225 protein-coding genes, 1 other RNA gene, 3 pseudogenes and 1 riboswitch (2 of these 230 only partly in view) are annotated in these 230,686 nt (G+C 38.5%); of the genes and pseudogenes, 42 read left to right on the top strand and 187 right to left on the bottom strand.

Annotation, left to right across the window (positions count from 1 at the left end; all coding sequences use genetic code 11):
- The 4 genes from racE to JKP71_RS05460 form a co-directional block, all read right to left on the bottom strand.
- A protein-coding gene (gene racE, locus JKP71_RS05475) for a glutamate racemase (RefSeq protein ID WP_200407306.1) crosses the window boundary here: on the bottom strand, positions 1-117 show its start. It extends 699 nt beyond the left edge of the window; 117 of the gene's 816 nt are visible here — the first part of the coding sequence; the start codon lies at positions 115-117; the stop codon falls past the left edge of the window.
- 144 nt (positions 118-261) lie between these two features.
- A complete protein-coding gene (locus tag JKP71_RS05470) occupies positions 262-501 on the bottom strand; it encodes a YneF family protein (RefSeq protein ID WP_075525703.1) in 240 nt (79 codons plus the stop codon).
- 111 nt (positions 502-612) lie between these two features.
- Positions 613-1,872: a diaminopimelate decarboxylase gene (locus JKP71_RS05465; RefSeq protein ID WP_200407305.1), complete on the bottom strand. Its 1,260-nt coding sequence runs from the start codon at positions 1,870-1,872 to the stop codon at positions 613-615.
- Positions 1,873-2,021: 149 nt separating this feature from the next.
- On the bottom strand, positions 2,022-3,047 hold the full coding sequence (locus JKP71_RS05460) for a branched-chain amino acid aminotransferase (RefSeq protein WP_075525705.1): 1,026 nt from the start codon (positions 3,045-3,047) through the stop codon (positions 2,022-2,024).
- A gap of 173 nt (positions 3,048-3,220) precedes the next feature.
- Between JKP71_RS05460 and JKP71_RS05455 the strand changes: the two genes are divergently transcribed.
- Entirely contained in the window at positions 3,221-3,967 is a 747-nt protein-coding gene (locus JKP71_RS05455; RefSeq protein WP_075525706.1) for a mechanosensitive ion channel family protein, read from the top strand.
- 66 nt (positions 3,968-4,033) lie between these two features.
- On the opposite strand, the gene rnhB is transcribed toward JKP71_RS05455, so the two are convergent.
- The 9 genes from rnhB to JKP71_RS05410 all read right to left on the bottom strand — a co-directional run bounded on the left by rnhB (position 4,034) and on the right by JKP71_RS05410 (position 11,603).
- Positions 4,034-4,810, bottom strand: coding sequence for a ribonuclease HII (gene rnhB / locus JKP71_RS05450; protein WP_200407304.1), 777 nt, complete (start codon positions 4,808-4,810; stop codon positions 4,034-4,036).
- Between the two features lie 66 nt (positions 4,811-4,876).
- Entirely contained in the window at positions 4,877-5,728 is an 852-nt protein-coding gene (gene ylqF / locus JKP71_RS05445; protein ID WP_200407303.1) for a ribosome biogenesis GTPase YlqF, read from the bottom strand.
- Between the two features lie 195 nt (positions 5,729-5,923).
- Positions 5,924-6,622, bottom strand: coding sequence for a B3/B4 domain-containing protein (locus JKP71_RS05440; protein ID WP_200407302.1), 699 nt, complete (start codon positions 6,620-6,622; stop codon positions 5,924-5,926).
- A gap of 19 nt (positions 6,623-6,641) precedes the next feature.
- Positions 6,642-7,205 (bottom strand): GNAT family N-acetyltransferase, encoded by a 564-nt coding sequence (locus JKP71_RS05435; protein WP_234446109.1) that lies wholly within the window; start codon positions 7,203-7,205, stop codon positions 6,642-6,644.
- Positions 7,183-7,638, bottom strand: a complete 456-nt coding sequence (locus tag JKP71_RS05430) for a MarR family winged helix-turn-helix transcriptional regulator (protein WP_075525711.1) — start codon at positions 7,636-7,638, stop codon at positions 7,183-7,185. Before JKP71_RS05430 ends, JKP71_RS05435 begins: the two co-directional genes overlap by 23 nt.
- 114 nt (positions 7,639-7,752) lie before the next feature.
- Positions 7,753-8,388, bottom strand: a complete 636-nt coding sequence (locus JKP71_RS05425; RefSeq protein WP_075525712.1) for a hypothetical protein — start codon at positions 8,386-8,388, stop codon at positions 7,753-7,755.
- A gap of 86 nt (positions 8,389-8,474) precedes the next feature.
- A complete protein-coding gene (locus tag JKP71_RS05420) occupies positions 8,475-9,428 on the bottom strand; it encodes a magnesium transporter CorA family protein (RefSeq protein WP_200407301.1) in 954 nt (317 codons plus the stop codon).
- Between the two features lie 145 nt (positions 9,429-9,573).
- On the bottom strand, positions 9,574-10,749 hold the full coding sequence (locus JKP71_RS05415; RefSeq protein WP_200407300.1) for an MFS transporter: 1,176 nt from the start codon (positions 10,747-10,749) through the stop codon (positions 9,574-9,576).
- Between the two features lie 11 nt (positions 10,750-10,760).
- The gene (locus tag JKP71_RS05410; RefSeq protein WP_200407299.1) at positions 10,761-11,603 is read right to left on the bottom strand and encodes an aldo/keto reductase; all 843 of its coding nucleotides are present in this window, start codon (positions 11,601-11,603) and stop codon (positions 10,761-10,763) included.
- 147 nt (positions 11,604-11,750) lie between these two features.
- Here JKP71_RS05410 and JKP71_RS05405 point away from each other — a divergent pair, with 147 nt between their 5' ends.
- Positions 11,751-12,104 carry a winged helix-turn-helix transcriptional regulator gene (locus tag JKP71_RS05405; protein ID WP_075525715.1) on the top strand — a complete coding sequence of 118 codons (354 nt, stop codon included), beginning with the start codon at positions 11,751-11,753 and terminating at the stop codon, positions 12,102-12,104.
- A gap of 46 nt (positions 12,105-12,150) precedes the next feature.
- Here the strand turns inward: JKP71_RS05405 and JKP71_RS05400 are convergent, their stop codons facing one another.
- The 8 genes from JKP71_RS05400 to JKP71_RS05365 all read right to left on the bottom strand — a co-directional run bounded on the left by JKP71_RS05400 (position 12,151) and on the right by JKP71_RS05365 (position 22,375).
- On the bottom strand, positions 12,151-13,089 hold the full coding sequence (locus JKP71_RS05400) for a 2-dehydropantoate 2-reductase (protein WP_200407298.1): 939 nt from the start codon (positions 13,087-13,089) through the stop codon (positions 12,151-12,153).
- 172 nt (positions 13,090-13,261) lie between these two features.
- On the bottom strand, positions 13,262-13,699 hold the full coding sequence (locus tag JKP71_RS05395) for a Spx/MgsR family RNA polymerase-binding regulatory protein (protein WP_200407297.1): 438 nt from the start codon (positions 13,697-13,699) through the stop codon (positions 13,262-13,264).
- A 142-nt stretch (positions 13,700-13,841) separates the two neighbouring features.
- Entirely contained in the window at positions 13,842-14,219 is a 378-nt protein-coding gene (locus JKP71_RS05390; RefSeq protein ID WP_200407296.1) for a hypothetical protein, read from the bottom strand.
- Positions 14,220-14,290: 71 nt separating this feature from the next.
- Positions 14,291-15,832 carry a cardiolipin synthase gene (gene cls, locus JKP71_RS05385; protein ID WP_200407295.1) on the bottom strand — a complete coding sequence of 514 codons (1,542 nt, stop codon included), beginning with the start codon at positions 15,830-15,832 and terminating at the stop codon, positions 14,291-14,293.
- A 112-nt stretch (positions 15,833-15,944) separates the two neighbouring features.
- A complete protein-coding gene (locus JKP71_RS05380) occupies positions 15,945-16,490 on the bottom strand; it encodes a folate family ECF transporter S component (RefSeq protein ID WP_200407294.1) in 546 nt (181 codons plus the stop codon).
- A gap of 81 nt (positions 16,491-16,571) precedes the next feature.
- Positions 16,572-16,671: riboswitch (THF riboswitch) on the bottom strand.
- 105 nt (positions 16,672-16,776) lie between these two features.
- Positions 16,777-16,926, bottom strand: a complete 150-nt coding sequence (locus tag JKP71_RS05375) for a hypothetical protein (RefSeq protein WP_200407293.1) — start codon at positions 16,924-16,926, stop codon at positions 16,777-16,779.
- Between the two features lie 375 nt (positions 16,927-17,301).
- Positions 17,302-21,642, bottom strand: coding sequence for a phage tail tube protein (locus tag JKP71_RS05370; RefSeq protein WP_200407292.1), 4,341 nt, complete (start codon positions 21,640-21,642; stop codon positions 17,302-17,304).
- Positions 21,643-21,922: 280 nt separating this feature from the next.
- Positions 21,923-22,375, bottom strand: coding sequence for a DUF3592 domain-containing protein (locus tag JKP71_RS05365; RefSeq protein WP_200407291.1), 453 nt, complete (start codon positions 22,373-22,375; stop codon positions 21,923-21,925).
- 255 nt (positions 22,376-22,630) lie between these two features.
- On the opposite strand from JKP71_RS05365, the gene JKP71_RS05360 reads away from it, so the two are divergent.
- From JKP71_RS05360 to JKP71_RS05340, 5 genes are all read left to right on the top strand, one after another.
- The gene (locus JKP71_RS05360) at positions 22,631-24,256 is read left to right on the top strand and encodes an Rqc2 family fibronectin-binding protein (RefSeq protein ID WP_200407290.1); all 1,626 of its coding nucleotides are present in this window, start codon (positions 22,631-22,633) and stop codon (positions 24,254-24,256) included.
- A 60-nt stretch (positions 24,257-24,316) separates the two neighbouring features.
- Positions 24,317-25,132, top strand: a complete 816-nt coding sequence (locus JKP71_RS05355; RefSeq protein WP_200407289.1) for a putative RNA methyltransferase — start codon at positions 24,317-24,319, stop codon at positions 25,130-25,132.
- A 183-nt stretch (positions 25,133-25,315) separates the two neighbouring features.
- The gene (locus JKP71_RS05350) at positions 25,316-26,836 is read left to right on the top strand and encodes an ABC transporter ATP-binding protein (RefSeq protein WP_075525725.1); all 1,521 of its coding nucleotides are present in this window, start codon (positions 25,316-25,318) and stop codon (positions 26,834-26,836) included.
- Complete coding sequence (locus tag JKP71_RS05345; RefSeq protein ID WP_075525726.1) at positions 26,829-27,923, top strand: ABC transporter permease; 1,095 nt, start codon at positions 26,829-26,831, stop codon at positions 27,921-27,923. The genes JKP71_RS05350 and JKP71_RS05345 overlap by 8 nt, the downstream gene beginning before the upstream one ends.
- On the top strand, positions 27,920-28,873 hold the full coding sequence (locus tag JKP71_RS05340) for an ABC transporter permease (RefSeq protein ID WP_200407288.1): 954 nt from the start codon (positions 27,920-27,922) through the stop codon (positions 28,871-28,873). The genes JKP71_RS05345 and JKP71_RS05340 overlap by 4 nt, the downstream gene beginning before the upstream one ends.
- Positions 28,874-29,010: 137 nt before the next feature.
- Here the strand turns inward: JKP71_RS05340 and JKP71_RS05335 are convergent, their stop codons facing one another.
- From JKP71_RS05335 to JKP71_RS05310, 6 genes are all read right to left on the bottom strand, one after another.
- Positions 29,011-29,988, bottom strand: coding sequence for an L-lactate dehydrogenase (locus JKP71_RS05335; protein WP_075525728.1), 978 nt, complete (start codon positions 29,986-29,988; stop codon positions 29,011-29,013).
- 119 nt (positions 29,989-30,107) lie between these two features.
- A complete protein-coding gene (gene pyk, locus JKP71_RS05330; protein ID WP_075525729.1) occupies positions 30,108-31,616 on the bottom strand; it encodes a pyruvate kinase in 1,509 nt (502 codons plus the stop codon).
- Positions 31,617-31,707: 91 nt separating this feature from the next.
- On the bottom strand, positions 31,708-32,730 hold the full coding sequence (pfkA, locus tag JKP71_RS05325; RefSeq protein WP_075525730.1) for a 6-phosphofructokinase: 1,023 nt from the start codon (positions 32,728-32,730) through the stop codon (positions 31,708-31,710).
- A gap of 350 nt (positions 32,731-33,080) precedes the next feature.
- Positions 33,081-34,229 (bottom strand): N-acetylglucosamine-6-phosphate deacetylase, encoded by a 1,149-nt coding sequence (nagA, locus tag JKP71_RS05320; protein WP_075525731.1) that lies wholly within the window; start codon positions 34,227-34,229, stop codon positions 33,081-33,083.
- Positions 34,230-34,351: 122 nt separating this feature from the next.
- A complete protein-coding gene (locus tag JKP71_RS05315) occupies positions 34,352-35,521 on the bottom strand; it encodes a toxic anion resistance protein (RefSeq protein ID WP_075525732.1) in 1,170 nt (389 codons plus the stop codon).
- Positions 35,522-35,671: 150 nt separating this feature from the next.
- Entirely contained in the window at positions 35,672-36,295 is a 624-nt protein-coding gene (locus JKP71_RS05310; RefSeq protein ID WP_082272326.1) for a 5-bromo-4-chloroindolyl phosphate hydrolysis family protein, read from the bottom strand.
- Between the two features lie 190 nt (positions 36,296-36,485).
- Here JKP71_RS05310 and JKP71_RS05305 point away from each other — a divergent pair, with 190 nt between their 5' ends.
- The 6 genes from JKP71_RS05305 (at position 36,486) to rsmG (ending at position 41,146) form a co-directional block, all read left to right on the top strand.
- Complete coding sequence (locus JKP71_RS05305; RefSeq protein WP_075525733.1) at positions 36,486-37,508, top strand: NAD(P)H-dependent glycerol-3-phosphate dehydrogenase; 1,023 nt, start codon at positions 36,486-36,488, stop codon at positions 37,506-37,508.
- A gap of 33 nt (positions 37,509-37,541) precedes the next feature.
- On the top strand, positions 37,542-38,477 hold the full coding sequence (gene galU / locus JKP71_RS05300) for a UTP--glucose-1-phosphate uridylyltransferase GalU (protein ID WP_075525734.1): 936 nt from the start codon (positions 37,542-37,544) through the stop codon (positions 38,475-38,477).
- Positions 38,478-38,551: 74 nt separating this feature from the next.
- On the top strand, positions 38,552-38,959 hold the full coding sequence (locus JKP71_RS05295) for a NusG domain II-containing protein (protein WP_200407287.1): 408 nt from the start codon (positions 38,552-38,554) through the stop codon (positions 38,957-38,959).
- Positions 38,956-39,486 carry a Gx transporter family protein gene (locus tag JKP71_RS05290; protein ID WP_200407286.1) on the top strand — a complete coding sequence of 177 codons (531 nt, stop codon included), beginning with the start codon at positions 38,956-38,958 and terminating at the stop codon, positions 39,484-39,486. Before JKP71_RS05295 ends, JKP71_RS05290 begins: the two co-directional genes overlap by 4 nt.
- Complete coding sequence (locus JKP71_RS05285; protein WP_200407285.1) at positions 39,477-40,436, top strand: polyprenyl synthetase family protein; 960 nt, start codon at positions 39,477-39,479, stop codon at positions 40,434-40,436. Before JKP71_RS05290 ends, JKP71_RS05285 begins: the two co-directional genes overlap by 10 nt.
- Positions 40,433-41,146 carry a 16S rRNA (guanine(527)-N(7))-methyltransferase RsmG gene (gene rsmG / locus JKP71_RS05280; RefSeq protein ID WP_200407284.1) on the top strand — a complete coding sequence of 238 codons (714 nt, stop codon included), beginning with the start codon at positions 40,433-40,435 and terminating at the stop codon, positions 41,144-41,146. The genes JKP71_RS05285 and rsmG overlap by 4 nt, the downstream gene beginning before the upstream one ends.
- Positions 41,147-41,191: 45 nt before the next feature.
- Here rsmG and pyrF read toward each other — a convergent pair whose 3' ends face one another.
- The 3 genes from pyrF to JKP71_RS05265 form a co-directional block, all read right to left on the bottom strand.
- The gene (gene pyrF, locus JKP71_RS05275; protein ID WP_200407283.1) at positions 41,192-41,905 is read right to left on the bottom strand and encodes an orotidine-5'-phosphate decarboxylase; all 714 of its coding nucleotides are present in this window, start codon (positions 41,903-41,905) and stop codon (positions 41,192-41,194) included.
- Positions 41,906-41,977: 72 nt separating this feature from the next.
- A complete protein-coding gene (locus JKP71_RS05270) occupies positions 41,978-42,928 on the bottom strand; it encodes a dihydroorotate dehydrogenase (RefSeq protein ID WP_200407282.1) in 951 nt (316 codons plus the stop codon).
- A 78-nt stretch (positions 42,929-43,006) separates the two neighbouring features.
- A complete protein-coding gene (locus tag JKP71_RS05265) occupies positions 43,007-43,795 on the bottom strand; it encodes a dihydroorotate dehydrogenase electron transfer subunit (protein WP_200407281.1) in 789 nt (262 codons plus the stop codon).
- Positions 43,796-44,248: 453 nt separating this feature from the next.
- On the opposite strand from JKP71_RS05265, the gene JKP71_RS05260 reads away from it, so the two are divergent.
- The 3 genes from JKP71_RS05260 to JKP71_RS05250 all read left to right on the top strand — a co-directional run bounded on the left by JKP71_RS05260 (position 44,249) and on the right by JKP71_RS05250 (position 47,494).
- Complete coding sequence (locus JKP71_RS05260) at positions 44,249-45,472, top strand: SPFH domain-containing protein (protein ID WP_200407280.1); 1,224 nt, start codon at positions 44,249-44,251, stop codon at positions 45,470-45,472.
- A gap of 103 nt (positions 45,473-45,575) precedes the next feature.
- Positions 45,576-46,712 (top strand): TFIIB-type zinc ribbon-containing protein, encoded by a 1,137-nt coding sequence (locus tag JKP71_RS05255; protein WP_200407279.1) that lies wholly within the window; start codon positions 45,576-45,578, stop codon positions 46,710-46,712.
- Positions 46,709-47,494, top strand: a complete 786-nt coding sequence (locus JKP71_RS05250) for a TPM domain-containing protein (RefSeq protein WP_200407278.1) — start codon at positions 46,709-46,711, stop codon at positions 47,492-47,494. Before JKP71_RS05255 ends, JKP71_RS05250 begins: the two co-directional genes overlap by 4 nt.
- A 35-nt stretch (positions 47,495-47,529) precedes the next feature.
- Here the strand turns inward: JKP71_RS05250 and JKP71_RS05245 are convergent, their stop codons facing one another.
- The 9 genes from JKP71_RS05245 to JKP71_RS05205 form a co-directional block, all read right to left on the bottom strand.
- A complete protein-coding gene (locus JKP71_RS05245; protein WP_200407277.1) occupies positions 47,530-48,066 on the bottom strand; it encodes an rRNA large subunit pseudouridine synthase E in 537 nt (178 codons plus the stop codon).
- An 82-nt stretch (positions 48,067-48,148) separates the two neighbouring features.
- Positions 48,149-49,330, bottom strand: coding sequence for a WxLIP family cell surface protein (locus JKP71_RS05240; RefSeq protein WP_200407276.1), 1,182 nt, complete (start codon positions 49,328-49,330; stop codon positions 48,149-48,151).
- 74 nt (positions 49,331-49,404) lie between these two features.
- Positions 49,405-50,214, bottom strand: a complete 810-nt coding sequence (locus JKP71_RS05235; RefSeq protein ID WP_200407275.1) for a WxL domain-containing protein — start codon at positions 50,212-50,214, stop codon at positions 49,405-49,407.
- 9 nt (positions 50,215-50,223) lie between these two features.
- Complete coding sequence (locus JKP71_RS05230; RefSeq protein ID WP_200407274.1) at positions 50,224-50,523, bottom strand: hypothetical protein; 300 nt, start codon at positions 50,521-50,523, stop codon at positions 50,224-50,226.
- A gap of 118 nt (positions 50,524-50,641) precedes the next feature.
- Positions 50,642-51,559 (bottom strand): WxL protein peptidoglycan domain-containing protein, encoded by a 918-nt coding sequence (locus tag JKP71_RS05225; protein ID WP_200407273.1) that lies wholly within the window; start codon positions 51,557-51,559, stop codon positions 50,642-50,644.
- A gap of 14 nt (positions 51,560-51,573) precedes the next feature.
- The gene (locus tag JKP71_RS05220; protein WP_373298620.1) at positions 51,574-53,553 is read right to left on the bottom strand and encodes a beta strand repeat-containing protein; all 1,980 of its coding nucleotides are present in this window, start codon (positions 53,551-53,553) and stop codon (positions 51,574-51,576) included.
- A gap of 26 nt (positions 53,554-53,579) precedes the next feature.
- Entirely contained in the window at positions 53,580-54,161 is a 582-nt protein-coding gene (locus JKP71_RS05215) for a hypothetical protein (RefSeq protein ID WP_200407272.1), read from the bottom strand.
- A gap of 143 nt (positions 54,162-54,304) precedes the next feature.
- Complete coding sequence (gene carB, locus JKP71_RS05210) at positions 54,305-57,499, bottom strand: carbamoyl-phosphate synthase large subunit (RefSeq protein ID WP_200407271.1); 3,195 nt, start codon at positions 57,497-57,499, stop codon at positions 54,305-54,307.
- Between the two features lie 275 nt (positions 57,500-57,774).
- Positions 57,775-58,248: a glutathione peroxidase gene (locus tag JKP71_RS05205; protein WP_075525752.1), complete on the bottom strand. Its 474-nt coding sequence runs from the start codon at positions 58,246-58,248 to the stop codon at positions 57,775-57,777.
- A 154-nt stretch (positions 58,249-58,402) separates the two neighbouring features.
- On the opposite strand from JKP71_RS05205, the gene JKP71_RS05200 reads away from it, so the two are divergent.
- The gene (locus JKP71_RS05200; RefSeq protein WP_075525753.1) at positions 58,403-59,041 is read left to right on the top strand and encodes a glycoside hydrolase family 73 protein; all 639 of its coding nucleotides are present in this window, start codon (positions 58,403-58,405) and stop codon (positions 59,039-59,041) included.
- A 30-nt stretch (positions 59,042-59,071) separates the two neighbouring features.
- On the opposite strand, the gene JKP71_RS05195 is transcribed toward JKP71_RS05200, so the two are convergent.
- The 4 genes and pseudogenes from JKP71_RS05195 to JKP71_RS05180 all read right to left on the bottom strand — a co-directional run bounded on the left by JKP71_RS05195 (position 59,072) and on the right by JKP71_RS05180 (position 64,338).
- Entirely contained in the window at positions 59,072-60,337 is a 1,266-nt protein-coding gene (locus JKP71_RS05195) for a Mef(A)/Tet(V) family efflux MFS transporter (protein WP_200407270.1), read from the bottom strand.
- A gap of 84 nt (positions 60,338-60,421) precedes the next feature.
- A pseudogene (locus tag JKP71_RS05190) lies at positions 60,422-63,103 on the bottom strand (cation-translocating P-type ATPase); the annotation flags it as partial.
- Positions 63,104-63,367: 264 nt separating this feature from the next.
- Positions 63,368-64,093 (bottom strand): epoxyqueuosine reductase QueH, encoded by a 726-nt coding sequence (locus JKP71_RS05185; protein WP_200407268.1) that lies wholly within the window; start codon positions 64,091-64,093, stop codon positions 63,368-63,370.
- A 56-nt stretch (positions 64,094-64,149) separates the two neighbouring features.
- Positions 64,150-64,338 carry a hypothetical protein gene (locus JKP71_RS05180; protein ID WP_075525757.1) on the bottom strand — a complete coding sequence of 63 codons (189 nt, stop codon included), beginning with the start codon at positions 64,336-64,338 and terminating at the stop codon, positions 64,150-64,152.
- 240 nt (positions 64,339-64,578) lie between these two features.
- Here JKP71_RS05180 and JKP71_RS05175 point away from each other — a divergent pair, with 240 nt between their 5' ends.
- Positions 64,579-64,734, top strand: coding sequence for a hypothetical protein (locus tag JKP71_RS05175; protein WP_196756723.1), 156 nt, complete (start codon positions 64,579-64,581; stop codon positions 64,732-64,734).
- A 125-nt stretch (positions 64,735-64,859) separates the two neighbouring features.
- Here JKP71_RS05175 and JKP71_RS05170 read toward each other — a convergent pair whose 3' ends face one another.
- The 8 genes from JKP71_RS05170 to JKP71_RS05135 all read right to left on the bottom strand — a co-directional run bounded on the left by JKP71_RS05170 (position 64,860) and on the right by JKP71_RS05135 (position 70,163).
- Positions 64,860-65,051, bottom strand: a complete 192-nt coding sequence (locus tag JKP71_RS05170; protein WP_200407267.1) for a hypothetical protein — start codon at positions 65,049-65,051, stop codon at positions 64,860-64,862.
- Between the two features lie 79 nt (positions 65,052-65,130).
- Entirely contained in the window at positions 65,131-66,195 is a 1,065-nt protein-coding gene (locus tag JKP71_RS05165) for a DUF475 domain-containing protein (RefSeq protein WP_200407266.1), read from the bottom strand.
- Positions 66,196-66,723: 528 nt separating this feature from the next.
- Positions 66,724-67,082, bottom strand: a transfer-messenger RNA (tmRNA) gene (gene ssrA / locus JKP71_RS05160).
- Between the two features lie 159 nt (positions 67,083-67,241).
- Complete coding sequence (locus tag JKP71_RS05155) at positions 67,242-67,577, bottom strand: putative DNA-binding protein (RefSeq protein ID WP_075525560.1); 336 nt, start codon at positions 67,575-67,577, stop codon at positions 67,242-67,244.
- A 76-nt stretch (positions 67,578-67,653) separates the two neighbouring features.
- Positions 67,654-67,929, bottom strand: coding sequence for a metal-sensitive transcriptional regulator (locus JKP71_RS05150; protein ID WP_200407265.1), 276 nt, complete (start codon positions 67,927-67,929; stop codon positions 67,654-67,656).
- A complete protein-coding gene (locus JKP71_RS05145; RefSeq protein ID WP_200407264.1) occupies positions 67,895-69,559 on the bottom strand; it encodes an FAD-dependent oxidoreductase in 1,665 nt (554 codons plus the stop codon). The genes JKP71_RS05150 and JKP71_RS05145 overlap by 35 nt, the downstream gene beginning before the upstream one ends.
- Complete coding sequence (locus JKP71_RS05140; protein WP_200407263.1) at positions 69,559-69,834, bottom strand: rhodanese-like domain-containing protein; 276 nt, start codon at positions 69,832-69,834, stop codon at positions 69,559-69,561. The genes JKP71_RS05145 and JKP71_RS05140 overlap by 1 nt, the downstream gene beginning before the upstream one ends.
- A 35-nt stretch (positions 69,835-69,869) precedes the next feature.
- Complete coding sequence (locus JKP71_RS05135; protein ID WP_200407262.1) at positions 69,870-70,163, bottom strand: rhodanese-like domain-containing protein; 294 nt, start codon at positions 70,161-70,163, stop codon at positions 69,870-69,872.
- A gap of 126 nt (positions 70,164-70,289) precedes the next feature.
- Between JKP71_RS05135 and JKP71_RS05130 the strand changes: the two genes are divergently transcribed.
- On the top strand, positions 70,290-71,000 hold the full coding sequence (locus JKP71_RS05130) for a response regulator transcription factor (protein ID WP_075525555.1): 711 nt from the start codon (positions 70,290-70,292) through the stop codon (positions 70,998-71,000).
- Positions 70,990-72,543 (top strand): sensor histidine kinase, encoded by a 1,554-nt coding sequence (locus tag JKP71_RS05125; RefSeq protein ID WP_200407261.1) that lies wholly within the window; start codon positions 70,990-70,992, stop codon positions 72,541-72,543. Before JKP71_RS05130 ends, JKP71_RS05125 begins: the two co-directional genes overlap by 11 nt.
- 23 nt (positions 72,544-72,566) lie before the next feature.
- On the opposite strand, the gene JKP71_RS05120 is transcribed toward JKP71_RS05125, so the two are convergent.
- From JKP71_RS05120 to JKP71_RS05090, 7 genes are all read right to left on the bottom strand, one after another.
- Positions 72,567-73,274 carry a GntR family transcriptional regulator gene (locus JKP71_RS05120; protein ID WP_200407260.1) on the bottom strand — a complete coding sequence of 236 codons (708 nt, stop codon included), beginning with the start codon at positions 73,272-73,274 and terminating at the stop codon, positions 72,567-72,569.
- A 169-nt stretch (positions 73,275-73,443) separates the two neighbouring features.
- Positions 73,444-74,499, bottom strand: coding sequence for a BMP family lipoprotein (locus JKP71_RS05115; RefSeq protein WP_075525552.1), 1,056 nt, complete (start codon positions 74,497-74,499; stop codon positions 73,444-73,446).
- A 319-nt stretch (positions 74,500-74,818) separates the two neighbouring features.
- Complete coding sequence (locus tag JKP71_RS05110; RefSeq protein WP_075525551.1) at positions 74,819-75,211, bottom strand: cytidine deaminase; 393 nt, start codon at positions 75,209-75,211, stop codon at positions 74,819-74,821.
- Complete coding sequence (gene deoC / locus JKP71_RS05105) at positions 75,198-75,860, bottom strand: deoxyribose-phosphate aldolase (protein WP_075525550.1); 663 nt, start codon at positions 75,858-75,860, stop codon at positions 75,198-75,200. The genes JKP71_RS05110 and deoC overlap by 14 nt, the downstream gene beginning before the upstream one ends.
- 13 nt (positions 75,861-75,873) lie before the next feature.
- Positions 75,874-76,062: a hypothetical protein gene (locus JKP71_RS05100; RefSeq protein ID WP_200407259.1), complete on the bottom strand. Its 189-nt coding sequence runs from the start codon at positions 76,060-76,062 to the stop codon at positions 75,874-75,876.
- Positions 76,063-77,355, bottom strand: coding sequence for a pyrimidine-nucleoside phosphorylase (locus JKP71_RS05095; protein ID WP_200407258.1), 1,293 nt, complete (start codon positions 77,353-77,355; stop codon positions 76,063-76,065).
- Between the two features lie 18 nt (positions 77,356-77,373).
- Positions 77,374-77,982, bottom strand: coding sequence for a class I SAM-dependent methyltransferase (locus JKP71_RS05090; protein ID WP_075525547.1), 609 nt, complete (start codon positions 77,980-77,982; stop codon positions 77,374-77,376).
- A 188-nt stretch (positions 77,983-78,170) separates the two neighbouring features.
- On the opposite strand from JKP71_RS05090, the gene coaA reads away from it, so the two are divergent.
- A complete protein-coding gene (gene coaA / locus JKP71_RS05085) occupies positions 78,171-79,091 on the top strand; it encodes a type I pantothenate kinase (RefSeq protein WP_200407257.1) in 921 nt (306 codons plus the stop codon).
- A gap of 47 nt (positions 79,092-79,138) precedes the next feature.
- Here coaA and psiE read toward each other — a convergent pair whose 3' ends face one another.
- From psiE to JKP71_RS04980, 21 genes are all read right to left on the bottom strand, one after another.
- Positions 79,139-79,570, bottom strand: coding sequence for a phosphate-starvation-inducible protein PsiE (psiE, locus tag JKP71_RS05080; RefSeq protein WP_200407256.1), 432 nt, complete (start codon positions 79,568-79,570; stop codon positions 79,139-79,141).
- Between the two features lie 71 nt (positions 79,571-79,641).
- Positions 79,642-80,580 carry a cation diffusion facilitator family transporter gene (locus JKP71_RS05075; RefSeq protein WP_075525545.1) on the bottom strand — a complete coding sequence of 313 codons (939 nt, stop codon included), beginning with the start codon at positions 80,578-80,580 and terminating at the stop codon, positions 79,642-79,644.
- Between the two features lie 139 nt (positions 80,581-80,719).
- The gene (locus JKP71_RS05070; protein WP_075525544.1) at positions 80,720-82,441 is read right to left on the bottom strand and encodes an ABC transporter permease/substrate binding protein; all 1,722 of its coding nucleotides are present in this window, start codon (positions 82,439-82,441) and stop codon (positions 80,720-80,722) included.
- On the bottom strand, positions 82,434-83,645 hold the full coding sequence (locus JKP71_RS05065) for a quaternary amine ABC transporter ATP-binding protein (protein WP_200407255.1): 1,212 nt from the start codon (positions 83,643-83,645) through the stop codon (positions 82,434-82,436). The genes JKP71_RS05070 and JKP71_RS05065 overlap by 8 nt, the downstream gene beginning before the upstream one ends.
- Positions 83,646-83,858: 213 nt before the next feature.
- A complete protein-coding gene (locus JKP71_RS05060) occupies positions 83,859-84,479 on the bottom strand; it encodes a GntR family transcriptional regulator (RefSeq protein ID WP_075525542.1) in 621 nt (206 codons plus the stop codon).
- Positions 84,480-84,663: 184 nt separating this feature from the next.
- On the bottom strand, positions 84,664-86,100 hold the full coding sequence (locus JKP71_RS05055; protein ID WP_200407254.1) for a glycoside hydrolase family 1 protein: 1,437 nt from the start codon (positions 86,098-86,100) through the stop codon (positions 84,664-84,666).
- A gap of 26 nt (positions 86,101-86,126) precedes the next feature.
- Positions 86,127-88,046, bottom strand: coding sequence for a beta-glucoside-specific PTS transporter subunit IIABC (locus JKP71_RS05050; RefSeq protein WP_200407253.1), 1,920 nt, complete (start codon positions 88,044-88,046; stop codon positions 86,127-86,129).
- A gap of 100 nt (positions 88,047-88,146) precedes the next feature.
- On the bottom strand, positions 88,147-88,986 hold the full coding sequence (gene licT / locus JKP71_RS05045; RefSeq protein WP_075525539.1) for a BglG family transcription antiterminator LicT: 840 nt from the start codon (positions 88,984-88,986) through the stop codon (positions 88,147-88,149).
- Between the two features lie 174 nt (positions 88,987-89,160).
- Entirely contained in the window at positions 89,161-89,922 is a 762-nt protein-coding gene (gene trpA, locus JKP71_RS05040; RefSeq protein ID WP_200407252.1) for a tryptophan synthase subunit alpha, read from the bottom strand.
- Positions 89,919-91,127, bottom strand: a complete 1,209-nt coding sequence (gene trpB, locus JKP71_RS05035) for a tryptophan synthase subunit beta (protein ID WP_200407251.1) — start codon at positions 91,125-91,127, stop codon at positions 89,919-89,921. The genes trpA and trpB overlap by 4 nt, the downstream gene beginning before the upstream one ends.
- Before the next feature lie 37 nt (positions 91,128-91,164).
- Positions 91,165-92,226: a phosphoribosylanthranilate isomerase gene (locus tag JKP71_RS05030; protein WP_200407250.1), complete on the bottom strand. Its 1,062-nt coding sequence runs from the start codon at positions 92,224-92,226 to the stop codon at positions 91,165-91,167.
- Positions 92,216-93,010, bottom strand: coding sequence for an indole-3-glycerol phosphate synthase TrpC (gene trpC / locus JKP71_RS05025; RefSeq protein WP_200407249.1), 795 nt, complete (start codon positions 93,008-93,010; stop codon positions 92,216-92,218). Before trpC ends, JKP71_RS05030 begins: the two co-directional genes overlap by 11 nt.
- 45 nt (positions 93,011-93,055) lie before the next feature.
- Entirely contained in the window at positions 93,056-94,063 is a 1,008-nt protein-coding gene (gene trpD, locus JKP71_RS05020) for an anthranilate phosphoribosyltransferase (protein ID WP_200407248.1), read from the bottom strand.
- Positions 94,053-94,649: an aminodeoxychorismate/anthranilate synthase component II gene (locus tag JKP71_RS05015; RefSeq protein ID WP_200407247.1), complete on the bottom strand. Its 597-nt coding sequence runs from the start codon at positions 94,647-94,649 to the stop codon at positions 94,053-94,055. Before JKP71_RS05015 ends, trpD begins: the two co-directional genes overlap by 11 nt.
- Positions 94,650-94,693: 44 nt before the next feature.
- On the bottom strand, positions 94,694-96,064 hold the full coding sequence (gene trpE, locus JKP71_RS05010; RefSeq protein WP_200407246.1) for an anthranilate synthase component I: 1,371 nt from the start codon (positions 96,062-96,064) through the stop codon (positions 94,694-94,696).
- Positions 96,065-96,520: 456 nt separating this feature from the next.
- The gene (locus JKP71_RS05005; protein ID WP_075525530.1) at positions 96,521-96,880 is read right to left on the bottom strand and encodes a DUF1304 domain-containing protein; all 360 of its coding nucleotides are present in this window, start codon (positions 96,878-96,880) and stop codon (positions 96,521-96,523) included.
- A gap of 14 nt (positions 96,881-96,894) precedes the next feature.
- Positions 96,895-97,533, bottom strand: coding sequence for a nitroreductase family protein (locus JKP71_RS05000; RefSeq protein WP_075525529.1), 639 nt, complete (start codon positions 97,531-97,533; stop codon positions 96,895-96,897).
- Between the two features lie 12 nt (positions 97,534-97,545).
- A complete protein-coding gene (locus JKP71_RS04995) occupies positions 97,546-97,953 on the bottom strand; it encodes a MarR family winged helix-turn-helix transcriptional regulator (protein WP_075525528.1) in 408 nt (135 codons plus the stop codon).
- Between the two features lie 111 nt (positions 97,954-98,064).
- Entirely contained in the window at positions 98,065-98,808 is a 744-nt protein-coding gene (locus JKP71_RS04990; protein ID WP_200407245.1) for a methyltransferase domain-containing protein, read from the bottom strand.
- Positions 98,809-98,884: 76 nt separating this feature from the next.
- Entirely contained in the window at positions 98,885-99,565 is a 681-nt protein-coding gene (locus JKP71_RS04985) for a VIT1/CCC1 transporter family protein (protein ID WP_200407244.1), read from the bottom strand.
- The gene (locus tag JKP71_RS04980) at positions 99,565-100,257 is read right to left on the bottom strand and encodes a VIT1/CCC1 transporter family protein (RefSeq protein ID WP_267905515.1); all 693 of its coding nucleotides are present in this window, start codon (positions 100,255-100,257) and stop codon (positions 99,565-99,567) included. The genes JKP71_RS04985 and JKP71_RS04980 overlap by 1 nt, the downstream gene beginning before the upstream one ends.
- A gap of 128 nt (positions 100,258-100,385) precedes the next feature.
- On the opposite strand from JKP71_RS04980, the gene JKP71_RS04975 reads away from it, so the two are divergent.
- The 3 genes from JKP71_RS04975 to JKP71_RS04965 all read left to right on the top strand — a co-directional run bounded on the left by JKP71_RS04975 (position 100,386) and on the right by JKP71_RS04965 (position 103,051).
- On the top strand, positions 100,386-100,772 hold the full coding sequence (locus JKP71_RS04975; protein WP_075525524.1) for a Fur family transcriptional regulator: 387 nt from the start codon (positions 100,386-100,388) through the stop codon (positions 100,770-100,772).
- A 159-nt stretch (positions 100,773-100,931) separates the two neighbouring features.
- On the top strand, positions 100,932-101,819 hold the full coding sequence (locus tag JKP71_RS04970; protein WP_200407243.1) for a DMT family transporter: 888 nt from the start codon (positions 100,932-100,934) through the stop codon (positions 101,817-101,819).
- A 131-nt stretch (positions 101,820-101,950) separates the two neighbouring features.
- Positions 101,951-103,051, top strand: a complete 1,101-nt coding sequence (locus JKP71_RS04965) for an SLC13 family permease (RefSeq protein WP_200407242.1) — start codon at positions 101,951-101,953, stop codon at positions 103,049-103,051.
- A gap of 80 nt (positions 103,052-103,131) precedes the next feature.
- Here JKP71_RS04965 and JKP71_RS04960 read toward each other — a convergent pair whose 3' ends face one another.
- From JKP71_RS04960 to JKP71_RS04900, 13 genes are all read right to left on the bottom strand, one after another.
- Entirely contained in the window at positions 103,132-104,043 is a 912-nt protein-coding gene (locus JKP71_RS04960) for a metal ABC transporter substrate-binding protein (protein ID WP_200407241.1), read from the bottom strand.
- A 19-nt stretch (positions 104,044-104,062) separates the two neighbouring features.
- Positions 104,063-104,917 carry a metal ABC transporter permease gene (locus tag JKP71_RS04955; RefSeq protein WP_200407240.1) on the bottom strand — a complete coding sequence of 285 codons (855 nt, stop codon included), beginning with the start codon at positions 104,915-104,917 and terminating at the stop codon, positions 104,063-104,065.
- Position 104,918: 1 nt separating this feature from the next.
- Positions 104,919-105,638, bottom strand: coding sequence for a metal ABC transporter ATP-binding protein (locus JKP71_RS04950; RefSeq protein ID WP_200407338.1), 720 nt, complete (start codon positions 105,636-105,638; stop codon positions 104,919-104,921).
- A gap of 194 nt (positions 105,639-105,832) precedes the next feature.
- Positions 105,833-107,374 (bottom strand): glutamine-hydrolyzing GMP synthase, encoded by a 1,542-nt coding sequence (gene guaA / locus JKP71_RS04945; RefSeq protein WP_200407239.1) that lies wholly within the window; start codon positions 107,372-107,374, stop codon positions 105,833-105,835.
- 208 nt (positions 107,375-107,582) lie between these two features.
- Positions 107,583-108,458 carry a fructokinase ScrK gene (gene scrK, locus JKP71_RS04940; RefSeq protein WP_021723037.1) on the bottom strand — a complete coding sequence of 292 codons (876 nt, stop codon included), beginning with the start codon at positions 108,456-108,458 and terminating at the stop codon, positions 107,583-107,585.
- Between the two features lie 101 nt (positions 108,459-108,559).
- Positions 108,560-109,441, bottom strand: coding sequence for an ROK family protein (locus tag JKP71_RS04935; protein WP_200407238.1), 882 nt, complete (start codon positions 109,439-109,441; stop codon positions 108,560-108,562).
- A gap of 50 nt (positions 109,442-109,491) precedes the next feature.
- Positions 109,492-110,919 carry a glycoside hydrolase family 1 protein gene (locus JKP71_RS04930; RefSeq protein WP_200407237.1) on the bottom strand — a complete coding sequence of 476 codons (1,428 nt, stop codon included), beginning with the start codon at positions 110,917-110,919 and terminating at the stop codon, positions 109,492-109,494.
- Positions 110,920-110,948: 29 nt separating this feature from the next.
- The gene (locus JKP71_RS04925; RefSeq protein WP_200407236.1) at positions 110,949-111,557 is read right to left on the bottom strand and encodes a YesL family protein; all 609 of its coding nucleotides are present in this window, start codon (positions 111,555-111,557) and stop codon (positions 110,949-110,951) included.
- A 229-nt stretch (positions 111,558-111,786) separates the two neighbouring features.
- Positions 111,787-113,238: an ABC transporter substrate-binding protein gene (locus JKP71_RS04920; RefSeq protein WP_200407235.1), complete on the bottom strand. Its 1,452-nt coding sequence runs from the start codon at positions 113,236-113,238 to the stop codon at positions 111,787-111,789.
- A gap of 102 nt (positions 113,239-113,340) precedes the next feature.
- The gene (locus tag JKP71_RS04915) at positions 113,341-114,261 is read right to left on the bottom strand and encodes a carbohydrate ABC transporter permease (protein ID WP_200407234.1); all 921 of its coding nucleotides are present in this window, start codon (positions 114,259-114,261) and stop codon (positions 113,341-113,343) included.
- A gap of 55 nt (positions 114,262-114,316) precedes the next feature.
- Positions 114,317-115,249 carry an ABC transporter permease gene (locus JKP71_RS04910; RefSeq protein WP_003130089.1) on the bottom strand — a complete coding sequence of 311 codons (933 nt, stop codon included), beginning with the start codon at positions 115,247-115,249 and terminating at the stop codon, positions 114,317-114,319.
- Entirely contained in the window at positions 115,246-117,933 is a 2,688-nt protein-coding gene (locus JKP71_RS04905; RefSeq protein WP_200407233.1) for an alpha-mannosidase, read from the bottom strand. The genes JKP71_RS04910 and JKP71_RS04905 overlap by 4 nt, the downstream gene beginning before the upstream one ends.
- A 34-nt stretch (positions 117,934-117,967) precedes the next feature.
- Complete coding sequence (locus JKP71_RS04900; protein WP_200407232.1) at positions 117,968-119,284, bottom strand: glycoside hydrolase family 125 protein; 1,317 nt, start codon at positions 119,282-119,284, stop codon at positions 117,968-117,970.
- A gap of 215 nt (positions 119,285-119,499) precedes the next feature.
- Here JKP71_RS04900 and JKP71_RS04895 point away from each other — a divergent pair, with 215 nt between their 5' ends.
- A complete protein-coding gene (locus JKP71_RS04895; RefSeq protein ID WP_200407231.1) occupies positions 119,500-120,537 on the top strand; it encodes a GntR family transcriptional regulator in 1,038 nt (345 codons plus the stop codon).
- The gene (locus JKP71_RS04890; protein WP_200407230.1) at positions 120,534-122,687 is read left to right on the top strand and encodes a GH92 family glycosyl hydrolase; all 2,154 of its coding nucleotides are present in this window, start codon (positions 120,534-120,536) and stop codon (positions 122,685-122,687) included. Before JKP71_RS04895 ends, JKP71_RS04890 begins: the two co-directional genes overlap by 4 nt.
- Before the next feature lie 84 nt (positions 122,688-122,771).
- On the opposite strand, the gene JKP71_RS04885 is transcribed toward JKP71_RS04890, so the two are convergent.
- The 4 genes from JKP71_RS04885 to JKP71_RS04870 form a co-directional block, all read right to left on the bottom strand.
- Positions 122,772-125,240 carry a phosphoketolase family protein gene (locus tag JKP71_RS04885; protein WP_200407229.1) on the bottom strand — a complete coding sequence of 823 codons (2,469 nt, stop codon included), beginning with the start codon at positions 125,238-125,240 and terminating at the stop codon, positions 122,772-122,774.
- Positions 125,241-125,390: 150 nt separating this feature from the next.
- A complete protein-coding gene (gene araA, locus JKP71_RS04880; protein ID WP_200407228.1) occupies positions 125,391-126,815 on the bottom strand; it encodes an L-arabinose isomerase in 1,425 nt (474 codons plus the stop codon).
- 22 nt (positions 126,816-126,837) lie between these two features.
- Positions 126,838-127,539 carry an L-ribulose-5-phosphate 4-epimerase gene (locus tag JKP71_RS04875; RefSeq protein ID WP_200407227.1) on the bottom strand — a complete coding sequence of 234 codons (702 nt, stop codon included), beginning with the start codon at positions 127,537-127,539 and terminating at the stop codon, positions 126,838-126,840.
- 14 nt (positions 127,540-127,553) lie between these two features.
- Positions 127,554-129,155 (bottom strand): xylulokinase, encoded by a 1,602-nt coding sequence (locus JKP71_RS04870; protein WP_200407337.1) that lies wholly within the window; start codon positions 129,153-129,155, stop codon positions 127,554-127,556.
- A gap of 210 nt (positions 129,156-129,365) precedes the next feature.
- Between JKP71_RS04870 and JKP71_RS04865 the strand changes: the two genes are divergently transcribed.
- A complete protein-coding gene (locus JKP71_RS04865; RefSeq protein ID WP_200407226.1) occupies positions 129,366-130,736 on the top strand; it encodes a sugar porter family MFS transporter in 1,371 nt (456 codons plus the stop codon).
- 78 nt (positions 130,737-130,814) lie between these two features.
- Here JKP71_RS04865 and JKP71_RS04860 read toward each other — a convergent pair whose 3' ends face one another.
- The 4 genes from JKP71_RS04860 to JKP71_RS04845 form a co-directional block, all read right to left on the bottom strand.
- Positions 130,815-131,495 (bottom strand): EAL domain-containing protein, encoded by a 681-nt coding sequence (locus tag JKP71_RS04860; protein WP_234446108.1) that lies wholly within the window; start codon positions 131,493-131,495, stop codon positions 130,815-130,817.
- 117 nt (positions 131,496-131,612) lie between these two features.
- Positions 131,613-132,947: a glycosyltransferase family 2 protein gene (locus JKP71_RS04855; RefSeq protein WP_075525505.1), complete on the bottom strand. Its 1,335-nt coding sequence runs from the start codon at positions 132,945-132,947 to the stop codon at positions 131,613-131,615.
- The gene (locus JKP71_RS04850; RefSeq protein WP_200407224.1) at positions 132,937-133,470 is read right to left on the bottom strand and encodes a hypothetical protein; all 534 of its coding nucleotides are present in this window, start codon (positions 133,468-133,470) and stop codon (positions 132,937-132,939) included. The genes JKP71_RS04855 and JKP71_RS04850 overlap by 11 nt, the downstream gene beginning before the upstream one ends.
- Positions 133,471-133,847: 377 nt before the next feature.
- The gene (locus JKP71_RS04845; protein ID WP_075525503.1) at positions 133,848-134,699 is read right to left on the bottom strand and encodes an Rgg/GadR/MutR family transcriptional regulator; all 852 of its coding nucleotides are present in this window, start codon (positions 134,697-134,699) and stop codon (positions 133,848-133,850) included.
- Between the two features lie 311 nt (positions 134,700-135,010).
- On the opposite strand from JKP71_RS04845, the gene JKP71_RS04840 reads away from it, so the two are divergent.
- From JKP71_RS04840 to JKP71_RS04830, 3 genes are all read left to right on the top strand, one after another.
- Complete coding sequence (locus tag JKP71_RS04840) at positions 135,011-135,208, top strand: hypothetical protein (protein WP_075525502.1); 198 nt, start codon at positions 135,011-135,013, stop codon at positions 135,206-135,208.
- A 171-nt stretch (positions 135,209-135,379) separates the two neighbouring features.
- On the top strand, positions 135,380-135,796 hold the full coding sequence (locus JKP71_RS04835; RefSeq protein WP_200407223.1) for a Spx/MgsR family RNA polymerase-binding regulatory protein: 417 nt from the start codon (positions 135,380-135,382) through the stop codon (positions 135,794-135,796).
- Positions 135,797-135,940: 144 nt separating this feature from the next.
- Entirely contained in the window at positions 135,941-137,029 is a 1,089-nt protein-coding gene (locus tag JKP71_RS04830; protein WP_200407336.1) for a GntR family transcriptional regulator, read from the top strand.
- A 267-nt stretch (positions 137,030-137,296) separates the two neighbouring features.
- On the opposite strand, the gene purK is transcribed toward JKP71_RS04830, so the two are convergent.
- Genes purK through purD form a run of 3 tightly spaced genes read right to left on the bottom strand, consistent with a single transcriptional unit; the run spans position 137,297 to position 140,175 of the window.
- Complete coding sequence (gene purK / locus JKP71_RS04825; RefSeq protein ID WP_200407222.1) at positions 137,297-138,403, bottom strand: 5-(carboxyamino)imidazole ribonucleotide synthase; 1,107 nt, start codon at positions 138,401-138,403, stop codon at positions 137,297-137,299.
- Positions 138,404-138,431: 28 nt separating this feature from the next.
- Positions 138,432-138,917, bottom strand: coding sequence for a 5-(carboxyamino)imidazole ribonucleotide mutase (gene purE, locus JKP71_RS04820; protein WP_200407221.1), 486 nt, complete (start codon positions 138,915-138,917; stop codon positions 138,432-138,434).
- A 16-nt stretch (positions 138,918-138,933) separates the two neighbouring features.
- A complete protein-coding gene (purD, locus tag JKP71_RS04815; RefSeq protein WP_200407220.1) occupies positions 138,934-140,175 on the bottom strand; it encodes a phosphoribosylamine--glycine ligase in 1,242 nt (413 codons plus the stop codon).
- A 214-nt stretch (positions 140,176-140,389) separates the two neighbouring features.
- On the opposite strand from purD, the gene JKP71_RS04810 reads away from it, so the two are divergent.
- A complete protein-coding gene (locus tag JKP71_RS04810; RefSeq protein ID WP_075525497.1) occupies positions 140,390-140,884 on the top strand; it encodes a hypothetical protein in 495 nt (164 codons plus the stop codon).
- A 30-nt stretch (positions 140,885-140,914) separates the two neighbouring features.
- Here JKP71_RS04810 and JKP71_RS04805 read toward each other — a convergent pair whose 3' ends face one another.
- The 3 genes from JKP71_RS04805 to hpt form a co-directional block, all read right to left on the bottom strand.
- Positions 140,915-141,610, bottom strand: coding sequence for a YjjG family noncanonical pyrimidine nucleotidase (locus JKP71_RS04805; protein WP_075525496.1), 696 nt, complete (start codon positions 141,608-141,610; stop codon positions 140,915-140,917).
- A gap of 107 nt (positions 141,611-141,717) precedes the next feature.
- Positions 141,718-143,274, bottom strand: coding sequence for a bifunctional phosphoribosylaminoimidazolecarboxamide formyltransferase/IMP cyclohydrolase (gene purH, locus JKP71_RS04800; RefSeq protein ID WP_200407219.1), 1,557 nt, complete (start codon positions 143,272-143,274; stop codon positions 141,718-141,720).
- A gap of 195 nt (positions 143,275-143,469) precedes the next feature.
- On the bottom strand, positions 143,470-144,012 hold the full coding sequence (hpt, locus tag JKP71_RS04795; protein ID WP_075525494.1) for a hypoxanthine phosphoribosyltransferase: 543 nt from the start codon (positions 144,010-144,012) through the stop codon (positions 143,470-143,472).
- Between the two features lie 185 nt (positions 144,013-144,197).
- Between hpt and JKP71_RS04790 the strand changes: the two genes are divergently transcribed.
- Positions 144,198-144,902, top strand: coding sequence for an MBL fold metallo-hydrolase (locus JKP71_RS04790; RefSeq protein WP_200407218.1), 705 nt, complete (start codon positions 144,198-144,200; stop codon positions 144,900-144,902).
- A 35-nt stretch (positions 144,903-144,937) separates the two neighbouring features.
- On the opposite strand, the gene purN is transcribed toward JKP71_RS04790, so the two are convergent.
- The 32 genes and pseudogenes from purN to JKP71_RS04630 all read right to left on the bottom strand — a co-directional run bounded on the left by purN (position 144,938) and on the right by JKP71_RS04630 (position 175,364).
- Positions 144,938-145,486 carry a phosphoribosylglycinamide formyltransferase gene (gene purN / locus JKP71_RS04785; protein ID WP_200407217.1) on the bottom strand — a complete coding sequence of 183 codons (549 nt, stop codon included), beginning with the start codon at positions 145,484-145,486 and terminating at the stop codon, positions 144,938-144,940.
- Positions 145,483-146,502, bottom strand: a complete 1,020-nt coding sequence (gene purM / locus JKP71_RS04780) for a phosphoribosylformylglycinamidine cyclo-ligase (RefSeq protein WP_200407216.1) — start codon at positions 146,500-146,502, stop codon at positions 145,483-145,485. The genes purN and purM overlap by 4 nt, the downstream gene beginning before the upstream one ends.
- 339 nt (positions 146,503-146,841) lie before the next feature.
- Positions 146,842-147,111, bottom strand: a complete 270-nt coding sequence (locus JKP71_RS09650; RefSeq protein WP_373298612.1) for a hypothetical protein — start codon at positions 147,109-147,111, stop codon at positions 146,842-146,844.
- A complete protein-coding gene (locus JKP71_RS04770; protein WP_200407215.1) occupies positions 147,111-147,857 on the bottom strand; it encodes a hypothetical protein in 747 nt (248 codons plus the stop codon). Before JKP71_RS04770 ends, JKP71_RS09650 begins: the two co-directional genes overlap by 1 nt.
- A gap of 34 nt (positions 147,858-147,891) precedes the next feature.
- Positions 147,892-148,036, bottom strand: a pseudogene (locus JKP71_RS04765) (abortive infection family protein); the annotation flags it as partial.
- A gap of 112 nt (positions 148,037-148,148) precedes the next feature.
- Complete coding sequence (locus tag JKP71_RS04760) at positions 148,149-148,451, bottom strand: type II toxin-antitoxin system PemK/MazF family toxin (RefSeq protein ID WP_267905516.1); 303 nt, start codon at positions 148,449-148,451, stop codon at positions 148,149-148,151.
- Between the two features lie 88 nt (positions 148,452-148,539).
- Positions 148,540-149,277: a hypothetical protein gene (locus tag JKP71_RS04755; protein ID WP_200407213.1), complete on the bottom strand. Its 738-nt coding sequence runs from the start codon at positions 149,275-149,277 to the stop codon at positions 148,540-148,542.
- 110 nt (positions 149,278-149,387) lie between these two features.
- Complete coding sequence (locus tag JKP71_RS04750; RefSeq protein WP_200407212.1) at positions 149,388-150,569, bottom strand: restriction endonuclease subunit S; 1,182 nt, start codon at positions 150,567-150,569, stop codon at positions 149,388-149,390.
- A pseudogene (locus JKP71_RS04745) lies at positions 150,521-152,462 on the bottom strand (HsdM family class I SAM-dependent methyltransferase). The gene JKP71_RS04750 and the pseudogene JKP71_RS04745 overlap by 49 nt, the downstream one beginning before the upstream one ends.
- A gap of 58 nt (positions 152,463-152,520) precedes the next feature.
- Positions 152,521-153,717: an ATP-binding protein gene (locus JKP71_RS04740; RefSeq protein ID WP_200407211.1), complete on the bottom strand. Its 1,197-nt coding sequence runs from the start codon at positions 153,715-153,717 to the stop codon at positions 152,521-152,523.
- Positions 153,718-153,855: 138 nt separating this feature from the next.
- Positions 153,856-156,459, bottom strand: coding sequence for an ATP-dependent chaperone ClpB (clpB, locus tag JKP71_RS04735; protein ID WP_200407210.1), 2,604 nt, complete (start codon positions 156,457-156,459; stop codon positions 153,856-153,858).
- Positions 156,460-156,615: 156 nt separating this feature from the next.
- A complete protein-coding gene (locus JKP71_RS04730) occupies positions 156,616-157,239 on the bottom strand; it encodes an NAD-dependent epimerase/dehydratase family protein (RefSeq protein ID WP_200407209.1) in 624 nt (207 codons plus the stop codon).
- A gap of 96 nt (positions 157,240-157,335) precedes the next feature.
- Complete coding sequence (locus JKP71_RS04725; protein WP_075525489.1) at positions 157,336-157,674, bottom strand: nucleotide pyrophosphohydrolase; 339 nt, start codon at positions 157,672-157,674, stop codon at positions 157,336-157,338.
- The gene (locus tag JKP71_RS04720; RefSeq protein WP_200407335.1) at positions 157,667-159,415 is read right to left on the bottom strand and encodes a DUF2075 domain-containing protein; all 1,749 of its coding nucleotides are present in this window, start codon (positions 159,413-159,415) and stop codon (positions 157,667-157,669) included. The genes JKP71_RS04725 and JKP71_RS04720 overlap by 8 nt, the downstream gene beginning before the upstream one ends.
- A 162-nt stretch (positions 159,416-159,577) precedes the next feature.
- Positions 159,578-161,041, bottom strand: coding sequence for an amidophosphoribosyltransferase (gene purF, locus JKP71_RS04715; protein ID WP_200407208.1), 1,464 nt, complete (start codon positions 161,039-161,041; stop codon positions 159,578-159,580).
- Positions 161,026-163,245, bottom strand: coding sequence for a phosphoribosylformylglycinamidine synthase subunit PurL (gene purL / locus JKP71_RS04710; RefSeq protein WP_200407207.1), 2,220 nt, complete (start codon positions 163,243-163,245; stop codon positions 161,026-161,028). The genes purF and purL overlap by 16 nt, the downstream gene beginning before the upstream one ends.
- A 261-nt stretch (positions 163,246-163,506) precedes the next feature.
- Positions 163,507-165,111, bottom strand: coding sequence for a hypothetical protein (locus JKP71_RS04705; protein ID WP_200407334.1), 1,605 nt, complete (start codon positions 165,109-165,111; stop codon positions 163,507-163,509).
- A 36-nt stretch (positions 165,112-165,147) separates the two neighbouring features.
- Positions 165,148-166,374, bottom strand: coding sequence for a DNA cytosine methyltransferase (locus JKP71_RS04700; RefSeq protein ID WP_200407206.1), 1,227 nt, complete (start codon positions 166,372-166,374; stop codon positions 165,148-165,150).
- 241 nt (positions 166,375-166,615) lie between these two features.
- Complete coding sequence (locus tag JKP71_RS04695) at positions 166,616-166,963, bottom strand: Bsp6I family type II restriction endonuclease (protein ID WP_200407333.1); 348 nt, start codon at positions 166,961-166,963, stop codon at positions 166,616-166,618.
- Positions 166,964-167,122: 159 nt separating this feature from the next.
- Positions 167,123-167,794 carry a phosphoribosylformylglycinamidine synthase subunit PurQ gene (gene purQ, locus JKP71_RS04690; protein WP_200407205.1) on the bottom strand — a complete coding sequence of 224 codons (672 nt, stop codon included), beginning with the start codon at positions 167,792-167,794 and terminating at the stop codon, positions 167,123-167,125.
- Positions 167,794-168,057 carry a phosphoribosylformylglycinamidine synthase subunit PurS gene (gene purS, locus JKP71_RS04685; RefSeq protein WP_200407204.1) on the bottom strand — a complete coding sequence of 88 codons (264 nt, stop codon included), beginning with the start codon at positions 168,055-168,057 and terminating at the stop codon, positions 167,794-167,796. Before purS ends, purQ begins: the two co-directional genes overlap by 1 nt.
- Positions 168,058-168,078: 21 nt before the next feature.
- Entirely contained in the window at positions 168,079-168,789 is a 711-nt protein-coding gene (purC, locus tag JKP71_RS04680; RefSeq protein ID WP_200407203.1) for a phosphoribosylaminoimidazolesuccinocarboxamide synthase, read from the bottom strand.
- Positions 168,790-168,957: 168 nt separating this feature from the next.
- Positions 168,958-169,260 carry a hypothetical protein gene (locus tag JKP71_RS04675; protein WP_200407202.1) on the bottom strand — a complete coding sequence of 101 codons (303 nt, stop codon included), beginning with the start codon at positions 169,258-169,260 and terminating at the stop codon, positions 168,958-168,960.
- Between the two features lie 11 nt (positions 169,261-169,271).
- On the bottom strand, positions 169,272-169,673 hold the full coding sequence (locus tag JKP71_RS04670) for a cupin domain-containing protein (protein ID WP_200407201.1): 402 nt from the start codon (positions 169,671-169,673) through the stop codon (positions 169,272-169,274).
- 15 nt (positions 169,674-169,688) lie between these two features.
- Positions 169,689-169,982, bottom strand: coding sequence for an antibiotic biosynthesis monooxygenase family protein (locus tag JKP71_RS04665; RefSeq protein ID WP_200407200.1), 294 nt, complete (start codon positions 169,980-169,982; stop codon positions 169,689-169,691).
- 12 nt (positions 169,983-169,994) lie between these two features.
- Positions 169,995-170,309 (bottom strand): carboxymuconolactone decarboxylase family protein, encoded by a 315-nt coding sequence (locus JKP71_RS04660; RefSeq protein ID WP_200407199.1) that lies wholly within the window; start codon positions 170,307-170,309, stop codon positions 169,995-169,997.
- A 35-nt stretch (positions 170,310-170,344) separates the two neighbouring features.
- Positions 170,345-170,713: a DUF2255 family protein gene (locus JKP71_RS04655; RefSeq protein WP_200407198.1), complete on the bottom strand. Its 369-nt coding sequence runs from the start codon at positions 170,711-170,713 to the stop codon at positions 170,345-170,347.
- 14 nt (positions 170,714-170,727) lie between these two features.
- Positions 170,728-171,480, bottom strand: a complete 753-nt coding sequence (locus JKP71_RS04650) for an SDR family oxidoreductase (RefSeq protein WP_200407197.1) — start codon at positions 171,478-171,480, stop codon at positions 170,728-170,730.
- A 125-nt stretch (positions 171,481-171,605) separates the two neighbouring features.
- Positions 171,606-172,976 (bottom strand): DHA2 family efflux MFS transporter permease subunit, encoded by a 1,371-nt coding sequence (locus tag JKP71_RS04645; RefSeq protein WP_200407196.1) that lies wholly within the window; start codon positions 172,974-172,976, stop codon positions 171,606-171,608.
- A 2-nt stretch (positions 172,977-172,978) separates the two neighbouring features.
- Positions 172,979-173,437 (bottom strand): MarR family winged helix-turn-helix transcriptional regulator, encoded by a 459-nt coding sequence (locus tag JKP71_RS04640; protein WP_200407195.1) that lies wholly within the window; start codon positions 173,435-173,437, stop codon positions 172,979-172,981.
- Positions 173,438-173,575: 138 nt separating this feature from the next.
- Positions 173,576-174,391, bottom strand: a complete 816-nt coding sequence (locus tag JKP71_RS04635) for a DUF4854 domain-containing protein (protein WP_200407194.1) — start codon at positions 174,389-174,391, stop codon at positions 173,576-173,578.
- 133 nt (positions 174,392-174,524) lie between these two features.
- On the bottom strand, positions 174,525-175,364 hold the full coding sequence (locus tag JKP71_RS04630) for a thymidylate synthase (RefSeq protein ID WP_075525471.1): 840 nt from the start codon (positions 175,362-175,364) through the stop codon (positions 174,525-174,527).
- A 328-nt stretch (positions 175,365-175,692) separates the two neighbouring features.
- Between JKP71_RS04630 and JKP71_RS04625 the strand changes: the two genes are divergently transcribed.
- Entirely contained in the window at positions 175,693-176,337 is a 645-nt protein-coding gene (locus JKP71_RS04625; protein WP_200407193.1) for a lytic polysaccharide monooxygenase auxiliary activity family 9 protein, read from the top strand.
- 78 nt (positions 176,338-176,415) lie between these two features.
- On the opposite strand, the gene JKP71_RS04620 is transcribed toward JKP71_RS04625, so the two are convergent.
- The 3 genes from JKP71_RS04620 to JKP71_RS04610 all read right to left on the bottom strand — a co-directional run bounded on the left by JKP71_RS04620 (position 176,416) and on the right by JKP71_RS04610 (position 178,497).
- A complete protein-coding gene (locus JKP71_RS04620; RefSeq protein ID WP_200407192.1) occupies positions 176,416-176,685 on the bottom strand; it encodes a bacteriocin immunity family protein in 270 nt (89 codons plus the stop codon).
- Positions 176,686-176,740: 55 nt separating this feature from the next.
- Positions 176,741-177,457: a putative ABC transporter permease gene (locus tag JKP71_RS04615; RefSeq protein ID WP_200407191.1), complete on the bottom strand. Its 717-nt coding sequence runs from the start codon at positions 177,455-177,457 to the stop codon at positions 176,741-176,743.
- 101 nt (positions 177,458-177,558) lie between these two features.
- Complete coding sequence (locus tag JKP71_RS04610; RefSeq protein ID WP_200407190.1) at positions 177,559-178,497, bottom strand: dihydroorotate oxidase; 939 nt, start codon at positions 178,495-178,497, stop codon at positions 177,559-177,561.
- Between the two features lie 168 nt (positions 178,498-178,665).
- On the opposite strand from JKP71_RS04610, the gene msrA reads away from it, so the two are divergent.
- Positions 178,666-179,214, top strand: coding sequence for a peptide-methionine (S)-S-oxide reductase MsrA (msrA, locus tag JKP71_RS04605; RefSeq protein WP_200407189.1), 549 nt, complete (start codon positions 178,666-178,668; stop codon positions 179,212-179,214).
- A gap of 83 nt (positions 179,215-179,297) precedes the next feature.
- Here the strand turns inward: msrA and JKP71_RS04600 are convergent, their stop codons facing one another.
- The 18 genes from JKP71_RS04600 to JKP71_RS04515 form a co-directional block, all read right to left on the bottom strand.
- Entirely contained in the window at positions 179,298-179,615 is a 318-nt protein-coding gene (locus JKP71_RS04600; protein WP_200407188.1) for a bacteriocin immunity family protein, read from the bottom strand.
- A 165-nt stretch (positions 179,616-179,780) separates the two neighbouring features.
- Positions 179,781-179,963: a hypothetical protein gene (locus JKP71_RS04595; protein ID WP_075525465.1), complete on the bottom strand. Its 183-nt coding sequence runs from the start codon at positions 179,961-179,963 to the stop codon at positions 179,781-179,783.
- A complete protein-coding gene (locus JKP71_RS04590) occupies positions 179,960-181,837 on the bottom strand; it encodes an ABC-F family ATP-binding cassette domain-containing protein (protein WP_200407187.1) in 1,878 nt (625 codons plus the stop codon). Before JKP71_RS04590 ends, JKP71_RS04595 begins: the two co-directional genes overlap by 4 nt.
- 145 nt (positions 181,838-181,982) lie before the next feature.
- The gene (locus JKP71_RS04585; RefSeq protein ID WP_200407186.1) at positions 181,983-182,513 is read right to left on the bottom strand and encodes a hypothetical protein; all 531 of its coding nucleotides are present in this window, start codon (positions 182,511-182,513) and stop codon (positions 181,983-181,985) included.
- Between the two features lie 137 nt (positions 182,514-182,650).
- Positions 182,651-184,075, bottom strand: a complete 1,425-nt coding sequence (locus tag JKP71_RS04580; RefSeq protein WP_200407185.1) for a C69 family dipeptidase — start codon at positions 184,073-184,075, stop codon at positions 182,651-182,653.
- Positions 184,076-184,103: 28 nt separating this feature from the next.
- Positions 184,104-185,318: a CCA tRNA nucleotidyltransferase gene (locus tag JKP71_RS04575; protein WP_200407184.1), complete on the bottom strand. Its 1,215-nt coding sequence runs from the start codon at positions 185,316-185,318 to the stop codon at positions 184,104-184,106.
- 101 nt (positions 185,319-185,419) lie between these two features.
- Positions 185,420-185,950 carry a GNAT family N-acetyltransferase gene (locus JKP71_RS04570; protein ID WP_200407183.1) on the bottom strand — a complete coding sequence of 177 codons (531 nt, stop codon included), beginning with the start codon at positions 185,948-185,950 and terminating at the stop codon, positions 185,420-185,422.
- 58 nt (positions 185,951-186,008) lie between these two features.
- Entirely contained in the window at positions 186,009-186,785 is a 777-nt protein-coding gene (gene dapB, locus JKP71_RS04565) for a 4-hydroxy-tetrahydrodipicolinate reductase (RefSeq protein ID WP_200407182.1), read from the bottom strand.
- Positions 186,786-186,856: 71 nt separating this feature from the next.
- The gene (locus tag JKP71_RS04560) at positions 186,857-187,702 is read right to left on the bottom strand and encodes a DegV family protein (RefSeq protein WP_200407181.1); all 846 of its coding nucleotides are present in this window, start codon (positions 187,700-187,702) and stop codon (positions 186,857-186,859) included.
- 18 nt (positions 187,703-187,720) lie between these two features.
- Positions 187,721-188,113 (bottom strand): DUF1149 family protein, encoded by a 393-nt coding sequence (locus tag JKP71_RS04555; protein ID WP_075525457.1) that lies wholly within the window; start codon positions 188,111-188,113, stop codon positions 187,721-187,723.
- Positions 188,114-188,241: 128 nt separating this feature from the next.
- Positions 188,242-188,985: a tRNA (guanosine(37)-N1)-methyltransferase TrmD gene (gene trmD / locus JKP71_RS04550; protein ID WP_200407180.1), complete on the bottom strand. Its 744-nt coding sequence runs from the start codon at positions 188,983-188,985 to the stop codon at positions 188,242-188,244.
- 2 nt (positions 188,986-188,987) lie between these two features.
- Positions 188,988-189,503 (bottom strand): ribosome maturation factor RimM, encoded by a 516-nt coding sequence (gene rimM, locus JKP71_RS04545; RefSeq protein ID WP_075525455.1) that lies wholly within the window; start codon positions 189,501-189,503, stop codon positions 188,988-188,990.
- Positions 189,504-189,690: 187 nt separating this feature from the next.
- Positions 189,691-190,536 carry an alpha/beta fold hydrolase gene (locus JKP71_RS04540; protein ID WP_200407179.1) on the bottom strand — a complete coding sequence of 282 codons (846 nt, stop codon included), beginning with the start codon at positions 190,534-190,536 and terminating at the stop codon, positions 189,691-189,693.
- A gap of 84 nt (positions 190,537-190,620) precedes the next feature.
- Positions 190,621-191,565: a ferrochelatase gene (hemH, locus tag JKP71_RS04535; protein WP_200407178.1), complete on the bottom strand. Its 945-nt coding sequence runs from the start codon at positions 191,563-191,565 to the stop codon at positions 190,621-190,623.
- 133 nt (positions 191,566-191,698) lie between these two features.
- Positions 191,699-191,938 (bottom strand): KH domain-containing protein, encoded by a 240-nt coding sequence (locus tag JKP71_RS04530; protein ID WP_075525452.1) that lies wholly within the window; start codon positions 191,936-191,938, stop codon positions 191,699-191,701.
- A 98-nt stretch (positions 191,939-192,036) separates the two neighbouring features.
- Positions 192,037-192,309, bottom strand: a complete 273-nt coding sequence (rpsP, locus tag JKP71_RS04525) for a 30S ribosomal protein S16 (protein WP_075525451.1) — start codon at positions 192,307-192,309, stop codon at positions 192,037-192,039.
- Between the two features lie 124 nt (positions 192,310-192,433).
- Positions 192,434-193,669, bottom strand: a complete 1,236-nt coding sequence (locus JKP71_RS04520) for a hydroxymethylglutaryl-CoA reductase, degradative (RefSeq protein WP_200407177.1) — start codon at positions 193,667-193,669, stop codon at positions 192,434-192,436.
- Positions 193,670-193,742: 73 nt separating this feature from the next.
- A complete protein-coding gene (locus tag JKP71_RS04515; RefSeq protein ID WP_200407176.1) occupies positions 193,743-194,888 on the bottom strand; it encodes a thiolase family protein in 1,146 nt (381 codons plus the stop codon).
- A 202-nt stretch (positions 194,889-195,090) separates the two neighbouring features.
- Between JKP71_RS04515 and JKP71_RS04510 the strand changes: the two genes are divergently transcribed.
- Positions 195,091-196,239 carry a hydroxymethylglutaryl-CoA synthase gene (locus JKP71_RS04510; protein ID WP_200407175.1) on the top strand — a complete coding sequence of 383 codons (1,149 nt, stop codon included), beginning with the start codon at positions 195,091-195,093 and terminating at the stop codon, positions 196,237-196,239.
- 69 nt (positions 196,240-196,308) lie between these two features.
- On the opposite strand, the gene JKP71_RS04505 is transcribed toward JKP71_RS04510, so the two are convergent.
- The 3 genes from JKP71_RS04505 to JKP71_RS04495 all read right to left on the bottom strand — a co-directional run bounded on the left by JKP71_RS04505 (position 196,309) and on the right by JKP71_RS04495 (position 200,174).
- Positions 196,309-197,016, bottom strand: a complete 708-nt coding sequence (locus JKP71_RS04505; RefSeq protein ID WP_075525448.1) for a glucosamine-6-phosphate deaminase — start codon at positions 197,014-197,016, stop codon at positions 196,309-196,311.
- A gap of 238 nt (positions 197,017-197,254) precedes the next feature.
- A complete protein-coding gene (locus JKP71_RS04500; protein WP_075525447.1) occupies positions 197,255-198,535 on the bottom strand; it encodes a 2-hydroxycarboxylate transporter family protein in 1,281 nt (426 codons plus the stop codon).
- A gap of 16 nt (positions 198,536-198,551) precedes the next feature.
- Entirely contained in the window at positions 198,552-200,174 is a 1,623-nt protein-coding gene (locus tag JKP71_RS04495) for a malolactic enzyme (protein WP_200407174.1), read from the bottom strand.
- 162 nt (positions 200,175-200,336) lie between these two features.
- On the opposite strand from JKP71_RS04495, the gene JKP71_RS04490 reads away from it, so the two are divergent.
- On the top strand, positions 200,337-201,245 hold the full coding sequence (locus JKP71_RS04490) for a LysR family transcriptional regulator (RefSeq protein WP_075525445.1): 909 nt from the start codon (positions 200,337-200,339) through the stop codon (positions 201,243-201,245).
- Between the two features lie 56 nt (positions 201,246-201,301).
- Here JKP71_RS04490 and JKP71_RS04485 read toward each other — a convergent pair whose 3' ends face one another.
- Positions 201,302-203,740 (bottom strand): lectin-like domain-containing protein, encoded by a 2,439-nt coding sequence (locus tag JKP71_RS04485; RefSeq protein ID WP_200407173.1) that lies wholly within the window; start codon positions 203,738-203,740, stop codon positions 201,302-201,304.
- A 339-nt stretch (positions 203,741-204,079) separates the two neighbouring features.
- Between JKP71_RS04485 and queA the strand changes: the two genes are divergently transcribed.
- A complete protein-coding gene (gene queA, locus JKP71_RS04480; protein ID WP_075525442.1) occupies positions 204,080-205,117 on the top strand; it encodes a tRNA preQ1(34) S-adenosylmethionine ribosyltransferase-isomerase QueA in 1,038 nt (345 codons plus the stop codon).
- Between the two features lie 57 nt (positions 205,118-205,174).
- A complete protein-coding gene (locus JKP71_RS04475; RefSeq protein WP_075525441.1) occupies positions 205,175-205,771 on the top strand; it encodes a hypothetical protein in 597 nt (198 codons plus the stop codon).
- 36 nt (positions 205,772-205,807) lie between these two features.
- Here the strand turns inward: JKP71_RS04475 and JKP71_RS04470 are convergent, their stop codons facing one another.
- From JKP71_RS04470 to JKP71_RS04400, 15 genes are all read right to left on the bottom strand, one after another.
- Positions 205,808-205,978 (bottom strand): hypothetical protein, encoded by a 171-nt coding sequence (locus JKP71_RS04470; protein WP_075525440.1) that lies wholly within the window; start codon positions 205,976-205,978, stop codon positions 205,808-205,810.
- A 24-nt stretch (positions 205,979-206,002) separates the two neighbouring features.
- Complete coding sequence (obgE, locus tag JKP71_RS04465) at positions 206,003-207,316, bottom strand: GTPase ObgE (protein WP_200407172.1); 1,314 nt, start codon at positions 207,314-207,316, stop codon at positions 206,003-206,005.
- A 276-nt stretch (positions 207,317-207,592) separates the two neighbouring features.
- On the bottom strand, positions 207,593-208,723 hold the full coding sequence (locus JKP71_RS04460) for a cell division protein FtsQ/DivIB (RefSeq protein ID WP_200407171.1): 1,131 nt from the start codon (positions 208,721-208,723) through the stop codon (positions 207,593-207,595).
- Positions 208,720-209,793, bottom strand: coding sequence for an undecaprenyldiphospho-muramoylpentapeptide beta-N-acetylglucosaminyltransferase (gene murG, locus JKP71_RS04455; RefSeq protein ID WP_075525437.1), 1,074 nt, complete (start codon positions 209,791-209,793; stop codon positions 208,720-208,722). The genes JKP71_RS04460 and murG overlap by 4 nt, the downstream gene beginning before the upstream one ends.
- Positions 209,794-209,931: 138 nt before the next feature.
- Positions 209,932-211,293, bottom strand: a complete 1,362-nt coding sequence (gene murD / locus JKP71_RS04450; RefSeq protein ID WP_200407170.1) for a UDP-N-acetylmuramoyl-L-alanine--D-glutamate ligase — start codon at positions 211,291-211,293, stop codon at positions 209,932-209,934.
- 185 nt (positions 211,294-211,478) lie between these two features.
- On the bottom strand, positions 211,479-211,820 hold the full coding sequence (locus JKP71_RS04445; RefSeq protein WP_075525435.1) for a P-II family nitrogen regulator: 342 nt from the start codon (positions 211,818-211,820) through the stop codon (positions 211,479-211,481).
- Positions 211,821-211,879: 59 nt separating this feature from the next.
- On the bottom strand, positions 211,880-213,121 hold the full coding sequence (locus tag JKP71_RS04440) for an ammonium transporter (protein ID WP_200407169.1): 1,242 nt from the start codon (positions 213,119-213,121) through the stop codon (positions 211,880-211,882).
- Positions 213,122-213,345: 224 nt separating this feature from the next.
- Positions 213,346-214,818 (bottom strand): HAMP domain-containing sensor histidine kinase, encoded by a 1,473-nt coding sequence (locus tag JKP71_RS04435; protein WP_200407332.1) that lies wholly within the window; start codon positions 214,816-214,818, stop codon positions 213,346-213,348.
- An 11-nt stretch (positions 214,819-214,829) separates the two neighbouring features.
- The gene (locus JKP71_RS04430) at positions 214,830-215,522 is read right to left on the bottom strand and encodes a response regulator transcription factor (RefSeq protein ID WP_075525432.1); all 693 of its coding nucleotides are present in this window, start codon (positions 215,520-215,522) and stop codon (positions 214,830-214,832) included.
- 159 nt (positions 215,523-215,681) lie between these two features.
- Positions 215,682-216,212, bottom strand: a complete 531-nt coding sequence (locus JKP71_RS04425) for a DUF177 domain-containing protein (protein WP_075525431.1) — start codon at positions 216,210-216,212, stop codon at positions 215,682-215,684.
- A 131-nt stretch (positions 216,213-216,343) separates the two neighbouring features.
- Entirely contained in the window at positions 216,344-216,589 is a 246-nt protein-coding gene (locus tag JKP71_RS04420; protein ID WP_075525430.1) for a type B 50S ribosomal protein L31, read from the bottom strand.
- Positions 216,590-216,728: 139 nt separating this feature from the next.
- Complete coding sequence (locus JKP71_RS04415) at positions 216,729-217,199, bottom strand: hypothetical protein (RefSeq protein ID WP_200407168.1); 471 nt, start codon at positions 217,197-217,199, stop codon at positions 216,729-216,731.
- Between the two features lie 97 nt (positions 217,200-217,296).
- On the bottom strand, positions 217,297-217,572 hold the full coding sequence (locus JKP71_RS04410; protein WP_200407167.1) for a hypothetical protein: 276 nt from the start codon (positions 217,570-217,572) through the stop codon (positions 217,297-217,299).
- Between the two features lie 241 nt (positions 217,573-217,813).
- On the bottom strand, positions 217,814-219,022 hold the full coding sequence (locus tag JKP71_RS04405; RefSeq protein WP_200407166.1) for an amidohydrolase: 1,209 nt from the start codon (positions 219,020-219,022) through the stop codon (positions 217,814-217,816).
- A gap of 267 nt (positions 219,023-219,289) precedes the next feature.
- A complete protein-coding gene (locus JKP71_RS04400) occupies positions 219,290-219,490 on the bottom strand; it encodes a cold-shock protein (protein WP_075525426.1) in 201 nt (66 codons plus the stop codon).
- 362 nt (positions 219,491-219,852) lie between these two features.
- Here JKP71_RS04400 and JKP71_RS04395 point away from each other — a divergent pair, with 362 nt between their 5' ends.
- Positions 219,853-220,191: a DUF898 family protein gene (locus tag JKP71_RS04395; protein WP_075525425.1), complete on the top strand. Its 339-nt coding sequence runs from the start codon at positions 219,853-219,855 to the stop codon at positions 220,189-220,191.
- A 50-nt stretch (positions 220,192-220,241) separates the two neighbouring features.
- Positions 220,242-220,958, top strand: a complete 717-nt coding sequence (locus JKP71_RS04390; protein WP_231097857.1) for a glycoside hydrolase, family 25 — start codon at positions 220,242-220,244, stop codon at positions 220,956-220,958.
- 308 nt (positions 220,959-221,266) lie between these two features.
- Here the strand turns inward: JKP71_RS04390 and JKP71_RS04385 are convergent, their stop codons facing one another.
- From JKP71_RS04385 to JKP71_RS04345, 9 genes are all read right to left on the bottom strand, one after another.
- Positions 221,267-222,340, bottom strand: a complete 1,074-nt coding sequence (locus JKP71_RS04385) for a carbamoyl phosphate synthase small subunit (RefSeq protein ID WP_200407165.1) — start codon at positions 222,338-222,340, stop codon at positions 221,267-221,269.
- A 63-nt stretch (positions 222,341-222,403) separates the two neighbouring features.
- Complete coding sequence (locus tag JKP71_RS04380; RefSeq protein ID WP_075525423.1) at positions 222,404-223,333, bottom strand: aspartate carbamoyltransferase catalytic subunit; 930 nt, start codon at positions 223,331-223,333, stop codon at positions 222,404-222,406.
- A 183-nt stretch (positions 223,334-223,516) separates the two neighbouring features.
- Positions 223,517-224,809: a uracil-xanthine permease family protein gene (locus JKP71_RS04375; RefSeq protein WP_200407164.1), complete on the bottom strand. Its 1,293-nt coding sequence runs from the start codon at positions 224,807-224,809 to the stop codon at positions 223,517-223,519.
- A gap of 48 nt (positions 224,810-224,857) precedes the next feature.
- Positions 224,858-225,379, bottom strand: a complete 522-nt coding sequence (pyrR, locus tag JKP71_RS04370; RefSeq protein ID WP_075525421.1) for a bifunctional pyr operon transcriptional regulator/uracil phosphoribosyltransferase PyrR — start codon at positions 225,377-225,379, stop codon at positions 224,858-224,860.
- A 274-nt stretch (positions 225,380-225,653) separates the two neighbouring features.
- Positions 225,654-226,085 (bottom strand): prenylated flavin chaperone LpdD, encoded by a 432-nt coding sequence (lpdD, locus tag JKP71_RS04365; RefSeq protein WP_196756715.1) that lies wholly within the window; start codon positions 226,083-226,085, stop codon positions 225,654-225,656.
- Entirely contained in the window at positions 226,078-226,647 is a 570-nt protein-coding gene (locus tag JKP71_RS04360; protein WP_200407163.1) for a UbiX family flavin prenyltransferase, read from the bottom strand. Before JKP71_RS04360 ends, lpdD begins: the two co-directional genes overlap by 8 nt.
- A 44-nt stretch (positions 226,648-226,691) precedes the next feature.
- Positions 226,692-228,167: a UbiD family decarboxylase gene (locus JKP71_RS04355; RefSeq protein WP_075525419.1), complete on the bottom strand. Its 1,476-nt coding sequence runs from the start codon at positions 228,165-228,167 to the stop codon at positions 226,692-226,694.
- 102 nt (positions 228,168-228,269) lie between these two features.
- Positions 228,270-229,142, bottom strand: coding sequence for a LysR family transcriptional regulator (locus JKP71_RS04350; protein ID WP_200407162.1), 873 nt, complete (start codon positions 229,140-229,142; stop codon positions 228,270-228,272).
- Positions 229,143-229,194: 52 nt separating this feature from the next.
- Positions 229,195-229,926 carry a DUF554 domain-containing protein gene (locus JKP71_RS04345; protein ID WP_200407161.1) on the bottom strand — a complete coding sequence of 244 codons (732 nt, stop codon included), beginning with the start codon at positions 229,924-229,926 and terminating at the stop codon, positions 229,195-229,197.
- A 163-nt stretch (positions 229,927-230,089) separates the two neighbouring features.
- On the opposite strand from JKP71_RS04345, the gene JKP71_RS04340 reads away from it, so the two are divergent.
- Both JKP71_RS04340 and JKP71_RS04335 read left to right on the top strand, forming a co-directional pair.
- Positions 230,090-230,392 carry an ArsR/SmtB family transcription factor gene (locus JKP71_RS04340; RefSeq protein WP_075525416.1) on the top strand — a complete coding sequence of 101 codons (303 nt, stop codon included), beginning with the start codon at positions 230,090-230,092 and terminating at the stop codon, positions 230,390-230,392.
- Positions 230,376-230,686: the start of a cation diffusion facilitator family transporter gene (locus JKP71_RS04335; protein WP_200407160.1), read on the top strand. It continues 619 nt past the right edge of the window; only the first 311 of its 930 coding nucleotides appear in the window; its start codon is at positions 230,376-230,378; the stop codon falls past the right edge of the window. The genes JKP71_RS04340 and JKP71_RS04335 overlap by 17 nt, the downstream gene beginning before the upstream one ends.

Raw genomic sequence — 230,686 nt, 5'->3', positions numbered from 1 at the left:
GCGACGGGTATCTCCAATATATACAATTTCTTCATTTGGGAGTTGTCTAAGGAGCTCCCGAGCAACAGTCAGTCCACCGACCCCTGAATCTAATAGGCCTATTGGTCGATTGTCCATTTTTCTTCTCCTTTATTATAAAGTCTTGGATTTCATTCAATCATCCTGATAAAAATCCGAATAAGACATTGATGACTAAAAAAGCAAACGCCGAGAGAGCACAAAACTTCGTTCTGCTGCTTCGCTCAGCGTCTACACTTTAACTTATTTTTTCTTGGTATCTGCTTGTTTTGCAGCTGCACGAATTTGGCGAAGTACTTGTTGTACTTGAACTTCACTTGGTTTACGTCCCATTGAACCCATCATCAGACGAACAGCGTCCTCATTGAGTGGTGGGTTATCCATAAGTAACTTTTTAGTTTGACGTTGTGAGAACCATGTTCCTAAGAAAAAACCGGCCAAAAGGCACACAACCATAAGCACAATAGCTAAGACTAAATTCATTTTGAATCTCCTAATTTTGGCGAAACGCTTTCGCCATTGATGACATCTTATTATATCAAAAATTATGTCTTTTGTCAGTACTTTATTTTACTGACAAAGCTGTCAGCAGACTTACAGCTTAAAATCAAATCCATCCAGAGTTTGGAAATAGTCTTCTGGACGCTCAGCCCGTCTAATCAGTCGTGATGAACCATCCTCTTGCAACAAAATTTCAGCGCTTCTTAACTTTGCATTATACTGATAGCCCATCGAATAACCATGTGCGCCGGTATCATGGATGACAAGTAAATCGCCAACTACTATCTGGGGAAGTGCTCTTTGTTTAGCAAATTTATCATTATTTTCACACAGCGAACCTGTCACATCATAAACTTCTGTTGGTGCTTGATTTTCCTTACCCATCACTGTGATATGATGATAAGCGTCATAGAAAGCTGGACGCATCAGATTGACTGCTGAGGCATCTACCCCAACGTATTTTCTATAAGTTTCTTTTAAATGCAGTACTCGAGTAACTAAGTGTCCATGCGGAGCAAGCATAAAACGACCTAACTCCGTGTAGATTTTAAGGTCACTTATACCATTTTTAACCAGAACCTCATCATAAACTTTATGTACCCCCGCTCCAATCGCGGCAATATCGTTGGCTTTTTGATCTGGTCGATAGTTTACTCCAATCCCACCGGAAAGATTAATAAAATCGAGAGTTACACCCGTTAGTGTCCGTATTTCAAGGGTCAACTCAAAAAGTTGTTGAGCGAGTTCTGGATAGTAATCATTTGTTACGGTATTTGAAGCTAAGAAACTATGAAGTCCGAAATTTTCGACACCAAGGCTTTGAAGGTGCTTAATTCCCTGAATAAGCTGTGTTTTGGTCATGCCAAATTTTGACTCTTCTGGGTTATCCATAATTTGAGTTCCCATTGCAAAGACACCACCTGGGTTGTAACGCAAACTCATGGTTTTAGGAAACTCAAAGTTTTCTTGCTGTGTTAGAAAATCAATGTGTTCATAAGCGTCCAAATTGATGGTCGCCCCTAATTCATTGGCATAAGCATACTCATATGCGGGAGTATCATTCGAAGAGAACATCATTTCATCCCCAGAAAACCCACATTTCTTCGAGAGAAGCAACTCGACATAAGAGGCGCAGTCCACACCACATCCTTCTTCATGGAGAATTTTCAAAATAGCCGGAGTAGGTGTCGCTTTTACTGCAAAGTATTCCTTAAACCCCTTATTCCAAGAGAAGGCTGCATTTAAGGCACGGGCAGTTGCTCTTATTCCTTTCTCATCATAAAGATGAAAAGGTGTGGGAAAGTCATTAGTGATTGCTTCTAAGCGCTCCTGATTAATAAATGTTTGCTTCATTGAGACCCCTTTTCTTTGTGGTTTTACTGATTGGTCTGTCAGTAAAACCAAGCCTGTAAGTTTATTTTCATCCTAAGCATTGGTATGTATAAATAATTATTTATTTTCTGATTATTCGTCCTGTTAAAAAAGCGGACTACCGCTTTTTCCTACTCATCAATTTTTACGATCCACCCTTCTGGAGCCTCTACTTCGCCAAATTGGATGCCTACTAATTCTTCATAAAGTCGTTTAACAGTTGGACCTACCTCTGTTTCAGAATGGAAAATGTAAGTATGGTCCCCATCATCTATACGACCAATCGGCGAAATAACCGCGGCTGTACCGCAAGCTCCTGCTTCAACAAATCGCTCTAAGTCAGTAACCAAAACATCTGTTTCTTGTGCTTTTAAGCCTAGGCGATGTTCTGCAAGATAGAGTAATGAATACTTCGTAATAGAGGGAAGGATAGACGGACTTAGTGGAGTAATAAATTCCCCCTCCTTTGTGATACCAAAGAAATTTGCTGCCCCGACTTCTTCAATTTTTGTATGAGTAGTAGGGTCAAGATAAATGGCATCTGCATAACCAGCTTTTTTGGCACCCACTTCAGCTTGAAGCGAAGCCGCATAATTCCCACCAACTTTTGCTCCACCAGTCCCCAGAGGTGCTGCCCGGTCATAATCCCGTGAAATTACAAAACTAGACGGAGCTAATCCCCCTTTAAAATATGAACCCACAGGCATGGCAAAAACCGTAAATAAATATTCTTCTGCCGGACGGACACCAATAATATCACCAACTCCAATCAACAATGGACGCAGATAAAGTGTAGCACCTGTTCCGTAAGGAGGAACAAAATCCTCATTTGCCTTTACAACTTGTTTGACGGCATCAATAAACATCTCCGTTGGTACTTCAGGCATACAAAGGCGTCGAGCTGTTTTTTGTAAACGTAGAGCATTCTGGTCCGGACGGAAAAGTTGAATCGTACCCTCTTTTGTTCGATAAGCTTTCAGTCCCTCAAAACCTTGCTGACCATAATGCAAAGCAGGGGAGGACTCACTGATATGGAGCTGATGGTCACTCGTCAGTTCCCCAGCGTTCCACTTTCCTCCTTTATAATGCGCAATATAACGCAAAGGTAAGTTCATATAATTGAAACCCAAATTTTCCCAGTCTAATTCGATCGTCATAACATCCTCCAAGATTTTTTTGTTATAATAGATTATATTATTTTCTGAAAAGGAAAACAAGGAAATATTCATCCTATTTGATAAAATTCTAAATTTTTTTTTGAAAAGGCTTTGGAAGCGCCTTAAACACTGGGAATTTTATCTGTAAAAATTTTATATGCAATGGAGGAAAAATGCGTCTTTTAAAAATGAACTGGGAAGATTTTGGTCAACTTTTACTCGACAAAGCACTTACAATTGCCTTAGTCAGTGTGCTTTTTTTCATTCTCTATCAAGCTTGCTCAAGAATAGTCAAAAAATTGTTTAAGAACTACAGTGAACAAAAGTGGACTGATACGTCCCGAATCCTTACCTTGTCACGCCTGACAACAAGTGCGCTTCATTATCTCACCGTTTTTCTCTACATCTACACTGTTCTTGGTTTAATCGGAGTACCTGTCAGCAATATTTTAGCAGGTGCCGGGATTTTAGGAGTGGCGCTTGGTTTTGCAGGTCGTGATCTGGTAGCTGATATTATCAATGGCTTCTTCATTATCGTAGAACATCAAATTAATGTTGGAGATACCGTCTCTTTTGCGGGACTTGATATCGAAGGCGTTGTTAAAACGGTTGGAATACGTTCTATTACTGTTATTGGAGCAGACGGTGCTACAACTTTCATTCCCAACCGAAACATTGCAGCTTTAAAAAATTATTCTTACAAAGAACGAACGATTAATCTTGATGTACCTGTCACACCAGATACTTTATCAAAAACTAAAGCCCACATCCTCGAAGTGAATGCCGACTATCCGCAAACAAGTTTTGCGGGAATTGTGAATGTAGAAGACAAGTTATTCATTCGAAGCACTTTAACCGCTCCTTTAACGCAACTTTCTCTTTTAAAAATGGAAATCTTAGACAAATATTACGAACAATAATTACTGACCAGACTGTCAGTAAAATCAAAAAACGTGGATTAAAACAATCCACGTTTTTTCTACTTTTTATTTGTACCACCCAATCATTGTCTTAATTGGTTCATAAGATTTTCTGTGAAGAGGTGTCACACCATTCTTTTTGAGTGCTGCCAAATGTTTGGCTGTACCATAGCCAACATTGCGCTCAAAATCATACTCAGGATAATCCTGCGCAAGATCCGCCATCATTTCGTCACGCGTGACCTTTGCTACAATGGACGCTGCAGCAATAGATAAAGAGCGCGCGTCGCCATGAATAATTTTAGTCTGTGCCAAATCAATATCAAGTGTCATTGCATCAATTAAGAGGTGCTCAGGTTTTACTGACAGCTTGGTCAGTGCTTCTAACATCGCAAGCTTGGTCGCTTCATAGATATTAACCTCATCAATTCGCTGGGCATCAACAAGACCAATTCCAATCGCTACTGCTTTTCTTTGTATCTCCTCAAACAATAAACGGTGTTTAGACTTCGGAACTTTTTTACTATCATCTAAACCTCTTATCTTACAATTTTTTGGCAATATAACAGCAGCGGCGACTACTGGACCAGCCAGCGGACCCCGCCCCACTTCATCAATTCCTGCAATTAGCTGAATTCCTTTAGCATATAACTCCTCTTCAAATTCAAGCATTTTTACCAGACGTTCATCCTCAGTTTTTAGAGCGAGAAGCTGTTTTTTGCGTACCCGTACCGCCGTCTGGACTCCTGCGCGTGGATCATTTTCATAAGCAGTAAATTCCTCAGCTGCTAAATCCGTCAGCAACGCAAATCTATTTTTAATTTCTTTAATTGTTTCTGTCATTAAATAACTGAATCCTATCACCTCATTTAACATAATTATTTTTATGTTAAATGAGGAATTACGCTTTTATTTTTGTTGTTCTTTTATGAGATCTAGACAAAAAGATCCCAATTTCCCATCACGTACATCTTTGACAAACATCGCATAAAAACGGTCATAGTCATCACGGAAACCAAATCTTTGAGTTAAAGCCATAATTAATTCAGGGGTTGATAGCTCTAAATCTTCTTCGGTAATACGATATCGTTTGAGAGTAAGTGTGGGGTAATGAGTGATAAAATATTTTAAGCCAAATATTGTCACTTCATCCATCGGCAATAAATCATCTTTAATTGCACCAGTTAGAGCTAATTTCAAACCTACCAATTGATCTTCAAATTTAGGCCATAAAATACCTGGTGTATCTAGTAACTCTAATTCTTTGTTCGTACGAATCCATTGCTGCCCCTTTGTAACACCAGGGCGATTACCAGTTACTGCGACCTTTTTCCCAGCCAAACGGTTCATCAAGGTTGACTTACCAGCATTGGGAATACCGATAATCATTGTACGTAAAGTCGTATTTGCAATCCCTCGCTCTTTATCATGAGCCACTTTTTCAGCCATTAATCTTTTCGCTGCTACCGTCAACCGTTTTGCAGTGTACTCTTCCTTAGAATTAATCGCTAAAGTTACAAAACCTTGCTCCTCAAAATACTCAATCCATTGTGCGACAGAATTAGAATCTGCCAGATCTGCCTTATTGAGGGCAATGATCCGGGGCTTGTCCCCGATAATCTGGTCTAACATCGGATTACGTGAGCTGATAGGCAAGCGTGCATCTACCAGTTCAATCACAAAATCCACATATTTTAAATTCTCCTGAACTTGTCGTCTTGCCTTTGACATATGTCCTGGAAACCATTGGATCGTTGCCATCTCTTATACCTCTTCTTCTCTAGCTATACTTATTTACAAAGCTCATTCTAAATTATAGAGCCTTTTTTTTTAAACACGTCAAAATATACGATTTATGAAAATAAAAAATGATAAAATGAATTTCTATTCTCATTCATTTTATCATTTTTTTCATTTCCTGTCCGCTCCTACTGCATAGATCCCTTTTCAAAAAACTTACTTTTCTTCTTGCTTAATGACCTCTATATTTCCTGACACGCCGAAATATTCAAAAATTCTTTTATTTAAAGCTTCTATTGCAGAAAAAGCACGCGCTTGTTGAGCTTCATCTAGTGCTTCAATAACCAAAATTGCGCGTTTGGTTGTTTCGGTTAACATTGTACGTTGCGCATCTCGCCAATTTAAACAACGGCAAATCGCTCCTTGTTCATCATAATAAATTACCTCTCCACTTAATGCTGGCTCATCTTTTTCTTCACCGAGAGGTCGGAAAGCTTCTCCTCCTTTAGCAATCCCTAGATGCATGCTCCCCTCTATTTTATCTAAATCTTCCCCACCACAAGGGACACCAAACTCGAGAGAGATACTATTATACAAGTCAACCAAAGGATTAATAGGTTGAAAACTTCTACCTTGACTCACTCTTTTTAACAAAGCCTCAATAGAGGCACGTGCACCTTTCTTCTTTTTGAATTTTGTGAACGCCTCACGCCAAATTTTGACAATCTCATTTTTCGAAAATTCTTCTTCAGTGAGGTACTTTTGAGCTTTTTCACTCGCCGTCTTTAAAACATGCACCATTTCTTCATCTCTCTTTTGCGAAATATGATTATCTAACCCGTCTACCGTCAATACATTAACAGTCGCTTCTGGAAAAATTTCCCAGAAATTTGAATCAATTTTTAAATTTTCCATTATAGTATTATCCTTTTCTTTATAATAAAACTTTCTTCATTAGTAAATCTCTTTGTTTTTCTTGACCAACCTTGAAAGTATGTTCACTGAAACAAGCAAAGCCCATTTTCTCATAGAAGTTTAGAGCGTCTAAATTATGCTCCCAAACACCTAACCAAATAAATGTTTTATTTTTTTGCTGTGCACATTCAAGCGCATATTCTAATAATCTTTTCCCTATTCCTAGCCGTTTAAATTTTTTTCTCACATAAATCCGTTCAATTTCTAAACTGTCTGTCCCTAGTTCTTCAGATTGGGCAGAATCAATGTTTAACTTCATATAAGCGACTAGCTGGTTATCGTCATAAACAAAAGAGAAGAAACTTTCCTTATTATCCAACTCATGGATTAATTTTTCTAGACAATAATTTTGCTCCATGTAGCTTAAAAGATTAGCCGCGTCATTGTACTTCTCAAACGTATCAAAAAAGGTCTCTTGACTAATTTTTTGTAATTCCTCAACTTGTTCTCGACTTACGGGTAAAATCTCCAACGTCACACACTCTCTCCTTCCCCTATATTTAATAGTTACGCTGTTTACCACTTTTCACTGCTAGCCAATCTTTAGAGGTGTTTTCAGCCATTTTACTTAATAAAACGACGAGTTGTTGGCGTTCCTCTGTGGTAATGCCCTCTAGAGCAACCTGAGTGGAAAATTCATTTTCGCGAATAATTAGTGGATAAAGCGCTGCACCTTCAGGAGTGACATATAAGAGCTGTTCTTTCTTATTCTTTCTGGTTTCTTTTTTAAAAACTAACCCTTTTTTCTCCAATTTATTTATGGCACGATTCGCTGTAGTTTTATCAACGCAAAGAAGTTGCGCAAGCCGATGTTGAATAATTCCCGGATTTTCCATAATCCTCACCAAGTAAAGATACTGCCCTTTAGCCAAGTCAAATTGAGAAAATTCCACGTTACTGATAGAGTCAAGCGAGCGTGAAATTGTACCAATTTGTCGTAAAATAATGCTTTCCATCTCTCACTCCTTCTTAACACTATAATAAAATATTTTTGTTGCATTTGCAACTATTTTCTTTAAATATTTAAAATTAAAACCACCCAAGCATAGATTGGGTAGCTTATTAGACAATTATTCTCCGTAAATATCGGCATCACTTAATTTAAAAATAACTAAAGTTTCTGAAGGATATGCAGCAAGTTGGTTTGCAAAACTATCGTCATCATCTTTCTTGACTTTTGCTTTAAGTGTGATATTCACTTTATAATGCTCTTTACTCAGTATTTCGTAAAGCGAACGAAGGTCCGCAATGTCCTGACTGCTAGCTTTCGGAAGAACTGTATATTTTGCATAGTCTTCATCAAACCAAGATCCTTCTTTTTCAAAGTCAACTGGAGAATTCTCTCTGATTTGCAATTTCACAGAAATATCATAATCAAAACCTTGCTGCTCAATTATTTTTGCAACTTTAGCCATCGCCTCATAATTTCCGCTCGCTTTTAGTTTAAGGGTGGCTTTATAAGGGATACCTGCGAGCTCAAAACGCCCTGCAATTTTAAAAGGATCTAACTCCCCACCCTTTTCGTCAAGTTCTGGAGGTGCAAAGTTTACAGAAATAGAATAACCACGCGTCAACAGTTGTTCGTACTGCGTGATTACTTCTGGAGTTTCGAGTTCATCAATGAACTCATTAAAAGTACGCTCAGTCAGCTTATTATTTTCAGCTGCTTCTTCTTTAGGATATATAATCTTTACTTGATAAGGCATAGTCCCATTATAACAAAAACTATACTTTTTAGTGAATAGTTATAACAAACTTTTTAATTAACACGACCAAATCTTTTGTCAATAATTCACATAAGTCGTCTTTTCTTCAACCATCCCCAGACAAAAAAACTAATTACTAAGGAAATAAGGAACACAAGTATAAATCCGTAAGCTAGCTTCTCAAAGGGCAGCGGCACGTTAATCCCCCAAAATCCATAAACCATCGTCGGTATTGTAAGAATAATAGAGATGCTCGTCAATACCTTCATAATTTCATTGAGTTGATAAGAGCTAAGATTATTAATCATAGTATCTAAACTTGAAAGATATTGGTTGTATGAATCTACCATGTCTTTTAAAGTTGTCATTCGATCACTTAGCTTATCATTAGCGTTTTGTTTAAGTTTTGAATCACCAAAAAAATGCTCAGAATACTTTCCAAAATTTTCAATAAGTCGTTCATTATTACGATAAGTTGATGATAACATGATTAAATACTTCTTAAGTTGTAAAATTTCATTGAAAATTGGTTTTACTGCACCTGATTCTTGAATACTTCGTTCAATTTCAGAAATTCTTTTTTTTACCTCTTTTAAATCTTCAAACATATCATCTAATGTAAGATAGATAAAACTTACCACAAAAGTATTAAAAGTTTGAGAACTGTCGTACGTTTCTCGAAGTCGCTCTAATAACTCATGAAGCCTGTTTTGAGTCACCAGAATGAGGCGCTCCTCTGATTTAATAAAAACAATAGAATCAACCATTTTACTAAATTGAACCTGTTTTTGAGAATCAGACACTAACAGTTTAAAGACGACCCATTCCCGCTCCTGCTTATCTTCTCTAAAATCATAAAAGGACTCTTGAGTTTCTTCTAGAACCTCTTTTAACTCTACCTTAGAATATGGAATCCACTCACTGATTAGCTCAATTTGCGGTTCATAAATATATGGTAGAATCCCTTTATTTCCAATTAGTAAGTCCTCATAGTCTTTGCTACCTAAGGTTTTCCCATCGTATTCCTGAAAATCTAGCATCTCCCTCTCCTTTAGATAGTGATAAAAGTAGATTATCCCATCTCTTCAATTTGTATAAGCCCAGTTTCATACTATTTTATCAAAAGAAGTAAACGTTATCAAAGCCAGTGCTCGAAATAACATAAAAAACGTCATTATTGACGTTTTACTTCATTTTCTTGAGAGTTCCAGCAGTAAAAATCATTGCTAGAAGCGCAAGAACTATACCAGCTAAAGGAGTATAATTAATACCTATATACTGAGTGACTTGTGCCCCGATTAAAGAGCCTACTGTAATCCCAATATTAAAAGCGGAAATATTGAATGAAGAAGTCAGGGAGATATCATTCGGAACTTCCTCTTCTGCTAATTGTACAACATACAGTTGCAAACCGGGAACGTTCATAAAGGCGAAAAAGCCAAGCAACAAAACAGCAATTAGACCGAACCAAGCATTCCCGCTTATTATAGCTACTGCAAGTACTGCCAAAGCGACTGCTAGAGCTGCAAACATTTTTGTAAGGGCTGCAAGGACACGTTGATTGGCCCAACGTCCGCCCAATGTATTACCTATCGCAACCATTACTCCATACCCCAACAAAATAAAGACAATCATATTAGGAGAAAACCCAAATTCATGTTCTAAAATTGGTGAAATATATGTGTACGCTGTAAAAGTACTACCATAGCCTAGAGCCGTGATAAGAAAAGAAAGTACGATTGATTTATTAGAAAAAATTCTCTTTAACCCACGTAAGTCAACTTTCCCAGGGATTGCTAAATCTTTAGGAACAAGGATACTGCTGAAAATAAGCCCTACCATTCCTATTGCAGCGATAAATAAAAATGATCCATTCCATCGCGTTTGCTGTCCAATAAACGTTCCTAGTGGCACTCCTACCACCGTTGCTACTGTTAGCCCCATGAACATCATCGCAATAGCTGAAGCTCGCTTAGAAGGATGAACCACATTTGCAGCAATCACGGTTGATACCGCCATAAAAATTCCGTGAGCTAACGCTGCTAAGACTCGTCCAGTGAGTAATAGTCCGAATGTAGGCGCAAATGCAGTTAATAAATTCCCAATTATAAATAAAACCATAATTGACATCATTAATTTTCTTCGATTCCATTTTCCTGTAAAAATGGTAAGGAGAGGTGCACCCACAGTAACACCTAAAGCATAAAGTGAAACTGTTAAGCCCGCTTGAGCTAACGTGACATGAAATTGCTTAACGATCATGGGCATTAAACCCACACTTATGAATTCTGTAGAACCGATTGCAAACGCATTGATTGCTAAGGCAAGTAGCGTAAGTTTTGGTGATATTTTTTTTGTCATTATTTTCCTTTTTATTTAAAATCAAATGTGTTAGGATTTGGTCCTACACGTAAATCTTCGTTTAAAGCATCAATTAATTGCATCTGAGCTTCGCTCAGGTGAAAGTCAAAGACTTGACTGTTTGCAAGCATACGTTCTTTTTTTACCGATTTGACATTTAATAGTATTTCTTGTTGTATTGCCCAACGCAAAATAACCTGTGCAGCTGATTTATTAAGTGCGCGCGCAATACCTAAAATGACTTCATTAGTTAAGAGTTGTCCTTGCATCAAGGGTGACCATGCTTGGACTTTAATACCTTTTTGAGCACAATATTCTCTTAAGCCTTTTTGATTAAGCTTGGGATGCAGCTCTATTTGATTAACTACTGGCATAACTTTAGCATAGGTTAATAAATGTTCTAAATGTTCTATTTCAAAATTGCTAACCCCTATGGCTCGAACCTTACCTTCTTTATACAATTCTTCTAAAGCCCTCCAACTTTCGTCAAACGCGCCAAAACCAGGCCAATGAATCAGATATAAGTCTAGATATTCAAGACCTAAACGTTCTAAACTTTGGTTAAATGCGGCAATTGTTTCGGAATAAGACAAGTGATCATTCCAGACCTTTGAAGTGACAAAAATATCTTTGCGTTCTAAATTGGCTTCTTTGAGACCTTGTGCTATTCCTTTACCCGTTCCAATTTCATTTCCATAGATTTGTGCTGTATCTATTAAGAGATATCCCGTCAGAATTCCGTTTTTAACAACTTCCTCAGTCATCTCATCTGAAATTTGAAAGACCCCTAGACCTAAACCAGGGATTTCTACCTGATTATTTAATAATACTTTGTCAGTAAGTGAATGAATCATTTGTTCTCCTTTATTTTTTTAAACCTTTTTTTTCGACGAAAATTATTGTATAATAAATAAAACGGTTTGCATAGTACCTACTTTTTAGTTCTATACATACCAAAAAGTGTCTATTGTGGTAAAATAAAAGAAAATTAGGAATAAAAAATGTCAGAAAAAATTTATAATATTGCTGTCGAAGCAACTATGGAAGTGATAGGCGGAAAATGGAAACCTATTATTTTATGTAACCTAAGGCACGGTGCTGTCAGACCTGGCGAGTTAAGACGACTGATTCCCGGGATAAGTCAAAAAATGTTAACCCAGCAATTAAAAGAATTGGAAAGTTCCCAAATCGTTAAGCGTACTTCTTTCAATGAAGTGCCACCTCGCGTAGAGTACTCATTAAGTGAATATGGGGAAAGTTTAAGTGAAGTAATGGATAGCTTATGTGATTGGGGTAAACTCCATATTCAAACTTTAAAAAACAATGGAAAATCTGTTTGTCTTCTGCAAGATTAAAAGCCAGTCCTAGGACTGGCTTTTAATCTCTTCCGCAGACGTTTTTTTAATGCGCCTCTAAAATTTCTTCTTTGCTATGAATCAACTGAGCTAAAAAGTCGCAATATGGTGTTGGGATACTGTATTTTCTACCTTTTCTAGATACCGCTCCATTGATATAATCAATTTCTGTCATACGATGATTCTTTATTAAATCCTGATACATTGAGGGATAATGGAGACCGATAGTGTCAGGATTAAAGCAACTTTCAACATGTGCTACAACTTCTTCTAAATCGAGTTCAACACCTTCATATTGTGCTACTGACACGAATTCTTTGATAATTGCGGCAACCATTTCATGTGCAGGGCTAGTCTCTCCTAAACCTGCCATATTCGTATCAAGAATCGTGCACAACCCATTCATCGTCCCATTTACACAAGCTTTTCGATAAATAGAATAACGAATATTATCTGAGTATTGAGCATTCAAACCCGAATTTGTTAAAACTTGCGCTACTTCTTTTGCTGTTTCTTCTTCACCTTCTCCAAGATTTTGGAGTTCGACAGAACCATCTCCAAATAGTTTTACTCGACCAGGTCCTTCAAGTCCCGCAGTCCACATTGTATTACCAATGAAAATATTCTTCATTGGAACATATTTTTCAATGATATCCTCATGACCAATACCATTAAGTAAACATAATACTTTTGTATTTTCTGAAAGCATAGGTTGAATATCAGATAGCATCTTGTCTAACTGCATCGCCTTAGTAAAAAGTATAATTAGTTCCATTTCATTTTGTAAATTCACTTCAGACTGTAATTCTACCTTTAATTGTGCAGTTAACTCTTGTCCATTCAAGTTAGCAGATAAGCCGTGTTTTCTAATGGTTTCAATATGTTCCTTCCAACCATCAATCAATGTTACATCGTTACCACCTTGATGAAGCATCAGGCCAAAACGGCTCCCCATGGCACCTGCACCTGCTATTGCGATTTTCATACTTTAATCTCCGATATATTTCTAGAATTATTTTTGTAGTTTCGGTGTTTTAAATAGAATACATTTTATAAAAACTACTCTATCAAGATTGTAGCTTTTTCTGATTTAAAAATCAAAAATTATCTTTTGATATAAAAAACCTACTTTAACAAAGCTAGGTTTTTTTAAATGATCAAATGGCGAAATGATGTTTTTCTTCTTCATCCCATAAACGCACGTTCTCAATAGCTCTGCCTAATTCTATTTGTCTAACAGAACGCGGTAAAAATTTACGGATTTCATCTTCATTATATCCCACTTGTAAACGATGCTCATCCATAAGAAGTGGTCGTCGTAGTAGTTTATAATTTTGAGTAATTAAATCAATAAGTTCATTAGTAGTGAGAGACTCAAAATCAATTTTGAGGGATAATTTTTTATAAATTAAACTTCTTTTAGAGATAATTTCTTCTGCTCCCTTTTCAGTCAATGAGAGTATTCTTAATATATCTTTTTTTTGAAGACTATTTTCTAATATAACTATTTCTCTAAATTCTAATTTATTTGCTATTAACCATTGTTTCATTTTTCTACTTGAAACACAATTTGTGGCAGAGAACAATTTAATCATATCGCACCTTCTTTTATTTTATTATTTTTCTCTCATCTATATGATTATTATATTAAATAAAAAAGTTATTGTCAATATATTTTTTCACTTAAATCTCATTTTTTTGTTATTTTATATAAAAAAAACACCTCCTTTGAGGTATTTAATCAAAAATAAATGGGCTTAACCCATTTAGGGCACGCTGTTCTGGTATTCCTAAGCATTTAGCAAAAGCTGTAATATACGCAATATCCTCCTTTGAGACTTGTTTTATAACATTAAACTGAGCTTTCCCTTTTAAAATTTCTACTGTAATTTTATGAATATCATCAATAAAAAGATGTAGTTGCTCGTTTTTTCCTTGAAATAGGACAACGGATACTTTTCTTTCATTTGAAGTGACTTGTAATTTAGTTCCTTTTAAATAACTATCAATTACCAAATCCATCATTTGTCTTTCAATTTCAGCAAATTTTTCATTAGATATAGACATGATTGTTTCTAAATTATCCCGTGTGATTGTTGTTTTTCCTTTGAGCATATTTTTTCTCCTGTTATTAATAAGTTAATTATAGCAAAGAAATATATTAGAGCAAAATGAGAACATTAAGCTTATACTAAAGGCGCAAACAATCTTAAAATACTTTGAAAAATGATGACGATTGGTGAAAAATGCGATATAAACTGGGCGTCTATTTCTTTAGAATTAGTAAAAACTTCTTCATAATCTTCTTTTATCAAATCAATTACAGAAGTTTGATACATCCATATCCCACATTCAAAATGAAGATATAAACTGCGAAAGTCCAAATTTGCTGTACCCACTATTGCGACCTTGTCATCGCTCAGGAAAGATTTTGCATGCATAAAACCTGGAACATATTGATATATCTTGACACCTGCCTCTAATAAACTTTGATAATAAGATTGGCTCATCAAAAAAATAAGTTTTTTATCAGGGATATCTGGTAGGACAATCCTCACGTCAACCCCTCGTTTAGCAGCGTTTTGAAGTTGAACAATCATTTCATCATCTAGTATAAGATAAGGAGTAAATATATAGACATACTTTTCTGCATTACCGATAATATTCATATAAACAATCGAGCTCACATTCTCCTCATCGAGTGGAGTATCTCCAAAAGGTTGTATGAAACCATTTCCTTTAAATTGAGATTTTTTATAAGCTTGAGGTTTATAACACTCGAAGCTGTCGTTAGTACAGGTAATATAATTCCACATTTCTAAAAACATGCTGGTCAAACTTGAAACTGCTTCACCTTCAATGCGCAATCCTGTATCTTTCCAATAACCTAAGCGATAAAGTTCATTGGTATACTCATCACCAACATTCATTCCACCGGTATATCCTATATACCCATCAATTATTACTATTTTACGATGATCTCGGTTGTTCATCAGTAGAGAAAGAATTGGCCGCATGGGATTAAACTTAACACATTTAATACCTCTCTTTTGAGCTTCGAGATAGAAATCTTTTTGAACTGTCGTTATGCTACCTGCATCATCGTAGATGAATCTGACATCCACTCCTTCTGAAGCTTTCTGTTCTAAAAGGTTTAATAATCGCTGCAATAATTTTCCTTCAGCAATAATAAAGAATTCTAAAAAAATAAAATGTTCAGCTTCTTGCATCTCATTTAAAATAGATTCAAAGATCGCTTCACCACTCTTAAAATACTTGGTGTCAGTGTTCCTGTATAATGGATAGTCTGAATACTTAGAAATGTAAACAGACTGGTTAGCCCTCGCTAAATCTATAGCCTTTAGTTCTGTAAGCACTTCATTGTTTTGAGGAAGTTGCGCGATAAGACTGCCATGGGTTTCTGATAATCTTTTTCTAGCAGAAGAATTCCACCAATAATGCCCAAAAACCAGATAGAGTGTAAGACCAACTAGCGGAAATGCGAGAACTAATACAGCCCAAATTAGTTTATATGCTGAATTGATTTTCCGATTTATTATGATAAATAACACTATCAACGATAAGACCTCTATTAAAGGGAGAAAATAGGTTAAATTACTAAAGTGATACATCAGCCAAACAAGCCATATAAATTGTATTGCAATCGCAAAAAGAAAAATAAGCAAGCGCCCCATCAAAACTCTTTTCAATTTTCTTCTTTCTCGCATTTTCTCCCTCCTCTCTTTAAGCTCTATTATAACTTTAAACCTATAAAAAAGAAAAAAGTATCCTCTTATCCCAACGTTTATAAGATAAAAAAATCAAGGTTAACCTTGATTTTTACAGAAATATTTTTAAAGTTTTTATTGATTGTAATGTTGGGATAAGCAACATTAGGATAATCGTTTGAAAAGGAATTTGAACAAGCAATAATGCACGGGCCGCTAACAAGGAAAGGAAAGTCGCAAAGCTAGCATGAGGAATAATCATTGTTACCCAAATCGTATTAAAAAAAGTGGAATCAACGAGCATAATGACAGTCATTGCCCCAAAGAGGTATAGCCAATGTATACGATTCTTTATATCAAAAGATTTTCTATAAAAAAATAAGCCATATAATATACCCACAATAAAAGCAGAAATTGTAAAACCTGGAAAGTAAGCATACCCTGATAAAAGAGAGCTTATTAAATCTCCAAAAGCTAAAATTAAAGCTGTCCATAATGGTCCTGCTATCATACCGATTAGTGCATTGGGGATAAAAACTAGACTAATTTTAAAAAAAGAATTACCAATGGCTAAATTAGATAGGACGATCTGTAAAGCTAGTAGAAAAGATAGAAAAACTAAGCGTTGCAAGCTCATTTTCGAGGTTAATTTTAACATGTTATTCTCCTTAGGCGATAGCCTTTTTCTATAAATAATAAGGTAGAGCAACACTGATTAATGCAATAAAGGTACAAAAAAACCAGCGGATGCGAAGAAACACCGCGGACTCAATAAAGAATCCTTCGCCCACAAGCAACATCCCGTCTTGTGGTACTTAACGCATTTCTCCTACTCTGTTTACATTTTTCATTATAGCACAACTAAGCTGCAGAAAGACCGTTTAAAATATTAAATACTGAAGTAAAAAAGGTGAGCCCGCTTGCTCACCTTATAATAATTACATTTATTTTTTTGTGTTTGAAGTAAGAGACTTAAATTTGTGTTTCCACTCGTTTTGAAACCATCTATTATCAAAAGTATCTGCAAGAATAGCATTTCTTTCATCTTGCTGTTTACTATTTTTAACGACTGCTACTGAAATTTTCTTAGACAATTGACTTCCTCCTGTTAGCTGACCGCTTAGGCCCTATCAAACTGGTTTCTTCCTGTAAACACTTCTTTTTGTTTACCTAATCTAATCAGTACGAGATACTTACTTCGTAACTTTTATAATTATATCAAAAATGAGGCTAAAATGAAAACTAACCGTCTTGTTTTTTATGATAAAAAAGTCTCCTCTCATCATCGGATGAGGGAGACCAGTGCTTGTAATTTGAAAAGAATTTCAGAGATGTCAGAGTTGGATAGGCTCTGACTTAATCATTCTATCGTATTCTTAAGAATTATCCTAACAATAAGCTTGAAAATTCTTTCACATATTTTTTCTTATTTATAGTTCTTTTACTATTAATATACCTCCTTAGTTATTTTACTGTTTTTTTCTCCAGAATAATAAACTTCCAAGTGATGTTAGAAGGAACGCTCCAAGTGCACCAAGCCATCCCGTACTTGCTTCACCAGTACTAGGAAGGCTATTCGCGCCAAAGTTTTTACCGCTTGTTGAGTTAGTTAGCCCCGATGCGGATTGAAGAGAAGGCGTAGTATTACCATTCCCCCAAGAATTCGTACCAGAATTTGAAATAGGAGTTGCTTCTAGTCCACCATTCCCATTTCCTGTTTGCCCTGAAGTTGCTCCATTGCTACCATCACTAACTACTGGTTGACTTGTTCCTGTTCCTGTTCCTTCACCTCCCGTTCCTGTGTTATTACCATTGTTGTTTCCGTTTCCTGTATTACCTCCTGTGTCAGTTGGATCGGCTGGTGTGGTGAAGTTAGTCATTACACTTACCAGTCCATCATAAGTTGTATAAGCTTGCAAATCTTCCAAAGCGTAAGCTGCTCCTGGTTCAACTATCAATACATAGTTACCATTTGCATCAATTGTTGCCACACCCAATACTTGCCCTGGGAGAGCTAAGTTAGCTCGGAATAATTTTGATTGTGGGGCAGGGACCACTATCGTTACTGTTCCCCCAGCGTATTCTTTACCAGCATATCCAGAGATGGTATAACCTTTTGATGAAGAACCAGTGGCAACAGCAGAGGGTGGAGCAATCACTTGATCGGCTGGTGTCACACTGTAAGCTTTCCCACTTGTATTACCAGATTTATCAGTTGCTGTTAAAGTCAAAGGCTGATTAGCACCAACACTGCCCTTAGGTAAAACAATGGTAAAGGAGCCATTACTGTCTGCTCGTACACTACCTAAAAGATTATTATCGTTATCGTAAACGTTGACCAAAGCTCCCGCTTCTGCCTTCCCTTTTATCGTATATCCTTTTCCTGAATTTCCGGATACTGAAGTAACTTTTGGTGCTTGTGGGGCCGTGGTGTCTGGGTCGCTTGGTGTTGTGGTGCTTGTCGGTTGGCTAGTGTTACCTGAATTGTCTGTAGCTGTTACCGTTAATGGAGCATCTGGTCCGACACTACCGGGCACTTCAATACTATAGTTACCTTCTGAATCAACGGTACCGGTGCCTACTGTATTGCCGGCATCGTCTTTAATTGTAATGGTTGACCCTGCTTCACCTGTACCACTCACTACATAGCCATCTGTCGAATTACCTGTCACTCCTCCTACTGTTGGCGCTTCGGGGGCCGTGGTGTCTGGGTCACTTGGTGTTGTGGTACTTGTCGGTTGACTAGTATTGCCTGAATTGTCTGTAGCCGTTACTGTTAATGGGGCATCTGGTCCGACACTACCGGGCACTTCAATACTATAGTTACCTTCCGAATCAACGGTACCGGTGCCTACTGTATTGCCGGCATCGTCTTTAATTGTAATGGTTGACCCTGCTTCACCAGTACCGCTCACTACATAGCCATCTGTCGAATTACCTGTCACTCCTCCTACTGTTGGCGCTTCGGGGGCCGTGGTGTCTGGGTCACTTGGTGTTGTGGTACTTGTCGGTTGGCTAGTATTGCCTGAATTGTCTGTAGCCGTTACTGTTAATGGGGCATCTGGTCCGACACTACCGGGCACTTCAATACTATAGTTACCTTCCGAATCAACGGTACCCGTGCCTACTGTATTGCCGGCATCGTCTTTAATTGTAATGGTTGACCCTGCTTCACCAGTACCACTCACTACATAGCCATCTGTCGAATTACCTGTCACTCCTCCTACTGTTGGTGCTTGTGGGGCCGTGGTGTCTGGTGCATCTGTTACTTCCAAAATTTGGGTTACGTCTGCATACCCTGGTGCCGAGTAAGTAACAGTATAGCTCCCTGCAGCAAGTTGACCGTTAACCACAATTTCACCCTCACTATCACGGATTACGGCTGTCACAGAAACGGTGTTACCGTTGCTATCTGTAAGCTCTGTCAATATTGGAGCGTTAGCATCCGACGCTCCTGGAGCAGTAGTTGTAGCTGTTAGAGTACCCGAAGGAGCATTTAAGCTTGGATCCATAGGGGTAACGAAAGTTGTGGAGCTACTTTCTCCAAAACTATTTGTGGCTGTAGCTTCTAGTGTCTGCTCTGGACGTGGGCCAACTGGTAAAGCTACACTGTATGAACCATCATCATTAGCGACAGTAGTTCCTAAAATATTGCCATCTAAATCTTTGATTGTAACAGTAGAATTTGCCTCAGCATTACCACTCACAGTGTAACCATTAGTAGAATCACCACTTGCTGTAGCTGTAGGCGCTCCTGGAATAGGATCTCCTGGAGTATTGAAGTTTGCAGAATCACTGATATTACCAGAGCTGTCTGTTGCCGTAATACTTAAAAGAGAACTTGGACCGATCTCACCAGCAAGAGTTACTGTAAATTCTCCCGAAGCATTCGCTTGAGCAGTCCCTACTTGGTTATTTGCATCGTCATAGATTGTAACTATAGCATTCGGTTCAGCTGTCCCTTTCACAGTATATCCTATTTGAGAATTCCCAGATACTTCAGTAACAACTGGAGCATTAGGAGCAGTTGTATCTGAAGGATCTGATACGATCAGTGTTTGCGTGACATCATCATAACCTGCTGCTGAATATGTAACGGTATAAGTGCCTGCTCCTAAACTACCATTTGTAACGGTCGCTCCTGTACTATCTGTAATGATAGAAGTTACAGAAACATCTGCTCCTGTACTATCTTTAAGCGTAGTGGCCAGATCGGCTGTGGCATCTGTTGCTCCCGACGCACTTGTTGTAGCTTCAAGGTTGCCTGTCGGGGCTACTAATGTTGCGGTGGTGCTAGGATCTGATACGATCAGTGTTTGCGTGACATCATCATAACCTGCTGCTGAATATGTAACGGTATAAGTGCCTGCTCCTAAACTACCATTTGTAACGGTCGCTCCTGTACTATCTGTAATGATTGAGCTTACAGGAACATCTGCTCCTGTACTATCTTTCAGAGTAGTGGGCAGGTCAGCTGTGGCATCTGTCGCTCCTGACGCACTTGTTGCAGCTTCAAGGTTGCCTGTCGGGGCGACTAATGTTGCCGTCGTGCTAGGATCTGATACAATCAGTGTTTGCGTGACATCATCATAACCTGCTGCTGAATATGTAACGGTATAAGTGCCTGCTCCTAAACTACCATTTGTAACGGTCGCTCCTGTACTATCTGTAATGATTGAAGTTACAGAAACATCTGCTCCTGTACTATCTTTCAGAGTAGTGGGCAGATCGGCTGTGGCATCTGTTGCTCCTGACGCACTTGTTGTAGCTTCAAGGTTGCCTATCGGGGCGACTAATGTTGCTGAATTAGTGCCATCTAGATAGACATACGAGACCCCGTTTGCATTGCTCAAGATACTGACATCAAGAAAATTAGATTTTACTGCCGTCCCAACAAAGCGAGCATCTAATGGCCCTTGCAAAGTAGGTGGAGTGATTGTAGTCGGAATAGTAATACTCGTATCTCCTAATACTGACGCATTTAGGAGTTGACTAAGAATATCGCCTGTGCCATTGATTAAGGGATTGAGCACAACATCGACAGCAGCAGTAAATGTGGCTTTTAAAGGAAGAAGCGCTGTGTTGACAACAGTTGCAGCGAGTCCAGTTGCTTGCAAAGCATTAATCGCATTTTTTAAATTGCTCAAAATCGTGGTCAGATTTTGAGCAAGTACTTGGCCAAGTCCATCATCAAGTTGAGCGCTAATTAGGGCTCCTGTTCCATCTATACTTGTTGTAGCTGAAAAATTTCCCCCACCAATACTCTGTACACTCTTCAATAGATTAAGTTGACGAGTTACTTCTGTCAAGTCCAGACTTGCTAGAGGGTTGCTGTCTAAGAGTGTTGTCACACTGTTAAGGAAGGTGTCCCCTGCAGAAACGAGCGTATTTAACAGAGCTACTTGATTTAGATCTACCGTAATGTTTGTATTAACAGTTGTGTTGCCGTTGGGTGAAACAAAACCGCGGAGTTCCTGCGGAACGGCAAGTACAGCATAACGTTGTCCATTGAGAAGAGAAGCTCCAGCTAAAGTACTACCAGAAATGGTAAAGTTAACATTTTGAGCACCCGATTCACTTGTCCACCGGTTCTCTGCTGTAGTTCCACTAGTATTGCTCGAGTTAACATTACTGAGTAAATCTATATCTAAGACATCTGCCTTGGCTGTGATCTGATGTTCAAGAAGACTATATGCTGTGGGAACCAAAATCGATGTCATCAGTAAACCACCTGACATAGTAGCGGAGAGTACTTTCCGTTTGGTAATAAGTTTTGTCTTCGAAAGTTTTGTTTGCTTAAGGGTGTCCATTGTCTTCCTCCTAAATCTGGCATCTTCAAACATGCTTCGGTGATCAGTCGTTGCATATTTATTTGAAATATTGTAGTTGTAATCCTTTACATACATTATTTATACACGAACTTGGATATAAATATTAATAAATTGGCTACAATTTCATTGACTATATTTGACTATCACAGTAGTGGTTGCACAAAAAACGGAGCCCGAATATCAAACTTCTTTTACATTTTCAAGAGCAAAATAAAAAGCAGTGTTCCTAAAAACACTGCTTTACATAATTTTTGTTATGTTATTCACTTTTATCTTCAATAACCTTTTCCAACATTTTCATCCTTCGCATAAGCTGGTATTCTCCAAATAAAATTAAGAATAAGACTAAGCTCCAACCACCAAATAAGCCGGCTGAGTCGATGAGTCCTTTCCCACTTCTTGTAAGGAAGACACGACCCGGTCGATTATTTACGACATAGACAGTAACTTTTTCACCTTCGCTACCCAGTTTACGAAAGTAGACATCTAGCGGTCTACGAACATATTTTTTTCCTTCAAATTGATAACTTACTTCATGAACAGATTTTAAATCGTCCCCATAGACAATCTGGGCAGTAATCGGAGTTTTTTCTAAATTTTTATTAGCCTGGTGTAAGCCAATTAAAAATAAAGCCCCTCCAAGCATTGCAACAGCGACAATGAACATAATAATGCGCAAAATACGCTGCAACAAAGTGATCAGTTTATTCATACTTTTACCCTATGTTATCTTTAAAATCTTTCTCTTAATATTTCCATCTAAACCTTTTTTTATTTTACCATTTTTCAGCTTGAAAAGTCGAATACTAGACCAAAAACTACGAACGAGTAAATAACTTTTTCCAACTTAACTTTTTTATATAAAGATTAAAGAAAAATTTGTCATTTTTTGATAAAATGAGCATAGATTAAACTATTTTATTACTGACGGAGCTGTCAGTAACTTAAAACATGAAAAGAGGCACCTATGTCCTTTGACGGTATTTTTTTACATCATATGACCAATGAGCTGCAAGCCTTAGTAGGCGGGCGGATTCAAAAAATAAATCAACCTTTTGAACAGGAACTTGTATTAACGGTTCGAGCAGCTGGAAAATCCCAAAAACTCCTTCTTTCAGCACATCCTGTATTTGGGCGCGTCCAATTGACAAAAACGGACTTCCAAAACCCACAAAATCCTAATAATTTTGTAATGATTTTACGTAAGTATTTAGCTGGCGCATTTATCGAAAGCATTGAGCAAGTCGGCAATGATCGACAAATTATCTTTCATATTTCCACAAAAGATGAGATAGGTGATCAGCTTAAAATTGCTTTAGTCGCCGAAATCATGGGCAAACATAGTAACATTATACTTTTAGAAAAAACTTCTGAAAAAATTATCGAATCTATCAAGCACATTGGCTTTTCTCAAAACCAATATCGGACAATTTTACCTGGTTCAACTTATATTGCCCCGCCCTTACGTGAAGAAACCATTAATCCTTTTGAAGCAACGGATGAACAAATCTTCGAAGCCTTACAAACGAATCAGTTGCAGCAAGTCTTCCAAGGCATTGGGAAAGATTCAAAACAAGCTCTGACTGGGCTGTCAGTAGCAGATTTTAAAGACAAACTCACTCGCGTTTTTCCTTCTATTTATCCTGATGACCGTTTTTCTAGCCTTCAGCTTGCTGACGAAGCGGTCAGCTTTGCAACCCTGTCTGAGATGCTAGATGTCTATTATTCTGATAAAGCAGAACGTGACCGGGTCAAACAAGTTGCTGCATCGGTTATCAAGAAAATTCAAAATGAATTAAAGAAAAATCGGGACAAGTTGAAAAAGCAAGAACGTGAACTCCAGGCTACTGAAAATGCTGAGATATTCCGTCAAAAAGGTGAACTCCTCAACACTTTTTTACATCAAGTTCCTAATGATAAAAATAGTGTCACTTTAGAAAATTATTATACCAATGAACCCCTTGAAATAGCACTCAATCCTGCACTTAGCCCTGCTCAAAACGCTCAGCGCTACTTCCATCGCTATCAGAAATTAAAACAAGCGGTGAAATTTCTAGGAGAACAAATTCAAAAAACACGTCAGACCATTGACTATCTCGAATCTGTAGAATCAAACTTAGAAAATGCCGACGTGCCAGAAATCGCCGACATCCGCGAAGAATTAATTCAGACGGGTTATATTAAACAAAAACATCGAAACAAAAAGCAAAAAATGTTACCACCTGAAAAGTATCAAGCAGAGGATGGTACGATTATACTTGTCGGGAAAAATAATTTACAAAATGAGCAGGTCAGCTTTAAACTTGCTCGTCGCGGTGACCTTTGGTTCCATGTCAAAGATATTCCAGGAAGTCATGTCTTGATTACAGGAAATCCAGACCCGTCTGATGAAACTATCACTTTTGCCGGTGAATTAGCTGCTTATTTCAGTAAAGCTCGTTATTCTAATCTCGTACAAGTTGACGTTCTAGAAGCAAAAAAACTTCACAAACCCACTGGTACTGCTCCTGGATTTGTCACTTATGATCGTGAAAAAACAATCCGCGTCACTCCTGATGAGGCAGTCATCAAATCCAGAAAACTAACTAAATAATCTTTATTTACTGACCACATGGTCAGTAAATATTTTTTCTTATTAGAAAGAGTTAAAAAAATGAATGAACTCTTAAAATGTCCCGTCTGCAATGAAGGCTTACGCCAAGGGAACAAAAGCTTCAGATGTATAAACAATCATAGCTTCGATTTAGCAAAAGAGGGGTATCTCAATCTTCTTTTAAATGCTAAAAAGACAGCTGGTGATTCTAAGGAAATGATGGAAGCACGCCGTACTTTCCTTAGCAGGGGTTATTATCAAGAACTTTCTGATCGCGTTAATCATCATCTTAATCTCATCATAAAACCTAATGATTCACTTGTAGACATAGGGTGTGGTGAAGGCTATTACCTTTCACGATTTCAAAAAAATTATCGACCGCAATCACATTCATATTATGGACTTGATATCTCTAAATTAGGAGTACGGATGGCGGCTAAAAAAAATCCCGACATTAACTGGTTAGTTGCAAACTTTGCAAAGCTCCCTTTTACTGACCACTCAATACACACTGTTTTATCTATGTTTGCAGAATATTCCGTACCAGAAATCGACCGTATTCTCTCGTCAGATGGTCATATTCTTATTGTCAGAGCTGCTCCTAATCACTTGGTGGAGCTCAAAAATATTATTTATCCAGAAATTCACGAAAAAGCCAAAAAAAGTGCCATTAAAACTTTCCCTGGTTTTGAAGTAATAAGAGATCATTATCACTATCGAACTAAAATTCAATCAACGGAAGATTTATTAAGTCTTCTATTGATGACACCGCATTATTGGAAAATTAAACCAGAAGGAATTGAAAATTTAAAAAAATATGATAGTTTAGAAGTTACAATCAGTATTGAAATAGACCTTCTAAAGCGCATTAAATAACACTTTTACACTGTTAAAAGTGTTATTTTTTTCCACTTTTAAAACTTTTAAAGAAAATATTTTCTTCCATGTAAACGGATACTTTTCAACCTATAAAAGCTCTTTCATAATTCAGACAATTTTGGTATAATTAAATTTGTAATTTTACTATTTACATCATTATTTTTTAAAGAAGGAGCCACTATGGCGAATGAAAATGTCATTCAAATGATTGATGTCACCAAGCGTTTTGGCGATTTTGTTGCCAATGACAAAATCAATCTTGAGTTGAGGAAAGGGGAGATTCATGCGTTACTTGGCGAAAATGGCGCTGGAAAGTCAACGTTGATGAATATCCTCTCAGGACTCCTTGAGCCTACTGAGGGCGAAGTCCATGTCAATGGAAAACTCGAAAATATCGATTCTCCATCAAAAGCTGCTAATCTCGGAATTGGTATGGTTCACCAGCATTTTATGCTTGTTGATGCTTTTACCGTTGCCGAAAATATTATTCTAGGCAATGAAATCACTAAAGGAATCAACCTTGATTTAAAGTCTGCCAAGAAAAAAATTCTTGAACTTTCCGAACGCTACGGTCTTAGTGTAGAACCTGATGCTTTGGTACGAGACATTTCTGTTGGTCAACAACAACGTGTCGAGATTCTAAAAACACTCTACCGGGGTGCCGATATCTTAATCTTTGATGAGCCAACCGCTGTGCTAACCCCTGCTGAAATCACTGAATTGATGCAAATTATGAGAAACCTCATCAAAGAAGGTAAATCAATCATTTTAATTACTCATAAATTAGATGAGATACGCGCTGTAGCAGACCGTATCACAGTCATTCGCCGTGGAAAATCAATTGATACTGTTGAGCTAGGGGATAAATCTAATCAAGAGCTCGCGGAATTGATGGTAGGACGTTCTGTCTCATTTGTTACAGAAAAAAGTGCTGCTTCTCCTAAAGAGGTAGTGCTTGATATCAAAGCACTCAATGTCAAAGAAAGTCGTGGTTCTCTCAAAGTAAAAGGCCTCTCTTTAGATGTACGAGCAGGAGAGATTGTAGGTTTAGCCGGAATAGATGGTAATGGTCAAACAGAGCTGATCAAAGCAATCACCGGTCTTATGAAAGTTGAATCCGGCTCCATTAAGATTCGTCAAAAAGAAATCACAAATCATCGCCCACGTAAGATTACTGAAGAATCAGTAGGACACGTTCCTGAAGACCGTCATCGTGATGGCCTTGTTCTTGAAATGACAGTCGCTGAAAATATTGCTCTACAAACTTATTATAAAGCACCTATGAGCAACTATGGTTTTTTAGACTATAATAAAATTAATAGTCATGCCCGTGAGCTTATGCAAGAATTTGATGTCCGCGGAGCAGGAGAATGGGTTTCCGCTGCTTCACTCTCAGGCGGTAATCAGCAAAAAGCCATTATTGCCCGTGAAATTGATCGTAATCCAGATCTTCTCATTGTTGCACAACCAACCCGTGGTTTAGATGTCGGTGCAATTGAATATATTCACAAACGCTTGATACAAGCTCGTGACGAAGGTAAAGCAGTACTTGTGGTTTCCTTTGAGCTTGATGAAATTCTAAACGTCTCTGATCGAATCGCTGTCATTCATGATGGACAAATCCAAGGAATTGTTACGCCTGAAACAACCACAAAACAAGAACTTGGTATACTGATGGTTGGAGGTAAAATTAATGAATAGTAAGTCTAGAAAAATACTCGTACCACTCATTGCTATCGTTTTTGGCTTCTTGCTTGGAGCAGTGATTATGTTAGCCTTTGGCTATAATCCCATTTGGGGCTATGAAGATCTCTTCATTTCAGCCTTAGGGAATGCTCGTGCCATTGGTGAGACACTACAAACTGCTGGACCACTCATTCTCACCGCTCTTTCTTTTGCTGTTGCGATGAAAGCTGGGCTCTTCAATATTGGGATGTCTGGGCAAGCCTTGGCAGGTTGGATTACCTCCATGTGGTTTGCTTTAAGTTTTCCAGATATTCCTCGACTAATCATGATTCCTTTAGTGATCATCATCGGTATGTTCTTCGGTGCTTTTATGGGATTCATTCCTGGGATTTTAAGAGCCTTGTTAGGAACCTCCGAAGTTATCACGACAATCATGTTGAATTACATTATCTTATTTTTCTCAACCTTCATGATTCATGATATGTTTCAAAAAAATATACTCATGGATAACACGACAGACCAAACTAAACTTATCAGTACTAACGCTTCTTTCCGAACTCAGTGGATGTCCTCATTAACTGATAATTCTACTTTAAATATCGGACTGATTATTGCAATCATTGCATTAATCATTATGGCAATTGTATTTTCAAAAACAACGCTTGGTTTTGAGATCAAAGCTGTTGGTTTAAACCCAGATGCCTCAGAATACGCTGGTATCTCTTCCAAACGTACCATCATTTTGTCTATGATCGTTGCTGGAGCTTTAGCTGGACTTGGTGGAGTCGTCTATGGTTTTGGATACATGCAAAACTTTGTCTCACAATCTACCTCGTTAGATATTGGTTTTAATGGGATGGCCGTTGCCCTTCTAGGAGGAAATAGCCCGATTGGAATTCTCTTTGCTGCTCTCCTTTTCTCAGTTCTTCAAACTGGTGCGCCTGGTATGATGAATGATGGTATTCCACCAGAAATTGTCAAAGTTGTTACCGCGGCAATTATTTTCTTCATTGCAGTAAAATTCATTATCGAGGTGATGTTACCAAAAGCCAAAGCCATGAAATCAATTGAGGCTAGCAAGAAGAAAGGAGATAATGTATGAATCTCGTAGATACGCTTCAAATTATTGTGGCAAACATGCTCATCTATTCAACCCCTCTCATCTTCACGAGTATTGGTGGTGTGTTCTCAGAACGAGGTGGAATCGTAAACGTTGGGTTAGAAGGCATCATGACCATTGGTGCATTCAGCTCTGTCGTCTTTAACTTGACCACTGCTAATATCTTTGGAAGTATGACCCCTTGGCTCTCCATTCTATTTGGAGCTTTAGTGGGAGCCATCTTCTCCTCACTGCATGCTGTTGCAACGGTTAACCTTCGTGCAGATCATATCGTCTCAGGTACTGTCCTCAACTTAATGGCTCCGGCCTTAGGCGTCTTTCTTCTTCAAGTCCTGTATCATCAAGGGCAGATAAATATAAGTGAACAGATTGGTTACTGGAATGTGCCTCTTCTGTCACAAATACCTATTATTGGTAAGATTTTCTTTAGCCAAACTTCACTTCCTGGCTTTCTAGCCATCGTTATCGCTGTTCTCGCTTGGTATACCTTATTCAAAACTCGCTTTGGGCTACGTCTTCGTTCTGTAGGTGAAAATCCTCAAGCTGCGGATACATTAGGCATTAATGTTTATGCTTATCGTTGGGCCGGAGTCCTTCTATCGGGTGTTCTCGGAGGTATTGGTGGAGCGATTTATGCTCAAGCCATTTCTGGTAACTTCGCAGTGTCAACCATAGCTGGTCAAGGATTTATTTCTCTTGCGGCGATGATCTTCGGAAAATGGAACCCAATTGGTGCTATGTTATCTTCACTCCTATTCGGTCTATTCACATCACTCGCAGTTGTAGGGGGACAAATTCCTGGGATAAAAGAAATCCCATCAGCTTTCTTACAAATGGCCCCTTACGTATTCACTATCGTAGTTCTTGCCCTTTTCCTTGGTAAGGCTGTTGCACCTAAAGCAGACGGAGTTAACTATATCAAATCCAAATAAATTACAAAACAGCCTTCATCAAAGGCTGTTTTTTGTTCCCTATACTGTAAATAAACTCGATAAATCACTTTATTGCTCGAGGCACAAACAAAAAACAGGTCTATTCGAGACCTGTTTTTCTGTTAATTATTAGGAAATTAGTTTTTTACTGCTGAAGCAAATTCTTCTTTTTCGAATGCTTCATCAATAATTTTCTTAAGTTGAGCCCCAGATGCTTGCATTTTTTGCATTTCAGCATCATTAAGTGGGATATGAACTGGGTTCACAACACCTTCAGCTCCAACAACAGCTGGTTGACCGAGGTATACGCCTTCTACACCGTATTGACCTTCTTGGAAAGTAGATACAGGAAGAACCGCATGTTCATCATCAAGGATCGCTTTAGTAATACGAGCAAGAGCTACAGCAACACCGTAGAATGTTGCTCCTTTTTTAGCGATAATCTCATAAGCTGCATCACGAACACCTTCAAAGAGTCCAACAATTTCTGCTTCATTGAGATAGTCGTTTTCAAGGAACCATTGTTCCAAAGTGACACCAGCTACATTAGCATGTGACCATACAGCAAATTCAGAGTCACCGTGTTCACCCATGATGTAGGCATGGACTGAACGAGCATCTACACCGACTTTTTCAGCCAAAGCTTGACGCAAACGTGCAGTATCAAGTGATGTACCTGAACCTACTACACGGTTCTTAGGCAAACCAGAGAACTTCCAGGTTGCATAAGTCAAGATATCAACTGGGTTAGCGGCTACAAGGAAAATTCCATCGAAACCAGATTTCATAATTTCAGTAACTACTGATTTAGTAATACGAAGATTCTTTTCAACAAGGTCAAGACGAGTTTCACCTGGTTTTTGTGGAGCACCTGAAGTCAAAACTACAAGGTCAGCATCCGCAGCATCAGAGTAGTCTGCTGAATAGATCTTTTTAGGTGAAGTAAATGCAAGCGCATGTGAAAGGTCCATCGCATCACCTTCAGTTTTATCTTTGAAGAGATCGACGATACCCAATTCTTGTGCGATACCTTGGTTTACAAGAGCGAATGCGTAAGAAGATCCTACTGCTCCATCACCAACAAGGATAACTTTTTTACGTTGTTTTTCTGCCATGATTTCTTTAATTCCTTTCAAATTTCAAATAAGCTTGATAAAATAAATTAATTTTTTATTTCAGATTTTCAGCAATAATGCCTGTCATAAGTGACAGGCACAGTTGCCTTGTATAATAATTATTTAACTGTGCGGATACGCATTGTGTTAGTGCGACCAGTACCCACTGGAACACCAGCAACGATAATAATGTTATCGCCTGATTCTACCAAACCAGAAGCTAAAGCAGCTTTTTCAGCAACGTCAAACATATCATCAGTTGAAGCAGGACGTTCCATCATCATTGGAATTACACCCCAGTTAATCATCAAACCACGTTCAACTTTTTCGTCAAAAGTAACAGCCAAAATATCAGCATCTGGACGATGTTTAGAAATCAAGCGTGCAGTGTTACCAGATTCAGTCAAAGCAACAATCAATTTAACGTCCATTGCTTCTGCGGCATTTTTAACTGATGCAGCAACAACTTCTGTTACAGTTGATTTATCATAACGTTCTGGGTGGAGACGTCCGTATTCTTTCAACATTGTTTGAGCGTTTTTGTTAACAGTTGCCATTGTACGAACTGATTCGCGTGGATATTTACCGTTAGCAGATTCACCTGAAAGCATTGTTGCGTCAGTTCCATCAATAACAGCGTTGAATACGTCTGAGATTTCTGAACGTGTAGCACGTGGGTTATAAGTCATTGATTCAAGCATGTTTGTTGCAGTAACAACGATTTTACCTGCTTTGTTAACTTTGCTGATAATCAATTTTTGGTAAACTGGAACCATTTCAAATGGAACTTCGATACCCATGTCACCACGAGCGATCATAATACCATCAGCTGCTTCGATGATTTCATCAAGGTTTTCGATACCTTGTTGGTTTTCGATTTTAGCCAAAAGTTGTACGTGTGGATTTCCAGTTTCTTCACAAATACGACGTACTTCTTTAACGTCATTTGCAGTACGTACGAATGAGATAGCGATAAAGTTGATTCCACCAGGTTGTGAAAGTCCGAAACGAATATCCGCATCATCACGTTCAGCAAGAGCTGGGAAAGGAATTTTAGTGTTAGGGATATTAACACCTTTTTGTTTACCAATAATTCCATCGTTTTGTGCTTCAACTTCAAATTCACGTTTTGAAACGTCTTTACCAGTCAAAGTCAAACCAAGTTTACCATCGTCAATCAAGATAGTTTGACCAACTTCAACATCGTCAAAGATATCAAGACCACCAGCAACATTCAATGCGATCAATTCTGGAGTTGATGTCAAACCTTGTTTAGTAGCCACACGGAATTTATCTCCAGTCACAACGCTAATTGAATCAGCACCGTCTTCGAAGACTTCAGTACGCATTTCAGGGCCTTTAGTATCGAGCAAGAAACCAACTTTACGTCCAGCAATTTCTTCTGCACGGTGAACAGTTGCCATACGAGCACCTTGTTCTTCGTGGTTACCATGTGAGAAGTTGAAACGGAAGACATCAGCGCCTTCTTGAATCAAGGCTGCGATTGATTTTGCTGATGTTTCGACATCAAGCTCTTCTCCCCAGTATCCTTTTTCTCCGAATTTTTTTCCACCGCGAGTTTCAACGGCTGGGCCAAGAGTTGAGACGATTTTTACACGTTTATTCATTTTGTGTTTTTCTCCTATAATTTGATTAATTATATCTCTATCTCTAATTATGCGTACAATAACACTTAACTAGAAACAGAGTGCAGTAACATTAGTTAAGGTTAAGATTGTTGAGTGCTGAGTTAAGACGGTAAAGTTCAAGACCTGCTTTATGAGGATTGTTGACTTTAATACCACCTTCTTCAGTCAAGCTAAAGAGGGCACCTTCTTCAGGAGTACCAAGAATTGGACTTTCAACAAGTTCTTCATTATGGATACCAACGGCAACACCACCGATACCATCACGAAGCAATTCTACAGCGCGAGCACCCATGCGAGAAGCAAGGACGCGGTCACGAGCTGTTGGTGAACCACCACGTTGGATGTGACCAAGAACAGAAACACGGAGGTCTCCCTCGTAGCCTGCTTCTTTAAGTTTTGTAGCAAATTCTTCACCAGACATCACACCTTCAGCAAGGACAATAATATGGTGGTTTTTACCTTTTTCGTAGCCTTTGTTGATATTGTTAACTACGTTTTCAAACTTAAATTCTTTTTCTGGAATACAAATATCATCCGCACCAGCAGCGATACCAGCATTCAAAGCAATATCTCCAGCATTACGTCCCATTACTTCTACAACGAAAGTACGGTTATGTGATGATGAAGTATCACGGATTTTATCCAAGGCATCTACAACTGTTGACACAGCTGTGTCAAAACCAATCGTAAAGTCAGTTCCAACGATATCATTATCAATCGTTCCTGGAAGACCAACTGCTGGGAAGCCATGTTCAGTCAAGCGCATTGCACCATGATATGAACCATCACCACCAATTACAACGACACCTTCGATGCCGAATTTTTTAAGTTGCTCAATCCCAGCAAGTTGTCCTTCTTCGTATTTGAATTCTGGGTAGCGTGCTGAGTACAAGAACGTTCCACCACGACCAATTTTGTCACCAACTGACGCTGATGTAAGTGGGAAAATATCTCCTGCAACCATTCCTGCATAACCGTGATTGATACCGTAGATTTCGATACCTTCAGAAATCGCTTTACGAACAACTGCACGAATAGCCGCATTCATTCCTGGTGCGTCCCCACCAGAAGTCAAAACTGCAATGCGTTTCATTTTATAACTGTCCTCCGAAATTGTGTTACATAGTTTCATCGGCCCCACGTCAGTAATAGCGCGTGGTTTCGAAAGCTATGCTCCTTTGTTGTCTAGTTCATTATATCACGTATTTATAAAAAAATCTTGTAAAAAACTGCATAAACCGTTTACATTACAAAAAAATATTCGCTCCTTATTTTGCAAAGGTTTTCCTAAGTTTTGAGCCGAAATTGTTCGATAAATTGCGAGCTTTTTTATTTAATTTTCATAGTATCTTTCTTTATTCTAACAAAAAAGACAAACAATTTTCGGAGTTTTGTTTGTCTTTATCAGTCCTTGAAGGCTTTTTTTATAAGGTAGAATTTTATTTAAGCTTCATAACGTTTTTCACCATCAAGATAGGTCGCCACAAGTTCTAAATGATCGTCCAATACAATGAAATCTGCATCTAGGCCTGGTTTTATTTGACCGCAGACATCATCAATATGAACGGATTTCGCTGGGGTAAGTGAACCCATCATTACAGCTTCTGCCGGGGTAGCGATGCCCCAATCTACGACATTTTTTACTGCAGTTTTAAGAGTTAGAATAGAGGCAGCAGGACGACCCGTCGGAAGCCAAGCCGCACCATCTCGTACTTCTACTTCGTATTCACCAAGCATATATGGACCATCTGGCAAACCAGCAGCACGCATCGAGTCAGTGATTAAAACGACATGGTCTGCCCCTTTCATCTTGACAACAATTTCCGCAGCCTCTGGGCGCACGTGGTGACCATCACAGATTAATTCGGCATAAGTATTTGGCGTGTTGAGGATTGCTCCTACCATTCCTGGTTCTTTATGGGTCATCCCAGACATTCCATTAAATGTGTGAACCCACATTGTTGCGCCTGCTTGTACACCAGCCACTGCTTGCTTATAGGTCGCATTCGAATGACCAAGTGCTACAACGACACCGGCTTCTGTTGCTTTACGGATAAATTCTTCTGAACCAGCACGCTCTGGAGCAAGTCCAATTTTTTTGAGCATTCCATGAGCTGCTTCTTGCCAGTCTTCTAACTCCCACATTTTAGCATCACGCATGTATTTAGGGTTTTGCGCACCTTTGTGCTCTTCTGTAAAGAAAGGTCCTTCAAAGAAAATCCCACGGATTTTAGCTCCGCGTGCTTCTTTGTAATGTTCCCCTACAACTGTACATACTTCTTTAAGGCCTTCATGATCATCTGTCAAAGGACTTGGTAGAAACGAAGTAACACCCGCAGAAAGGAGTCCTTCTGACATGGTCCCCATGATTCCTTCTACTTGTGCATCTTGTGCGTCAGCTCCACCAAAACCATGAATGTGTGTTTCAACAAGTCCTGGCGCGATTGATTTGCCCGTGTAATCCAAAATGTCGGCCGAAGTAGGTACTTCTTCTGTCCATTCTCCAAATTTTCCATCAGAGATTTCAAGGTATCCACCTTTTTTAGTTTCATAAGGATAGAAAAATTGATCCGCTTTAATGTAATAAGTCATAGTATCTCCTATTTCTATTTTCTTTAATTTTAGCACCCTTTCACGCTTTTGTCAACAAACAGTATAGACCAATTTTATAAAGTAATTAAAAAAATTTACTGACAGAGCTGTCAGTAAATCTTTTATTGCTTATTAGAAAGCTGCAAAAGTTTTTCTTTAATTTCTTCTTCCATCTTGGAAAGTTCAAGTTCGCCTTGTTGACGTTTTTGGCGACCATCTGCTTGAATACGCAAAGTTTCTTGAATGGTATCGACAAGGTTTTGTTGAGTTAACTTGAGCGTTTCAACATCCACCAGTCCACGTTCATTTTCAATCGCCGCCTCAATGGTTGAATTTTTTAGCATTTCCGAATTCTTACGTAATAAATCGTTAGTTGTTTCAGACACAATGCGTTGACTGGTCAGCGCATCTTTTTGTTTTAAGAGGGTGAGTGCAATAGCAACCTGATTTTTCCAAAGGGGAATCGCTGTATTGATAGAAGTCTGAATTTTTTCGGCCAATTCCTGATTAGTGTTTTGAATCAAACGTATCTGTGGTGCTTGTTGAATCGTTAACTGACGTGCTAATTTCAAATCGTGTGCCCGTTTTTCTAAGCGATTTTTGTAAGACTCTAAATCATTGACTTTTTGCACCATAATCGCGTTGTCTGTCGAGCTTTGTGCTTCTTTTCTAGCTTGTGGTAATACTTCTTGATCTAATTCTTGAATCTTTAATTCTGCACCAGCTATATATACGTTCAAGGCTTTAAAATAATTAAGGTTTTCATCATATAATTTGTCTAAAGTTTCATTATCTTGTAGCAAACCTTGTTGCTCATTATTCAACTTAGCAGAAATTTTATCAATTCCTGCACCGATTTTTTGATATTTTTGAGTAACCTCAAAAATCGATTTTTTAACTTTACCAAACATCTTGGTAAATAAGCCCTTGTTTTCCGCAACAAGTTCATTGGGGTTAGCTTGTTGCAGATTAAACATTAAATCAGTGAGAGAGGTCCCTACTTCTCCCAAATCCTGAGCTTGCACTTTATTAAGCACACTCTGAGAAAATGCAGAGATTTTATCTTGAGCAGTCGCACCATAGCTGATCACAGATTGTGCGCTGTTTTCATCAAGCTGTTTTGAAAGTTCTTTAGCTTTCTCTAACTCCTCAGGAGATAAAGCATCCACTGCGGCTAAAGAGGCATTTTTATGCATTTCGACAATTTCTGTTTTTTGCTGCTCATCAAGTTGGTCAGCCTCTTTGATGACCTGATCACCTTTCATCAAATCATCTAATATTGGATTTTCCATCATATTATTCCTTTACTTCTTAATTTAGTTCTATTATAAATTATTCCTGTCAGAAATGACAGGAATATCAGAGTTGTAACTATTACTGACTGCGCTGTCAGTAACTGTCCTATAAATTATGAAAAGCTTCAAGACGCTCACATAATGTCATCAGTCAAAATCAACTTGTTGTTTAATGACATTGACGTCATCCATCAAAATTTCATGGTAGTTCTTGGAAATGGAATGCGACAAAGTCTTAATCAAAAGCAAAGTTTCATCCAAATCTCGTTTGATTTCTTCTGTGCGGACTGCTTGCTTTTTCATATCAAGATATTTTTCTGTTAACTTGACCATATTAGGCAAATCTTTATAGAGAAAATCATTTTGCTTTGTCAATTCTTGAGGATGTTGAACGATATATTTAAAAGTTTGTTTACTTGCATCTAGCCCACCTGTCACAGATTCTACGACTTGTAAATCATCATCTTTTTTAATTTTAGCTTCCCATGTTTCAATACTGTCTTTTGCTTCTGCTAAATTTTCACGGAAAATCTTTATATCACTATCAGAAAGTCCTGCTTCATGGTAACGCTCGATATTTCCTTTTAAATTCATCGTCTTATCTTTATAGCTTCCTTTATCGTCTCGTTTATTTTTTTGCATAAACCCAATTCCAATTATCATTTTAATCACCAAGAAAAAGAGGACTAAACCAAAAATCATGTTCACAATCCCCCAATGATCACCCCCTGTCATCATTCCGTGATGGTACATAGATAAATTGACTAACATATTTTTCCCTCCTGCTTGTGTCCTGTAATCACAAGTTTCTAATTTTCTAATTCATTTCTAAGAAATAGCCCTTATCGCTATATCTCTATTTTATCATAATATTTAAACCCTAAATCATACTTAGGGCTGATTTTTAATCTCCCTTATGTTAAAATGTAAAGGAAACCAAAACGAAAGAAAGGATCATTCAATGAATCCACAAAAAATCGCAGTATTAGGCCCTGGATCTTGGGGTACTGCCCTTTCGCAGGTGCTCAATGATAATGGACATGAAGTACGCATCTGGGGTAACAACTCGGAACAAATGTCTGAAATCAATGAACATCACACTAATAAACGTTATTTTAAAGATGTTGTTTTAGATGAAAAGATAAAAGCTTTTGAAAATTTAGAAGAAGCCTTAACTGACGTAGATGCGGTATTGTTTGTTGTCCCTACTAAAGTGACACGCTTAGTCGCTCAACAGGTCGCACAAGTATTAAAAAATAAAGTCCATCTGCTTCATGCTTCTAAGGGTTTGGAGCAAGGAACGCATGCCCGAATTTCCAGTATTTTAGAAGAGGAGATTCCTGCATCTTATCGCGGTGAGGTTGTCGTAGTTTCTGGTCCTTCGCATGCAGAGGAGACCATTGTGCGTGATATCACATTGATTTCTGCCGCCTCTAAAGACCATGCTGAAGCTAAGTACGCTCAAAATCTCTTCAGTAATGATTATTTCCGCCTCTATACCAATACCGATGTGGTGGGTGTGGAAACAGCTGGTGCGCTTAAAAATATTATTGCCGTGGGTGCTGGAGCACTGCATGGTCTTGGTTTTGGGGATAACGCGAAGGCTGCCATTATTACACGTGGACTAACTGAAATCACGCGTTTAGGTGTAGCGCTAGGTGCGGAACCGCTGACCTATAGTGGCCTTTCAGGTGTAGGCGACCTCATCGTTACTGGAACATCAATTCATTCACGTAACTGGCGAGCTGGGGATGCTTTAGGACGCGGTGAAAAACTTGAAGAGATTGAGCGTAATATGGGAATGGTTATCGAAGGTGTTTCAACGACTAAGGCTGCCTATGAACTGGCCCAACAACTGAAAATTGAGATGCCAATCACTGAAACCATTTATCGCGTACTTTATGAAAACGTTGATGCCAAAACAGCAATTCTTGAATTAATGCGCCGTGAAGCCCGTGAAGAAAATGAGTTTAACCAACTCTAATTTATGAGATATTTTAAAGGAGATAAAAATCAAATGAATCCAACTAAAGCTAGAAAAGTACGTAAAGCAGTCATTCCAGCCGCTGGTCTAGGCACCCGTTTCCTCCCAGCCACGAAAGCAATCGCTAAGGAAATGTTACCAATTGTTGATAAACCTACAATACAATTTATTGTTGAGGAAGCTCTCAAATCAGGGATTGAAGACATTTTGATTGTAACGGGAAAAGCTAAACGTCCTATTGAAGATCATTTCGATTCCAATATTGAACTGGAACAAAATCTTCGCGAAAAAGGAAAAACCGAACTCCTTAAACTGGTAGAAGAAACAACCGATATTAACCTCCATTTCATCCGCCAATCTCATCCTAAAGGACTCGGACATGCTGTACTTCAAGCTAAAGCTTTTGTTGGCAATGAACCATTTGTCGTTATGCTTGGTGATGACCTGATGGACATCAACGGAAATGGTACTCCTTTAACTAAACAGCTGATCAATGATTATGAAAAAACACATGCCTCAACCATCGCTGTTATGAAAGTACCTCACGAAGACGTGGACAAATATGGAGTTATTGATCCTAAGGGTGAGGTTTCAAAAGGACTTTACAATGTAGAACGTTTCGTTGAAAAGCCTGAAATTTCAGAAGCTCCATCTGATTTAGCAATCATTGGACGCTATCTTTTAACTCCTGAAATCTTTGATGTATTAGAAACACAAGCTCCAGGTGCTGGTAACGAAATCCAGCTAACAGATGCCATTGAACGTTTGAATAAAACACAACGCGTTTTTGCGCATGAATTCACCGGAAAACGTTATGATGTGGGTGATAAGTTTGGATTCGTAGAAACTACAATTGAATACGGACTTGAGCATCCACAGATTAGTGAAAGTTTGAAAGCATACCTCATTGAAAAAGGAAAAGAATTAGAAAAAGCAGCGGCTTCAACTCCTCATAAAATAGAAAAATAAAAGAACGCCTTCCTTAATGGAGGCGTTTTTTTGATTGCGTGAAATTTTCCTTCAGTTTTGCTATAATAGGCATAATGAAATTCCTTAAAAACACGATTATTTATTTTAAAAACATTAAAACGAAACCTTTAGATTTTGTCATCATTTTCGTGTTATTTTTGGCTTCTTTTTCAACCTTATATTTTTTTGCAAGTGGATCAAAGGGGGCTGAGGCTCAACTTCGTGTTCATGGGCAGGTGATTCGCACTTTTGATTTAAAAAAAAATCAAACTTGGACTTATCGAGATAAGGACGGCGATTACAATAAGATTCGTGTAAAAGATGGCGAAATCGCCGTCATTGAAGCCAGTTGCAAAGATCAAATTGATGTGAAACGAGGGTATATTTCAAAAGTCGGAGAAACGATTGTCTGCCTTCCTCATGATCTTGTCATCAAGGTTATCAGCGGAGAGACAAACGAGCAGGTGGATTATACAGCATGAATGTAAAAGAATACGTATATGTCTCTTTATTAACCGCAGCTGCTGTGGTGATGGGGATTGTAGAAAGTGCTTTACCGCCTTTTTTTGCTTTTGCTCCCGGTGCTAAGATTGGCTTGGCGAATCTAGTAATGATTATTGCTGTTTTTACCTTAAATTGGCGCAAAGTATGGACCATGCAAATTTTGAGATTACTTCTTACTGCCCTTTTCACGGGTTTTTCCGTTTTTCTCTATTCTTTTGCTGGGGGGATTTTATCCTTACTTGCGATGTATGCCATGAAACAATTTGGACCCAAGCTCGTTTCTCTCATCGGAATTTCTGTAGTCGGTGGTTTCTTTCATAATTTTGGGCAATTAGCTGTTGCCTCATTTTTAGCTAAAGCCCCTTCCGTTATGCTCTATCTTCCTTGGCTTGCTTTCTTTGGAATGCTGGCAGGATTTGCGGTAGGGATTGGAGGAAATCAACTCATCACGCGTGTGAAGCCTATTCAAGAATTATTTATCAAAGAAAGTAAACAATGGACGTAAAAAATACCTTTTGGAAAGCTTACCCCGCACTGGGTAAGCAACTTACACAAGTTCAAAAATTAATGAAAAGCCATGTAACCATCAAAAATGAAGCAATAAAATCAGCTATTTTTGATATTTTTGATGCGGGAGGCAAAATGTTACGTCCTGCTTATTTGCTCTTATTTTCAAGTTTTACAGAACTCTCTGAAAAAGAAAAATTGGCTCTAGCAGCCAGCATTGAAATGTTACATACCGCCACTTTGGTTCATGACGACGTGATTGATCGTGCCGATACAAGGCGTGGGGTTGCCACACTTTCTGCAAAATATGGGCCAGAAATCGCCGTTTATGCGGGGGATTACCTCTTTATCGCTGTTTTTAAGTTAATGTCTGAGCATTCATTAGAGTTATCTAACTTGACAAAAAATATCGGCTCAATCGAGCGACTTTTAGGTGGCGAGTTAGGCCAACTCAATAAACATTTTGATTTGGAACAAACACTGGATGATTACATAGAAAATATTTCAGGCAAAACAGGGGAACTTTTTGCTCTCTCTGCTTCTGTCGGGCCCTTAATTTCTAAAAATAATATGCTTGCCAATCGTGCTTATAAAATTGGAATGAACATTGGAATCGCCTTTCAAATTATGGACGACTACTTGGATTATGCAGCTTCGGCAGAAACATTGGGCAAACCTGTCCTCGAAGACATCAAACAAGGTATTTATTCAGCTCCTGTTCTTTTCGCTTTGCAAGAAAATAGAGCTTTGATGACTGATTTGATAAAAAAAGAGGACTACGACAAAGTCTATGAATTTATTCAAAGCTCTTCCGCCTTGTCAGAAACAAAAGCTTTAGCAAAATCCTACACAACTGCTGCTTTGACCCAGATCGATAAACTCCCAAGCGGTGAAAATCGCAAAGTCATTGCAGAAATTACTAGAAAACTCTTGGAGCGTACCTTATGACCCCTGATGAATTTTACGCAGCTCTTGCTGAATTTGATCTCATCATTTCAGAACAACAAAAATGGCAATTTAAACGTTATTTCGAACTTTTAGTCGAGTGGAATGAAAAAATTAATTTGACTGCGATTACCGAAGAATCAGAAGTTTATTTAAAACACTTCTATGATTCTGTCGCTCCAGTTTTATATGATTTAATTACTGACCAGCCTGTCAGCATCCTAGACATCGGTGCCGGTGCTGGTTTTCCAAGTCTCCCTATGAAAATTCTTTTCCCTTCTCTGAATGTGACTATTATTGACTCTTTAAATAAACGCATTAACTTTTTAAAACTACTCACAGAAGAGTTGGGACTTGAAAACGTCAACTTGCTTCATGGACGTGCTGAAGATTTCGGCCAAAATGTGCTTTATCGTGGGAATTTTGACATTGTGACGGCGCGTGCTGTCGCTCGACTCTCTGTTTTGTCAGAGTTAACCATCCCTTTCTTGAAGAAAAACGGCTGTCTCCTTTCTTTAAAAGCCGCTCAATTTGAAGAGGAGTTGCTTGAAGCAAAAAAAGCCATAGCCGTTTTAGGCGGAAAGTTTATTCAAGAGATAGCTTACCACTTACCAAATGGGGATGAACGTCATATTGCACTCATCGAAAAGAAAAAAGAGACACCTAAAAAATATCCACGTAAAGCTGGAACGCCAGCTAAAAATCCTTTATAATCCCTCCTTTGGATTTAAGAAAAAAAGCTCACTATTGTGAGCTTTTTATTGATTCCATTCTTCTTTTATCGTGTGATAAGCCGCTACGGGATCAGCTGCTTGAGTAATTGGACGTCCTACAACAATATAATCTGAACCAATTTTTCGCGCTTGTTGAGGAGTCATGACACGTTTTTGATCTCCTTTATTACTACCGACAGGTCGAATTCCTGGGGTCAAACAAATAAAATCAGGCGAAGTTGCTGCTTTTATTTTTTCAACTTCATGTGCGGAACACACCACCCCATCTAAGCCTGCTTCGGCTGTTTTTTGAGCATAATGAATAACTGATGCTTCAAGACTCGTCATAATTTGTTGATCTTCTTGCATAATTTCCTCAGAGGTTGAGGTCAGCTGGGTAACTGCAATCAATAGCGGACGCTCACGCCCCGCTGGGGTGCCCAGCTCCAAACCACGGCGAGCAGCTTTCATCATCTCAACCCCACCAGCAGCATGGACATTAACCATGTCCACTCCCAAACGGGCAAGCACCCGCATGGAGGATTCTACAGTATTCGGAATATCATGTAATTTTAGGTCTAAAAAGACACGATGTCCCAGCGATTTTACATAATAAACAACCTGAGGACCAGCTGTATAAAAGAGTTCCATACCTAATTTGATATAAAGTTGTTCATTGGGTGCGAATTGTTCAAGGAAATCTTTTACTTCTGAGAATTCTGCAAAATCTAAGGCAATAACAGGTCTATTTTCTGGCATTTTTCCACTTTCTATTTTTGCTGACAGCGTCGTCAGTATTTTTTGATGCGTTCCACGGATTTGGAGACAACTTTACAAGATTTTTTGAGGGTTTTTCATCTGTTTTACTTCTTGGATCAGTTGTGTAAGGCATTCTATACCGAAGCGATCCATCAAAGAAGGTAATTTTTCAATAATTTCAGGACAAACTCTCGGGTTGGCAAAATTTGCAGTTCCGACGGCGACTGCTGAAGCACCCGCAAGATACATTTCTAAAACATCCTGAGCAGACATCACTCCCCCCATTCCAATTATTGGTAGATCGACCGCTTGAGCCACTTGATGAATAAGTTTGAGCGCAACAGGTTTGATGGCTGGCCCTGACAGTCCCCCAGTCACATTCGCCAAAATTGGCTGACGGCTTGCTAAATCAAACCTTACGCCCATAAGCGTATTGATCATTGTTAAACCATCAGCACCAGCTGCTTCTACAGCCTTTGCAATAGGGACAATGTCCGTCACATTTGGGGAGAGTTTAACATACAATGGAACTTTACTGACAGCTTTGCAAGCTCTGACAAGTTGTGCAGCCACCTCAGGATTTGTTCCAAAAGCTTGCCCACCGTGTTTCACATTGGGGCAAGAGATGTTTAATTCGATTGCCGCTACATTCGGCGCCTCCCCAATCCTTGCACAAACTGCCACATAGTCCTCTTCTTCTGAACCCGCAACGTTTGCAATAATGGGAAGATCAGGAAAATGATTAGCGAGCCAAGGTAATTTTTCAGCCAGCACCACTTCAAGCCCAGGATTTTGCAAGCCAATTGCGTTGAGCATCCCACTAGCTGTCTCAGCAATACGTGGGGTAGGATTACCAAAGCGCGGCTCCAGCGTTGTTGCTTTAACCATGATAGAGCCCAGTGTGTTTAAATCAAAATACTGGGCATACTCTTCACCAAAGCCAAAACAACCGGATGCAGGGATAATAGGATTTTTTAAGTCAAGTCCAGGAAGTTGGACCGCAAGACGAGAATTGTCATTCATAGGAGCTCCTTTTTTATAAAAGTTGGATTGATTACTGACGAAGCTGTCAGTAACTTACAGCCTTAGCCAAAGCGAAAATTATAATGCGATCTGTTTTCCTAAGAATACTGGACCGTCTTCGCAAACTTTTAGGGCATGATTTGGGTCTTTTCGGTCATGCTCGACACAGGCATAACATGCTCCAATCCCGCATGCCATCCGACTCTCCATAGAAATATAAAGCCGCTCGATATGATCATATTTACGAGCAACAGCTTTAAGCATGCCCGGTGCGCCACAAGTATAGACGGCGGTAGGTTCAAGCGCAAGCTCTTCTATCAGCATTCCGACATGTCCTTTGTAGCCATAAGAACCATCATCGGTCGCCACGCGCAATGTCACGTTACTGATGCGAGCAAATTGAGCTTCGAGTATTTTTACCTTCTCAGTCGCAAAGCCTAGTAATACTGTCATTTGGCAGTCTTTTTCTTCCAACTGTTTGGCAAGTTCGTATAATGGAGGCACACCAATCCCTCCACCCACGAGCAATACATGGTCTTTTGGCGTAACTTCTGAAATCGGAAAACCATTACCGAGTGGTCCCATGGCGTCTACGGTTTCTCCCTGCGTTAATTTTGAGAGTGCGTAAGTCCCTGTAGTCTCATCTCCAATCCGGTAAAGAAGGCTACAAGTACTGGTCGCCTTATCCCAACTTGAAATTGAAATTGGACGTCGCAAAAGCATACTAGATTGGGGCACTGCAAGATGTAAAAACTGACCAGGCAGCTTCATCTCCTGCACCAGATCGCCCTTTACCACTAATTCATAAATATTGCAGGCAACCTCGCGTTGACTGACCACCGTCATCAGCTCTTGTAATTTAGACATGCTTTTTCTCCTCAGTATCAGTATTTAATTAAATCAAAAAACACTTGTAGAGCGCCTACAAGTGTACTGAGAAAGTGGAAAGTTACTGACAGCTCCATCAGTAAGCCTATGATCTTTTACAAAATCTTAAAACTTGCCGGATGCTAGGTAACTTATTCCAAATTAATTTTCCGTCTCCTTGTAAGCCTCTCTGGACTTAATTAAAGGTTTTAAAATATTATAGCGAAATTTTTTTCTTTCGTCAACAGCTGACCTTATTGTCTTGCGACTTTAGGCTGATTTTCAGTAACTTGTCAAAGATTTAGTAGGTTTTAGCTGTGAAATTTGTTATAATGAAAACGGATAGCATCCTATTTTAAAACAAGAAAGGAAGGCAAATTCTAACTTTTTTTAGTGCTTCTTATTTTTAAGAGGAGCTAGAAAAAACGCCGATGAATTTGCTCATTAAAAAATATGGGAATTATTAAAGCTGCAACGAGCGCAGTCGGTGGAACACTTGCCGACCAATGGCTAGAAGTTATTGAACCTGATGATATGTCTGATCAAACTGTCTTTACCAAGGGGGTAAAGGTGCGCAAAGACGCCAAACGTGGTTCCAATAAAAAAGGGACAGAAGATGTCATCACAGATGGTTCTGTTGTGCACGTTTATGAAAATATGATGATGCTTTTAGTGGACGGTGGTAAAATTATTGACTACACCGCTGAACCGGGTTATTACACTGTAAAGAACGATACGGCTCCTTCTATGTTCAATGGTGGACTTCGTGAATCGATTCAAGAAAGTTTCTTCCGCTTTAAATTTGGTGGAACAACACCACAAAAGCAACAAGTTTTTTATATCAATTTACAGGAAATTAAAGGCATCAAGTTTGGAACACCTACTCCTCTTCAGTATTTTGATAATTTTTATAACGCGGAATTGTTCTTACGTACTCATGGGACTTACTCTATCAAAATCACAGATCCTTTAGCTTTTTATGCCAATGCCATCCCTAAAAATGCGGATCATGTGGATATTCAAGAGATAAATGAACAATATTTGGCCGAATTTTTAACCGCCTTAAACACGTCTATCAACCAATACTCAGCCCAAGGTGAACGCGTATCTTTTCTCACCTCTAAAAGTATGGAATTGAGTAAATACATGGCCTCAGTTCTAGATGAAGATTGGAAACAATTGCGCGGTATGGAAATCGTCGCTGTTGCTGTCGCAAGCATATCTTATACAGACGAAAGTCAAAAACTCATCAACATGCGCAATCAAGGCGCGCTGTTAGGAGACCCTTCCGTACGTGAAGGTTACGTGCAAGGCGCAGTTGCACGAGGATTGGAATCAGCTGGTTCAAACCCAGGAGGAGCCATGAACGCCTTCATGGGCATGAATATGGGTGGACAAAATTTAGCAGGTTTCTCACAAGCCAATCAAAATCAAATGCAATCACAACAAGAACAACAAGCCGATACTAAAAGCTGGACTTGTCCTGAATGTGGCACGAAAAACACAGGAAAATTCTGCTCAAATTGCGGGCAATCAAAACCAAATGCTGCACCAGTCATGCCTGAAATAAACATGGCTTGTAATGCTTGTGGAGCAGCGGTAAACTTGGCCAATGGGGTTCCTAAATTTTGCCCTGAATGTGGTCAACCCTTCATTGCTAAGCCACTGACAGATTAAACAAAATGTAATAGTATGTCGTTTGACTTGCCCTTGTCATAGCGGCATCTTTTTTGGAGCGTCATGTTTTAAAGGACATTCCATTTGTGAAAAGGAGAATATTATGAGCGAAAGCTCAGTTTTTACCCATAAATGTCCCAACTGTGGGGGACCACTACTTTTCGATCCTAAACTTCAAAAATTTCACTGTGAGTACTGTGGCTCTAGCTTCACAGAACAAGAGGTCTCTACTTTTGAAGACCAAAATAAAGCTACTTTTACTGATGACACATTTACTGACAGCTCTGTCAGTAGCCTGGAAGCTTCTAATCCGTCCAATCTAACAGCTGACCAACCACAGGACACTTCACACTCTTTAGAAGAAGTGGGATTATTTCTCTGCCCCTCTTGCGGAGCAGAGTTAGTGACTGAGGCTACAACAGCCTCAACTTGGTGTTATTATTGTCATAATCCCGTTGTTTTGACTGAACGACTTTCAGGAAAATTTTTGCCTGAGAAAGTTCTCCCTTTTCAAATTGAACACAAAGAAGCGGAGGAACGTTTTCTAGAATGGGTCGGTAAGAAAAAATTTGTTCCCAAAGCTTTCTTTGATAAAAAACAAATTCAAAAATTATCAGGGGTCTATTTTCCTTATTGGGCCGTTGATGCAAAGCTCACAGGTGATTTGACAGCTCAAGCAACTAATCTGCGTGTTTGGATCGTTGGTGATACCGAATATACGGAGCACTCTCAGTATGCAATACGTCGGGCAGGCTCGACTGCTTTCAAAGATCTGGTCAAAAATGCTTTACAAAAAAACCTAACAGATAAGATGGTTGGTGCAGTTCAGCCTTTTGATATGAGTGCTGCTGTTCCTTTCAAAAACCAATACCTTTCTGGTTTTATGACTGAAAAGCGTGACATTGAATTTCAAGAAATGAAAAATGAGGTTGAAAAAGAATTTCGTCAGTACGCTGACGGACTCATGACAGCGACCATAACAGGTTATAGCTCGGTCAGTGGCGTTCAAAGTCGTCATCAACTGACCACTTTAGACGAAGATTATGTCCTTCTGCCACTCTGGCTGGTGACCTATCGTGAGCCCGGAAAAGACAAATTTTACTATTATGCCATGAACGGCCAAACAGGTAAAGTAGCCGGTGTCTTACCAATTGATAAAACGAAACTTTGGCTCTGGGCCTTGGGGCTTTTTATCATCATACTGATCCTAGGAATCTTAGTGGGGTACCTTGTCTCATGAAAAAAAAATCTATACTTTTTAGTCTCATTCTATTTGGACTATTCTTTTTATTCATTCCCCAGCCAACAAAAGCAGCAACTTTTTCGTCAGGGATCGAAGATAATGCTCAGATTTTGGGTCCAACAATTTCCAGTTTGCAAGGGCAAGCTCAAGCTTTGGCTGATCAAACCAAAGCTGGCGTGTATGTCCTTACGACAAACAGTACTACTTCTGCTAGTTCTATGGCACGTTCCTATTTAGCAGAGCAAGTAGGGGAAGGAAAAAACGGAGTAGTTCTTGTCATCAATATGAACTTGCGGAAAGTCTACATCTGGGCAACGGGGAACATGAAGCATTATCTATCAGCCAGTCGAATTGAGGATACTCTTGATGTTGTTCAACCCGCTTTATCTGCTAATGATAGCAGTGGAGCAGTAACAGGATTCTTTGACAAAGTCAGTCAATACTATCGCGCAGGTATTCCGACTTCGCGTCGTTATACTGTTGATGAACAAACAGGTGCGGTTACTTTCCAGCGCAGTTTTCGTCCACTTTACATCATTATCGCAGCTCTCTTTGCTTTGCTTAGCGCAGCTCTCTTTATCTGGATGATCTATCGCCGTTACCAAATGAAAGATGCCCACGCAATCTGGCGTTATGATTATAATCATAATGGAGAGCTCCAGCTCTCAGAACGAGAAGATCGCTTGGTTAATACCTTTATCACCACGCGCCACATCCCTCGTCCTTCCTCTGATGGCGGCGGAAGCTCTGGAGGATCAGGTGGCGGAAGAAGCTTTTGAAAAAATATAAAAAAGGAATGCTTGAAGCACTCCTTTTATTTTTTTATAATTTTATATTCACCACTTTTTAATGTCCCTAAACTATACTGACCAATTGACCACCGAATAAGACGTAAAGTCGGAAATCCAACTGCTGCTGTCATTCGCCTAATCTGACGATTTTTCCCCTCTTTAATAGAAATCTCCACCCAACTTGTAGGGATTGATTGACGTTCTCGGATCGGAGGATTTCGCACCCATAACCAATCAGGCTCATCAATCAATTTAACTTTTGCTGGTAAAGCCTTTCCATCCTTCAATTGCACCCCTTGTCGCAGCTTACTAGCTGCCTCCTCATCAAAGACACCTTCCACCTGTACCACATACGTTTTATAAGCTTTTGATTTTGGATCAGTCAGTAAATGATTCAATTTTCCATCATCCGTCAGTAAAAGTAAACCCTCACTGTCTTTATCTAAGCGCCCAGCTGCATACACATGAGGAATCTTGATAAAATCCTTTAGTGTCTTTCGGCCCATCTCATCAGTGAATTTAGTTAATACATCATAAGGCTTATTAAATAAAATAATCATTTTTCCCCTTTTCAAAAACAACTGCTTTTATTCTATTTTACCAAAATCTTTCCTCCTTGCCTATCTAGGTAATATTTTGCTCTTATTTTTCTTTCTTTTGTGCATTTAGTTCCTCAATTGTCTGTGCTTGCTTCGCCAATTTTTCACGCAATTTTTGATTTTCTATTTCTTGAGCCTTTGTTTGGCGACGTTTCTTTATCAGAAGCAACAAAACTGCTGCCATGAGGAAAATAAGTCCGAGGAGTATGCCCTGCCACATCCAACTTTTATGAGTCGTTTTGATTGTTGGATCACTCTTATTCAATTTATCAGACTCCCCCTGAGCAATAGTAAAAGTCTTTTTAAAAGTCCATTGATACCTATAGTTTTCCTTTTTCCCATTTCGGGCTGCCTCATAAGCACCTTTGGGATCTGTTCTTGCACTCACTACCATTTCCAGCTCATATTTACCTGCCTGAAGAGGTTCTGAGACACGTGTAGCCGCATTCTGATTGCTGGTTGGAATAGGCAGATTAAAGTTCGTATTCGGTGCCATTTGCAACATTGGATTGGAATACGTATACGCTACTTCTTTGTGTGTAAGACCACGAACAGTAGCCTCAACATTTACCGTATTTAAATAGGCCATCTCTGGATTTTGAAGATTAACATTGATTACATTACGCCCATTTACCTGCCCCGCTTTTATGGTGTGCAGCTTAAGTTGTGCTGGAAGCTCCTTTTCATTTTGACGGATTAATAAAGCAATCGAATAAGAATAAGTATTTTTTACTGAAATCCCTTTTGCAGCTGCTTGATTGTCAGCTTCGGTTTGTCCTTCTTGTTGGAAAGTTATGCCTCCTGCTATAACACCATCAAAAGGTGTTTGAGGCATTTTTACTTTAATCTTTACCACTTGTCGCTCATGAGCAGCTAAATTTACAACCTTTGGCGCTTGCGTGTAATCTTTAATATTATATTTTAATGATGCATCTAGTGGTAAGTTCGTTGGGGAATAATCCACTACACCCGAAGCATTTGTCACTGCACTCGAAATTAAAACTTTGATTGTTTGCTTTTTTTCCGTAAGATTCTCAAGCTCCACCTCAAGAGTCTGTTGCTTATCCGGTTCTAAAAGTAAGTCAAAATAGCTGACGCCTTTCTTGACTTGATTTTCTGGAAGTATTGGATTCACTGAATAATCCATTGTTTTTGCCTGGACCTCACCCCCCCTTACTAAGACTAAGGTAATAATAATAGCAATAATCGCTTTTATCTTATTCATAACGCTCCCCTCTCTAATTTCTTTTAAAAAAGAACCTCCTTTTTAAAGAGGTTCTCAACTCACAACCTTAGTTTTTAAGCATTACCTGGTGCACTATAAAGGTTCCAATTAAGGGTGGCACTATAAGTATCTGCTTTTGCAGCGCCAGCAGGCACATTTAAAGTAATATTAGGATCGACTTTGCCTGTTGTATTAGCAGTATCTAACGCCTCGGGATCACTAACAAGGCTTGAGCCGTCTTTTGCTCCAAAGTTTAACAAATTGGTCCCTGTTCCAGTACCTGCATCCGCTTGAAAAATTGTTATGGCTGTTCCTGGTACAAGCGCATTAAGTGCTGTATTCGTAGCGGACGTAGCCTTATTAGCTGAAGCACTAACTACATTGTTTGTTCCATCTGCGTTAAAAGTTAGGACAGCATTCGTTAAATTTCCAGCCGTAGCTCCCGCAAATTGCGCAGTTTGAGTTAAAGCAACAGACCACCCTAATGGACCACTTGGAGTGCCACGATTATCTGAAACTTGCATAAATTGGGGAATGGCTTTACCTGTCCCGTCATCGGCTGCCCAAGCCGACCAGGTATGAGCACTTGAGGCATCTACATAATGCGTCCCAAAGTTAAGTGCGGGTACAAAATCAAGCGTTAAACCATCACCTGAAAGTACTGGATTAGAGGTATTAGGGACTCCTGGTGTTGTTGGAGTGATTGGGGTTTTTCCATCATTTGGAGAGACGGGAGGAGTAGCCGTTATTTTAGCTCTAAAAGTTATTTTAGCGTTACTAGTCGTAGATCCCACAGTTGCTGCTTGAGTAAGGGATCCTCCTGTAACCAACAGCCCAACGCTAAGAAGGGTTAAGCCTGTTAAATTTAATTTTATCTTGTTCATGAATGTACCTCATTCTCTTTTATATTTTGGAGCTAATATGACAGTGATAAAAATTCCGAAAATTAGTAGAATACCAACGTATGAAAGTTGGCTTGATTTCTCACCTACTATCGGTAAATTCTCACCCTGTGTAGCTCTATTTCGCTGAGCAGATAGAGTTACCTTATTTTCGGGTGGCTTCTCTAGTGGAGCTTTGTCCACAAAACCAATTTTACTTTTTGTTTGAGTGACACTATTCATTTGTCCTAAAGCCACACCTGAATGCAGGACGGTTATTATACTGACAAGAGTAATAAGTTTTCCTTTCAAATTTCTCCTTTCTACTCCACTTCAAACAGACTTCTTTATTTTATACTCTTATGCCTAAGCCTTATCAGAGCACCTAAAAGTAAGAAAAGAACAAGCCACAAAATTGGGGAGGTTGTCACTAAGGCTGATTTTTTTGTATCTTCTGCTGATGGTTGACATTTAATTTTCCATCTTCTCCCACCACCCAATCTTCTTCTATTGTTCTTCCATTAGTTGATATGACCAAATGATAGTTCTGCCCTCTTTTTAGTGGTTCATTCATACTAAAAGGCAGCTCCACCTGTGCAAAAGGTACGAGAGAACTTTGATTGGTCGATAATTTAGCGACATGTTGTTCATATTTGTCCGTTAAAGTTGCCTGAATTTTAACCCCTTCAACGAGAGACCCATTAGGATTGTTTACCCGAAGTAAAAGGTCTCCCTTTTCATCTTCCAATAATGTTTCTTTTACAGGAACGAGAGGACTGATAACCGTCGGCTCCATAACTAATGCCACAGCATGAGAATACTGATTGAGGATGCCTTCTTGATTGGTGGAATTTACTTGCTGAGTGACAGTTATCCCACCAATGACTTGATGTGCCAGGCCGTTTTTAGAGATATTAAAATTGATTTTTATGTCTCTATTTTCGTACGGTGCTAAGGAAACTTTCAACTTCCCTGCTTGGGTTTCTCCTTCAAAATGAAGGTCATGATAAAAGTTAAAGGAATTGTCATTTTGGCTTAGTAATGCAGCCACTTCCTTTTGGGATAAGCCATAATCTATGGTGAAATTATTATTAGTAGCGGCTTGATGACTTGTTACCAAGAAAGTACTCTTTTCAGCGCCATTTGTTAATTTCAGTACTAGATTAATTCTTTCTTTAGGCTCAACCTGTAACCACCAATAAGAATTAATTTTCTGCTTTTGATGTGCTTCAGTGATGGCTTCAACACTAAAGTCGCCCTCTAAAGCTTGAACGGGGTTATTAATCCCACAAAAGACTAAGAAAACGAGTGAAGCTATCAACCATTTAAACTGTTTTACACCTTTCATTTCTTACCCCTCGCTTAGGAAGGCCCATCAATCATCGTATATTGAAATGTTCCTCCGAGACTATTATTTTGCGATAACAAACTGTTGTTTGCCTTCACAGCTATACCAGTATCTGTCGAAAAGGTCATTGTATACCAACTACCAGCACCTGTCATCTTAATCCAAGATGGCAAAGTGCTGTCACTGGTGAGACTGGCTATTTGAATCGCACTATTAACCGTTAGAGCTGTTGGATTTTTTGTTGAAGGATCAATCCAGTAATATTGCAAACCACTAGGGAAGTTGTTTTGTAGAAGCTTTAATGTCACATGACTATTGGGATTTTGTCCCCGGTCATCGCTAACTACTAAGGTTTGCGGACTTGTTCCTGGAATGAGATTTGACCAAGAGCCATCTACGGGTGTCCCTTGTGTCGCATTGGGATCAAGGAATATATTGAACGTGCGACTCATACTAGAAAGGGCAGTTTGAAGTTGAAGGCCATTTGGTTGATACCAAGAAATATATTTACCTGCTGCGATAGCTTGTAGGTCACCTGCAGCGTAATTATTTGGTGAAAGGTTAGCTACCTGCAACGTCGGGTTAAACGTGGTTAGTGTCCCTGTGTTTATGCGATACCAGACATCCGCACTGCTTGAAGTAATACTTGTTTTATTTGGCGAGGCTAAGTCATAAGTGTTATCAAAGCGATAGGCAGTTGAGGAGGAATGTGTTCTTAATCCTGTTCCTGAAATAGTGATTGGAAAAGTGAGCACAGTCGTAGAAAACACGGAATTACCACTGGTATTGAATGTAACAACTTTAGGATTATTCATTGTAATCCCACTCCCTAAGCCTGGTGCCAAAGTAGCAACACTTTGATTAGGATTTAAGTTATTAAAGAGTATTGATGACCCCTGCCCAAAATTCCACTTCACTGGACCAGCTAAAAATCCATCAACACCCGATACCCCACCTAAACTCATCACTCCACCAGTAGTAACCTTTAATGTCGCATTTTGACCAACGTTCACATTCCAGGCATTAAGGACATTAAGTGACATAAACCATCCACCTGAATAAGTTGAAGCCGTATTGGCAGTCCCGTTAATCAAAAAACTACCATTAATATTCCAATTTAGTGCCCCGCCTGACAAAAGTCCGCCATCATCATAGTACATGGTATAAGTTTTGTTAAGATTCCAAACCATTGATGCTCCAGCATCAACTTGCAGTGTTGAACCCCCATTCGGGTAATAAATGTAAAAAGGTTGATCATTTCCCCAACTTTGGTTTAATGTCGTTGTTCCATTGACGACCTCTAGATAGGTTCCCCCTTGTATCCATTCTCCTTGGTTATCTGCACCTGCACTACTCGCATCGTTTATATCATGATTTTGTAAGATGTTAAAGGTATTATTACCATAAAATAAAATTTTTCCTGTATCATTTCTTATTGGCTGTGCTCCATAAAGGCTATCTCCATTGGTTACAGTAACATTGTTATAGATTGTGGTAGCCTGTGCATTAGAGCCTTTCATCTGAAAAATGCCACTCGTAATATTATTGATGATCTGAGCATTTTTTAATGTTAATGTTGTTGAAGAAGAGATGGTGCCATTAGATCCAAACGCACGGGCCGTGCCATCACTTCCTCCTATACTCTGAGCGTTTGTGTAAGTTGTATCATTGTCCAGGTAAAGGGTAAAATTATTTCCGTTGATCGAGAGTGATTTCCCACTTATGACCACATTTCCTGTATTCAATACTGCATTACCAGGAATGTTACCAGTAACATTGAAAAACACAGTCCCATTAGAGCTTGCTGTAGGGGTAACTCCCTTATAGGTGTCTACCATATCTTGCCAGCTGGCAGTATTATAGTATGTCGCTCCGCTGAGGCCAGTTATTGAACCTGTCGTGTCAATGCTCCCCGTCAGAACAGAGGCGTGAACTTTTTGCTCTGCTTGAATTATAAAAAAAGAGGGGAGTAGCATTAAGAAAAAGAGGAGCATATATCTAAATTTCATACTTTTCCCTCCTATGGACCTGTTACGATAGTAGATGTAATAGTGGCACTGTAAGTTCCTGCGGCAATTGCTTTTGTGCTCCCATCAACAAGTAATTGTGCACTAACGTTTCCACTCGTCATTTTCCCGTTAGCCCCGTTCCCACTGCGTAGCACTTCTCCATTTTGTTTAAAAATATTAATGGCAGCTGCTCCAACAAGCTTACCATCTGTACTACTTCCAACAGTCACATTAAAGGCTGTGACAGGAAGAACCGTCGAATTGGTGGAAAGTGTAAAATCACTTATCCTTTGTTGAATACTAAAGGCCGTATTAGTCCCTGATAAGTTTGTAACCACAATAGGATTATCAGAGGCAGAGTTAACGCTCACCTGTCCTCCTGATATGATTTGATCGGCAAAACTAAAATTACCTGCTGTAATTGACCAAGTGTTTGCTGACGGAGCAGTCACATTAAAAAAGACGTTAGCCGTAGCATTTTGATTATCGACCACTGTGTCCGCTTGAACTAAAAAAGATGGACAACCTTGTGAAAAGCTCAAGATGAAAAGGCCAGCAGTCAAATAAAAATAGCGTTTTATCTCCTTCTTCACTGAGTCCTCCTTCAACACCCAAAAATGAAAGCGTATTCTATATACTTCATTTATAGCTTAATCTAAAACTTTTGTCCAACAATCTGCTTAAATACTTTTCATCTGAATACCAAAAACCCTCTTTTAAGAAAGAGGGTTTTAATTTATATCATTTTTGTGGTAAAACTACGACTTTCCATCACTTTGAGGATAGCCGCTGCAGTATCAAGGGAAGTAAAGAGGGGAATACCTCGACTAATCGCTTCTTGACGGATTCTAAAACCATCTGTTTCAGCAGTCAAAGATGCTCTTGTGTTGCCCATCGTATTGATAACCGCTTGAACACGACCCTGACGGATATCTTCTACCAAAGTGCCCTCTTCATCCTCGCTTCCTAAAAGTTTTTCAACCTCACGGACATGAAGTTTATTCTCTTTGAAAAATTTTGCGGTACCTTGGGTAGCAATCAAGGAGTAACCGATTTCGGCAAAGCCTTTAGCGAGCAGGAGCGCCTCTTCTTTATCCTCTTGGGCAATTGTAAAAAGAATGGACCCATAATCAGCAAGATGAAGTTTCGCTGCTTCAAAAGATTTATAAAGTGCTTTTTCCAGCGTTACATCTGATCCCATTACTTCACCAGTGGATTTCATTTCTGGTCCTAAGAGACTGTCCACACGAGCCAATTTAGTAAAGCTGAATACAGGGGCTTTAACATGAACCATTTTCGAAGCTGGTGCAAGCCCTGATTTATACCCGAGCTCGTTTAGTGTTTTACCTAAAATCATCTTTGTAGCAAGTTGTGCCATCGGAATATTTGTCACTTTAGATAAAAAAGGAACGGTTCTTGAAGCACGTGGGTTTACTTCAATCACATATACTTGTTCTTCGTGAATAACAAATTGAATATTCATCATCCCTTTACAATTTAGACCTATTGCCAAACGTTGCGTATAATCAACAATGGTGTCAATAATTTCTTGTGAAAAAGTTTGCGGCGGATAGACTGCCATGGAGTCCCCTGAGTGAACCCCTGCACGTTCAATGTGTTCCATGATTCCTGGAAGAAGTACATCGGTACCATCACAGATTGCATCTACTTCGCACTCACGTCCTTGTAAATAAGAATCGACTAAGACGGGATGCTCTGGTGATGCTTTAACCGCACGGTTCATATAATCTCTTAAATCATTTTCATTGTTAATAATCTCCATCGCGCGTCCACCTAAAACAAATGAGGGTCGGATAAGGACAGGATAGCCAATTTTATTAGCATTTTCTACCGCTTCTTCCTCAGTAGTGGCTGTTGCTCCTGGTGGCTGAGGAATTTCTAAATCCTGAAGAGCTTTTTCAAAGCGGTCACGATCCTCGGCACGTTCAAGATCATCCACCTGAGTTCCCAATATGGTTACTCCTGCTTGCGAAAGTGGCTCAGCAAGGTTAATTGCCGTTTGCCCACCAAACTGGACAATTACCCCTAAAGGTGCTTCCAGATCAATAACATTCATGACATCCTCAAAAATTAAAGGTTCAAAGTAAAGCTTATCAGAGATAGAAAAATCTGTTGAAACTGTTTCTGGATTAGAATTAATAACGATAGCTTCGTATCCCAAAGCTTGAATAGCCTTCACACAGTGTACAGTTGCATAATCAAATTCAACACCTTGTCCGATACGAATCGGTCCAGAACCAAGGACGATAATTTTTTCACTGTCTGATCTCTCTGATTCATTCTCCCACTCATAGGTTGAATAAAAGTAAGGTGTGGAGCTTTCAAACTCAGCAGCGCATGTATCAACCATTTTATAGACAGGTAGAATTTGATTTTCTTTTCTACGACGGCGAACTTCTATTTCCTCAACATTCCAAAGTGCTGCAATTTTACGATCTGAAAACCCATTTCGCTTTGCACTTTTAAGGAGTTCAGGGTCAAAAATATTGACACTAAGCGCTTCTTCAAGCTCCACAATATGGAGAAGTTTATCCAAGAAGAAGAGATCTATTTTCGTCAATTCAGAAATCTCCTCAATCGAGATTCCACGACGGATGGCTTCTGACACATAAAATAGGCGGTCATCTTGGGCCTTGACCATCTTCTCATATAATTGTTCATCAGAAGCCTGCTGAGCTTCTTCTAATTCATTATGGATTGTCCCTATTTCAAGGGAACGTACTGCTTTAAGTAAGCTCTCTTCGATATTATGACCAATTGCCATAACTTCGCCTGTTGCTTTCATCTGTGTTCCTAGTTGGCGATCACCCTGTTCAAACTTATCAAATGGAAAGCGAGCAATTTTGGCCACCACGTAGTCTAGAGCTGGCTCAAACATAGCATAAGTCGTGTTTGTTACTGGATTAATAATTTCATCAAGTGTCATTCCTACTGCGATCTTAGCTGACATTTTTGCAATTGGATAACCTGTCGCTTTGGAAGCCAGTGCAGAAGAGCGGCTCACACGTGGATTGACCTCGATGACATAATACTTATAACTTTCAGGATCGAGCGCTAATTGAACATTACAGCCTCCCTCGATTTTTAGAGCACGAATAATCTTTAAACTTGCATCGCGTAACATTTGATATTCATGATCAGAGAGGGTTTGGCTTGGTGCAAAGACTATGGAATCTCCCGTATGAACCCCTACAGGATCAAAATTCTCCATGTTACAAACCACAATAGCATTATCTGAAGAATCGCGCATGACTTCATATTCGATTTCTTTAAAACCTGCGATAGAACGTTCAATAAGGCATTGGGTCACAGGACTTAATTTAAGTCCATTGGAAGCTATTTCACGAAGTTCTTCTTCAGTGTTACAAATTCCTCCACCTGTTCCTCCCATAGTAAAAGCAGGACGCACGATAACTGGATAACCAATACTTTGTGCAAAAATCAGAGCTTCTTCAACGGTATGAACAATCTCTGATTCTGGAATCGGTTCTCCTAATTCTTCCATCAATTTTTTGAAAAGATCGCGGTCTTCAGCTTGGTCAATGGCGCTGAGTTTTGTACCTAGAAGTTCAATATCTAATTCCTCTAAGATTCCAGTTTCAGAAAGTTCCATTGCCATGTTAAGACCAGTTTGACCTCCCAACGTTGGTAAGAGGGCATCTGGAGTTTCTTTTCGGAGAATTTTACTGACAAACTCAACAGTAATTGGTTCGATATAAACACGGTCTGCGATTTCACGGTCAGTCATGATGGTTGCAGGATTTGAATTAATCAAAACCACCTCATAGCCTTCTTCTTTCAAAGCAAGGCAAGCTTGAGTTCCAGCATAATCAAATTCAGCAGCCTGACCAATGATGATGGGTCCTGAACCGATGATGAGAATTTTTTTAATATCTTTACGCTTTGGCATTTGTTTTCTCCTTCAATCTTTGAGTACTTTTTGTACCCAATTCAACAAAAAACATCTGCCAGAAACCTAGCAGATGTGTCCCAAAATAATCATTTTCATTACTTACTAAAACGCTGGGTTCTTCAATCACTGATACAGAAGAACTGACAGCTTTGTCAGTAACTTATAGAATTTTTTTCTTGATGCACAACCTTGCTAGCCTCTCTGGACTAGATTAAAAGTTTTATTTTTATTAGTTTAGCAAAATATCACAGACATTACAAGCGCTAGCTTTTTCAAAGTAGTTTTTGTAAATCTGCTTCCATCTCTTTTGGCTCCGTCGCAGGGGCAAAGCGACTGACTACTTGCCCTTGACGGTCAATCACAAATTTTGTGAAATTCCATTTAATCGTACTTCCTACCGTACCTTTGGCTTCTTTTTTCAAAAACTGATAGAGTGGATGCGCCTCTTTACCATTCACTTTTATTTTTTGAAACATGGTAAAAGTCACCCCATAATTGCGTTGGCAAAACTCATTGATGGAGTCATTATCGCCTGCATCTTGATTAGCAAATTGATTGCAGGGAAAGCCCAAAATTTCTAAGCCTTGAGCATGATATTTTTTATAAAGCTCTTCCAATCCTTCAAATTGTGGCGTTAAACCACATGTACTTGCGGTGTTCACAACAATGACGACTTTTCCCTGATAATCAGACATTGCTACTTTCTCACCATTCATTTTAATGGCTTCAAAATCATAAAAATTCATTTTTTCCTCCAGAATCATTCTTTTCGGGTGAAAGACTGCTGATCAGTCACACTGTTCATTGATAAGTATACCGTTTTCACCTTTTTTTTGCTAGCGTGTCGATTCTAATTTTCGTATTTTACCCAACTTTTCTATTTTATGATAAACTAGCCTTATGAAAAATAAATCTCGGCGTAGACGTAAGCCTTCTCGGGTCTCCGCTTTAAGCAAAATCATTCTCATCCTTGCACTTAGCTGGTTGGCGCTGACTTATGGAAAAAGTATTACTGACAGAACCGTCAGTGACTCCAAAAGCGCTGCAGAAGTTAAGCAAATGGTTCAATATAATTTTATTCGTGATATCGCACCCCTCGCTCAAAAAAACCAACAAGAATATAATATCCTCGCATCAGTTACGATTGCTCAAGCTTGCCTAGAATCTAATTTTGGCCAAAGTACTTTGGCAAGTAAATACCATAATCTCTTTGGTGTCAAAGCGTCTGGTGATGTCCCAACAGTAACTCTAGATACCCAAGAATATGAAAATGACCAATGGGTGACCATCCAAGGGCAATTTCGAGTTTATGAAAGTTACCAAGCAGCTGTGGAAGCCCACAGCAAACTTTTTGTAGAAGGGACAACTTGGAATCCTAATCAGTATGCCAGTGTCCTTACGGCCTCTGATTACACCAGCGCCGCTAAAGCGATCCAAACCTCCGGTTACGCCACAGACCCTACATATGCAGATAAATTAATCGAAATGATTGAAACTTATCAGCTTGAAAATTATGATAAAGTTAATCCTTCTGCCTAAAAAATCACTGACAAGCCCGTCAGTGATTTTTTATTCTTCTCTTTGCAGTATCTTTTGCAAATTTTTATCATAGTTACGAACCTGTGGAATAATCCAAAGGAGCAGGCCAGCAAGGATACCTCCAAGCCCTGCAATCACTAGCATATTTTGGACACCTAACCATCCTGCTAGCGGTGCCGCAAATACGAGCCCAATCGGACCTGCCAATCCCATTAATGCGGATGTCAAGCCCATCACCCTTCCTAAATATTGTGGCTCAAAAGATTGCTGCGTCATTGCCAAATTCATTGAGTTAAAGAGAGGCGTAACCAATCCTGCCAAAACATTTAAGAGTAAAAATAACCAAAAGCTCGTCATCCGACCAGGTAAAAGTCCTGATGAGCCAACGCTCACCCCAACAACAAGATAAGCCGCTATGATCCAAGGCATCCGATTTTTTACCTGACCAAAAAATCCCACGAAGAAACCTCCCAATAGCATTGCTCCTGCGTAAACGACTTCAACCCAACCCGCATGCACAATCGTTCCACCAAAATATTTGGTAGTCACTAAAGGATAGAGGCTGATTCCCGGCATAAACAACAGCATAAATAACGTGCCAATTAGTGTAATTCTCCATATTCCCTGATTAGCATGTAATTTTTTAAAGCCATCTTTTGTATCTTTCAACAAATGTATTTTCTCACCCAGAGAAGGGACTTCAGGGATAGTGACTAAAAGTAGCATTCCAGTACCCAGGACAAAACCAATTACATCTAGTAAAATGACCCAGTGAATAGGGAAAGCTGCAACTAACCATGCACCAAGAGCAGGTGAAATCAAGTAAACCAAGGACTGCATCATCCCAAATTGACCATTCACACGGGTAATTTCTTCTTCTGGAACCATGGTTGGAATAATAGATTGTACGGTTGGCATCTGAGCAGTCTGTGCAATAGCGCGTATTCCTATTGTTACAAAGACCAATCCCAAAGGATAAACCTCATGAGAAATCCCATAGATAAATAATCCCAAAGCCACTAAAGCTGCAATGGCATCATAAGAAATCAATAATATTTTCTTATTCAAACGATCAATAAAAGGACCGACAAAGGGTGAAAGAAAGACCATTGGCACCATACCAATTAAGGTAGCCACTGCTAAAACAGACTCTTTGCCTGACTCTAGGGTCAAATACCAGATAATTGCATATTGCACTACCATCGATGACACCCCCGTCAGCAACTGACCCATTAAAAAGAGATAAAAGTTTTTACGCCACTTTTTCTCAACGCCAGGTAAAACATTTTTCTTCATTGGTCTCCTCTTTTTTATAAAGCGCTATCATTTTATACTTTTGAAAAGAGCGTGAACCTCTCCTTTCACACTCTTTTACACCCTTTATTTGGGATAATTTTTATCAAAGACCACCTTCGCACGACGATGTTCGATAGTGGTATTAATTGCTTTGAAAACTTCCATTAAGATCACTGCTCCCACTGCTAATCCAGCTGCAATTACCCATTGACTCCATCCAAAATTAGCCGGAATAGAGAAGATTCCACGTAAGAAAGGTAAAGTAGTCAAACTGTATAAAGCTAAACAGAAGGCTACAGCACCAAGGACATACTTGTTACTGAAGAATCCAAGTCGGAGGATATTTTGTGAATTTGATCGCGCAGCAAAAGTTTGTAACGTACGTGCCAAAATCAAAGTAGTAAAAGCCATCGCTACTCCCATCTCTGCCGAAATTTGTTGGCCAACATATTGTGAGATGATAGCGGCAACCCCAATTAAAGTTCCTCTGACTAGGATAATACGCATGAGCCCATTAGCAAAAATTCCTTCATCCAAGCGTCGAGGTGCTTTAGCCATCACATCTGGTTCCTCTTTTTCCATTCCTAAAGCAATCGCAGGAACAGAATCATTTACTAAGTTGATAAAGAGTAATTGAAGCGCAGTAAATGGATTAACCCAACCCACAACCAAAGCAAATACAATTGCGATAATCGCCCCTAAGTTTCCAGAAAAAAGATAGCTGATTGATTTTTTGATATTATCGTAAACCGTGCGTCCAATTGAGACAGCTGATACAATAGAGACAAAATTATCATCTGTCAAAATCATACTTGCTGCATCTTTTGCTACATCTGTACCACTTCCCATAGCAATCCCGATATTCGCTTGTTTCAGTGCTGGAGCATCATTTACCCCATCACCCGTCATGGCAGTGACTTGTTGCTCATTTTGCCAAGCACGTACAATTCGGATTTTATTCTCTGGAGAGACACGAGCATAAACAGAAATATTCTTCAAATCCTCACGCAGCTGCTCATCTGACATTGCATCTAACTCTTGTCCTGTGACCGCACGATCGCCTTCATCCATCAGACCAATATCTTGCGCAATCGCTTGAGCCGTAGTCTTATGGTCTCCCGTGATCATAATCGTACGAATACCAGCTTTTTTAGCTTCTGAGATTGAATCATAAACAGCTTCACGTGGCGGATCAATCATAGCTGTAAGCCCAATTAAAATTAAATCATTTTCATCTTCTAAGGTCAGCTCATCAACATGATGGTCAGCTGGTTTATAAGCATAGGCAAGCACACGTAAGGCTTTCTTACTGAAGTTTTCATTTTGTTCTTGAAATTGTTTGCGAAGCTCATTTGTAAATGGTTGGACCTCGCCATCTAAAAGAACCTGAGTACAACGTGTGAAGAGAACATCTGGTCCTCCTTTTACAAAAATGGTCTTTGTTCCTTCAAAATCATTTAAGGTACTCATCAACTTGCGCTCAGAGTCAAATGGGAACTCAGCGAGACGAGGAGCAGCCTCCCGTACTTTTTGATAAGGTTGACCCATTTTATCGCTATAAGCAATCAATGCTACTTCCGTTGGGTCGCCTAGCGACTGTCCTTCTTGTGAGAAAGACGAGTCATTACAGAGGACCATCGCATTAAGCAATAACTTTTCATCTTCCTCTTGCAAATTATCCAGTGATGTAGTTCCCTTACTTGGTAAGTAAGTTTCTACAACAGTCATTTTATTTTGTGTTAATGTCCCCGTTTTATCCGTACAAATAACAGAGGTGGAGCCTAATGTTTCAACGGCTGGAAGATTTCTCATAATCGCATGTTGTTTTGCCATTTTGTTCGTTCCTACGGAAAGAACAATTGTCACAACGGAGGAGAGAGCTTCTGGGATGGCAGCCACGGCTACGGCTACGGCAAACATAAACGAGTCTAAGATTGCTTTTTGCATGTCTACGACTTGATCAGAAGTAAACAACCGCAGAATTTGCACCGCAAATATCAGTAAGCATAAACCAAGGATTGCCCAACCAAGCTGTTTACCAAACTTCTCCAATTTTTGTTGGAGTGGAGTTTGTTTAGCTTCTGCAGTTTCAAGCATTTGTGCAATTTTCCCGATTTCTGTCTGTTTTCCGATATGCGTAACTACAAAGTCAGCACGACCATAGACCACTAAGCTAGAACTAAAGACCATATTAATACGATCACCAAGGCCTGCCTCTCCATCAATCGGAACTGAAGCTTTCTCTACGGGTTCAGATTCACCTGTGAGCATTCCTTCTTCCACACGCAAATTTTGTACTTCTAAAAGCCTACCATCTGCTGGAATAAAGTCACCTGCCTCAAGTGAAACGATATCGCCTACAACTAATTCACGCGCTGCGATGGAAACTTTTTCCCCATTACGTAACACTTTAGCTGAAGGTGCTGACATTTGTCTCAGAGCGTCTAATGAACTTTCTGCACGCTTTGTTTGAATCACTGCTACTGCTGAATTTATCATCAATACAATGAAAATAACAATTGATTCAATAAATTCGCCCAGAAATAACTGCACGAAGGCTACCAATAGCAAAATAATCACCATTGGGTCCTTTAGTGTTTCAATGAAAAGTTGCCAAGTAGAAGCGCTCTTTTTTGCTTCTAATTCATTAAAGCCATCTTTAGCTTGGCGCGTTTCCACTTCTTCTTGTTCTAACCCATTTAAGTGGCTAGAAGTTGCTTTGAGGACTTCTTCTGTAGATTGATTGTAATACTGCACGAATGTTCTCCTTTTCTCTAAGTGACTTCTGGCTGAGTCTTTTAATAAATGAACGTCTCATTAAAATTTTAATAATACATCCTTTTATAAAAAAAGACCTTTGCCAGAAATCAAAACTGGCAAAGGTCTTGCTAAACATACATATGTATGTCAACAAAGCCGGTGAGCGAACCCACGAATTGACGACTTTGTTTCGGTTGAACCGACGCTACTCCCCTTTGGAATACTTAACTTATCTTCATTTTATTAAAAAAGGAAGCGTTTGTCAAGGTTTCACTCCTTTTTTGTCCGCAAGAATTGAATAGCCGCTCTATTTTGTGCCTTCAAATCTATCCCTTGCTGTTTTGCCGCAAAGACACAACCACAATAACATTGACGGTATATTTCATAGTCTCTACACATTTCCAAAGAGCGCTGGTAGCCTTTATTCTTTTTAAAATCACTTGGTAGGTAACTTACTTTATAAATTTTTTGAATATCTAAACCAATTTCATTAATTAACTGACTATTTTTCTTAGGAGATAGCGTTAAGGCGCTCCCAAAGTAATCAAATCCTAGTTGTACTGCTTTTTCGGCTACAAGATCAAGGCGCATCTGAAAACAAGCACTACATCGATTTCCGCCTTCTGGTTCTTCTTGTAGGTGATTTTCTGCCACCATCTTGAGGAAAACTTGAGGTTCATATGCTCCAGCAATAAAGCCTACCTGTGCACCTGTACGTGCATTGAATTCCGTAATAAATTCTTCTTGAACTTTCATCCTACGCTCGTATTCGCTCGAAGGATGAATATTAGAATTTGCAAAGTAAATTGTTACGTCTGCAGATTTTGTAAGATACTCAAGTGAGTAGGTACTACAAGGCGCGCAACAGCTATGTAGTAAGATTCTGGGACGGATATTGTCTTCTTCCCATGATGCTCTTACTTTTTGAAAAACCCTATCATAATTGATTTTTTGATTCGGATTCATTTTTTCAATAATTTCTAAACTGTTTATCATAATAAATACATAATTTCCAAAGTAATCGTTCGCTAAAGTTCTATATTATTCGAGTGTCATCGGGTAACGTTGCGCAAGGCTTTAATAATCAAACCCGTCAAACCACAAGTTAAAGCTCCAACGATTCCCACTGCGCCTATAAACGTAAAGGATTCATCATAGTTTAACTTTCCATAAAAATAAAGGCCGGTGCTCAAGGTTGCCAAAACAAGCCATGTTTTGCTCACAACTACTTTTTCCCTCATCGGTCTATACTCCTTTTTTATTTTAAATTATACCATGAGTAAGCCTAATTGAGTACAAATAAATGTATGTTTGTATGTTAAAAAAAACGCTCGTTCGGTTTTTATAGACTTTACTCAACCTAGAATTTTTAGGATGCTTTTTTTGACCTCCTGATTTCTTTATGCTACAATTAATAGTGGAATTTCGTTATAAGCGTTATAGTTCCCTTTCGTCAATATTTAGAGAAAGGAGAATGCATTATGACATTCACTAACAAAAATAAATTTTTCCAATACACCGTAACACTTGATACATCTAACAATATCTTTATGGCTGCCCTGGCCACAGATCGACATGTATACGCTGCGGGTAACACTATTGAAGAAGCTGTTAACAACTTGGAAGCATTAGTTTAAGGAGTAAAAAAATGGGCGAATACCCCTCTCAGTGAACGCATCTACTTAACTCGTAAAGTAGATGCTTTTTTAATACCCAAAATCTAAAAATATATTAAAAAAGTCCTCGAGAGGACCTTACTAAATTATTCTTCTGGGAGTGCCTTATCAAGCGCATGAGCAGCTTCTCCAAGGAACTCTTCTGCTTTGCTTGTTGTTTTATCAAAGGTTTCTTGAATACCGTCTTGATGATCAGCGGTAACATTTTTCAATTCTTCCTTTTTGATGTTTTTGTCTGGTTCTGGTTTTTCTAGTGAACCGAAGATTTTCTCTGGCATAATTCGACCTCCTTCGTCTTATTAATTCTATTGTATTATATAAACCACATCAGAGCAAGCGTTTACTTTCTTATTTTTACTACCGTCTACTCTTTCTATTGTAAAACAAACTGGAAATCAAAGAGCACCCTATTATGATTGCGCCTAAAACTCCAGTGATAATTTCTGGTATTTCTATAGCAATAGAAAGCAGCAAAAGAATTGCCAAAATAAGAATTGCCCAATGTGCTCCGTGTTCCAGATAAATTAGTTCATTAAGTGTTCCTTTTTCTACAAGAAAAATTGTTAAAGAACGGACAAACATTGCACCTATAAATCCTAGACCTAGCATAATGATTATTGGATCTGGTGTTATGGCAAAAGCGCCGATTGCTCCATCGAAAGAAAAAGATGCATCAATCATTTCTAAATACAAAAAGAGACCAAATGCAGCCTTACCCGCCAATAAAACAGGGGGAGTAGATTGTTTCGAATCTGAATTTTCTAGTTCTTCTTCCACTTCTGCTAGAGTACCATGTTGAGCCATAAGATGACCCAAGCCTTGGACTGCTAAGTATAAGACTATTCCTATTAGTCCAGAAAATAAAACGAGAAAAGAATCTTTCGCAACGAAGTGGCTAAGGATAAGTAAGAGGATGAGTGAACATAAGGAAGTTGCTGCAGGGAAGCGCCCTATTTTTCTTAGTATTTTTTCGGGAAATCCTAGCCAATGTACGACTTGAAAATCAAAGAAAAAGTCTAAAGCCAGCATTAAAAGGAACATCCCACCAAAAGCTGCAATCATGGGGTGAGCATGATTGAGGATATAGGCATAAGTCCCAGGATGACTTGGATCTCCTTTAGCCATTGCAAGCATTAGTGCATCGATTGGATTGAGATGTGCTGAGATGGAGACCACGAGCAGGGGAAAGAGAAATCTCATACCTAAAACGGCGATAAGCATCCCAACAGTCAAAAAGACTTCCCGCCACTTGTAACTCATCCGCTCTAAAATTCGGGCATTAACGATTGCATTATCAAAAGATAGGGAAATCTCCATTACTCCAAGTATGGCCGCTAATACCAGCGCTGTCATCCCTCCATAAATATAGGCTATGATTAATGCAAGGATACTAACAAAAATCGCCCCCCTAAAATGTTTCAATATACTACCTCCTCTTCATTAACAATGGTCATAATGAAAGACGACCTTCGTCGTCTACTTTTAGATAAAATGCTCTTTTTCAAGTGTTTACAACACTCGTAAAAAACTCTTTCTAATAATTATAGCAAAATTTAACAAAAAGTTGTTAGCTTCTTGAGAGAGTCCAAAATTGAGATTTCATTAGTTGAACGCAAAAAAACACCTCACGAGAGTGAGATGCTTAGGAGTAAACTTTATGAAAAATTTATTGGAATAAAGATATTATACGACCACTCCCTTAAATGAAGCCAAAACGAGTAAACAAAGTACAAACTAAAATTTGGGGTTAATAAATTCAAATGTCCACGCATCTTCACTGCTTGAGGGATGTATTTTATATAAAAAGTCCTTCAAAAATACTGAAGGACAAGTTAGGTTAAAACTAATTAAATATTAGAGTATGACTTATTTTATCGTGCTTTCCTTAAATCAATCAAAAATCGCTCTATTGAGCGATTGATTTGTCTATAAGTTTCTCTATAAACTAAATAGTGGAGGCGGCGGGAGTCGAACCCGCGTCCAAACACCTTGCTACATCAACGTCTACAACCATAGGACTTTCTCAAAGTTAACAAAATGCTAAAGCCAGTCTCAAACAGCAACATTTTGCGAGGCTTTTAATCTCTTTTACTGTGTCAAGCCACCACAGCAACGTATCTGACTAAAGGTTTAGGCCATCAAGCACACATCAGCGATGCGAAATCCGGCACGCAAGGTGCTGTTTAGGCTGCCATTGCGTAAGTTTGTGTATTATTTTTAGCAGTTATATTTATCTGCGGATGATTATCCTGATCCCTCAGCAGTTGCAGTTCATGCGCGACAGTGCCTGTCGAATCCGTAACGCCCCCAAATAAGGCGTACTTTCACTGACCAAATCATCAGTGAAATACTAGAACCTGAGTTCTTATTATAGCATATTTCAGAACTTCTGTCAGCCTTTTTTCACGTCAAAATTAGAACCACACATTACTGACAGCGTGGTCAGTAACTGCAGCCCTCAGCTTGCCCTAGAATTCTTCCTCATCAATTTGCTGAATTTCTTGGAGTTTGCGGACTAAATAGTCGTCAGAAGCATAGTCTTTCATAAGACTTTCAAGTAGCTGATTTCGAACCACATAGTTACTGAACAAATGAAGTTTTTCTTCATAACTTTCGAGTACTTTTTCTGTCCGTTTGATATTATCATAAACAGCTTGACGGCTTACATCAAACTCTTCTGCAATTTCAGCTAAACTATAATCGTCAGCATAATAAAGTTCAATATAATTCATTTGCTTGTCCGTCAAGAGCGTCGCATAGAATTCGAAAAGGGTGTTCATTCGGTTCGTTTTTTCAATCTGCATAAGCTTCATTATATCATATTAAGAAAGAGATTTTGGCTTATAAAAAGCTACTGACCGGCTGGTCAGTAACTTTTTACTATTTTTTCACAATCATTTTGATGGCTTCATCTATTTTCTCTTCGCGTTGCCCCTCCTCCTCTGAAAGGAGACAGGCTTTCAAATTTTCTGCTACAATGAGCCCAATCAAGCTGTCTAAACTTGAGCGAACTGCGGTGAGCTGTGTTACCACGGCTGCACAATCTTTTTCTGCTTCCATCATTCTTAAAATGCCTTGCACTTGCCCATCTGCTCGTTTGAGACGATTGATCATTTTTGTATTATAATGTACCACTTTTATCCTCCAAAAGTTCATTTGTGACTGCACTGTACAAAGCATAGGCTCCATCGAGATTTTGTACAGAGAAACCGTGTTGTTTAAGAATACGCTCGGCATGATAGGCACGTAAGCCAGATTGGCAACTGACAATATAGGATTCTTTCTTATCAAGCTCCCCCAATCGTTCCCGCAACTCATTTAAGGGGATATTTAAGGCGTTTTTAAAGGCCCCCTTTTGTAATTCCTCTGGTTGGCGGACATCTAGTAAAATTTTGCCACTGGCAAGTTCATGACCTAACTCGTGCCATTGAACATTATCGGATAAACCAAGCGCAATATTACTAGCTGCATAGCCCGTCATATTTACTAGATCCTTTGCCGAGCCAAAAGGTGGGGCATAGCTCAGCTCGAGTTCTGGGAGATCAAAAATAGTCATGCCCGCTTTAATCACAGTTGATAAGACATCAATACGCTTATCTACGCCTTTTTCACCTACTGCCTGAGCACCATAAATTTGACCGGTCTTTGGTTCAAAAATAAGCTTTAATAAAATAGGTGTTGCACCTGGATAGTAAGTGGCATGGTCATTCCCGCTTAAGTGAACAACTTTATAGGGGAGGCCAAGAGCTTGGACGTTGCGTTCGCTCATCCCCGTGCTCGCTGCCGTGCGTTCAAAGGTTCTGACTATTGCTGTTCCGATACTTCCTCTATTTTTAACAGGCAAACCAGAAAGTATATCCGCAACTTGACGGCCCTGACGGTTTGCAGGACTCGCTAAGGAAATCAAAGCAGGTTGACCACTGATTTGTTCCTTAACCACAATTGCATCACCGACAGCATAAATGTCCGCTAAAGAAGTTTCATAGTGCTCATCCACTAAAATTCCCCCTTTTAAGCCCAACTCAATTCCAGCCGAAGCCGCCAAATCAGTCTCTGGCTGTACCCCTACTGACAAAATCACGAGATCGGCTGACAGAACCTCTTGGTTATCCAAGACAAGCTGATTGGCTTGAATGGCTATTGCTGACCGTTGCGTCAGTACTTTTACCTGTTGCTTTTCAAGTTCATTTTGTAGAGGTATAGCCATTTCTTGATCTAACGTGGGTAAAACATGCGCAGCTTTTTCAACAATTGTAACTGATAAACCGCGTTTCTTCAAGTTTTCTGCCATTTCAAGACCAATGAAACCCGCACCAATGACGACAGCAGAGCTTGGTTGCTTCTCCTTCAAAAAAGTCATGATTTGATCCACATCAGGAATATTTCTCAAAGAAAAAGCATTTGTAGCTTCTGACAGGCCTGTCAGTGAAGGTAAAAGAGGTTTTGCACCTGGGGAGAGGATTAAAGCATCATAACTTTCTTGATATTCTTGATTTTTCGTACGAACTCTTACTGTTTTATTCGTAGCATCAATAGCCACCACTTCCGAATTTTCGCGGATATCAAGATTAAAGCGCTGACGCAATGACGCACTAGTTTGGACAATTAATTGATCGCGCTCCTCAATCTCACCCGAAAGATAATATGGTAAGCCACAATTCGCAAAGGAAACATGAGGGCCTTTTTCAAAAACAATAATTTCAGCTTCCTCTTGCAGTCGCCTTAATCGCGTGGCAGCTGACATCCCACCAGCCACTCCTCCAACAATCAAATATTTTTTAGCCATTATTTTACCATCCTTCCCTTATAGGTATTCATACCGCCCTCTACATCAATCACTATCATTCCTTTTTTCTCTAATGTCTTATAAGCTTGTTTCGAACGTTTCCCCGATTGACAAAGGACGTATACTGGTGTACCGTTTGCTAAAGAAAGTTGATTTAACTCCTTTAAAGGAACATTACGCACGCCTTTTAGATGGCCAGCTTCATATTCAGATTGCTCACGCACATCAACCACAACTGGACGTCCCTTATTTAATTTTTGAAGTAAAACAGGCATAGTGATAGTTTTTCTTTGTTTAAAAATATGAAACATCACTCCTCCTTAACTAAGCAGCCATCCCACGCTTGTGTACCGCCTAGAACATTTGTTGTTAGAATTCCTTTGGTGGCTAAAAAATCCACCGCCCGTTGTGAACGTGCCCCTGAGCGACAAATAATATATGTTTCAGGTGCGACTTCTGAATAGCGCAGTTCAAGCTCGCTTAAAGGGATATTTTTAGCAGTAGGGATATGGCCCTCGTTGTATTCAAAGCTTTCACGTACGTCAACCACGGGGACATCATTCACCATAGCTTTTACCAATGCTTCAGTACTTATATTTTTCATTTCTTCTCCTTGATCTTGCTTTTATTATATACCCCATAGGGTATTTTGTCAACGAAAAGAACTTTTCTACTAAAAATATGCGATAAACCTAGCCAAGCAAGGGCTCTATTTGTTATAATTAAAAGTATGAAAAAAATTTTAATTGCTGATGACGATCGGTCGATTTTGACCCTTTTGTCCTATCATTTTCGGCAAAATGATTTTGAGGTCACTACGGTAGATGATGGAAAAAAAGCTTTCGAAAAAGCTCGCAAAAATCCTTTTGACCTCATCCTTCTCGATTTAATGATGCCAGAATATTCAGGGATTGAGGTCACTCAAATGCTTCGCAAAGTTGGAAACTTCACACCAATCTTAATTTTGACTGCGCGTGAAGATGACGAGATGAAACTGACAGGCCTGTCAGCTGGCTCTGATGAGTATCTCGATAAAAGTACACCTATGAAAGAAATCATGGTTCGTGCAGCAGCACTCATTCGTAGAAACCAGATGTATAATCCAGTGCCAGCTTCTTCCTTCGAAGACCCCAAATTAGAAAAAGAACAGACTTTGGTAACAAAGCACCTTGTCATTGACTTTGTCAAAAAAGAAGTCCACTTAGATGGCAACCAATTGGATTTTACGAAACGCGAGTTTGAGATACTGGAGTTACTTGCTCAAAGACGAGGTAGTATCATTAGCCGCGAAGAACTTCTAAAACATTTTTGGGGAATTTCCGATGCCGCAGAAACTCGTACCATTGATGTGCTCATCTCCAAAATAAGAAAAAAATTAGACAACCGCTATATTAAAACTAAACGAGGATTTGGCTACTACTTTGAAGAAAATGAAGCTTAAAAATATTGTTATCATGACGATAATCTATATCATTGCTATTTTAGGACTCGTGGTTTTATTAAACCAAAATATCCTAAGCAACGACACAGAACGCGTATTAAATACAGCAAATAAAATCCAGCTTTTCCTGGAAAAAAATCCCAATAATGAGCTCCCAGCCAACTTTGAGCATCTACCTGCGAGTACGGATAATGCAGACACTCGAAAAATTGAAGGCGGGGCTTCCTACTCTCGCGCACTAACTCGCACAAAAATTACGACTACCAGTCCAATATTTAAAGAGGGCCAAATTGACGGTTATCTCCGGGTCACCGAGGATCGTACCCCTACCCTTGTTGCCGATTTTTCGATTATCACTTTTGCCCTACTTTTCTATCTAGCAGTCGCTGCCCAAGTTCTCCGTAGAGCACAACGCATGCACGTATTCACGGAAAATACTGTAGCAAAAATAAAAAACATTGAGCGAAGTCCACTAACCCAAAGTTATCTCATTAATGAAAATGATGATAAAATCACCACAGAGCTCAACAAACTTGGAGAAAGCATTCAACGCCAAGCCCTCTCACATACCGAGAAAAAGGAAAACCTTTATGAATTTATCGAATTTTTCCAATTTCCCATCTTCATTTACAATAATAAAGGGAAAATAAGAAGGACCAATGCTTCTTTCAACAATGAATTTGCTGACACAGAGAACCTTGATATTTTTAGCCCTTATGCTGATTTTCTTAGTTTCCTCGTTGACAAAATGCTCCATCCTGATATTCAAGAAAAACTCTTTTATTTCGAAAAAATTGGGGCCTACTATCAAGTCAGAATTACACCTCTACCTGACTTAGATAGCCGCTTTCTTGTCGCTATGTTGGATGTTACGAGCTATCGTCGTACGTTAGATGCACATAATGAATTTATTGCTAACGTCTCACACGAACTAAAAACACCGCTCACTTCTATCAAAGGCTTTGCAGAGCTACTGGAGACAACTTCAGTTTCAAAAGAAGAAACACGTAACTTTGCTTCAATCATTAGCAAAGAAAGTAACCGTCTCATGAATCTTGTTCAGGATACACTCCTGCTTACGAAGCAAAATCATCGTATCGAGAAGAAAAAACTAGAATTAGCTCAATTGATTCAAAATATTTTGAGAACTTCAGGGCCTCAAATCTCTGAAAAGATGCTCCATGTCAAAACTCAGATTGATAAAGTGCAATTAAAAACAAATGAAGCAATGATTTACAGTATTTTTGAAAATCTTATTGAGAATGCCATTAAGTATACACCAGAACGTGGGCAAATCTTTATTAGTCTTCAGTCAGAAAAAGGTCAGATTGTCTTTAGTGTCAGTGATAATGGACCTGGTTTAACCGAAATCCAAAAAGAGCGGATTTTCGATCGCTTCTACCGTGTCGATGAGAGTCGCTCTGAAGTCAAGGGAACGGGCTTAGGCCTAGCTATCGTTGAAAAAAATGTTCAAGAACTCCATGGAACAATTGACGTCGTCAGTATCTTAGGAAAAGGGACAACTTTTACAGTGAAACTATAAAAAAAGGACTTTTGAAGTCCTTTTTATCTTTCTAAATAAAACTCAAAGCGATCGCCAACATACTGAGACAAAACATATTCAAATGCTGTTCCATCTGCCAAATAAGAAACTTGTGTTAATCCGAGTATCGCCGAACCCACTCGTGTTTTTAGGTACTCAGCAACTTCTGTACTCACTCGTTTTGCAGAAATGATTTGTTCACTACGTACAATCTCGTAGCCATGCTTTTCTAATGTGCGAAAGAAATTACTGGTTATTTCCTTTTTATCAAATGTCTTTACTAAATCAAAAGGAATACTTGCTACTTCGAAACAAATTGGTACGTTATCTGCATAACGAATCCGCTCCATTCTGATAATGGAATCCTTTTTAGTTATATTTAGTTTTTCACACTCTACTTCGTTGGGAGCAGTCTTAATATAGCTCAAAACTTCTGTAGAGGGTGTTTTTCCCTGTGAAGTGATGATTTCTGTAAAGGAAGTGGTTCCTCTCATTTTTTCACGGACACGACGACTTGCTACATAAGTTCCAGAACCGACACGACGGTCCAAAATCCCCTCATCCACAAGAGCTGTCACTGCTTGACGAGCTGTCATTCGGCTCACACTGAAACGCTCTGCTAAGTCCCGTTCGCTCGGCAGGCGTTGCCCTATCTTCCAAATGTCCTTTTCTACCTCATCCTTGAGCGCATCGTGTATTTTTATATAATTTGGAACTGATTTTCTTGCCATCTCTTCTCCCTACCAGAAAGTAACCATCTATACCACTTTGCTATTTGTCTATATTATTATAGCATAGTTCTAAACATTTGTATAAAAAATATTATAAATTATTGCTTTGTCGCTGCTTGAGATTAAAAGAAAAAACCAATCTTAAAATTGATTTTTTCGACGTGTTCAATTATTTTGCAGGAACAGTAATTTTACCAGAGATAATATCTGCTTTTGCAGTTTCTACAGCTTTCCAAACGTCATCTGAAGCATTATCTTTAGCTAAATCTGTACCGCCATCTTTAAGATTGTAAGTGGTTGTTTCTCCACCAGGGAATTTACCATCTTTTGTTTTATCAGCGATATCTTGCACGACTTTGCCCACTTCTTTAATCGTGGATACAAGGACAAAGTTCGATTTTTTACCGTCTTTTGAAGTATAATCCCCAAGATATTCTTGATCTTGGTCAACTCCGATAAGCCATACTTTATCCGCTTCGTTTTTCGTTGAATTCAAAGCTTTAGCTTCACTAAAGGCTCCTACCCCTACACCACCAGCACATTGGTAAACCACATCATCACCAGCACCGTACATTGCTGCAGCAATCGTTTTACCCTTAGCGGCATCTGTAAATGAGCCTGCATACTGAACATCTACTTTAATATTAGGTTTAACAGATTTGGCACCTGCTTCATAACCTTTTTCAAAGCGTGTAATAACATCAGATTGCATTCCACCGATAAAACCAATCTTGTCAGTTTTAGTAGCTTTAGCCGCAGCGACACCAGCAAGATATGCAGATTCATTATCTGCAAAGAGAGCTGATGCTACGTTCTTTTGACCTTCAATTACTGAGTCAATAATGACAAAGTTTGATTTGGGATTATTCTTGGCGGCTGATGTTGTAGCATCTTGAAGAGAAAAACCAATCCCAAAGAGAAGTTTGTAGCCTTGTTGCTCAGCTGAGTTAAAGTTTGTAGTATAATCTGAGGCTGAGTTCGATTGGAAATAATTGTAACCCACTCCTTTTTTAAGGCCGTTATCTTTGCCCCAAGCTTGTAAGCCTTCCCAAGCAGATTGGTTAAATGAACGGTCGTTAATCCCACCTGTATCAGTGATCATAGCCACCTTAAGATCCGTTTTGTCATTTGAAGAAGATCCTCCGGCGTCATGTGAACGACATCCAGCAAGGACAGTTACTGATGCAAGTGCGATAGCACCAACTGCAAATACACGTTTTTTCATGGAAAAAGGTTCCTCCGAATTTTGTTTGCTAAACATAGCTTAAGACTATTTTAAGCTATAAGTATTTTTTTTGCAAGCGTTATACAAAAATTTGTGTGACTATTCTTTGATTGTTCGGAAATAGCCATCAACCATTTTTATGTCCTCCTTTCAAGCTCTAAAATTGGTCTATTCCAACTTTATTCCTAAGACATCTTCTCTAAAATAACTGGACATCCGATTGTTAGAAGCTTCATCTACAGAAAAGTAAGCGTTTGCTTATGCGGAGTTTTTATATACTGACGAACCCGTCAGTATATTTTATACGTGTCACTATTTGCTAAACTAGTTCTTTGAAAGAATAAGGCAAGAGCTCTGCAACGGTGGTAGGCTTAACTTTATTTTCTTTGGAAATTAAATAAACTGGCATATCTGCTGGGCAGAATTCTGCAAGGACTTGTCGACAAGCTCCACAAGGGCTGATAGGTTCTTCAGTTTCCCCAAACACGTAAAGCGCATCAAAATTTGTCACACCCTCAGATATAGCTTTAAAAATAGCTGTTCGTTCAGCACAGTTAGAAAGTCCAAAACTCGCATTTTCAATATTACAACCTGTGATAATTTGACCATCAGTCGTGTGAAAAGCTGCTCCTACAGGAAAATGAGAGTACGGGACATACGCCAAACTCGCCGCTTCGCGTGCGGCAACAATCATTTCATTAGTAGCTGTCATTTGAAGTCAAACCTTCCATAATTGCAACACCAGCCGAAACACCAAGACGTGTTGCACCAGCATCAATCATTGCTTTTGCTTCTTCAAGATTATGAACTCCACCAGAAGCCTTAACGCCCATATCTGGGCCAACCGTTTGGCGCATTAATTTTACATCATGAACAGTCGCACCACCTGTTGAGAAGCCTGTTGAAGTTTTGACAAAATCAGCGCCGACTGCTTTAGCAATTTGGCAAGCTTTAATCTTTTCATCGTCAGTCAAGAGGCTTGTTTCAATGATGACTTTAAGAAGTTTATCACCTTTTACTGCGTTGACAGCTGCAATATCTGACTCAACAAGATCCCAATCTTTAGATTTTGCTGCACCAATATTAATAACCATGTCAATTTCATCAGCACCATTTTCAATAGCGTTTTTAGCTTCAAAAGCTTTGACTTCAGAAGTATTAGCACCTAAAGGAAAACCAATCACTGTACATACTTTAACGTCTGTATCTTTAAGTTCTTGGCTGGCATAATTTACCCATGTTGGGTTAATACAAACGCTCATGAAATCATATTTTTTTGCTTCATCAATTATTTGTTGAACTTTAGATTTTGGGGCATCGGCTTTAAGAATAGTATGGTCAATATATTTATTAATTTGCATCTGTAACTCTTTTCTATTTTTTTATTTTTAAATACACTAGTCCGACAAGACTATAAACGATAACAAAAACGATAATAAAAGCGATTAATTGCAGGAGCCAACTCGTATTTTGAAGGATTAGCTTAGTAAAAGCGCCTGCAAGAGCAGCTAAAATAACCTGCACAGCAATAATTGCTATTGGAATTTTTAAATCTCTTTTCATTTATCTCACAATCTCTAAGATTTCTTTAGGATGGTGCTCCTCATCACTAATGACAAGACTGTCATTAAACTCTGAAATCAACTCAGCTGTGATGGGCTGATTGGAGTATAGTGTAGCAATCAAATCACCTTCAGTGACAGCATCTCCAACTTTCTTCGCTAACGTAACGCCTGCTTCAAAATCAATTTTGTCATTTTTGGTTGCACGACCCGCACCTAATTTCATAGCGACGATACCGATTCCTAAGGCTTTTTCTTCATGGATAAAGCCCGATTGAGTCGCTCTGATTTCAACCTGATGCTTCGTTTTGAGTGGAGCTGTCAAGCTTTCATAAGCTCTAGGGTCTCCTTCTTGTGCTTCAATCATGGCTACAAATTTTTCATAAGCTAACCCGTTATCTAAATGTGCCAAGATTTCAGGAATTGACTGGGTTTTCCCCGCTAATTCTAGCATGATTTGTGCAAGTTCGGCGATAAATTCACGAAAGGCTTGAGGACCTTGACCTTGCAAGGTTTTAACCGCCTCTGTCATTTCGTTACGATTTCCAACAGCATAGCCTAGAGGTTGGCTCATATTGGTAATCACTGCAACGGTTTCACGTCCGACTGACTTCCCAAGATCGACCATTGTACGCGCGAGAAGACGGGCATCTTCAACAGTCTTCATAAAAGCACCATCACCTACTGTCACATCCAACAAGATGGCATCAGACCCTGCGGCAATTTTTTTGGACATTACAGAACTAGCAATCAATGGAATGATGTCGACTGTAGCTGTCACATCACGCAAGGCGTACAGTAACTTGTCAGCTTTGACCAGCTCATCAGATTGACCAATAACTGCAATCCCTGTCTTTTGAACTTGTTCGATAAACGCTGCTTCTGTCTTTTCAAATTTAAAACCAGGAATAGACTCTAATTTATCTAAAGTGCCGCCAGTATGACCAAGGCCCCGCCCCGACATTTTAGCGACGGGAACTCCAAAAGAAGCCACCAAGGGGGCCAAAATAAGAGTTACTTTATCTCCTACTCCTCCTGTAGAATGCTTATCAACCTTGATACCAGGGATGGCACTCAAATCAAATTCTTTGCCAGAGTGCACCATAGCCATGGTCAGCGCAGCTGTTTCTTCCGTGGTCATTCCCTTAAAATAGATAGCCATAGCCAGTGCTGCCATTTGGTAATCCGGTACATTTCCAGTAACGTAATTTTCAATCATCCAATTAATTTCAGCTTCATCAAAAATTCCGCCGTCACGTTTTTTTTGAATGAGATCTACCATGCGATATGTCATATTCAACTCCTCTTTGAATCAAGCAAGATCAAGCTTATAGCTCCGTAAGATAAAATAGCCTTTATCCTTTGCAAGGAGCGTACAGTTACCAAAAACTTCAGTCATTTTCTTTTGTGCTGATGGTGCCCCTTGTTTTTTTTGGATGACGACCGTCAGATGCCCTTGCGGATTGAGATGGTCAAAGGCTCCTTTCAGAATACCATGAACAACCTCTTTTCCTGCCCTAATCGGTGGGTTGGAGATAATTGCATCGTAACAGTCGCTGACCGACTCATAAGTGTCAGAGCGTTTAATCTCTACTGGTATTACTGCATTGTCTACAGCATTTTTTTCACAGAGATCAAGCGCGCGACTGTTCACGTCCACCATCGTTACCGCAAGATTAAATTTTTTAGCTAAGGTGATGCCAAGTGTCCCATAACCACACCCCACATCCAAGAGGCTCTCGGCCTGTTCAGGGTCATAATGTTCCAACAGCACTCGTGAGCCGTAATCAATTGCACTTTTAGAAAAAACGCCACGGTCAGTAGAAAATACCATCGGAAGGCCCAATAACTCGACATTTAATTTTTGAATATCGTGCGAAAGGTCACGATTATCCTCGTAATACATATTTGTTTTTACCATTAATCTCATTTTAACATAAAAGCGACTTTTTCGCCTTGAAAAATTTTACATAAGTCTCCTTTATATAAGTAAACCTTTACATTGACCGAACGGAAGCGCCATCAGTAAGTGCTCATCTACCTTAAGCCGCTTACAAGAAAATAAGTTATTTTACCTTATCTATTAGAAAATATGGTAAAATATTTCTCATGAATGAATTCATTAATTTTGACGAAATTAGCCGTGAAAAGTGGCAAAATTTATATAAGACTTCTATTCCTCCGCTCACCCATGAAGAGCTAGAGTCTATTCGCTCTCTCAATGATGAGATTAGCCTCCAGGATGTGCAAGATGTCTATCTACCGCTTGTTCATTTGCTTCGTCTTTACAAAAAAAATCGCGAAGATATGAGCTTTTCCAAAGGATTATTTCTTCAAAAAATCGTTAAAACCCCACCTCTTATCATTGGCATATCTGGCTCAGTAGCAGTTGGAAAATCAACAACAGCACGACTTGTCCAACTGCTTCTTTCGCGGGCCTTTCCAAAGCTTTCTGTTGAACTTGTCACAACAGATGGTTTTTTGAGAACGACTGCCGACCTTAAAGCGCAAGGTATTTTAGATCGCAAAGGTTTCCCAGAAAGTTATGATATGGAAGCCCTGATTGAATTTTTATATCGGGTGAAAAATGGTGAAACATGCGAACTCCCTATCTATTCTCATGAAATTTACGACATCCTACCAGATCAAGTTCAAATCATTGATCGGCCAGATATTCTGATTGTTGAAGGAATCAATGTTTTACAAAATCCTCAAAATCAAATGCTTTATATCAGTGATTTTTATGACTTTTCAATCTACGTAGATGCCGATGAGAAACTCATTGAAAAGTGGTACCTGGAACGCTTTGATAGCTTATTAAAATTGGCAAAGTCTGATGAAGCTAATTTTTATCATCAATTTACAAAAATGCCGACTGATGAAGTGGTCAAATTGGCAAAGGAAACCTGGGCCAGTGTCAACAGAGTCAATCTTCGGGAGTATATCGAACCAACGAGAAATCGTGCTGAAATCATTCTTCATAAAACTGAAAAACATTATGTTGATAAAATTTATCTCAAAAAATTCTAATAAAAAATTACTGACAGAGCTGTCAGTAATTTTTTTAATCTCATCTATTAAAAATGTTCTTCATTTTTATCTTCAGCAAAGATAAATTTTTTCAATATCACTACACCTATTATCAATAAGAGGATTGCAACAGCAATCAAAATCACTCCCCCTAGTTGCTCATGATAAGTGAGTAATTGACGGATAAGGGATGTAATTCCTAAAGATAATAAGAAAATAAGTGAAACATGTCCTTTATTACGCAAGGAGGTGATAATCAAAGTAAGAAACTCAAAGAAAATAAAGAAAGAAAGAATACTCTTTAAGACATCATAATAATGACCGCCACTGTCTGGCTGAAAAGTCAGTAAAACAAGCGCGTAGACTTCCCGAAAGAGAAAATAAACAATCACTAAGCCCACAATCATCAGTGAGAGAAAACTAATTTTAGATAATAATTTTACCATTTTTAATTCAAAATGCTCAAAATAATCTTTCACTTTTTCCTCCTTTTCTTATTGTTTTATAAGTTTATTATATCATTTATTAACTGACGGTTCTGTCAGTAAGTTTAACGTTGATAATTTTCGTCAAATTCATCAATTTCAATATAAATATAACACTTTTTATCTGCGAGATTTTTCCGAATTTCAGCTTCAATTTGATTGACCACATCATAATCTGGTATCACCAATTCATTAACTAAATCAATTTTGGCAGCAATTAATATTTCTGTTGGACCCAAGTGAACCGTTTTGACGTTAATAACGCGCTCGATATCAGAACGCTCAAAAGCGGCTAAAATCTTGGTGAGGTCACTATCTGTAACCCGTTCACCAACAATCAAGCTATAAAATTCGCGCGTGAGGAAAATCGCTGCTCCCATCAATAATATTCCAATCAGCATCCCACTTATTGCATCAAACATAGGATTACCTGTCACAAGAGTCAAAACAGTGCCCAAAAGTGCCAATAATAAGCCAATGATGGCACAAAAATCCTCAGCAAAAATTACTAAAATCTCACTGTGCCGACTCTCATGTAAAAATCTAAAAATCGGTAATTTCCCAGTATTTAACTCAGCAATCTCCTTAAAAGCAATCCGTAAAGAAGACCCCTCAATCAACATACCAGCAATCAAGATAGCAATCACAATCCCTGTATTTTCTACGGTATGAGCTGGGTGGACCAATTTATCATAAGCTTCCATTACCCCAATAACTCCCCCACCAAAAAAGAGGAACATTGCCACAATCATACTAAAGAAATATTTTGCCCGTGCTTCACCAAATTGGTGAAGATTAGAACTCTTTTGCTTCGAGCGCCGATCCCCAAACAATAGTAAGATTTGGTTACCACAATCTACAACAGAATGAATACTCTCATTTAACATCGCAGCAGAACCAGATAAGGCGTAACCAACAAACTTACTAATTGCTACCAGTATATTGGCTCCAAGCGCCGCAAAAACGGCAAACATTCCCGAACTTTTTTTATTTTGTTTTTCCATTCTTCACTCACTTTATCTAAATTTTAATTCTATTATAACAAAAACTCTTACTCAGCACGGAATTCGGATGCTAAAAAAGACCTCCTGAACAAATCCGTCAGGAGATCTTTTATCCTTTTTTAAAACTTACCCGTAAATTTTACTTAAACCATTGATCTACTTGGCTTTGGTGAGCTTTAATCCATTTATTTGCAGCTTCTTCTGGACTTTTTCCATTTTGAATATCGAGCATTACTGCTTCCATATCTTTTTGAGTCCAATTGAACTGATCTAATACTTTGTAGGCTTCTGGATTATCTTTCTTCAAATCTTTACGAACAACCGTATTGATATTTTCTTCAGTACCCATAGTTCCTTTAGGATCTTCTAAATATTTCAAATCGTACTTATTAAACATCCAGTGAGGAGACCATCCCGTTACTACAATATCTTTATGCTGTTTGATGGCTTCGCCTAAAGCAACCGTCATCGCACCTGAAGACGAAGGAACCAAAGTCCAATCGCTCAAATTATTATAAGCTTTCATCGTTTTCTCAACTGTTGCCATTTCACCAGCACCAGGTTCAATTCCGATGATTTTCTTATCGGCTTGATTTTTCAAATCTTCGATTGAATTTACATTCATATAAGCAGGAACAACCAAGCCAACTTTAGCACCTTTCAAATTAGTACCGAGATTTTCAACTGATTTGCCAAATTTTTGCCACTGAGTTTTATGTGTATTAGGCAACCAAGCAGAGATCATTCCATCTGCTTGACCGTTTGCAACGGTTTGCCAAGCAACCGTATTATCTAGGGCCGTTGTATTCACGTCAAAGCCATGTTGTTTCATCGCTTGTTCCAATACATTCACAGATGCTACCTCAGAATCCCAGTTCATATAAACCAAGTCTACCTTTTTATCAGCAGCTTTTTTACCAAAAGAAAGTCCTGAAATTCCACCAATAATCAATACAAGAAGTGAAGCTAGGGCCACCCAACGTTTCCAGCGACGTATCTTAGGATTCGTTTGCTTTTCAATCGGTGAAACGTTAAGTTTTTGAGTAAAGCGGTCAATAATAATCGCTAAAATGACAAGTGAAATCCCACTTACAAAACCTTTACCAATATCAGCCGATTGTACCGCAGCCAATACACCACGACCAAGCCCTGGCGCACCAATCATTGAAGCAATAACTACCATTGAAAGTGCCAACATGATGGTTTGATTTACCCCAGCCATGATCGTTCCTTTAGCTAAAGGAAATTCCAACTTAAAAAGTTTTTGGCGTGGAGTCGATCCAAAAGAATCAGCAGCTTCAACCAATTCTGTCGAAACTTGACGAATACCCAAATTAGTCATTCGTACAGTAGGTGGTAAGGCAAAGATTACTGAAGCGAATACCCCAGGCACTACACCGATACCAAAGAAAGCAACCGCAGGAATCAAATAAACAAAACCTGGCATTGTTTGCATGAAGTCTAGAATTGGTTGGACAATTTTAGCGACAATTTCTGATTTCGCCATCCATATTCCCAAGGGCACTCCGATTACGATTGAAAGCAAACTTGAGAGTAAAACAAGCGTGATTGTGTTCATCAAATCTGTCCACAACCCCTGATTAGCAATCAAGACTAGCCCTAAAAACGTGAAAATAGGAAAAGCAATTTTCTTACCAGAGACCAAGATGGCAAGTAAAGTGACCACACCAATCATCAGCCAAAACGGAACTGCTGTTAAAGCACCCGTTACGGTATTCATAATAAATGTTCCTATTTTCTGGATAACATCAAAGCCACCACTAAAATTACTTGTAATCCAATCTGTAATATTGGATACCCACTGGGCCAGTGGGAGTTTGCTTATCGCTAAATCAATCATTATTTTCCTCCTCTACAATCTCATCAGGGATATCCGCAAGGGCTTCAAGGACACTCCCACGAATTAATACACCTTTTAAGTAACCTTGCTCATCAATTACAGCAAGTGGAGTTGGTGAATCATAAATAATTGGTAAAATATCACTGACCAGTGTTTCTTTGCTTACTTGATCTACATCTGTTGTCATCACATCACGTAAGGATAAATTATTTTGGCGAGCATTAATGGCCTGCTCACTCGTAACCACCCCTCGGAATTGGCGTTTCTTATCAACGGCCATAAGAGAGCTGACTTCCTCAGCCTTCATTTTCTTGAGCGCAACCGTAGGTCCATCCACATCCACATTGGTTGTCAACGCTGGAATCATGATATTCTCAGCAGTAATAACTTTAGCACGGTCGACATCCTCAACAAAGCTCTTGACATAATCGTTTGCAGGATTTGTTAAAATCTCTTCTCCTGTTCCGATCTGCATGATTTTACCATCTTTCATAATGGCTATACGATCACCGATACGAAGTGCTTCATTTAAATCATGTGAAATGAAAATAATTGTTTTTTGGAATTTTGCTTGAAGTTCCAGTAATTCATCTTGCATTTCGCGTCGAATCAACGGGTCCAATGCTGAGAAAGCTTCGTCCATTAACAAAATTTCAGGATCATTAGCCAAAGCTCGAGCAAGACCAACACGTTGTTGCATCCCGCCAGATAATTGCTTAGGGTATTGATCTTTAAAATCTAACAAGTTAGCATTGGCCAAGGCCTTTTCTGCTCTCACTCGTCTTTCCTCTTTGGGCACATTTTGAACTTCTAAACCGTATTCTGTATTTTCCAAAATTGTGCGATGCGGGAATAAACCAAAATTTTGAAAAACCATGCTCATTGTTTTACGTCTTACCTTTAACAAATCTTCTTTGTTTAAAGTCGCTACGTCTTGATTATCAATAAAGATTTTACCACTCGTAGGTTCAATTAAACGGTTAAGTAAGCGCAGTAAAGTTGATTTCCCCGAACCTGATAATCCCATGATGACGAAAATTTCACCCTCATTAATTTCAAAGTTGGTGTCATAAACCCCTACGGTTGCACCGGTCTTTTTGAGAATTTCATTTTTAGATTCTCCCTGCTCTACCATAGCTAGGGCAGCTTTAACGCGTTTTCCAAATATTTTTGTTAAATGTTCTATTTTAACTTTTACTGGCAATATATATCCTCCTTGTCTTTCAACTAATAAATCTCATGCTTCTCTAAGTTCTTCTATGACTCAATAAATGATTAATAATTACACGCACGGAAAATATTAGTATTCTATATCATACTCTTAAAAGTGACCACTCCATAATAGCAATATGTTGTCACTTTGTCAAATAACTTAACTTCCACTTAAAAAAGGCATCGCCTATGTAAACGATGTCTTTTATTTGGTATAAAAAAAGTTTTGAATAATCTGTAAGGTATTGGATGCGCCTACAAAATAAAGGGTATCTCCTTGATTAATTGTAGCGTAAGGTCCTGGCGAAACAATCAACTCCTCCTTTTGCAAAATAGCGACAATAGTAGCACCTGTATTTTGCCAGAGATTCATCTCTCCCAAAGTTTTCCCAAGTTTTGGGGATTGCTCAACAAGCTCAAACTCAATCGGGGTGAGAGGGTTAGCTTTTTGAAAATGTTCAGTCTGGTCTACTAATTTATCAAGAATCGTGGAAAAATTTGCTAATTCCGACTGTTGTCGTACAACACTTTCTAAGATTTGTTCTTGTAGGTCCTGTATCGTCTCAACTTCTTGGTATTGTTCCAGGTGCTCCTGAGCCTTTTGACGAGAAACGACAATCACGCCGCTTCCATGAACCGGATCAACAATCCCTAAATCACTAAGTACACTAATTGCCTTACGCGCTGTCTCAGGAGAAACGCCAAACGTCGTTGCTAAAGTCGACCTTGCATATATTTTTTCGCCTACTTTTAACTCATTACGGGCAATTTTTTCTGCAATAAGTCGTGCGATTTGCTGGTAACGTGGTTGTCGAGCTACACGCAAAATTTTTCTCCTTTTCGTCAAATTGTCAGCTCTACTTTTATCGAGCTAAAGTTTCAACATATTATAGCGCTTTATTTTTCTTTTTTCAATTAAAATCCTTCTTTGTCCTTTTCAAAGGTCAAAAAAGAGATTCACTTCAAACCAAAATGAATCTCTTTTAAAGATTATTAAAACCTAAGCCTATTTACAGTTTTTCTCCATTTGATGCGATGACTTCCTTATACCAATCAAAGGATTTTTTCTTCATCCTTGCACCTGTACCATTCCCCTCATCATCTAGATCAACATAGATAAAGCCGTAACGTTTACTCATTTCACCCGTTGAAGCAGAAACAAGATCAATACACCCCCACGGAGTGTAGCCAAGAAGTTCAACTCCATCTTCCACCGCACTATTCATGGCTTTGATATGGCGGCGTAAATAATCAATTCGATAGTCGTCATTGATAAGCCCTTCATTATCAACTGTGTCAATAGCACCTAAACCATTTTCTACAATGAAGAGTGGCACCTGATAACGCCCATAGAGATCATTGAGCGCATAGCGTAAACCGTCAGGATCGACGGCCCAGCCCCATTCACTTTCTTTCAAGAAGGGATTTTTCACTCCCCCTAAAACCATATTACCGCTTGCTTCTACACCCTCTCCAGTTTTAGACTCCACCGTTGACATGTAATAACTAAAACCAATATAATCTACCGTCCCAGATTTTATAATAGACAAATCTTCATCAGTAATTTTTAAAAGCTCTGCTTTTACTCCATGTTTTTTATGCAATCGCTCTGTAAAGGCAGGATAAGCTCCACGCACTTGCACATCATTGCAGAAATAATTAAATTCTTGAATACTTTGTTGCGTGGCTATTTGATTGACCGGGTTAGCATCGAAAGAATAGGTCGTAGAATAGATGCTCATGCATCCGATTTGTAAATCTTTATTCAGTTGATGGCCATAGTTTACAGTTTTCGCACTAGCTACAAATTGATTATGCCATGCTTGAAAAATGTTTGTCTTATTATCACCACCATTTGAAGGGACAAGACCTTGACTCAAGCCAGCAAAGAAAGTTGCTGAATTGATCTCATTGAAAGTCATCCAATACTTCACTTTATCTTGATAACGCTCTAATAACACTTGGGCATAACGAACATAAAATTCAATCAGATCCCGATTTTTCCAGCCTCCGTATACTTTAGCCAAATGTAAGGGCATTTCATAATGAGAAATCGTAATTACTGGCTCTATTTTATATTTTAAACATTCATCAATCAGCTGATCATAAAAATTTAGTCCAGCTTCATTTGGAGTAAGTTCATCTCCTTGTGGGAAAATTCTTGACCACGCTACAGAAAAGCGGTAAGCCTTGAAGCCCATTTCAGCAAATAGTGCAATATCTTCTTTAAAGTGATGATAATGATCAATCCCGAAATGGTTAGGATAAACATATTTTTTCTCATCAATAGTCCAATCAAAACCTGGACTTGCTAAAATATTTAAACGTTCCTTTCCTCCAGGCATGGCATCCGCAACCGAAAGACCTTTCCCCTCTATATTATAAGCACCTTCTAGCTGATTAGCTGCTGTAGCTCCACCCCACAAAAAATCGTTTTTAAATGTCATCTTTATCTCCTTTTATTTTAGTAGTTTTAAATTGGATTGACCACTAATGTAGTATCCTGCGCTGCAACTGTCGTAAGCAATGGATCCTTTTTACCTACACTTATCTGATGGGTTGCGATTACTTCCTGATAATCTTGAGAATTTGTGATAATGATCGGGATTTGAGTACTATATCCTGCTTCGTTAATTTTTTCAAGATCAAATTTTACTAGCAAGTCGCCTTTATTTATCCTTTGCCCTTGTTTTACAAAAGCTTCAAAATATTTCCCTTCTAACTGAACAGTATCAATCCCAATATGAATTAAAAGTTCCACTCCATCATCAGAGATCAAACCTAAAGCATGTTTGGTAGGAAAAAGGGTTACTACCGTTCCATTAAATGGAGCATGAACTTCTCCTACTGTGGGTTCAATTGCTGCTCCTTTTCCCATAATTCCTGCAGAAAAAGCTGCGTCTTTCACTTGAGCAAGCGGTACAACTGTTCCTTCTACGGGCGTAAGAATCGTTGCTGAGGTAACGGTTTGAGGAAAAGTATCTTGCTTAAAATTATTTTTTTCTAGGTTTTGAGGAGCATTGTCCTCAAAACCTAATAGATAAGTTACGATAAAACCTGAAATTACAGCCACAGCTGCTAAAATCATCATTTTTATCGCTCCAGAAACATCACCGTCAAGAGTAATATTAGAAGTAAAGCTAAAGATACCAAGTGCTCCCATTGTATAAGCTTGAATACCAATGGCCATTGCTACTCCACCCAGAACTCCACTAACAATACATGACGCCCAAAATGGTCGTTTTTTAGGAAGTGTTATTCCATAAATAGCTGGTTCGGTCACGCCGAACCATCCGGAGATAAAGGCAGGGATTGCAAGTTCACGAAGCTTTTTATCTTTAGTTTTCATCATTACTGCCCCTACAGCACCTGTTTGTGCAAAGGAGGCAATACTTGCTGCGGTTAAGAGCGCTGTAGGTTCCCCTTTCGCAAGAGCGATAATCGCAAAAGGTACAATGGCCCAATGTAACCCAAACATAACCAAGATTTGCCAAGCAAAACCTAGGACCACTCCAAAGATAATCGGACTAAAGCTTTGTAAAGCAATTAACCCTCTACCTAATGCATCAGAAGCTACATTCATTACCGGACCGATAACTAGAAAACCGAGTGGTACTGAGATAATCGCCGTAAAGAAAGGAACTAAAAATAATTTAACAACATCAGGCACAATCTTTTTCAATTGACGTTCTAAAAATGCTGCAAAGGCCGTGATAGCAATTATAGGCATTACCGTAGAGCCGTATCCGGCTGCAGGGACTGAGAAAGGAATCCCAAATAAATTAAGACCACCCGTCTTTGCAAAAGTTTCGGTGATAGTGCCATCTAAAAAACCGGGGTAAACGAGTGCCGCAGCAATCATCATTCCCAAAAAAGGAGAACCTTTAAATTTCTTCATTGAAGAGTAGCCAATAAAAATAGGAAGAAAAAGAAATAGTCCATCTCCCATAGCGTTGAAAACAGCATAACTGGCCGAAGTTTGATAACCTTGACCGAGCGCAAAGGAGAGAATCGCATTTACCCCCTTTAGCATACCAGCCGCACAAAGCGGAGCTAGGATGGGTTGAAAAATCCCAGAGATCATATCTACAAAACGATCAAAAAGATTCCCTTTTGCTCCTGTATTGCTTTCAGATGTATCAAGCTTACCAAGCACAGCATCGACATCTAATCGAACATCGGGTACATGATTCCCAATTACAACCTGATATTGTCCCCCAGACTGCATCACTGTCACAACACCATCCATATTTTTAAGGATTTCTGTGTTTGCCTTACTCTCGTCTTTGAGCTTAAAGCGTAGTCTCGTAATACAGTTTACGACTGAGATGACATTTTCTTTGCCACCTACGTTTGCTACAATGTTTTTTGCAAGAGCTTCATATTTGCCCATTACATACCTCCAAAAGAATATATTTTTTAGAGGTTTCGCCAACTTAATGTCACGATCCAATTGTTACCATAGTTGATGATGACTAAAGTCATCTTAAAAATTAATCTTGTATTTTTTCTAGAATACGTGCTAGATGGACGGTCATATATATTTGTTCATTTTGCGAAACTTCGTATGACCTTGTCTGTTTAAGAAACTCACTGACTTTCTTTGTTCCTATGTATGCTCTAGGGTATTTTCTGGTTATTAAAAGGAATAAATCTTCATCGGTGCTTTCATCACTTTTTGCATTAGAAAGTATTCTTTCAGTGAAAAATTTAAGGTGAGTAATAAATCTTTGAAAAAAAATATCTTGCTCATTAAAGTTTACTTGTAAAGTATATTTTAGAGTTGTTAAAATTTCTTCCATCAATTTTGTAAGTTCTGTCGCATATTCATGACCACTTCCCAGCGTTCCATTAACAATGTGCATGGCTAGAAAACCGGCTTCATCTTCTGGAAGGGAGATATTAAGTTTTTCTTTAACTTTTTGAAGAGTTTCAAGACAAAGTGCAAATTCTTCTGGAAAAAACCGCTTAATATCCCACAAAAGAAAATTTTTTATTGTTATATTTTCTTTTTCACGCATAATGGCTGCATTCAAATGGTCTGCAAAAGCAACCAGAACGGTGTCAGAAATTGTCTTATCAAATTTTGTTTTTGCTTTTGCTAAAGTTAATATCGAAAGTTCTATGATACCGCTTGGAATTTCCGACAGTAACTCTGAAAAATTCTGTTGCTCAGAAGTTACTTTCAGTGCAAAAATTTTTTCAATTTTTTTATCTTCAACAACTTCACCTGCTTTTTTTCCAAAACCTAAGCCCAAACCCATAAGAATGGTTTCTTCATTAGCATTTTGAGCAATGACTACATTATTGTTCAGAACTTTTTTGATTTTCACATTCTTCTCCATTTGACAAAAATAGACCTTATCCCCCTATAACAATAGGTCTGATAAGGTCTAGCTTAACTTAATAATCACTATCCATTTTTTGTAACCGTTTTATTTAAATAAATTATAGCATTTCTATAAAGCGCTGTCAAGAAAAAATTAATCGCTCGAACTACAAAAAATTTACGCTTTAATTGCATTTTTTATAAATGTGGCCACCTCCTGCTCTTTTTTCTCATGCAAGTCACGAACTATTTTCGAACCAACGATTACTCCTGATGAAACTTTGTTAAATCGTTCGACATCTGTTAAATTTGAAATTCCAAATCCTGTCAAAACAGGAGCATCTGTTAATGAAGACAATGCTTTTAAATGTTGATCAAGTTGGTTACTATAAGCATTTTCTTTCCCAGTTACTCCATTGATTGCAACGGCATAGATAAATCCTTCAGCATCGGCTACAAGTTCTTTTTGCCGAGAAAGTGGGGTGGTTAATGAAACCAGAGGGACTAAACAGATATCTTTATCATTGATAAATGGTTTGATATAGCCCTCATGCTCTTTAGGTAAATCAGGAATGATAAGTCCTTTAACTGGTGTTTCTTCAAGAGCCGCAACAAACTTTTCAATTCCCAACTGATAGACGGGATTGAAATAGGTCATAATTACCAAAGGAACTTTTGTATCAATTGTTTTTAAGGTTTCAAGAATACTTGAAAGGGATACATTTCTTGCTAAAGCACGCAAACCTGCTTGTTCGATGACTGGACCATCAGCAACCGGATCTGAAAATGGAACACCAATTTCAATAGCCGAACTCCCAGCTTCTTCAAGAAGTTGAATGGTTTCTTTAAGACCTTCTAAGCCTTTTTCATGGTCGCCAGCCATGATATAAGGAATAAAATTATTTTTTTTATTGCTTAAAGACATTTGTAAAGTTTTCATTTTTTCACCTCTTTTTCTGCTTCAAGTCGTTCTTTTACTTGAACCACATCTTTATCCCCACGTCCTGAAAGACAAACAATCATTGATTTATCTGGTCCTAATTCTTTAGCTAATTTGACTGCATAGGCGATAGCATGAGAACTTTCTAGTGCTGGGATGATTCCTTCAGTTCGAGATAAGATTTTAAAACCTTCAAGTGCTTCTTCATCTGTAATATCAACATATTTTGCTCGTCCAATAGCATTGAAATAAGAGTGTTCTGGGCCGATTCCTGGATAGTCTAAACCGGCTGAAATACTAAAGGCTTCTAAGATTTGACCATTTTCATCTTGAAGGACATCCATGAGTGTTCCGTGAAGAACGCCGGGACGACCTTTAGTAATTGTCGCTGCATGCTGTGGTGTATCAATCCCAAGACCAGCAGCCTCAACACCATACATGGCAACTGATTCATCATTAACGAAGGGATAAAAAAGTCCCATCGAATTTGAACCTCCACCGACACAAGCTACTAAAGCATCTGGAAGTTTATTTTCTTTTTCTAAAAATTGGGCACGCGCTTCCTGTCCAATAACAGCTTGATAATCACGCACAATTTGTGGAAATGGATGTGGTCCAAGAACTGAGCCCATTACATAATGCGTATCTTCAACTTGAGCAACCCATGCTCTAAGTGCTGCATTAACCGCATCTTTAAGGACGCGTGAACCATCAGTCACTGAATGAACTTTTGCCCCGAGTAATTCCATGCGAAAGACATTGAGAGCTTGTCTTTTAACGTCTTCTTCACCCATATAAATCGTACATTCCATGCCAAAGAGGGCAGCGGCGGTTGCGGTTGCGACACCGTGTTGGCCTGCACCTGTTTCCGCAATGACTTTATTTTTCCCCATTTTTTTGGCAAGGAGGACTTGTCCGAGGGCATTGTTGATTTTGTGTGCTCCTGTATGGTTGAGGTCTTCTCTTTTAAGATAGATTTTTGCTCCGCCCGCATATTCTGTTAGGCGTTTTGCATAATAGAGTGGATTTTCTCGTCCAACATAGTCTTTAAGTAATTCTTTAAGTTCTGCTTGAAAAATGGGGTCTTTTTTACTATCTTCGTAGGCTTCTTCTAATTGTTTTACTGCTGTCATTAGTGTCTCAGGTACGAATTGGCCCCCGAATTGGCCGTAAAATCCTTTGTTGTTAGGTTGGTTGTAGGTCATGCTGTTGCTCCTTTTTATGTAAGTTTCATGGTAAATCTCATTTAATGTTCGCGTCATTTTCTTCAAAAAGTAATTTCTTTAAAATCTTCTTATCTTTAGTTTTTTTGGCTCGCCAGCTATCTGTCACTGCCGCTTGGTAAATTTGAATATTTTGCTTTAAAGTAGGGAGGAAAAATTCTTGATGTAACTCAGATTTGAAATTGATTTTGGGAATATCATTATCGTCAACCCCGGCATAGTTTTTAAGGGTCTCCACACTTGCAAAGCCAACATGAATGCTAGCTTTTTCAAATTTATGCTCATGTAAGTCAATGAGCTGATAACCTAATTCTTCCATTAAACTTGTTAATTGCTCAAAATTTTCAAAATCAGGCTTTTTGAGTTGAATATCAATGTCATCAGGATTTGTTGGAAAATTGATTATTTGCTCAACTGCTAAACTTCCCATTAAATAAGGGATAATCTTATTTTCATTTAGCTTTTTTGTGATTCTTAAAAATTCTGTAAATAATTGCTTTGATGAGGCAAGGCTTGCATTTTGAACAAAGTTTTTTATTTTTGTAAGGTTTTTAATTCCGTCAGTTTCTACTCCAGAAGAAACATCCACACCGTAGGCATTTGGAAAATGTTGAATAGCAGCTGCTACATTTTCTGGATTAAGTCCACCAGCGATGAAAAATTTATTTTTCAGACCACTAGTCACCAAAGATTCCCAATCAAAGGTTTGACCACTTCCAGCTTGTGGACTATCAAATAATAAAATTACATCTTCGTATTCTTTAAATTCTTGGTCTGGCCTTATTGCTTTAATAACCGGAATATCTAGTTGATTAATGTAATTCATCTCTTCATTTCCATGAAGCTGAACCAGATCGAGTTGAGCAACTTGAATTGCTTTTTTTACAAAATCAATAGGTTCATCAACAAAAACTCCTATTTTTTTGACTGTTTTTGGGACATCGTTTGTGATTTGAAGAATTTTTTCTGGTGTAACTTGGCGTTTTGAGGGACTAAGAATAAAACCAAGATGTGTGGCACCGGATTCTACGACTGTATCAACAGCTTCTTTTGTAGATAAACCACAGATTTTAATTTTCATTCGTTTTCCTCTTGACTTTTAAATCTTTAAAAGATTTTTTGAGATTTTCTGATTGCATGAGCGCTGTTCCAACCAATATTCCATTGAAAGCATCGGAAACTTTTTGGGCTTCGTTTGCGCTAAAAATGCCCGATTCGGAAATGTAGATATTGTCTTCTTTAAAGTAGGGAGTCAAATCTACTGAATTTTGTAAGCTCACTTCAAAGGTTTTTAAATTACGATTATTAACTCCAATAATTTTAGCTCCAAGCTGATGAGCAATCTCAAGTTCTGCTTTATTATGTGTTTCAACAAGAACTTCAAGTCCTAGTGAAAGTGCGTAGTTGTAGAGGTTTTGGAGTTTGGGGTATTGATTTTCAAAAACTGCGACAATGAGTAAAATAACTGTTGCTCCCGCATTAACTGCCCGATTGATTTGTTTTTTATCGATGATAAAATCCTTGTTCAAGGTGGGAATTTGGACATTTTCTGAAATTTCACGGAGATATTCAATATTTCCTTTAAAAAATACAGGGTCAGTTAAGACGGAAATCATAGCGGCACCGGCTTGTTCGTAATTTTTGGCTTGGTCAACGATATCCACTTCTAAATTAATATCACCTAGACTGGGCGAAGCTTTTTTGACTTCGGCAATCACTTGAAGCTGGTCGGAATGTTCTTTTAAGTAATCATAAAAATTGTATGTTTGACGAACTTTTCCTACTTGTTCTTCTGGCATTTTAGCAATTTCAAGTCTTTTTTCTGCTAGGATTGTTTCTAGAAATTTTCCTTTTTTTATGTTCATATTTTTCTCTTATTTTCTGCTATTTCAAAATTTGCATCAAGATTTTTAGCCAATCTGTTCTGCTTGTAATTCATGCAACTTGGTAAGAGCTGCTCCTGTACTAATTACTTCTCTTGCAAGGTCAACTCCGGATTTGATGGAATCGACTTTTCCGTTGGCATAAAATCCAAGTCCGGCATTTAAAACGGTCGTTTCTAAAAAGGCTGACGGTTGATTTTCAAGGACATTTTTTAAAATTTCAGCATTTTCTGGGGCTTCACCTCCACGAATATCATTGAGTTGAACTTCTGAAATACCAACGTCTGAGGCTCTAAATTCATGCAAAGTCACTTTGTCATTTTCTAAAAGGGCGTAATGATTAAGTCCAAAGGGTGTTGCTTCGTCCATGCCACCTTCACCTGTGATGACTAATGCTCGATTACGACCCAAACCTTTCAAAACATTTGCTGTTAATTCAAGTAAATCTGGACGTGAGGTACCAAGAAGTTGTGTATCAAGTGGAATTGGATTGATGAGTGGACCAGTCAAATTCATAATTGTTGGAATTTCGAGTTGTCTGCGCACTGGCGTGAAGTATTTCATCGCTGGGTGGAGATTTTGAGCAAAGAGGAAAACTAAACCAACTTTGTCAAAAACTTGAGCTAACTTTTCTGCTGGTAAATAAAGATTGACTCCTAAGGCCTCAAGAACATCTGCCGAACCTGATTTACTGGTAATGGAGCGATTACCGTGTTTTGCCATATTGACGCCGCCAGCTGCTAAAACGAAAGCGGCTGTGGTTGAAATATTAAAACTGAATGAGCGGTCGCCTCCTGTTCCACAATTGTCCATCGCATTTGTCAAATTTGTTGGGATAGGAATCGCTGCTTTTTGTAAAGCTCGAGCCAAACCGGTCAATTCGCTTGCTGCTTCGCCTTTCATTTTTAATGCTACTAAAAAGCTGGCAATTTGGACCTCACTTAATTCACCTTGGATAATTGAATTCGCAAGCATATTCATTTCATTTTCGGTCATGTCACGCCCTGACATCACTTTTTCAAGTTCATTTTTCATTTGATGACTCCTTGTTTTCATTTACTTGGTTGACAAAATTTTCAATCATGGTCATGCCATCCAATGTGCCAATGGATTCGGGGTGAAATTGTAATCCATAAATCTGTTCTTTTTCATTTTTAATAGCCATAATTTCACCATCATCTGTCGCGACTGCTGTGATTGCAAAATCTGGTAAAGCGACTGCCTCGTCCATGACAATTGAATGATAGCGCATGACTAGAAATTTTGAAGAAAGTTTATTGAAGAGTAAATTTCCTGAGGTTTGCCTAACTTGTGAATTCTTGCCATGCATGACGTGATGTGCCAATCGAAGTTTGCCACCAAAAACTTCAACGATAGCTTGAAAACCTAGACATATTCCTAAAATTGGTTTTTGGCCTGCAAATTGCTGAATAAGTGTTTCCATTTTTCCAGCATCCGCAGGCCAACCTGGACCTGGCGAGAAGATTAAGGCGTCTGCTTTTTCTGCCCTATTTTCCAAAGAATCATCGTCATTTTTTACAACTGCTACATCAGTTAAAGCTCCCACATACTGCACTAAGTTGTAAGTGAAACTATCGTAATTATCTATTATTAAAATCAATTTTGTCTCCTATTTTTACTGACAGGATGGTCAGTAGAGCTCATTTACTGACCAATTTCTAGCAAACCTTTTGCTTTATTCAAAGTTTCTTGATATTCATGTTCGGGTACTGAATCGTAAACAATTCCAGCTCCTGCTTGAACATGTGCTTTCTTGTCTTTCAAGACCATTGTCCGAATGGCAATTGCAAAATCGCAATTGCCATTTTTCGATAGATAACCGATAGCTCCACCATAAATTCCTCGTTTTTGCGTCTCAAATTCATAAATTCTTTGGTAGGCGCGATGCTTCGGTGCTCCTGATAGCGTCCCTGCTGGCAATGTGGCGCGTAAGGCATCCATCGCTGTAAATTCAGGACGAAGCTCGCCAGTCACTTCACTTGTAATATGCATGACGTAGCGATATTTCTCAACTTTCATGAAAACAGGAACTTCGATTGAACCATATTTGGAAATTTTACCAATGTCATTTCGTCCTAAATCAACAAGCATTTTGTGTTCAGCGACTTCTTTGGGATCACTTTCTAAATCTTCAATAAGAGCTTGGTCTTCAAATTCATTTTGCCCCCGTTTTCTTGTTCCGGCAATTGGATTGGTTGAAACTTGATTGCCATGAACAGCAACCAAACGCTCTGGTGAGCTGCCTATGACATGAAAATTATCGAATTCCATAAAGTACATATACGATGATGGATTTTCAACCCGAAGTTTTCTGTAATAATTAAAAGGGTTGTCAGTAAAATCGGCTGTTAAACGTTGTGATAAAACAATTTGGAACATGTCACCATTTCTGATCAGTTCTTTTGCTTTAGCAACTTTTTCTTCAAAATGTTCTTGAGATATATTGCTGACGAAATTCAGTTTATTTAATTCTATCAGTTCATTTTCTGCTTCTGTCAGTAAAGATAATGACTCAATATTTGCTGACAAAGCTGTCAGTAAATCATTTTCCGTACGTTGACTGTAAGTATTGTCTTCCACAAGAATCAATTTTTCTCGTTTGTGGTCAAAAATTAAGGCTGATTCGTATAACATAAAATACATGTCTGGTGTTCCAATTGAATCTGGCAGTTTTGGTTGAATGCCTTCAAAAATACCATAGGTATCAAATCCAGCATATCCAATCGCACCACATGTAAAAGGCAAGTCTAAATTTTCGTCAGTACTTTCTGGCTGACAAACTAATTTTTCCAGAAATTCCATTGGATTTTCATCGCTGATGGTTTCGTCATTAACGCTTAAAATTCCGTCAGTAAATTTGATGTGCTTCACTGGATTCAATGCAATAATTGAAAAACGAGATTGATCGTTTTCTCTGGGAATGGATTCTAAAATGACTTTATTTTTTCCTTTCAGGCGAAGATAAACCGAAATCGGGGTCATGGTGTCTGCTGAAATCTCTTTAATTTTTCTCATATGTTCTCTCTATCTATAGGTTTGAGGAAGTCTTTTCCATTGATACTGATTAGTTAAAATTTAAGCTTCGCCATCGTTGATTCATTTTAGTAATCCTTTCAATAAAATACAAAAAAGCCCGTAGAGTATCAACTACTCTACGGGCGTATGTCACGCGGTGCCACCGTAATTTAAGAGGTTAAGAATACCATAAAAATACTCGAAAAATCCTCTTCTTTTCCTCGTCTAACAACAAGTCGCTTGGTATCGGGAGCATCCGTGATTTTTATTGTTTCAAATCAAATTGCGAAAAACAAATCGTTCTCGACTTTCAAATCAGCCCATTCGCTCTGACGAATTTGTCTGCTCGCACAACCGCAGACTTCCTGAAAAAATTCTGATATAGAGTTACTTTTCTGATATTGAAAATAATTGTAAATCTTTTTATGATCCTTGTCAAGGATTTGAAAATATTTTTTAGAAAAAGGAAGAAATTAGAGCTAAAATGGCTAGACCACCTTGGGTAAGAATAATTTTTTTATTACTTGTCAAAGAGCCATACAGAGCCACTAAAATAATAAAAACGAGCAGTAATCTAACTATTTCAAGTGATGCAGACGAGAAAAAGATTGCATAAATTAATCCTATGCCAACTAAACCATTATAAATGCCTTGATTTTTAAAAAGCGTTTGAACTGAAGAACGGTCCAGTTCCTCTTTTTTCATATTGAACACACGACTGGTTGTTTTTGAGCTGGTAGCAAAGGTTTCTAAATACATAATGTAGAAAAATTCCAAAGCAACCAAAAGCGCCAGAATAATTGTCAAAATGGTCAAATTACTTCTCCTTTTTATTTAAAAGTAGTGATTTTATCAGCATTCATGCGGACAGATTCATAACCTTCTTCAACGGCTTTACCAATGGATAAAATCATAACGGGGACATAACGTTCTTTGTCTAAATCAAAAGCTTCTGCCAATTGATCTTTTTCAAAACCACCAATTGGATTTGTTTCATATCCGTGAGCTCTTGCCACCAACATCAATTGCATAGCGGCCAAACTTGAGTCAATTTTGACAACATCATTCATTTCTTGTTTAGAGAAGCTCTTGTAATAAGGAATAATCGCTTCAATTTGTTGATCTCTGACTTCCTGAGGCATTTTTCCTTCAGCAACTGCTTGGTCATAGATTTCTTCACCAAATTCATAATTCTTCAAGTCTCCAAAAATCAAAATCATCGCTGATGAGGTATCGTTTTGACGTGTATTAAAGCGAATTAAAGGTTTCAATTTTGCTTTTGATTCTTCACTTTCCACAATAACAAAACGCCAAGGTTGCATATTTACTGAAGAAGGGGCAGCTGTAGCTTCTTGAATCATCTCAAGCATTTCTTCGTGAGAAATTTTGTAGTTTTCATCGTAAAGTCGTACTGATTTTCTCCCAAAAGTAATATCTGAGAAATCGTTATTTTTAAAGTTCTTATTCATTTTGTTCTTCTTTCATTTCGTTAATTTGTTTAATAAAGCAAGGAGTTGTTCTTCTTCTTTATCGCTCAGCCCAATGTTTAAAGTATTTTGTGCTGTATCATGGTCGCGCTCGCAGCGCGCCATTGCCTCTTTTGCTTGTTCGGTTACCTTCACAAAAATCTCACGATTATTATCCTTATTACGCTCACGCGTGACATAACCTTTTTCTTCAAGCAATTTCAAATGACGTGTAACTGCGGCACTATCAATTTTCAATACTGCTTGGAGTTGTGTCTGGGAACATTTCCCTTTACACAATAAAATGCGCATCAGTTCATATCTAGTCAAGCTGAAGCCCGTTGTTTTTTCAAACACTGTTGTCATTTCTTGATTAGCAATCTTTAATTGATATAAAAGTTGACTAATTTTAGTAAGTTCCATTTTCTCCTCCTTTCATAGTTGATACATCAATAGTTGATGAATCAATTATAATATTAAACTGAAAAAAATACAAATAAAAGCGTTCAAGCAATAAAAAAGCACTAGGTTTAGCTAGTGTTTCTCCCAATAAATCAATTCAAATAATACTAATCGTTGCATTTCATAATCTTCTTTTTCACCAAAAAATAGCGAAAGCAAGCGATTCAAATCTTCACTCGAAAGTTCATCTGAAAAATAATCTGAAAATAATTTCGCACTTACCTTTTCTGAGAGTAAAAATCTGAAGGTTTTACTTTTAAAAGTCCAACTCAATTGCTTGAGCCATTCTTTATAATTAGCCATCAGAGTTCCACTTGCTTGTTCTTGTGAGGAGAAAAAAAGTTGTTCCACTTGACTAAAAAGATTATCCTCATCAAATGTCATCCGCAAAATTCCAACGTATTTTTTACTAATACGATTCATTTCAAGCAACAACTCTTTATCATCTAATGCGGGATTCATCGCTGTGAAAACCAAATCATAAGTATTCTCACTGGTTTGTTCCAAAAATTGCCTTTGCTCCTGATGAATAAGCGTCATTTTTTCTGAATAACATTTTTTATTCCGAGCAAATTTTAACATTTGCTGAGACAGATCGACCAGATGATAGTCTTTTGTCAAAGAGGAGAGTGCGGGAATATATTTACCAGTCCCCCCAGCCAAATCCAACAGATTATCACAAGGCACGAGTCCTTCTTGAGCCAGAAATTTCTTCACATGCTCTGGAATGTCTACTAAGCTCTCTTCCTGAATAGCATCATAATCTGTAGAAAAATCATCCCAAAATGCTTCAATCATTTCCATTGCTTCATTCATTCAATCTGTCACCTCCTTTTAGCTACATCACATACTTATTATTATACCAAAAGACCTTGGTTGAAGCTGAAAAAGCTTACCCAAAAATACGCCCAATAAAATAATGGAAGAAAATTGTGATTAAACCAATTATGATATTTCTAAGAATCGCCTTAATAAGCAGTCCATCTGACAGCTTTGCACTAATCATTCCCGTAAGAGCCATCGCAAGCACTGTTGCAAGTATTGTCGCTGGAAATTGCCATATTCCTTTTACCAAAAGGAGCGTCGCAAAAGGGAAGAGTCCTCCAATTGTAAAAGAAAAAAGAGAGGACCAAGCAGCTTGCCATGGATTCATATAATGTCCTAAGGTAATATCATATTTTACAGCCAGCACGGTCTCAAGGGGCTTAAGTTCGAGTAATTCATTGGCAATTTTACTAGAAGTTTCTGGACTGATTCCTTTTTCAATATAAAAATCTTTAACCACTTCTTTTTCTTTATTAAAATTTTTTTTGAGCAATCTTTTTTCCTGTGCCACGACGACCTTTTCACTATCGGATTGAGCACTCACACTAGCATATTCCCCCGAAGCCATAGAAAAAGCACCAGAGATGAGATTAGCCAAACAAGCAATTAAGAGCGCAAAATGACTTCCCGAGGCAGCAGACACTGAGAAAAGAACGCCTACAACTGTTAAGATGCCATCGTTGGAACCTAAAACACCAGCACGTACACTATTTAATTTTTCATCCATCGTCATCCCTTGCTTTTTCATTATAGCCCTCCTTGTTTAAATAGTATACCTACTGCATAAGTCACAAGCATTGTTAATACCCCCGCAACAATATTTCTCAATGTCGCATGTTTTTTATCAGCACCGTTTAAATAAGCTGCCGCATAGCCAGTAAACCCTAGGGCTATAAGTACTGCACAAAAAGTTGCCATTGTACTTAGCTCTCTTGGAAGTAGAGCAATCGCTAACATTGGAAGTAATGCACCGGTAGGAAAAGAAAGCATTGAGGCAATCGCAGCACTTTTTGCACTCAGTTCTTGTCCAATTGTGAAACCATGGCGCTCGCGCACAGTCGTACTTAAGGCATCTTTTTTCATCATCTCATCCGTTGCTTGATACGCTAAAGTAGCCGATATCCCTGAGGCACAATATTTATGGTACACAAAATTAAATTCCTGTTGATAGCTCGTTGCCAGAGCAAGCTTTTGTTCGTGTATTATTTTTTCCTGAGCATCACGTTGAGAACTTACAGAAACGTATTCGCCCATCGCCATACTAACAGTCCCAGCCAAAGTCCCAGCAAAACCTGCTAACAATATGGTGCCTATATGTGAGGTGGCTCCAGAAACTCCTATAACTATCCCAGCAATAGAAATTATTCCATCATTTGCTCCCATGATTGCAGCTCTTATAATATTATTTTTTTGTATCAAGCTTCTTTTTTTCTTTTTCAAACTCTACCCTTCCTTTAGAATCATTCTAAGTTATATTTTAGAATGATTCTAAAGAAAAGTCAAGTCATTGAAATGCTTTGGGTGAGATGTTATAATAAAATCAGTATAGAAAGAGAGGTGAGCGGACTTTGGAGCAAGATTTAAAAGCGTTATTACAAGAACATGGCCTGAAGGCAACCTCTCAACGACTTATCGTCTTAGACTATTTGATATCACATCAAACACACCCTACAGCTGAACAAATCCACGAAGATCTAGATAATATCAGTTTAGCGACAGTCTATAATACACTAGAAAAACTGATAGAGAGTGAGCTAGTCATCGCCATTAACGACGGCTCTAAGAGAAGATACGACTACTACGGAGATCCTCATTATCATGTCGTTAACAAAACGACAGGTGAAATCATTAATGTCGATAATTTTGATTTCCGGCCACTGATAGAAGCTGCTCGACAAGCCACTGGACTAACAATTACAGGCTATAAAGTTGAAATTTATGGGATAGAAGATTGATTCCCACTTCCCCAGAAATAACTCTCAAAATACTAATTCGAATAATTAGTATTTTTTTATGCATTTTCCAGTGAATATTTTACTCTCACCTGTATTTTTTATATAATATTTAACAAGGAGTAGCGATGAGATACAAGAAGAATAATTTGGGGAGATTTTATGTATAAATTTAGGGGAGTAGCCTATGCTTCGTTGGGTGCTGCTTTTTTTGGTATAAGCAGCATCCTTGCAGGTATTCTATTTAAACGGTGTGCTATCCAACCAGGATGGCTAGTTACAATTCGCATGCTTTTTTCTGGTCTAATCTTACTCTGCGGGTTAGGACTTACTAAAAACAATATTTTCAGTGTTTGGTATTCTTTTAAATCCAGTTTAAGAATTATCGCTTTTGGCATTTTGGGTGTGCTATTTGCTCAAACCTCTTTTTTATTATCTGTATTTTATGGAAATGCCGCGATTGCTACTATTCTCCAATCCTTAGGTCCTTCGATCATCATTGTAATTTTAGCTATCAAGAGTAAAACTCTCCCAAGACGACTCGATATTATTGCGATTTTCCTTTCTTTAATAGGGGTTTTCCTTTTAGTAACCAACGGTAATTTAGGTAAACTTAGTTTTTCAGCTTCCGCACTTATTTGGGGACTTTTATCAGCACTCGGGGTCTGTGCCTATACGCTAATCCCTTGTCCCCTCCTCAAAGATCATTCTGCCTTAAACGTTGTCGCGTGGGCCTTATTGATCGGAGGAATTATTTCTAATTTCTTTCATCCCTTAACTGTTATGCCAACAAACATTGATCAAATTGATCTGTTATTAATTCTTTTAATTGTTATTATCGGTACACTTTTAGCCTATCCTCTCTATATTAACAGTTTAAAATATACTGAACCCCACGTCGTAGGGATGCTCGGAATGCTTGAACCAGTAACCGCGATTTTAATTTCTACTATGTTTCTTAATGTCTCATTTTTGGGATTACAACGCCTGGGAATATTAATTGTCTTTTTGGCATTATTTCTCATTAATTTGCCAACAAACCATAAATAAAAGTCAAAGCAACCGGAAGTTATGCTTTGACTTTTTAATTAATCACTTTTCTAAATTTCACGAAGACAATAGAATACAAAAACACCTCTTTATGATAAAATAAGCTAAATAAAATTAAAGGTGGAGGCAGAATGGCTCAGATTATCAAGCGAATTTTTACAGATAAAACTTTTTTATTTACTGCGATTTTAGCTTTACTTTCATTGGGCTTTGGGACAGTTAAAACTTCTGACATTGATGTAAAAACTTTAATGGCTTTACTGAGTTTAATTATTCTTATTTCAATCTTTGAAGTTCTAGGAATTTTAAAATTTTTTGCTGGATTTATCATTGAAAAGTGCAAAAATTTGAGACAAATTGTTTTAGTTGTTCTTTTGCTCTCCTTCTTTGGCTCAATGTTTTTTACAAATGATGTTGCAATTTTAACACTAATTCCAATCATTTTTAATATCAACCGTAAAGTCAAGCTCCCAAAAATTTCCTTGATTAGCTTGACCACGATTTATGCAAATTTAGGCAGCGCCATTACCCCTTTTGGTAACCCCCAAAATTTGTATTTAGTTTCTTTTTATCATTTAAAATTGTTTGATTTCTTTATGCATTCCTTGCCCATAGGTTTTATCAGTCTGTTAACTTTATTCTTTAGTTCGTTTTTCTATTCAAAAGTACTGATAAGCCAGCTAAGTCAAGAGCGTTTCACCATAAAAAAAAGAGAGTTTTATTTACTTGGTCTAACTACTTTTGTCGTTCTTTTAGGCCTCCTAAATTTTCTCCCTATTTGGTCTTCCCTTCTTGCCAGTCTTGGCTGTGCATTTTTTATAAATAAGCACATATACAAAGAGGTCGACTATGGTATTATCCTTACTTTTCTTAATTTTTTTATAATTGTTGGTGCACTAAGTAGAATACCTATTATCCATAATTTTATTACTGACCTTATGCAGGGTGAAACCTCCATCTTCTTTACCTCTATAGGAGCTAGTCAACTCATCAGCAATGTTCCAGCTGCAGTTTTACTATCAAAGTTTACTGGTCACTTCACTCCTATTTATTTAGGGGTAACCATCGGGGGGCTTGGAACACTTGTGGCTTCGCTTGCTAATTTGTTAGCTTTTCGACAATATCAGTCGTATGCTAGAGCCTCCTCTCCAATAAAATTTTTGCTCTACTTTACCTTTCTAAATATTTTATTCCTGACTATTTTTATTCTCGTCGGATTAGGGTTATTATAAAAAGCTTGTCTTCTCAATTCTCATCATTGAAGAAAAAAGAAAAAAATACCTCGCTTATTCGGTGGTATTTTTTAATCATTTTACTGGGTCAATCCTTCATAGATTTTATCAATATTCCACTCCATCATTCGATAGTAGCTATCTCCATTCTGCCCTTTTTGAGCGATTGAATCTGTGAAGATTGTAGAATAGATAGGGATTGAAGTCTCTTTAGAGACCATCTTCATGGGACGCCGATCAACACTACTTTCTACAAAGAGTGCACGTAATGAGGTCTCTCTTAATTTTCTTACCAATTTTTTTAGTTGCTCGGGCGTTCCTTCTTCTTCCGTATTAATCTCCCAGATATAGTCTGAAGGAATATTATAGGCTTTGGAAAAATACTTGAAGCAGCCTTCACTTGTTACGATCATCCTCCTATTTTCAGGGATAGTCGAAAACTTTTTTTTCGCTTTTTTATCAAGTTGCTGGAGTTGGTCTACATAGTTTTTTAGGTTTTCTTGATAAAAAAGTTGATGTTGCGGATCCTTTTTTGAAAGTTCTTTTTCAATATTTTGTGCATAGATAATTCCATTTTCTAAACTGAGCCAGGCGTGTGGATCTACTTTTCCTTCAGCTTTTTCGCCTTGAAGAAAAATCTTTTCGACGCCATTACTTACAGAAAAATAATCTTTATTTTCTTTTTTCTTGGCATTTTTTACTAATTTTGTAAACCAAGCATTTCCTCCTGTTTCAAGATTTAAGCCGTTGTAGAAAATTAAATCTGCACGAGAGGTTTTTTGAATATCTTCAGGCAAGGGTTCATATTCATGTGGATCTTTTCCAACCGGAACGATACTATGGAGGTTAATCTTATCTTGTGCGATTGTTCGTGTCATGTCTGCTAGAATAGAGTTTGTTACAACCACCTCTAACTGTTTACTAGCTTTGTCCGGCTGATTATCTTTAGAAGCTGCGCAAGCCGCTAACAGAACGATTGGACAAAGGATCATTATTATAAGGAGAAATTTTTTACGTCTGGTTATCACTTTTTTTAATCCACTTTCTTATAAAATCTTGTTTAGGGGAGGTTAAAAAGCCACCAACAAATAGGACTGCAGAAGTTAAGACGATACTCGATCCAGCAGCAATATTAAAGGAGTATCCAATAAATAGGCCAAGCACTGATGAAATGGCTCCAAGTGTGGAAGAAAGAATCATCATCCGCTTTAAACTGTTAGTATAAAGATAAGCTGTTGCTGCAGGTGTAATGAGTAGAGCGACGATCAAGATCGTACCAACACTCTGCATAGCAGTCACTGAAACAAGTGTTAATAAAATCATCAAAAGATAATGATAAAAGCTTACATTCATGCCGATTGCTTTTGCCATGGTAGGGTCAAAAGAGGTAATTAATAACTCTTTAAAGAAAAGTAGGATAAGAGCTAATACTAATGTTGATACGCCAAGCGTTAGCCATTTATCCAAATCCTGCACAGCCAAAATATTGCCGAATAAAATATGGAATAAATCTGTTGAACTATTGGCTACACCAATCAGGATTACTCCTAAAGCTAAAAAGGAACTAAAAGTAATGCCTATCGCTGTGTCCCCTTTAATTGTGCTATTGTTTTTTATGAAAGTAATGATAACTGACGATAGCAGTCCAAAAAAGATAGCCCCAATAAAAAAGTTGATTCCTAAGAGATAAGAAAGTGCTACGCCTGGCAATACAGCATGTGATATTGCATCTCCCATTAGAGCCATCCCTCTCAGAATAATAAAACAACCCACCGCACCAGACACAATACCAATCATAAGTGCTGTAATTAGAGCGTTTTGTAAAAAATGAAATTCGTATAAACCATTAATAAAGTTTTGTATCATATCAGTGCGCTTCTCCGATAAAAATATTGTCTCCATAAGCTTTTTTCAAGTTCTCACTTGTAAAAACTTTAGCAACTGCCCCTGCCGAAATTAACTTCTTGTTTAGAATAATCAAGTCATCAAAATAAGTTCGAACCCTGCTTAAGTCATGGTGTACAATGAGAATTGTTTTTCCTTGTGCCTTTAAATGTTGTAAAATATCCATAATGATTGTTTCACTAACCGAATCAATCCCAACAAAAGGTTCATCTAAAAATATATAGTCTGTTTCTTGAACTAAACATCTGGCGATGAGTACTCTTTGAAATTGACCACCAGATAAACTACCAATCTGTCGCGCTTTAAAGTCACTCAAATTGACTTTTTCAAGCGCTTCATCAACTTTGCTCCATTCATCTTTGCCAAGTTTTTGGAAAAGTTTTAGACTGCTATATGTACCGAGCGCTACACTTTCCCTAACAGTGATGGGAAAAGTAAAATCAATGTTGCTTTTCTGCTCTACGTAAGCAATATTTTTTAATAACTTTTTTAACTCCTTCTTATCTACAAACGTCTCGCCCGTATGGGGGATAATATTTAGCACTGCCTTCAACAGAGAGGATTTTCCAGCTCCGTTGGGACCGATGATGCCTGTAATCCTTCCGGACCTTATTTGCAAATTTATATGACTTAATGCCATATTATTGATGTAATGAACACTCAAGTTGTTGATATAAATCATGACTTTCCTTACTAATTTTTTTGTTTTCAATACTTGATGTAGCTTGAACTATCTTTTAATAACATTAATTATAGCACAACCTAAACTTTTTGTCTAAATATTTTACCTAAGCTATATAAAATTAAGGATTAAAAAACAACGAAACCATTGGCTTCGCTGTTTTGTTAAATATTATTATTTTTGCATGTGTTGGTCTATTGCCACTCAACAGTTGCTGGTGGTTTGCTCGTAATATCGTAGACGATACGGTTGACGTGGTCCACCTCATTAACGATACGTTTTGAGATTTTTTGGAGAAGATCCCAAGGAAGTTGGGCAAAGTCAGCTGTCATTCCATCAATTGATGTGATGGCACGAATAGCCAATGTATAGTCATATGTTCGTTGGTCTCCCATGACACCAACTGATTTCACATCTGTATTTACTGTGAAATATTGCCAAACATCACGTTCAAGGCCTGCAGCAGCAATTTCTTCACGAAGAATTGCATCTGATTCACGAACAGTTTCTAGTTTTTCTTCTGTTAAATCACCAAGGACACGAATGGCAAGTCCTGGTCCAGGGAAAGGTTGACGCCAAACGATTTCATCAGGCATCCCAAGTTGTGTTCCAAGCGCACGAACTTCATCTTTAAAGAGGGTGTTCAATGGTTCAATCAATTGGAATTGCATATCTTCAGGAAGGCCACCAACGTTATGGTGTGATTTGATTGTTTGAGCTGTATCTGTTCCTGATTCAATGACGTCGGTGTAGAGTGTTCCTTGGGCAAGGAAGTCAACACCTTCTAATTTGTTTGCTTCATCATCAAAAACATAAACAAATTCGTTACCGATAATTTTACGTTTTGTTTCTGGGTCTGAAAGGCCAACAAGTTTGTCCATGAAGCGTTTTTGAGCATCTACTTTGATGATATTAAGACCGAATTTCCCGCCCAATGTTTCCATGACTTGGTCAGCTTCGCCTTTACGAAGGAAACCGTGGTCAACAAAGATTGATGTCAATTGGTCACCGATGGCACGTTGTAAAAGTACACCTACAACTGATGAATCAACACCACCTGAAAGTCCAAGAAGAACTTTTTTATCACCAACTTTTTCACGAATTGCTTTGACCTGCATATCAATGAAGTTCTCCATTGACCAGTTCCCTTTTGCTCCACAAATATTAAGCGCAAAGTTTCTAAGCATGTCAGTGCCATGGACAGAGTGACGAACTTCTGGGTGGAATTGGATACCGTACAAGTTGCGTTCTGTATTTTCAACAGCAGCAAAAGGACTGTTTGGTGAAGTTCCGACAACGTGGAAACCTTCAGGAATAGCTGTTACACGGTCACCGTGGCTCATCAAAACATCTTGAACTTCGGGAGTTCCTGCAAACAATGCTGATTTTTCAGTGAGTTGAAGTGGGGCAACACCGTATTCGCGTTCACCTGCTGCTTCTACCATACCGCCGAGCTTGTAGCTCATCAATTGCATGCCGTAGCAAATACCAAGAACTGGCAAACCAAGTTCAAAGATTTCAGGATCAATATCGAATGAACCTTCATCATAAACTGAATTTGGACCGCCTGAAAGAATAATACCGATTGGATTAATCTCACGAATTTCTTTGGCTGTCACTTTGTGACTCATGAGTTCTGAGAAAACACCGATTTCTCGGATACGACGCGCAATAAGTTGATTGTATTGTGAACCATAGTCGAGTACAATGATTTTTTCAAGTGTAGTGTCGGACAAGGGACCCTCCTCTAATAAGGTGCAAAAGTCCGAATTCCTGTTGGAAAGTTCGAACTTTTGTTCAATTATTTTATTAGATTTATTCTATCATAATTTATTGTTTTTTGCAGAGATAGTTGTGAATAAATAAAATAAATTTTAGAAAAATCGTATGATAGTGATTACATTTATTTTTACTGACGAAAATGAAAAACTACTGACAGAGCTGTCAGTAATTTTTTTCATCTAATTCTTTTGCCAAAGCAAAATTTCCAATCGTTGCCGAACCATTATTGGCGACTGACGGCGTCATAATATAATCTGTCAGTAAATAGGGCACGTGGACATAACCTGCCATTAATTTTGTGAATTCTTTGCGCACGCGCTCAATCATGTGCGTTTGGGTCATAACGCCACCACCAAAAACAATTTTCTCAGGTGCAAGTGCTAAGGTTGTATTAACGGCGATTTGTGCAATGTAGAAAGCTTGAATATCCCAAACTTTGCTGTCAGCTGGAATATCTTCTCCGCGAATTCCTAAGCGGGCTTCAAGGGAAGGACCAGCTGCCACTCCTTCTAAACAATCACCATGAAATGGACAAACGCCTGCAAAATTAAGGTCGTCTGGATGACGCTTCACATATTGATGACCCATTTCTGCATGAGAAAATCCTCCAATAAATTTCCCATCTTGTACGGCTCCTCCACCAATTCCTGTTCCGATTGTGAAATAAACCAATGATTTTCCGCCAGTCACAATCATTTCACCGTAAGCCGAGCTATTGACATCAGTAGTGAAAACCATCGGAATATCAAGTGCAGCTTTGAGTTTTCCTAATAAATCAACATTTGCCCAACCCGCTTTTGGCGTGGTTGTTATATAGCCATAAGTTGCACTTTCAGGCTTGATGTCAATAGGCCCAAAAGAACCAACTGCTAATGATTTAACAGGATTCTCCTTAAAAAATTCAATGGTTCTAGTAATTGTTTCTTCGGGACTGGTCGTTGGAATTTGATTTGTTTTTAAAATGTTAAACTGCTCATCACCAATCGCAAGTACAAATTTTGTTCCGCCTGCTTCGATTGAGCCATAATGATTTGTCATAATTTTTTCCTATATTTGTTACTTTTTATGTTTTATTTCGTATAGTATGAGTGAAGGAATTTTCTGTCAGTAAAAAATATTACTTACAGAAAACTTCTAGCTTATTTGTCAGTCTTATTTGCGTAAGTTTGTGAAAAGTCTACCGCTGCACCAATTAAGTTGGCAGAATTTCTGAATTCACAAGTTACAATTTCTGGCATAAAAGTCGCTACTTCAATAATTTCCATGATTTTTTGAAGTTGTTTTTGCAATTCTGGAATTAACCATTTAGCTTGGGAAACTCCTCCGCCAATAATCACTAATTCTGGATCAAAAGAATAAGTCAGATTAAAAATCCCTTTTGCGACATTGTATAGAAAAATATCTTTTTCTTCATTAGCTATTTCATCACCATTAAAGGCTTTTTCAAAAATTTCGATGGCATCAAGAGCTTCTCCTGTGCGTTTATTATAGCGCTCAGCCATTCTAATCGTTGTTCCTAATGTTGAAAACGAATGTTCATCATCCATGAGCATAAAGCCAAATTCACCTCCAAAAAGATGTTTCCCATGATGGACTTTCCCATTCATAACAACAGAACCGCCAACACCTGTTCCAAGCACAAGGAGCAAAACATCAGACAAACCTTTTGCCGCACCAAATTTCACTTCGGCAAGCGCCGCACAATTGGCATCATTTTCGATAGAAACAGGTAAACCAAATCTTTTTTCTAATTCAGCATGAATATCAAAATCATGAATATAAGGGAGAGCACTTGCTCCTTCAATGACACCAGTCGCTTTATTTACTGCTCCTGGGGAACTAATAGCAACACCACAAACATCAGAATTTTCCTTAAATTGTTCAACGACTGCTGTCAGTGATTGATAAAATTGATCCAGATTATCAGGAGTTCCGAAAGCACCTTCTTCTCCTAATTTTCCGTCAGCAAATCTTGCATATTTAATGCTTGTTCCACCAATATCTATTGTTAATAATGACATATTTCTCCTCCAAATTTTCTTATGTTTTTAACAGATGTTTTTAACAGAAATCATTGATTGTATTTTTCTAAAATCGAATCTGGAACTTGTAAAAGTGATGAGTCTGTTAAATTTTTATACCAATAAGCTGATTTTTTTAAAGTTTTCACTTGGGTATGGATATTCAAACTAATCAAACCATAACGATTTTTGTATGAATTACGCCAACTCCAGCAATCAATTGGTGTCCAAACATGGTAACCAAAACAATTTGAGCCTTCTTGAATCGCTTTATGTAGCCAAAAAAGATGTTCTGTTGTAAAAATAATTCGGTAATCATCTTGAATTTGTCCGTCAGCATTTTTGAAACGCTCTTCATTTTCTACACCTATCCCATTTTCAGAAATAAACCAAGGAATATTCCCATAATCTTCTTGAATTCGCTTGGCAATTTCGTAAATGGTTTGTGGATGTATCTCCCAACCTCTGTCAGCATTCATCCGCACCCCACGTTTATTGAACGATGCGTAATATTTGTCGGGACGCCAATCTTGAGCCAAACTATCACTAGAATATTCAGGTTCTTGTACTCGACTCGGATGGTAGTAATTTACTCCCAAAAGGTCCACTTTGTTTTCCTTAATCCGTTTCAAATCTTCTGCTTCCGACTGCCACAAGACATTTTCTTCTTGTAAAAGGCTGACTAATTCTTCTGGAAATTCTCCCTTTATTGATGCATCTAAAAAGAGGCGATTTTGCCAAAGGTCTGCCATTTCTGCTGCTTTTAAATCTTCGATTTTTTCAGTTGCTGGATAGGACGGAGTTAAATTTAAAATGATTCCAATTCGTCCTTCAGGATTTTTATTGATTTTTCGGTATTGTTCAATCGCAAGAGATGAGGCGAGTTGCAAATGATAAGCCACTTGAACAGCTTTTTTTCCATCAACAATATCAGGATAATGGAAACCTAATAGATAAGCACACTCAACGACAACCATAGGCTCATTAAAAGTAAACCAATCACTCACTCGGTCGCTGAATTCAGCAAAACATTTTGCTGCAAAACCTGCATATAAATCAACAACATGACGACTTTCCCAGCCTCCATATGTTTTTAAAAGTTCAACTGGTAGGTCAAAATGATTTAAATTAATCATCGGACGAATCCCTTGCGCTATAAATTCATTAATTACAGCGTTATAGAAATCAACCGCCTTTTCATTTACCGTATTCTTTTCTAAATCATCTATCAAACGCGACCATTGAATACTTGTCCTTATTGATTTTAGACCAGCAGCCTTCATTAATTTTATATCTTCTCGAAAGTCATTGAAAAAATTACTGGCTGTATCAGGTCCAATTCCGCCCCAAAAACGTTCTTGATAATGGTCAAAATCATAATCAAAAACATTGTCATGCTGCTTTTTAAAACGTCCTTCAGTTTGTGGGCCACTCGTTGCTGCTCCCCACAAAAAATTTTCTTGAAATTTTAATTCCATTTTCTACTCCTCTCAATAACTCTTCATTTTTACTCTGCTAACTGTTCTTCAACTTTCAAACGCCAAGTTTTTGTCACACTTAAAGAATAAACTTGTAAAAGGCCAATCAAACCAAAAAGAATCATGCCTTTAAATTGCCAAGTCAAAACAAAGATAAGGACAATCCCAAATAAAAGTTTTAGATAGGTTTTAAAACTAATAAAATTTGAAATAAAGCTCATTTTTAATAAGTTTCCAAAACTAATTTCAAATTGACTATCAAAAATCATTGTATATTCAAAAGCGGTCATAAGGTAAGTTAACCCAAAGAATAGAATGAAATCGATCACCAAGAAAAGTAAACCTTGGATTTGTACTGAAAGGTATAAATTATAAGCGAGCAAAAGACTCAAAGACATATAGAGCCAAAAAATCATATTTGCTCTTAAAAAGTCTCGCTTGAAAATCTGATAAGCTTGCTTTACTGAAATTGACTTATAGTCAAAACCATGTTCCAAATACAACTCTGTTACCACTTTAAAAGCAGGACCAAATCCTAAAACAAACAGCCCTGTGAGCGCTAAGAGCCAAAATATCAAGGTCAATTTAACAACGACCCAAATTCGAATAAAGAATTCTTCTAGTGCTTTTCCAATCATTTTTCTATAACTTTCTAACTTTTATTACTTCATTATAACACTTTTTCCACAAAATGTTAGGGCTTACATTGAACGTTTTTCATTGCTACTGACCTTGTCAGTACCTTCTCTCAGAGTCTCAGCTCATTAACCTAATAAATGCTAATTTTCATAATAATTCCAATAAAATAAGATCTCCAAACTAGTTTCAAAATGAATTTAGAAAGGAAATCTTGGATTTGTTTACCTCTTATTTATTTTTTAGATAAGCATTATATTGACTTTGCATTTCTTTTTGAACTTTATCGTAACCTGCTTTTTTCAACTCTGCTTTGAGTTTTGGTAAAGTTTGGGTTGGATCTACAGAACCTGTATTCAATTGATCCAAATATTGACTCATCACATTTGATAAGTTAGAAATTTCAGATTTCACTTTTGTTTGATCAAAGGTGAAGCCAAGCAGTGGAGAAACTTTTGCATCTTTGATTGATTGGTCACGTTGAGTAATCATTTCATTAGTTACCGCATCAGTCGTATAAAGAATGGCATTATTTCCTGTATTCCAAGCAGCCATGTGTTTTACCCCTTCACTGTATGAAGGAAGTAATTTAATTTTCTTGTCACCCGTTTTTTCCCATTGTTTTCCTTCAACCCCATAAACTAAACCATTTAAAAGATCAGCATCACTATTAATTACTCCTAGTGCTTTTACTGCCTCTTCTTTATGTTTAGACGTATTTGAAACGACGAAGTTAGCCATGCGGGCTTGGTCAGTTGTAATTAAAGGATTAGTTACTGCTTTTGATACAAGGGGTTGTCCAGCTGCTTGAGTCAAAATAGTATCGCCATAATCGTAAGGACCCTGTGTTTCAACACGTGCAAACCAGTTATTTGAGTTCAAATCAAAAGCTGTACTGGAAGTTGCAGCATCAGCAGGAATCAAACCTTTTTTATAATAATCATGCATTGTCTTTAATCTATCAACATAGGCAGGAATATCATAAACGTTCTGAATCTTTTTACCGTCGCCTGTTGTATCTACAGCAAATGGTAGACTGTTACCGAGGACGTAATCAACATTGGCGGGTGTCTTATAACCCTGACCTACTGCAAAGGCTGCAACATTAGGATCCTTTTTATGGAATTCTTCAATCACTTTTTCAGCTGAGGCAAACGAATCAACGCCGTCAATAGATAAGTTGTATTTATCCAAATATTGCTTGTTAAAGGTAATTACTTGTTGCGCATAGATATTCCCATTTACAGGATATCCATAAAGTTTTCCATTGATTTTATTTCCTTCAATATAAGCTGGATTAAGCTCATTATAAGCCGTTTTAGCATATTTAGGGACTAAATCAGTCAAATCAGCATAGGCGCCTTTCGCAGCATTTGTGGCATAATCTTGCGCAAAAGCAATGTCATAAGCTTCACCAGATGAAACGATGACGTTCATTTTTTGAGCGTAATCTCCCCATCCAATGTAACTAATGTCCAATTTCACACCAGCTTTTTTCTCAAGAATTTTGTTAGCGTTAGCCATCAATTCTTTGTAATTGTCTGGTTTATCACCGATTTGGTACATGTGTAAAGTCGTTTCACCCGTACTACTTTTTGACTTCGCAGATGAACCACAAGCCACAAGTGTGAAGGCTGCAAGCACTGAGACGGTACCAAGTGCAACTTTTTGATAATTTTTCATTAGAGTATGCTCCTTTAGGGTTTCCCCAATTTTTTTAACTTTATTAATGTTTGCGCTTTCTTTAAGCGTCTAAATTTACTCTGCTAAATAAGCAGAGCCTTCTTATTCTTTAACGCCACCGATGGTTAAACCTTTGACAAAATAACGTTGGAAGAATGGATAACTAATTGCAATTGGTAAAGTTGAAATGATAACAATTGCCATACGTGCTGATTCACCAGGGAGAGCCGCTAAACCTCCGGCAATCTGTGAGCCTGCTCCTGCATTTTGTGTTAAGAATTGTAAATTGTTTTGAACTTTCATCAGCAAATACTGCAATGGAATCAATTTATCGTTTGAGATATAAAGAAGGGCATTAAACCAGTCATTCCAATAACCTAAGGCTGCAAAGAGGGAAATGGTTGCAATCCCAGGTACCGCTAAAGGAAGAACAATTTGAGTGAAAATTCTAAGTTCACTTGCTCCGTCAATTCGGGCAGATTCAATAATTGAATCTGGAACTGAACGTTTAAAGAAAGTTCTCATAACAATGATGTTAAATGGCGAGACAGCCATTGGCAAAATCAAAGCCCAAATTGTATCTTTCAATTGTAGAAGATTAGTCATTACCAAGTAATTCGCAATCATCCCAGGTGAGAATAACATTGTGATTAAACAAAAGATAGTGAAGAATCGACGGAAAGGAAAGTTATTTCTAGAAATCGCATAAGCATAAAGTGAAGTTGCTGTAGAATTAATTGCAGTCCCTAGAACCGTAACAAGTACTGTGACAAACAATGATTGCAACATTTTATCTTTCATTTGGTCAAATAAGAATGTATAAGCATAAAAGCTCCATTCTCGTGGCAAAAAGCTATAACCGAATTGTTGCAAAGCCGATTCTTTTGTCAGCGAAATGGCTAAGACAAAGAGGAAAGGTAAGACACAAGAGATTGCAAAAAGTGCAATGACGATATTAAAAACAAAGTTAACTGGACGATTAAATCCTCGAACAGATAATGAGGCTATTTTTTTCTTTTTCATATATTATTAGCTTTCAAGTTTGATAAAAGGCTTGACCTACTAGCTTCCTCCTTTCTTAGAATAATGCTGAATCACTATCAAGTCTGCGAGCAAAGAAGTTTGTAATCATTAGAAGAATAAATCCTACTACTGATTGATAAAGCGCTGCTGCCGTTGCCATTCCTAAGTCACCAGTGTTAGCCAAGCCATTATAGATATAGGTATCAAGGACTTGCGTTACTGGTGTCAAAGCACCTGATTGTCGTGGAACATTATAGAAAAGACCAAAGTCAGCACGGAAAATATTTCCAACGGCTAAGATTGTCAAAATCGTCATCAGTGGAACAACTTGAGGAATGGTAATATTTTTAATCTGTTGCCATTTTGTTGCGCCATCGACCATTGCTGCTTCATAGTAGGTTGGGTTAATTCCCATTACTGTTGCAAAGTAGATAATCGAATTATAACCAATTCCCTTCCAAACACCAATGAAGAGGATGATGAAGACCCAATATTTTGGTTCTTGATACCAATTGACTGGCATTCCACCATTATGCATAATCATTTGGTTGAAAATCCCTTTGTTTCCTGGTGCCAAGAAGGCATAAACAAAGTAAGAAATAACGACCCATGAAAGGAAATATGGAAGAAGTGACATTGTTTGATACACTTTTACCAACTTTTTATTTCTTAATTCACTCATGATAATTGCAAACGCAATAGAAATAATCAAGTTCAGTGTAATAAACCCAACATTATAAAGCACCGTATTTCTTGTGATATCAAAAGCAGCACCGGAAGAAAAGAGGAATTCAAAGTTTTTAAATCCTACCCAAGGACTATTGGTCAAACTGGCCAAAAATCCGTCTGGGTCAATATGAAAATCTTTAAAAGCCACCACATTTGCAAATACTGGAATATAAAAGAAGAAGATCATCCAAATTGCACCCGGCAGAGCCATAATGATCAGCGCTTTATAGCGCCAAATATTCCGAAAAAATTTTTTCATTGATTTTTCTCCTTAATCAACAAAGTCCGGATTTCGTGAGCTGCAATTTGTGTGGGTGCGTCTGCTTCAATTTCATCTTCGAGTAAATTAAGTAATTTTGCTTCTTCTTCAAGCGCTAAACTTAATGACTGACCAGACATATTGTAGCCTCGTAAAACTAGACCATTATCTGATTCGCGACGTTTCAATGCCGTGATAGCAAATTTATCAGTATCAATTTCTAATATTTTCCCAGCTGACGGTAAAGTTTTTTCTGCTGACGGATTTGTCAGTTCTACCGTTGAAAATGGAACTTGTGCAATATAAGCATGTTGATAAGTTTCATAACGTTCACAAGCCGGTCCATGAAATTCTAAACTATAGTTAAAAGTATGACGCCCTAAAGTTTGAGCCTCTGGTGTTGGGAAGTAACCCCAATCACCAAGTTCGCCAACTCCTCTAAGTAAAGTTAATGCAATATTTGCACTGTCAGTAATTTCATATTCATTTAAACCAAAATTACCAACAGTTAAACCATATTCTTCATTATGAAGATTAACGAAAGCTTGCTGATGCTGTGGATTTGTTGGATTTTCCCAAGTTTCAGGCATAACATTAGGTCTTGTCACTACTTCATAAATACTGTCAGCTTCGTGATTTTCGCTTGTTAATCCCGCTGGGAACAGTACACGAAGTCTGTGATCTTTCATTTGATTATCAATGCTTGTTTCAAAATCAACTTTTTTTGAATTTTTACGTACAGTGATTTTGCTTGTTACCTCTAAAGGCAAAAGTTTATCAGAACGACCAGCATTACGATAACGGAATTCCAAAACCTTTTTTTGTTCCTCATCCAATAATTCGTCAGCAGATTCAGGAATCATCAGCACTTGTTTAAGCTGAACTTCCGCAATTTCTGCTCTGTCAGTAATAATTGAAAACTCAACAGGACTGTCAGTAGAAAGAATTGGTTTGGTATTTTTAGGTTGGAAATAGATATATTCATTTCCAATATCACCAGTGTCTTCAAAGACAAGCAAATCTTTAAAAACTTTATTGAGCGACTTATCAAAAATACTCAATGTTCCATTATGATTAACTGTCAGTTTCAAACTTTCATTTTCAATAGTTTGACCAGAAATCATACTTTCATTATTATTGACAGAACTGTCAGCATCGTCAGTAAGTACCAAATCAAAACTTTCCCAAGAAAAAGCACTCATTTCATTTAAAAATAATTTCACTTTCACAAATCGTTTCATGTAAGGAACTCGGAAACGATCTTTCGGTAAATCATAATCAAATAAGACTTCTTCTTCACTGATTTCAGCTGGGACTTCTTGACCTTCACGATTGATTACTTTATAAGTTGCCTTGGGCTGTGCCTTTAGTTCATCATAAAGTTTTTCAGGAATTCCTTCTTTAAATAATTTACGCTCAAGAACTACTTCAACTTCAGCCTCACCTGTTTTAGAATGTCCAGCTGTATTAAAAACGACAAAAGGATGTTGGCCTTCAAAGTCAATGACTTTAGCGAGTTCAAATAATGCATCATCAGCAAGATATTTTCCTACTTCATTCGCTTTTTCAAAACGTGTCATCATTTCACGATGAACTTCGTCAACAGAGCAACCACAGATACTATCATGTGGATGATTTTGCATCAAAGTTTTCCAAGCATAAGTCAATTTGTCGTGCGGATACTCTCCTGTCACCCGATAAGCTAAACTGGCGAGAGGTTCTGTAACATTTTCTAACTGACGCTCAACTTTTGTATTCCATTGTTTGAGATAAACTCGACTCGAAGCCGTATTTGCTAAAGTGTACCAGCCATCAGTTTCCTGTGAGGTTAGTTCCCCTGTTACCGTAGATAAGTTTTCAGGCAAATCTGACCTTACAGCTTCTAAATAAGTTGGCCAATTAGAATGAACAAACTCATAATCTGGGAAAAGTTCATTTGCCAAGCGAATCGCTTTGCTCAAATCTTTCTGAACTGGTTGATGATCCACGCCATTCATCATTAAGAGATGTGATGTCGAAGCAAATTTTTCAACATCTGCTAATTTTTGATTCCAAAAGTCAAGTGCTGCTGCTTTTTCAGCAGGAATTTCATTTCCATTTGAATACCAATTGGCAAATAGAATTCCAAGAATTTTTGTCCCATCAGGACCTTCCCACCACATTTCTGAAAATTGTGAACTATAGGCTTCCTCTGATTGTTCCAAAACTTGGTTATCAAACCCGACTGGCTTCACTCCTCGACCAAAAGCTGCAGTGCTAAGCCCTGCCCCTTTCATCATTTGTGGCGTTTGCCCCATATTCCCAAAAGTATCAGGGAAATATCCCAACTCAACGGGAGCACCCCAACGCTCCGATTCTTTACGTCCAACAAGCATATTACGAACGTTTGATTCAGAACTAATGAGGAAATCATCTTGTAAGATATAAAATGGACCGATTCTCAGTTTTCCAGCTGAAATCGCTGCTTGTACTTCCTCACGACGCTCGGGACGTACTTGCAAATAGTCATCTAAAATAATCGTTTGTCCATCCAAATGAAAGCTATCAAACTCAGGATCTTCCTTGAATAAATCAAGTAAATCATCCACTAAATTGACTAAACGCATATGATGTTCTTCATAAGCCATATACCATTCTCGATCCCAATGACTGTGAGAGATGATATGTACCGTTTTCTTTTTCATAAAGCTCTATCTTTCTAAAACTAATCTCATTAACTTATTTTTCAATTTGGATATCAAAATAATCCATGACTAACTCACAAAACATCATATTAGCCCAGCTAAACCATTCTCTAGTGTAATTTTGTGGATTATTGACATCAAATCCTTCATGCATCAAATGTGTTCCAGCGTCTGTTTCGACCAAATGATTTAAGATTCGTTCTTTTTCGCTCTTATCATTTGTAGTCATTCCTTCCATTGCTAAAGCAATTGGCCAAACATAATTTTCTGGTGTATGACTAGAACCAATTCCTCGTGCATATTTTCCTTCATAGTAATAAGGATTTTCTTTACTCAATAAAGTTTGTCGTGTTTTCAAATAAACTTCATCTTCAGCCTGGCAAAATCCCAAATAGGGAGCTGCAATCAGATTGGGAACATTGCTATCATCCATTAAAGTTTTTTTCCCAAGTCCATCAACATCATAAGCCCAAATTTCTTCGCCTTGTTGATTTTTAGTTTTGGCAAATTTCTCAAGTCCCTCTTGAATTTCATCTCTAAGCATCTTTGCTTCATTTGCAATTTCTTCATTAGATAGAAGCTCAGTAAAAATTTCTTTGATATAATCCAAAATAACGACAGCAAACATATTTGACGGAACCAAATAACCATACTCACAAGCATCATCACTTGGTCTAAATCCTGACCAAGTCATGCCAGTGTAGGCTGTCTTGGCTCCTTTTCCATCTCTTATTAAAGTATCTTCATGTCGTTCAGTATCTCGAACAAAATGGTAGGGAGAAGTTTCATGATTTTGTTCTGTTTTAAAGACATTCAAGGTGTTTTTGACTGCTTTGATAAATTCTTCATCAAAATGTTTGGTATAACCTGTATTTTTATAAACTAAGTAAGCGAGTTGGATAGGATAACAAAGGGAGTCAATCTCATACTTTCTTTCCCAAATCCAACCTTTGTGTTCATTAAAATTGGTATGATCGGTCTGATGCCCAGCAAAGTTTTCACTCTCGTTGAAAGCATTAGCATAAGGATCTAGATTAATATATATCATTTGTTTTTTTACTAAACCAACAATCAAATCACGAATTTCTTCATCTTCACGTGCAAGTACCAAATAAGGTCTCATTTGAGCTGTCGAATCTCGTAACCACATTGCTGGAATATCACCTGTTAAAAGAAAGGTAGTCCTATCATCATGCACTCTTAAAGTAGTTTCAAGTGTGTTTGAGAAAGAATGATTAAAGTTTAGGGCCCACTCTTTATGTTCTTCTCCACAAAGAATTGTTATGTCATTCATAAACTTTTCAACAGATTTTGGAATATTTGCTTTCACTGCATCTCCTTTTAAATTCATTTGATATATCATTTAAGGCTATTTTAATATAATTCATTTCGTTTTGCAAGCGCTTTTTTATTAAGTTAGGGTTAATTTTGTCACTTTTCTTTATTTTTTCTGAATATTTTTTCTCATATGACGCTTTTTATAGCAAATTATTATCCAAATACTTGTTTTTTTATAAAAAAAGAGTAGAATATGATATATCAAATAAAATACAAAGGGATATTTCTATGAGCTTACCACTCTATCAGCAGATTTCCAATGATTTAAAGCAAAAAATTATCGCTAAAACATTTAAATCTGGAGACCAGCTCCCCACTGAGAAAGAACTCTCAGAGACTTATTCAGTGAGTCGCATTACCGCAAAACGAGCGCTTACTGAATTAGAACAACTTGGGCTTGTCAGTAGAACACGAGGAAAAGGAACTTTTGTTCAAGAATTAAATAAAAACCATACCAAACTATTAAAAAGAGTGCTCTTCATTATTCCTTTTGAAGGAATGTCATTTGGAGATTTCACACAAGGTTTAGTTCCTGCTTTAAAAGTTGAAAACACAACCGTTTTTATCACATATGCAAGCTATCTTAAAGAAAATACAGCGGAGGATATTAAAGAAAATTTTGACGGTTTAATTTACTATCCAATGTATACGGAAGATTATTTAGATATCTTATTAGAACTTTCACTACAAAACTTTCCTGTCGTTCTTTTAGATAAACAAATTTACGACCTCGGATTTCCTTGTGTTTCCTCAGATAACTTTAATGGGGGTGAGCAAGCCGCTCAAGCGCTCTTGAATTTAGGGCATAAGCGAATTGCTTTTGTGGCTAGTAATGATACCCACCATCCCCAAACAACAAGAAATCGATACTTAGGCTATGTCAAAGTTTTAAAAGAACAAGGAATCAAGTTTCACACTACGCTTGATGACTCACTTTATACCGAAAGTTCTGTTTTGGAACTCATTCATAATGAAAAAGTCACAGGACTTATCTGTGAAAATGACTTAGTCGCTCTTCAAACTATGAAGACTTTGCAAGATAGCCATTTTTCTGTTCCAAATGATATATCAATTATTGGTTTTGATGATATTCAAGCAGCAAGCTTATCAAATCCGCCATTAACAACCATTGCTCAAGATTTCATTGGCATGGGAAGAATCGCTGGCGAACTGCTTTTAGACTGGATTAAAAGCGGGCAAACCCCAAAAGATGTCAAAGTTCCAATCAATTTAATTAAAAGAAAAACAACTGAGGAGTTGAAATGAAGATAAACAAAATTGATACCCGTCACGGAACAGCTAACCACCCCACTTTTTCACATGGGAATTGCCTTCCATACACTGGCTATCCTTGGGGAATGAATTATTTTGCCCCTTCAACCGGTGCCGCCCGTGGTGCTTGGTGGTTTCATCCAGAAGATCGCACCTTTGAAGGCTACCGAATCACTCACCAACCCAGTCCTTGGATGGGAGATTTCTCACATTTGACAATGACGCCTATTACAGGTCCTTTGCCTGAAACTTCATTATGGCACACCGTAAGTTCATACCGTCCAGAAGAATCAACTTTTAATCCAACGCAACTCAAAATTACTCAATTACGTTATCAGATTACATCTCAGTTAATTCCATCAATGTATGGTGGAATTCTATCAATGAATTATCAAAATTTAGGCCTCAAAGATAATGGCTTGATGCTTCATCTCCCCGGTTCTTATGAACTTCAACAACTTGACGATTACAGCTTAGAGCTTTCAATTATTAATTTTGCTGGTTGCGAAGATGATAATTTTACTTTTTATCTCAAATTTACTGCTGACCAACCTTTTATTTTAAGTGGAAATTTATCTGATGAAGATTCTTCTGTTCGCTTAGATTTCAAAGCAGCCAAGCAGGTCCAAATCCATTTTGCTACTTCTTTTATTTCCAAGGAACAAGCCGCTCTTAATCTGGAGCGTGAACAAGATAATTCAGCAGAAACATATTTGGAAAATGCTGAATCTGCTTGGAATAACCTTTTTTCACGTATCGAAATTGAGCATCATAATCAACACGAAGTTTCCACTTTCTATCACAATCTTTATCGCTCATTTCTCTTTCCACAAACTTTTTATGAATTTGACCAAGAGCATCAAAAAATCCATTACGATACAAGCTCTAAAACTGTCAAGAAAGGTCCCCTCTATACAAACAATGGCTTCTGGGATACTTTCCGAACAGTCTATCCGCTTTATAGTCTAATAGCCGTTGACGAGTACGGTGATATGCTCGAAGGCTTCCTAAATTCTTATCGTGCGACTGGTTTTCTTCCAAAATGGCTTTCTCCTGATGAACGCGGTCTAATGCCTGGAACCTTGATAGACGCCGTCATTGCTGATGCTGCAAGTAAAAACATTCGACCTGATTTGATGCCCGAGTTTTTGGAAGCAATGAAAAAAGGAGCCACAAGTCAATCTGAAAACGCTAATTACGGCCGTCGTGGAACCAAAGATTATCTAAAACTTGGTTATGTTCCGCTCACTCACCATGAATCTGTTAATCACACTTTAGATTACGCATTTTCTGATTATTGTATTTCGCAAGTGGCGAAACAAACCGGTGACAAAGAAACTTCAGACTTCTATGCCCATCACGCAAAAAACTATCAAAATATTTTTGATTCTGAAACTGGTTTTATGCGAGCAAAAGATGCTGACGGAAATTTCAGACCTGACTTTTTAGATATTCGTTGGGGTCGTGATTATGCAGAAGGTTCTGCTTGGCAAACTTCTTGGTCAGTTCTTCATGATTTTGCTGGACTAATTAAACTACATGGCTCAAGAGAAAATTTTGAAAACAAACTCATCGAGCTTTGCAACCAACGACCAAATTTCAATGTTGAAGGATACGGTTTTGAAATTCATGAAATGAGTGAAATGGCTGCCATCGAATTTGGGCAAGTGGCTATCTCAAATCAACCAAGTTTCCATTACCCATACCTTTTTAGTTACATTGGCAAGCCTTGGATGGCTACGCCTTTAATCAAAAATTTACTGACAGAAACATTTAATGATAGTCCGAAGGGCTATCCTGGTGACGAAGATAATGGAACAATGGCAGCTTGGTATATTTTTTCAAGTTTAGGATTCTATCCAGTCACGGCTGCTTCTGGTCAATACGTTCTTGGTATTCCCCTCTGGGATAAAGCCACAATCAAGTTATCCTCTGGTCAGAGCTTGACCGTCCTTGCATCTCCTAATGCACCACAGCAAATGTTTGTCAATGCAATCACATATAATGACGAACCGGTCAGCACTACTTTTATTAAACACCAACAACTTTTGAGCGGAGGAACGCTCAGTTTTGAACTCGGTATCGTTCCTCACCCACATCGTTATACGGCCGATCAATTACCTTACTCTCTAACAAAGCCCTAAATTTCATCAAGCATCTTCAAAATTCACTGACAGCCCTGTCAGTAAAAAAAAACACTTGATTCAAACGATCAAGTGTTTTTTTACTTATTTTTTCAAATCAGACCAAGTCCAATCAGTGAACTCAGGAATATCCACCCCATCATTCCGGGTCACTTCGAAGTGTTTATCAAGAATTCGCTTCATTTTATCAATGAATGCTTTGGCTAAAGCCTGGTTAACCTTGCGATCGACATAAAGCACTTGCATCGCATCCATAGCTTGATGGAAACGGTCCAGCTCAGAATAAACACGCATATCATAGGTCGTTGTAATGTCACCATCTTCCCGGTAACCATGAACAATCAAGCCTTGATGTCCTCTTTGGTAAAAGATAGATTCAATCAAATCTTCATAGCCATGGAATCCAAAGATTACTGGCGTTCCTGAAGGACCAAAATATTTTTCAAACTCAGCATCCGAAAGTTGTCGTTCTTGGTTCAAAGCGCCTTTTTTCTTTTGCAAACGACCAAGTTCAACCACGTTGACATACCGGAATTTCGCCTGTGGGAAAACTTCATTAACAAGATGTAAAGCCGCGAGTGTTTCGATTGTAGGTTCAGCCCCAGCCGAAGCAAAAACCAGATCAATTGCTTCGCCTTCTTTGGCGGTAGAAGCCCAATCAATCGTTGCAATTCCGTCAGTCGCCAATTGTTTTGCCTCTTCTTTAGTAAACCATTGTTGACGAGGTTGTTTAGAGGCCACAATATGATTAATTTTGCTCCGATCTTGGAAAGCACGGTCAAAGACAGCGAGTAAAGTGTTCGCATCTGCTGGGAGATATTGCCGGATAAAATCAGATTTCTTTTCCGCCAAATGCGTCAACATCCCTGGATCTTGGTGAGTATAACCATTATGGTCTTGTTGGAAAACCGTTGAAGTCGAAATCACATTGAGCGAAGGATAGTCATGACGCCATTTTTGATCAGCCGCTTGACGAATCCATTTGAAATGTTGCGTCAACATTGAATCTACAACGCGCAAGAATGATTCATAACTTGCAAAAACACCAGTACGTCCTGTTAACGTGTAACCTTCAAGCCATCCTTCTGCTTGGTGTTCTGAAAGCTGTGAATCTAAGATCCGACCTTCTGGTGCAATAAATTCATCATTTGGATTTTTGATGACTTGCATCCATTGACGATTGGTCACTTTAAACAACTCCCAGAAACGGTTAGACATTGTTTCATCAGGTCCAAAAAGACGAAAACGTGTTGGATTTAATTTCACAATTTCTGCAAAGTATTTCGAGAGCACGTTCATGTCCATATTATCGTTTGTTTCAGGAAGCAATTTACCGCGATTTTCTGCAGTGATTGGATTAGCGAAATCCTCCCAATTAGGAAGTTTCAGATTTGAACGATCTACGCCACCATTTGTGACTGGATTCGAAGCCATACGCATTTCACCTTCTGGTGCAAAATCACGCAATTCCTCTTTAAGTGAGCCGTCCGTATTAAATAATGTTTCAGGATGGTAAGAATTCATCCACGCTTCAAACTCGGGAAGAGTTTCCATATTTTTTGATGAAAGTGGCAATGGCACTTGGTGCGCACGGAAACTATGCTCAATCGGCATCCCTTTTCCATCATATTTAGGTCCCGACCAATCGTTATATCGTGGGCCGCCCCATCCTTTAGGCAAACGTGCAATTATAATTGGCCATGCTGGAATTTCTCCATTTTGATAGCGACCATGTTCACGCGCATCTTCTTGAATCTGATGAATGTCATCAATCGCTTTATCAAAAACTTCTGCTGCGAGTTTGTGATAAGCCATATAGTCATGGATGTCTTCATTCTCGATATAACGAGGAGAATAACCCAATCCTTCGAAAAATTTGCGAATATCAACATCAGAAGTACGTGCAAAAAGTGTCGGATTAGAAATCTTAAAGCCATTTAAATCCAAAATTGGCAAAACAGCACCATCATTCTTGGGATTAATAAATTTAATCGAATGCCAGCTTGTCATCAAAGGACCCGTTTCTGCCTCACCATCACCGACCACCGCAAATGCGATTTGTTCTGGTTGATCAAGAATTGCACCCGTAGCATGAGAAAGCACATAACCTAACTCACCACCTTCATGGAGTGAACCAGGAGTTTGAGCTGTCATATGTGAACCAATCCCCCCAGGAAATGAGAACCGTTTAAATAAGCGAGACATCCCTTCCAAGTCTTGTGTAATTTCTGGATAAGCTTCTGTATAGCTCCCGTCCAAGTATGCAGGGACCACCATTGCTTGTCCCCCATGACCAGGGCCACCAAGGTAAAACATTTTTTGATGATACTTGTTAATCAAACGGTTAGCATGAGCATACAAGAAAGTTTGACCTGATACTGTGCCCCAGTGTCCAATTGGGTTTGCTTTCAAATCTTCAGCTTTAATAGGTGTCCCTGTAACTGAAAACAAAGGGTTACTTTTTAAGAAAATCATGCCCGCACCAAGATAAGTCGCTGCTCGCCACCATTTATCCAACTTTTCTAAATAAGCTTCTGAATTATAATCTGTCATTCTATTTCCTCCATTTACTTCATTGTAACCCATTTTTTATCACTATTCTATTATTTTATTCTTCTATTTACTGGGAAATATTGCTATTTTTCCTCAGCAATCCCTAAAACACCTTAACCTAAAAAGAGGAGGCACGCCTCCTCTCGTTCATTAGCTAAGATTAACATGTGTTAAACCAAATAATGCACAGAGATCAGCAAGCTGTTGTGTATCTACTACAAAAGATAAGACAGTATGATGTCCACCACCAGCTCTTAGCCATTGTTCCGCACCTACTTTCAAGCCCTGTTTAGGTGTCCAAAGTTGTTTAGCAACAGGTAAAAATGGAGTTTCAGCTTCAGGCTTATTGCCATTTACTTCATAAGAAATAAGTTTAAACTCATCGCCATAGTCAGCCATGGTCACATCCACGCCATCACCAACCATCCCAGTAAAGACAAGACGTGCAGGATCAGCTTTTCCTCCAATATCAAGAGGATGAACTTCTACCCGCGGTTTATCTGAAGCTATACTAGGATCTACTTCCAACATGTGAGAGCCGAGAATAGCCTCGTGTCCCTTACGTAAGTCCAGCGTGTAGTCTTCCATAAAGACAGTTTGTTTATTATGCGCCATAATTTTCAATAAACGTACAAGAGCTGCAGTTTTCCAATCCCCTTCACCAGCAAAACCATAACCATCAGCTAAAAGCATTTGCGCAGCAAGACCTGGTAATTGTTCCAATCCCGTCAAATCTTCAAAATTTGTAGTGAATGCACTATAGCCTTTTTCATCCATAAATTTTTTAATAGCAATATATTCACGAATTTGATATTTAACATGTTGTTCAAATTTTTCAGCGCTATTATGACCCTCTACATAGTCATATTTTTCTTGAAGTGCTTCGTAAAGCTCAGCTACTTGTGCTTCTTCCACACCCTTCACATACTCAACTAAATCTCCAACTCCCCAATAATCCACGGTCCAGCCAAATTTGATTTGAGCTTCAACTTTGTCTCCATCAGTTACTGCCACATCGCGCATTTTATCAGCAAATGTTACGACTTTTATTTTATAAGATTCATTATAAGCTACGGCAACATTCATCCATTTTGCAATCTGTTGCTGAATCGCTTCATCTTCCCAGTGTCCAAAAATAATTTTATTATTTTTTTTCAAACGTGCATTGATAAAAGCATATTCACGATCACCATGGGCAGATTGATTCACATTCATATAATCAAAATCAATTGTATCGTAAGGAATATGGTTCAAAAATTGGGTCGCTAAATGAAGCAAAGGCTTGGTCAAAAGTTGCGTCCCACGTATCCAGTTTTTAGCTGGGGAAAAAGTGTGCATCCAAGTTATGACACCTGCCACTTCATCATGATAATTCGCTTCTTTCATAATTTTAGTGATGTTATCTGCTGTTGTAGCTACAAGCTTAAAGACGATTGGATAAGGCAAAGCATTTGATTTGTTCATCTTATCTACGATTTCGCGCGCATCTTTTTCAACAGTACTCAAGGCTTCAGGACCATACAAAAATTGTGAACCAGTGATAAACCAAAATTCTTTTTGTGTATTTTCTAACATTTTTCTACCATCTTTCTTTAAATTATTTCATCTTTTGTCCGTAATATGCATCTTTGCCATGCTTACGTGAATAATGTTTGTCTAAAATGCGTTGAGGTAAATCTGGGGCATAACTATTAATTTGCCGTGCGAATATATTCATCTTGCAGACATTTTCAAGAGCAACAGCATTATATACTGCCGCCTCCACATCTTTTCCCCATGTAAATGGACCATGCCCATGTAACAACACTGCAGGAACATCCAGAATCCCCAAACCACGTTCCTTAAAAGTTTCGATAATGACATTTCCCGTTTCATACTCGTAACCCTGATCAATTTCCTTTTGGCTTAAGTACCTTGTACAAGGCACAGGTCCATAAAAAGTATCAGCGTGTGTTGTTCCCATCGCAGAAACATCAACACCAGATTGAGCCCAGGCCGTAGCCCAATTGGAATGCGTATGGACAATACCGCCAAGTTCAGGATAATTCTTATAAAGCACCGCATGTGTTGGTGTATCAGAAGAAGGATTTAAACTTCCTTCAATAACCTTACCCTCTAAATCAACAACAACCATATCGGAGGCTTTTAATTGATCATAACTTACTCCACTTGGCTTAATGACAAAATAGCCTGTTTCTTTATCAAAGGCACTCGCATTCCCCCATGTAAACTCCACCAGATGATGCTTTGGCAATTCAAGATTCGCTTTTAAAACTTTTTCTTTTAAGGCTTCTAACATTTCCTCTCTCCTTATTATGAACGTAATTTTTCGACAGCTGCACGCTCAATCTCAAGCCCAGTTTGATAACGCGCAATGAAATCATCATAGGCTCGCTCATCTTTTTCGAGGGGCCGGAGTGTAACACAGGGAGCGTCAGCAAAAACTACTTGATTTAAATAGTCGCTCAAGCAGTTAGAGTGACTGGCTTGAAATGCTGCAAGAACTGCCATACCCCAAGCACCACCCTCTCCAGCGGTTTCCATTACTGTAATCGGCTTTTGGAGTGCTGCGGCTAAGATTTGTTGGCCAACTCGGGGTGTTTTAAATAAGCCACCATGCCCAACTAGTCCCTCAATAACAATTTTTTCTTTTTTTAATATATCCATTCCGATACGCATTGCACCAAATGCACTGGACAGATGAGTTCGCATAAAATTTGCTAAGTTAAAATTGCTGTCAGGTTGTCGGACAAAGACTGGCCGCCCTTCACTGATCCCAGTAATATTTTCACCAGAAAAATAACCATAGCTCAATAATCCACCTAAATCTTCATCAGCCTCTAAAGCCTTATTAAATAACAGTGTAAATATCTTTTCACGATTAACTTCTAAACCAAGACTCGCTGTGAACTCTTCAAAAAGTTTAATCCACGCGTTGATATCAGAAGTACAATTATTGGCATGCACCATACCAACGAGATTTCCTTCGGGTGTTGTAACAATGTCTATTTCTGGATAAACCTTTGCTAAGGGCTTTTCAAGAACAATCATGGCAAAAGCTGATGTCCCTACAGAAACATTTCCTGTTCGGACTCCGATGCTATTCGTAGCAACCATTCCTGTTCCAGCATCTCCTTCAGGTGGACAAAGAGGAATACCAGGTTTGAGACTTCCTGTAGGATCAATCAAATAGGCGCCTTGCTCACTCAATACACCAGCTTCTTCGCCAGCTAACAAGACCTTTGGTAAAATAGTTTTCAAATGAACAGAGTGATGCATTTTTTTTAAATTTTCTTCAAATTTATTAATGAGGTGCTCGTCATAGCTTTTTGAAAGACTATCAATCGGAAACATCCCAGATGCATCTCCTATTCCTAAAACCTTTTTACCAGTCAGTTGCCAATGAACATAACCAGCCAAAGTCGTCAAATAATCGACTTGATCGACGTGTTTTTCATGATTAACTATCGCCTGATAATAATGCGCAATACTCCAGCGCTCTGGAATATTATGTTCAAAAAGACACGTTAGTTGCTTTGCTGCTTCTTTTGTGGTTGAATTTCGCCACGTTCTAAAAGGGACAAGAAGTTTACCAGATTGATCAAAAGGCATATAACCATGCATCATTGCACTAAATCCGATTGAACCAACCTTTTCTAAAAGAAGTCCATACTTCTCATAGACCTCCGTCGCTAAGGCCCGATAACTTACGCGTAATCCTTTCCATATTTCTTCGGTTGAATAAGTCCAGTAGCCTTCAACAAACTGGTTTTCCCACTCGTAACTCCCAGAAGCAATCGTGTGAAATCGTGAGTCAATTAATACTGCTTTGATACGTGTTGAGCCAAATTCTATCCCTAGATATGTACGTACATCAACAACATCAAGCATTTCTTCTGCTTTAGAAGCTTCCATATCTTCTCCCATCCATGATGTTTTGCTATTTTCGTAGCGCTTACAGGATAAATAATAGCACTTACATACGGACATGTCAAGGATAAATTTCAAAAAAATTAAAAAAAGCTTGACATGTACGGACACAAATGTTAAAATGAAACCGCTTAGAACATAGCGCTTACATTAAACTTGTTTACACACCCTTATCTAAAGGAGAATTTCAACAGCATGAAAACTAATAAAAAAATTTCGGCTTCTTTTATCTACTTTTTTGGAGCTTTTGGCGGTATTTTGTTTGGTTATGACATAGGAGTTATGACCGGAGCACTCCCCTTTCTTCAATCCAGCTGGGGCCTAACTGATAATGCTACGATTATAGGATGGATTACTTCATCAGTTATGTTTGGCGCAATTTTTGGAGGGGCTGCTGCAGGATTATTATCTGATCGACTAGGACGGCGCAAGATGATTTTGATTTCTTCGCTTATCTTCATGGTAGGTTCCTTACTTTCTTCTCTTTCACCGCATCATGGTCAATATTATCTCATTATTGTTCGGATTGGTTTAGGTCTAGCCGTTGGAGCAGCTTCTGCACTAGTGCCTTCTTATATGTCTGAAATGTCACCTGCTCATATCAGAGGACGACTCTCCGGAATCAATCAAGTTATGATCGTATCGGGTATGCTTCTCTCTTATATCGTTGACTATTTTTTGAAAAATCTAGGAGCCGATATTGCTTGGCGTATCATGCTGGGCGCTGCTGCAGTACCTGCCCTTATCTTGTTCTTTGGTGTACTCGCTTTACCAGAGTCACCTCGCTTTTTAATAAAGTCTGGAAAAATAGATGAAGCCAAACAAGTATTAAGCTACATTCGTAAACCAACTGAAATTGACCACGAGATTAAATCCATCCAAGATACCGCAAAACAAGAAACGAACGCTTTGGCTTCTACAACCTGGGGAACGCTTTTTACCAGTCGCTACCGCTACCTAGTTGTAGCTGGTTTAGGTGTAGCTGCCTTTCAACAATTTCAAGGGGCCAATGCTATCTTCTACTACATCCCTTTGATTGTCGAAAAAGCTACTGGACACGCAGCAAGCGAAGCATTAATGTGGCCAATTATTCAAGGAATCATTTTGGTCGTGGGAGCGCTTTTCTTCTTAGTCATTGCTGATAAATTTAACAGACGGACTTTACTACGAATTGGCGGGACAATTATGGGTCTTTCCTTTATTCTACCCGCCATTATCAATCTGATTATTCCTAATTCTAGTCCGATGATGATTGTCTTCTTTTTATGTATCTACGTCGCACTTTATTCCTGTACCTGGGCACCTTTGACATGGGTATTAGTTGGGGAAATTTTTCCACTCGCGATCCGTGGACGTGCTTCAGGACTTGCATCGTCATTTAATTGGATTGGCTCATTCCTTGTGGGATTGCTTTTCCCAATTATGACCGCCTCTATGAGTCAAGAAGCTGTGTTTGCCATCTTTGGTATTATCTGCTTACTAGGAGTGCTCTTTATCCAATTCTTCGTGCCCGAAACACGTGGTCACACTCTTGAAGAAATCGAATTAAAGGCGAACAACAAATAAAAAAAGCATCTTTAAAAGACGCTTTAAAATGATCATAAAGTAAGTAAAGAACCTGCTATAGAAGTAGCAGGTTCTTTATCATTCAGAATGAGGTCTATCAATCAGGTATCCTTGTCTATTATCGATTTCTAGCTTGTCTGCTAGTAATAAATCGTCCTGGCTTTCAACCTCTGTAATATCTATTTTTTTATTCTTTTTTCTAATTAGGCGACTCCAATCCCCCATATTCATCTCAAGCCACTCATTATCAGTCTTTTTGTGAAAATTAGAAAGTGGAACTTTTACGCCATGTATATCATTTAATAACCACTTCACTTTTTTATAATACGCTTTAGATGGTTGAATTTTTTCCAATATAACAGCTACATTTAGCTCCCTGCTAAGCTTCAAATTTTTCTTGATTCTTATTTTTTTTAACCAGTTTACCTCACTATACCCTTGCATATTAAATTCTATTCTTAGCTCCATCGGATAGCACTCGCCTTTAACCCATCTAATAAAATACTCATAACGGGGGTCAGCAAATTGTTTTAAACTGATGTTAATAGCTAAAAAACTTGAAGGATGTTTCGTTTTAATAAAACTTTTATGAAGAAGAAAGATGACTTCACGCAGCGTGAACTTATCAATATCATCAGGAAATATCCACTTCCCCGTTTTCGTATCAAACTTTCTGAGCAAGGCCTCCACACCTGATGACTTACCATCACTGTCAACTATAGATTGAAAAAAGAAGGTATAATCTTGTACATTTTCCATTGTCTTCGGGTAGATTGCGTTTTGTCTTTTGGCCCAAAAATAGCTCACCGCTATGCTTATTAAACATAAAGCGATGAAGATTATAGTAATAAATGACATTATTTCGATTAGCATAAATTATCCTTTTTTTAAGCTTTTTCGTGTAGGGCTTACCCATGCTCCGGAATGGTTATCTTTTCCTAAATATGCTTTTAGAGCTGGAATAAAGGTAGTAACTATTGTGAGTGGGTTTACCATCCAGAACAGCAACATATAAAGAGGAGCGAATATTAAATATCTCAATTTTTCTCCTTCACTATCAAGTATTAAAGCAGCCAGTAACTGAAAAATCCCCGATATTAACTCGAAAGTAACAAATATGAAAGCCATCGCGACACCATGCCACAATCGTTCAACATCACCTGTCAGCACAAAAAACGTCATCATAGCTAAAAAAATGAAACTAGTGATAAAAAAGAAAAACGACCAAATAATGGAAAAGGTTGTATCCAAAAACATTGAATAGACATATTTATATTTAAGAGGATGAAGTATAAATTTCGAAAAATTGGTAAGCCAAACTTCAGTTCCCCCTTGAGCCCAGCGCTTTCTTTGCTTATAAAGCTGACTTAAGGTCTCAGGAACGTTCATATGAAAAAGGATATTAGGAGCAAAACGTGGCGTTACGCCAAACATTAAGTGATCCCAAGCGATGCTAATATCTTCAGTACTTCTGTCTTGTCTGAATCCTCCCACATCAATCAAAAATTGCTTTTTATACATTGTGTTGGCGCCGCTATATGAATACATAGAATCATTAACTGCGGTTTGGCTTCTCTTAATCACTCCAACGATACTTGAGAATTCTACTGTTTGAGATTTTCCTAAGAGAGAGGTTCTATTTTGGACGTCCATATTTGCCGTGACAGCTGCTGTATTAACATCTACCTCATTAATAAAATAATTCATATATTTCATTAAAGCATCTCTTTCAGGGATAGTATCTGCGTCGTTACTCAGAATATACTCCCCCTTAGCAAAATGTGTTCCAATATTAAAACCATGAGCTTTTCCTTGGTTCTTTAAAACATTTATAACCCTGAGCTTCTTATATTTATTTTGCAAGTCTTGAAGTATTGTGAGGGTGTTATCAGTGCTCCCATCGTTGATTACGAGGAGTTCATAATTGCTATAATTTAACTCTGTCGCTAGGTAATCAATCGTCTCTTCAATCATAATTTCTTCGTTATGCGCCGGAATCATGATTGTAATCATTGGTTGCTTGTCGATGGGCAACTCCACAAAGTTTACTTCTTTTTTCCCTTTTTTCAAAAATTGATAACTTAATGAACCAAAAAACCAAAACAAAGCACCTATTACAGGATACAAACATAAGATCAATAAGCATATTGAAAGAAACGTTTGAAATGCGTTCTTACCTGCAAAAGTTTGTATAAATACATCAAATAACATCTTTAAATCCTTTTTCTTTGTTCAATAGGTTTGAGAGTTCATCTGTTTCCAGATTTTTTTCAGGAGCTACTTCAAAATATTTCACATTATGCCTAAAATCTTCTGTGCCGAATCGTTCAGTCATAAACTCATCCACTTTTCTTCTTCGCTGAATACTAGAAACAGAGTCAAAGGTAGGCCATTTTTCAATTACAGATTCTCTGCGGTTATTCTGAATAATTGTCATACTCACGGCATAAGTAAAAGTGATAACAACACAAAAAGTGATAATAATAAGCAAGAATTTGATTTCTAATATACCCTCTGCATAATTCCAAAATCTCCAACCATATTTCCCGGACGTAAGATAGTACAGAAAAGATGAAATCGTTATAAAAGTAGGCACGATTAAACAAATCCATCCGAGGATCGACAAGAGTGTTTGTACTATTTTTAATAGATAATTTCCCTTTTCAAAAAATAAGTCGGAGTAACCGTACTCTTTTTTTTCAGCAGCTTCATTTGTTCTTTTGTTCTTTTCCATCCGGATGTACCAAATTTTTTCTTTATCTTTTTTCTTTTAAGTTATGACCGATGAGTTTGAGAATAAAATTTTCTGTAATCTTTAGTATACACTAAGATTTTTTTTTGTCAATTTAGAATCCTAAACCTCTTACTAAGGATTTTTCTAACCCTTTTGTATTAGTTAAAACAACCCCAAAATACACTTTTAATAAAGTGACCTATAAAAAATGACCGCCCATTTTTCAAAAAAATATGTTACTATATTTAATGTTCAAGTTATGCGAGAGTATAATTTTAAGAAGCTCTTACATTTCTAAACAAAAAAACCAATAACCATTATGTGCTGTGGTTACTGGTTTTTTTATATTCTAATTAAATGTCATCATATGGTGCCAATCAATTTATTTTTTCCTTCAAAGCTTCTATTCTTGCCGAAGCAACTTTACTCAGTTTAGTGGCCCCTATCTCCTTCATCCACGACAAGCATTCATCTATAGCTCGTTGCCCACATTCTTTATTTTCAAATCTGTAAGTATAACAGCCATTAAGAAGATGCCAAAAAACTTTAGAAGTTAAATCACTTTCTTGAAATAACGAAGAAATTTTATCCAGAGTGTATTTTGATTTTTTCATATCGCCTCGTTCAATGAAAATGGGGATGGCTTTTATCAGCACATTAATTAATAATGCTCTATACTCACGAAGGTGCTTGAGATAGCCGTCCATATAACTTTCTTTAAAAAAATTTTGTATAAGTTTCCAAACTAAATCAACCGATATCTGATCTATAGTATGGATTAAAACATAGAACTCATACAGCCCCCATAAAGGGCTAGTAGAAAGGAGCTCCTCCACCTCCTTTATCTCTTCACAAGTTAAAGAGGTAAAAGTAGCTTTCGCACTGAGCGCTATGAGATAGGTTGTTTCCTCCTCGAACTCCAAATTTTTATAATATATTTCTTCTAATCTAGCTTTATCTTGCCTGAAAAAGGCGGCCGTTATTTCCTGAAATTGAATAATAAAGTATTCAGGAATTCCATTGTTGATAAGTAAGGAATAATCCAATATTGTTAAATTCATACACTCTAATAGTGATTCAAGTTTATCAAAGGAAACCAGTGACTTCCCATTCTCAAACTGAGAAATCGTTGCTTTAGATACCCCACTTAAAAGCTCTAACATTGATAAACTAAACTTTTTCTGTGTTCTTAATTCTCTGAACACCGAACCATACTTTGCATAAAGCATTTAATCAATTCTCCCCCAAATTAAGCTGAAAAAATTCCCTATCCCTAATAGTACATGTTATTAGAAATACACTCCAATAAATTTTTTAATCTTATTCACTACATTTTATTACATTAAGTAGTCTATTGATTTCTTAATTATACAATAACGTCATTTAATCATAAAGAATTTGCTTTATAATTAGAAAATTTATGACGGTCTGGCTCCTAATTTATATATTACTTTTTTCTATATTTTAGCTATCGTTCATCATCCTAAACGAAAGCGTTTCTTAAAAATGATATACTATTTCATAAAAAGAGGAGAGATATATGAAAAGTTTAATCACTTGGGCTACCATAGTTCTTATAGGCAGCTTTATAATTGCCTTTACCGAATGGTCTCACAATTATTGTATTATTTTTATTGGGCTAGCTGGAATCTTTGGTGGTGGACTTTGCTTATTAATAAATACGATAAGTCTATCTATTAGTACATATAAGCGTCATCAAAAGAAGAAAGATCAATAAACTTTTAATCTACAATCATCATAGGCCCAAAGTATTTTTTTACTTTTTATTCTAAACTTTCTGTTTAGGAAACTAAACAGTTTGTAAGTTTTAATCCTTTAAGTAAAGCACTATATATGTTAGAATGAAATTATAATAAAGTAATAAAAAAATTAGATTAGTGAGGTTTTTATGATTAAATTCTATTTTACAACTTCTTCAGGTTCTTGTAGAAAAGCTAAAGCTTGGCTCCTTAAAAATAATCTCCCTTTTGAAGAGATTAATCTTAAAACAACACGTCTAACTAAAGAGGAGCTGCTTCATATACTCTCGCTTACTCAAAACGGCACACATGAAATTATCTCAAAAGGGGGGAAAGCTTATAAATCGTTATCGGTTGATCTTGAACAGATGACACTCAATGAACTATTTGATGTACTGAACCAAAATCGTTTACTTTTAAAACGTCCATTACTTGTTGACGAGGATCGCTTACTTATCGGTTATAACGAAGATGATATTAGAAAGTTTATCCCACGACACATAAGAAGAATCCACAAGGCGCAAATTGATCAGCAACTCTCCCAGGAAATACTACAATATAATTAAAAGGAGGATTATTCTGCTCCTTTTTTCTTTACTGAGAAATCTTATAAACATTGATAATGCAAGGTTTTATAGCCAAAATATTGTATAATAAAATAATATAGATAAAACCATGAGGAGGGAAGACTTACGAAGCCTAAGTATCAAATTATTGCTGATGATTTACGCGATAAAATAATTTCAAATCAGTATATTGTTGGAGGAGTAATTCCTACTGAGTTACAACTTCAAGAAACATATCACGCAAGTCGCTACACTGTAAGGCAGGCTATTTCAGTGCTGGTCACAGAAGGTTACCTTCGAAAAGAAAAAGGATCCGGGACTTACGTCAACGAGTTTCCATTGACCACAAACGAGAACAAACCCAAGAAGACTATCGGTGTTATCACTACATATATCTCCGACTACATTTTCCCAACAATCATCCGTGGCATAGAAAAGGAATTGAAAGCTGATGGCTATTCCTTACTCCTTTCAAGCACAAACAACGACTATACACAAGAAAAAGAATGTCTCGAACGGATGATTGATTTCGGGGTAGATGGGCTCATCGTGGAACCAACCAAAAGCAACCAATATAATCCTAACTTAACGACTTATGTAACGCTTCGCGAGCATCATATTCCGATTGTAATGATCAATGCTACCTATGAAGAACTCAATACGCCTACAATCCATGTGGATGATGTGGAGACTGGGTATCTTGGTACAAAAGAACTTATCGAGCATCATCACAAGAATCTTCTTTTAATTACTAAAATCGATGATTTACAAGGTAAATACCGCATGAAGGGTTTCATCAAAGCTTGCGAAGATCATAACATCACCATCTCATCAAATTCTATTTTGACTTATACCACCGAAACTGAAATTGACATTTATGATCAAGTTGTAACACATCTTCAAAAATTTACTGAAATTACAGGTATTTTGTGCTATAACGACAAAATAGCTAAAACCTTAATAGGGAACTTGTCAAACCTAGGCTATAAGATACCTGATGACTATTCAATCGTAGGAAATGACGACTCAGTACTCAGTGAAATGGGAGAAGTTAGTCTAACGACTACTGTTCATCCTAAAGAGGAAATGGGTGTAGATGCTGCAAATTGGATTGTTAATACCATTAAAAAAGGTACTTTTGAAAAAGACATCATTTACCCTCCTAAATTAATTCGGAGAGGGTCAGTCAGAGACTTAGGAGAGACTAATGTCACTCAAGACAAAAATAGTTAAGTGTTACTTCCTGCTTTTAAATTAATGAAGAAAAAAACTGATTAATAAGTAATGAAGAAAAGGTTTTGATATCCTTCGCTATTATTTTGAAAAGCATTTTGAGGTGGTACCCATCGGGTTTTAAGCACCTCTTAGCTTCACAAGATAATGATACCGTTTTCTAGTTTTTCTATCTTGACAAATCGTCTCATTTCTCGGTGGAAACGTTGTCATTTTACTACAAAAGTTGACAAACAAAAAAAGCACTTGAAACTTATCAAGTGCTTTTTATTGATGCCATATTGCAGTCTGTTTAATCTGCTCAAGCGTTGTATCAAAATTTTCTGTGAGGATAGTCAAATGGCCCATTTTGCGATTATGTTTTGCTTCTGGTTTGCCGTAATCATGTTGATGCCAATCAGGATGTGTCATTTTAAGTTTTTCTGCACCCTCACAGTGTTGACCTAGAACATTAAGCATCACTGCTGGACTAAGGAGTTGAGGTTGAGGCAGTGGTTCACCTAAAATTCCTTTAATATGCAAATCAAATTGACTAAAATCGCAAGCTTCTATGGTGTAATGTCCACTATTATGAGGACGCGGCGCCAATTCGTTGACATAAAGCTCTCCTTCTTTAGTCAAAAATAACTCTACACAGAGCGTGCCCGCCAATTTTAACTTTCGGGCAATTGAAAGTGCCCTATCCTGCGCAGCTTGTAAGACAGCTTGTGAAACACGGGCAGGTGCGATGGTCCGATGTAAGATATTTTCATGATGCTCATTTTCAGCAAGTGGGAAAATAACAAATTCCTTCCCATTTCCACTGATAATGACCGAAATTTCACGTTCAAACTCGATAAAATCTTCCAAAACACACTCTGACAGCTCGGTCAGAGTTTTTGCTGCGGTTAAATCTTCATCCTGCTTTAAAACGACCTGACCATGGCCGTCATAACCCCCTGTTGTCGTCTTGAGAACTTGTTTTTTTAGGACTTGCTGTGGAAGGTCTGAGAAATCTTGAATCAACTGCCACGGCGCCACTTTAACTTTAGCCTCCTCTGTTAAAAATGTTTTTTCCAACTTACGATTTTGAGTGATTTCTAATAGAGGTATTCCTTGAGGAATTTTTACGCAACTTCCAATTTCTTTTAACGCTGGTGCTGAGACATTTTCAAATTCATAAGTTACTACATCACACGCATAAGCGAGCCGTAGTAAACTTTCTACATCCTCATAAGGCGCCACTATCATTTCGTCAGAAACTTTAGAGGCGGAACATTGAGGATTGGGATCCAATGTAATCACTTTGTGTCCCATATATTGGGCCGAAATAGCCATCATTTGTCCCAACTGCCCCCCTCCGATGATTCCGATGGTTTTAAATTTATTTTTCATCTCTCGCACTATCCCTTCCTTATTTCTTCTAAACAAGTTCTACTTCAGAGGCTTTCACCATTTTTTCAGCTTCTTGTCGATAGTGAATGATTAAATCATGCAAATGCTCATTTGCCAGAGCCAAAGTCTGCACAGCAAAGAGGCCCGCATTTTTAGCACCCGCTTCCCCTATTGCCATTGTTGCTACTGGGATTCCGCCAGGCATTTGGACGATAGAGTAGAGAGAGTCGAGGCCAGATAAAGCACGAGATTTTACAGGAACACCAATTACAGGCAAGGTAGTCTGAGCTGCAACCATACCGGGAAGGTGGGCGGCTCCTCCCGCACCAGCGATGATTATTTTATAACCTTTATCCCGCGCAGAGGTGGCAAAATCTGCCATCAGCTCAGGTGTGCGATGAGCTGACACCACACGCTTATCATAACTTACCTCAAACTCATCTAAGATCTGAGCGGCAGCTTTCATCGTTTGCCAATCAGAACTTGATCCCATAATTAATGCAACATCTGCCATTTCTTTTCTCCTTTACTTAGGGTTGGACAGCTCTTGAACCAATATCATGGCGATAAAATAAGCCATCTGTCTTTACTTCTGCTAACTTTTCATAGAGTGCCTTTTGGACTTGAGCCATTTCTTGTCCCGTTTCAGAAAGGAGATAAACACGTCCTCCGGAAGAGACCAATTTCCCTTCTTCATCCGTCACCCCTGCATAATACACTTCCCATTCCTTTGGAAAATGGGGAAGAACAATTCCCTGTTGACTGTGGGAAGGATAGCCCTGTGCTGCAACAACTACTCCTACTGTTACTCCTGTCTCTTGCCAGACTAAATCAGGTTGTCTTCCTTCTAAAATATCAATAAGTACCATGGCAAAATCACTTTTCAGTCGTGGCAGTACTACTTGTGTCTCTGGATCGCCAAAACGAGCATTAAACTCTATCGTTTTCACACCATCCTTGGTTAAAATAAGACCTGCATAAAGAATGCCTGTAAAGGACTTCCCTTCATTTATTAAGCCTGCTACCGTTGGCTTAACAACTTTCTCTAAGGCCTCTTGGACAACGGCATCTGAAAGGTGGGCTACAGGGCAGTAAGCACCCATTCCCCCTGTATTAGGACCTTGGTCATTGTCAAATGCTCGCTTATGGTCTTGGGCAAGTGGCATAGGGTAAATCTGCCCCTCATGCACAAAACTGAACAAGGAGAATTCTTCCCCTTCTAAAAACTCTTCAATCACTACACGACTATTTGGTAAGCTAAAGATATCCTCTAATGCTTTTAGCGCCGTTACTTCATCAAAGGCAACTGTCACTCCTTTGCCTGCAGCTAATCCATCAGCCTTGATGACAATCGGAACGCCTTGTCTTTTTAAATATGCTTTAGCAGTATTTAGATCAGTAAAACTCTGATAGCTCGCAGTAGGTACTTTATATTTGGTCATGATTGCTTTTGCAAAAGCCTTTGAGCCTTCAAGCTCAGCAGCAGCCCTTTTCGGTCCAAAGATACGAAGTTTTGCATTTTCAAATGCGTCCACTACGCCATTGACCAGTGCTGTTTCAGGACCAACAAAGGTCAGTTCAATGTTTTGTTTTAGAGCAAAATCAACTAGTTCATTGTTTGATAGTTCGGAAATAGCTACCGTCTTTATACCATCTAAGAGCATCCCAGGATTGCCTGGTGCTACAAACACTTCCCTCACATGTGGACTATCCAGAAACTTCTTTGCAATCGCATGTTCTCGGCCTCCAGAGCCAATCACTAAAACTTTCATTTTCTCTCCGATACAGTTTGTCTTTTCTTTTCTCTTCACTTTCTATCTTAAAATAATTTAATAAAAAGAAAAAGCAATAACACAAGCTTCACTCTCTAAGCTCGTCGAATGTTCGGTTTTTACATTTTTTCATTGCTTAAGTTTTAGTCAAGTCCAGCTTAAGCTCTTTAAAAGAAAACTTTAATAAAATGAAAGGGTCTTGAAAGGAGATGAAATGGATAACAACTATAATGGACGAAACCAGCGTAAAAAACGAACCAACGCCCTTATCATTGTCATTGTTGTGACTGCACTTATTTTTGGAGCGGGTGGATTTGCTGGCGGTTTCTTTGTCGGGCAAAATCATGGTAAAAACAATGTTGCGGCCAATCCACAAAAAGGTGGCATGAGTCCTGGAGGCATGCAAAATGGTACCATGGGGACTGTTACGGCAGTAAGTGATTCATCAATCACTATTTCAACAAACGATGGTTCCTCAAAAACTTATTCTATCTCAAGTAGTACAAAAGTTGAGGAAGGACAAATGGGTGGTCCCGGGGATCAAGCAAGTAGTTCATCAAGCAGCGCGTCAAGCTCTAGCAAATCGATAAGTGATATCACAACAGGCTCAAATGTAGCCATTAGTACCTCAAGTTCTTCTTCTAGTGAAGCAGAAACAATCTCGATCATGCCAGCAGGTGGCGCACAAAACACAAATGCTAGCTCATAAAGAAAAAACTGTCAGTTATTGACAGTTTTTTTATAAGCCTTTTTGCATCAATCTAGGGATTTCTAAAAGATCCGCAATTTGTAAGTCTGGTACGGCTTGACCAGTGACCTCGAGGTGTTTAGGGTTATACCAAATGGTCTTGATCCCCGCATTTTTTCCCCCTAAAATATCAGTGGTAAGGGAGTCGCCAATAATAGCAAATTGTTTTTGGTCTGCCGCTTCCACTTGGCTAAAGACGTGATCAAAGAAGGCAAGTGAAGGCTTATGATGCCCCACCTCTTCACTGATAAAAATCTCACGGAAATACTCGGCAATCCCTGATTCAAAGATACGCGGACGTGAAACACGTGATGTTCCATTACTCACGACATACATCTCTGTAGCTTGCTTTGAGAGCTCATCCATCAATTCGTGGGCATGTGTCATCAATTCATGCCCTTCTGAGAGGTAGGTTTGATATTCATCATCAACAGCTGTTGGGTTGTAGGACTCTGTCACTTTTAGTGCCTTAAACGCTCGGTCAAAACGTGTTTGGAGCAGTTCTTCACGGCTTATTTCACCGGCTTCGTGGCGGCGCCATAGTGCTTTATTTTCTCGTGAATAGAGTGCCCGATTTTCAGCATTATCTGTAATATTATAACGAGCAAAGATTTTCCCCAAGGCGTCGAATTCTGCCTTATCAAAATCAAGCAGGGTATTATCAATATCAAAAAGTAGTACGGTCATTTGTTTTTCCTTTTCTCAACGTATTTTTTACATTATAGCAAAAAAGCGCTTAAAAAGCGGTTTCAACCTCCGACTTTTTAGACGCTGTTGCATCATCCCTTTTTTGATCAGTGTCTGAAGTGACGAACGCCAGTAAAGACCATAGCAATACCATATTTATCGCATGCTTCAATCACTTCTTGATCACGTACAGAGCCTCCAGGCTGTACAATGGCTTTAATCCCTGCTTTAGCAATCTCATCGATGTTATCGGCAAAGGGGAAGAAAGCATCAGATGCAAGGACACTATTTTCCTGTAAAGCTGGTGCCTTTTGAGCGGCTGCCTCAAGCGCAATCTTCACTGCACCGACACGATTTGTTTGTCCAGGTCCTACACCTAACGTTTGATGAGCGTTGGTCACAATAATCCCATTTGATTTGACAAATTTTACAGCTTTCCAAGCAAATTGGAGGGCAAGTAACTGTTGGTCGGTAGGTTTAAGCTGGGTCGGAAATGTCCATTGGCTAGCTTCTTCTTCAATAACGTCTTGATTTTGACTCAAAAGCCCTCCTAGAACTCCCGTGACTAAAGCTTCAGCTTTTGACTGCTCTTTTTTTGAAAAATCAACCGTTAAAAGGCGCAGATTTTTCTTTTTCGTCAGAATTTCCAATGCGTCAGAGCTATAACTTGGGGCAATGATAATTTCTAGGAAAATCTTACTCATTTTTTGAGCAGTTTGATGATCAACTGGACGGTTCAAGACCACAATCCCGCCAAAGATCGACACGGGGTCAGCTTCAAAAGCATAATCCCAAGCCTGCTCTAAATTTTCAGCAGTCCCTATGCCACATGGATTCATGTGTTTAAGCGCCACTACAGTGGGTGCTTCAAAATCACGCGCAATTTGTAAAGCGGCATCAGCATCACGAACATTGTTGTAGCTTAGGGCTTTGCCGTGTAATTGTTGACTTCTTGCAATAGAGTAGTCAGTCGGTAGTCCGTTTTCGTAAAAATCCGCTTCTTGTTGTGGATTTTCACCATAACGCATGCCTTGTTTGAGGTCATAGGTGAGCGTCAGTTTCTCTGGTTTTTCGTTATCCAGTGGATATTGCTCTGTCAAATATTGTGCAATAAGGGCATCGTAGCTTGCGGTATGGCGGAAAACTTTAGCCGCTAGTTGCTGACGAAGCTGTAAGCTAGTATCTCCTTGTGTGGTCAGCTCATTCAGAACTTTTTCATAATCGGCAGGATCGCATACGACGGTAACTGCCGCGTGATTTTTAGCGGCCGAGCGTAACATGGAGGGGCCACCGATATCGATCTTTTCGATCATCTCTTCTTGGGTGCCCCCCGCTAAAAGGGTTGCTTTGAAAGGATAGAGGTTCACTACCACTAAATCAATGGGCTGGATATGATGTGCTTCCATCGCTGCACGATGTGCAGGAAGGTCACGACGTCCTAGCAAGCCACCGTGTATAAGGGGGTGCAATGTTTTGACCCGCCCATCCATCATTTCCGGAAAGCCTGTGACCGTATCAATCGAAATGTTCGGGATTTCTGCTTGGTCCAAGGTCGCTTTTGTCCCTCCCGTTGAAATGATTTCCCAGCCTAAAGACTGGAGTTGTTGAGCAAATGCGATAATTCCCTTTTTGTCTGAAACACTGATCAGTGCACGTTTTGACATGATATCCTCCAAGATAAGTTATTTTTGCTGACGGAACCATCAGTAAATATGATGCCCCTTTTGCCGAATGATCAGCTACTGACTGAATGATCAGTACTGTTCCCTTCTCTTTTTATTTTAACTTTATCGTATGGAAATAAAAAGCCTCAGTCGCTAGACCAAGCTTTTTCATCGTTTATTGTTCGGAAATAATGTTTATTCCTTGATTAAGAATTCTTCGTTAAAAATACCAATGTAAGGCAACTGACGGTAACGTTCTGCATAGTCAATCCCGTAACCTACGATAAAGGCATCTGGCACCTCAAAACCAACGTAATCAGCTTCAATCTCTACCTTACGTCCACTTGGTTTGTCTAAAAGTGAGATAATTTTCACGGAATTCGCCCCACGTCCTTGCAATAATTTTTTTAGATAAAGAAGGGTGTTGCCTGTATCAATGATGTCTTCTACAATCAAGATGTCACGTCCATGCGCCACACTTGATAAATCTTTCAATATCCGCACTTCGCCTGAAGAGGAGATGCCATAACCATAGCTCGTCACGTCCATAAAATCTACTTCGGCATCAATGCTCAGCTCTTTGAGCAAGTCCACGGTAAACATGATTGAACCTTTTAAAATCCCTACAACAAGAGGATTTTTTCCTTCATAATCATGCGATACATCCTGCGCCAATTCTTTGACTCGTTGTGCGATTTGTTCTCTGGTAAATAATACTTCTTTTAAATGTGGATGCATTTTTTTCTCCATTTTTTTCACAATATGCTTCCATTGTAGTCCAAAATCCCCAAAAACAAAAGGAGAACTTGCTCTTTTTCCTTCTTTTTAAGAAAGATCGTTCGGAAATATCAGACAATAAACTAATTTTGCCACCTGACGGAGACTTTAGTTTATAATAAAAATAAGATTTAAAGAAAGGGTGTATGCCTATGAAATTAGCGCACAATGTTGAAATGCTTGAGGTCACACTGACTCGCTCAGGTCAGCCAATGACCATTTATCCAACCTTGACTTGGAATGAAGCGCATCTGGTTCTGATTGATACAGGATTACCAGGCGCTGGGTCAGCCATTGCGAGAGCGATTGCTGATGCCGGATTTAAGGTTGAAGACTTAACAGAGATCCTCCTGACCCATCAGGATATTGACCATATCGGTGGAACTCGCGAACTTCTTGCACTAGCACCAGATGCTAAGGTCTATGCTCCTCAGGTCGATGCTCCCTACATTGACGGGGCAAAAGTTCCGACCAAGTTAGCAACTCTCGAAGCCCGCAAAGCCAATCTGACCACGGAGGAGGAGGCCTTCTATCGTATGCTCAAAGAAGGCTTTGCTGTCGCTCAGCTTCCCGTGGATACTCTCCTTAAAGACGGCGATGTTATTGACTTGTGCGGGGGCATTGAGACTGTTTTTACCCCTGGTCACACGCCAGGGCATACAAGCTATTTCTTACGCAGTAGTCAAATCATGGTGGCTGGTGACGCCGCCAATATTGAAGGGCAACGTCTGAAAGGATCAAATCCTCCTATGACTTGGGATATGAAACTTGCGGACGAATCTTTGGATAAACTGAAGGCTTATAAGAGTAGTGGCGTGATCTCCTATCACACGGGCTACCTCAAATACTAAAAAAAATTTACTGACAGAGCTGTCAGTAAATTTTTTTAGTGCTCATCAGCCAGTAATTGCTTGATGACCTGTGGATACAGTTGATATTCGAGCTCATGAATATGTTTTTCATAAGCTGTCAGGCTAGCGGTATAAACAGCTGGGACTTGAGCGATAATCTGCCCCGTATCAACCCCTTCATCCACATAATGAACCGTCACACCAAGTCCGCGTTTTGCAGCGTGTGAATCTTCTATGGCATAAGGAGAGCCCGCAAAATCGGGCAAATAAGAAGGATGAATGTTAATAATCCTCCCCTTATAGGCTTCAAGTAAAGTCGGCCCGATAATTTTCATGTAGCCCGCAAGTACAATCAAATCAATGTGCTGCGCTTCAAGAAGTTTAATGATGGCTTCTTCATAAGCTTGTTTGTGCGGATAAGCTTGGCGCTCAAGACTAACAGCTAAAACATTGCGTTTTTTAGCCCGCTCTAAGACGTAGGCATCATGATGATCAGAAAAAGCCAATTTGACATTGTTCGGAAATTGTTCCGCTATAACTTGAAAGTTTGTTCCATTGCCTGAGGCAAATACAGCAATCCTCATTTAATCAGAACCGCCTTTTCTTTACGTGCCACCATCTCTCCAAGCTCATAAGCACCCAGTTGTGCTTTAATGTCAGCCGCTTCATCTGGCGAAACTGCAAGAATCATCCCAATCCCCATGTTGAAAATCTCATACATTTCTTCATGCTTGATTTCCCCATATTTTTCCAGAGCTTTAAAAATAGGAAGTACGGGCCACGTTCCCTCGTTCACTTCAGCAGCTAAATGTTTGCCAAACATCCGTGGCAAGTTTTCATGAAAACCACCACCTGTAATGTGTGCAATCCCTTTGATTTTCCCTGCTTTAATCAAGGGCAAAAGCTCTTTGACATAGATCTTTGTCGGTGTTAAAAGCGTATCAATCAAAGATTGGTCAAGTTCAGGCAATGACTCATTCATATCAAAATCAGCAAAAACTTTCCGAACCAAAGAGTATCCGTTAGAATGAATCCCAGATGAGGCAAGACCAAGCAAAACATCGCCCGCTTCCACATCTTTTTCACCATCAATTAATTGTGATTTTTCAGCCACACCCACAGCAAAACCAGCTAAATCGTAATCCGTTTCACCATACATATCAGGCATTTCGGCCGTTTCTCCACCAATCAGCGCTGCTCCTGCTTGCAAGCAACCTTCGGCCACACCAGCCACAACTTGTTCCAATTTTTCAGGAATGTTTTTGCCCGTGGCAATATAATCCAAAAAATACAATGGCTCCGCTCCAGCAGCAATAATATCATTGACACACATGGCCACACAATCAATCCCAATCGTATCATGTTTGTTTGCTTGAATGGCTAACATCAACTTCGTTCCCACACCGTCTGTCCCCGAAATCAATACAGGCTCTTTCACATCAAGTACCGATAAATCAAAACTTCCACCAAAACCACCCAGTGCCCCAAGCACACCCAAACGTTCGGTTTTAGCCACATGCTTTTTAATACGAGCCACCACCTCATATCCTGCTTCTACATCTACCCCAGATTTTGCATACGCATTCTCAGACACTGTCATTCTCCAATTTATTGATTTATTTTATTCTACTTCCATGTTAAATGATTTTCAAACATAAAAAAAGTTTCAGCTAAAACAACTGAAACTTTTCACTCTTATTGTTCGGAAATAGATTTGATGTATGTTTAATAAATTATTGATTTTGTTATTGATAATCTTAGTAAATCGTCCACACAAAACACATTATAACCTTAATAATAGTAAGGATAATCAATCAATCTCTTTCATGTAAGTCTCATCAGTCAGTGTAGCGCGCAAGACGTGTCTAATCTCGAATCGGACTGCGCTACATGGCCCATCAGATAGTCGTTCTTATCAACTTTCGACCAGTCCACCACCTTATGGATTTCCTTTTTGAAAATCAAATACAGCCAAATCCTCGTACTGCGACAACTTGTCAACGTTTTGCAGCGACACCTCCAGATAGACAAAAGGCGCAAACAGCGTGTTTCCCTTGGCAATATTAACCGTTCGCATTTTTCCATCAAAATCATAGACATCTTGAAAAAGGAAATGATGAATCTCCTTCGCCCGCTGCTTCGTAACGATTTCCTCCTGCCGCGCCAGCTCGGCGGAGTCGGTGATGTTTAGTTTGTTTTCTAAGACCATTACTTTCCTTCTCCAACACTATCTTCTTCTCCCTCTTCCTGAGTGAAATAGTAATCTGTTTCATAAAGCACAGACAGTATTCTTTTTTTATAGAAATTATAGACACCAAGCGATATATATGCAATTACAGAAGGTAGAGCTAATAGGATAAAAATCCAAAGAGCTGCCCATAAAAGAGATTCTATTGAATTGCTATTCACAAAATCTTTAGCCATTTCAGCCTTCTCCTGAGTAGTTGAGATTGAAACTTGTACATCAAAAATTTTTGAGTATATATTTCCAACTATTCCAGCTGTGAATAGTAAGAGCGTTGTCAAAATTCCAACGAACCACTTAGCCGTATTATCTGCTACAGAGATTGCTTTCTCTAACTCGCAGATAATTTTTTGAACTGTTTCATGCCTAATTCTTTTTCCCGAAAAGGTTACGCTACCTTCTACTATTTCTTGTGCAAAGTCCACCTCTCTTTGTCTTTGGCTTTTTCGCAAATATCTCCCCCATATTAGACAACCTATTCCTAGAAGAATCAATAATATAAACATGAATCCAGCCGAAGAATCCGAAGGATTAAACGAAGTCTTGGACGACAGGATAAACGTTTCCAACCAAAAGCAACCAGCACAAACATAAAGAAGAATTGAACATACATAGTCCCCTAAACTAATTACCTGCTTTTTAGTTCTTTTGCCATTACCTGTTTTATTTTCAGTAACATATTCTTTTATCGAAATATAAAAATTACTCATAATTTTGACTCCTTATTGGAACACATTCTCTTCACTAAAATGGTAAATCATCATCCAAGATTCCAAACATTTTCATAAACAACTTCCTCTTTCGGAAACTTCGCTTGATAAAAATTTGTCAAAAACAAGCCAACCGTTGCACAAACATTAACAACGAAATAAGCATAAAGTGGTTCATCATTAAACACTTATCCGAAAGATATTTCTTGACAATTCTCCAATTATTTAGTATACTATGCATATTAAGTCCTTCGGGATCCGAGGTCGTCACACTTGTGGCGGCCGATTTTTTTATTCTATCAGGCTTATCAGTCGCTTTTTAATCTCATCAAAAGCTGTTTCTGGCATCATTCCCAACTTGCGCTGAAAACGACGTACATCTACAACTCTTACCTGAGCCACGTTAGCGGCTTTTTTCTTTCCTTGAAGTTCGTAAGCAACAAAGTAATCATCATTTTTCAAGGTGGGGGTCAATGGAACTACAAGAGCATTATATTTCCCAAGACGTTTGATAACTAAGGCAGGGCGTTCAAACTGCCCATGCTTTCCATCAATCTCATACCCAACATTCACGCCAAAAGAGCACCACCATATTTGACGTTCCTTGAAATAGAAAAATTTCTTTCTGTCATTGAGATGTTGCTTCTCAACATTCTATTTGTCAAATTCCTTTTTATACATATTACTCCTTCAATGTATTATCTTTTTGAGTGGGTTCATTATTTTTATTTTCATTTTGATTTATCAAATCAATTATTTGTGCTTTTATCACAGGCCCAATTAATTCATAGTTCTCTTTTGTCGCCTCTGGGCTGACAGAAATCCTAATCTGAAATCCAAGCATATCAAGAAATTTCTCATCAGTGTCCTTAACCGTTTGAACGCGTTTCTCTTTAGAAATTGTTTTTTGCAATTCATCATCAGACTCTTTTTCAACGCTCTTACCTTTGATTTCACTCGTATCTTGTTCCGAAACATCTGTAAAATCTGCCATGCTTTCCACAAAAGCATTAGCGATCTTTTTGGCATCACTATGCTTAATATCATACGTGTTTTCGACAAAAGCGGAAATAGTTGATAGTTCTGGTAAATTTTTATTCCCGTACCTTTCCATCAGAGCAGGATACTCTTTAGGATTGAGGATTGCTTCATTCTTATCTTTCTCTATGCTATCCCCAATATGGAGGCGTTTGTAGAGGTCCGTAATATTCACGACTCCACGCCCCTCATTTGCTATCAGCCCGAACTGCCTTGCTGCTGCAATTTTAGCAGGAAATGTCCCCGAATTCGACGCTACATACCCTAAAGTTTTCGCAATCTTCCCAACTTCAGTCGCAGATCTCCCAACTTTTTCTACAATTTCATCAACAAATTCCAAAGATTCCTTGAACGAAAATTTTGGCGGTAATTGCTTAGGCATATTTTTGTCTCCTTTTTAACTTTTCTCTATTATAACACATAAACTAAAAAGACGCAAATAAAAACGAAAAGAGAAAGATAGAACTTTGATTCATCTTTCCCTTTTCGTTTTTATCGTTCTATAATCCCTTTCGTCACTTCAATCCGCTTATCCGCCCACTCAACAACACCTTTAATCACAACTTTCTGCATGGCACTCATCAAATTTGACATAAAATCAAAATCAATTTTTCCGTCAGCGCTGACAGGAAGTGAAATCATCAGTTCGTCAGCGTCAGTGGCATAGAAATTTCGTGAGTAGTCAAACTGTCCTGCATGAGCGGATTTATGGATAGCTGACGTTGTGAATAGTGCTGAAAATTTATCTAATTTTTCAGTATGCACAACTGCTACGTGGTCATCAGCGCCATACTTATAATTCCGATATTTTGCTGAACCAAACATATCAATCGTGACGGTATTTTCAGAGAACACTTGCACATCGTTGCCAATGAAAGCAGAAATTCCCATGTCTGCCTCTCCCGCTGTAACAAAGGGTAAATTTCCGGCAACTCGGTCAGCGCTTTTCAAGCGTCTTCCACGAGTTGCTTTACCAAATAGTGCTTCAAGATTAAATACTTTCCAACTAATAGAACCTGCCCCTAATTTATCAAGGCCGGAGCGCTCTTCGGCACTCAGCGCCACATGATTCAGCCCCGTTGCTTTTAAGTAAGCTTCCAGCGTCTCTACAAATTCGTTCATAAATTCATAAGCGATTTCGCCATTTTTAGTTGGCAACTCTATTTCTGTATTTTTTAAACCAATTTTAGTCGCTTTATTGTTGTATGAAAACTTTTCAATAATGACTTTTTTGATAGCCGCCATCAAATACAGGGCAATCTTCTTATTTAGAAAGTCTGCTTGCAATACGCTAGTTGCTCCGTGACCATCTTTCAAATAAAATGGAGTATCAAGATAAACAATATTTTGATTGTTTGAGTGAATTAAAATCGTTGGCTTGCCGTTCTTGTTATTAAGAAATTCATCTCTAAGATTTCGATATTCTATAATACCGTTATTTATGATAGCCTGCCCATAGAAGGGATATTTCTTCTCATCAGACACACTATACTCATCCAATTTCATTGGGTCAATTTCGGAGATATTCTGTTGCCACTCCAAAACATCCTCAATTCTAAACTCTCGCCAATCCACACCATACTTCTTTTCAAGCTGCGCCAGCTTGCCCTGCATGGATTGGCGATTTATTTTCCCACAAAGTCCTCGCTTTTCAGGATTTGATCCACTTCCCAAGCCAGATAGTCGGCAACCGTCTTTCTGAAATCGTCAAAAGTCGGCTTGGTATCAATCTTCTTGTGCTGGTCAAAGTTCCAGTCAGCGCCTGAGTCCGTGATTTGGTCTTCCAGATAAATCTCGTCCAGATTCCAGTCAGCTTGCAGATTTTTCGCTGCTTTACCCGCTTTGTAAATCTTGAGAATATCCATGTAGCGCTTAGTTGGCGCGTCAATCTCCTGCAAACTGCGTTTCGTCCGCTTATAGCCATCATTTCGGAAATCAATAAATTTCACCGGCACATCAAAATCGTGAGCTGTGCCCACCTTGAAAACATAAATCGAGGTCTGCACACCTGCCATTGGCATGAACAAATCCACTGGCATCTTGATAGAAGCCACCAGCGTGTGCTTCGTCAGCATGAGCTGATTAGTCTTGACTGCCTTACCTGAACCTGCACTATCCTGAATGATAATCGCACCCAGCCCGCCTTTTTGCATCTTGTCCAAACCAAACGCGATAAAAGGCATGCCGTTTTCTTCAAAACTAAAAGGTGGATTTAACAGCAGCCGGTCCGCTTGGAAATTCTGATAGAGATTAGCTGGCGTGTCAAAAGTATTGCCTTTTTGAATGTTGGACGAACCGTCCCCACGCAAAATCATGTTGGTGGCTGCGAGGGTGAACATCTCTGCATTAAGCTCCACGCCTAATAATTGCCGTTCTTTGATTTCTTTGACTTTTTTATTCGCCGCTTCAGAGCCTTTGCGTCCTTTTTCTGCATCATTGATCATTTCTTCCATCGATGCAATCAAGAAACCAGCTGAACCTGTCGCCAAATCCATTACACGTGAGTTTTGATTCACATTCAAGATTTGTGTCATCATTTTTGTCACATAAGGAGGTGTCAAAACGATACCGATTTCTTTTCCATCACCCAATGCGTATTTCAGAAACTCGGAATACATCTCTCCCATGATATCCAGCGTCCCAGCCATACCGTCAATAGACTTATAAATATTTTCATAAATAAAAGTAAAAATTTGCTTGTTAGCGGAAGCCAAGCCATTAATGTATTTCGCTACTTCCTTGTCCAACTTAGTTGGCTTGTCACGGTCAACGTCCTTTGAGATTTCGTTAAAAGACGAAAGCATGAGCTGACGTTTATCTTCTGGAATCTGCTTGAGCTGCAGATAATTCGCCACACGATTAACAACGATTTGTCCATCTCGGTTACCATTTAGAGGTGAACCATTCAAGAAATCGGGTGTAATGCCTAAACTTTCATAGCCATTTTGATTCAAGTCTTGCATCGCAAGTAACATGCCTGACACATAAAGCACGCGCTACGGTGCCGTGATATTGTGATTGTGCATCAGCTTATTGAGTTTACCCGCATAAGTCTGCAACTTGGCTTGACTATCAATTAAAATCTGATGTTTTTCTTCTTCGGAAAGCACAGCTTCTTTGTAAAACTCAGCAAAAGTTTTCTTATTTTCCAAAAAGTCAAAGCTCTTATAGTCATCCATTGCTTTCTGTGAATCTGGCCCAGAACCAAATACATAGTAAACTTTTAAGGTAACATTCTCTTCATTATCTCCTGCGACACCAATCGCTACAACTTCTTTGTAACCACCAGATGAAATCATGTTTCGCGCATAATAAAGCGCACCGTTGACCGCAAAATTTTTGACAGAATCATCATCGTTTTTGATACCCTCTTTGGTTTGCGCAATAAGTTTTTTTAAGATTTACTTTATCCTCAATAACTACAGGGATTTCATATCCTTCGATATGAAAATCTGGCTTTCCAAAATTCGTTTTATTAGCTGTTTTTGCTGACCCTTTTAGAGAACGCTTCATATACTCACTAAAATTGGACTCATCTCGGAAATCTTTATTAAAGACAAGTCCAATATTCTCAAGCTGTCCTTTAACCCAGTAATTGACTACTGTTTCTAATTTCCAGTTTCCATTATTTCTCTACTCCTAAAAGCCAGTCGAGGGCATTCATTTTTATAATTCCATTATAATTCGCATTTTTATTGATAGTATCAAGGGTTAGAAGATACTTAGGATAAGAATCATCAATCATCTCTAAACTCCTCAATTCTCTCTCTAACACTTTTTCATCAAGCGTTTGTAGTGCAACTTGAAAATAAGTTGGATTGGCATGACTATCTATGCAAACAAAATCGACTTCATATTTATTGTTTTTTCCCACATACACATGATAATAGCGGCGTTTTAGCTCTAAATAAATGATATTTTCTAAAATATGTCCATAGTCCTGCTTAGCATCTGGCAACATCAAGCTGCGAAATCCCATATCAACTAAATAATACTTTTCCAAGCGGCGCAATAAACTCTTTCCTTTAATATCATAACGTGGCGCTTTATAAAGAATTAAACCATTTACCAAAGCATCTACGTACCGCTCTACCGTATTATTTGAGATTGAGATATCTTGTTTTAAGACATTAGCAATTTTATTGATCGAAACTTCTGAACCAATCACTGATGAGAGATAAACCAAAATTCGCTCCAAAACATCCTGATCTGTAATGCCATAACGTGTGATGATGTCTTTTAAAACAATGTCATTATATGCGCCTTGAATATAAATTGCACGGTCATCCGAATTTTCAGTATGGACGAGATAAGGAAAAGACGTCAGAATATATTTTTCATAAGCTTCTTCTGGACGGAGATAGCTATATTCTGAGTAGAACTCCTTGAAAGACAAAGGTAAAATTTTCAATTCAAGATAACGACCTGTAAGCAACGTCGCAAGCTCTCCACTCATAAAATAAGCGTTAGAACCTGTAATATAGATATCTAATTTCTCTTGAAGATTTAAACTGTTAACGACTTCTTCAAACTTTTTGACATTCTGAACTTCGTCCAAAAAAATATAATAATTTTGATTTTTAGGGGTTAGTTTCAAGATATACTCATTGAGTTTTAAAAAATCACGAAGTTCAATATATCGTAAATCTTCAAAATTCAGATGAATAATTTGCTCATCTGATATTCCATCTTTACGCAATTTTTCCTTCATCAATTCAAAAAGTGATGATTTCCCACTTCGACGAACTCCTGATATCACCTTTACCAATCCGTTATTTTTGTTTCTAATAAGCCAGTCTAAATATCTTTCACGTTGAATCATTATTTTCACCTCACTGATATTTTATAACTATTATATCATAAATTTTCAACAAGATGAAGATATATTTTATTTTCGGTAATAATTTTCAGCTAACTGAAAATAAAAAAACCGCCAGCTACAGCTAACGGTTTAATTTATTTATTCAGCAATTGTTTGAATATCAAAGTCAATCTTATCATCGACAAGCGTTACAATAACTTTTGATTTTGGTGGAATTTTTCCGCCAATAATCAGCTTAGCTAATGGGTTTTCGATGACTTTTGTCAAATAACGTTTGAGTGGACGTGCACCATACGCAGGTTCATAAGCATTTTCCGCAATCCAAACTTTTACTTCTTCACTCAATTCAAGTTGAACGTCCATTTCTTCAAGACGATGTGAGAGTTGACTAGTCATTTTGACGATAATATTCTTGATATCTTCAAGTGCTAATGGTTTGAAAAGAATGGTATCATCAATCCGGTTTAAAAATTCTGGTTTGAAATGTGCCCGAAGTTGAGCCATCACGTTTTCCGTTGTTTCTTCCGAAATTTCACCATTTTCTCCAACATTATCCAGCAAATATTGCGAACCAACATTTGAAGTCATAATCAACACGGTGTTCTTAAAGTCAACGAGAACACCTTTAGAGTCAGTTAAACGACCGTCATCCAAAACTTGCAACAAGATATTGAAGACATCTGGATGTGCTTTTTCGATTTCATCAAGCAAGATGATGGTATAAGGATTACGACGAACAGCTTCAGTCAATTGGCCGCCTTCATCATAACCGACATATCCTGGAGGTGCTCCGACTAAACGAGAAACTGAGTGTTTTTCCATATATTCACTCATGTCAATCCGAACCATATGCTCTTCTGAGTCAAAGAGATTTTCAGCCAAAGCTTTCGCAAGTTCGGTCTTACCTACCCCAGTTGGCCCGAGGAAGAGGAAGGAGCCAAGTGGACGGTTAGGGTCTTGAATGCCTGCACGCGCACGGATAATGGCATCAGATACGGCTTCAACAGCTTCATCTTGTCCGACAACCCTTTGATGCAGTGTTTCTGGTAAGTGAAGCAATTTTTCACGTTCACCTTCAACCAATTTGGTAATTGGAATACCTGTCATGCGTCCAACCACTTCAGCGATTTGTTCTTCAGTGACGGATTCTTGAACTAAGGATAAATCATCTGATTTTGCTTTTTCTTCAATAGCTTTGAGTTCTTTTTCAAGCTCAGGAATTTTACCATAACGAAGGGCTGCTGCTTTTTCTAAGTTTCCTTCATTTTGAGCTTCTTCCAATTCGTGGCGCGCATGTTCTAATTCATTTCGTTTTTCAGAAATATTGCCCACTTCTTTTTTCTCAGCTTCCCATTGCGCTTTGAGTTGATTATTTTCTTCTCGAAGTTCAGCAATTTCACCACGTATAATTTCAAGACGTTTCTTAGAAGCATCATCTCGTTCTTTTTTGAGGGCCGCTTCTTCAATTTCTAATTGCATCAAGCGACGATTAGCTTGGTCAAGTTCAGTTGGGAGTGAATTCATTTCTACACGAATGGTTGCACTGGCTTCATCAACCAAGTCAATGGCTTTATCTGGTAAAAATCGATCCGTAATATAACGATTTGAAAGGGTGGCTGCTGCAACAAGAGCATTATCATGAATGGTCACTCCATGGTGAATTTCAAAACGTTCTTTAAGCCCACGCAAGATTGAAATCGTATCTTCAACAGTAGGTTCAGTAACCAAGACCTTTTGGAAACGACGTTCAAGTGCTTTATCGGTTTCCATGTATTTACGATATTCATCCAAGGTCGTTGCCCCAATCAAATGGAGTTCACCACGTGCAAGCATTGGTTTTAAAAGGTTGCCTGCATCCATTGAACCTTCTGTTTTACCTGCACCAACAATCGTATGCAGTTCATCAATAAAGAGGATAATTTGTCCATCTGATTTTTTCACTTCATTAAGAACTGCTTTGAGTCGTTCTTCAAATTCACCACGATATTTCGCTCCTGCAATCAGAGCACCCATATCAAGTGAAAAGATGGTTTTATCTTTCAGATTTTCCGGAACGTCTTTTCTGACAATCCGTTGTGCCAAACCTTCGACAATGGCTGTTTTACCAACCCCAGGTTCACCAATAAGAACGGGGTTATTTTTTGTTTTACGAGAAAGCACTCGAATGACATCACGAATTTCTTCATCACGTCCAATGACAGGATCTTGTTTACCTGATTTAACTTGAGCAACAAGATCTACCCCATATTTTTCAAGTGCTTTGTATGTTTCTTCTGCATTTTGACTGGTCACTTTATCACCTCCGCGTAATTCTTCAATCGCAGCTTGCGCTTTCGCTTTTGTCAATCCATGATTGACCAAATATTTAGTCAATGGATTTTGCTTGAGCTCAAAGAGGGCAAGGAGAATAATCTCAGTTGATAGGTATTCATCGCCCATTTTTTGCGCAATTTTGTCTGCTTCAGTAAAGACTTGGAACAAATCTGGACTTAGGTTTTGACCATAAGTAATATTTGAACCTTCTACTGAATTAATTTTGTCAATTTCTTTTTCAATTAAATTTGTAAAGTCATCTAGGTCAATCCCTAAATCTTTATAAAAGTTCGCCCCAAAACTATTAGGTTGAACAAAAATTCGCCATAAATGTGGAACTTCAATCACTTGGTGATGACGAACTTGCGCAATTTGTTGCGCTGAACCAAGTGCTTCTTGCATCGTTGTTGTCATTTTTTCGATGTCCATAAAAACACCTCATTTCGATTTCATAGTTCGTAGTGATTATTATCTTTTTCTCACTACATTCTAATTATAACGCATTGGTCAGTATTGGTCAAACTTTTTAACTCGTTTTTTTGACTTATTTTCCGTAAAAAAATTACTGACAGCGTCGTCAGTAATTTATTTCAATCGTTGTGTCAATTCACTTGCTTTTCCTTCGATAATTTTATGAATCTCTTTAGCAAACTGGCTTCTTTTAATTGGACGATAACTTTTTAAGAAAGAAAAAATTGGAATTTTTATGAGTGGTTCCAATAGGCGTGCTGGAAAATAACTGCTTTTTCGTGAAGCATCATAGACAATTCCTGGAAAAACAGAAACAAATCTTGCTTTCAAACGTTTTTGACCATAATCCTCCACTTCTTTTTTAGCTTTCATATAGTCCTTCATAAAAAAAGGACCATCATTTGCTGAAATAAAAAGACATTGATTTTTTGAGTTAATTATTGTATCAATAATTATTTTTGCTGGTTGAATACTATTTTTTTCATAAGTTGTTCCCTTTGATTTACTCGGAAATAGAATTCCTACCGCATCAATCACCCAATCTGATTTTTGTAAAAGTTCTTGCCACTCCCCAGTTTCAGTTAGATTAGCAGCATGGTAAATGACTGGCTCAGCGAGATGAGCTTTAGATTTACCATTTCTTGATAAGCTGTGTAATTCATAATCTGCAACTTGAGCAAGCTCTTTGAAAATACCTTGACCAACTAGTCCAGTTCCTCCAACTATTGTAATAATCATTTGCTCACCTCACTTGCTTTTATTCCATATCCTAACATATTAAAGCATGTTTCAATAAGTACAGACTAGATATTTAAAACTAAATTAATAGACTTATCAAAGTTCTGTGTATTTCAGCTTTTTATTTTTGCTTTTATTGACTGGATATTTTTGCTCATTAATATTCAACTTTCTCTCAATAATATCAACTATATCAAGCCCCAAATCATCTGCAAACATCAGTGAATAAATGAGCACATCTGCTAACTCCTCTTTAATTCCTTCTACATTTTCTATACCTTCACTAGATGTCTTCCACTGAAATATCTCCAACAACTCCGAGGCCTCCAGTGAAATAGAAAGAGCTAAGTCTTTCGCTTCATGAAATTGTCTCCAATTCCTATCATCACGAAACTTATTGATTTTAGATATCAAAACTGAAATATCATCAGTCATATAAATCTCCCTTCTGAGATTTTAGCAGAACATCCCTAAGTTGTTCATCGACAGCATAAATATATAATCCGTTTACACCACGAGTAAGCAAGACATTTAGTTCATTTTTAAGTAATTCTAAGGATACATCAACTTTTTCACCACTATCAAATGTTCTTCTTTGAGTTGCTTTCCTATTGAAACTCGCACTAGGATCAAATACTATTTTTCCATTGGCATATTTTACTGAAGGCCCAATTATAACACCCGCATAATTTAAATCAAATCCCTGTATCGTGAAAGTTGACCCTACTTCATTAATAGTTTGAGTTTGTTCCGCCCAGGCTAAATTTGCAGTTTTCCTATCTTTAGGAAGTTGTAAGTTCCAAGGCAAGTTCAAACCTTGTGTCTCCACGTTCCAATATTCTCCATTATTTGTTTTTTTACTAGAATAAGGCCAATCAAATGTTGCTAAGAGTCTTGACAAACCACTTCTTTTTGTACGCGCCTTCTCTTTTATGGCTTTATACAAATCTGTTGGTGAATCAAATATTTTTAGGTCATAACTAAGATCTTCTGGTATATTTTTCACCAATTGATTATCAATTAGATTTCTAATCCAAAATATAGTTTCCTCGGATGCATTAATACGTAGTTGTGCTCGTAAATCAAAGTGTGCATTTGCTATATTTAATAAATCTAGATATTTTGTTTTTTCTACATACTGCTCTCTAGATAGCACTTGATTTTTATCAAACACTGCAACAACGATTTTTGCACGCTTCAGTATATCATACAACTGATTTTTACCTTGATACGCTTGCTTACCTTCTGTCCATAATAAATGCGCTTCGTCAATTAATACAATATCAACAGGTTCTGATTCTGAAACTGTACGTATAAATCGAGTAGGTTTTGAAACAACTTCAGGGTTGATTTTTGTCATCCCCAACCGCTCGGCAAGTTGTTTATATACCTTAAACTGCTGTTCATGATTAACTAAAAGGCGGATATCTTTACCATAATATTGGATGTTCTTATATTCTTCAGTTAAACTTTCAGATTGTCCTATCTGGAAAAGCTCATTAAACAAAGAACTAAGCAAGACGGTTTTCCCTGCCCCTGCCTCCCCTTCTACCAAAATCAGTTGGTGCTTTTGATTGATGCTAATTAATGACTCGATTTTCAAAGCGATTTGATCTCTAATTTTTAACTGCTCTTCTTTAAGTTTATGAAATGGACTTGCTTTAAAAATAGCTGAATTTTGTATCTCTTTTTCAGAATGAAATAATTGAATCTTACTTTCAGAGAGTGTATTCCAAATCTTAGAGAAAATTTCGCCTAGTTCCTCTACTGGAAAATATTCATTTTGCTGATTTGTTCTCCTATTAGTTATCTCAACATTATTTTGACTTGATAAATAGTGAATCAATTTATTTTCGATATCCATTGTTAAGGATTTATTAAAATGCTCATGAGCAATAATATACATTCTGGAAGAACTCGATTTTTCAAATTCTTCGAAGTCTTCCCGATTTTGTACATCAGCTAAAATATGTTGTTTTGTCCTGCTATATATATTATTAGTTTCTCCGACATAAACTTTATAATTATTCCTTGATTTTTCATCATTTATGATGTAGACAGTCGGATAAAAAGTGATAAATTTTTCATGATTAACTTCTAATTTTTCCTTAAGCGTTGTTTGAAATTCTCTATTATAAGGAATATCATAAATTATTGGTTGAAGAGTCTCTCTCATATATTTCCAGTCTCCACAGTGCATAAATTTTTTTAATTTCTTCTCATAATTATAACACATCAAGCCATTATCTTCATCATATACCAAGCTAAATAGTACACATATAAATAACAAAAATCTACGGAACTTATTCCATAGATATAAAACTATATTTCTAGTTTTTCATTTCACGCTATTTTTCTCTAAAGATTCCAAATAGTCAGCTTCATAATCATACAGCGGTGTTGGATATTCGCCATCAAAATAGGACAAGCAAAGTTTATCATGACCAATCGCCTCGACAAGTCCTGTCTGGCTGAGATAGGTCAGACTATCTGCTCCGATCGCTTCTCTGATTTCATCAGTCGTGTGTGTGGCTGCGATGAGTTCGTCACGGTCTTGTATGTCAATGCCATAAAAGCAAGGATATTTGAGGGCGGGACTGGCGATTGCCACATGAACCTCAGCTGCGCCTGCGTCTTTGAGCAGTTTGACAATGCGACGGCTGGTTGTCCCACGCACAATACTATCATCCACCATAATGACGCGTTTCCCTTCTACAACACCTCGAACAGCACTTAATTTCATGCGAACGCCTTGTTCACGAAGTTCTTGAGTCGGTTGAATGAAGGTTCTTGCCACATACTGATTTTTAATCAGGCCCATTTCGTAGGGCAAGCCTGATTCTTCAGCGTAGCCTGATGCGGCACTGAGTGATGAATTAGGCACACCAATGACAATATCAGCATCAATTTGGGCTTCTTGGGCTAAAATTTTGCCTGATCGTTTTCTGGCAGTATGAACATTAACTCCAGCGATATTACTGTCAGGACGGGCAAAATAGATGTATTCCATTGAACAAATGGTCATGTTGGTGCTGTCCGTAAATTGGTCCACATGAATGCCGTCGTCATTAATTTCAATGATTTCACCGGGTTGAACATCTTGAATCCAAGTGGCACCAACGACATCAAAAGCACAGGTTTCTGAGGCCACAACGAGCGCACCATTGCTCATTTTTCCGATTGAGAGTGGTCGAAATCCATTAGGATCAAGGGCTGCGACAATTGAGTTTTCAGTCATAATGAGATAGGCAAAGCCACCTTTGACCGTATTGAGCGCTTCTTTGACTCTGCCCATAAATTCTGGATGATGACTACGGCGAATCAAGTGCATGAGAATTTCCGTGTCTGAATTACTGGAGAAGATCGCTCCAGATTTTTCAAGTTCACAGCGCAATGATTGGGCGTTGGTTAAATTTCCATTGTGGGCAAGACCGAGCGCTCCGTCATGAAATTCAAAGTGAAAAGGCTGAATATTATTGATATTTGCTGAACCAGCCGTGGCATAACGGACGTGTCCAATGGCTTCTGAGCCTGTCAGCTCTTCCAAATCTTTTTCATCACGGAAAACTTCTGTGACCAGACCCAGACCACGATGACGATTGAGTTTGCCATTATTATTGACCAAAATCCCTGCACCTTCTTGCCCGCGATGTTGGAGCGCATGAAGTCCAAAATAGGTCAGGCGAGCGGCATCAGGATGTCCCCAAACACCGAAAAGTCCACATTCTTCATTTAAAGATTTTTTTTCAAAATGCGCCCAGTCTTGCTCAGTAAATGTTGCGCTTGTCATTTCATCAGACATGGGAGGGCTCCTTCGTAAATGCTGACGGCGTCGTCAGTAGCAATGGTCAGGTCATTAATTTTAATGACGGCGTCGTCAGTGACTTTTCCGATTACTTCGCCACTGACCGAACTTTCCGTCAGTAATTTTTCAAAAGCTGCTTGGTTTTCTGGCGAAATTGAGAGTATAAAGCGACCTTGCGTTTCTGAGAATAATTGGGCATTGGTTAAATCAACTTTCACATCAACGCCTAAGCCATTTGCAAAAGCAGATTCAGCTAGAGCAATCGCCAATCCTCCTTCTGCCAAATCATGTGCTGAGCTGACCAATCCGTCAGTAATGGCTTTTAAAACAAAGTCTTGATTGATTTTTTCAGTTTCTAAATCAAAATCAATTCTTCCAGAAATTTCGCCTGTCAGCATTTTTTGAAGTTCAGAACCTGAAAAATCATCAAAGGTTTGACCAACCAAAACAATCAAATCACCCGCTTTTTTAAATTCTTGAGTGGTGATATTTTTGACATCTTCAATCAAGCCCACCATTCCAATCATCGGTGTAGGTAAAATAGCTGAACCGTTTGTTTCATTGTAAAGACTAACATTTCCTGAAATAACCGGTGTATCAAGAGCCAAACAAGAACGTGAAATTCCGTCAGCCGCCGTTGTTAATTCCCAAAATTGTTCTGGTTTTTCCGGATTTCCAAAGTTCAAACAGTCCGTAATCGCGAGCGGTTTTCCACCAGAGGCCACGATATTACGAGCCGCTTCAGCAACGGCGATTGCCCCGCCTTTTTCCGGATCAAGATAGAGATAGCGCGCGTTACAGTCCGTTGTCATCGCAAGTGCTTTGTTCGTGCCACGCACGCGTAAAACTGCGCTATCTGAGCCTGGTGCAACAACAGTATTGGTCATCACGCGCGAATCATAAGTTTCATAAATTGATTTCTTGCTGGCAATGGTTGGTTGAGCCAAAAGTTTTTTGAAAATGTCACTGACCGCGCTGTCAGTAATTTCTGGAAGATATTTTTCGCTGTCAGTAAATTTTTGAATTCGCTCAGGAACTTTTGCCTCACGGTAATAAGTTGGAGCATCTTCCGCCAATGAATCAACTGGAACATGAGCCACCATTTCCCCTTTATGATAAAGCGTATAAAAGCCGTCATCAGTCACTTGCCCAATATTCACAGCATCAAGGTCGTATTTTTTAAATAAATCAATAATTTCTTGTTCATGTCCTTTTTTGACACAAAGCACCATACGCTCTTGTGACTCAGACAACATCATTTCATAAGGAATCATGCCTGTTTCACGCTGAGGCACATTATCCAAGTTAAGACGCAGGCCTGACCCAGCTTTTGAAGCCATTTCTGATGTAGATGACACCAATCCAGCTGCTCCCATATCTTGAATTCCGACTAAAATATCGCCATGATTTTGGATGACTTCAATACAAGCTTCAAGCAATAGTTTTTCCATAAATGGATCACCGACTTGAACCGCTGAACGTTGTGTTTCTGAACCAGAACCAAATTCTTTAGAAGCAAAAGATGCCCCATGAATGCCGTCACGTCCTGTTTTCGCTCCGACATAAAAAATAGAATTCCCTACACCTTTAGCTTGTCCTTTTTGGATGTGTTTATGTTCAATCAAGCCCACACACATGACATTCACCAAAGGATTTCCAGCGTATGATTCATCAAAAGCTACTTCGCCACCAACCGTCGGAATGCCAATACAGTTGCCATATCCCGCAATCCCAGCTGTCACTTGGTCCACAATATGACGGGTTTTACCATTGTCAATTGGCCCAAAACGTAAACTATCCAAAATGGCAATCGGCCGAGCTCCCATTGAAAAAATATCACGAATAATCCCACCAGAACCTGTCGCTGCACCTTCATAAGGTTCAACGTAAGAGGGGTGATTATGAGATTCAGCTTTGAAAACAACCGCCAAATCATCACCAATATCCACAACCCCAGCTCCTTCACCAGGTCCCATCAAGACTTGTGGCCCAGTCGTCGGAAATTTTTTTAAGACCGGTTTTGAATTTTTGTAGCAGCAATGTTCTGACCACATCACGGCATACATCCCCGTTTCCGTAAAGTTTGGCAAACGGCCATCAAGAATCTCATCCTTGATTTTCAAATATTCTTCATCCGTCAGTCCCCACTCACGGTAAATTGCAGTATTCTGAATTTGCTCAGGACTCAGTTCGATTGTCATCATTTTCTCCAATTTTTCATTTTTGAGGAAAATTTTATATCATTAGTAATTTTAAAAAGTATGGGAAGTTATTTGGAATGCTACATTCCTTGTCAAAATATAAACTGTTTTCATATTCTAACTAACTTTCGAAAACACAATGTTGCTATTTAAACATAAAATCTCCTTGATAGAACTAATTTTACCCTGATTGTTTGGAAATAAAAAGTCCCAATAGGACTTTTTTTATATTATTCAAATGATTGTTCGGAAATGCTCAATTTACTTTTTCTCATTTTTACCCCAAAAATCACTAGGTAATTTATCTTTATCAATCCAAATAAATTCGAGCCCAATATGATTATCAGCATCTTTGAATTTAGTCAATCTTATCGCGTTAATTTCAAGCTCAGCCAATCTATTATAAGTCAGAACTTCAAAAGGTTTCAATCTAAAAAGTTCTCGAAGAATCCAATGACCCAAAATAGTTTGTTTGTTCACAGATTGAATAGCTTTTCCATTATCTTGATCTGGTAAATAGGCTTCTAATTTGTTTCCCGAAGGTAAAAATTCTAAAGTAAATTTTAATTCTTCCTTAGACCTAACATACTTCCATGCACCTTTTTCATTTTGTTTCAGTTCACCATATCCTGTTCCAAAAAAATCAATATGGGAATCATGAAAGTTCTTGGAATCTGGAATTGGAATATAAATTTCATCAGCTGGACGATAGAGAAGTTTCTGACACTCATTATATAACTCTGGAATTGAAAGTTTTTCAATTTTTTTCATGAAGTCTATTTTTATTTTATTTCTCTCACGTTTTTGTTCCGACGTACGCCAAGCATTAGAATCTAAAAGAACATGATTTAGTGTTTCAACAATCCAAGAAATATTTTCAATCATTTTATACTTATTTTGAATTTTTTCAATACTCTTTTTCCGCTGTTTTTTTCCAACTTTTGAAGCTCCATTAAATGAATTAAAACCTGAATTTTCTTCGACATTAATTAACCAAGAAACAGATGAATCAATAGTAAGTGCTACATCATTTTCTCGCTCCTCTATCTCTTGATATTCTTGTCCCATTTCAGCAAAAAATTTAAACGGATTGTCAATATATTTAATATCCCACTCTTCAAGTTTTGCCTTGTCAAATTTCATGAAAAGCTGGCTATCTGCTTCTGCATAAATATATTCATGTTTTCCATCATGAAATTTAAAATTCGTTGGTTTATTTTTAGTTGTACAACCATCAATAATAATATTTTCAATATCAATAGAGTAATAAGGAGTTTCACCTACAAAAATCTGTGGATTTTGTCCTGAAGCAGATGGGAGCAAATAATGATAAACCGCTTCCACACCCACTTCCGAAGCATCAAACCCCTTCAAATTTGCTTTTGAAGATTCAATACGCTCATTACGTAATCTCGATATTTCAATAGCTAGCTTTTTATATAACGGTTCATTAATTTTGTCAATTTCTACTTTTGTCTTATTGATAGAATTATTTGTAATCTCATTAAATATAGCACGCCAACCTAAGGAAGTTTGCTGCGATTTAAATTGAGCAATTTTTTGAGCCCCCGAATTTATCCCAAATGATTTTAGACCAACAAGATACTTGTGGTTTTCGTCAACAATAACCGAAGCATCAAATGAAGTATTTTTTACATCTTCTCCCACAGCGCTAAAACTGTGCTGAAAAACAGTTTCTTGAAATTTTGAATTGACAATCGGGGCAACCTTTGTATGAACGCTGTCGATTGATTTACTATCATCTTCCGATTCTATTTTTTGATTAAAAGCCTCGCTAAGACTAGCAAAACTTGTTATCAACTTCTTATAATATTGCTTTTCATTAATAGGCAAATTGTCCCACATAGTCATCAAGAAACCTCCAGCAGATAGTTTTTACGGTTATAGAGTAATATAAAAATCTCTATATCCATTTTTTTGAATCATTTTTAAATATTCCTCTTCATCTACAACATTTAATTTATGCTTTTCTGAATACTTGTTTAAAAGATCTGTAGAACTAAATTGTTCAACAAAATAGCTTTCTCCTTCTAACTTTCCATTCATCTGAACTCTAAAAAGAGCAGTCGCACCATCAATATTAGTGGGTTTTACATTTTTTGATGTTTCATCAAGCGCAGTTGCTATATTATTAGCAATACGCTCAATCACAGGAACAACTACAGAATTTCCAGCCTGCTTATACAGAGCACCATTGGAAAGATTTTTAGGTAATTTAAAGTCCTGAGGAAATCCCTGAACATTAAACGTTTCCCTCGGTGTTAATTTTCTGATTCCATGTTCAGTCTTTATTAATGGGACATTGTGTCCCCCAGTCCCCATGTTCGCGGTAAGAGTTGGGACGACCCCACTTTTATTTTCACGAACATATTGTCTTCGCCATTGGTAAATAGAATCCTGAGACGTAACTTCTAGCTCTAATTTTTCATAGAAAGGTTGCTTTCCCATTCTGTAATAATACTTCTCATCTTTTTCTTCCTGAAAATCAATGACGTCCGAAAGTCTCTTGGTTAATTTTTTTTCCTTTGGAAATTCAAAAAGTTCAAATGCTTTTTTATCCGCAAATCCCACAATATATATACGTTCCCGATTCTGAGGAACATTTCCATAATCTTTTCCGTTTAACACTTTCCATTTTATATGGTAGCCGTTTAATGTCAATTTTTCTCGAATAACCCGAAATGTGTTACCGTGATCATGAGTGACCAAATTTTTTACGTTTTCAATAAAAACAGCTCGTGGCTGATGTTTTTTTATAATACGTTCCAGTTCAAAAAATAAATCTCCACGCTCATCATCAAAACCACGACGATATCCCGCAATAGAAAAAGCTTGACACGGAAACCCACCAACTATTAAATCTGTATCCAACAAGCGAGAATCTATCTCTGTGTCAGTATCAGTATCAACAACGTGAATATCTCGACGATCAAGCTTTGCACTAGGAAAATTCAAAGAAATGGTCTCCTGTGCATTTTTGTCGAATTCATTGATGAACACCGAACTGAACTTTTTGGTATTTTCAAACCCCAAATCAATGCCACCGACACCCCCAAAGAAACTTGCTACGGTGTACGGAGCACTTACAGTTACATTGTTTTCAGTCATGAAATCAATCTCCTTATTTAATTTTATCTAATTATTATACTAAAATTTTTTAAAAAAAGTAGCTCACAACTTCTACTTTCCAACCATAATAAACCATAATAAAAAGAACACTCCACTGCACCCCTATATCAAGTTATTTAACTTTCCCTTTTCTAAGATCAATTCTAGCAACCGGTTTTAGATTTTTTGCATTGATAATTTTATCAATGACTGAAAAACGAGGTCTTCGTTTTTGAATTTGTTAATCACCTACTGTTTGAATTCTATTTACTTCAATACCTTTCAACATAGTTGAGACTAACTCAGTATCAAAAAATATTTCATCGTCTTTTTGATTTAATCGAGCAAAATATAACTTATCAAAATTTTCATTTGGTGAAAACGATATCAAATCGCTTTCCCAATTGGATGTTGCTTTTAATTCTATGATTTCTGAAGTTTGCGGATTTTTTACATCTCCCGCTGTTCCTTTATTTAGATCAAATTTAAGTGCATTACAAAGCATGGCTTCCGTAATTGTTTCAGGAATATTTACAGCACGATTATAACTATTTTTTATAACAGCATTTAAATCTCGCCATAAAAAAATATGCGTTTATCTCATCATCAAATCTGGCTTTATCAATTTTAATCAAATCATATTGAACTTTTCTAACCATATTTTATTGTGGGGCATTCCAAAATATTATATCATATCAAAAGATTAAAAATGCGCACAAACTTGGACGCATTTTTTTCATTTCTAAGATCATACTTCTACAAAATTATTCAAAATACTAGCAAACAATTTTCTTCCGTCAACGCCACCAAGCAGTTCTTCCATGGCCCGCTCAGGGTGAGGCATCATCCCAAGCACATTTCCTTCTTTATTGACAATTCCAGCAATATTTTCAACTGACCCATTAGGATTTTCGTCAGCATAAGTGAAAATAATTTGCCCATTTGCTTTAAGTTCAGCAAGCTGAGCTTCGTCAGCAACATATTGACCCTCACCGTGCGCAATTGGCAAATGAATGATTTCATCTTTGCTGTATTCAGTCGTAAAATTGGTTTGATGATTTTCAACTTTAAGGGCTTGCCATTTGGATACGAATTTCAAACCTTCGTTGCGAATTAACACCCCTGGTAAAAGTCCAGATTCAACCAAAATTTGAAAGCCGTTGCAAGTGCCAAAAACAGGTTTTCCTTCTTTAGCCAAACGCTTGATTTCCGGCATAATATTGGCAAATGACGCAATCGCACCACAGCGTAAATAATCACCATAAGAAAAGCCCCCTGGAATCAACACTCCGTCAAAACCTGCAAGCGACTGCTCATCATGCCAGACAAATTCTGCCTCAGCTCCCATAACATCACGAATGGCCCAGAGCAAATCAAAATCACAATTTGAACCTGGAAATTGAATGACTGCAAATTTCATTAATTAGCTCCCTCGCTTTGTTCATTCAAAATTTCAACTTTATAAGTTTCCATATTTGGATTGGCCAGCAATTCGTTGGCAATTTCAATGGCTTTTTCTTTAGCAAGCTCAGCATCTGCATCAAAATCAAAATCGAAAAATTTTCCAACATTTAATTCTGTAACTTCTTGATAACCCATTTTATGAGTTGCTGCTTGAATCGCTTGGGCTTGAGGGTCGAGAATTGAGGCTTTATAAGCCACGTAAACACGTACTTTAGTCATTTTTTGCAATATCCTATCTCTCTATTTTGTTTTTTCAAGTAATGTCAAAACTTCAGTATAAGTTTCAATCAAATCGCCAATATTACGTCGGAAAACATCTTTGTCCATGTGTTTTCCGTCAGCAGACCAAAGTCTTGACGTATCAGGGGAAATTTCGTCCGCCAGAATAATTCTTCCATCAGCAAGACGACCAAATTCAAGCTTGAAATCAACCAAAGTCAAGCCAATTTCCGCCCATATTTTTTTCAGAATCTCATTGATTTTACGCGTTTCACGCTTTAAAAATTCAATCTCTGCATAAGTTGCAATGTTCAGGAATCTAACATGTTCATCATTAATAAATGGGTCATCTAAAGCATCATCCTTATAGTAAAACTCAACAATTGGTTCTTGTAAAACAATCCCTTCTTCAAGACCAAATCGTTTGGCAAAAGAACCAGCAACAACATTTCGCAAAACAACTTCTAAAGGAATTATGGAGACTTTTTTATTCAATTGTTCGGTTTTTGATAACTTTTCTATGAAGTGTGTTTCTAAACCTTCAGCATTTAATTTTTCAAAAATTAAGGAAGTGATTTGATTATTCAAAGCACCTTTACCTGCAATCTCTTCTTTACGCGCACCATTTAATGCGGTCGCTTGATCACAGTATTCCACCCAGACGACCGCTTCATCGTCTGTCTTATACAGTTTCTTTGCTTTTCCTTCATAAAGTAATACCGTTTTATTCAAAACTCTCTCCATCCTTCACTTGCTTTTCTTTACAATTTCATTCTAATCTACTCCCAGCAATAAAAAAAGCTCTAGCGGTAAATGCTAAAGCTTTTCTCTCTAATTGTTCGGTTTTTCTGTATGTTGTTAAAAAGTTCATCTGAGTTTTATTCAAGAAATAACTTCTCTTTAAAGCACATCATTTTCCAAATAGAGTACGTTTTTACCTTGTGCTTCCGCATAAGTAATCTCCTCTGCCACAGCTTTGCCGATATAGCCTGCTTTATTGACAACAAATATCGCCTCTGATATTTCTATCTTTTTAAAATGCGCTTTTCGTAAAAGAGCAAGTTCAGAAGACGAATAAGTACTCAATGCGCGCGTAGGATATACGATCGTGAGGACACAATAACCTGCTAACGTCAAACGCTCCGCTTGTTCCTTTAATTCATCAATAAATTTCAAACTTCCACAAACTGTGATTACTTTCATACTCGTACCTCTTAGAGCGTATTATACCACTCATCAGAAACTTCTTCTAACCAAACTGCTTCTCCCGCGGTAATGGCCACATGACTGAACCAGCTATCTTTTGTCGCTCCATGCCAATGTTTAACTCCTGCATGAGTAACAATCGTATCGCCCGCATGTAAAAATTGGGCCTCCTTACCCTCTTCTTGATACCATCCCTCACCAGCTGTAACCAATAAAACTTGATAACCGTCTTTATGAATATGCCAATGATTACGACAGCCCGGCTCAAAAGTCACATTTCCCACACCAAAGGGCAAGTCCTTATCTGCAATCATTCCTTCTAAATAAGATTGGCCAGTAAAATAAGCACCATAAGGATTTTTTTCTCCCTGAGGAAAAATAAGGGCATTATCTAATTCTTTTTTATTCATTTCATTCTCTCTTTTCTAATCAATCTGCTGATAACGCATTACCTTTAGGCGCAGTTGATATTTTTCTCTCAATTCAGCAATCTTTGCCATCATCGGACTTTTATGATGAAGATCAATTGCTTCCTGGTTTTCCCATTCATCAATCAATAGAATTGCTTGTTGATTATCCAAAGGAACAAAATATTCATAACGTAAATTTCCACTTTGTTGACGGATTTTATCGACGAGTCCAGAACTGACCATTTCATCAGCAAAAAGGCGGGTATTCTCCCCCTCACCTTGGTACAAAATGTTGACCGTAATTGTCATAGCTTTCCCCTCTTATTCCCAAATTTCTTTAGCCATATTAAAAGCCGACCAAGCCTTTGGCCACCCCACATAAAAGCTCAGATGCGTAATTATTTCTGAAATTTCTTCCTGACTTATTCCATTTTCTTTTCCTTTTGCCATATGAAAATTTAATTGTTCAAAATTTCCACCAGCAATCAAAGCTGTAATCGTAATGACACTACGTTCATGTGCTGAAAGTTCTTTTTCACGACTCCAGACTTCTCCAAAAAGAATATCGTCATTTAATTCAGCAAATTTTGGGGCAAATTCTCCAAGTTGTTCCTGTCCTGCGGTTTGTTTTTCCATTTTAACCTCCAATTTTCTTCAATTTTCAAGGCATTCTATCTTGTGCTTTTTCCAAGTTCCTTCAAAAATTTTAGCCGCATCACTGTCGGTCTAAAATTTTTCTCCCAAGCAGGGTCCCAGCTCTGACCCGCACGTTGTCGATAAGAAGCAATAAATTTATCAATATTTTCTTTATCTGTCACAGGTTCAAATTCCACTTGATAGACTTTCCCGTCAATGTGAATTTGACCCTTACGTGAAAGCATTGCCGAATTCCACCAACTTGATACCGTTCCGCGACCTGCCGCTACCGCTAAATCATTATCAATATAAGCAAACCAAATCCAAGCAGGGCGATGTTCTTGCGGGTCTGGGCTAATATAAATATCTTGTAACTTAGAAAATTTCTTTACATCAATTTCCATTTTTTCTCCTTTTCTTACCAAGGTTGTGTTGTAGGTCCAACTGTAAACTCGCTGACGTTTACGTCTTCAGGTTGTTCAAGCGCAAAAGCAACAATCCGCGCAATTGCCTCTGGACTAATCCCATATTGTTCATAAAGAGCTGTCATTCCTTCTGCTGCTTCTTTGTCGGTGATTGTATTCAGTAACTCCGTATTTATAGCAGCCGGATAAATCGTCGCTGTCCGAATATGCGTTCCTTCTTGAGCAGATTCCATGCGGAGTACCTCCATTAATTCACGAACCGCCCATTTTGTTGCGCCATAAACACCACCATTGGGATATGCTTTTAGGCCAGCAACTGAACTCGTTGTGATCACATGTCCTGATTTTTGAGCTGTAAATTCAGGCAGTACAGCAGCGAGTCCATTAAGTACACCTTTTAAATTAATATCAACCATGGCCTCCCATTCTTCTACATGAAGAGCTGATAAAGGGGAGCTTGGCATGATTCCTGCATTCAAGAAAATCGCATCAATTTTCCCAAAATTTTCTTTCGCGTAGTGCACCAACTTTTTACTATCTTCTGGATTAGTTACATCTGTCACTTGATAGATTGCTTGGCCACCAGCCTTTTTAATTTTATCAGCCAATTCCTGCAAACGATTTTCACGTCTTGCTGCTAGTACAATTTTGGCTCCTTTTTTAGCAAGTAATTCAGCAGTTGCTTGGCCAATACCACTTGATGCTCCTGTGATTAAGACGACTTTGTTTTCAATATTATTTGACATTTTTTTCTCCATTCATTTTTTAACTTGTAAATTTATTATATTCCTTGAAGTCCACTTCAAGTCAAGCGAAAAGTATTTTTTAAATGCACATTATAAAAAAATCCGCTTTAACAAGCGGATTTGGATTATTTTATTTTTTTATTGAAAATTAAACTATAGAAAATTAAATTCAGTACAGCTAATCCGAGGAAAAGCATAAAGACATGTTGTGTTCCAGTCGTTAAGTTATCTGCTCGCGTTGCAATTAGACTCGCAACTGCTGTCCCAGCTGAAGCAGCAAATTGGGAAGTGGTGGTAAACCAGGCATTTCCTGAAGCGGCTTGCTCATGTGGCAACTGGGCTAAACTATTCGTCATTGTCGTAGCAAAACCTGAAGATCGACCGATTGTAAAGATGATATAAAGCACAATCACACCAATCAGCGTTAAGTTTTGAGTGAAAACAGTCAATAAAATAAGGGCAACAAGGAAGATAATGTTACTGCTATAAAGAATCCCTTTAGCACCTTTTCGGTCGTAAAGTGCACCGATTGGACCTTGGGATACTGAACCGATTAAAGAGCCAGGTAACAGAGCAAAACCTGCTAAGGTACTTGAAGTTCCCAATGAAATTTGCAAGAAATTAGGAATGATAAAGTTAATACCTAAATTGGCAAATTGAAGGATACAGTAGACGATAACCGACAAAGTAAAGGTTGGACTCTTGAAAACATTAATATCGATGAAATGCAGATTGCTTGTTTTAGAACGCCAAATAAAGGCAATCAAACTCAGAATAAAGACTACAAGCCAGATTAAAGCAAGTTGCGGATTTCCTAAGGCATCCAATGCCAAAAGGGCGCTCGTCATAGCAATTGATAAAAAGATAAAGGCAATGAAGTCAAATTGCCCTGGACGTTCCTTCTTGTGATTCTCAATCGCCCACATTCCCAATGGGAAAATAATAATTGGAATAATGAGGATAAGGGCAAAAATCATACGCCAGCCAAGCGTTCCAGTCAATAGACCACCATAAGTTGGCCCAAGAGCTGGGGCGATACTCAAAATCATTCCCGCAAAGCCCATCCACACACCGACTTTAGCCCGGGGGATTTTAGTTAGGACCATATTGAACATTAAAGGAATCGCAATCCCTGTCCCGATCCCTTGAACAAGGCGACCTACCATCAAGATGGAAAAATTTGGGGAGATGAGACTCAGAATATCGCCGACGGTAAAGAAGATAAGTGCAGTGAAAAAGAGTGTGCGATCTTGAAAACGTTGGCTGATATAAGAGCTAGTAGGCATGACCAGTGCCACGACCAATAGGTAGGCGGTCGTAACCCACTGAACCGTACTTAATGGAATTCCAAAGGCTTTTTCCAGCGTTGGAAAAGTGACATTTAGGCTGGTTTCTGCGAGGATGCCGACAAAAGCGACAAGTGCCACGGCGACAATTGAAAAGCGCGTCTTCGCGCTAATTTTGTTATTTGGTGCATTTATTTCTTGTGTGTTCATTTTTACGCTTTCTGTTTATTGAAATTATTGAGAAATTTTATGACTGCTCGAACCTCTTCATCAGACAAATTCGCTAAAACACGTTGGCTGTGTTCCTGAGTAAAAGACTTGATTTCGGGTAGATATTGTCGTCCCAAATCCGTCAATTGGACAAATTTTTGGCGCGCGTCCGTAGGACTGGGGTGACGAATGATAAGAGCTCTTTTTTCCATTCGTTGCAATATCTCCGTGGTTGTAGAGCGTCTAATATTAAATTCCTGCTCAATCATCGTTTGACTTACTGCTGATGGAGCGGTCAGTACTGCTGCGTCTTGTGACTCTAAGGCATTGCCAAGAAAATCGAGAATCAGCATCTGTTGTCCCGTGAGATGAAACTGAGCTGCAAAAGCATCGACTTCTCTTACCATCTGATTAGAGGCCACTTTTAAAAGCCGACCAATGGCTTGATTATTAGTTCGCATACGAATTATTGTAACACATTAAAAGTTGTTCGTCAACGAACAAATAGGTTAAAAAAATTACTGACAGCTCCGTCAGTAATTCTGATCCGTTTTATTTCAAAGATTGGCTGCTCCTCAAGAAGCTTTAAATCAAAAGTGTTATGGGTAAGTCACCACGAGCGCTACTGTTCCGTTCGCATTATCAAAGATATATCTCACGGAAGGATTAGCCACACCTGCATCTTTAAACAACATTGTAAGTTTTTCTAAACTTGGTCTCATTTGAGATTTCATTTCATTAGCATCTGCACCACTAAGCGTTCCATAATTATCACTCAAAGTGAACGTTACAATCAAAGTATTGCCACTGACTGAAGCCTTCACATCTCGATAGGTCCCATCACTATTTGAAAGGAGGGAATTTTTATTGGAATTCATTTCATTGGCAAATTCTTGCAAGACTGGATTATTAGGCGAGTAAGGCGTCTTTGGCAGGCTCACAGCTTGCCAAGCTACGGCTTTATATCGCCAGCCATTACGAATCAAACTGTTTTCTTCATAGAGACTACCGGTATAATTGTGGGCCCCTGACATGGTGTTAGGATTATAAGCGACATAAACCGGAATTTTTCCACCAGAATAAAAGACAGGGCGTGCTCCATTATCCCAGCGCCAGCCTTTATTCACAAGGGATTGAGCTTCGTATTTACTTTTTGTGTAATAGTGATCTCCGCCTTGTGCATGTGGGTTATAGACCCGGTAAACACCTACGCCTTTGCTAGGTGCATTCCAACCGACCCCTTCATAGGCCCAGCCCGCGTTAATATCCGCTGTACGTTCGGTTGTACTCGTGGTATAAAAATGTTCACCAGTATACGGATTATATAAGCGGTAGACATTGGTATCTGCATGGACGGTCGTAGCAAGGCCGATACTAGCCCCCGCAATTAAAGTTGTCAAAAGTAATTTTTTCATAAGCCCTCCCTTTGAAAGCGTTTTTTCTTTCTGTTTGAAAACATTATATGCTTTTATAATTCTTTTGTCAACATAACATTATTAATTTTACAAAAAAATTACTGACGAAGCTGTCAGTAATCTTTTTGTTCTATTAAATCGCCAAATCAAATTTTAATTGAGGTTTGACGGGTTCATAATCAATGAGCTCGAAATCTTCAGGTTTAATTTCAAAAAAGTTGGTGCCATCAGGAACATTTAAAACTAAACGTGGTTTCTTTTCTGAGGGCGTGCGCTCTAATAGCGTCTTAGCCTGTTCAAATTGATTATCGTAGATATGTAAGTTATTAACAAAGTAAAAGAACTTCCCAATTTTCCAAGAAAAATGTTTGGCAAGCATCATTTGTAAGGCAACATACTGCATCGCGTTGATATGATGAGCTACCAACATATCATTGGAGCGCTGGATGAGTGTCGCATCTAGATAAATCTCCCCATCGGCCTCTCTGCGCACATCAAACATGGTTTGGAAGGCACAAGGTAAAAGCCCTTCTGTCTCCTCAAAATCTTCGTATTGCCATAGATTGATGATATTACGACGGTTCCATGGATTTTTACTTAAACCTTCCAATAATTTTCCGATAATATTATATTTTTTGACGGTTGCCCCATAACGTTGACCGATTGTTCCATCGCCAATCCCCCATTCGGCCCAATATTTAACCCCATATTTTTCTTCAAGCACAGCAAGCTCACTGGTCTGATCTTGGTAAATCCACATCAACTCTTTGATTGCTGATTTGATGGGGATAGGTCGCAAAGTCGTAATCGGAAATTCTCCTTTTTGCAAATCATAAGTCACAAATGAACCTGTAATATACTTACTGTTTGCCGTTTTACCATCCTTATACTTCGGGCGCGCATTTTCAGAAAAAACACCTGTTTCCAAAATGTTTTGGATATTTTGTTTAAAGATTTGATCTGCGTAAGTCATAAAATTTCCTTTATTTTTTATTTCTTTTAATTATAACACACTCTACAAAACAGGTAAAATCTACCTTCTAAAAGGGAACGTTTTTGCCATCTTTCACTTCTTGTACTCGCGAAGTGCTCTTTTTGATATCGCTTTCTTTAAAAGTTGAATGATCCTTGTGGTTAAGCTATTCTTACTTCAATTCAATATTATATTTAGGAATAATATAAATTTTTGCATTAGGATTTTAGTTGAGCCAAAATAAAAAAATTGATATACTTTGTTTAGCGCTTACATAAAGACTCCGGTTTCTTTACTTTATAAAAAATTAAGAAAAGAGGTAAAATCTATGAAAAAAATCTTAGCAGGTGTAGCCATCACAACTTCGGTATTAGGAGCAGCCTTATTTACTCAAACACCTAAAGTAGCAGCACATGGCTATGTACAATCGCCCCCTGCACGAGCTTATCAAGGGAAACTAGATTTTGATAGCCAAGGTTGGACAGCAGCTCTTAGCTTATACGGGAATGTCATTACAAATCCACAAGGTCTGGAAGCCGACAAGGGTTATCCTCAAGCTGGTCCTGCTGATGGTCGCATCGCTTCTGCTGATGGTGCTGTGGGAGACTTTGTACTTGATAATCAAACCAGCACTCGTTGGAAGAAAACAACCATCAATTCTGGTCCGAACCTGTTTACTTGGCGCTATACCGCATCACACAAGACAGCGAAATGGCACTACTATATGACAAAAACAGGCTGGGATCAAAATGCCCCACTAAAACGAGCTGATATGGAACACATCGGAACAATTGACTACAATGGTGGAAATGCTTCTGCTAATCCGACCCATAGCGTTACAGTGCCAACCGACCGTACAGGATATCATGTCATCTTAGCCGTTTGGGATGTAGATGATACAGATAATGCTTTCTACAACGTGATTGATGTCAACGTTAATACTAAAAGTAATACCTACGGCCCAATCCTATAAAATAAAAAAACCAGTGGATTCACTGGTTTTTTTGATTAACTCATATTCAAGATTTAGCCAACCCTTCAGCACCTTCGGTTAGATGATTCCGCCAACCCCTGGTCCAAAAAGTTTACTGTTACTTATCGCTTGATAAAATTCATTGACCTTTGGAGTCAAATTATAGCGTAAAGCAAGTGGGCGCAATTGTGCTTCTAAGCGAGCGAGTTCTTGACCGAGCGGTCGCCCTACTTCAATCCGTTGCTTTGTGGTTAACAAGCAAGACCTTTCCCAATCACGAATATGCCGATCTAAAATGAGATTATAAAGGGCATTGAGCGCCTTTTCTTGATCCATTATTTCATTCATAGCTCATTATCGCACGCTTCGTTCACTTCTGTCAATTGAGTTGACTTGCACCCCTTTATTTTTTTAAAATTCTTTTAGTCAATTTAATATTGGGATAGTTTTTAATAATTCGTCGTAAGTTATAGTGACGCCACTTAAGCGGATGATCGTTCAAGAATTGGAGTACTTTTTGACGGTTAGGGCGTGGTGCCCGATTCGTAAACAACTGTTTCAGACGAAATTCTTTTACTGCTGCATTCTCTTGGTCAGAGTCATCAATCAAATCACGCACTTCTTTCTTGGTCGAAACCGTGAAAATAAAGGTTGAGACAAGATCTGTCAAGAAAATCAGAAGAATCAGCCAAGGTCCAATTCCCTTTGTAGCTTCAATAAAATCTCCAATCGCATTTTGTATCACAGGATTAATCCCCTTAATCAAGACAAGGCAGCCTATCCCCCAAAAAAGTGAGACAGGGACCGCAACACGGCCTTCAATATTAAAGGGCAAACTTGAATAATCCCAGAGTTTCATATTGAAAAAACGTTCAAGAAACCAACTCCCAATAAACTCAATTACCGTAACAATCACAAGAGAGTTAAAATATAAGGTTAGTAAACTCCCTGAATCAGGGACTAATAATAAGACCGCTACTACACCAAAACCATAAACCGGACAATAAGGACCTAATAAAAAGCCTCGAAAAACGAAACGCCTATCTTTTAATGAACAATAAAAAGTCTCCCATAGCCAACCAATAACTGAATAGACTATAAAAGTCATCACGAGTGTCATAGTTTCCTCCTAGTATTTTATAAATACCATTATAACATCCTTTCGTGAGACTTTCCTTTGCTTATAAAAAAAACAGGATAGACCCTGTTTTTTTGTAAGCATTAAAGGCTTTTAAGTTTTCCACGAAATGCATCAATCGACTGATAACCTTTTTGAGCCATGATTTCTTCAAGCTCTCGGGTAATCCGTTCAAAGATTGCTGGTCCTTCTTGGTGTAGTGCCGTACCGATTTGTAAAAGACTAGCTCCACAAAGCAAGTGTTCGAAGGCATCTTGACCTGTTACTATCCCACCCGTACCAATAATTTTAATTTCTGGTTTGAGGCGAGTATAAAAAGCCCGTACATTTGCCAAAGCGGTAGGTTTGATATATTGTCCACCTAAGCCCCCAAAACCATCTTTAGGCTTTATGACCACTGCTTCTGTATCGGGGTCAATGAAAAGCGCATTCCCAACGCTATTTACAGAGTTGACATAGGTAAGAGGGAATTGATTTAAAATTTCAGCCATCGTATCAAAATGAACCAAATCAAAATAAGGAGGTAATTTAATTCCAAGTGGTTTTTTAAAGAAACTAAAAACTTCTTTTAGGAGTGCCTCGGTTGCTTCAAAATCGTAAGCCAGTTGGGGTTTACCCGGTACATTGGGACATGACAGGTTCAACTCAGTAATCCCATCAAACGCACTTTCTTGAAGTTTTTGGAGCAACTCGATATTTTCTTTAGCACTCATTCCAGCGACAGAGAAAAAGAGGGGACCTTTTATAGAAGTGTCTTTTTGCTTTTCTAGGACATACTCCAAGTAATAATCAAAACCTAGGTTGGGAAGCCCCATCGAATTGATACTCCCCAGACTTAAATCTACATAACGAGGCTCTGGGTTTCCTGCACGTTTTTCAAGTGTTGAACTCTTAGTAATCACGGCTCCTGCTTGGGACTGTAATAACTCGTCTAACTCTTGGGTCGTCATACAATGAACACCGGAAGCGTTCATTAAAGGATTAGAAAATTCATAGTGAGCGAATGTGGTTTTGAGCGTCAAAAGGGGCACCTCTTTTCTATTTTTATATATTCTATCATAAAATAGTTTATTCTTTAACCTTAAAGGGTAAACTTTGTTATCAATTGACGAGACAAACCTCATCTTTGTCCTCTCTTATCATGTTATAATGAAATAAATGAGTGCACCCAACTCAGAAAGGAGTCTACGATGAGTACAGAACGCGCTATCTTTGCAGGAGGATGTTTTTGGTGTATGGTTGAGCCTTTTGAGACACGTCCAGGTATTATTGCCGTAACCAGCGGTTATACTGGGGGCAATGTGGAACATCCTACTTATGATGAGGTTATCTCAAAGGCAACTGGACATACCGAAGCCGTAGAGATTTTATTTGACAACTCTATCATTACTTATAATGAATTACTAGAAATCTACTGGACTTTAATTGATCCAACCGATGCTGATGGTCAGTTCTATGACCGTGGCGCCAACTACCGACCCGTCATTTTTGTAGACGGTAGGGAACAACGCTTAGCTGCTCAGACCAGTAAACAAGCCTTGGAACAATCAGGGGAATGGGATAAGCCAATTGTTGTGCCTATTGAAGAAGCGAAAACTTTTTGGCCTGCCGAAGAATATCATCAGCAATTTTATAAAAAAGATCCTAAACGTTATCAAGCCATGCATAATGCGCGCGAGCGCTACCTTGCTTTACAACGTTTCAAAAGAAAATTCAACTTTTCAAGAAAAAAACATTAGATAAAAAAGCTGAAGCAAACTGTTTCAGCTTTTTAAATAACAAAACGTAAAAATCCCCCCGGGTGAAAAGAAACATGTGTTTTCTAATCCAAGTAACTTCTCCCTACCACCATGTTTCCTCTATTAGTTCCAAGGGGAGCCATTTTATTGATACGCGGAGCAAGTCTTTTATAAAAAGCGAGAGCTTGAGGACTCAAAGGCATGTTTAGAGCTTCTCTTTGGAGGCTTGCTCTCAGCTGCGTGGGTACAGCAAGTGTATATCTGCCCTTTTCTAAATCATTTTTAGCCAAAAGCCCTATCTGACGTTCTTTGTCTCGAAGGCTATCCTCTAGAATAAAGTCATAAACTTCTGTGAGAAGTTCCTGTGCTTCTTTGCTTATTCTTCTTTTCTTATCAAACATCTTATTTCCTCTAATCACTCTAAAGCATTTGTATTTGTACCATCCCTATTTTATACCATGAAAAAAGGGAAGACAAGAACAAAAGTTAACAAGACGGGCTTGAGGACGAAGAAGGAATAAAAAGACCAACGTAGCAATAGAGCGACTTTGGTCTTTTTTTCCCTTTTAAATCCCGATAATTACGGTATCGACTGTTTCTACACCAGCTGTGGTCACTCGGACACGCGCAAGATTTTCAACAGTGTTGACATCAAAAAAACGCTCCCCACTTAGGTCATTTTGGATAATTTTGACAGTTGCTTCTTGGGGAAGTTTTTGCAGTGTTTCGATAAGTTCTTGCGTGGTCATTGTTCTTCAGCCCTTTCTGATAAGTATTCCCAACGTTCGTATTTTTCTTCAAGTTCTTTTGTGGTATGGTCTAATTCTTTTTGTAAAGTAAGTAAAAGTTCTGTATCCGAGCCATTTTCATTCATTTCTGTATCTATTTCTGAAATTCGTGCTTCAATTTCAGCAATTTGATTTTCAATGGTTTCCCATTCTTTTTTCTCCATATAAGTCAACTTTGGCTTATCAGTGCTTGCCGTTGATGGGATGTGTACCGGCTTCTCATTTTTACTGACAGCCCTGTCAGTTGCTTTTTCTGCTGTTTTTACAGCAAGATAATCACTGTAAGCCCCAAAATAATGATTAATTTTACCCTTTTCAAAGGCTAATAACTCATTGGAGACTTTATCTTGAAAATAGCGGTCATGCGAAACAGTCAAAACAGCGCCTGGGAAGGTGGATAGAAAGTTTTCTAAGACCGTTAATGTGGCAATATCCAAATCATTAGTGGGCTCATCCAAAAGTAAAACGTTAGGCTGTAATAAGAGAATCTTCAGCAGGTAAAGTCTCTTTTTCTCTCCACCTGAAAGTTTTGATATAAGCGTCCCGTGACTCGATCTAGGAAAAAGGAACTGCTCCAAGAGGTTGACAATAGAGATATTCTCACCACTGCTATTGTGAGCTGCTGATGCCACTTCCTCTAAGAAATTAATCATTCGTTTGTTTTCATCAAGCCCTCGAATTTCTTGACTGAAATATCCAATCTTAACCGTTTCTCCAATCTCTAAGCTTCCTCCCGTTAAGGCCAATTCTCCAGCAATAATATTGAGGAGAGTCGATTTTCCTACACCGTTATCCCCCACAATCCCCAAACGTGAGTGAGGTTGGACAATCAAATCAAAGTCTTCAAAAATGGGGCGATCAGGATAAGAAAAACGGGCTGACTTAAAGTTCACTACTTTCTTACCAAGTCGCGTGCTGGCAATATTCAACTCTAAATCTCCCAACGCTTTAGGTGTTTTTAGACTTTCTTTCAAAGTGTCAAAGCGATCAATGCGGGCTTGCTGTTTGGTCGCTCTAGCTTGGGGCGATTTACGAATCCAAGTTAATTCACTTTTGTAGAGCTGTTTGGCTTTATGGCTTGCGGCTACTTCCCGTTCCTCGTCTTCAGCTTTTTTAGCTAAATAATCTTGATAATTCCCCTGATACTCTTTTAAGCCGGCATTTTCAAGTTCAAAGATTCGTGTGGCTACATTGTCAAGAAAATAACGGTCGTGCGTAACAAAAAGAACCGTACGGCGTGCATTTTTCAGGTAATTTTGAAGCCAAGTGATGGTTTCCACGTCAAGATGGTTTGTCGGTTCATCAAGTAAAAGGAGATCCGAATCATTAACCAAAGCTTGGGCAAGTTGCACGCGCCGCTTTTGTCCCCCAGATAAGCTCCCGATAAGCACGGATGGCTCTGGCAAATTAAGCTTTGTTAGGACAGATTTAACATCTGCTTCTACTTGCCAAGCATTGAGTCGATCCATTTCAGCTTGCGCTCTTTCAAACTGATTAAGGTTATCCATCTCCAAAAGTGCCGCTTCATAAGCTTTAATCGCTCGCATTTGTGGTAAGCTATCATCTAAAACGGTGTCTAAAATACTTGTTGCTGGATCAAAGTCTGGTTCTTGTGTTAAGTAAGTAATTTTGTAGTTTTGGGGATGCTCAAAAGGCGAAAGGTCCCCATCAAAACTAGTCTGTCCTGCAATGACGTTAAGTAAAGTTGTTTTTCCTGTACCATTAACTCCCAAGAGTCCAATACGATCCAAATCGTGAATAATAAAATTAATCTGATCAAAGACGGTTTTTTCTCCGACGGATTTTGTTAAGTTTTGTGCAATGAAATCTGCCATTTATCTGTCCTATTTTCTGTAATCTACTGCTTCGATTATACCATAAAAAAGCCCGTCGGTAATGACAGGGCTGATTTTGTACTTCTTTGTGTACGGGGCTTACTGACCAAGCGGTCAGTCCACTTATTGGCGTTTATCAAACAGTTTATTTGGTGTAAGAAACGGTCTTAATAATATTCCCTTGCGCATCCGTCACATTAATTTTTAGTTTGGGTTGACTGACGCCAGCGTTTTTCATGGCTTCTAAGGCTTGGTTGGCGATTGTTTCTACTTGATCACCGTTTGTTAAGAGCGCAGCATTGACGGTTGTTTTATTTAACTTCGAACTTTTTAAAGTATAAGTCACTCCGTTCTCATCACTTGTTGCTTGAGCCTGATCGATCAAACCTTGAGATTGGCTGACGATGCTGTCAGTATTTTCATTAAGTTGGTTGGCGATGGCTGACGGAGTGGCAGACTTGACTTCAGAAGCCGTACCACTCGATGTTTCTGTTAGGCTGGAGGTGTCTGGTACAATTTTTGAAACCACACTGTCCATCTTTGTAGAGATAACTTTGCGCTCTAACATGACCGCCCCAAAGGCAATCAATCCAAGAAGGACTACAAGTGATAACAAGACAATAATAATATTACGTCCCGTATGTTTTTTAGTTTTTCTAAATTTTCGTGAATTCATCTCTTTTCCTTTGCAAGTACTTCTTGAGCCGATAGGGGTAAAATTTTAGCTGACCAGCTTGTCATTTGTATTATACCACTTTATTTTGCTGACGCCAATGTTAAAAAAAGCAGCTTAAACGCTACTTTCTTTTTTTACTAGTCGTTAAAGTCAAAACGCAATTTCATATTAGCTGAGCCAAGGACAACCATCCGACCCAAAAGTTCGGTTTGATTTTTGAAAGCTACAGCAGCTAATTTTTCATTGGCCTCTGTCAAATGTGCTAATTTATCGGTGGCAGCATCAAAGCCACGATCCGTTTCATTTTGAATCTCATGGAATTTTGCCATGGTGTTTAATTCAAAAGTGTTGCGCAAGTCCACAAACAAATCATAATTGCTATCACCGAGCACAGCGGTGGTGGCAGATAACCAATACATGTTTGTTGGGTCATATTCACCTTTGGCATCGCGATAGCAAGCTGGTGTATCACTAATCGCTGTATAGAAAGGTACAACATGATTGAACGTATTGGCACCAAAAGCCAACCATTGCACACCCGCTAACTCTTTTGGCACATGATTTCTTACTTGTAAAATGTGCACACTATGATTACGGTTAATTCCGATAGGACGGAAAAGTTTGCGTTCTTCTGGAGTGTTAGTTGTGCCGTAAGGATCATAGCTTGTATTTTCAAAGTGACTAGAAAGGACAAATTTCACATCTTCTACCGTGATCTTACGAGTTGCCTCACAGATAAATGGCAATTCTTGATTTTGAGGATCTTCGGAGACGGTTCCCAAGAAGTTTTGGCCGTACCAAGTCCGTGGATTGTTATAAACGGAATCTTTAATAGAGCTTGAGCCGAAGATATGACGTAAATTATAAGGCGTTTCATAGCCTTCTAGGTCAGGATTCAAATAATTTTCATCAATCAAGTTTTTCAAATCACTGGAGCAAAGATAACCTTCACTATTAAATTTGAAATCATCAATATTCATCCGATTTGGCGCGACAACATAGGCATCATCAGGAATGCGCACAGCTGCCCAGTGGTGGCCGCCAATTGTTTCTAACCACCACACTTCCTTGTGGTCTGCAAAAGCAATCCCATTGGGTTCATAAGTCCCATAAGTCGCTAACAGCTCCCCTAAACGTTCGACGCCTTCACGCGCAGTTTTTACATAAGGCAAGACCAGAGTAACCAGATCTTCTTCTCCCATTCCATCTGCAACATAAGGATCTAAACCTAAAATACGTGGGTTAGTGGTAATGGTTTCTGTTGCTGACATAGCAACATTTTCACTATTAATCCCAGCTGCTGGCCAAATTCCTTCGGCTAAAACCGCATTCGGTGTTGATGTATAGCGCAAAGGATTATCTGGCAAATCAAGTTCTAATCCAGATAAGACTGCTTTGTAGTGACGCGGTTGTTCATCTGGATGAACGACTACAAAACGTTGAGGATCAAGGGCCTCATGACCGTCATCATTGCGCGCAATCATAGTAGAGCCATCAATTGAGGCTTTTCTTCCAACAAGTACAGTAGTACATGAACCTTTACGACGATTTTCGATTTTCATATTTTTTCCTTTTCTATTTTTTGTTGTTCTAAAAACTTTTTTCCTTAGTTAGCGCTTGGCTTACTTCAGCGAAAATGGCTTGGCGTTCGTTGAGTAATTCATTTCGGACAATTTTTTCTTCAATACGTTTAAGCATTTTTCCTAAAGCAGGTCCTGGTTTTATGGCAAACTCTTCCATCAAATCTTTACCAGCCACGACAATTTCGCTGCGCTGATGGATTTGTAAAGCCTTATCCAGCAATTGTACTTTTTTAGGGTCAACAGCAATGCCACTGGCCCTCTTCAAGTCATCTACTAAACGTGCCTTATCACTTCCAAAACGATAAAGACTCATCAAAGTCCATTCCTCAAGTCCATAGGCTTCAACCAAATCAGCCACAGCTTTAGAAAATTCATTCGACACTTTCCATTGACGTAAAAAAGCTTTCACATCTACCTGCTCAAACTTTGTCAAAAGAGCTGCCCAAGCTTGCTCAGAATTTTCGAACTGAAAGTCTACTGACAAGTCTGTCAGTAACTTTTCTAAGGCATCCTGTTGAAAATTTGGCAAAAATTTCCAGGCCTGAGCACTGATTAAGAGCTCGACACCATTGCGCCAGTCCTTACCTAATAATAATTTATCCAACTCAATAAAGAGTCGCTCCACCGATATTTTTTCTAATAAAGGCGCTCGCTCACACATGGCTTGAAAAGTTTCTTGTTCAATTTTAAAGTCCAAGGTTGAAGCAAAGCGCAGAGCACGCATTATTCTAAGGGCATCCTCATTGAAGCGAGCTAATGCCGAGCCTACTGCTCGCAACCGACGTTCTGATAGATCAGTCAGACCATCAAACAAATCAATAATCTCACCATTGACATCACAAGCAAAGGCATTGACCGTAAAATCCCGTCGCTTCAAATCCTCTCGCAAATCACGCACAAAGTCTACATGGTCAGGTCGCCGATAATCTGTATATTGCGACTCCGTTCGAAACGTTGTGATTTCATAGTGCTCGGCTTCGGACTTCCCAGCTAAAACAAGCACCGTGCCATGCTCAATTCCCACGTCAATCGTATGGGGGAAAATAGCTTTGATTTCCTCAGGATAAGCACTCGTTGCAATATCAACATCATGTATTTCACGTCCCAATAGGACATCCCGCACCGATCCTCCGACAAAATAAGCCTCAAACCCGTGCGCAATTATTTTTTTTAAAACCGGCAGAGCCTGCAAAAACTCCACAGGTAATTTATCTAATTTCATATTAATATTTTATCATTTTTTAACAAAAAAACGGGGCTTGACCCCACTTTTAAACTCAAAAGTTACTGACCAAACCATAAGTAGCCGCCCGTTCAACATTTTTAAGGAAGTTCCACCCAGTAGCGACACACCCTCTCATCCTCTACCAAAACCGTGTTTTCCAAGAGGCCACCAACAGCTTCAATCGTCTTACGACTTGCCCAATTTCCCTCATCAGCTGATATCATAACCCGTGAAATCCCTCGCTTGCGGTATTCAGGGAGCACAAACTTCACCATTTCTTGCGCCAGCCCACGTCCTCGAAAAGAAGGTGCCACACCGTAGCCAATATGACCGCCCCACTCTAAAAGGATCCCTTTTTCAATCTGCCAGCGACAGCTTACTTCTCCAGCTATTTCACCCTCCACAAAAGCAAAATAATGTGTTGCTGTAGAATAGTCCGTTTGTTTAGGAGTTGTTTCTTGTCGACGAAGATCAGTTTGATAAGCCTCAAAGTCTTCTGCCTTAAAGTTAGGATAGCGCTCTGTTGCCTCGATTTTAAAAGGACTCGTCTCTTTCTTCCAGTCTGCAGCATAACGTAAAAAGGCCTCTTTGTCCGTTTGTTCTAACTGCCGAATCACGATATTTTCCATTTTTATTCCTCATTATCTGCTGACCAACCTGTCAGTAACCGCATTTTACTTTCCCGACTTACAAATCCAAAAAATGTTCCAAGCCATAGTAAAGCTCTTTAGCTTGCATCACTTTTTTTATTCCTAAGGCAACACCCGTCATAAAACTTGAACGCTCATAAGAGTCATGCCGTAAGGTTAGGCCTTCTCCTTTACCTCCAAAAAGCACCTCCTGATGGGCGACAAGTCCAGGAAGACGAACCGAGTGAATCCGCATTCCTTCAAATTCCGCCCCGCGTGCACCAGCCAAACTTTCCGTTTCATTTGCTGCCCCTTGATAGTGAGCTTGACGCACTTGAGCCATCAATTCAGCTGTTTTAAGCGCCGTCCCCGAAGGAGCATCTTTCTTGGCATCATGATGCAATTCAATGATTTCTACGTCTGGAAAATACTGTGCAGCGATTTTTGAAAATTGCATGACCAAGACCGCCCCCAGGGCAAAATTTGGTGCAATCAAGCCTCCAAGATGTTTTACACGAGACAGTCGGACCAACTCCGTCACTTCTTCTTCAGTAAATCCTGAAGTTCCCACTACTGGACGAAAGCCTGCTTCCATAGCAAAGCGCGTATTTTCATAAGCCACAGACGGAGCGGTCAAATCCAACCAGATATCTGCTGACAGACCGATCAGCTCTTCTTTTTTATTAAAAACAGGTACGCCAAATGCTTCAGAAACCACCTCATGATGTCCCAGCAGTCCAACCAATTCAAACTCATCGTTCTTCAAAATCATCTGTACCGCTTCACTGCCCATTTTTCCTCGGTAGCCTGCAACAATAATCTTCACTTTATTCATGATTTGCACCTCAATTTTGATTTTTCTGATAATTTATTATGGGAGAAAAGCACGTTAAAACGTGCCTAACTTCATTTTTTGGGTGAGATGGCATAAGCCACCGTATTTAAGCCTAAATGGGTCGCGATAACAGGACCAAAAGTAGCCATTTCTACATCATCAAAACCTTGCTCAATTGCGTAATCATAAAGCTCTTGAGCACGTTCTTCGGCTCGTGTTTGAATGATATAAACTTTGTAAGCTGACCGATCTTGTGCTTCTTGAAGCAACAGCTCTTTCATCCGACTCATTGTTTTTTTAACGGTTCGTACTTTTTCAAAAACCTCAACTTTACCATCAGTACTAAACGTGAGGACAGGTTTAATATTCAATAAGGTCCCCAGCACAGCAGCTCCGTTAGATAGACGTCCACCTTTAGCTAGCCAATGTAAATCATCGACCAACATATAAGCACGGTCTCCCTCGCGCTGCTCTTCAAATTTTGTAAAAACTTCATCAAAATCTGCCCCAGATTCAGCTAAATCCAAAGCTGTTTCTACCATATAGCCCAAAGGGCTTGATGTGATAAAAGTTTCTGGAAAGTTGACAACCATTTTATCAAACTCATTTTGCAAGTAAAAAACATTTTGATAAAAGCCAGAAATTGCGGCTGGCAAAAAGAGCCCTAAAACGTGGGTATACCCTTCTTTTTCAAGTTTTTGCAGTAATAGCTCCAACTCCGCCACGCTAGGTTGCGAGGTTTTAGGCACATCCTGTGCCGTTTCCATCAAGTCGAACCACTCTTCTGGAGAAATTTTTGACATATCGTAATCAACACCATCAATGGAGATTGGGATATTTAAAACAAAAAGATTCTCGTATTTTTTATATTTTTCAGCAATATCTGCTGATGTATCAGTTATAATAGCTAATTTCATAAAAGTTTATTCGTTAAGTTAAAATTCCAAATTAATTCCGGGCTGATCCAACGCAACTTCCGTTGTTTCATAGACAAGGCGCTTCAATAAATCAAACAGAGGCGCAGCCAATTGCGTCAGTTCTTCTTGTTCTAGTTCTTCTTGTTCTTTGAGTACACGTCCGCGGATGTAATTCAGCTGACTTACAAAACCAGAAAGCACAATATTATCTAAGACAATCATGTAAGTTAAAACTGCATGGATTGCGGTATCCTCCTCACTTACACGCTCTAAAGTGTCTGTCGGAACCAATTGAAATTGGACATTCAGACTTGTCTCAGGTGTACCATTTTCCTTTTCCCATTCATAGTTACGTGCGTCATAGTGAAATTGGTTAACAAACTCTTGCTCACGTTCAATAGTTAAAGTCATCTTTAAACTCGCTCCATTCCTCATCATTATTAGTAATTTAGCTGACCTTATCTCATTCTAAAAGAAACATCAAAAAGATGGATCGAAAAAGATTAACAAGGTTTTACCTGTTCATTTCAATTACTACTTTATTTTACCATATCTTGAGCTTTTTCACTTAACTCTTGTAAAATTTTTTCTTCTTCTTCATTCATTTCATATTGCTCAAGTAAATCTGGTCGCCGTGCGAGCGTTTTTTTCAAAGATTCCTCTAAGCGCCATTTACGGATATTTTCATGATGCCCGCTCATTAAGACTTCTGGGACCTTCATCCCCCTGTACTCTTGTGGCCGAGTGTACTGAGGGTATTCTAGCAAACCACTTGAAAAAGAATCATCCTCATGACTTGCTTCCTTGCCTAAAACTCCGGGTAAGAGACGCACCACTGCATCAATCATCACAGTGGCAGCTACTTCACCCCCTGTCAAAACAAAGTCACCTAAAGACACCTCATCGGTGACAAGTTGCTTAATCCGCTCATCATAGCCTTCATAATGCCCGCAAATAAAGATTAATTGTTCCTCTTCAGCTAGCTCTTCAGCCATTTTTTGATCAAATTTTTTCCCAGCGGGATCCAAAAGGATGACACGTGCTGGTTTCTCTTCATTTTGTGGAATCAAATCCATAGTGTCAAATATCGGTTGAGGCATTAAAAGCATCCCTTGACCTCCACCGTAAGGCATATCATCAACATGACGCTGTTTATTTTTGGCTTGTTCCCGAAAATCATGCGTATAAAGCTCTAAAATTCCTTTTTCTTGAGCTTTACCAACAATGGATTGGTCGAGCGGCGCAAACATTTCAGGAAAGATACTTAAAATATCAACTCTCATTTTTAGTCATCTAATCCTTCCATAATTTCAACATCTACACGGTGATTTGCCACATCAACATTCAAAATAACAGGTGGAATATAAGGCAATAATAAATCACGTTTCCCTTTACGTTTCACCACCCAGACATCATTAGCCCCAGGTTGAAGTATCTCGGATATTTGACCTATTAAGACATCATTTTCATAGACATCACTGCCAATGATTTCATGATAATAAAATTCACCATCTTCTAAATCTTCCTGGTTTTGCTCGGCAATTTTAACTACATAGCCTTTATATTTTTCAACATCATTAATATGATAAAAGCCTTCAAATTTAACAACATAAAAATTCTTTTGAGGGCGCCCAGACTTTACCTTCAACTCTTGAACATAATTATCCTTATCATCAAAAAGCGCCAAAATTGCCCCTTTTGAAAAGCGTTCTTGAGCAAAATCTGTTGTGGGCATTACACGGACTTCACCTTGAAGTCCTTGCGTGTTAACAATTGTTCCTACCTTGTAAAATTTTTCCATTCTCCAATTATACCATACCTGATAGACCCTGATTTAAATGAAACTATTTTTTAAGTCTATTTTATATTGGAAAGGATTACGAGAAAATACCGAAAGCAAAATAAATTTATTTCTTGAATCCATTAATAAAAGAGCCCTTCGAAACGAACGACACTTTTATATCTTTTCTTCCACATTACTTTAATATTTATTTTAGAAAAAAATCTTTAGTTTTTTCAATAAAGTCCTCTGCTTCAGTATCTAAATGAAGCGCATGATAACCCTCTGCAACCTCTATTAATTCCAGATTTTCACCCGCATTGTTTGCAAATGAACGAATCGCAACGGGCGAACAAATCTGATCTGATTCACCACAGAATAATAAAGTGGGTATTTTCAAGTTTGCAGCCTGACTTTGCGCAAAACGGCCTGCCTCCATAATCTGTGAAAAGAGTCGCAAAGAAAGAAGTTCGTGGTATATTCCATCTTTAGTTACCAAATCTACTAAATCATTTCGACGGGAAATTGCTTCAACTTTTAAACCTGTGCGAACTCTAACATTTGGACTTATTTTTCCCAAGAGACCTGCCAATTTCTGAAGGAGTAGAGCTGGTGGATTAGTTAAGGCCAACCAAGGAGATTCAATTACTGCTTTTTGGTAGAGCTTTTGATGTTCAACATTTCTCAAAAGAACATTAAGAGAAATATTTCCACCCATGCTATGTCCAAACAGATAAACTGGTAATTTTGGATACTTTTTACCAATTATTTTTCTTACTTCCAATACATCACTAATTAGGCTCTCATAAGCTCTAGCTCGTCCTTGAAGCTTCGGTTTAGCAGCTGCCAAAACACCATGTCCTCTCTGATCATGCATTACGCAAATAAAACCAGCGTTGACTAATGCATTGATTAAATAGAGATAATGACCGGTATATTCGCCAAATCCATGAACTAACTGAACTACTGCTTTTGCTTTTTGTTCTGGCTCAAAAATTCCAAGGCGAATTCGGTAATGGTCTTTCATTGAAATAATTTCATACTGTTTTTTCATTGGCTTTCCTTACTATTTTAGCATCTTAAGAACCATTATAACAAATCCTATTTTTTCTCTCACATTGTGCTATTTTTTTATTTCTCAGCTCTTATTTTGGTCAATGACTTCACTTAACACCCTCGTAAAGTCGAAAGAATCATTGAAAGGATGAACAAAATCAAATGTTTCTCCCCCATTTTCAACAAATACTTCTTTATTTTCGATTTCTAATTCAAACAAAGTTTCTAAACAATCTGCAACGAATGCTGGTGAACAGATCAATACTTTTTTAGCATTTTCCTTGGGAAGTTCAGCAACTCTATCAATAGTCGCAGGTTCTAGCCATTTTTCAGGACCAAATTTTGATTGATAAGTATGCTCGTATTCTTCTTCCCTCAAACCAAGTTTACTTACTACCAAACGTGTTGTTTCTTTACATTGCTCTTCATAAACATCTTTTTTCTTGGTCACGTAGGACATGGGAATTCCATGGTAGCTAAGAACCAATTTATCATAGTCCTTTGCTTGCCATTTTTCTCTAATAGACTCTGCCAGTAATTCGCTGTAAGATTCTACTTTGTGGAAATCTCTAATTACTTTTATCCTATCATCAATTTTTTTAACCTGTTGAATTACAGGTTCAACTGTTGTTAAAGAATACTGAGGATAAAGTGGAAGCACCGTAATTTCCTCAACCCCAGAAGCTTTCATCTCAGTGATGACTTTATCAATGCGTGGCTCTCCGTAAGTCATGGCAAAACGAACCTCAAGATCTCCACGCATATCTTGCAGTTGCTTTGCTTGTGCTACTGTGTAAATCATCAACGGGGAACCTTCGTCTGTCCAGATTTGTTTATACATCTCTGCTGATTTTTGCGGTCTCACTTTTAAAATAATTCCATTTAAAATCGGCAACCAAAGCCATCTTGGTTTTTGTATAACAAGAGGGTCACCTAAAAATTCTTTTAAATAATCCCTCACATCATCTGCTTCACATGAGCGCGGAGTTCCCAAAGCTACTAATAAGATTCCTTTTTTCTTATCCATTATTCCACCTATATAAAAAATCAGTTTATTTATATTTATAACCGATTGTATCTACAATTGTTAATCAATATTTTTCATTCTAACATAATTTTTCATACAATAAAAAAAGCCCACCATGTGAGCTTTTCATTTTTTATTGATCAACAAGCAGACGAACTTTTTTACCTTCTACAGGAACAAAATAAACCACTGTACGAATCGCTTGGATAATCCGTCCTTGACGTCCAATAATCCTTCCAATGTCACCATCAGCAACTCTGAGGTGATATTCCATGAATTCTTCTCCCTCAATAAGCTCTAGTGAAACCTCATCAGGCTCGGTTACCAATGGTTTTACAATTGTCATTACCAGTTCTTTCACATCTTTTTGCATTACTTACCTCTACTCTAACTTGTTTTAACAAGTCCATCAATCTGTGAGTTGTCTTTTCCTGTACAAAAAGCTGCTAAAAAGCAGCCTTCATAAAATTATTATTTAGAAAGTTTTGATTCGTGGAATTTCTTCATAACGCCTTCTTTTGAAAGGATGTTACGAACTGTATCTGAGGGTTGTGCTCCATTGCTCAACCATTCCAATACGCGTTCTTCTTTCAAAGTTACTTGGTTTTCAGCAACAAGTGGGTTGTAAGTCCCAACTGTTTCGATGAAACGACCATCACGTGGTGAACGTGAATCAGCGATATTAATACGGTAGAATGGTTTTTTCTTAGAACCCATACGAGTCAAACGAATTTTTACAGACATTTTTATATTTCCTTTTCTTATCTTATTACTCTAACATTATAGCAGACAAAAAGAAGTCTGTCAAGAAAAAATCTTGACAGGGTTATAAAATAGCAAATTATCCTATACGAGGAAATGGGGTAGGTTAGTTTTTTCTTAACTCTTCAAGGATATTCATTGCCACAGCTTGATTCATGATTTTTTCTTGACGAAGACGTGCGGTAATTTTAGATACTTCTTCTCCTTTTGCACCTACTGATAATGCAAGTGAGCGCGCCTGTAAACTCATATGTCCCTGCTGAATCCCTTCTGAGACCAAGGCTCTCAGTGCTGCAAGATTTTGTGCAAGGCCCACAGAAGCAATAATCTGTGCTAAAATTTTGGCCTCTTTAACACCCAAGATTTCTAAAGCAGTTTGCGCCTTTGGAAGAACTTTCACTCCGCCTCCTACTGTTGCTACAGGAAGTGGCACAATCAACTCACCATGTAACTTATCGTTGTGGGTTTGCCATGTACCGAGTCCTTGATAACTTCCATCTTTTGCAGCGTAAGCATGAATCCCCGCAGCAATAGCTCGTGTGTCGTTTCCCGTCGCCAGTACCACAGCATTAATCCCATTCATAATGCCTTTATTGTGCGTTGTGGCACGATAAGTATCTAATTTAGAAAAGCGTGATGCAGCAACAATTTTTTCAGCAACTTCCTGACCTTTTCCCTCTTTTGAGAGATTTGCTACAGGGATATCACAGCTTACTTTAACTAACGATTCCGTAGCATAGTTGGATAAGATACTAAACAAAATCTGCTCTTGGGGAAACCACTCTCGAAAAAGCTGTGACAGCCCTTCTAAAATTGAATTGGTGATATTAGCTCCCATGGCATCTTTCACATCAATTTTAAAATCGACCGATAAAAATTTTTCTTCTTCAAAGATCCGGGTTCCGTAGTGTCTTAAACCACCGCCACGTTTCACGATAGAAGGGTAGGCTTCGATAGCGCACTGAAAGATGCGTGCTTCTTCTTCTTCAAGCTTTTGCAATACTTTTTCAGGTGCTTGTATGTCATAAAAGACAATCTGGCCACGCATGAGCCGTTGTATAACCTCTGCGGTAAACTCCCCTGCAATTTTTGCACCATTGCTAGCAGCAGCAACAACAGAGGGTTCTTCTGTCACCATCGGTACTTGGTAAGTGTGCCCATTTACCACAAAGTTCCGTGCAAGGCCCATAGGAAGCTCAAACTCTGAAATCTGATTTTCAATGAGGTTATTCGCAATATCTGCGTCTAAGGCCATATTTTCTAAAATTTCTTGGTGCTTTTTAGAAAGGTTTAGAGTGGCACGGCGTTGGGCTGGGGTCAATTGATAAAATTTCTTTTCCATTTACAAAATGCCCAGAAGTTCTGGGCAATCCTCCATCAAAATACAAGCTCTACTTCTAAGCTTCTTCACAAGATTAATCCCTGTAATTTGGGTTCTGCAATAAGACTGCTAACCCTAAGCCGCCCCCAATACAGAGTGTTGCAATACCATATCGTTTTTCTTCACGTTGTAAGGCGTATCCTAGTGTAGTAAGCAAACGTGAACCACTTGAGCCAATAGCATGGCCAAGGGCAATTGCTCCCCCATAAATATTTACCTTACTCTCATCAAGCTGAAGTTCACGATTAACAGCCACGCTAGATGCCGCAAAAGCTTCATTAATTTCAAAGAGATCGATATCCGCCAATTCAAGACCTGTACGGTTCAAAAGCTTTTGAACTGCTTTTATTGGTGAAACGCCCATAATTGCAGGATCAATTCCTACTTCAGTACTATCAACAAGCTCCGCTAAATAAGGAATATCATGAGCTTGTGCATAGGATTTTGTAGTCAAAATTAAGGCAGAGGCTCCATCATTAACAGGCGAAGAATTACCAGCGGTCACGGTTCCGTTTTCTTTAAAGGCGGTACGAAGTGTTGCTAATTTTTCTAGGCTTGAGGTAGGCCGTGGTGCCTCGTCATCTTTAAACTCGCCAACAGGTACAATCTCCTCTTGAAAAACACCAGCTTGTAGGGCCGCAACAGCTTTTTCTTGTGAATTTTGGGCAAACTGATCTTGATCAGCTCGGCTCACTCCAAATTGTTCGGAGATGGTTTCACCGATGATTCCCATAGAAATACCGGAAAATGCATCAATCAAACCATCTGATAACATGCTGAGGCTTTCTTTGTCAGTTTTTCTATCTTTGAGAATAGGGGCCTGTGACATCGACTCGGTGCCACCAGCGATAACTACTTCAGCCTCTCCCAGTTGTAAAAGTTGTTTGGCCAATATTACAGCTTTCATTCCTGAGCCACAGACTTCATTAATCGTAGAAGCTGGCACTTCTGCGGAAAGTCCACTATTAATAGTAATTTGTCGGGCGACATTTTGCCCGTTTCCTGCTTGAAGGACATTTCCGAAAATGACTTGATCAATATCTTCTTTTAGTTGTACATGTTTTTTTAGTAGTGCTGAAACGACATGCGTTCCAAGGTCTGCTGCTGTATATTCAGCGAGTGCACCATCGTATTTTCCAACGGGTGTGCGCAAAGCGTCAATGATTACAATTTCTTTCACGAGTAAACCTCCGAAAGCCATTATAGCATATTTTAAAAGACATTTGTCAAAGTCTCTTTACAATAGTAAGATAAATTAGAATCAAACAACAAGGTAGCACAGCTATGATTTCAGCCATTTTTATGATAAAATTGAAGCATTCTGAAAGACATTTTGAAAGGAGTTTCTCATTTTTTTAATTAGATGAGAAAATTTTTATGCTATGAACGTTGGTATTGATAAACTTGCCTTTTTTGTTCCAAACACTTTTGTGGATATGACAGATTTGGCTTTAGCGCGGGACGTGGATCCTGCTAAATTTCATATTGGGATTGGTCAAGACGAGATGGCTGTTAATCCGACTACTCAAGATATTATTACTTTTGCCACAAACGCTGCCGCTCCTCTCTTGAGTGAAGAAGATAAAAAAGCGATTGATATGGTGATTGTTGGCACTGAGTCAAGTGTTGACGAATCAAAAGCATCTGCGGTGGTCGTTCATGATCTGTTGGGAATCCAACCTTTTGCACGCAGCATCGAAATGAAAGAAGCGTGTTATTCTGCAACTGCAGGTTTAGCCTTAGCTTGTGATCATGTCCGTTTAAATCCTGATGTAAAAGTGCTAGTCATCGCTTCAGACATTGCCAAATATGGTTTAAATACTGGTGGTGAACCTACACAAGGTGCTGGGAGCGTTGCCATGCTCGTTAGTGCTAACCCACGTATTTTGAAATTAAATAATGATAACGTCGCGCTCACACAAGACATTTACGATTTTTGGCGTCCATTTGGACAGGCTTATCCTTCTGTTGATGGACAATTTTCAAATGCGACCTATATCAATGCTTTTGCTCAAATCTGGGAAGAATATGAACGCCGTACCTCTTTGAGTTTTGAAGATTTTGCAGCACTCGCTTTCCATACTCCTTACACCAAAATGGGTAAAAAAGCACTCATGCCGATGTTAGAAAAGAAAAAACCTCAAAACGCTGATGAGTTGATGGTACAATTTGAAAACGGCATCGTCTATAACCGCCGTGTAGGGAATCTTTATACAGGTTCTTTATATTTGAGTCTCATCTCACTTTTAGAAAATGGTGAGCTAGCAGCAGGCAACCGAATTGGACTTTTTAGCTATGGCTCTGGCACTGTTGCTGAATTCTTCTCTGGTGAGTTAGTAGAGGGTTATGAGCAACAACTAAGAAAGGTGGAACATCAATCTATGTTGGATGCTCGTAAACGCCTGAATATTGCAGAGTATGAAGTCATGTTTGAAGAAAAGTTAGATTTGAACCACAACAAAACTTTTGATGATCCTACACCTTATTCCGTTTCAGAGATTTTGGATAACCATCGTTTATACAAAAAATGACAATAAAATAAAAATACTGACAGCTCTGTCAGTATTTTTTATAAGAAAAAACCTCCGAAGAGGTCTTTTTTATTTGCTTAATAATGAAGCGGCTGCTTCGTCAGCAATTACTGTCACATTGTCACGTGTTTGAAGAATTGAAGCTGGCAAATCTACTGTTACTTCACCTTCGATCATGCCTTTGACTGCTTCAGCTTTTTCTTTACCGTAAGCCATCAAAACAATATTTTTAGATTTCATAATTGAAGCTAAGCCCATAGAAATAGCTTGGCGTGGAACATCTGCTTCAGATTCAAAGAAACGTGCATTGGCTTTGATTGTACTTTCTTCGAGGTCTACCACATGTGTGGTGATGTCTGCAGGTGTACCTGGCTCATTGAAACCAATATGTCCATTTTGACCGATACCAAGAATTTGCCAATCGATAGGATGTTCAGCAATAATTTCATCGTAATGTTTCACTTCAGCATCTAAATCCGCAGCTTTTCCGTTTGGTAAGAAGTTTTCTTTAAATGGTTTTTCTTCAAACAAATGTTTGTTCATGAAGTAACGGTAAGATTGGTCATTTGAACCATCAAGCCCTACATACTCATCCAAGTTGACTGAGGTCATGTCAGTAAAATCAAGATCTGAATTCACAACTTGATTATAAAATTCAACTGGTGTTGAACCTGTAGCAAGTCCGAGTGTTTTCGCCCCATTTTCAATCGCTTCTTTCAAAAGATCAAAGCCAATTTTTCCGCCTTCAAGTTGGTTTTTAACAACAATAACTTTCAATTTTTTATGCTCCATTCCTAAATTGGTATATATCAATTTATCTACACTTTTATTATAGCACAAAAAAAGCTGATGTCAACACAAAAATACTGACAAAATTCGCTTTTTTTACTGACCAAATGGTCAGTAATTTCTATGTACTCTCAAAAGCTCCAAAATAGAAAAAACCTACTGACATAAGTCAGTAGGTTGGTTATTTTTCAAAAATAAATTTGACATTTTATCACTTTAGAAAAACTCATCCATAGAAGAAACGGATCAATATTCCACCCATAATCAAAACAATAGCTCCACAAAGGCGATTAGCCATTTGCGCAAAGGCAATCATTTCCATACGGTCAGACGCTGATAAGACAGCGATGTTTCCTGTACCACCCATAGAGTTGTTAATCATACCAGCTCCAATGGCTGTTTCAACAGGATACATGCCAAGTACCAAGCCTAAGAACCAGCTTGTCAAGCCCATTGCAACAACACTTGTCAAGCAAAGGACGATGAACTGCCATGTCAAAGCTGACTCCAAAGTTGTTAAGTCAATCAAAGCTAAACCAATCCCAGCTAAAACAGCATGGGTCAGATTTGTCATGATGACTTGATTGAACATTACGACAGAATCTTCCAATTCTTTAGGGACAGCATTGAGTGCTTTGAGCACAAAGACAATAATGATCATAAAGGCATAAGCATGGACATTAGGAACAAATTTGTTAAGAATCATTCCGACCATCAGGAGGGAGAAGGCAAAAAGCATACCCACACCGATTTTTGTAGCGTCAAGCTTAACTTTTGGTTTTTCCAATTCTTCTTTCGTAGCTTCTACTAAGGTACCGTGACCATTGTATTTGCTCTTAGCGAAAATTTTCGCAATAGAAAGCGCACCAATAATCGCGATGATATTACCAAAAGTTACTGCAGGAGCTAATTGAGAGAAAATAGCTGCTTGATTTCCATGCGCTAAACCGTCAGCATAGATTTGAGAAAGGGGGGTAATCCCTGCACCCATACCACCTGACATCATTGGCATTGAAACATACATAACAGAATGGGCAAAACCTTCACCAAGCAGCATTCCCATTCCACCAACAGCAAAGAACCCAACAACCATCGTTACTAATGCAACTGGGATGAATTTAGCTGATGCTTTAACCAGCAAACTTCTGTTCATTCCCAAAATAGAACCACAAATGAGCGCAGCGATGTAGAAATCAAGGAAGCCAAATTGACCACCCATGAAATCTCCTACAGCACTAATTACATTTGAAGGAATAATATGGAAAAAGGATAGAAGGGTAGCACCAATCAGTGTAAAGACTGAACCCCCTCCAAGATAGGAGTTCATAATCGGTAACTTTTCACCAATGAAATAGAGCAAGTGCCCTAAAGCCACCAAAAGTAAAGTAATCCCGACCATATTAAGTGGTAATTTTCCTAATGCAATCGTTACGATAATAACAATCATAAAGAAGGCATAGAGGGGGAGACTAATCCCTGAAATTTTAATATCTTTTAATTTTTTCATTTACTCCGTTAACCTCTTAGTATTTTGGTTCCCATTTAAGATCACGTACAGCTTTAGCCATATCTTGTTCTTCAGCACGAGCCAAACCTTGTTCTTGAGCCATTTTAGCTACAGCTTCAGCCACTTTGATAGAGACTTTAGCAACATATTCAAATGGAGGAAGGACAGGAGCACCTGCAGCACCAGGATCAACCAAACCACTGAGTGAGTGAGCCGCAGCACCAATCATTTCATCAGTCAATAGTGTTGCTTCAGAAGCCAACATACCAAGACCCAAACCAGGATAAATCAAAGCGTTATTCGCTTGACCAATTTGGTAGTCTACCCCTTTGTATGAAATTGTTCCAGAAGGGACACCAGTTGCAACAAAGGCTTTACCATCAGACCATTCAATCACTTGTTGCGCAGTCGCTTCAAGTTTTTTGGTTGGGTTTGAAATTGGGAAGATAACTGGACGTTCTGTATTCGCACACATTGCTTCAACAACTTCTTTCGTGAAGGCACCAGCATCTGTTGAAGTCCCGACAAGAATCGTTGCTTTAGACACTTTAATGACATTTTCAAGGTTTGTCATATCACCAGCATTAGCGAAGTCAGCGCGTTTTTTAGCAAATGGTTTTTGGGCAGGAGTCAAGTCTTCCATATCATCAAACAAAAGACCTTGTTTGTCCATCATGAAGAAGTGTTTGTAAGCTTCTTCTTCTGAAAGGCCTTCGCTGACCATTTCAGCATGAACACGGGCAGCAATCCCAGCACCGGCAGATCCACCACCATAGCAAAGGTAGATTTGATCGGTCAATTTTTCACCAGTGATGTCAAGTGAACCAAAGATACCACCTAACACAACGATACCAGTTCCTTGAATGTCGTCGTTGAATGTTGGGATAACTTTTTTGTATTTATCAAGAATCGTTGCGGCGTTTGAACGACCGAAATCTTCCCAGTGCAAGTACAATTTAGGGAACATCTCTTCCGCAGTATTTACGAATTGATCAACAAAGTTGTAATAAGTGTCACCATAAACACGTTCATGACGATTACCTAAGTACATTGGATCTTCCAAAAGTTCTTTGCGATTTGTTCCTGCATCAATCACGATTGGTAAAACAGAGGCGGGATCGATACCTGCTGCTGCTGTATAAATCATAAGTTTTCCGACAGAAATATCTACACCTTGTGTACCCCAGTCACCAATACCCAAGATTCCTTCAGCATCAGTCACAACAATCAAGCGGATGTTACGATCACCAGCAGCATTTTTCAATGTAGCTTCAATATTTTCTGGATGATTAATGTCCAAATAAGCCGCATATTGTGGATCTACGAAAAGATGGCTGTAGTTTTCAATAGTTTCAGCGATAACTGGATCATAAACAATCGGGTTAAATTCTACGATATGTTGGTTGAACAAATAGTAGAATAATGTACGATTTGTATTGAAAATTTCCATAAGGAAATGACGTTTTTCAAGATCTGATGGTTTTGTAAGGTAATGTTCATAAGCTTGAGCCGCTTGTTCTTCAATGGTTTGAACATAAGGGGGCAAAAGACCAATTAAGCCAAGTTCTTGACGTTCTGCCTCTGTAAAGGCTGTTCCTTTATTCATAAAAGGGTTATTTAATATTTCATGTGCACGCATGTGTACGTCCTCCAAATAAATGATAATATAAGTTTTCTTACAAGACGTATTTTAATACTTATAAAAAATTATAGTCAAATTATAGTGTTATAATAAATTTCACTTATAACAAAAGTAACTTTTTATGTTAAAATATAAAACATAAAAGGAGCTCTTAAACCAATGAACTTGCATGATTTCGAGTATTTTAACGCCCTCGGGGACCTTCTTTCCTTCACCGCTGTATCCAACTATTTCGGTGTCAGTCAGCCAACTATTACCTACGCTGTAAAAAGATTGGAACAATATTATAACTGTGATTTAATATATAAGGATCGATCCCATCGTACTGTGGTTTTAACAAATGAAGGAAAAATCCTCAAAACACATATTGAAAATATCTTGGATGAACTGGCACTGACACAACGCGCCATTGAACACTCCAAAAATCGTCAGCTCCATGTGGGCTTCCCTCCTATCATTCGAGCAAAAATCCTTTCCCAACTCTTACAAAAAAAAGAGGCCATTTCTTTTCTTGCTCATTTTGACTTGATTTCAGGTGGTTCTGAAGAATTATTATCGAAACTTCTAAGCGGACACATCGACTTTAGTCTGATTGGTAGTATCACCCCATTGTCATTACCCAATTTAGAAGTTAAGCGCCTTTACAAACGAGAATTTTACATTTTTGTATCTAAGGAGAATCCTTTAGCTAGCCGTAAAGAAATTTCTTTTGAAGAAGCATTGGAATATCCCTTCATTCTTCTCGACGAAAGTTTCGTTCATATGGAAGCCTTTAAAAATCTCAATGATAAATATAAAAGAAAAGCAAAAATTTTGCTAAATTTTTCCGATATCCAAACTATCGGTCAACTGGTCAAATCCGACGTAGGAATCACTTTAATGACCGATTTTCTCCCTTTTTCTGATATGGAAAGTATTGTTAAAATCCCACTTATCCCAGAGGATAAACAAATTTTTTATGTCCAATATGCCTACCTTAAAAATACAATTATCGGTGAGAATTTACAAGCATTGATGGCACTGCTAGATGAGCTAGATGAAGAAGGCTCCTTATCAACGCCTTTGTAAAAGCTATAAAAAAAGAAGTTGAATCAACTTCTTTTTTTGTGTTCATCACTCCAAGTTTATTGTTTTTTTCTTCGGTTTAAGATAAGAAGCAATGCTCCAACGAGAACAATCATCCCTCCTAAGATTGACAGTAAACGATAACGACTACTCTCTCCTGTACTTGGCAATTGTTCTTTCGTCACACTTTTCGAAGTAACTGGTGTGGTAGAAGCGTGCTGCGTTTGTGAGATTTTAACAGTGGGATATTCCTTCCGGATTTCTGTAGAAGGTGTTGACGTCGAACTCACAGGTACACTCGGTCTTCCGGGGATATTGGGAAGATCAGGGAGTTGCGGTACCGTTGGAATCTGTGGTAAAGTCGGAACCTCAGGTTGATCTGGGAATTGTGGTATAGCTGGAATATCTGGTATAACCGGTGGCACAATAATTGGTGGATTCTTCCGATAGACTACTATTTTTTCAATATTTGGTGTATCAGCTGTAATTCCAGTGATTTCTGAAATCACTTGTTGGCTAGGGGTGTAACCAGTTATTTTTGGTGAGCTTACTGCTGAAAAACTTGTTCCATTATCTGCTTGCCACGCTCCATAGGTAACCTTACCTGTTACCTTATCTGTAGTAACTGTGCGCGTGAAGCTAATCGGAAGTGCTTCATAATCCGTTGCCGCTGGGCTGCCATCGTCATAAACATAGTGAATTTTTTCGTTCACTACTTTTTGCTCAGTTGTACTATCAGTAGCATGGGTCAAATGGACCTCGAAAACTTGCGGTGTATCTGTAAATTTAACATCGCCAGCCGCTGTGTAAGCATCAGAAACTTTCTCATAATTCTGTTCCAGATAGCTTTGAATTGTTTCTGCAGTGGTGTAATCTACTGAATCACCTGTTCCACCAGTTAACTCTTTTGTTGTTAAGCGTTCGCCAGTTACATCATCAAAATAATTAACTGTGATGGTCCCTTGATTACGCTTATAAGTGACTGTTTTGACAATGTCTGCTGTATCTGCCGTGATATTTGAAATTTCAGCAATCACTTTAGAATCAGGGGTATAACCTGTCACTGTGGGTGAATTTACAGCTGCAAAGCTTGTTGCTCCATCTGCTTGCCATGCTCCATAAGTGGCTTGCCCCGTCACTTTATCTGTGGTTACTGAACGGCTAAAGGTAATCGGAGTCGCAATATAGTCCACAGGAGCTGTTACTGCATTGTCCTCAATAACATAATGAATAGTTTCATTGACTTCTTTTTGTTCCGTGGTTTGGACCTTTTCATGTGTTAAGTGGACTTCAAAGTGTTGTGGGTCATCTGTAAAATGAGCATCAGCAGGATAATTATCGGAAACTAATTCATACCCTTGATTAAGGTAACTTTGAATAGTGTCCGCGGTGCTATAATTTGCAGGATCGTTAGTGTTGCCGGACAAGGGCTTGGTACTTAAAATTTGTCCTGTTACGTCATCATAATAAGTTACATCTATTGTCCCTTGGTTACGTGTATAGACGTAATTAACCACTTGATCATTGGGGGTATAGCTTCCGGTAGTCGAGGCACCTGTGACTTCTTTAAAAGTATATCCAGGAATTTCTTGTTGTTGTGTTGTATAAGCTGTCGCAATATCACCATTTGTTGTGATAGGATCAGCTATGGGATTTCCTGCTTCATCCACATAATTAGCAGTAACCGTACCTTGGGCAACGGTGTAGCTAAATACGATATTACGTAACTGTTGCAAGTTCCGATAAGCGCCTGTAGAAGCCGCTATAGCAAAGGACATTGAGGTGTTATTGCCAATCCAATCCGATACATTCCGGGACCACGTTTGATTATTGTAAGTCACGGTCATCATTTTAGTCGCTCCAGTATACGTAATTGTAAATGGAATAAAAGTATTATTTGTAGGTTGTGCAATGGCTTGTGAACCAGCTGATTGCGTCACAGCTGTACCTGTTGTTCCGTCTACAAAGGCACCAAAAGATTGACCATTGGCGTATTGTTGGGGGTCAGCTAGTGCGCCAGAGGAAGGTGTACCGTTATAGTAAGTGTCTAATTTAAAACCAAAGGCTCCTGTCAAAGAAGCAATCCCAAGACCAGCTCCTGTGCTCCCCACATCATTGGTATTGCCTGGGTGAAACAGGAAGCCGATTCCGTCTGCACCCCCTTGGGCACTGGACTTATCCCCCAAATTTACCAATCCCGTGAAGCTAAAATCTTCTGCCATGTCAATCTTCGTTTTTAAGGTCACATTACCAGATTGATTCACTGTATTTGAAGTAAGGGTTTGAGTATAAGTTGTAGTATCGTAGGCAAAATTTGCTGCTGAGCCATTTCGTTGAAAGTACTCTAAAAAGTTAGTGGGTAATACTGTCACTTCTCTTGTCGTTGCTGCATAAACTTTAGTTCCCCAAAGGGGGGTGGGGGATTGATTGACTAGAATTGCTCCTCCACTTAACAATGAGACTGTCCCAATTGTCAATAAGATCGACTTCTTTTTCATTCGTTTTTTCTCCATTAAACCGTATGTTAAATATTACATCAATTTAATATTATTCTACTACAAACGAAGACATAAAATGGAAATTTTGTACTGAAAAAATTACGCGTTTTATTCTTACGTAATATTAGAAGCGTTTCTAATCTTATTAAGGCTTAGCGGGCACTGCGCTTTTTATATTTTTAAAGCATGGCTGCTATCAAAAAAGATTTCATTGTCTTCGTAAAAAAAGTGCTATAATTAAAGTCGAGTTGTCATTTGAAACAGGAAAATTTTTACCAGACCAACTGCTCAGATGATAAAAATGTAGTAACGAATAAAGAATGGAGTATAAATAAAAAGATGAATATAAATGATTTTGACTTTGATTTACCAGAGGAACTCATTGCTCAAACCCCTTTAGAAAAACGTTCAGAATCTCGTCTTCTGGTTTTAGATCCTAAGGATCATGGACTTCAAGACAAGCATTTTTATGATATTATTGATGAACTTAATGCAGGAGATGCGCTTGTTTTAAACAATACACGGGTACTGCCTGCGCGTCTTCATGGTGAGCGCGCTCATACGGGAGGACATATCGAACTCCTTTTGCTCAAAGACTTGGGCGGAAATCGTTGGGAAACCCTTGCTAAACCTGCGCGTAAAATGAAAGTTGGCGAAGAAGTAACTTTTGGTGATGGGCGCTTGAAAGCTGTCGTGCTTGAGCTTTTAGAACACGGTGGTCGTATTGTAGAGTTTAAGTATGAAGGGATTTTCCTTGAAATCCTGGAAAGCCTAGGTGAAATGCCCCTCCCACCCTATATTCACGAACAATTGGAAGATCAAGAACGTTATCAAACAGTTTACGCTAAAGAAAACGGTTCAGCTGCTGCCCCCACTGCTGGTTTACATTACACCCCTGAGCTTTTGGAAAAAATTGCCGCTAAAGGGGTAAAAATCGTCGAGTTAACCCTTCACGTTGGTTTGGGTACTTTCCGACCGGTCAGTGTTGATAACGTGGATGAGCATCATATGCACAGTGAGTTTTATCGCTTAACCGAAGAAGCTGCTGCTGAATTGCGTGCTGTAAAAGCTGCCGGTGGAAAAATTGTAGCTAGTGGAACAACGTCCATTCGTACTCTAGAAACAATCGGAAGTAAATTCGATGGCGATATTCAAGCTGACTCAGGCTGGACTGATATTTTTATCAAACCAGGCTATGACTGGAAAGTGGTCGATGCTTTTAACACAAATTTCCATTTACCTAAGTCAACATTGGTTATGCTAGTTGCCGCTTTTGCTGGGCGTGATTTTGTTTTAGAAGCTTACCAACATGCGATTGATGAACGCTATCGTTTCTTTAGTTTTGGTGATGCAATGTTCGTTCGTACAAGAAAATAAAAAATTTAGCAAAAAAATTACTGACAAGTCTGTCAGTAATAGGAAAGAATATTTTCTATGAGTTTTCTTAATTTGGTCATGATGCCTGACTTTATCAGCGTCATCTCTGATGGACAAATCACCACAGCAGATAATATGACCCAAAGTCATTTTAAAAAATTTGAAACAAGTCCTGCTGGCTTTGTCGTAGGAATTACAGGATTTGAACAAATCACAAATCGGATTCGTAAAAAATTTTTTTACCAACCCAATTTAACATTTAATCAAGCAAAAGAATTATTACAAAACGAGCTTGACCACCTGAAAACGAAGCAGATAAATTTTGGACAGGATCTTTGTTTCAATGCCTTACTGGCGGGATTTCCTCAGTCACTGACAGGCCCGTCAGAGCCTGAAGCCATTAGTTTTCACATTGCTCAACAATCCATCCAAACCAAAACCTATCATAAAGCAGCTGTGCTTTCGCTTCTGCCCGATGATATTGACTTTAATCCTAATAAAATTATCACAGAGAATCTACCAAAACATAGCCACGCAAGCTTAAGCCTTCACGTTCAAAGCCTTCAACGCAATGCTCTTTATAAGGTTGCGGAGGCCTCTGCCACAGTAAACAAAGTGGTTTTCCAAGAACTGATCAGACCCTCAGCGCACTGATAGAACTGTCAGTAAATATAAAAATAAAAAGACTGCTTAATCAGTCTTTTTTTCATCATTTTTTGTTTGTTGAGCTTTTGACAAAGTTAATTTCCCATGCGGATTATATTTTTTTAATAACGCATCGATACGTTCATCCGTCCAATAGTCCGCTGAAGCAATAAAATTTCCGTCTTTATCTCGGTCACCAATAATCTTAAATCCCATTATTGTTCTCCCAAATTACTTGAATTAATCTACGAATTCAAACTCAAATTTTTGAATGCGTACATAATCGCCATCCTTGGCTCCCATTGAACGCAGTGTTTCGTCAACACCCATCGCGCGCATTTGGCGAGCAAATTTCATGACTGATTCATCGTGGTCAAAGTTAGTCATGATAAAGAGTTTTTCAATCTTCTCACCAGACAAACGCCAGCCACCATCATCATCACGTGAAACTTTAAATGGTTTTTCTTCTTCCTCAAAGCCATAATAAGCTGTTTCATCCGCTAATTCATCTTCGTCATAAAGTAAGAATTCTGGTGTTTGTGCAAGTAATTCACTTGTGCGTGCAAGTAAACCTTGAAGCCCTGTTTTAGTCAAACCAGAAACTTCAAAAATTTCAGGCATTTCTTGATCAGGACCTAAATCAGCAGCTAATTTTTCTTTAAATTCAGCTAAACGTTCGGCAGCTTCTGGCATATCCATTTTGTTGGCAACAATAATTTGTGGACGTTCCATCAAACGTAAATTGTAAGATTCTAATTCATCATTGATTGTTTTGTAATCTTCGTATGGATCGCGGCCTTCAAGTTCTGACATATCAAGAACATGAAGAAGAACGCGTGTACGTTCAATATGGCGCAAGAATTGAATTCCCAGTCCTGCACCAGAATGTGCGCCTTCAATCAATCCTGGCATATCTGCCATAACAAAGCTATCTCCATAACCGACTTGAACCATTCCGATATTAGGAGTGATGGTTGTGAAGTGGTAAGCGCCGATTTTAGGACGCGCATTTGAAACAACGGATAGTAACGTTGATTTACCAACAGATGGGAAACCAACTAAACCAACATCTGCTAAAACACGAAGTTCCAAAAGTAGAATTTTATCTTCTCCTGGTTCGCCATTTTCTGCCACCTCAGGTGCTGGGTTACGTGGTGTGGCAAAACGAATATTTCCACGACCACCGCGACCGCCTTTAGCAACTACAAACTCTTGATCTTTTTCAATCAAGTCAACTAAAACATCACCAGTTTCGTTATCTTTAACGGTCGTTCCTTGAGGAACATGAACAATCAAATCTTCGGCTCCACGACCGTGCATTCCTTTGTTCATCCCTTTTTCACCTGGTTTACCACGGAAAATACGGTTATAACGGAAATCCATTAAAGTTGACATTCCTTCATCAACTTTAAAAATGACAGAACCGCCTTTTCCCCCGTCACCACCGGCAGGTCCACCATCTGGAACATATTTTTCACGACGAAAAGCAACGGCTCCATCGCCACCTTTACCTGCTTTTACCTCAATTCGTGCTGTATCTAAAAATAAAGACATACAGTTTCTCCTCTAAATTCTCTTTAATATTTCGTCATTTTCTTCATCTGCCTTTCTCAAAAAGGGATAGATTAAGAAAACGGATTGAGCGAGGATGAAGACAAAACCTTCACTCCCCGTCGCACTGCGCTAATTTCTAATAGATCATACGCTTAGAAATTACTCTAATCCTTACTATTCACAAAAATGCGTGCTCTCTATTATAGCATTTTATCTGTTGTTTTTATAGCCTGCCTTATAATAAAAAGTGATAAAGAAGATTTATCACTTTTACTTTTATTCTGAAGCGGTGGTAGTTGAGGCTTCTGTTGTATCTGTAGAACTTTCTGTTGTTTTCTTCTCTTTTGCTGAAGAGGCAGCTGCTTTTGAAGAGGAAAGTTGGGAGAGATAAGCCTGATAGGCTTCTTTTGGTTTTGTATAGATACTTGCTTCCATATCAACTACTTGTGGCGCTTCAATTTGTTTCGCGATACTCGGATAATAAGGGAGCTTTTCAGACATTTGGCTGAGCGGAACACGCACTTGGTTGCCATCACTCATATCAATCGCAATAAAGTCCGGTGTCGCATCTGTTGGCGTCTTTGTGACCGTGGTCATGAGCGCTCTTAACTCTGGTTTGAGTTTTTCAGAAGCTTTGACAAAAAGCTTCACTTGCTCATCTGAAAAATCCTGTAAAACAGGGAGCTTCTCAAGTTTTGAAGTATCAACAGGTGTTGGAATGACATAACCGTTACTCAAGACAATATAGTCCTTATCATTGCGTTTCACATAAGCACTATTAGAATACTCCGTTACAACAGCTTCAAAATGGTTGGGAAACCGAAAGGTGATGTTAACCGAAGCAATTCGAGGAAATTCTTTTTCAATCTTTGTTGCAATAAGCTCTTTATTTCTTAAAATACTAAATATGCTATCTCCAGTTTTAAGTTGAGAGGCGACAGCAACTTGCTCTGGTGTCTCGCTTTTGTTGCCGGAAACTGTGAAACTCCCTATCTTGCTTAAAGGTGATACCGCATAGACTGCTCCTAAAAAAACAAGCAAAGCAATCACAAAAGCAGGCCACAATTTTTTAAAAACCTGACCTGAACCCGCAAAGAAAGAACGGCGGGGCTTACGTAATTCTTCAACTTCCTCAGCAGTTTGTTCTAATTTTGAAAAAATAATTTCTTCTTGGCTTGCTGATGGAGCAGATGTAGCTTCTTCTTCAGACAGGGCTTCATCAGAGCTTTCCACTTCGTTAGTTTCCGAGGTCGTCGCAGAAGCTTCTTTCTTTTGAAAAGGCGAAGTAAAACGACTCTTCTTCGGCGTATTTTTTTCTTCTTCTAATTTCTTTTCTGCTGCTTTACGGCGCTGATATTCAAGATTTTTTTCTTGCCAAGGGGTTAATTTATTTTCATTTTCACTCATCGACTTATTTCTTTCACAAGTTGGTAAAGGCGTTCACTTGCATCAGGAACACCTGCTTTGCGGCTTGCAGCTTGCATTTTTTGGTAACTTTCATTGTCTTCAAGAATCGCTGATATAGCCTCCACCAAGCGCTCCCCAGTCAGTTCGCCATCAGGAATAATCTGAGCCGCGCCTTGATCAACATATTCTTGCGCATTTTTGGTTTGTTGGTCAGCAGTTACGTTAGGGCTTGGGACGTAAATTGCTGGTAAACCAAGAGCGGTCACTTCTGCAATGGTGGTTGAGCCAGAACGTCCTAAAAAGAGATGACTCTTACTTAAAAGTTCGGTCATATTATTAATGTAAGGGCGAATATCCAGGTTAGCCGCCGTTTTATATTGCTCAAAAATAGCTTTGTAATCATCGTAGTAAATTTCGCCTGACGCATAAACAGTCTTAAAAGGACGTTTAGCCAGTTCTGGCAATGCTTCAATGAAAGCTTTGTTAAGTTGCAAAGCACCACGAGAACCACCAAAAATAACAACGGTAGGCTGTTCAAATTTTTCAACTTGTGAAGCGGCATCTGCCACTTCTTGTGCGCGAGGATTTCCTGTAAAAGTCGTTTTTTCAGCAGGGAAGTACTCTTGTGCGGCGTGAAAACCTACAGCAATTTTATCGACACGTTTGGCCAAAAAACGATTGGTAATTCCTGGGAAGGAGTTTCCTTCGTGAATAATTGTTGGAATTTTCAACTGCGCTGCGGCATAAACTACTGGACCCGCCACATAACCACCAGTTCCCAACACCACATCTGGTTTAAATGCTCTCATAATTTTTTTAGCATCAGAAACGGACTTTACAAATTTATAAGCTGTTTTGAGATTTTGAGGGCTTAGTGAGCGACGCAATCCTTGAATATCTACCGTTTTCAATTCAATTCCTGCTGCGGGGACAATTTTCGCTTCTAGTCCTTTTTTGGTTCCAATATAGAGAACCTCAGTATCTGGTTCTTCTTGTTTTAAATACTTTAAAAAAGCAAGCGCTGGGTAAATATGGCCGCCTGTACCGCCGCCTGTAATGATGATTCGCATATTTATTTTTCTCCAATAAGGTTGGGGATATTGAGTTTAACTCAAAACTCGTTTTTCTTTAAAAATAGCTTACTGACCACTCTGTCAGTAACTTTTAGTTAAAAGAAAACTATTCTACAACTTTGATTTTCTTAACGCTTAAGCCTTTTTACTTTTTATGGCTTCAAAAGTGTTAATGAACAAGTCTCCACGTTCTTCGAAGGTTTTATACTGATCCCAACTTGCACAAGCAGGGCTGAGTAAAATCGTATCACCTACTGAAGTTTTCGGGAAGATTTCTTGCAAAGCCGTAGCGACATTTTCGCTCTTCATTACTGTAAGATTAAGCTTTTGAGCGGTTGCTTCAAGTTTCGCTGCAGTTTCGCCAAACACAACCATCCCCTTCAAACCTTCCAAGTCTTTTTCTAACGCTTCAAAGCCATTGCCACGATCAAGGCCTCCTGCTAAAAGCCAAAGCTTACTGTTGTCAAAGCCTGAAAGTGCTTTTTGTGTGGCCAAGATATTGGTCGCTTTGCTGTCATTATAAACTTTGCGTCCTTGGACTTCGCCGAGGTATTGCAAACGATGTTTAACACCAGCAAAAGTGGTCAAGACTTCCACAATTGCTTCGTTTTTCGTGCCGCGTAATTTTGCAGCAGCGAGCGCTGCTAACGCGTTCTCCAAGTTATGTTCTCCTGGCAAAGCAAGGTCAGCAACTTTCATAATGAGTTCATCATGATAGTAAATATTGCCCTCTTTGGCATAAGCGCCAGCTACCTGCTCTTTGGTTGAAAAAGGCACAACAGTGGCTTTTGTTTGGTCAGCAAGACGACGACACTTTTCCTGATTAAAATTCAAAATTAAATAATCATCAGCCGTCATGTTCTCTTGGATACGCCATTTTGCTGCTTCATAAGCTTCTTGTGAGCCATGATAATCTAAATGAGCAGAAAAAAGATTAGTGATCATCGCAATTTTTGGACGGAAAGTCTCAATTCCCATCAATTGAAAACTTGAGAGTTCCATGACCAGCGTATCCGTACTGACAGCTTTGTCAGCAACTTCTGAGGCTGGAAAGCCGATGTTACCTGACAATTTAGCAGACTGACCATCAGTATTGAGCATATCAGCAATCAAAGTTGTAGTCGTCGTTTTGCCATTTGTCCCCGTAATCCCAATGATTGGCGCCTCGCTGATTAGATAAGCAAGTTCTACCTCAGTGATTACTGGAATATGGAGGGCTTCAGCACGCTCAACCATCGGATTATCATAACGAATACCTGGATTTTTAACCATCAATGCAAAATCTTCATCAAGTAAATCAATCGGATGACTGCCTGTAATAACCTTGATTCCTTCTTCCAAAAGGCGTTGTGCTTCTTTATTTTCAGCAAATGGTTTTCCGTCATTAACCGTAACGATTGCTCCCAATTCATTTAACACCAGCGCCGCAGCCATACCTGAACGAGCCAATCCTAGCACTAAGACTTTTTGATCTTTAAATTTCGTTATTTTTTTCATTTTCTATTCCTTTTTAAGTTGAAAGCTTGCCAGACAAATTGATCAGCTGGTATCTACTGCCAACTTTATCTTATCTATTTTACCCCTAATTGACCTTTTTTTCAACAGTCCTCTTTACTGACAGAGCTGTCAGTAAGATTTTAACTAGGAAATAAAAAAGCTGACCACTGGTCAACTTCTTTTATCTACAACGCTCGGCGATCTTCCTCTCCTGTCCGAATTCGAACCACACGCTCTATCGGTTGGATGAAAATCTTTCCATCTCCCACTTCACCTGTCCTCACCGCTTGAGTGATGACCTCAACAATTTCATCGACATGCTCATCAATAGAGACAATTTCTATTTTTATTTTAGAGAGCAATGTCGTTTCGATACGCTGACCTCGCAAATATTCAGTAAAACCTTTTTGCTCACCGAAACCTAACACTTGCGACACTGTCATTCCATGAACCAGGTCATGATCGCCCAGAGCCTTTTTTAAGTCTTCTAATTTTTCTGTCCGAATAATGGCTTCAATCTTTTTCATTTTTTTCTTCCTTACTTTTACCTAAAAATTTTACTGACCGCGCCGTCAGTAAACTTATCTTATGAATCCAAACCTAAGAAGGTTGGATAAGCAGTTTCTTCGTGCTCACTGTCGTCAAGTCCAATAGCTTCAGCACGGTCAGATACCCGAATGGGCATAAACAAGGCAATTACTTTAATAATGACCCAACTCACAAGAGCAGTGAAAATAACTGTGAAGACAACCGCAGATACATTAGCCAAAAGTAATTTCCCAGAGCCATAGATCAAACCAGCGTATCCTTTTTCTGGTGCCAAAGCCGGCGTTGCAAAAATTCCTGTCATAATTCCGCCAAACATTCCGCCAATACCGTGACAACCAAATGCATCTAAAGCATCATCATAGCCCAATTTCTTTTTAACGACAGAAATCATAAAGTATGACAAAGGACTAACCAAAAGACCAATAATCAATGATGACCATAGAGAAACAAAACCAGCGCCTGGAGTAATGGCCACCAAACCAACTACCGCACCAGAACAAGCACCAACAATTGAAGGTTTACCAATCAATATTTTTTCAACAATCATCCATGAAAACATTGCTGCTGCAGCTGCTGTATTAGTCGTCATAAAAGCATTAATTGCCACACCATTGGCAGCAAGTGCTGACCCAGCATTAAAGCCGAACCAACCAAACCATAGGAGACCAGCGCCCAAAATAACAAAAGGAATATTATGTGGACGATAATCTAAACGTTCGTAATCTCGACGTTTTCCAAGTACTAACGCAAGTACAAGTCCTGTCACCCCACTTGAAATATGAACAACATCTCCACCTGCAAAGTCAATCGCATGAATTTGAGCCAAAAATCCACCGCCCCAAACCATATGAGCCAAAGGATAATAAACTAAAATTAACCAAGCAGTCATAAAAATCAAAATTGGTGTAAATCTCATTCTTCCAACAACAGATCCCGTAATTAGAGCTACTGTGATAATCGAGAACATCATTTGAAAACAAGAAAAAAGGCCATCTGGAATATGATTAGCAGGAAAAAGTGAATTTTTAGCCATATCCACGCCATTCATAAACAAATGGTTGAAATTACCAACCCAACTATTACTTCCTGAAAATGAAAATGAGAAGCCGATAATTACCCACAAAATAGAAGCCAGAGCCATGGGTGCGAGCGACATCATCATGGTGTTTAACACGTTTTTTCGGCGTCCAAGTCCGCCATAGAAAAATGCTAATGCAGGCGTCATCAAAAATACCAATGCCGCACAAATTAAAATAAATGCCGTTGAGCCTGTGTCCATAGAAATACTCTCCTTAAAAGAACGCCAAAATAAATTTATCCAATTTATTCAGAATTTATAATGATGTAATAAAATATAACATAAAATTCCAGAAAAGGCAATTTTATTTATCTGTTCATGTTAGATAACCTGACACAGGCAAGAAAAAAAGAGTTACCCTAACGATAACTCTTTAATCTACACGTTCTCCTAAAACCAAACAATGCTCCTACTTTTCTAGCAGATTACATTATTTTAGGAAATCTTAAAGTAAAGGTGGAACCCTTACCAAGTTCAGAAGAAACTTCAACCTCACCTTGATAATTTTCAGCTAGGCGAGCCAAGATTGATAAGCCAAGACCTGTACCACCAATCTCCCTATTGCGCGCCTTATCCGCTCTAAAGAAACGTTCAAAAAGATGTTCAATATCTTCTTTGGCAATCCCAATCCCTTGATCAGTTACGCTGGTGATCACGTAGTCCTCATCTTCCGTAAGTTTGATTACTACATTCTTACGATCATCAGGCGAGTACTTCACAGCATTATCCAACAAGATTCTTAAGCCCTGTTCATAATGATTTTCAGAGATTCGTGCATGAGTGGGGTAAACCAATTGATTATCAAATAAGATTTCAAAATCTTCATGTAACAACTGGAAATTTTTCACAGCCTGCTGACAAACTTTACTTACATCACTGTCCAACTCACTGCTAGACAAGTCCACATTTTCAAGGCGTGCTAAAGCCAACATTTCTTCTAACATTTTCTTCATCCGTTGCACTTCATCCAAACTCGCTTGAAGTGACTCATCTAGGATCTCAGGATCATTTTTTCCCCAACGATTTAGCAAATTAATATGACCATCTAACACAGCCAATGGTGTTCTAAGTTCATGGGAAACATCCGAAACGAAGCGTTTTTGTTGCTCCAGATAATCTTTCATCTTCTGCATCATATCGTTATAAACATTTGCTAACTCCTCAATCTCGTCTCCACTCGTTATAAGAATCGGCTCGAATTCATTTTTAGGATTATTCGCCATCTTTTGCATTCCCTGATGGAGTTTTTCAAGAGGTTTCATAAAATAATTCGCCATGAAATAGCCAATGATTTGCGCAATAATTAAAGCCACGATTTCCAAAATAAGCAGTGCAATCAAAAGAAGATTAGAAATCCGGTGATAGGTGGTTGTATCATAGAAGGCCTGAAGATAACCCACTACTTTACCAGTAGATTTTGATATAATGCGTCGCTCCACCAAAAATCCTGGGTGGGAGCCTTCCACCTCTTTAATTTCATTATCTTTCAGATTTTGTTTTTCAAAAATATGTCGATTTGTAGCATATAACAGCTGGCCATTAACATCGTAGATATAGAAAGCCTTGCGTGTTCCCACAAGGCTTGTCAGAGTCATGCCCGTATCATCTCCTTGAATCTGTGCCGTATATTCAAAAAAATTATTTAAATTATCGGCATCTAAAGGAACTTTGGACTCTTCCAAAATCTGGTCTACGCTATCCATTGACTTCAGCAAAATACGCTGCTCTTCTCTGATAAATGAGCTGATGGTCAGCTGATAAGTCAGAGTAGCAAATAAAGTAAAGGTGATAAAACAAAAAACGGTATTAGCAAAAGCCCACCTAAGCATAATACTTCGCTTAGCCGCACTTTCCTTTACCGTTTTCTTTTTAGTATCAAAAGTGAATATTTTTTTCATCATAACTACGATTACTTACGCTCACGCATTACATATCCTAAGCCACGCACAGTTTGAATATAACTATCTTGACCTTCCACATCAATTTTATTACGGAGGTAACGAATATAAACATCAACGACATTTGTTTCCGTTCCTTCTTCATAACCCCAAACTTGCGACACCAAGTGCTCACGAGTTACTACGTCACCAACATTTTGCATCAGCGTCAAAAGGAGATCATATTCACGACGTGTTAAGTCTATAACTTTTTTTCCACGGTGAACCGTACGATTTGTTTTATCAATCACAAGATCGCGGAAAGAAGTATTTTCAGCTCGCTCTACTGCTTGGCTATGTTCTTCTCGACGGAAGAAAGCCCGCACACGCGCCAACAGTTCTTCAATTGCAAAAGGTTTTGTAATATAGTCATCCGCTCCAATATCAAGACCAGCCACGCGGTCCATAGTTGAGTCACGTGCTGTCATCATGATAATTGGGGTGTCTTTTTCCTTACGCAAACGACGAGCGACTTCAAATCCATCCAACTCTGGCAACATCAGGTCAAGTAAAATCAAGTCATAATCTTTAGAAATGGCTTCTTCAAGTCCCGCACGCCCATTATCTTTGATTTCCGTTGCATACCCTTCATGCTCTAATTCAAGAGAGACGAAGCGTGCTAAATTCTTTTCGTCCTCAATAATTAAAATCTTTTTTGATGCCATATTTCTCTCCTTTGTTAAAAACACTGTCTATTTTCTATCTTATAATCCTATTATAATATAAATTTAATTTATCTACAACCTTTTTGCTATATTTTTTGCTATAACAACGGTTACATCAGCTACCCACACCTTGTCATCTATAAATGAGATTACTCTCATCTAATCAAACAAACCATCCAAACCAGAAAATGGCGATTTTTTCTCTACTTTTTTCTCTTCTTGTTGCCTTTGATAGTCTTCCTCAGTAAGGACTGACCAAAATTTACCCGCAGGAAGTGCTTCATTTTCTTCATTTTCTGCCAAAATCTGGAGAGGAATTTCTAATAAAATGTTATCTACTACCGATTCATCTAAATCGATTAGCTCTTTTTCTAACACTATGATTAAATCATTCTCAAGCAACTCTGGATTTTGAGCCAAATGATCTTGAGTCGTAAAGATTTCACTAACTACTACATCCAGAGGATAGTCTACAGGTTTAAGACTGCGCGACGAAGGCAACGTCAGCACTGTCTTTAGATGATAGTTTAGGTAAAATAACCCATCATCATAACTTACTTCTCCTTGAGTTTCCACTGCTGTACTATCCAATACTTCAGTAGACCGTGTTGCAAGTACCTCTTGTAATTTTAGTTTTTCTATAAACTCAATCTGTTTTTTCTTTGTTAATTCATTTAAAGACCATTTCATTCTTAATACTCTCCCATCTTTTAATCACTTTTTTCTATATTTTATCTTATTTTTCCACTTTATCATAATAAAAAGCCGCCAAAAGACAGCTTCCTTTTGCAAAAATAAAAATGGTCGAATGACCATTCTTATTATTGTTTGCCGTATTTCTTTTCGAATTTGGCAATACGTCCGTCTGCTGCTTGGAATTTTTGACGGCCAGTGTAGAATGGGTGTGAATCAGAAGAGATTTCAACACGGATCATTGGATATGTGTTACCGTCTTCCCATTCGATTGTTTCTTTAGAACCTTTAGTTGAACCAGTCAAAAATTTGAAACCAGTTGAAGTGTCCATGAAGACTACTGGTTGATACTTTGGATGGATGTTTTGTTTCATCGTTAGAATTTCCTTTCTGCCTTGGACTGTTTGCCAGACCAAAGTTGTACGAATACTTAAATATTCTATCAAAATAAGGATTAAATTTCAAGTTTTAATTTTATTTTGTCAAGAAAAAAACTTTACAAAGAAAAAATTTTTAGGAATGAACTTTAAAGTATTTCGTTTTATATAATTTACCCGTTGTATCAATGACATAAAATGCAACCTGGTTAGCGGAATACGTAAGATCTTGTAGTCTTTCCGCCCACTCTTCTTGCGCTACAAAATAGGTCGCATCCTCCTGGGGTTGAATGAGAACAGGCAATTTTGAACTTTCTTGTTCTAAATCTCGCGGAACTAAAAATGGAATGCTCCTTCTTCTCTTGAAAAAATTACTTCTCTGATAAACTCCAATTTCATAAATTTTAACAGGAATTACACCAGTATTCGTTACATCAATACACCAAATCGGAAACTTTTCGCCAGAAAGTATTTTATAAGATACCCAATAATCTATCCGCAGCTTTTTTTTGTAATCTTTTCTGGTGAGATAAAGAGAAATAATCACAGCTCCCATCGTTCCTATAGCAGTAAGCGCATCCCAAACATTTCCAAAATCAACTATCATTTGCACTCCATTAGCTTTTTTATTTATTTTATCATATGAAGTGACGTGTTCGGAAATGTTATGGGGAGGTAAGAAAAAGAACCACTAAAAAATCCTTTTAAGGAGTAGAAAATTCCTTCCGATTGCATAATTTGCAAAATAGATAGTAAACCACGCCACCAATAAAAGAAAGGGCTAGCCATAAACTGATAATTGTACCAATAACTAACAATGAGCCGACTATCGGATATGTTGCATTCCGTACCTCACTGAATACCTGATCAAACTGCTCTGGATGAAAGAGCGCATTTTTAGTCACTCTAAATACCAAAATTAAACCGATGATTTGCATTGATCTGCTGAGACAGTGCTTAAAGCTTCCTTTATTATGCATTAGTTTCCTCTTAAAACGTGTATTTTATTTATTATTCTAACATAATCTCCTAACTTGAGGCAAGCCTTTGTCGCTTACTAAATTGTAAGTTAGTCGGCTCATTTCTTTGTTAAAATTGCTCCTCTTCTCACTTAAAATCCATGGCCACCTTCTATATCATGGAAGAGTGGTCAAGTAGTATTGCGCCACAAGAGGAAAAGCCATCGACTTTGTGGAGATAAACGCAAAGAAGAGCGTTTTTTTAAACTTGAGATGGATCATCTTGATTTTTAAACAAATCGTGTAAAGTAACTACGCCTACAGCCTGTGCTGCAATAAGCAAACTCTTTTCATTGAGTTTAAAACGCGGACTATGATGAGGATAGTCTCCTTCTTCGTCTGGATGTGTCCCAATATAAAAAAAGGTACTAGGCACTACCTGTCCATAATACGAAAAATCTTCAGAAGGAGTTTGTGGTCCCAGGTCCACTACTTCTGTGACGTCTGCTAACTCCTCTTTTTTAAGAATCTCAACAAGAAATTCTGTCAATTTTTCATCGTTATAAAGCACAGGATAGTTATTATCGTACTCTACTTTTGTTGAAACCCCAAAAGTCAGCTCCAGTCCTTTTGCCATCTGCCTAATTTGGCGCTCAATCATTTCTCGCGTAGATTCTTTCATTACCCGAACATCACCTTTTAATGTCACACTGTCTTTAATCGCATTAAACGTTCCTACTCCATCAAAAGAGCCAATAGTTAAGGTCGCAGTATCAAAAGGATCCACCCGCCTTGAAACGACAGTTTGAAGCTGCGTTACGAAATAACATCCCGCAATGATAGCATCATTACTAAGTTGAGGAATTGCAGCATGCCCTCCCCGACCCTGTAGCTCAATCGTAAAGTTAGACCGCCCTGTTTGGGTCTCGGCGGAATGAAAAGCAATCGTTCCAGTTTCCATCCCTGTCATGACGTGGACGCCAAAGACATGATCAACTCCCTCTAGAGCACCATCTTCAATCATCCCCTTTGCTCCTCCAGGAGCGACTTCCTCCGCAGGCTGATGAATAATTCGGATGGATCCAGGAAGTTGCTCTTTTAGCTGAATTAATGACTTTGCCAGAATCATTATGTAAGCTGTATGCGCATCATGACCACAAGCGTGCATCACGCCAGGATTTTGCGATTTAAAAGAAAGATCATTTTCTTCATAAACCGCCAATGCATCAAAATCAGCCCTTAAAGCAACTTTTATGCCTGGTTTGCCCCCTATTATATCTACAACAAAACCATACCCTTCTCCTTTTTGTGTTAGGGTACAATCTAAAGTTTTATAAAATTCTTGGATGTATTTTGAAGTTTCCTTTTCCTGAAAGGAAATCTCAGGATGCTGATGAAAATAGCGCCTTAGATTAATCATCTCCTGCTCATTGCTTTTTAGAGTTTCAAGCAATTCTTGAATGATTTGCATACCACCCCTCCTTTCTATCCTCTTTATCTAATATCTTAACACAGTTCTAGCTCTTAAGTTTTTCTTAGACCCAAGAGAACTATTAAAACTTTCTTTCATAAAGTCCTCGTTTATTTTTATAAATAAAAGAATACTTTTTAACATTTATATCAGACAAGACACTATTTATCTTACTCGCTAAGTAAAATAATTTTTCTTGATTTCATAATCGATACAAAAAAGCCAAGACAAACGTCTCGGCCTTCTATCTAACTCTTAGATAAGTCTTTATGCTTTTGTGATGTTAACTGCTTGAGGTCCGCGTTGACCTTCTCCAACATCAAATTCCACTTTTTGACCTTCGTCAAGTGTTTTGAAACCATCAGTTTGAATTTCTGAGAAGTGAGCGAATAAATCTTTACCATTTTCATCAGTAATAAAACCGAATCCTTTAGTAGCGTTAAACCATTTTACTGTTCCATTTGCCATAATGTTTATTTCCTTTCGACAAAATTGTAAATTTTATTTTGCGAAAAGTGAATCTAAAAAACATTTAACTCATGACAAAATCTACCTTCTCATAGTAACATTAACCTCTAATATTGTCAAATTTACTCCTTGATTAATAAAAAATACTCTACAAAGCAAGTACCAGAGAATATTAAAACTTTTTTATAATAATGGTATAATTATAAATGAGAAATTCGCCAAAATGTGTGAAAAATTAATAGATTGAGTTAAAACTTCTAATTCTCTAAGGAAAACTATTCGTAGTAAAGCATCTAATAGATTTTTTTAACAAATTAACGAGCAATATCTTGATTCTCGTTAAAAGCTAGTAGGAGAATTTTATGAATAGTGGATATGGGCCCGAAACTAAATGGGGTCGACAATCCTTTTTTGATGGGGGATTACTAAGTTTTATCGGATGGACTATACTAGGAGCAGTCATCACTGTCATAACCTTCGGTATATGTTACCCTTGGGCTTTGTGTATGGTTTATGGTTGGAAAATTAATCATACAGTTATTAATGGTCACCGGATGAGATTTGATGGCTCAGCCATTGGACTCTTTGGAAACTGGATAAAGTGGTTGCTTCTTTCTGTTATTACTATAGGAATTTATGGATTTTGGGTATCTATCAAACTTGAAGACTGGAAAGTAAAACATACAGCATTCATTAACTAATTAACAATGAGCAAAACTTGATCCTCATTAAAAGCTAGTAGGAGAATTTTATGAAAAAATTTTTGGTATTCCTAGGAGCATTCTTGTCGCTAGGCGTAGCTGGAGCAATTACTGCCCCTCAAACCTATGCAGCTACGAGTTCACCTGTTTATCGTTTGTACAACCATAACACAGGTGAGCATTTTTACACATTAAGCCAAGCAGAAAAGAACAATCTACAAAATGTAGGTTGGAGCTATGAAGGAATTGGTTGGCAAGCTGCCAAGCAAGGTAAACCGGTCTATCGTGTCTATAATCCTCAAGCAGCAGGTGGAGATCATTATTATACTTTAAGTAAATATGAAGCGCAAACTCTTGTAAATAAGGGATGGCGTTGGGATAATGGTGGGAAAGCTGCCTTTTATTCTGGGGGTAAGGTGAATCTTTACGTTGCGTATAACCCTCACGCGCAGTCTGGTTCTCATAATTATACGACTAATTCGTTTGAACAAAATAGTCTTCTAAAAGGGGGCTGGAAGTATGGTGCGGTAGCATGGAAAGTCCAAGGTGGCGGTTCTTCTGCTAGTGGAAGTAACTCCTCAAATGGTAATTACACGACTTCTGGAGGTTGGACCATAGCTGCAAATGGTTACTGTTTCGTTTCAGACTCTAATCTTTACTATTCGAAAGTCAAAAATCCTAAAAATTATCGCTACATGACTCGAGCACAAGCGAACAGTAAGGGATATCATTTAGCTCCAAAAGGTAACGGATACGCGCAACCGTAAATCTATACTTTTATTAAAATAAATAATCCGCCCAAAGTTTAGTGAAACGCAGGCGGATTATTTATTTTATATTCAACATCAAGTTTTTAAACAAAGTGCTTTTATTTTTTTAAAATCAAATGAAGAGATAATAAGGAAACAATAGCTTCTAAGGGAGATCACCATGTTAACAACAAAGTGAAAAAGACATTCTCGAGGCACTTAATAGCTGATAAAAAAGAACCTGCTCTGAAAACAGGTTCTTATTTTTGCTACTTTTTCTGATTTTAAGAAAGCTCAACATCAACAAAGTCAGTCCTAACAATACTTTATTTTTTAAAATTATCCATCAAATCCATAAAATCATCAAAAAGATAGCTTGCGTCGTGTGGTCCTGGAGCAGCATCTGGGTGAAATTGTACAGAAAAAGCGGGATAATGGCGATGGCGCACTCCTTCAATAGATTGATCATTAATTTCGATATGAGTAATCATCAAATCCTCGGGTAAATCCTCTGAGGAAACCGCATAGCCATGGTTTTGAGAGGTGAAATCCACACGCCCCGTTGCGATTTCTCTAACCGCATGGTTAAAGCCCCGGTGTCCAAATTTCATCTTGTATGTTGTGGCGCCATTAGCTAAGCTAAAGAGTTGGTGGCCTAAACAAATCCCAAATAGGGGAACCTTCCCTTGAATCTCTTGGATCATGGCGATGGCCTCGGGTACATCGGTAGGATCCCCTGGACCATTGGTCAGCATTACTCCATCTGGTGACATACCCAGAATCTCTTGGGCTGGAGTGTTATAAGGAACTACAGTAAGGTCACAATTTCTTTGAGAGAGTTCTCGTAAAATACTGTGTTTGAGTCCAAAGTCAACGACTACAACTTTTTTTCCTGAATTTGGTGAAGAATAGGCGGTGACTGTACTACTTGTTTCTACTTGATTAGTAGGAAGAACAGTAGCTTGAAGTTGACTCATTTGGTGTTCTACGCCATCAAGTGGTTGTACTAATGAGGCTTTCATCGTGCCATGCTCACGCACAATTTTTGTAATAGCACGCGTATCAACCCCTGTAATTCCTGGAATATTTTTTGATTTTAAAAAGTCATCTAAAGACATTTTCATCCGCCAATTTGAAGGGCGGCGTGCTGCTTCTCTCACTACAACTGCTTTACAGGTTGGATGAATAGATTCGTAATCATCCCTATTAATTCCATAATTGCCAATCATTGGATAGGTAAAAGTCAAGATTTGCCCATTATAGGATTGGTCAGTAATCGATTCTTGGTAACCAGTCATCCCCGTATTGAAGACCAATTCACCCGTCACATCAAGTGTTGCACCAATCGCTTCCCCTTCAAATATGGTCCCATCTTCTAAGATTAAGAGTCTTTTGTTCATTTTTCTCCCTTTTCTTTTTCGGCCCACTACATTATTTTAAAGCATAATCTCAAACAATGCGTGCTATGCTTTTTTTCCGGCAATAATAGCTTCTAAAATGGCCATGCGAGTATAAACGCCGTTGCTCATTTGTTGAACAATACGACTTTGAGGACACTCCACAAGTGCATCTGCAATTTCTACATCGCGGTTAACGGGAGCTGGGTGCATGATAATAGCTGTTGGTTTCAAGGCGGCTGCACGATCTTGCGTCAGACCAAATTGACTGTGATAAACAGCTTTTGAAAAACTTTCACTGCTGTCATGACGTTCATGTTGAACACGTAAGAGCATATGAACATCTAACTCTGGAAGAATCCGGTCAATATTAGCATAGCGGCCATATTGATCGAATTCTTCACTGTACCAAGCAGCAGGTCCTGTAAAGTAAAGCTTCGCGCCGAGTTTTTTGAGCATCATCATATTTGATTTAGCAACGCGTGAGTGTGTCAGGTCTCCAGAAATGGCAATGTTTAATCCTTCAAATTTGCCAAACTCCTCATAAATGGTCATCAGATCAAGAAGGCATTGGCTTGGATGCTGTCCTGATCCATCACCTCCATTAACAATAGCACAATGGATATTTTCAGAATTAACCAATTCTTCATAGTAATGCTCCACTCCTGAACGGATGACACAGATTTCCACACCAAGAGCATCAAGGGTCAAAATCGTGTCATAAAGCGTCTCCCCTTTACTGATAGAACTGGCTTGTGCATCAAATTCAAGAACATCAAGTCCCAATTTTCGCTCAGCGATATGAAAACTGTGGTGCGTTCTTGTGCTATTTTCAAAGAAAAGATTGGAAGCAAAAGTCTGTTTTTCTAATTCAAAAACTGCTGTCCCTGCTTTAAAAGCAGAAGCTCTTTTGATTAAGCCCATCACTTCTTCTTGAGTGAGTGCTTCCATGCTTGTGAGATTTGACAATTGGACTAAACCATTTTTTACTGACATTTTAGGTCTCCTTTACCCTAACCGTGTGCTCTCTGTCACATCGATTTTTTGACAATATCATTACTGACAATTCTGTCAGTATACTGATGAACATTTTTTTCTGATGTCTTAAACGCTTCTTTAGTTACACCAAAATTTTTTTAATCATGAATTTACTGACACGTCGGTCAGTAAATCAAAACTTTAAACTTCCTGCGTTTCTTTTGGCAAGACAAGATTTAAAACAATCCCAAGAATTGTCGCGATGGCTACTGATGAAATTTGTAAATTTTGAGTGATATTAATAATCATTCCGCCAATCCCGATAACAAGGACAACTGAGCTGATTAGTAAGTTTCGTTTGATATCAAAATTAACTTTATTTTCAACCAAAATTTTCAAACCAGAAGCTGCAATTACTCCAAAAAGGGCAATTGATGCACCACCAATCACGGGTGCTGGAATGGATTGCAAGAGTGCCGTGATTTTCCCAATGAATGAAACAATGACAGCAAGTACTGCGGCACCGGCAATAACATAAATCGAATGAATTTTTGTAATTGCCATAACTCCAATATTTTCACCGTAAGAGGTCACAGGCGGTGCCCCCAAGAAACCTGCAATAATCTGAGCAGCTCCATCTCCAGCCAAAGTTTTTTCAAGACCTGGTTCTTTAAAGTAATCTTTTTTCGTTAATGAGTTCAAAACCATAATGTGGCCAAAATGCTCCGTCATTGTGACAAAAGCAATTGGTGCCATGGTCAAAATTGCTGACGGATAGAAGGCCCATTTGTAATTGGCAAATGGAATTTCCATTGGCGGAATGGTCAGCCATTTAGCTTGTGAGATTCCAGTGAATGAAACAATGTTCATCCCTGTAATCTTACCAATAATCAATGCTGCAACATAACCTGTGATGATTCCAAGTAAAATGGGAACAACTGACAGAAATCCTTTGCCATAAATGCTGTAAATGACAATAGATAACACAGTGATGAGGGCAATAATGATATAAGCTAAACTGTATCCTTTCAGATTTGCAACATCCGTGTACATGGCATCATTAATTGCTGTTGGAGCAAGCGATAAGCCAATGACCATAACGATTGGCCCAACGACGATTGGCGGTAAAACTTTGTCAATCCAGCCTTTACCTGCAAATTTTACAATTAAAGCGACAATCAGATAAACCAATCCACCGGTCATTGCCCCTTGAGCAATAGCTGGCATCCCGCCGTTTTTCATCAGTAAGGTCATCGCACCAATATAGGCAAAGCTTGAACCCATGTAAGCTGGCACTTTAAATTTTGTAACACTCATGTGTGCAAGTGTACCAAGTCCAGAACTCAAGAGGGCAATGGCTGGGTTAATCCCAACTAAAATTGGAACTAATACGGTTGAGCCAAACATGGCAAATAAATGTTGAAACGAGAGTCCAAACCACTGACTTGGGGCTGGTTTCTCATCTACCTTTAAGATAATATCATTATCGTTCACTGTTTTCTCCTTGCTATCCGTCTACTGACAGGCTGGTCAGTGCGTTTTTTAATCTTCACGTTTGATTAAAATACTATCTGCACCATCATGTTCGTTCATCTGAACAATAATGGCTTCGCCACGAGCTGTTGGGATATTTTTACCGACATAGTCTGCACGAATCGGCAATTCACGATGTCCCCGGTCTACAAGCACGGCCAATTGAACGCGCGCTGGGCGACCAAGTTTGACTAAGCCATCAATGGCTGCACGGATTGTCCGCCCAGTGTAGAGCACATCATCAACCAAAATTACATCTTTATCAGTGATATCCATGTCAATTTCTGTCGTATCTTCCTGAGCTTGTTTATCATCACGAAATGGACGAGTATCTAACTCTCCAAATGGAATTTCCAAGCCTTCAAGTTGTTGCAAGCGTTCTTGAATGCGTTTAGCTAAATAAACGCCACGGGTTTTGATTCCAATAAGGACTAATTTGTCTAATTCTTTATTACGCTCAATGATTTCATAGGTAATCCGTGTAATTGCACGTTTCATCGTGATTTCATCAATAATCTCTTTCTTAGCCATCCCGGCTCCTTTCTTCTGACAGCTCTGTCAGTAACTGACAGAACACTATTAATTATGTGGTCTTGCTTCAAAAGTGTTTTGGCTGACTTCTCCATAGGCAAGCTGCTCATCAAGCATAAAAAAATCCTGCATTCCAAGAGAATGCAGGTATAGTATCAGAAAGTGGATAGTCTCCACCATTAAATTACATTTTTATTTCTGACCTTGCCTGCCTCTCTGGACACTCTTAAAGGTTAGAACGATTATAGCAAAGATTTCAAAATTTGTCAAAAATTTATTTTTCCGAGCACTGCTCTTTCGGAGGAAGCTTTTGATAGAGCGGAGCACTTCCTCCATACTCGTACGCTTGAAGATATGTCCTGAGCTGCATCCCAAGTTTCTTACTTAACTCCAGACAAACTTGGATTCCTTCCCAAGAAATACCATCAAAATGAACGCCCGCAGTTATCGTTGCACTTCCCTGCAAAACGTCTTGCAAAATATGGGCCACATTCTCTCCTAAAGCACCATCTTTATGACGGCGCCCATCATGGCTTGGAAAGGTATGCGTTGTTAATTTTTCACTAGCGGTCAGCATAGTAACCGCACCAACATGGGGGTGAGTTCCTCCTTCAATACTTATCACAACATCTGTACCGATCACCCTAAGGTTAGCTGTGAGGATAAAATCATTCTCAATTGCTTCAAACTGTTTCATTTCAGGCATCTTCTGTCCACCTTCTTGATAAATGATTTTCAATTTCTAGCTGATCCATAATCTTCATAACAGTATGGTTAACAATGTCCTCAATCGTTTCAGGATGATTGTAAAAAGCAGGCATTGGAGGAATAATACGAACCCCCATTTGTGATAGTTTTAATAAATTTTCCAAATGAAGTGTAGAAAGTGGTGTTTCTCTTGGAACAAGGAGCAGTTTTCTTCCTTCCTTTAAACAAACATCCGCACTTCTTGCAATCAAATTATCTGAATAACCATGCGCAATCGCAGCAACAGTTTTCATACTGCTAGGTACTACTACCATCCCATCATGGAGAAAACTTCCGCTCGCAATACTAGCTCCCATATCGCGTGCATTGTAATATACATCAAACAAAGCCTTAACTTCAACTTTTTTCAAATTTGTTTCAAGTCGAATATTTTCATAAGCCCAGTCACTCACTGTTCCATGAACCTCAACTTCAGGTATTTCTTTTAATACTTGAAGCAAGCGAATCGCATAAATAGATCCCGAGGCACCTGAAACACCAATAACTATCTTTTTTTTCATTCTTTTACCTTAAGAGAAAGCCTATCGCTCTACTCTCCCCCCACTTATTTCAAGTATTTTTCCCAGTCCTCAACTTTCATGAAGGGGGCACGCTTAAAGACCTCTTTCATATCATAAGGATATGTTCCATCCAAAATTGTTTTTGAACTCATTCCACGCACCCGAATAGATTTCGGATCGTACTCTGGACGCTCTGAAGGATCCAGTGGGTGATTACGCATTCCTGGAATGACGATTACATCTTGATCCCCTTGGAAACGTGTATTAAGTGTCCATACGACATCATTCATGTCAAAAATATCCACATCTTCATCCACTAAAATAACCGTTTTTAATTCTTTAAAAGCAGAGAGGGCAAGAATAGCCGCTTGACGTTGTATCCCCTCATCATTAACAGAGAATTTTTTAACTTGCATGATGGTCATTAACTTCCCACCGCCTGCTGGTGGATTGTAAACATTCAAAACATGACCTGGGATTGCTTTATCCGTCAGCTCTAAAATTGAGGCTTCGGTAGGGATACCAGCCATAGAAACGTGTTCTTCTGATGGACCGATGGTTGTTTGCATGATAGGACGATCTTTTCGATGCGTTACAGCTTTTACTTTTAAAACATTAACCGCAGGATTGGCTGCCCCGTTGTATCCTGGAAACTCTGGCATCGCATAGCCTGTATTTGTATTAATATCCTCTTGCATGGTGGTGTTGGGTAAAATCTCTGCTTCAATGACATATTCTGCGCGAGCAAGTCCCACTTCATTCACAGCCACACCATCTACGGTTTGAACAGGTTCTTGCCGTAGAGCTCCAGCACACCACAACTCATTGTAACCAAGTGGAGTTGTTGGTGGTTCAAAAGTTGCTCCGATATAGATAGCGGGATCCAAACCAATATTAATTGTTACTGGCATGGGCTCATTTTTAGCCTCAAACATTTTTTGAAAGGCCCCAATATGTCGTCCACCAGGCATAATATACATCCCGATGGTATCCTTGTCTTCCAAAACCATCCGGTGAATGGTAACGTCAGACATTGTCTTTTCTGGGTCAGAGCCAAGTACCAGCCCCATCGTAATGTAAGGACCAGCATCATCAGGCGTATTTGTAGGTGCCGGAATCAATTTTCGAATATCAAAATCAGCATCTGTCGCCAAATGAACAACCTCTTGGACGGGAGCCTCGTTTTTCGAAACCTTAACGGGTTTAACAGGATTTTCAACCGCTTCTTTTAAATGACGTCCTAACGTTTTCCAATCACTGTGAAGGATTTGTCCTACTCGGCGACGACTAGCCATGGTACCGATAGAAACACGGGCACCTGGAAAACCTTTGATTTTATTGAACATCATCGCAGGTCCTTCTTTTGTTGGACGTTCAACTGTCCCTCCTGCTCCAATATACCGAAAGACGCCTGATAACTCTGCTTCAGGATCAACTTCCACATCTGTTTCATGATATTGATCTGGAATTTCTTTTAATTCATCAAGGACTTTGCGCAAGTCCCAAGGTTGATTGCTCATTTGAACCCTCCATTTATTTTGATAACTTTATTTTAAGGGCTTTATGAAGGGAAATCAATTCAATTTTGGGAAGGCCTTATTCCATTTTGGAATAGTTGAGATTTAATGGGTTTGAATATAGTCCCAAAACGTTTTAAGCACGGCAACTTCTTGATTTTTCTTTGCAATGAAAGATAAATGGCTTGTTTTATTAGGAGTGAGCGGACGGAGTACAACTTTATCACTAAGTTGGTGCTCAACACTTTTTCTCATCAATATACTTACTCCCATCTCTTTTTCAACCATTTTCATGAGAATTTCCACTCGAACGCCGGTATAGGCGACCTCGGGTTCAAAATGAGCTTGGTGGCAAAGTTCTTCGACTTTCTGGTAGATCAAAGAACTTTCATTTTGAAGCAAAAAAGGTATCCCTTGAAGCTCTTCAATTTGAATTTCCTCATGCTCAGCAAGGGGGTGAGTTTTAGGAAGGATAACAGCAAATTCATCCGCTTCTGTTTTCAAAAGCCACCTATCTTTTGGCGCAGACTCCCAAGTCCTTGCAAAAGCAACTGCGTTGTTTTCCTGTTCTAAACAGTATTCGATAGCATTGGCTTCTGTTTCCTTTAATTCTACATCAATTTCAGGATGAGCTTTAATAAATGCTGAAATTTTTCCAAAACCTTGATAATCAGGTGCCGTAGGAATAAAAAAGATTGTCAAGTGCTGTTCTTGTTGCTTTTTATAGCCTTTGAGTACTTTTTGAAGCTCCTGATAATCTTTTAAAAGGCGTTGAGCATAACCTAAGGCTAGGTTTCCTTCTTCTGAAATCGTAATTTTTCGATGAGCACGATCAAATAAACGCACACCAAGCTCTTTTTCCAAGGCAATAATTCCTTTCGAGACATTCCCTTGCGTAGTAAAGAGCCGTTCTGCGGTTTCTGTATAATCCAAAGTCTTTGCTAAATCAACAAAAAATTCTATTTTTCTTATATCCATATGCCTATTATAGCTTAAAATTTTTATAAAAAAAATGAGCTTACACTCATTTCTATTTTAAAATCACATTAATCACATTTGTCCACAACCAGCTCAATGGAAAGACCAAGATGAGCGCTGGAAGCATATCAGCCAAGGGAAACATCTTGAGTTTTAACATTCTAAATCCTGTTGCCAACATCAACACCCCACCAGCTGCCTTAAAGTCAAAGATCATCGTTGGAGTAGTCAAAGGATAAATCCAGCTTCCTGCAAAAAACAGAATCATGAAGAAAATAAATTGGGGAATCGCAATAAAGCCTGCTACATAGCCGAGTTCAATAGCAAAGAACATTGCTGTGAAAAAGTCAAGAATGGCCTTAGCCACTAGTATTGAAGAATCTCCAGTGAAACCATTGAGGATCGATCCAAAAATACCTGTTCCCGAAGCACAAAAGAGGACTGTAATTGTGACAAGCTGAGCTTTGAAATCCTCCTCATTTAAAGTAGAACCGCTATTAGGCATGATTTTTGAAATCAAACCTTGCATAGCCATTGCCCCTTTATCAACTAGATGCCCCAAATGGATAATTACTCCGAGTAACGTTCCTAAAATTACAGCAAAAATGACTGCCGCCATGTTTTTCATTGGAGCGATAGCATAAGTTCCCATGACGAGAGAGGAGACTCCAAAAATCATGTTCATCTTGACTTTAAAATCATCTGGAATATATTTTCCAATCCCACCCCCAATTAATCCACCGAGTAAAACGGCAAGCGCATCAATAATGATACCTGTTGGCATAATAAGCCCCTTTCGAATATTTATTAATAAACGTTATTTAACAACGTTTAAATTGTAGCAATTTTATTGAACGCTATCAATTCAATTTTTCTTCCTTTTTATTCCTTTCTGGAATAGTTAATTCTCGCTTGACAAACATATTATAATATTATAATATGTTTATATGATGAATGAAAAAGCACTTGCTGATTTTTTTAAACTTTTCTCAAATGAAGGGCGCCTGAAGATAATTTCCAGCCTCGCCTCTGATAATTTGACGGTAAATGAAATAGTTCAGCAGACAGAACTCTCACAATCTTTGGTGAGTCAACAGTTAAAACTACTTAAAAGTGCCCGTATTCTAACTAATGAAAAACAAGGAAAAACTGTCACTTATTGTCTATATGACCGTCATATTCTTCATCTTTTAAAAGATGTTGCCGAGCATTTAAACGAGCAAGGAGGAGAAAGTGAGAAAGAAATTTAAATCCGTTAAACCAGAAGAACCCCAGAATGAAACACTTGAACATCTGGTTTCGCAAAATGTAACGATTGTTTTTATCCTGAATTTTTTCTTTGCTATCCTCGAATTTATCTTCGGTTTTTTGTTTAATTCGACGGCTATCCTGTCTGATGCAGTTCATGATACGGAGGATGCTGTAGCAATCGGTCTGGCGTGGTTTTTCCAAAAATTTTCAAAACGAGCAGAGGATCGTCACTTTTCATTTGGTTATCAGCGCTTTAGTCTTCTAGGCGCCAGCCTAACGAGTGTCATCTTGAT

It is taken from the genome of Lactococcus taiwanensis (genome assembly GCF_014905395.1).
Classification (GTDB): Bacteria; Bacillota; Bacilli; order Lactobacillales; family Streptococcaceae; genus Lactococcus; species Lactococcus taiwanensis.
The sequence above is the reverse complement of the archived record's forward strand: the minus strand, read 5'-3'. Positions and strand labels throughout refer to the sequence as shown.

Coding starts and splice junctions, on each gene's coding strand:
- JKP71_RS04755 (WP_200407213.1), bottom strand. CDS start 149,277: ATGCCTAAGCAATTACCGCCAAAATTTTCGTTCAAGGAATCTTTGGAA.
- JKP71_RS04915 (WP_200407234.1), bottom strand. CDS start 114,261: ATGAAAAAGAAAAAAATAGCCTCATTATCTGTTCGAGGATTTAATCGT.
- ylqF (WP_200407303.1), bottom strand. CDS start 5,728: ATGGCAACGATCCAATGGTTTCCAGGACATATGTCAAAGGCAAGACGA.
- murG (WP_075525437.1), bottom strand. CDS start 209,793: ATGCGAATCATCATTACAGGCGGCGGTACAGGCGGCCATATTTACCCA.
- JKP71_RS05400 (WP_200407298.1), bottom strand. CDS start 13,089: ATGAAAATCGCAATAGCAGGTGCAGGTGCCATGGGGAGCCGTTTTGGC.
- JKP71_RS05000 (WP_075525529.1), bottom strand. CDS start 97,533: ATGAATAAGAACTTTAAAAATAACGATTTCTCAGATATTACTTTTGGG.
- JKP71_RS04575 (WP_200407184.1), bottom strand. CDS start 185,318: ATGAAATTAGATAAATTACCTGTGGAGTTTTTGCAGGCTCTGCCGGTT.
- JKP71_RS04580 (WP_200407185.1), bottom strand. CDS start 184,075: ATGAAAATCGAAAATCGTCGTAAAGGTTCATGTACTACTGTACTTGTT.
- JKP71_RS05370 (WP_200407292.1), bottom strand. CDS start 21,642: ATGGACACCCTTAAGCAAACAAAACTTTCGAAGACAAAACTTATTACC.
- JKP71_RS04595 (WP_075525465.1), bottom strand. CDS start 179,963: ATGACCACGCAAGAACTTATCGAAACACTGCAAAAACTTCCCCAAGAA.
- nagA (WP_075525731.1), bottom strand. CDS start 34,229: ATGACTTATTACATTAAAGCGGATCAATTTTTCTATCCTTATGAAACT.
- JKP71_RS05225 (WP_200407273.1), bottom strand. CDS start 51,559: ATGAAAGGTGTAAAACAGTTTAAATGGTTGATAGCTTCACTCGTTTTC.
- purD (WP_200407220.1), bottom strand. CDS start 140,175: ATGAAAGTTTTAGTGATTGGCTCTGGAGGCCGAGAACATGCGATTGCA.
- JKP71_RS04955 (WP_200407240.1), bottom strand. CDS start 104,917: ATGATACAAAACTTTATTAATGGTTTATACGAATTTCATTTTTTACAA.
- JKP71_RS04870 (WP_200407337.1), bottom strand. CDS start 129,155: ATGGAAGCTTCTAAAGCAGAAGAAATGCTTGATGTTGTTGATGTACGT.
- JKP71_RS04920 (WP_200407235.1), bottom strand. CDS start 113,238: ATGAAAAATTATCAAAAAGTTGCACTTGGTACCGTCTCAGTGCTTGCA.
- JKP71_RS04460 (WP_200407171.1), bottom strand. CDS start 208,723: ATGAGTGAAAATGAAAATAAATTAACCCCTTGGCAAGAAAAAAATCTT.
- JKP71_RS05440 (WP_200407302.1), bottom strand. CDS start 6,622: ATGGAAAATTTAAAAATTGATTCAAATTTCTGGGAAATTTTTCCAGAA.
- JKP71_RS05365 (WP_200407291.1), bottom strand. CDS start 22,375: ATGAATAAACTGATCACTTTGTTGCAGCGTATTTTGCGCATTATTATG.
- JKP71_RS05350 (WP_075525725.1), top strand. CDS start 25,316: ATGGCGAATGAAAATGTCATTCAAATGATTGATGTCACCAAGCGTTTT.
- rsmG (WP_200407284.1), top strand. CDS start 40,433: ATGACCCCTGATGAATTTTACGCAGCTCTTGCTGAATTTGATCTCATC.
- JKP71_RS05360 (WP_200407290.1), top strand. CDS start 22,631: ATGTCCTTTGACGGTATTTTTTTACATCATATGACCAATGAGCTGCAA.
- JKP71_RS04860 (WP_234446108.1), bottom strand. CDS start 131,495: ATGGAAAATGTACAAGATTATACCTTCTTTTTTCAATCTATAGTTGAC.
- JKP71_RS04555 (WP_075525457.1), bottom strand. CDS start 188,113: ATGACTTTAACTATTGAACGTGAGCAAGAGTTTGTTAACCAATTTCAC.
- JKP71_RS04965 (WP_200407242.1), top strand. CDS start 101,951: ATGGCTCAGATTATCAAGCGAATTTTTACAGATAAAACTTTTTTATTT.
- JKP71_RS04705 (WP_200407334.1), bottom strand. CDS start 165,111: ATGTGGGACAATTTGCCTATTAATGAAAAGCAATATTATAAGAAGTTG.
- JKP71_RS05115 (WP_075525552.1), bottom strand. CDS start 74,499: ATGAAAAAACGTGTATTTGCAGTTGGTGCTATCGCACTTGCATCAGTA.
- JKP71_RS04585 (WP_200407186.1), bottom strand. CDS start 182,513: ATGAATTCACGAAAATTTAGAAAAACTAAAAAACATACGGGACGTAAT.
- trpD (WP_200407248.1), bottom strand. CDS start 94,063: ATGAAAAATGAACTTGAAAAAGTGATGTCAGGGCGTGACATGACCGAA.
- JKP71_RS05095 (WP_200407258.1), bottom strand. CDS start 77,355: ATGACATATCGCATGGTAGATCTCATTCAAAAAAAACGTGACGGCGGA.
- JKP71_RS05130 (WP_075525555.1), top strand. CDS start 70,290: ATGAAAAAAATTTTAATTGCTGATGACGATCGGTCGATTTTGACCCTT.
- JKP71_RS04925 (WP_200407236.1), bottom strand. CDS start 111,557: ATGATTGGAAAAGCACTAGAAGAATTCTTTATTCGAATTTGGGTCGTT.
- araA (WP_200407228.1), bottom strand. CDS start 126,815: ATGTTAGAAAATACACAAAAAGAATTTTGGTTTATCACTGGTTCACAA.
- JKP71_RS05380 (WP_200407294.1), bottom strand. CDS start 16,490: ATGTTAAAATTAACCTCGAAAATGAGCTTGCAACGCTTAGTTTTTCTA.
- JKP71_RS05030 (WP_200407250.1), bottom strand. CDS start 92,226: ATGAAAATTAAAATCTGTGGTTTATCTACAAAAGAAGCTGTTGATACA.
- JKP71_RS04645 (WP_200407196.1), bottom strand. CDS start 172,976: ATGAACACACAAGAAATAAATGCACCAAATAACAAAATTAGCGCGAAG.
- JKP71_RS05170 (WP_200407267.1), bottom strand. CDS start 65,051: ATGCCAGAGAAAATCTTCGGTTCACTAGAAAAACCAGAACCAGACAAA.
- pfkA (WP_075525730.1), bottom strand. CDS start 32,730: ATGAAACGCATTGCAGTTTTGACTTCTGGTGGGGACGCACCAGGAATG.
- JKP71_RS05120 (WP_200407260.1), bottom strand. CDS start 73,274: ATGGCAAGAAAATCAGTTCCAAATTATATAAAAATACACGATGCGCTC.
- JKP71_RS05430 (WP_075525711.1), bottom strand. CDS start 7,638: ATGGAAAGCATTATTTTACGACAAATTGGTACAATTTCACGCTCGCTT.
- purS (WP_200407204.1), bottom strand. CDS start 168,057: ATGACTAAAGTACGTGTTTACGTGGCTTATAAAGCCTCAATTCTCGAC.
- JKP71_RS04345 (WP_200407161.1), bottom strand. CDS start 229,926: ATGCCAACAGGTATCATTATTGATGCGCTTGCCGTTTTACTCGGTGGA.
- galU (WP_075525734.1), top strand. CDS start 37,542: ATGAATCCAACTAAAGCTAGAAAAGTACGTAAAGCAGTCATTCCAGCC.
- JKP71_RS04840 (WP_075525502.1), top strand. CDS start 135,011: ATGAAAAGTTTAATCACTTGGGCTACCATAGTTCTTATAGGCAGCTTT.
- cls (WP_200407295.1), bottom strand. CDS start 15,832: ATGCGAGAAAGAAGAAAATTGAAAAGAGTTTTGATGGGGCGCTTGCTT.
- JKP71_RS04865 (WP_200407226.1), top strand. CDS start 129,366: ATGAAAACTAATAAAAAAATTTCGGCTTCTTTTATCTACTTTTTTGGA.
- JKP71_RS04700 (WP_200407206.1), bottom strand. CDS start 166,374: ATGACTGAAAACAATGTAACTGTAAGTGCTCCGTACACCGTAGCAAGT.
- JKP71_RS05405 (WP_075525715.1), top strand. CDS start 11,751: ATGTCAGAAAAAATTTATAATATTGCTGTCGAAGCAACTATGGAAGTG.
- pyk (WP_075525729.1), bottom strand. CDS start 31,616: ATGAATAAACGTGTAAAAATCGTCTCAACTCTTGGCCCAGCCGTTGAA.
- JKP71_RS04740 (WP_200407211.1), bottom strand. CDS start 153,717: ATGATTCAACGTGAAAGATATTTAGACTGGCTTATTAGAAACAAAAAT.
- purH (WP_200407219.1), bottom strand. CDS start 143,274: ATGTCAAAACGTGCACTGATCAGTGTTTCAGACAAAAAGGGAATTATC.
- JKP71_RS05465 (WP_200407305.1), bottom strand. CDS start 1,872: ATGAAGCAAACATTTATTAATCAGGAGCGCTTAGAAGCAATCACTAAT.
- JKP71_RS05410 (WP_200407299.1), bottom strand. CDS start 11,603: ATGATTCATTCACTTACTGACAAAGTATTATTAAATAATCAGGTAGAA.
- JKP71_RS05295 (WP_200407287.1), top strand. CDS start 38,552: ATGAAATTCCTTAAAAACACGATTATTTATTTTAAAAACATTAAAACG.
- JKP71_RS05200 (WP_075525753.1), top strand. CDS start 58,403: ATGAAAAATAAATCTCGGCGTAGACGTAAGCCTTCTCGGGTCTCCGCT.
- murD (WP_200407170.1), bottom strand. CDS start 211,293: ATGAAAAAAATAACGAAATTTAAAGATCAAAAAGTCTTAGTGCTAGGA.
- JKP71_RS04630 (WP_075525471.1), bottom strand. CDS start 175,364: ATGACTTACGCAGATCAAATCTTTAAACAAAATATCCAAAACATTTTG.
- JKP71_RS04665 (WP_200407200.1), bottom strand. CDS start 169,982: ATGACAATTACGGTCAACATTTTGTACCAAGGTGAGGGGGAGAATACC.
- purF (WP_200407208.1), bottom strand. CDS start 161,041: ATGTCTGATGAAATGACAAGCGCAACATTTACTGAGCAAGACTGGGCG.
- queA (WP_075525442.1), top strand. CDS start 204,080: ATGAATATAAATGATTTTGACTTTGATTTACCAGAGGAACTCATTGCT.
- JKP71_RS05310 (WP_082272326.1), bottom strand. CDS start 36,295: ATGTTAGTCAATTTATCTATGTACCATCACGGAATGATGACAGGGGGT.
- JKP71_RS04495 (WP_200407174.1), bottom strand. CDS start 200,174: ATGCGTGCACATGAAATATTAAATAACCCTTTTATGAATAAAGGAACA.
- JKP71_RS04990 (WP_200407245.1), bottom strand. CDS start 98,808: ATGAATGAAGCAATGGAAATGATTGAAGCATTTTGGGATGATTTTTCT.
- JKP71_RS05145 (WP_200407264.1), bottom strand. CDS start 69,559: ATGGCTAAAAAATATTTGATTGTTGGAGGAGTGGCTGGTGGGATGTCA.
- JKP71_RS04890 (WP_200407230.1), top strand. CDS start 120,534: ATGAAGATAAACAAAATTGATACCCGTCACGGAACAGCTAACCACCCC.
- JKP71_RS05395 (WP_200407297.1), bottom strand. CDS start 13,699: ATGATTAAATTGTTCTCTGCCACAAATTGTGTTTCAAGTAGAAAAATG.
- JKP71_RS05340 (WP_200407288.1), top strand. CDS start 27,920: ATGAATCTCGTAGATACGCTTCAAATTATTGTGGCAAACATGCTCATC.
- JKP71_RS05290 (WP_200407286.1), top strand. CDS start 38,956: ATGAATGTAAAAGAATACGTATATGTCTCTTTATTAACCGCAGCTGCT.
- JKP71_RS04835 (WP_200407223.1), top strand. CDS start 135,380: ATGATTAAATTCTATTTTACAACTTCTTCAGGTTCTTGTAGAAAAGCT.
- purE (WP_200407221.1), bottom strand. CDS start 138,917: ATGGCAGATGTTGCATTAATTATGGGATCAAGTTCTGATTGGCAAACG.
- JKP71_RS09650 (WP_373298612.1), bottom strand. CDS start 147,111: ATGGTCTTAGAAAACAAACTAAACATCACCGACTCCGCCGAGCTGGCG.
- JKP71_RS05270 (WP_200407282.1), bottom strand. CDS start 42,928: ATGAATGACAATTCTCGTCTTGCGGTCCAACTTCCTGGACTTGACTTA.
- JKP71_RS04440 (WP_200407169.1), bottom strand. CDS start 213,121: ATGGACACAGGCTCAACGGCATTTATTTTAATTTGTGCGGCATTGGTA.
- JKP71_RS05220 (WP_373298620.1), bottom strand. CDS start 53,553: ATGCTCCTCTTTTTCTTAATGCTACTCCCCTCTTTTTTTATAATTCAA.
- JKP71_RS05150 (WP_200407265.1), bottom strand. CDS start 67,929: ATGAACTTTTGGAGGATAAAAGTGGTACATTATAATACAAAAATGATC.
- JKP71_RS05250 (WP_200407278.1), top strand. CDS start 46,709: ATGAAAAAAAAATCTATACTTTTTAGTCTCATTCTATTTGGACTATTC.
- JKP71_RS04475 (WP_075525441.1), top strand. CDS start 205,175: ATGAGTTTTCTTAATTTGGTCATGATGCCTGACTTTATCAGCGTCATC.
- JKP71_RS04560 (WP_200407181.1), bottom strand. CDS start 187,702: ATGAAATTAGCTATTATAACTGATACATCAGCAGATATTGCTGAAAAA.
- JKP71_RS05255 (WP_200407279.1), top strand. CDS start 45,576: ATGAGCGAAAGCTCAGTTTTTACCCATAAATGTCCCAACTGTGGGGGA.
- scrK (WP_021723037.1), bottom strand. CDS start 108,458: ATGACAAATCATTATGGCTCAATCGAAGCAGGCGGAACAAAATTTGTA.
- purL (WP_200407207.1), bottom strand. CDS start 163,245: ATGACAATCGAACTGAGTCCTGAGCAAATTCAGAATACTGCAATTTAC.
- purQ (WP_200407205.1), bottom strand. CDS start 167,794: ATGAAATTTGCAGTCATTCAATTTCCAGGTTCAAATTGTGATTTTGAT.
- JKP71_RS05455 (WP_075525706.1), top strand. CDS start 3,221: ATGCGTCTTTTAAAAATGAACTGGGAAGATTTTGGTCAACTTTTACTC.
- pyrR (WP_075525421.1), bottom strand. CDS start 225,379: ATGGCTAAGAAAGAGATTATTGATGAAATCACGATGAAACGTGCAATT.
- JKP71_RS04620 (WP_200407192.1), bottom strand. CDS start 176,685: ATGAATGAAATAATGGATCAAGAAAAGGCGCTCAATGCCCTTTATAAT.
- rpsP (WP_075525451.1), bottom strand. CDS start 192,309: ATGTCTGTAAAAATTCGTTTGACTCGTATGGGTTCTAAGAAAAAACCA.
- carB (WP_200407271.1), bottom strand. CDS start 57,499: ATGCCAAAGCGTAAAGATATTAAAAAAATTCTCATCATCGGTTCAGGA.
- JKP71_RS04615 (WP_200407191.1), bottom strand. CDS start 177,457: ATGACACTCGTGATGACTTTTATAGTCTATTCAGTTATTGGTTGGCTA.
- JKP71_RS04380 (WP_075525423.1), bottom strand. CDS start 223,333: ATGTCAGTAAAAAATGGTTTAGTCCAATTGTCAAATCTCACAAGCATG.
- JKP71_RS05390 (WP_200407296.1), bottom strand. CDS start 14,219: ATGCTCAAAGGAAAAACAACAATCACACGGGATAATTTAGAAACAATC.
- JKP71_RS04805 (WP_075525496.1), bottom strand. CDS start 141,610: ATGACCGTACTACTTTTTGATATTGATAATACCCTGCTTGATTTTGAT.
- trpB (WP_200407251.1), bottom strand. CDS start 91,127: ATGACCTACAACCAACCTAACAACAAAGGATTTTACGGCCAATTCGGG.
- JKP71_RS05140 (WP_200407263.1), bottom strand. CDS start 69,834: ATGCCTGTTTTACTTCAAAAATTAAATAAGGGACGTCCAGTTGTGGTT.
- JKP71_RS04845 (WP_075525503.1), bottom strand. CDS start 134,699: ATGCTTTATGCAAAGTATGGTTCGGTGTTCAGAGAATTAAGAACACAG.
- JKP71_RS04600 (WP_200407188.1), bottom strand. CDS start 179,615: ATGTTTGATAAGAAAAGAAGAATAAGCAAAGAAGCACAGGAACTTCTC.
- JKP71_RS05355 (WP_200407289.1), top strand. CDS start 24,317: ATGAATGAACTCTTAAAATGTCCCGTCTGCAATGAAGGCTTACGCCAA.
- hemH (WP_200407178.1), bottom strand. CDS start 191,565: ATGGATAAGAAAAAAGGAATCTTATTAGTAGCTTTGGGAACTCCGCGC.
- JKP71_RS04570 (WP_200407183.1), bottom strand. CDS start 185,950: ATGGAAAATATCGTGATTCGGCAGTTAGAACAAACGGACAAAGAGGCC.
- JKP71_RS05345 (WP_075525726.1), top strand. CDS start 26,829: ATGAATAGTAAGTCTAGAAAAATACTCGTACCACTCATTGCTATCGTT.
- JKP71_RS05050 (WP_200407253.1), bottom strand. CDS start 88,046: ATGGGCAAATATGAAGCTCTTGCAAAAAACATTGTAGCAAACGTAGGT.
- coaA (WP_200407257.1), top strand. CDS start 78,171: ATGAATGAATTCATTAATTTTGACGAAATTAGCCGTGAAAAGTGGCAA.
- JKP71_RS04420 (WP_075525430.1), bottom strand. CDS start 216,589: ATGAAACAAAACATCCATCCAAAGTATCAACCAGTAGTCTTCATGGAC.
- JKP71_RS05240 (WP_200407276.1), bottom strand. CDS start 49,330: ATGAATAAGATAAAAGCGATTATTGCTATTATTATTACCTTAGTCTTA.
- JKP71_RS04485 (WP_200407173.1), bottom strand. CDS start 203,740: ATGAAAAAGAAGTCGATCTTATTGACAATTGGGACAGTCTCATTGTTA.
- JKP71_RS04625 (WP_200407193.1), top strand. CDS start 175,693: ATGAAAAAAATCTTAGCAGGTGTAGCCATCACAACTTCGGTATTAGGA.
- JKP71_RS05335 (WP_075525728.1), bottom strand. CDS start 29,988: ATGGCAGAAAAACAACGTAAAAAAGTTATCCTTGTTGGTGATGGAGCA.
- JKP71_RS04910 (WP_003130089.1), bottom strand. CDS start 115,249: ATGAAAAAATTTTTTCGGAATATTTGGCGCTATAAAGCGCTGATCATT.
- JKP71_RS04720 (WP_200407335.1), bottom strand. CDS start 159,415: ATGAGAGAGACTCTTCAACCAATAATTTATGATATTCCTTATAATAGA.
- JKP71_RS04590 (WP_200407187.1), bottom strand. CDS start 181,837: ATGGCAGATTTCATTGCACAAAACTTAACAAAATCCGTCGGAGAAAAA.
- JKP71_RS05110 (WP_075525551.1), bottom strand. CDS start 75,211: ATGACAGCTACTAATGAAATGATTGTTGCCGCACGCGAAGCGGCGAGT.
- JKP71_RS04855 (WP_075525505.1), bottom strand. CDS start 132,947: ATGTTATTTGATGTATTTATACAAACTTTTGCAGGTAAGAACGCATTT.
- trpC (WP_200407249.1), bottom strand. CDS start 93,010: ATGAACATAAAAAAAGGAAAATTTCTAGAAACAATCCTAGCAGAAAAA.
- JKP71_RS05265 (WP_200407281.1), bottom strand. CDS start 43,795: ATGTCTAAATTACAAGAGCTGATGACGGTGGTCAGTCAACGCGAGGTT.
- JKP71_RS05135 (WP_200407262.1), bottom strand. CDS start 70,163: ATGAAAAATATAAGTACTGAAGCATTGGTAAAAGCTATGGTGAATGAT.
- JKP71_RS04540 (WP_200407179.1), bottom strand. CDS start 190,536: ATGAAAAAACAGTATGAAATTATTTCAATGAAAGACCATTACCGAATT.
- JKP71_RS04530 (WP_075525452.1), bottom strand. CDS start 191,938: ATGCAAAAAGATGTGAAAGAACTGGTAATGACAATTGTAAAACCATTG.
- JKP71_RS04935 (WP_200407238.1), bottom strand. CDS start 109,441: ATGTCATTATTAACAATAGATATTGGTGGAACAAGCATTAAATATGCA.
- JKP71_RS05090 (WP_075525547.1), bottom strand. CDS start 77,982: ATGGTAAAAACAAATATGTATTACGAGGATAATCGTGACCTTTCGCAC.
- JKP71_RS05285 (WP_200407285.1), top strand. CDS start 39,477: ATGGACGTAAAAAATACCTTTTGGAAAGCTTACCCCGCACTGGGTAAG.
- JKP71_RS04900 (WP_200407232.1), bottom strand. CDS start 119,284: ATGAATTTAAAAGGAGATGCAGTGAAAGCAAATATTCCAAAATCTGTT.
- JKP71_RS04660 (WP_200407199.1), bottom strand. CDS start 170,309: ATGGAAAAACAAACCGCAGGACAGGAACAACTTGGAGAATTTGCCCCA.
- JKP71_RS04810 (WP_075525497.1), top strand. CDS start 140,390: ATGGATAACAACTATAATGGACGAAACCAGCGTAAAAAACGAACCAAC.
- JKP71_RS04875 (WP_200407227.1), bottom strand. CDS start 127,539: ATGTTAGAAGCCTTAAAAGAAAAAGTTTTAAAAGCGAATCTTGAATTG.
- JKP71_RS04360 (WP_200407163.1), bottom strand. CDS start 226,647: ATGAAAAAAAAGATAGTTATTGGTGTTTCAGGTGCCTCGGGATCTATT.
- JKP71_RS04930 (WP_200407237.1), bottom strand. CDS start 110,919: ATGGAATTAAAATTTCAAGAAAATTTTTTGTGGGGAGCAGCAACGAGT.
- JKP71_RS05245 (WP_200407277.1), bottom strand. CDS start 48,066: ATGATTATTTTATTTAATAAGCCTTATGATGTATTAACTAAATTCACT.
- JKP71_RS05260 (WP_200407280.1), top strand. CDS start 44,249: ATGGGAATTATTAAAGCTGCAACGAGCGCAGTCGGTGGAACACTTGCC.
- JKP71_RS04770 (WP_200407215.1), bottom strand. CDS start 147,857: ATGAGTAATTTTTATATTTCGATAAAAGAATATGTTACTGAAAATAAA.
- JKP71_RS04670 (WP_200407201.1), bottom strand. CDS start 169,673: ATGAATAAAAAAGAATTAGATAATGCCCTTATTTTTCCTCAGGGAGAA.
- JKP71_RS04790 (WP_200407218.1), top strand. CDS start 144,198: ATGCCTATGAAATTAGCGCACAATGTTGAAATGCTTGAGGTCACACTG.
- JKP71_RS04395 (WP_075525425.1), top strand. CDS start 219,853: ATGAATAGTGGATATGGGCCCGAAACTAAATGGGGTCGACAATCCTTT.
- JKP71_RS04640 (WP_200407195.1), bottom strand. CDS start 173,437: ATGCGAACTAATAATCAAGCCATTGGTCGGCTTTTAAAAGTGGCCTCT.
- JKP71_RS05175 (WP_196756723.1), top strand. CDS start 64,579: ATGACATTCACTAACAAAAATAAATTTTTCCAATACACCGTAACACTT.
- clpB (WP_200407210.1), bottom strand. CDS start 156,459: ATGGACATCGAAAAAATGACAACAACGATGCAAGAAGCACTTGGTTCA.
- JKP71_RS04350 (WP_200407162.1), bottom strand. CDS start 229,142: ATGGATATAAGAAAAATAGAATTTTTTGTTGATTTAGCAAAGACTTTG.
- JKP71_RS05155 (WP_075525560.1), bottom strand. CDS start 67,577: ATGCAGATTGAAAAAACGAACCGAATGAACACCCTTTTCGAATTCTAT.
- JKP71_RS04960 (WP_200407241.1), bottom strand. CDS start 104,043: ATGATCCTTTGTCCAATCGTTCTGTTAGCGGCTTGCGCAGCTTCTAAA.
- dapB (WP_200407182.1), bottom strand. CDS start 186,785: ATGAATAAAGTGAAGATTATTGTTGCAGGCTACCGAGGAAAAATGGGC.
- JKP71_RS04885 (WP_200407229.1), bottom strand. CDS start 125,240: ATGACAGATTATAATTCAGAAGCTTATTTAGAAAAGTTGGATAAATGG.
- lpdD (WP_196756715.1), bottom strand. CDS start 226,085: ATGCCTGAAATGAAACAGTTTGAAGCAATTGAGAATGATTTTATCCTC.
- JKP71_RS04405 (WP_200407166.1), bottom strand. CDS start 219,022: ATGCAAATCATTCAAGAATTGCTTGAAACTCTAAAAAGCAATGAGCAG.
- JKP71_RS05315 (WP_075525732.1), bottom strand. CDS start 35,521: ATGGAAAATCCAATATTAGATGATTTGATGAAAGGTGATCAGGTCATC.
- JKP71_RS04425 (WP_075525431.1), bottom strand. CDS start 216,212: ATGAAATGGTCTTTAAATGAATTAACAAAGAAAAAACAGATTGAGTTT.
- JKP71_RS05470 (WP_075525703.1), bottom strand. CDS start 501: ATGAATTTAGTCTTAGCTATTGTGCTTATGGTTGTGTGCCTTTTGGCC.
- JKP71_RS04445 (WP_075525435.1), bottom strand. CDS start 211,820: ATGAAAAAGATTGAAGCCATTATTCGGACAGAAAAATTAGAAGACTTA.
- JKP71_RS04730 (WP_200407209.1), bottom strand. CDS start 157,239: ATGATTATTACAATAGTTGGAGGAACTGGACTAGTTGGTCAAGGTATT.
- JKP71_RS04400 (WP_075525426.1), bottom strand. CDS start 219,490: ATGGCAAATGGAACAGTAAAATGGTTTAACGCTACTAAAGGATTCGGT.
- JKP71_RS05180 (WP_075525757.1), bottom strand. CDS start 64,338: ATGAGGGAAAAAGTAGTTGTGAGCAAAACATGGCTTGTTTTGGCAACC.
- JKP71_RS05185 (WP_200407268.1), bottom strand. CDS start 64,093: ATGATAAACAGTTTAGAAATTATTGAAAAAATGAATCCGAATCAAAAA.
- trpE (WP_200407246.1), bottom strand. CDS start 96,064: ATGAGAAAAATTAAAGAGATTTCAGCAGACACCATGACCCCGATTTCG.
- JKP71_RS04430 (WP_075525432.1), bottom strand. CDS start 215,522: ATGGCATCAAAAAAGATTTTAATTATTGAGGACGAAAAGAATTTAGCA.
- obgE (WP_200407172.1), bottom strand. CDS start 207,316: ATGTCTTTATTTTTAGATACAGCACGAATTGAGGTAAAAGCAGGTAAA.
- JKP71_RS04635 (WP_200407194.1), bottom strand. CDS start 174,391: ATGAAAAAATTACTTTTGACAACTTTAATTGCGGGGGCTAGTATCGGC.
- JKP71_RS04510 (WP_200407175.1), top strand. CDS start 195,091: ATGAACGTTGGTATTGATAAACTTGCCTTTTTTGTTCCAAACACTTTT.
- JKP71_RS04725 (WP_075525489.1), bottom strand. CDS start 157,674: ATGACTGATGATATTTCAGTTTTGATATCTAAAATCAATAAGTTTCGT.
- JKP71_RS05235 (WP_200407275.1), bottom strand. CDS start 50,214: ATGAACAAGATAAAATTAAATTTAACAGGCTTAACCCTTCTTAGCGTT.
- JKP71_RS05425 (WP_075525712.1), bottom strand. CDS start 8,388: ATGCCTTATCAAGTAAAGATTATATATCCTAAAGAAGAAGCAGCTGAA.
- purM (WP_200407216.1), bottom strand. CDS start 146,502: ATGACAGTGTCTGAGAATGCGTATGCAAAATCTGGGGTAGATGTAGAA.
- JKP71_RS04470 (WP_075525440.1), bottom strand. CDS start 205,978: ATGGGATTTAAGATTATTGGTGACCGAGATAAAGACGGAAATTTTATT.
- JKP71_RS04500 (WP_075525447.1), bottom strand. CDS start 198,535: ATGAAAAAATTAAAAGATATTAAAATTTCAGGGATTAGTCTCCCCCTC.
- JKP71_RS04850 (WP_200407224.1), bottom strand. CDS start 133,470: ATGGAAAAGAACAAAAGAACAAATGAAGCTGCTGAAAAAAAAGAGTAC.
- JKP71_RS04340 (WP_075525416.1), top strand. CDS start 230,090: ATGATGAATGAAAAAGCACTTGCTGATTTTTTTAAACTTTTCTCAAAT.
- JKP71_RS04995 (WP_075525528.1), bottom strand. CDS start 97,953: ATGGAACTTACTAAAATTAGTCAACTTTTATATCAATTAAAGATTGCT.
- JKP71_RS05070 (WP_075525544.1), bottom strand. CDS start 82,441: ATGATTGATTTAGCGATAAGCAAACTCCCACTGGCCCAGTGGGTATCC.
- hpt (WP_075525494.1), bottom strand. CDS start 144,012: ATGCATCCACATTTAAAAGAAGTATTATTTACCAGAGAACAAATCGCA.
- JKP71_RS05205 (WP_075525752.1), bottom strand. CDS start 58,248: ATGAATTTTTATGATTTTGAAGCCATTAAAATGAATGGTGAGAAAGTA.
- JKP71_RS05415 (WP_200407300.1), bottom strand. CDS start 10,749: ATGACAAAAAAAATATCACCAAAACTTACGCTACTTGCCTTAGCAATC.
- JKP71_RS04895 (WP_200407231.1), top strand. CDS start 119,500: ATGAGCTTACCACTCTATCAGCAGATTTCCAATGATTTAAAGCAAAAA.
- JKP71_RS04905 (WP_200407233.1), bottom strand. CDS start 117,933: ATGAAAAAGAAAACGGTACATATCATCTCTCACAGTCATTGGGATCGA.
- JKP71_RS05100 (WP_200407259.1), bottom strand. CDS start 76,062: ATGAAAAGAGATTTAAAAATTCCAATAGCAATTATTGCTGTGCAGGTT.
- JKP71_RS04490 (WP_075525445.1), top strand. CDS start 200,337: ATGAACTTGCATGATTTCGAGTATTTTAACGCCCTCGGGGACCTTCTT.
- JKP71_RS05195 (WP_200407270.1), bottom strand. CDS start 60,337: ATGAAGAAAAATGTTTTACCTGGCGTTGAGAAAAAGTGGCGTAAAAAC.
- JKP71_RS04390 (WP_231097857.1), top strand. CDS start 220,242: ATGAAAAAATTTTTGGTATTCCTAGGAGCATTCTTGTCGCTAGGCGTA.
- JKP71_RS04970 (WP_200407243.1), top strand. CDS start 100,932: ATGTATAAATTTAGGGGAGTAGCCTATGCTTCGTTGGGTGCTGCTTTT.
- JKP71_RS04385 (WP_200407165.1), bottom strand. CDS start 222,340: ATGAACAAAAGACTCTTAATCTTAGAAGATGGGACCATATTTGAAGGG.
- JKP71_RS04675 (WP_200407202.1), bottom strand. CDS start 169,260: ATGAAAGTAATCACAGTTTGTGGAAGTTTGAAATTTATTGATGAATTA.
- JKP71_RS04355 (WP_075525419.1), bottom strand. CDS start 228,167: ATGAGCAATCAACCTTGGGACTTGCGCAAAGTCCTTGATGAATTAAAA.
- purN (WP_200407217.1), bottom strand. CDS start 145,486: ATGAGGATTGCTGTATTTGCCTCAGGCAATGGAACAAACTTTCAAGTT.
- JKP71_RS04520 (WP_200407177.1), bottom strand. CDS start 193,669: ATGGAAAAGAAATTTTATCAATTGACCCCAGCCCAACGCCGTGCCACT.
- trpA (WP_200407252.1), bottom strand. CDS start 89,922: ATGAAAACTTTACAAATGTCTTTAAGCAATAAAAAAAATAATTTTATT.
- JKP71_RS05305 (WP_075525733.1), top strand. CDS start 36,486: ATGAATCCACAAAAAATCGCAGTATTAGGCCCTGGATCTTGGGGTACT.
- rimM (WP_075525455.1), bottom strand. CDS start 189,503: ATGGAAAAATTTTACAAGGTAGGAACAATTGTTAACACGCAAGGACTT.
- JKP71_RS05055 (WP_200407254.1), bottom strand. CDS start 86,100: ATGACATTTAAAAACGATTTTTTGTGGGGTGGAGCTACAGCAGCTAAT.
- JKP71_RS04650 (WP_200407197.1), bottom strand. CDS start 171,480: ATGTCAAATAATATTGAAAACAAAGTCGTCTTAATCACAGGAGCATCA.
- JKP71_RS04410 (WP_200407167.1), bottom strand. CDS start 217,572: ATGCATAATAAAGGAAGCTTTAAGCACTGTCTCAGCAGATCAATGCAA.
- deoC (WP_075525550.1), bottom strand. CDS start 75,860: ATGCAAATTAATAAATATATTGACCATACTATTCTTAAAGCCGATGCC.
- msrA (WP_200407189.1), top strand. CDS start 178,666: ATGAGTACAGAACGCGCTATCTTTGCAGGAGGATGTTTTTGGTGTATG.
- JKP71_RS04985 (WP_200407244.1), bottom strand. CDS start 99,565: ATGAAAAAGCAAGGGATGACGATGGATGAAAAATTAAATAGTGTACGT.
- JKP71_RS05075 (WP_075525545.1), bottom strand. CDS start 80,580: ATGGAAAAACAAAATAAAAAAAGTTCGGGAATGTTTGCCGTTTTTGCG.
- JKP71_RS05460 (WP_075525705.1), bottom strand. CDS start 3,047: ATGACGATCGAATTAGACTGGGAAAATTTGGGTTTCAATTATATGAAC.
- trmD (WP_200407180.1), bottom strand. CDS start 188,985: ATGAGAGTTGATATTTTAAGTATCTTTCCTGAAATGTTTGCGCCGCTC.
- rnhB (WP_200407304.1), bottom strand. CDS start 4,810: ATGACAGAAACAATTAAAGAAATTAAAAATAGATTTGCGTTGCTGACG.
- JKP71_RS04435 (WP_200407332.1), bottom strand. CDS start 214,818: ATGAAAAAAATATTCACTTTTGATACTAAAAAGAAAACGGTAAAGGAA.
- JKP71_RS04655 (WP_200407198.1), bottom strand. CDS start 170,713: ATGGAAATTGATGTAAAGAAATTTTCTAAGTTACAAGATATTTATATT.
- purK (WP_200407222.1), bottom strand. CDS start 138,403: ATGAAAAATAAATTTAAAACCATCGGAATCATCGGAGGGGGGCAGTTG.
- JKP71_RS05420 (WP_200407301.1), bottom strand. CDS start 9,428: ATGCTAGATTTTCAGGAATACGATGGGAAAACCTTAGGTAGCAAAGAC.
- JKP71_RS04415 (WP_200407168.1), bottom strand. CDS start 217,199: ATGATAGTTGATTTTGGAAATGTTTGGGATGCGCTTACTGCTATAGGA.
- pyrF (WP_200407283.1), bottom strand. CDS start 41,905: ATGCCAGAAAATAGACCTGTTATTGCCTTAGATTTTGCAGAATTCTCA.
- JKP71_RS05125 (WP_200407261.1), top strand. CDS start 70,990: ATGAAGCTTAAAAATATTGTTATCATGACGATAATCTATATCATTGCT.
- JKP71_RS04950 (WP_200407338.1), bottom strand. CDS start 105,638: ATGATTTATATCAACAACTTGAGTGTTCATTACATCAATAATATGGCA.